At 58.8% G+C, this 227,508-nt stretch carries 225 protein-coding genes, 1 tRNA gene and 4 pseudogenes (1 of these 230 only partly in view); 141 read left to right on the forward strand and 89 right to left on the reverse strand.

Translation table 11 applies throughout. The features are described from left to right. A partial coding sequence (locus KVH01_RS07940) for a retention module-containing protein (protein ID WP_217880999.1) occupies positions 1–1,059 on the reverse strand: 1,059 nt, incomplete at its 3' end. 338 nt (positions 1,060–1,397) lie between these two features. On the opposite strand from KVH01_RS07940, the gene KVH01_RS07945 reads away from it, so the two are divergent. The 8 genes from KVH01_RS07945 to KVH01_RS07980 all read left to right on the forward strand — a co-directional run bounded on the left by KVH01_RS07945 (position 1,398) and on the right by KVH01_RS07980 (position 12,390). Further along, entirely contained in the window at positions 1,398–2,753 is a 1,356-nt protein-coding gene (locus KVH01_RS07945; RefSeq protein ID WP_124375773.1) for a TolC family outer membrane protein, read from the forward strand. 40 nt (positions 2,754–2,793) lie between these two features. Beyond that, a complete protein-coding gene (locus tag KVH01_RS07950) occupies positions 2,794–4,950 on the forward strand; it encodes a type I secretion system permease/ATPase (RefSeq protein WP_124398885.1) in 2,157 nt (718 codons plus the stop codon). Continuing rightward, a complete protein-coding gene (locus KVH01_RS07955) occupies positions 4,940–6,304 on the forward strand; it encodes an HlyD family type I secretion periplasmic adaptor subunit (RefSeq protein WP_043049191.1) in 1,365 nt (454 codons plus the stop codon). Before KVH01_RS07950 ends, KVH01_RS07955 begins: the two co-directional genes overlap by 11 nt. A 209-nt stretch (positions 6,305–6,513) precedes the next feature. After that, positions 6,514–7,434, forward strand: coding sequence for a LysR family transcriptional regulator (locus tag KVH01_RS07960; protein ID WP_217881000.1), 921 nt, complete (start codon positions 6,514–6,516; stop codon positions 7,432–7,434). Positions 7,435–7,652: 218 nt separating this feature from the next. After that, on the forward strand, positions 7,653–9,188 hold the full coding sequence (locus KVH01_RS07965; protein WP_217881001.1) for an MFS transporter: 1,536 nt from the start codon (positions 7,653–7,655) through the stop codon (positions 9,186–9,188). 15 nt (positions 9,189–9,203) lie between these two features. Next, positions 9,204–10,262, forward strand: coding sequence for an HlyD family secretion protein (locus KVH01_RS07970; RefSeq protein WP_217881002.1), 1,059 nt, complete (start codon positions 9,204–9,206; stop codon positions 10,260–10,262). Continuing rightward, positions 10,259–11,701 (forward strand): efflux transporter outer membrane subunit, encoded by a 1,443-nt coding sequence (locus tag KVH01_RS07975; RefSeq protein WP_217881003.1) that lies wholly within the window; start codon positions 10,259–10,261, stop codon positions 11,699–11,701. The genes KVH01_RS07970 and KVH01_RS07975 overlap by 4 nt, the downstream gene beginning before the upstream one ends. Positions 11,702–11,805: 104 nt before the next feature. Beyond that, positions 11,806–12,390 (forward strand): hypothetical protein, encoded by a 585-nt coding sequence (locus KVH01_RS07980; RefSeq protein WP_217881005.1) that lies wholly within the window; start codon positions 11,806–11,808, stop codon positions 12,388–12,390. A 191-nt stretch (positions 12,391–12,581) separates the two neighbouring features. On the opposite strand, the gene KVH01_RS07985 is transcribed toward KVH01_RS07980, so the two are convergent. Beyond that, positions 12,582–13,286 carry a DUF3142 domain-containing protein gene (locus KVH01_RS07985; RefSeq protein ID WP_217881006.1) on the reverse strand — a complete coding sequence of 235 codons (705 nt, stop codon included), beginning with the start codon at positions 13,284–13,286 and terminating at the stop codon, positions 12,582–12,584. Continuing rightward, positions 13,283–15,445, reverse strand: a complete 2,163-nt coding sequence (locus tag KVH01_RS07990; RefSeq protein ID WP_217881008.1) for an outer membrane assembly lipoprotein YfiO — start codon at positions 15,443–15,445, stop codon at positions 13,283–13,285. Before KVH01_RS07990 ends, KVH01_RS07985 begins: the two co-directional genes overlap by 4 nt. A 169-nt stretch (positions 15,446–15,614) precedes the next feature. Here KVH01_RS07990 and KVH01_RS07995 point away from each other — a divergent pair, with 169 nt between their 5' ends. The 3 genes from KVH01_RS07995 (at position 15,615) to KVH01_RS08005 (ending at position 19,071) form a co-directional block, all read left to right on the forward strand. Then, positions 15,615–17,195: a glycosyltransferase family 39 protein gene (locus KVH01_RS07995; RefSeq protein WP_217881010.1), complete on the forward strand. Its 1,581-nt coding sequence runs from the start codon at positions 15,615–15,617 to the stop codon at positions 17,193–17,195. A gap of 32 nt (positions 17,196–17,227) precedes the next feature. Further along, the gene (locus KVH01_RS08000; protein WP_217881012.1) at positions 17,228–17,473 is read left to right on the forward strand and encodes a DUF2789 domain-containing protein; all 246 of its coding nucleotides are present in this window, start codon (positions 17,228–17,230) and stop codon (positions 17,471–17,473) included. Positions 17,474–17,574: 101 nt separating this feature from the next. After that, complete coding sequence (locus tag KVH01_RS08005) at positions 17,575–19,071, forward strand: Fic family protein (RefSeq protein ID WP_217881014.1); 1,497 nt, start codon at positions 17,575–17,577, stop codon at positions 19,069–19,071. Between the two features lie 4 nt (positions 19,072–19,075). Here the strand turns inward: KVH01_RS08005 and KVH01_RS08010 are convergent, their stop codons facing one another. Together KVH01_RS08010 and KVH01_RS08015 are read right to left on the reverse strand one after the other, a co-directional pair. Further along, positions 19,076–19,369: a type II toxin-antitoxin system RelE/ParE family toxin gene (locus KVH01_RS08010; protein WP_217881015.1), complete on the reverse strand. Its 294-nt coding sequence runs from the start codon at positions 19,367–19,369 to the stop codon at positions 19,076–19,078. Continuing rightward, positions 19,366–19,644: an antitoxin gene (locus KVH01_RS08015; RefSeq protein WP_032878500.1), complete on the reverse strand. Its 279-nt coding sequence runs from the start codon at positions 19,642–19,644 to the stop codon at positions 19,366–19,368. Before KVH01_RS08015 ends, KVH01_RS08010 begins: the two co-directional genes overlap by 4 nt. 379 nt (positions 19,645–20,023) lie before the next feature. Here KVH01_RS08015 and KVH01_RS08020 point away from each other — a divergent pair, with 379 nt between their 5' ends. The 20 genes from KVH01_RS08020 to KVH01_RS08115 all read left to right on the forward strand — a co-directional run bounded on the left by KVH01_RS08020 (position 20,024) and on the right by KVH01_RS08115 (position 49,286). Beyond that, positions 20,024–20,284: a hypothetical protein gene (locus KVH01_RS08020; protein WP_078819975.1), complete on the forward strand. Its 261-nt coding sequence runs from the start codon at positions 20,024–20,026 to the stop codon at positions 20,282–20,284. Between the two features lie 256 nt (positions 20,285–20,540). Next, positions 20,541–20,960 carry a MarR family winged helix-turn-helix transcriptional regulator gene (locus KVH01_RS08025; RefSeq protein ID WP_217881413.1) on the forward strand — a complete coding sequence of 140 codons (420 nt, stop codon included), beginning with the start codon at positions 20,541–20,543 and terminating at the stop codon, positions 20,958–20,960. Then, positions 20,957–23,035, forward strand: a complete 2,079-nt coding sequence (locus KVH01_RS08030; RefSeq protein ID WP_043049173.1) for an FUSC family protein — start codon at positions 20,957–20,959, stop codon at positions 23,033–23,035. Before KVH01_RS08025 ends, KVH01_RS08030 begins: the two co-directional genes overlap by 4 nt. Further along, positions 23,032–23,241 carry a DUF1656 domain-containing protein gene (locus KVH01_RS08035; protein WP_003187469.1) on the forward strand — a complete coding sequence of 70 codons (210 nt, stop codon included), beginning with the start codon at positions 23,032–23,034 and terminating at the stop codon, positions 23,239–23,241. The genes KVH01_RS08030 and KVH01_RS08035 overlap by 4 nt, the downstream gene beginning before the upstream one ends. Further along, the gene (locus KVH01_RS08040) at positions 23,238–24,128 is read left to right on the forward strand and encodes an efflux RND transporter periplasmic adaptor subunit (RefSeq protein ID WP_032878498.1); all 891 of its coding nucleotides are present in this window, start codon (positions 23,238–23,240) and stop codon (positions 24,126–24,128) included. Before KVH01_RS08035 ends, KVH01_RS08040 begins: the two co-directional genes overlap by 4 nt. Then, entirely contained in the window at positions 24,125–25,567 is a 1,443-nt protein-coding gene (locus KVH01_RS08045) for an efflux transporter outer membrane subunit (RefSeq protein WP_217881017.1), read from the forward strand. The genes KVH01_RS08040 and KVH01_RS08045 overlap by 4 nt, the downstream gene beginning before the upstream one ends. Before the next feature lie 81 nt (positions 25,568–25,648). Beyond that, positions 25,649–26,281 carry a hypothetical protein gene (locus KVH01_RS08050; RefSeq protein ID WP_043049169.1) on the forward strand — a complete coding sequence of 211 codons (633 nt, stop codon included), beginning with the start codon at positions 25,649–25,651 and terminating at the stop codon, positions 26,279–26,281. 252 nt (positions 26,282–26,533) lie between these two features. Further along, positions 26,534–28,030, forward strand: a complete 1,497-nt coding sequence (locus KVH01_RS08055) for a YdgA family protein (protein WP_217881019.1) — start codon at positions 26,534–26,536, stop codon at positions 28,028–28,030. Between the two features lie 301 nt (positions 28,031–28,331). Continuing rightward, a complete protein-coding gene (gene pgaA / locus KVH01_RS08060; RefSeq protein WP_217881021.1) occupies positions 28,332–30,812 on the forward strand; it encodes a poly-beta-1,6 N-acetyl-D-glucosamine export porin PgaA in 2,481 nt (826 codons plus the stop codon). A 12-nt stretch (positions 30,813–30,824) separates the two neighbouring features. Next, the gene (gene pgaB, locus KVH01_RS08065) at positions 30,825–32,828 is read left to right on the forward strand and encodes a poly-beta-1,6-N-acetyl-D-glucosamine N-deacetylase PgaB (protein ID WP_217881022.1); all 2,004 of its coding nucleotides are present in this window, start codon (positions 30,825–30,827) and stop codon (positions 32,826–32,828) included. A gap of 3 nt (positions 32,829–32,831) precedes the next feature. Further along, complete coding sequence (pgaC, locus tag KVH01_RS08070) at positions 32,832–34,172, forward strand: poly-beta-1,6-N-acetyl-D-glucosamine synthase (RefSeq protein WP_043049162.1); 1,341 nt, start codon at positions 32,832–32,834, stop codon at positions 34,170–34,172. A gap of 2 nt (positions 34,173–34,174) precedes the next feature. Next, positions 34,175–34,657, forward strand: a complete 483-nt coding sequence (gene pgaD, locus KVH01_RS08075; RefSeq protein ID WP_217881023.1) for a poly-beta-1,6-N-acetyl-D-glucosamine biosynthesis protein PgaD — start codon at positions 34,175–34,177, stop codon at positions 34,655–34,657. A 628-nt stretch (positions 34,658–35,285) separates the two neighbouring features. Next, entirely contained in the window at positions 35,286–37,004 is a 1,719-nt protein-coding gene (locus KVH01_RS08080) for a ShlB/FhaC/HecB family hemolysin secretion/activation protein (protein WP_217881025.1), read from the forward strand. A gap of 31 nt (positions 37,005–37,035) precedes the next feature. Beyond that, positions 37,036–45,018, forward strand: a complete 7,983-nt coding sequence (locus KVH01_RS08085) for a two-partner secretion domain-containing protein (protein ID WP_225924107.1) — start codon at positions 37,036–37,038, stop codon at positions 45,016–45,018. Continuing rightward, positions 45,018–45,251, forward strand: a complete 234-nt coding sequence (locus tag KVH01_RS08090) for a hypothetical protein (protein WP_046070338.1) — start codon at positions 45,018–45,020, stop codon at positions 45,249–45,251. Before KVH01_RS08085 ends, KVH01_RS08090 begins: the two co-directional genes overlap by 1 nt. 453 nt (positions 45,252–45,704) lie before the next feature. Continuing rightward, complete coding sequence (locus KVH01_RS08095) at positions 45,705–46,394, forward strand: transposase (RefSeq protein WP_217881031.1); 690 nt, start codon at positions 45,705–45,707, stop codon at positions 46,392–46,394. Positions 46,395–46,501: 107 nt separating this feature from the next. Further along, positions 46,502–47,227 (forward strand): EndoU domain-containing protein, encoded by a 726-nt coding sequence (locus KVH01_RS08100; protein WP_217881034.1) that lies wholly within the window; start codon positions 46,502–46,504, stop codon positions 47,225–47,227. Positions 47,228–47,230: 3 nt separating this feature from the next. Further along, positions 47,231–47,767, forward strand: coding sequence for a hypothetical protein (locus KVH01_RS08105; RefSeq protein WP_217881040.1), 537 nt, complete (start codon positions 47,231–47,233; stop codon positions 47,765–47,767). 80 nt (positions 47,768–47,847) lie between these two features. Continuing rightward, positions 47,848–48,543, forward strand: coding sequence for a hypothetical protein (locus tag KVH01_RS08110; protein ID WP_217881041.1), 696 nt, complete (start codon positions 47,848–47,850; stop codon positions 48,541–48,543). A gap of 134 nt (positions 48,544–48,677) precedes the next feature. Continuing rightward, complete coding sequence (locus KVH01_RS08115) at positions 48,678–49,286, forward strand: hypothetical protein (protein WP_217881042.1); 609 nt, start codon at positions 48,678–48,680, stop codon at positions 49,284–49,286. Between the two features lie 110 nt (positions 49,287–49,396). Here KVH01_RS08115 and KVH01_RS29760 read toward each other — a convergent pair whose 3' ends face one another. Beyond that, positions 49,397–49,660 (reverse strand): hypothetical protein, encoded by a 264-nt coding sequence (locus KVH01_RS29760; RefSeq protein ID WP_225924108.1) that lies wholly within the window; start codon positions 49,658–49,660, stop codon positions 49,397–49,399. 34 nt (positions 49,661–49,694) lie between these two features. Here KVH01_RS29760 and KVH01_RS30810 point away from each other — a divergent pair, with 34 nt between their 5' ends. The 6 genes from KVH01_RS30810 to KVH01_RS08145 all read left to right on the forward strand — a co-directional run bounded on the left by KVH01_RS30810 (position 49,695) and on the right by KVH01_RS08145 (position 52,444). Next, positions 49,695–49,859 (forward strand): NucA/NucB deoxyribonuclease domain-containing protein, encoded by a 165-nt coding sequence (locus tag KVH01_RS30810; RefSeq protein ID WP_318836570.1) that lies wholly within the window; start codon positions 49,695–49,697, stop codon positions 49,857–49,859. Next, positions 49,859–50,332: a competence protein ComJ gene (gene comJ, locus KVH01_RS08125; RefSeq protein WP_217881045.1), complete on the forward strand. Its 474-nt coding sequence runs from the start codon at positions 49,859–49,861 to the stop codon at positions 50,330–50,332. The genes KVH01_RS30810 and comJ overlap by 1 nt, the downstream gene beginning before the upstream one ends. Before the next feature lie 190 nt (positions 50,333–50,522). After that, positions 50,523–50,666, forward strand: coding sequence for a hypothetical protein (locus tag KVH01_RS30540; protein WP_216090546.1), 144 nt, complete (start codon positions 50,523–50,525; stop codon positions 50,664–50,666). After that, on the forward strand, positions 50,663–51,019 hold the full coding sequence (locus KVH01_RS08135) for a hypothetical protein (RefSeq protein ID WP_046070340.1): 357 nt from the start codon (positions 50,663–50,665) through the stop codon (positions 51,017–51,019). The genes KVH01_RS30540 and KVH01_RS08135 overlap by 4 nt, the downstream gene beginning before the upstream one ends. 246 nt (positions 51,020–51,265) lie before the next feature. Further along, the gene (locus tag KVH01_RS08140) at positions 51,266–51,847 is read left to right on the forward strand and encodes an imm11 family protein (RefSeq protein WP_225924109.1); all 582 of its coding nucleotides are present in this window, start codon (positions 51,266–51,268) and stop codon (positions 51,845–51,847) included. Between the two features lie 147 nt (positions 51,848–51,994). Then, a complete protein-coding gene (locus tag KVH01_RS08145) occupies positions 51,995–52,444 on the forward strand; it encodes an SMI1/KNR4 family protein (protein ID WP_046070342.1) in 450 nt (149 codons plus the stop codon). Between the two features lie 101 nt (positions 52,445–52,545). Here the strand turns inward: KVH01_RS08145 and KVH01_RS08150 are convergent, their stop codons facing one another. Further along, positions 52,546–52,803 carry a hypothetical protein gene (locus KVH01_RS08150; protein WP_005783616.1) on the reverse strand — a complete coding sequence of 86 codons (258 nt, stop codon included), beginning with the start codon at positions 52,801–52,803 and terminating at the stop codon, positions 52,546–52,548. A 457-nt stretch (positions 52,804–53,260) separates the two neighbouring features. On the opposite strand from KVH01_RS08150, the gene KVH01_RS08155 reads away from it, so the two are divergent. The 7 genes from KVH01_RS08155 (at position 53,261) to KVH01_RS08175 (ending at position 60,128) form a co-directional block, all read left to right on the forward strand. Further along, the gene (locus tag KVH01_RS08155) at positions 53,261–55,849 is read left to right on the forward strand and encodes an autotransporter family protein (protein ID WP_217881048.1); all 2,589 of its coding nucleotides are present in this window, start codon (positions 53,261–53,263) and stop codon (positions 55,847–55,849) included. Between the two features lie 523 nt (positions 55,850–56,372). Then, a complete protein-coding gene (locus tag KVH01_RS29765) occupies positions 56,373–56,624 on the forward strand; it encodes a transposase (RefSeq protein WP_225924110.1) in 252 nt (83 codons plus the stop codon). 541 nt (positions 56,625–57,165) lie between these two features. Further along, positions 57,166–57,342 carry a DDE-type integrase/transposase/recombinase gene (locus KVH01_RS29770; protein ID WP_264083582.1) on the forward strand — a complete coding sequence of 59 codons (177 nt, stop codon included), beginning with the start codon at positions 57,166–57,168 and terminating at the stop codon, positions 57,340–57,342. Further along, positions 57,300–57,491 (forward strand): integrase core domain-containing protein, encoded by a 192-nt coding sequence (locus tag KVH01_RS29775; RefSeq protein WP_318836568.1) that lies wholly within the window; start codon positions 57,300–57,302, stop codon positions 57,489–57,491. The genes KVH01_RS29770 and KVH01_RS29775 overlap by 43 nt, the downstream gene beginning before the upstream one ends. Before the next feature lie 917 nt (positions 57,492–58,408). After that, positions 58,409–59,089, forward strand: a complete 681-nt coding sequence (locus KVH01_RS08165; RefSeq protein WP_057025555.1) for a CsgG/HfaB family protein — start codon at positions 58,409–58,411, stop codon at positions 59,087–59,089. A gap of 29 nt (positions 59,090–59,118) precedes the next feature. Continuing rightward, positions 59,119–59,481 (forward strand): DUF4810 domain-containing protein, encoded by a 363-nt coding sequence (locus tag KVH01_RS08170; RefSeq protein WP_046070345.1) that lies wholly within the window; start codon positions 59,119–59,121, stop codon positions 59,479–59,481. Continuing rightward, complete coding sequence (locus KVH01_RS08175) at positions 59,478–60,128, forward strand: DUF799 domain-containing protein (RefSeq protein WP_217881058.1); 651 nt, start codon at positions 59,478–59,480, stop codon at positions 60,126–60,128. The genes KVH01_RS08170 and KVH01_RS08175 overlap by 4 nt, the downstream gene beginning before the upstream one ends. A 23-nt stretch (positions 60,129–60,151) precedes the next feature. Here KVH01_RS08175 and KVH01_RS08180 read toward each other — a convergent pair whose 3' ends face one another. Further along, positions 60,152–62,368: a M10 family metallopeptidase C-terminal domain-containing protein gene (locus KVH01_RS08180; protein ID WP_217881059.1), complete on the reverse strand. Its 2,217-nt coding sequence runs from the start codon at positions 62,366–62,368 to the stop codon at positions 60,152–60,154. Between the two features lie 223 nt (positions 62,369–62,591). Here KVH01_RS08180 and KVH01_RS08185 point away from each other — a divergent pair, with 223 nt between their 5' ends. From KVH01_RS08185 to KVH01_RS08195, 3 genes are all read left to right on the forward strand, one after another. Beyond that, positions 62,592–64,220 carry a vWA domain-containing protein gene (locus KVH01_RS08185; protein ID WP_217881070.1) on the forward strand — a complete coding sequence of 543 codons (1,629 nt, stop codon included), beginning with the start codon at positions 62,592–62,594 and terminating at the stop codon, positions 64,218–64,220. A 375-nt stretch (positions 64,221–64,595) separates the two neighbouring features. Next, positions 64,596–65,168: an RNA polymerase sigma factor gene (locus KVH01_RS08190; RefSeq protein WP_046070348.1), complete on the forward strand. Its 573-nt coding sequence runs from the start codon at positions 64,596–64,598 to the stop codon at positions 65,166–65,168. Further along, entirely contained in the window at positions 65,165–65,773 is a 609-nt protein-coding gene (locus KVH01_RS08195) for a hypothetical protein (RefSeq protein ID WP_217881072.1), read from the forward strand. The genes KVH01_RS08190 and KVH01_RS08195 overlap by 4 nt, the downstream gene beginning before the upstream one ends. Before the next feature lie 165 nt (positions 65,774–65,938). Here the strand turns inward: KVH01_RS08195 and KVH01_RS08200 are convergent, their stop codons facing one another. Then, entirely contained in the window at positions 65,939–66,730 is a 792-nt protein-coding gene (locus tag KVH01_RS08200) for a hypothetical protein (protein WP_217881074.1), read from the reverse strand. A gap of 775 nt (positions 66,731–67,505) precedes the next feature. On the opposite strand from KVH01_RS08200, the gene KVH01_RS08205 reads away from it, so the two are divergent. The 4 genes from KVH01_RS08205 (at position 67,506) to KVH01_RS08220 (ending at position 74,013) form a co-directional block, all read left to right on the forward strand. Then, complete coding sequence (locus tag KVH01_RS08205) at positions 67,506–69,290, forward strand: ATP-dependent nuclease (protein ID WP_217881075.1); 1,785 nt, start codon at positions 67,506–67,508, stop codon at positions 69,288–69,290. Beyond that, the gene (locus KVH01_RS08210) at positions 69,277–71,073 is read left to right on the forward strand and encodes an ATP-dependent helicase (RefSeq protein ID WP_217881077.1); all 1,797 of its coding nucleotides are present in this window, start codon (positions 69,277–69,279) and stop codon (positions 71,071–71,073) included. Before KVH01_RS08205 ends, KVH01_RS08210 begins: the two co-directional genes overlap by 14 nt. Before the next feature lie 193 nt (positions 71,074–71,266). Beyond that, complete coding sequence (locus KVH01_RS08215) at positions 71,267–72,343, forward strand: nucleoid-associated protein (RefSeq protein WP_217881078.1); 1,077 nt, start codon at positions 71,267–71,269, stop codon at positions 72,341–72,343. 23 nt (positions 72,344–72,366) lie between these two features. After that, positions 72,367–74,013 carry a hypothetical protein gene (locus tag KVH01_RS08220; protein WP_217881079.1) on the forward strand — a complete coding sequence of 549 codons (1,647 nt, stop codon included), beginning with the start codon at positions 72,367–72,369 and terminating at the stop codon, positions 74,011–74,013. Positions 74,014–74,864: 851 nt separating this feature from the next. On the opposite strand, the gene KVH01_RS08225 is transcribed toward KVH01_RS08220, so the two are convergent. Further along, a tRNA-Arg gene (locus tag KVH01_RS08225) sits at positions 74,865–74,941 on the reverse strand. 193 nt (positions 74,942–75,134) lie between these two features. On the opposite strand from KVH01_RS08225, the gene KVH01_RS08230 reads away from it, so the two are divergent. The 11 genes from KVH01_RS08230 (at position 75,135) to KVH01_RS08280 (ending at position 83,852) form a co-directional block, all read left to right on the forward strand. Next, a complete protein-coding gene (locus KVH01_RS08230; RefSeq protein WP_217881081.1) occupies positions 75,135–75,851 on the forward strand; it encodes a Crp/Fnr family transcriptional regulator in 717 nt (238 codons plus the stop codon). An 87-nt stretch (positions 75,852–75,938) separates the two neighbouring features. Continuing rightward, a complete protein-coding gene (locus tag KVH01_RS08235; protein WP_043049132.1) occupies positions 75,939–76,481 on the forward strand; it encodes an RNA polymerase sigma factor in 543 nt (180 codons plus the stop codon). A gap of 103 nt (positions 76,482–76,584) precedes the next feature. Further along, a complete protein-coding gene (locus tag KVH01_RS08240) occupies positions 76,585–76,812 on the forward strand; it encodes a RebB family R body protein (RefSeq protein ID WP_003187543.1) in 228 nt (75 codons plus the stop codon). A gap of 18 nt (positions 76,813–76,830) precedes the next feature. Then, entirely contained in the window at positions 76,831–77,403 is a 573-nt protein-coding gene (locus KVH01_RS08245) for a hypothetical protein (protein ID WP_043049131.1), read from the forward strand. A gap of 82 nt (positions 77,404–77,485) precedes the next feature. Beyond that, positions 77,486–78,112 (forward strand): hypothetical protein, encoded by a 627-nt coding sequence (locus tag KVH01_RS08250; RefSeq protein ID WP_014716414.1) that lies wholly within the window; start codon positions 77,486–77,488, stop codon positions 78,110–78,112. Positions 78,113–78,152: 40 nt separating this feature from the next. After that, positions 78,153–78,473, forward strand: a complete 321-nt coding sequence (locus KVH01_RS08255) for a hypothetical protein (RefSeq protein ID WP_217881083.1) — start codon at positions 78,153–78,155, stop codon at positions 78,471–78,473. Between the two features lie 82 nt (positions 78,474–78,555). Further along, the gene (locus tag KVH01_RS08260) at positions 78,556–78,870 is read left to right on the forward strand and encodes a RebB family R body protein (RefSeq protein WP_003187550.1); all 315 of its coding nucleotides are present in this window, start codon (positions 78,556–78,558) and stop codon (positions 78,868–78,870) included. A gap of 50 nt (positions 78,871–78,920) precedes the next feature. After that, positions 78,921–79,235: a RebB family R body protein gene (locus KVH01_RS08265; RefSeq protein WP_043049126.1), complete on the forward strand. Its 315-nt coding sequence runs from the start codon at positions 78,921–78,923 to the stop codon at positions 79,233–79,235. A 294-nt stretch (positions 79,236–79,529) separates the two neighbouring features. Beyond that, the gene (gene gabD, locus KVH01_RS08270; RefSeq protein ID WP_043049124.1) at positions 79,530–80,972 is read left to right on the forward strand and encodes an NADP-dependent succinate-semialdehyde dehydrogenase; all 1,443 of its coding nucleotides are present in this window, start codon (positions 79,530–79,532) and stop codon (positions 80,970–80,972) included. Positions 80,973–81,152: 180 nt separating this feature from the next. After that, positions 81,153–82,430, forward strand: a complete 1,278-nt coding sequence (gene gabT / locus KVH01_RS08275) for a 4-aminobutyrate--2-oxoglutarate transaminase (RefSeq protein WP_057010496.1) — start codon at positions 81,153–81,155, stop codon at positions 82,428–82,430. A gap of 213 nt (positions 82,431–82,643) precedes the next feature. Beyond that, complete coding sequence (locus tag KVH01_RS08280; protein ID WP_217881085.1) at positions 82,644–83,852, forward strand: HDOD domain-containing protein; 1,209 nt, start codon at positions 82,644–82,646, stop codon at positions 83,850–83,852. Positions 83,853–84,041: 189 nt separating this feature from the next. On the opposite strand, the pseudogene KVH01_RS08285 reads toward KVH01_RS08280, so the two are convergent. Together KVH01_RS08285 and desA are read right to left on the reverse strand one after the other, a co-directional pair. Further along, positions 84,042–85,041: pseudogene (locus KVH01_RS08285) on the reverse strand (sensor domain-containing diguanylate cyclase). Positions 85,042–85,229: 188 nt separating this feature from the next. After that, positions 85,230–86,414, reverse strand: coding sequence for a delta-9 fatty acid desaturase DesA (gene desA / locus KVH01_RS08290; protein ID WP_217881087.1), 1,185 nt, complete (start codon positions 86,412–86,414; stop codon positions 85,230–85,232). Positions 86,415–86,580: 166 nt separating this feature from the next. Here desA and dibA point away from each other — a divergent pair, with 166 nt between their 5' ends. From dibA to KVH01_RS08320, 6 genes are all read left to right on the forward strand, one after another. Next, positions 86,581–88,494: a phosphodiesterase DibA gene (gene dibA, locus KVH01_RS08295; protein WP_217881089.1), complete on the forward strand. Its 1,914-nt coding sequence runs from the start codon at positions 86,581–86,583 to the stop codon at positions 88,492–88,494. A gap of 269 nt (positions 88,495–88,763) precedes the next feature. Further along, entirely contained in the window at positions 88,764–88,946 is a 183-nt protein-coding gene (oscA, locus tag KVH01_RS08300) for a sulfur starvation response protein OscA (protein ID WP_056847244.1), read from the forward strand. A gap of 144 nt (positions 88,947–89,090) precedes the next feature. Then, complete coding sequence (locus KVH01_RS08305) at positions 89,091–90,101, forward strand: sulfate ABC transporter substrate-binding protein (RefSeq protein ID WP_217881090.1); 1,011 nt, start codon at positions 89,091–89,093, stop codon at positions 90,099–90,101. Between the two features lie 196 nt (positions 90,102–90,297). Further along, positions 90,298–91,116 (forward strand): sulfate ABC transporter permease subunit CysT, encoded by an 819-nt coding sequence (cysT, locus tag KVH01_RS08310; protein ID WP_217881095.1) that lies wholly within the window; start codon positions 90,298–90,300, stop codon positions 91,114–91,116. A 13-nt stretch (positions 91,117–91,129) separates the two neighbouring features. Continuing rightward, positions 91,130–92,002, forward strand: a complete 873-nt coding sequence (gene cysW, locus KVH01_RS08315; RefSeq protein ID WP_217881096.1) for a sulfate ABC transporter permease subunit CysW — start codon at positions 91,130–91,132, stop codon at positions 92,000–92,002. A 3-nt stretch (positions 92,003–92,005) separates the two neighbouring features. Then, positions 92,006–92,986: a sulfate/molybdate ABC transporter ATP-binding protein gene (locus KVH01_RS08320; RefSeq protein WP_217881098.1), complete on the forward strand. Its 981-nt coding sequence runs from the start codon at positions 92,006–92,008 to the stop codon at positions 92,984–92,986. A gap of 123 nt (positions 92,987–93,109) precedes the next feature. Here the strand turns inward: KVH01_RS08320 and KVH01_RS08325 are convergent, their stop codons facing one another. Further along, entirely contained in the window at positions 93,110–93,637 is a 528-nt protein-coding gene (locus KVH01_RS08325; protein ID WP_043050824.1) for an Mpo1 family 2-hydroxy fatty acid dioxygenase, read from the reverse strand. A gap of 83 nt (positions 93,638–93,720) precedes the next feature. On the opposite strand from KVH01_RS08325, the gene KVH01_RS08330 reads away from it, so the two are divergent. Next, entirely contained in the window at positions 93,721–94,407 is a 687-nt protein-coding gene (locus KVH01_RS08330) for a Crp/Fnr family transcriptional regulator (protein ID WP_217881107.1), read from the forward strand. Here the strand turns inward: KVH01_RS08330 and uraH are convergent. After that, positions 94,402–94,812, reverse strand: coding sequence for a hydroxyisourate hydrolase (uraH, locus tag KVH01_RS08335; protein ID WP_124411333.1), 411 nt, complete (start codon positions 94,810–94,812; stop codon positions 94,402–94,404). The two genes, KVH01_RS08330 and uraH, sit on opposite strands and share 6 nt — an antisense overlap. 27 nt (positions 94,813–94,839) lie before the next feature. Beyond that, on the reverse strand, positions 94,840–95,313 hold the full coding sequence (locus tag KVH01_RS08340) for a GlcG/HbpS family heme-binding protein (protein WP_217881109.1): 474 nt from the start codon (positions 95,311–95,313) through the stop codon (positions 94,840–94,842). A gap of 100 nt (positions 95,314–95,413) precedes the next feature. Here KVH01_RS08340 and KVH01_RS08345 point away from each other — a divergent pair, with 100 nt between their 5' ends. Then, positions 95,414–95,779, forward strand: a complete 366-nt coding sequence (locus tag KVH01_RS08345) for a response regulator transcription factor (protein ID WP_043050828.1) — start codon at positions 95,414–95,416, stop codon at positions 95,777–95,779. A gap of 115 nt (positions 95,780–95,894) precedes the next feature. On the opposite strand, the gene KVH01_RS08350 is transcribed toward KVH01_RS08345, so the two are convergent. After that, complete coding sequence (locus KVH01_RS08350; protein WP_217881111.1) at positions 95,895–96,899, reverse strand: AraC family transcriptional regulator; 1,005 nt, start codon at positions 96,897–96,899, stop codon at positions 95,895–95,897. A 101-nt stretch (positions 96,900–97,000) separates the two neighbouring features. Between KVH01_RS08350 and KVH01_RS08355 the strand changes: the two genes are divergently transcribed. Continuing rightward, the gene (locus KVH01_RS08355) at positions 97,001–98,071 is read left to right on the forward strand and encodes a fatty acid desaturase (RefSeq protein WP_217881113.1); all 1,071 of its coding nucleotides are present in this window, start codon (positions 97,001–97,003) and stop codon (positions 98,069–98,071) included. Between the two features lie 25 nt (positions 98,072–98,096). Here the strand turns inward: KVH01_RS08355 and KVH01_RS08360 are convergent, their stop codons facing one another. Next, positions 98,097–99,284 carry a CynX/NimT family MFS transporter gene (locus KVH01_RS08360; RefSeq protein ID WP_217881115.1) on the reverse strand — a complete coding sequence of 396 codons (1,188 nt, stop codon included), beginning with the start codon at positions 99,282–99,284 and terminating at the stop codon, positions 98,097–98,099. Further along, on the reverse strand, positions 99,271–99,732 hold the full coding sequence (locus KVH01_RS08365) for a nucleoside deaminase (protein ID WP_043050832.1): 462 nt from the start codon (positions 99,730–99,732) through the stop codon (positions 99,271–99,273). Before KVH01_RS08365 ends, KVH01_RS08360 begins: the two co-directional genes overlap by 14 nt. 104 nt (positions 99,733–99,836) lie before the next feature. Between KVH01_RS08365 and KVH01_RS08370 the strand changes: the two genes are divergently transcribed. The 5 genes and pseudogenes from KVH01_RS08370 to KVH01_RS08390 all read left to right on the forward strand — a co-directional run. Next, on the forward strand, positions 99,837–100,688 hold the full coding sequence (locus tag KVH01_RS08370; protein ID WP_217881120.1) for a LysR family transcriptional regulator: 852 nt from the start codon (positions 99,837–99,839) through the stop codon (positions 100,686–100,688). A gap of 192 nt (positions 100,689–100,880) precedes the next feature. Further along, entirely contained in the window at positions 100,881–101,462 is a 582-nt protein-coding gene (locus tag KVH01_RS08375) for an alpha/beta hydrolase (protein WP_217881121.1), read from the forward strand. 48 nt (positions 101,463–101,510) lie between these two features. Next, complete coding sequence (locus KVH01_RS08380; RefSeq protein WP_217881123.1) at positions 101,511–102,434, forward strand: sigma 54-interacting transcriptional regulator; 924 nt, start codon at positions 101,511–101,513, stop codon at positions 102,432–102,434. 108 nt (positions 102,435–102,542) lie between these two features. Then, on the forward strand, positions 102,543–103,325 hold the full coding sequence (locus KVH01_RS08385) for a MetQ/NlpA family ABC transporter substrate-binding protein (RefSeq protein WP_043050835.1): 783 nt from the start codon (positions 102,543–102,545) through the stop codon (positions 103,323–103,325). A gap of 369 nt (positions 103,326–103,694) precedes the next feature. After that, a pseudogene (locus KVH01_RS08390) lies at positions 103,695–103,793 on the forward strand (glutamine ABC transporter substrate-binding protein); the annotation flags it as partial. A gap of 56 nt (positions 103,794–103,849) precedes the next feature. Here the strand turns inward: KVH01_RS08390 and KVH01_RS08395 are convergent. Next, a complete protein-coding gene (locus KVH01_RS08395; RefSeq protein ID WP_217881125.1) occupies positions 103,850–105,013 on the reverse strand; it encodes an AAA family ATPase in 1,164 nt (387 codons plus the stop codon). A 120-nt stretch (positions 105,014–105,133) separates the two neighbouring features. Here KVH01_RS08395 and KVH01_RS08400 point away from each other — a divergent pair, with 120 nt between their 5' ends. The 4 genes from KVH01_RS08400 (at position 105,134) to KVH01_RS08415 (ending at position 112,679) form a co-directional block, all read left to right on the forward strand. After that, complete coding sequence (locus KVH01_RS08400) at positions 105,134–106,216, forward strand: efflux RND transporter periplasmic adaptor subunit (RefSeq protein WP_217881127.1); 1,083 nt, start codon at positions 105,134–105,136, stop codon at positions 106,214–106,216. Continuing rightward, entirely contained in the window at positions 106,213–107,283 is a 1,071-nt protein-coding gene (locus KVH01_RS08405; RefSeq protein ID WP_217881129.1) for an efflux RND transporter periplasmic adaptor subunit, read from the forward strand. Before KVH01_RS08400 ends, KVH01_RS08405 begins: the two co-directional genes overlap by 4 nt. Next, positions 107,280–110,336 (forward strand): efflux RND transporter permease subunit, encoded by a 3,057-nt coding sequence (locus KVH01_RS08410; protein ID WP_217881131.1) that lies wholly within the window; start codon positions 107,280–107,282, stop codon positions 110,334–110,336. Before KVH01_RS08405 ends, KVH01_RS08410 begins: the two co-directional genes overlap by 4 nt. Positions 110,337–110,486: 150 nt before the next feature. Beyond that, entirely contained in the window at positions 110,487–112,679 is a 2,193-nt protein-coding gene (locus KVH01_RS08415; RefSeq protein WP_217881132.1) for a glycoside hydrolase, read from the forward strand. Between the two features lie 102 nt (positions 112,680–112,781). Here the strand turns inward: KVH01_RS08415 and KVH01_RS08420 are convergent, their stop codons facing one another. The 3 genes from KVH01_RS08420 to KVH01_RS08430 form a co-directional block, all read right to left on the reverse strand. Beyond that, complete coding sequence (locus KVH01_RS08420) at positions 112,782–113,408, reverse strand: class I SAM-dependent methyltransferase (protein ID WP_217881133.1); 627 nt, start codon at positions 113,406–113,408, stop codon at positions 112,782–112,784. A gap of 69 nt (positions 113,409–113,477) precedes the next feature. Continuing rightward, complete coding sequence (locus KVH01_RS08425) at positions 113,478–113,741, reverse strand: hypothetical protein (RefSeq protein WP_217881134.1); 264 nt, start codon at positions 113,739–113,741, stop codon at positions 113,478–113,480. 66 nt (positions 113,742–113,807) lie between these two features. After that, the gene (locus KVH01_RS08430; protein ID WP_217881135.1) at positions 113,808–115,079 is read right to left on the reverse strand and encodes a hypothetical protein; all 1,272 of its coding nucleotides are present in this window, start codon (positions 115,077–115,079) and stop codon (positions 113,808–113,810) included. 421 nt (positions 115,080–115,500) lie between these two features. Here KVH01_RS08430 and KVH01_RS29780 point away from each other — a divergent pair, with 421 nt between their 5' ends. Beyond that, the gene (locus tag KVH01_RS29780) at positions 115,501–115,689 is read left to right on the forward strand and encodes a hypothetical protein (RefSeq protein ID WP_225924112.1); all 189 of its coding nucleotides are present in this window, start codon (positions 115,501–115,503) and stop codon (positions 115,687–115,689) included. A gap of 2 nt (positions 115,690–115,691) precedes the next feature. Here the strand turns inward: KVH01_RS29780 and KVH01_RS08440 are convergent, their stop codons facing one another. The 11 genes from KVH01_RS08440 to KVH01_RS08490 all read right to left on the reverse strand — a co-directional run bounded on the left by KVH01_RS08440 (position 115,692) and on the right by KVH01_RS08490 (position 127,060). Continuing rightward, positions 115,692–116,336, reverse strand: coding sequence for a methionine ABC transporter permease (locus KVH01_RS08440; RefSeq protein WP_034117212.1), 645 nt, complete (start codon positions 116,334–116,336; stop codon positions 115,692–115,694). Continuing rightward, positions 116,326–117,441, reverse strand: a complete 1,116-nt coding sequence (locus KVH01_RS08445) for a methionine ABC transporter ATP-binding protein (protein ID WP_217881136.1) — start codon at positions 117,439–117,441, stop codon at positions 116,326–116,328. Before KVH01_RS08445 ends, KVH01_RS08440 begins: the two co-directional genes overlap by 11 nt. Then, positions 117,438–118,253: a MetQ/NlpA family ABC transporter substrate-binding protein gene (locus tag KVH01_RS08450; protein ID WP_043047406.1), complete on the reverse strand. Its 816-nt coding sequence runs from the start codon at positions 118,251–118,253 to the stop codon at positions 117,438–117,440. The genes KVH01_RS08445 and KVH01_RS08450 overlap by 4 nt, the downstream gene beginning before the upstream one ends. Before the next feature lie 143 nt (positions 118,254–118,396). Then, a complete protein-coding gene (locus KVH01_RS08455) occupies positions 118,397–119,749 on the reverse strand; it encodes an LLM class flavin-dependent oxidoreductase (protein WP_217881137.1) in 1,353 nt (450 codons plus the stop codon). Then, the gene (locus KVH01_RS08460; protein WP_217881138.1) at positions 119,749–120,942 is read right to left on the reverse strand and encodes an SfnB family sulfur acquisition oxidoreductase; all 1,194 of its coding nucleotides are present in this window, start codon (positions 120,940–120,942) and stop codon (positions 119,749–119,751) included. The genes KVH01_RS08455 and KVH01_RS08460 overlap by 1 nt, the downstream gene beginning before the upstream one ends. A 39-nt stretch (positions 120,943–120,981) precedes the next feature. Next, positions 120,982–122,223: an SfnB family sulfur acquisition oxidoreductase gene (locus KVH01_RS08465; protein ID WP_217881139.1), complete on the reverse strand. Its 1,242-nt coding sequence runs from the start codon at positions 122,221–122,223 to the stop codon at positions 120,982–120,984. Between the two features lie 187 nt (positions 122,224–122,410). Next, positions 122,411–123,208, reverse strand: coding sequence for a hypothetical protein (locus tag KVH01_RS08470; protein WP_217881140.1), 798 nt, complete (start codon positions 123,206–123,208; stop codon positions 122,411–122,413). Between the two features lie 370 nt (positions 123,209–123,578). Then, positions 123,579–124,325 (reverse strand): L-cystine ABC transporter ATP-binding protein TcyN, encoded by a 747-nt coding sequence (gene tcyN, locus KVH01_RS08475; RefSeq protein WP_043047401.1) that lies wholly within the window; start codon positions 124,323–124,325, stop codon positions 123,579–123,581. Positions 124,326–124,328: 3 nt separating this feature from the next. Continuing rightward, a complete protein-coding gene (tcyL, locus tag KVH01_RS08480; RefSeq protein ID WP_003187646.1) occupies positions 124,329–124,994 on the reverse strand; it encodes a cystine ABC transporter permease in 666 nt (221 codons plus the stop codon). After that, on the reverse strand, positions 124,994–125,788 hold the full coding sequence (tcyJ, locus tag KVH01_RS08485; protein ID WP_043047400.1) for a cystine ABC transporter substrate-binding protein: 795 nt from the start codon (positions 125,786–125,788) through the stop codon (positions 124,994–124,996). The genes tcyL and tcyJ overlap by 1 nt, the downstream gene beginning before the upstream one ends. A gap of 276 nt (positions 125,789–126,064) precedes the next feature. Next, positions 126,065–127,060, reverse strand: coding sequence for a D-cysteine desulfhydrase (locus KVH01_RS08490; RefSeq protein WP_217881142.1), 996 nt, complete (start codon positions 127,058–127,060; stop codon positions 126,065–126,067). Positions 127,061–127,227: 167 nt separating this feature from the next. Between KVH01_RS08490 and epsC the strand changes: the two genes are divergently transcribed. The 3 genes from epsC to mgrA all read left to right on the forward strand — a co-directional run bounded on the left by epsC (position 127,228) and on the right by mgrA (position 131,696). Next, positions 127,228–128,154: a serine O-acetyltransferase EpsC gene (gene epsC / locus KVH01_RS08495; protein WP_057010541.1), complete on the forward strand. Its 927-nt coding sequence runs from the start codon at positions 127,228–127,230 to the stop codon at positions 128,152–128,154. Between the two features lie 402 nt (positions 128,155–128,556). Beyond that, positions 128,557–130,518: a choline transporter BetT gene (gene betT / locus KVH01_RS08500; RefSeq protein WP_164486656.1), complete on the forward strand. Its 1,962-nt coding sequence runs from the start codon at positions 128,557–128,559 to the stop codon at positions 130,516–130,518. A 140-nt stretch (positions 130,519–130,658) separates the two neighbouring features. After that, a complete protein-coding gene (mgrA, locus tag KVH01_RS08505) occupies positions 130,659–131,696 on the forward strand; it encodes an L-glyceraldehyde 3-phosphate reductase (RefSeq protein WP_043047396.1) in 1,038 nt (345 codons plus the stop codon). A gap of 128 nt (positions 131,697–131,824) precedes the next feature. Here the strand turns inward: mgrA and tauD are convergent, their stop codons facing one another. The 7 genes from tauD to KVH01_RS08540 form a co-directional block, all read right to left on the reverse strand. Further along, positions 131,825–132,673 (reverse strand): taurine dioxygenase, encoded by an 849-nt coding sequence (tauD, locus tag KVH01_RS08510; RefSeq protein WP_217881143.1) that lies wholly within the window; start codon positions 132,671–132,673, stop codon positions 131,825–131,827. A 3-nt stretch (positions 132,674–132,676) separates the two neighbouring features. After that, a complete protein-coding gene (gene tauC, locus KVH01_RS08515) occupies positions 132,677–133,513 on the reverse strand; it encodes a taurine ABC transporter permease TauC (RefSeq protein WP_217881144.1) in 837 nt (278 codons plus the stop codon). After that, positions 133,510–134,289 carry a taurine ABC transporter ATP-binding subunit gene (tauB, locus tag KVH01_RS08520; protein ID WP_217881145.1) on the reverse strand — a complete coding sequence of 260 codons (780 nt, stop codon included), beginning with the start codon at positions 134,287–134,289 and terminating at the stop codon, positions 133,510–133,512. The genes tauC and tauB overlap by 4 nt, the downstream gene beginning before the upstream one ends. A 17-nt stretch (positions 134,290–134,306) precedes the next feature. Then, positions 134,307–135,284, reverse strand: coding sequence for a taurine ABC transporter substrate-binding protein (gene tauA / locus KVH01_RS08525; protein ID WP_043047392.1), 978 nt, complete (start codon positions 135,282–135,284; stop codon positions 134,307–134,309). A 222-nt stretch (positions 135,285–135,506) separates the two neighbouring features. Further along, positions 135,507–137,090, reverse strand: coding sequence for a glutamate--cysteine ligase (gshA, locus tag KVH01_RS08530; RefSeq protein WP_217881146.1), 1,584 nt, complete (start codon positions 137,088–137,090; stop codon positions 135,507–135,509). A gap of 214 nt (positions 137,091–137,304) precedes the next feature. Beyond that, positions 137,305–137,688 carry a PaaI family thioesterase gene (locus KVH01_RS08535; protein WP_043047390.1) on the reverse strand — a complete coding sequence of 128 codons (384 nt, stop codon included), beginning with the start codon at positions 137,686–137,688 and terminating at the stop codon, positions 137,305–137,307. Further along, the gene (locus KVH01_RS08540) at positions 137,688–140,012 is read right to left on the reverse strand and encodes a Tex family protein (RefSeq protein WP_043047389.1); all 2,325 of its coding nucleotides are present in this window, start codon (positions 140,010–140,012) and stop codon (positions 137,688–137,690) included. Before KVH01_RS08540 ends, KVH01_RS08535 begins: the two co-directional genes overlap by 1 nt. Positions 140,013–140,368: 356 nt before the next feature. On the opposite strand from KVH01_RS08540, the gene ompR reads away from it, so the two are divergent. Continuing rightward, entirely contained in the window at positions 140,369–141,109 is a 741-nt protein-coding gene (ompR, locus tag KVH01_RS08545; RefSeq protein WP_043047388.1) for an osmolarity response regulator transcription factor OmpR, read from the forward strand. A gap of 117 nt (positions 141,110–141,226) precedes the next feature. Next, positions 141,227–142,540, forward strand: coding sequence for an ATP-binding protein (locus KVH01_RS08550; protein ID WP_043047387.1), 1,314 nt, complete (start codon positions 141,227–141,229; stop codon positions 142,538–142,540). 75 nt (positions 142,541–142,615) lie between these two features. Here KVH01_RS08550 and rimK read toward each other — a convergent pair whose 3' ends face one another. Genes rimK through rimA form a run of 3 tightly spaced genes read right to left on the reverse strand, consistent with a single transcriptional unit; the run spans position 142,616 to position 144,793 of the window. Next, the gene (rimK, locus tag KVH01_RS08555) at positions 142,616–143,521 is read right to left on the reverse strand and encodes a 30S ribosomal protein S6--L-glutamate ligase (RefSeq protein ID WP_003187674.1); all 906 of its coding nucleotides are present in this window, start codon (positions 143,519–143,521) and stop codon (positions 142,616–142,618) included. Further along, positions 143,518–144,000 (reverse strand): retropepsin-like aspartic endopeptidase RimB, encoded by a 483-nt coding sequence (gene rimB / locus KVH01_RS08560; RefSeq protein ID WP_217881148.1) that lies wholly within the window; start codon positions 143,998–144,000, stop codon positions 143,518–143,520. The genes rimK and rimB overlap by 4 nt, the downstream gene beginning before the upstream one ends. A gap of 13 nt (positions 144,001–144,013) precedes the next feature. Next, entirely contained in the window at positions 144,014–144,793 is a 780-nt protein-coding gene (gene rimA, locus KVH01_RS08565) for a S6 modification regulatory phosphodiesterase RimA (RefSeq protein WP_124375867.1), read from the reverse strand. Between the two features lie 116 nt (positions 144,794–144,909). Between rimA and KVH01_RS08570 the strand changes: the two genes are divergently transcribed. Further along, positions 144,910–145,317, forward strand: a complete 408-nt coding sequence (locus KVH01_RS08570; protein ID WP_043047384.1) for an RNA-binding S4 domain-containing protein — start codon at positions 144,910–144,912, stop codon at positions 145,315–145,317. Positions 145,318–145,452: 135 nt separating this feature from the next. Here KVH01_RS08570 and KVH01_RS08575 read toward each other — a convergent pair whose 3' ends face one another. Beyond that, entirely contained in the window at positions 145,453–146,256 is an 804-nt protein-coding gene (locus KVH01_RS08575) for a phosphatase PAP2 family protein (protein WP_217881150.1), read from the reverse strand. A 124-nt stretch (positions 146,257–146,380) separates the two neighbouring features. Here KVH01_RS08575 and hslO point away from each other — a divergent pair, with 124 nt between their 5' ends. Both hslO and KVH01_RS08585 read left to right on the forward strand, forming a co-directional pair. Beyond that, positions 146,381–147,283 carry an Hsp33 family molecular chaperone HslO gene (gene hslO / locus KVH01_RS08580; protein WP_217881151.1) on the forward strand — a complete coding sequence of 301 codons (903 nt, stop codon included), beginning with the start codon at positions 146,381–146,383 and terminating at the stop codon, positions 147,281–147,283. Positions 147,284–147,462: 179 nt separating this feature from the next. Further along, positions 147,463–149,004: a phosphoenolpyruvate carboxykinase gene (locus KVH01_RS08585; protein WP_217881152.1), complete on the forward strand. Its 1,542-nt coding sequence runs from the start codon at positions 147,463–147,465 to the stop codon at positions 149,002–149,004. A 57-nt stretch (positions 149,005–149,061) separates the two neighbouring features. On the opposite strand, the gene KVH01_RS08590 is transcribed toward KVH01_RS08585, so the two are convergent. The 6 genes and pseudogenes from KVH01_RS08590 to KVH01_RS08615 all read right to left on the reverse strand — a co-directional run bounded on the left by KVH01_RS08590 (position 149,062) and on the right by KVH01_RS08615 (position 152,772). Continuing rightward, a complete protein-coding gene (locus KVH01_RS08590; protein WP_225924114.1) occupies positions 149,062–149,925 on the reverse strand; it encodes a DMT family transporter in 864 nt (287 codons plus the stop codon). A 160-nt stretch (positions 149,926–150,085) separates the two neighbouring features. Then, positions 150,086–150,442 (reverse strand): DUF1493 family protein, encoded by a 357-nt coding sequence (locus KVH01_RS08595; protein ID WP_217881153.1) that lies wholly within the window; start codon positions 150,440–150,442, stop codon positions 150,086–150,088. A 281-nt stretch (positions 150,443–150,723) separates the two neighbouring features. Continuing rightward, positions 150,724–151,200 (reverse strand): hypothetical protein, encoded by a 477-nt coding sequence (locus KVH01_RS08600; RefSeq protein ID WP_217881154.1) that lies wholly within the window; start codon positions 151,198–151,200, stop codon positions 150,724–150,726. A gap of 289 nt (positions 151,201–151,489) precedes the next feature. Beyond that, positions 151,490–151,690, reverse strand: a pseudogene (locus KVH01_RS08605) (hypothetical protein); the annotation flags it as partial. A gap of 312 nt (positions 151,691–152,002) precedes the next feature. Then, positions 152,003–152,602, reverse strand: a complete 600-nt coding sequence (locus KVH01_RS08610; RefSeq protein ID WP_217881155.1) for a putative adenosine monophosphate-protein transferase Fic — start codon at positions 152,600–152,602, stop codon at positions 152,003–152,005. After that, positions 152,602–152,772: a YhfG family protein gene (locus tag KVH01_RS08615; RefSeq protein ID WP_124421665.1), complete on the reverse strand. Its 171-nt coding sequence runs from the start codon at positions 152,770–152,772 to the stop codon at positions 152,602–152,604. The genes KVH01_RS08610 and KVH01_RS08615 overlap by 1 nt, the downstream gene beginning before the upstream one ends. A gap of 288 nt (positions 152,773–153,060) precedes the next feature. Here KVH01_RS08615 and KVH01_RS08620 point away from each other — a divergent pair, with 288 nt between their 5' ends. Continuing rightward, positions 153,061–154,998, forward strand: a complete 1,938-nt coding sequence (locus KVH01_RS08620) for a RecQ family ATP-dependent DNA helicase (RefSeq protein WP_217881156.1) — start codon at positions 153,061–153,063, stop codon at positions 154,996–154,998. Positions 154,999–155,010: 12 nt separating this feature from the next. Continuing rightward, on the forward strand, positions 155,011–155,442 hold the full coding sequence (locus KVH01_RS08625) for an acyl-CoA thioesterase (protein WP_217881157.1): 432 nt from the start codon (positions 155,011–155,013) through the stop codon (positions 155,440–155,442). A 67-nt stretch (positions 155,443–155,509) separates the two neighbouring features. Here KVH01_RS08625 and KVH01_RS08630 read toward each other — a convergent pair whose 3' ends face one another. The 3 genes from KVH01_RS08630 to fdhD all read right to left on the reverse strand — a co-directional run bounded on the left by KVH01_RS08630 (position 155,510) and on the right by fdhD (position 159,411). Continuing rightward, entirely contained in the window at positions 155,510–155,995 is a 486-nt protein-coding gene (locus tag KVH01_RS08630; RefSeq protein WP_005783837.1) for a glycine zipper domain-containing protein, read from the reverse strand. Positions 155,996–156,226: 231 nt separating this feature from the next. Further along, positions 156,227–158,575: an FdhF/YdeP family oxidoreductase gene (locus KVH01_RS08635; RefSeq protein ID WP_217881158.1), complete on the reverse strand. Its 2,349-nt coding sequence runs from the start codon at positions 158,573–158,575 to the stop codon at positions 156,227–156,229. After that, positions 158,572–159,411 (reverse strand): formate dehydrogenase accessory sulfurtransferase FdhD, encoded by an 840-nt coding sequence (gene fdhD, locus KVH01_RS08640; RefSeq protein WP_217881159.1) that lies wholly within the window; start codon positions 159,409–159,411, stop codon positions 158,572–158,574. The genes KVH01_RS08635 and fdhD overlap by 4 nt, the downstream gene beginning before the upstream one ends. Before the next feature lie 244 nt (positions 159,412–159,655). On the opposite strand from fdhD, the gene lysM reads away from it, so the two are divergent. Beyond that, positions 159,656–160,096: a peptidoglycan-binding protein LysM gene (lysM, locus tag KVH01_RS08645; RefSeq protein ID WP_217881160.1), complete on the forward strand. Its 441-nt coding sequence runs from the start codon at positions 159,656–159,658 to the stop codon at positions 160,094–160,096. A gap of 47 nt (positions 160,097–160,143) precedes the next feature. Here the strand turns inward: lysM and yrfG are convergent, their stop codons facing one another. Further along, complete coding sequence (gene yrfG, locus KVH01_RS08650) at positions 160,144–160,806, reverse strand: GMP/IMP nucleotidase (RefSeq protein ID WP_217881161.1); 663 nt, start codon at positions 160,804–160,806, stop codon at positions 160,144–160,146. Between the two features lie 87 nt (positions 160,807–160,893). Here yrfG and nudE point away from each other — a divergent pair, with 87 nt between their 5' ends. Further along, positions 160,894–161,460 (forward strand): ADP compounds hydrolase NudE, encoded by a 567-nt coding sequence (gene nudE / locus KVH01_RS08655; protein ID WP_043047369.1) that lies wholly within the window; start codon positions 160,894–160,896, stop codon positions 161,458–161,460. Next, positions 161,457–162,293 carry a 3'(2'),5'-bisphosphate nucleotidase CysQ gene (cysQ, locus tag KVH01_RS08660; protein ID WP_043047368.1) on the forward strand — a complete coding sequence of 279 codons (837 nt, stop codon included), beginning with the start codon at positions 161,457–161,459 and terminating at the stop codon, positions 162,291–162,293. The genes nudE and cysQ overlap by 4 nt, the downstream gene beginning before the upstream one ends. Positions 162,294–162,399: 106 nt before the next feature. Here cysQ and KVH01_RS08665 read toward each other — a convergent pair whose 3' ends face one another. From KVH01_RS08665 to rfbB, 7 genes are read right to left on the reverse strand one after another with little or no spacing between them, the layout of a single operon-like run. Further along, the gene (locus tag KVH01_RS08665; RefSeq protein WP_217881162.1) at positions 162,400–162,855 is read right to left on the reverse strand and encodes a thioesterase domain-containing protein; all 456 of its coding nucleotides are present in this window, start codon (positions 162,853–162,855) and stop codon (positions 162,400–162,402) included. Positions 162,856–162,881: 26 nt separating this feature from the next. Then, a complete protein-coding gene (locus KVH01_RS08670; RefSeq protein WP_043047366.1) occupies positions 162,882–164,267 on the reverse strand; it encodes a sigma-54-dependent transcriptional regulator in 1,386 nt (461 codons plus the stop codon). After that, a complete protein-coding gene (locus tag KVH01_RS08675) occupies positions 164,264–166,072 on the reverse strand; it encodes a sensor histidine kinase (RefSeq protein ID WP_217881163.1) in 1,809 nt (602 codons plus the stop codon). Before KVH01_RS08675 ends, KVH01_RS08670 begins: the two co-directional genes overlap by 4 nt. A gap of 34 nt (positions 166,073–166,106) precedes the next feature. Next, positions 166,107–166,988, reverse strand: a complete 882-nt coding sequence (rfbD, locus tag KVH01_RS08680; protein ID WP_318836569.1) for a dTDP-4-dehydrorhamnose reductase — start codon at positions 166,986–166,988, stop codon at positions 166,107–166,109. Beyond that, complete coding sequence (gene rfbC / locus KVH01_RS08685) at positions 166,985–167,530, reverse strand: dTDP-4-dehydrorhamnose 3,5-epimerase (RefSeq protein ID WP_046070442.1); 546 nt, start codon at positions 167,528–167,530, stop codon at positions 166,985–166,987. The genes rfbD and rfbC overlap by 4 nt, the downstream gene beginning before the upstream one ends. Next, entirely contained in the window at positions 167,527–168,402 is an 876-nt protein-coding gene (gene rfbA, locus KVH01_RS08690) for a glucose-1-phosphate thymidylyltransferase RfbA (protein ID WP_217881164.1), read from the reverse strand. Before rfbA ends, rfbC begins: the two co-directional genes overlap by 4 nt. Next, positions 168,399–169,481: a dTDP-glucose 4,6-dehydratase gene (gene rfbB, locus KVH01_RS08695; RefSeq protein ID WP_056847202.1), complete on the reverse strand. Its 1,083-nt coding sequence runs from the start codon at positions 169,479–169,481 to the stop codon at positions 168,399–168,401. The genes rfbA and rfbB overlap by 4 nt, the downstream gene beginning before the upstream one ends. Positions 169,482–169,926: 445 nt before the next feature. Here rfbB and aguA point away from each other — a divergent pair, with 445 nt between their 5' ends. Both aguA and KVH01_RS08705 read left to right on the forward strand, forming a co-directional pair. Next, a complete protein-coding gene (gene aguA / locus KVH01_RS08700) occupies positions 169,927–171,033 on the forward strand; it encodes an agmatine deiminase (RefSeq protein WP_217881165.1) in 1,107 nt (368 codons plus the stop codon). A gap of 234 nt (positions 171,034–171,267) precedes the next feature. Further along, the gene (locus KVH01_RS08705; protein WP_217881166.1) at positions 171,268–171,495 is read left to right on the forward strand and encodes a hypothetical protein; all 228 of its coding nucleotides are present in this window, start codon (positions 171,268–171,270) and stop codon (positions 171,493–171,495) included. A gap of 52 nt (positions 171,496–171,547) precedes the next feature. Here KVH01_RS08705 and KVH01_RS08710 read toward each other — a convergent pair whose 3' ends face one another. After that, a complete protein-coding gene (locus KVH01_RS08710; protein ID WP_217881167.1) occupies positions 171,548–173,635 on the reverse strand; it encodes a TonB-dependent receptor in 2,088 nt (695 codons plus the stop codon). Between the two features lie 413 nt (positions 173,636–174,048). Between KVH01_RS08710 and KVH01_RS08715 the strand changes: the two genes are divergently transcribed. Then, positions 174,049–175,365, forward strand: a complete 1,317-nt coding sequence (locus KVH01_RS08715; protein ID WP_217881168.1) for an OprD family porin — start codon at positions 174,049–174,051, stop codon at positions 175,363–175,365. A 107-nt stretch (positions 175,366–175,472) separates the two neighbouring features. Here KVH01_RS08715 and KVH01_RS08720 read toward each other — a convergent pair whose 3' ends face one another. The 6 genes from KVH01_RS08720 to KVH01_RS08745 form a co-directional block, all read right to left on the reverse strand. Continuing rightward, complete coding sequence (locus KVH01_RS08720; protein WP_043047356.1) at positions 175,473–177,050, reverse strand: M48 family metallopeptidase; 1,578 nt, start codon at positions 177,048–177,050, stop codon at positions 175,473–175,475. Positions 177,051–177,063: 13 nt separating this feature from the next. After that, on the reverse strand, positions 177,064–177,429 hold the full coding sequence (locus KVH01_RS08725) for a hypothetical protein (protein ID WP_043047355.1): 366 nt from the start codon (positions 177,427–177,429) through the stop codon (positions 177,064–177,066). Between the two features lie 37 nt (positions 177,430–177,466). After that, positions 177,467–178,810, reverse strand: coding sequence for a CHASE2 domain-containing protein (locus KVH01_RS08730; RefSeq protein ID WP_217881169.1), 1,344 nt, complete (start codon positions 178,808–178,810; stop codon positions 177,467–177,469). Positions 178,811–179,017: 207 nt separating this feature from the next. Further along, positions 179,018–179,302, reverse strand: coding sequence for a DUF3077 domain-containing protein (locus KVH01_RS08735; RefSeq protein WP_217881170.1), 285 nt, complete (start codon positions 179,300–179,302; stop codon positions 179,018–179,020). 755 nt (positions 179,303–180,057) lie between these two features. Next, the gene (locus KVH01_RS08740) at positions 180,058–181,140 is read right to left on the reverse strand and encodes a HesA/MoeB/ThiF family protein (RefSeq protein ID WP_217881171.1); all 1,083 of its coding nucleotides are present in this window, start codon (positions 181,138–181,140) and stop codon (positions 180,058–180,060) included. Next, complete coding sequence (locus KVH01_RS08745) at positions 181,124–182,236, reverse strand: ThiF family adenylyltransferase (protein ID WP_217881172.1); 1,113 nt, start codon at positions 182,234–182,236, stop codon at positions 181,124–181,126. The genes KVH01_RS08740 and KVH01_RS08745 overlap by 17 nt, the downstream gene beginning before the upstream one ends. A gap of 350 nt (positions 182,237–182,586) precedes the next feature. Between KVH01_RS08745 and KVH01_RS08750 the strand changes: the two genes are divergently transcribed. After that, on the forward strand, positions 182,587–184,791 hold the full coding sequence (locus tag KVH01_RS08750) for an ATP-binding cassette domain-containing protein (protein ID WP_217881173.1): 2,205 nt from the start codon (positions 182,587–182,589) through the stop codon (positions 184,789–184,791). Positions 184,792–184,814: 23 nt separating this feature from the next. On the opposite strand, the gene KVH01_RS08755 is transcribed toward KVH01_RS08750, so the two are convergent. From KVH01_RS08755 to KVH01_RS08835, 17 genes and pseudogenes are all read right to left on the reverse strand, one after another. After that, a complete protein-coding gene (locus KVH01_RS08755; protein ID WP_217881174.1) occupies positions 184,815–185,129 on the reverse strand; it encodes a hypothetical protein in 315 nt (104 codons plus the stop codon). Then, a pseudogene (locus tag KVH01_RS08760) lies at positions 185,126–185,773 on the reverse strand (integrase domain-containing protein); the annotation flags it as partial. The pseudogene KVH01_RS08760 and the gene KVH01_RS08755, both read right to left, overlap by 4 nt. A 421-nt stretch (positions 185,774–186,194) precedes the next feature. Continuing rightward, positions 186,195–187,103, reverse strand: a complete 909-nt coding sequence (locus KVH01_RS08765; protein ID WP_217881176.1) for an ImmA/IrrE family metallo-endopeptidase — start codon at positions 187,101–187,103, stop codon at positions 186,195–186,197. A gap of 17 nt (positions 187,104–187,120) precedes the next feature. Continuing rightward, the gene (locus tag KVH01_RS08770) at positions 187,121–187,432 is read right to left on the reverse strand and encodes a hypothetical protein (RefSeq protein ID WP_217881177.1); all 312 of its coding nucleotides are present in this window, start codon (positions 187,430–187,432) and stop codon (positions 187,121–187,123) included. 9 nt (positions 187,433–187,441) lie between these two features. Then, positions 187,442–187,759 carry a colicin E3/pyocin S6 family cytotoxin gene (locus tag KVH01_RS08775; protein ID WP_318836571.1) on the reverse strand — a complete coding sequence of 106 codons (318 nt, stop codon included), beginning with the start codon at positions 187,757–187,759 and terminating at the stop codon, positions 187,442–187,444. Between the two features lie 377 nt (positions 187,760–188,136). Continuing rightward, positions 188,137–189,285, reverse strand: coding sequence for a site-specific integrase (locus KVH01_RS08780; RefSeq protein WP_217881178.1), 1,149 nt, complete (start codon positions 189,283–189,285; stop codon positions 188,137–188,139). Then, positions 189,282–189,488, reverse strand: a complete 207-nt coding sequence (locus tag KVH01_RS08785; RefSeq protein WP_025858917.1) for a hypothetical protein — start codon at positions 189,486–189,488, stop codon at positions 189,282–189,284. The genes KVH01_RS08780 and KVH01_RS08785 overlap by 4 nt, the downstream gene beginning before the upstream one ends. After that, on the reverse strand, positions 189,485–189,751 hold the full coding sequence (locus KVH01_RS08790) for a helix-turn-helix domain-containing protein (protein ID WP_217881179.1): 267 nt from the start codon (positions 189,749–189,751) through the stop codon (positions 189,485–189,487). The genes KVH01_RS08785 and KVH01_RS08790 overlap by 4 nt, the downstream gene beginning before the upstream one ends. Continuing rightward, positions 189,741–190,154 carry a hypothetical protein gene (locus KVH01_RS08795; RefSeq protein WP_217881180.1) on the reverse strand — a complete coding sequence of 138 codons (414 nt, stop codon included), beginning with the start codon at positions 190,152–190,154 and terminating at the stop codon, positions 189,741–189,743. The genes KVH01_RS08790 and KVH01_RS08795 overlap by 11 nt, the downstream gene beginning before the upstream one ends. Continuing rightward, the gene (locus KVH01_RS08800; protein ID WP_217881181.1) at positions 190,147–190,314 is read right to left on the reverse strand and encodes a hypothetical protein; all 168 of its coding nucleotides are present in this window, start codon (positions 190,312–190,314) and stop codon (positions 190,147–190,149) included. Before KVH01_RS08800 ends, KVH01_RS08795 begins: the two co-directional genes overlap by 8 nt. Next, entirely contained in the window at positions 190,311–190,583 is a 273-nt protein-coding gene (locus KVH01_RS08805; protein ID WP_217881182.1) for a hypothetical protein, read from the reverse strand. The genes KVH01_RS08800 and KVH01_RS08805 overlap by 4 nt, the downstream gene beginning before the upstream one ends. Further along, positions 190,571–191,260, reverse strand: a complete 690-nt coding sequence (locus KVH01_RS08810) for a hypothetical protein (protein WP_217881183.1) — start codon at positions 191,258–191,260, stop codon at positions 190,571–190,573. Before KVH01_RS08810 ends, KVH01_RS08805 begins: the two co-directional genes overlap by 13 nt. A gap of 48 nt (positions 191,261–191,308) precedes the next feature. Then, positions 191,309–191,914, reverse strand: a complete 606-nt coding sequence (locus KVH01_RS08815) for a DUF1566 domain-containing protein (protein ID WP_217881184.1) — start codon at positions 191,912–191,914, stop codon at positions 191,309–191,311. 54 nt (positions 191,915–191,968) lie between these two features. Beyond that, positions 191,969–192,136, reverse strand: coding sequence for a hypothetical protein (locus KVH01_RS08820; protein ID WP_217881185.1), 168 nt, complete (start codon positions 192,134–192,136; stop codon positions 191,969–191,971). A gap of 2 nt (positions 192,137–192,138) precedes the next feature. Beyond that, positions 192,139–192,573: a tellurite resistance TerB family protein gene (locus KVH01_RS08825; protein WP_054898049.1), complete on the reverse strand. Its 435-nt coding sequence runs from the start codon at positions 192,571–192,573 to the stop codon at positions 192,139–192,141. A gap of 2 nt (positions 192,574–192,575) precedes the next feature. Further along, positions 192,576–192,791 (reverse strand): hypothetical protein, encoded by a 216-nt coding sequence (locus KVH01_RS08830; protein WP_217881186.1) that lies wholly within the window; start codon positions 192,789–192,791, stop codon positions 192,576–192,578. Between the two features lie 64 nt (positions 192,792–192,855). Beyond that, entirely contained in the window at positions 192,856–193,239 is a 384-nt protein-coding gene (locus KVH01_RS08835; RefSeq protein WP_217881187.1) for a response regulator transcription factor, read from the reverse strand. A gap of 159 nt (positions 193,240–193,398) precedes the next feature. Here KVH01_RS08835 and KVH01_RS08840 point away from each other — a divergent pair, with 159 nt between their 5' ends. Then, a complete protein-coding gene (locus tag KVH01_RS08840; protein ID WP_217881188.1) occupies positions 193,399–193,707 on the forward strand; it encodes a DUF1654 domain-containing protein in 309 nt (102 codons plus the stop codon). 182 nt (positions 193,708–193,889) lie between these two features. Here KVH01_RS08840 and KVH01_RS08845 read toward each other — a convergent pair whose 3' ends face one another. Next, positions 193,890–194,600, reverse strand: a complete 711-nt coding sequence (locus tag KVH01_RS08845; protein WP_217881189.1) for a DUF3800 domain-containing protein — start codon at positions 194,598–194,600, stop codon at positions 193,890–193,892. Between the two features lie 12 nt (positions 194,601–194,612). Further along, a complete protein-coding gene (locus KVH01_RS08850) occupies positions 194,613–195,437 on the reverse strand; it encodes an XRE family transcriptional regulator (RefSeq protein ID WP_217881416.1) in 825 nt (274 codons plus the stop codon). A 90-nt stretch (positions 195,438–195,527) separates the two neighbouring features. Between KVH01_RS08850 and KVH01_RS08855 the strand changes: the two genes are divergently transcribed. The 15 genes from KVH01_RS08855 (at position 195,528) to KVH01_RS08925 (ending at position 204,441) form a co-directional block, all read left to right on the forward strand. After that, a complete protein-coding gene (locus KVH01_RS08855; RefSeq protein WP_217881190.1) occupies positions 195,528–195,824 on the forward strand; it encodes a transcriptional regulator in 297 nt (98 codons plus the stop codon). A 208-nt stretch (positions 195,825–196,032) separates the two neighbouring features. Beyond that, positions 196,033–196,380, forward strand: a complete 348-nt coding sequence (locus KVH01_RS08860) for a hypothetical protein (protein ID WP_217881191.1) — start codon at positions 196,033–196,035, stop codon at positions 196,378–196,380. Further along, positions 196,377–196,673 (forward strand): hypothetical protein, encoded by a 297-nt coding sequence (locus tag KVH01_RS08865; protein WP_217881192.1) that lies wholly within the window; start codon positions 196,377–196,379, stop codon positions 196,671–196,673. Before KVH01_RS08860 ends, KVH01_RS08865 begins: the two co-directional genes overlap by 4 nt. Next, a complete protein-coding gene (locus KVH01_RS08870; RefSeq protein ID WP_217881193.1) occupies positions 196,670–196,978 on the forward strand; it encodes a hypothetical protein in 309 nt (102 codons plus the stop codon). Before KVH01_RS08865 ends, KVH01_RS08870 begins: the two co-directional genes overlap by 4 nt. Then, entirely contained in the window at positions 196,975–197,694 is a 720-nt protein-coding gene (locus KVH01_RS08875) for a hypothetical protein (RefSeq protein ID WP_217881194.1), read from the forward strand. Before KVH01_RS08870 ends, KVH01_RS08875 begins: the two co-directional genes overlap by 4 nt. Continuing rightward, positions 197,694–198,428: a Rha family transcriptional regulator gene (locus KVH01_RS08880; protein WP_225924115.1), complete on the forward strand. Its 735-nt coding sequence runs from the start codon at positions 197,694–197,696 to the stop codon at positions 198,426–198,428. Before KVH01_RS08875 ends, KVH01_RS08880 begins: the two co-directional genes overlap by 1 nt. Next, positions 198,425–198,712 (forward strand): hypothetical protein, encoded by a 288-nt coding sequence (locus KVH01_RS08885; protein WP_217881195.1) that lies wholly within the window; start codon positions 198,425–198,427, stop codon positions 198,710–198,712. The genes KVH01_RS08880 and KVH01_RS08885 overlap by 4 nt, the downstream gene beginning before the upstream one ends. After that, on the forward strand, positions 198,709–199,305 hold the full coding sequence (locus KVH01_RS08890; protein WP_217881196.1) for a hypothetical protein: 597 nt from the start codon (positions 198,709–198,711) through the stop codon (positions 199,303–199,305). The genes KVH01_RS08885 and KVH01_RS08890 overlap by 4 nt, the downstream gene beginning before the upstream one ends. Before the next feature lie 8 nt (positions 199,306–199,313). Next, complete coding sequence (locus KVH01_RS08895; RefSeq protein WP_225924116.1) at positions 199,314–199,538, forward strand: hypothetical protein; 225 nt, start codon at positions 199,314–199,316, stop codon at positions 199,536–199,538. Next, entirely contained in the window at positions 199,535–200,272 is a 738-nt protein-coding gene (locus tag KVH01_RS08900) for a helix-turn-helix domain-containing protein (RefSeq protein ID WP_217881198.1), read from the forward strand. The genes KVH01_RS08895 and KVH01_RS08900 overlap by 4 nt, the downstream gene beginning before the upstream one ends. Further along, entirely contained in the window at positions 200,256–201,053 is a 798-nt protein-coding gene (locus tag KVH01_RS08905) for an ATP-binding protein (protein WP_217881199.1), read from the forward strand. Before KVH01_RS08900 ends, KVH01_RS08905 begins: the two co-directional genes overlap by 17 nt. After that, positions 201,050–202,423 carry a replicative DNA helicase gene (locus tag KVH01_RS08910; protein ID WP_217881200.1) on the forward strand — a complete coding sequence of 458 codons (1,374 nt, stop codon included), beginning with the start codon at positions 201,050–201,052 and terminating at the stop codon, positions 202,421–202,423. Before KVH01_RS08905 ends, KVH01_RS08910 begins: the two co-directional genes overlap by 4 nt. Beyond that, positions 202,420–203,784, forward strand: coding sequence for a tyrosine-type recombinase/integrase (locus KVH01_RS08915; RefSeq protein ID WP_217881201.1), 1,365 nt, complete (start codon positions 202,420–202,422; stop codon positions 203,782–203,784). The genes KVH01_RS08910 and KVH01_RS08915 overlap by 4 nt, the downstream gene beginning before the upstream one ends. Next, complete coding sequence (locus KVH01_RS08920; protein ID WP_217881202.1) at positions 203,777–204,061, forward strand: hypothetical protein; 285 nt, start codon at positions 203,777–203,779, stop codon at positions 204,059–204,061. Before KVH01_RS08915 ends, KVH01_RS08920 begins: the two co-directional genes overlap by 8 nt. Beyond that, complete coding sequence (locus KVH01_RS08925; protein WP_217881203.1) at positions 204,058–204,441, forward strand: antiterminator Q family protein; 384 nt, start codon at positions 204,058–204,060, stop codon at positions 204,439–204,441. Before KVH01_RS08920 ends, KVH01_RS08925 begins: the two co-directional genes overlap by 4 nt. A 235-nt stretch (positions 204,442–204,676) precedes the next feature. Here the strand turns inward: KVH01_RS08925 and KVH01_RS08930 are convergent, their stop codons facing one another. Then, positions 204,677–204,865, reverse strand: coding sequence for an ECs_2282 family putative zinc-binding protein (locus tag KVH01_RS08930; protein ID WP_057711980.1), 189 nt, complete (start codon positions 204,863–204,865; stop codon positions 204,677–204,679). A gap of 288 nt (positions 204,866–205,153) precedes the next feature. On the opposite strand from KVH01_RS08930, the gene KVH01_RS08935 reads away from it, so the two are divergent. After that, positions 205,154–205,666, forward strand: coding sequence for a hypothetical protein (locus KVH01_RS08935; protein ID WP_217881204.1), 513 nt, complete (start codon positions 205,154–205,156; stop codon positions 205,664–205,666). 26 nt (positions 205,667–205,692) lie between these two features. Here KVH01_RS08935 and KVH01_RS08940 read toward each other — a convergent pair whose 3' ends face one another. Next, a complete protein-coding gene (locus tag KVH01_RS08940) occupies positions 205,693–206,241 on the reverse strand; it encodes a hypothetical protein (RefSeq protein WP_217881205.1) in 549 nt (182 codons plus the stop codon). Positions 206,242–206,350: 109 nt separating this feature from the next. On the opposite strand from KVH01_RS08940, the gene KVH01_RS08945 reads away from it, so the two are divergent. The 26 genes from KVH01_RS08945 to KVH01_RS09070 form a co-directional block, all read left to right on the forward strand. Next, a complete protein-coding gene (locus KVH01_RS08945) occupies positions 206,351–206,677 on the forward strand; it encodes a phage holin, lambda family (protein ID WP_217881206.1) in 327 nt (108 codons plus the stop codon). Next, positions 206,674–207,060, forward strand: a complete 387-nt coding sequence (locus KVH01_RS08950) for a hypothetical protein (RefSeq protein WP_217881207.1) — start codon at positions 206,674–206,676, stop codon at positions 207,058–207,060. Before KVH01_RS08945 ends, KVH01_RS08950 begins: the two co-directional genes overlap by 4 nt. Before the next feature lies 1 nt (position 207,061). Beyond that, positions 207,062–207,208 (forward strand): hypothetical protein, encoded by a 147-nt coding sequence (locus KVH01_RS08955; RefSeq protein ID WP_217881208.1) that lies wholly within the window; start codon positions 207,062–207,064, stop codon positions 207,206–207,208. A 54-nt stretch (positions 207,209–207,262) separates the two neighbouring features. Next, entirely contained in the window at positions 207,263–207,439 is a 177-nt protein-coding gene (locus KVH01_RS08960; RefSeq protein WP_217881209.1) for a hypothetical protein, read from the forward strand. Then, on the forward strand, positions 207,439–207,771 hold the full coding sequence (locus KVH01_RS08965; protein ID WP_005785347.1) for an HNH endonuclease: 333 nt from the start codon (positions 207,439–207,441) through the stop codon (positions 207,769–207,771). Before KVH01_RS08960 ends, KVH01_RS08965 begins: the two co-directional genes overlap by 1 nt. Before the next feature lie 153 nt (positions 207,772–207,924). Continuing rightward, on the forward strand, positions 207,925–208,332 hold the full coding sequence (locus KVH01_RS08970; RefSeq protein WP_197678341.1) for a hypothetical protein: 408 nt from the start codon (positions 207,925–207,927) through the stop codon (positions 208,330–208,332). Between the two features lie 2 nt (positions 208,333–208,334). Then, on the forward strand, positions 208,335–210,026 hold the full coding sequence (locus KVH01_RS08975; RefSeq protein WP_217881210.1) for a terminase large subunit: 1,692 nt from the start codon (positions 208,335–208,337) through the stop codon (positions 210,024–210,026). Positions 210,027–210,033: 7 nt separating this feature from the next. Beyond that, positions 210,034–211,248: a phage portal protein gene (locus KVH01_RS08980; RefSeq protein WP_217881211.1), complete on the forward strand. Its 1,215-nt coding sequence runs from the start codon at positions 210,034–210,036 to the stop codon at positions 211,246–211,248. After that, on the forward strand, positions 211,232–211,876 hold the full coding sequence (locus tag KVH01_RS08985; protein ID WP_217881212.1) for an HK97 family phage prohead protease: 645 nt from the start codon (positions 211,232–211,234) through the stop codon (positions 211,874–211,876). Before KVH01_RS08980 ends, KVH01_RS08985 begins: the two co-directional genes overlap by 17 nt. Next, on the forward strand, positions 211,873–213,081 hold the full coding sequence (locus KVH01_RS08990) for a phage major capsid protein (protein WP_217881213.1): 1,209 nt from the start codon (positions 211,873–211,875) through the stop codon (positions 213,079–213,081). Before KVH01_RS08985 ends, KVH01_RS08990 begins: the two co-directional genes overlap by 4 nt. A 52-nt stretch (positions 213,082–213,133) precedes the next feature. Continuing rightward, positions 213,134–213,334, forward strand: coding sequence for a hypothetical protein (locus KVH01_RS08995; protein ID WP_217881214.1), 201 nt, complete (start codon positions 213,134–213,136; stop codon positions 213,332–213,334). After that, positions 213,335–213,634, forward strand: coding sequence for a head-tail connector protein (locus KVH01_RS09000; protein WP_217881215.1), 300 nt, complete (start codon positions 213,335–213,337; stop codon positions 213,632–213,634). Continuing rightward, on the forward strand, positions 213,634–213,954 hold the full coding sequence (locus KVH01_RS09005; protein WP_057711968.1) for a phage head closure protein: 321 nt from the start codon (positions 213,634–213,636) through the stop codon (positions 213,952–213,954). The genes KVH01_RS09000 and KVH01_RS09005 overlap by 1 nt, the downstream gene beginning before the upstream one ends. Next, positions 213,951–214,421, forward strand: a complete 471-nt coding sequence (locus KVH01_RS09010; protein WP_068966478.1) for an HK97-gp10 family putative phage morphogenesis protein — start codon at positions 213,951–213,953, stop codon at positions 214,419–214,421. Before KVH01_RS09005 ends, KVH01_RS09010 begins: the two co-directional genes overlap by 4 nt. A gap of 5 nt (positions 214,422–214,426) precedes the next feature. Further along, a complete protein-coding gene (gene gp17 / locus KVH01_RS09015; protein ID WP_217881216.1) occupies positions 214,427–214,774 on the forward strand; it encodes a tail completion protein gp17 in 348 nt (115 codons plus the stop codon). 8 nt (positions 214,775–214,782) lie between these two features. After that, on the forward strand, positions 214,783–215,250 hold the full coding sequence (locus KVH01_RS09020; RefSeq protein ID WP_057711965.1) for a phage tail tube protein: 468 nt from the start codon (positions 214,783–214,785) through the stop codon (positions 215,248–215,250). Positions 215,251–215,273: 23 nt separating this feature from the next. Further along, positions 215,274–215,723 carry a phage tail assembly chaperone gene (locus KVH01_RS09025; RefSeq protein ID WP_217881217.1) on the forward strand — a complete coding sequence of 150 codons (450 nt, stop codon included), beginning with the start codon at positions 215,274–215,276 and terminating at the stop codon, positions 215,721–215,723. Between the two features lie 23 nt (positions 215,724–215,746). Next, positions 215,747–216,049, forward strand: coding sequence for a phage tail assembly protein T (locus KVH01_RS09030; protein ID WP_153871618.1), 303 nt, complete (start codon positions 215,747–215,749; stop codon positions 216,047–216,049). A gap of 67 nt (positions 216,050–216,116) precedes the next feature. Continuing rightward, positions 216,117–216,473, forward strand: coding sequence for a hypothetical protein (locus tag KVH01_RS09035; RefSeq protein WP_217881218.1), 357 nt, complete (start codon positions 216,117–216,119; stop codon positions 216,471–216,473). Positions 216,474–216,738: 265 nt separating this feature from the next. Further along, positions 216,739–219,888, forward strand: coding sequence for a tape measure protein (locus KVH01_RS09040; protein ID WP_217881219.1), 3,150 nt, complete (start codon positions 216,739–216,741; stop codon positions 219,886–219,888). Continuing rightward, positions 219,888–220,226 (forward strand): phage tail protein, encoded by a 339-nt coding sequence (locus tag KVH01_RS09045; protein ID WP_005785361.1) that lies wholly within the window; start codon positions 219,888–219,890, stop codon positions 220,224–220,226. Before KVH01_RS09040 ends, KVH01_RS09045 begins: the two co-directional genes overlap by 1 nt. Further along, positions 220,223–220,909, forward strand: a complete 687-nt coding sequence (locus tag KVH01_RS09050; RefSeq protein WP_078467605.1) for a phage minor tail protein L — start codon at positions 220,223–220,225, stop codon at positions 220,907–220,909. The genes KVH01_RS09045 and KVH01_RS09050 overlap by 4 nt, the downstream gene beginning before the upstream one ends. Before the next feature lie 5 nt (positions 220,910–220,914). Further along, entirely contained in the window at positions 220,915–221,667 is a 753-nt protein-coding gene (locus KVH01_RS09055; RefSeq protein ID WP_217881220.1) for a C40 family peptidase, read from the forward strand. Further along, the gene (locus KVH01_RS09060; protein ID WP_225924117.1) at positions 221,667–222,263 is read left to right on the forward strand and encodes a tail assembly protein; all 597 of its coding nucleotides are present in this window, start codon (positions 221,667–221,669) and stop codon (positions 222,261–222,263) included. Before KVH01_RS09055 ends, KVH01_RS09060 begins: the two co-directional genes overlap by 1 nt. A 9-nt stretch (positions 222,264–222,272) precedes the next feature. Continuing rightward, complete coding sequence (gene gpJ / locus KVH01_RS09065) at positions 222,273–226,040, forward strand: TipJ family phage tail tip protein (protein ID WP_217881221.1); 3,768 nt, start codon at positions 222,273–222,275, stop codon at positions 226,038–226,040. Between the two features lie 1,067 nt (positions 226,041–227,107). Then, positions 227,108–227,508 carry the 5' end (the start) of a phage tail fiber protein gene (locus tag KVH01_RS09070; RefSeq protein WP_225924118.1) on the forward strand. The gene runs 508 nt beyond the window's last position, so 401 of the gene's 909 nt are visible here — the first part of the coding sequence; it begins with the start codon at positions 227,108–227,110; its stop codon lies off the right edge, out of view.

Below are 227,508 nucleotides of genomic sequence, written 5' to 3' on the forward strand. Positions count from 1 at the left end.
GAAATTACCGCCGCTTGCACCGGTAATGGTGGTGCTGACAGTCGAACCGTTGTTGTAGACGTCGTTCGCCGGGGTGTCGACCACCACGGTGCCCGTTGACTCGCCCGCCTTGATGGTAATCACCGAGCCATTGCTCAAGGTCACGGTCACAGGCGTCTGCGCCGGGTTGGTCAAGGTGGCGGTGTAGGTGATCTGCCCACCTTCGGTCACCGTATCGCCTGCGGTCAGCGTCACGGTGGTGGTGTCGATGGTGTCGGTGATCTGCGTCACAGCTGGGTTAGGGTCGAGGGTCAACACCAGGTTGCCGCCGCCGGTGGTACCGGTAACGCTGACGCTGATCTGGCTTGGATCGATGTAGGGGCTGTCGTTAGGGGCCAGGGGCACATTGACGGTGCCGGTCAGTTGGCCGGACGGGATGGTAATCACCGCGCCATTGGACAAAGTCACGGTCAGGTCGCTGGTGGAGGGCCGCGTAACGGTAGCGGTATAGGTCAGCACACCACCGGCCTCGGTGATGGTGGGGGTTGCGCCCAGGGACAGGGTCGCGGGCTGCAGCGCCAAGCCGGAATCAGCAGTGCCGGGTGCGCCGGCCAACGCGTTGAGCGTCGAGGTGCCCTGGCCGAGAGGGCCGGTTGGGAAACCGATGGTCGGGTCGACACGGCCGGCGGTGGCGTCCAGTACCACGAAGCTGTGGCCACCCCCTGCGGCGCCATTACCGGCAGCCGCTGCACCTGCGGCCGTGGCTTCCAGCTCGGTGGTCGGGTCGGCACCGGCGGCGATGGCTTGTTGCAGCTCGGCAACCGATGGCGCGGCCTGCTCAGCGGCAGCAGCCAGATCGGCGGTGGAGTCCGGCATATCGGCGCTCCACTGCGTGTCCCGGCCCAGGTCCAGGATGCGCCCGTCGGCCAGTTCCAGGCTCACTGCGCCCGACATACCGGTGTCGACCTGGTCGCCCGCGAACAGGCGATCACCCTCAATAAGGACGCGACGTGTTCCTTCCGGAGAAATAACGAAAACTTGACCAACAATGCTTTTGACGATGGCAACAACACTGCTCATTAAAATTTTCTCCGGCGATCCGTTTCGACAAATTCCATTTCGCAGCGCGCTATTAGCACTGCCAATTGGGAGGGCGTAGTCTATATATGTATTGACGTCAAATATTTGGCTAGATTTTTTAGCGATCTAGTTTGTGCCAAAGTATTGACCTTATGGCCGCCATCCTAAACAATCGCTTCCGTAATGTCACATTGATATTTAAGCGGCGAACCGTCCTACATGTGTGAAGCAGTTCCGCTTTTTGAACTTTCCGACGTACGGTCATTACGGTAGCCATTATCCGACGCAGCGGTACTCATCGCTGTGATTTGAGACAAGAAGTCCTGGGGAATTTTTTAATGCGTCTGCACCTGTTCAAGGCAATACCGTTCGTTCTCGCCGCCAGTTTCGTACAAGCCCAGACACTGCCCCAAGCCATGCAACAGGCCTTGGATGTACACCCGGAAATCCAGGCGGGTGTAAACAGCCGTATCGCCGCCGATTACCAATTGCGCGCCGCACAAGGCGGCTACCTGCCGCGTGTCGATTTGAACGCCGGTTATGGCCGCCAAGGGACCGACAACGCCACTACCCGGGCCAACAATCCTGGCGGCAATCACTGGGATACGCTCAACCGCGGTGAATCCAGCCTGCGCCTGCAGCAAATGATTTTTGACGGTTTCGCCACCTCCAGCGAAGTCGGGCGTCAACAAGCCAACGTTAATTCCCGTGCCTATTCCTTGCTGGGTACTTCCGAGCGCACAGCGCTGACCGTCGCCCAGGTCTACCTCGAAGTGTTGACCCGCCGTGAGTTCGTGCGCCTGGCCGAAGACAACCTGCGCAATCACGAGCGCATCTACGACCAGATCAAGCTGCGTACCGACCGCGGCGTCGGCAACGGTGCCGACCAGGACCAGGCCGAAGCGCGCCTGGCCCAGGCGCGCAACAACCTGATCACCGAGCAGACCAACCTGGCAGACGCGCAAACCAACTACCTCAGCGCCGTCGGCCAGATGCCCGACCAGCTCGAGCGCCCGGCGCCCTTCTTGGCCATGCTGCCGGCGGACCTGAATGAAGCTCGTCGCCAGATGCTCGACAACAGCCCGGTCCTGCGTTCGGCCGAGTCAGATATCTCCGCCGCCGAGAAACAGTACGAAGCCGCCAAATCCAGCTTCTACCCGCGCTTTGACGCTGAGCTTGGCACCAACGCCGACAACAACGTCTCCGGTGATCCGAACCACAGCAACGGCTGGGAAGCCATGGTGCGCATGCGCTTCAACCTGTTTGCCGGTGGCAGCAACAAGGCCGACCTGCAATCGAAGTCCTATCAGGCCAACCAGGCCCTGGATATCCGCAACAACGCCTTGCGCCAACTCAATGAAGAGCTAGGCTTGGCTTGGAACGCCCTGAACAACGCCAATGCGCAATTGCCGGTCGCCCAGCAGTACGTGGATCACAGTACCCGCGTACGTACGTCCTACCAGCAGCAGTTCAGCCTCGGTCAGCGCACCCTGCTGGATTTGCTCGACAGCGAAAATGAATTGTTCACCGCTTCCCGCCGCCTGGAAGAAATCAAGAACATTCAGTTATTTACTCAGTATCGAATCAAGGCGACCATGGGTGAATTGCTCAAGAGCCAGGGAGTGGTCGCGCCAATGGCTTCCGTCGTACAGAACGACGTGAAACCTAAAGTCCAACTGCCTGGGATGAATTGAGCCACCCCAATAGCCCCATCTGTTAGTCGAGAGTGCCCGCGTGGAACCTGAAAGCAGTCGAGTTCATCTCAGTCATGATCCACGCGCCCTGCATGACGACCCGTTGCTCGACGGGCTGTTGGCGCTCTGCGCCCTGCATCAGAAGCCGGCCAGCGCGGCCATGCTCACTACCGGCCTGCCGCTGCCCTCGCAACGCTTGAGCGCCGAGTTGTTGCCGCGTGCCGCTGCACGGGCCGGGCTGCAAGGCCGGCTGCTGCAACGCAAGCTGGAGCAGATCCCCACGATTGCATTGCCGGCGCTGCTGTTGCTCAAGGACGGTCGCAGTACCGTGCTGGTCGGCTGGGAAGGCGAGGATGAAGCACGGATCCTGCTCAGCGAAAGCGACGGCGGCGAAGTGCTGATCAAACGCGAAGCATTGGCCGACGATTACATCGGCAAGGTCTTCTTCGCCCAGCCGCAACACAAATTCGACGTCAACCACGGCAGCCTGATTCCACGGGCGCGGTCGTGGTTCCGTGACACCCTCATGCGTTCGCGCTGGCTCTACACCGATGCCATCGCCGCCAGTTTCCTGATCAACATTATCGCCATGGCCGCGCCGTTGTTCGTGATGAACGTATACGACCGCGTCGTGCCAAACCAGGCCACTGCCACCCTGTGGGTGCTGGCCGTGGGCATCTGCGGCGCGTACCTGTTCGACCTGGTCCTCAAGAGCCTGCGCAGCCTGTGCCTGGACCTGGCCGGCAAGAAAACCGACCTGATCATCTCGGCCACGCTGTTTGAACGCATCGTCGGCATGTCCATGAAGTACCGCCCGGCACGGGTCGGCAGCTTCGCCCAGAACATCCATGAGTTTCAAAGCCTGCGCGACTTCCTCGCGTCGCTGACCCTCACCAGCCTGATCGACCTGCCGTTCACCTTGCTGATCTTCCTGGTGATCGCCATCCTCGGCGGGCACCTGGTGTGGGTGCCGGTGCTGGCGTTCCCGCTTGCCCTGGGCATCGGCTATGCCCTGCAAAAGCCCTTGGTTGCCACCATGGAACGCACCATGGCCCTGGCCGCCGAGCGCCAGTCGAGCCTGATCGAAACCCTCGCCGGGCTCGACGCGGTCAAGGTCAACAACGCTGAGAGCGAGCGCCAATACGGCTGGGAACAGACCATCGGCACCCTGAGCCGGCTTGAGCTGCGGGTGAAGTTGCTGTCGGGCCTGTCGATGAACATGACTCTGCTGATCCAGCAGTTGGCCGGCGTGATCATGATCGTGTTCGGCGTGTACCAGATCATCGACGGCAACCTCAGCATGGGCGGCCTGATTGCCTGCTACATGCTCAGTGGCCGCGCATTGAGCCCGTTGGCCTCACTGTCTGGCCTGCTGACGCGCTACCAGCAAGCCAAGGTCACCATGACCTCGGTAGACCAGATGATGGAGCTGCCCCAGGAGCGCAATTTCGACGAGCGCCCCATGAGCCGCCGCACCCTGCAAGGCGCCATCGAGTGCCGGGGCCTGAATTTCACCTACCCGAACCAACAGAACCCTGCGCTGAAAAACATCAACCTGGTGATCAAACCCGGGGAGAAAATCGGCATCATTGGTCGCAGCGGCTCGGGCAAAAGCTCCCTGGCCAAATTGATCGTCGGCTTGTACCAGCCCGATTCCGGCGCGTTGCTGGTGGATGGCGTGGACGTACGCCAGATCGACGTCAGCGAGCTGCGCCACAATATTGGCTACGTCGCACAGGACATCCAATTGCTCGCCGGCACCTTGCGCGACAACCTGGTATCCGGGGCGCGCTACGTCGAGGACGAAATGGTCCTGCAAGCCGCCGAACTGGCCGGCGTGCACGAATTTGCCCGCCTGCACCCCCAAGGCTACGAGCTGCAAGTCGGCGAGCGTGGGCAGAACCTGTCCGGCGGCCAGCGCCAGAACGTCGCCCTGGCCCGTGCGCTGCTGCTCAACCCGCCCATGCTGCTGCTGGATGAACCCACCAGCGCCATGGACAACACCGGTGAAGAACGCTTGAAGCAACGCCTGCAAGCCGTGGTGCAAAACAAGACCGTGGTTCTGGTCACGCACCGCGCCTCACTGCTCTCCCTCGTGGACCGCCTGCTGGTAGTCGACCGTGGACAGATTCTCGCGGACGGCCCGAAAGCCGTGGTCATGGAAGCGTTGAAGAAGGGGCAGATCAGTGTTGCTTAACTCCATCAAGAGTGCGGTCGGGCGCTATTTCAAAGGTTCCGACTCGCTGCAGGGCCAGCCCTTGCCCGAGGTCAACAAAGCCCTGATCGAAGATGCGCCGCGGGTCATCCGCCTGACCATCTGGGCAATCATCGGGTTCTTCGTGTTCTTGGTGGTGTGGGCAGGGTTTTCCCAGATCGACGAGGTGACCCGTGGCGACGGCAAGGCGATTCCGTCGTCCAAGTTGCAGAAAATCCAGAACCTGGAAGGCGGTATCGTCGCCGAGCTGTACGTCAAGGAAGGCCAGATCGTCGAAGCCGGTGCGCCATTGATCCGCCTCGACGACACACGGTTTGTCTCCAATGCCGGGGAAACCGAAGCCCTGCGCCTGGCCATGCAACTGCGCGTGGAGCGCCTCAGTGCACAGGTGGACGATCGCCCGCTGAACATCCCCGACGACGTGCTCAAGGCCGCGCCGAGCCAGGCCGCCAACGAGCGCTCCCTGTATGAAAGCCGGCGCCAGCAATTGAAAGACGAAGTCGGCGGCTTGCAGGAGCAACTGGTACAGCGCCAGCAAGAGCTGCGCGAGTTCACCTCCAAGCAGGGCCAGTACCGCAGCCAGTTGTCCCTGCAACGCCAGGAAATCAACATGTCCGAGCCGCTGGTGGCCCAGGGCGCGGTGTCGCCGGTGGAAGTGCTGCGCCTCAAGCGCGCCGAAATGGAAACCCGCGGCCAGTTGGACGCCACCACCCTGGCGATCCCTCGCGCCGAGTCGGCGATCAAGGAAGTGCAGCGCAAGATCGACGAAACCCGTGGCAAATTCCGCAGTGAAGCCCTGACCCAGCTCAACGAAGCCCGTACCGAGCTCAACAAGGCCGAATCCACCGGCCGCGCCCTCGAAGACCGCGTCAGTCGCACCCTGGTTACCTCGCCGGTACGTGGGATCGTCAAGCAGTTGCTGGTCAACACCGTCGGTGGCGTCATCCAGCCAGGCAGCGACATGGTCGAAATCGTGCCGTTGAACGACACCTTGCTGGTGGAAGCCAAGATCCGTCCGCAAGACATCGCCTTCCTGCACCCGGGGCAGGAAGCGGTGGTCAAGTTCACTGCCTATGACTACACCATTTACGGTGGCCTCAAGGCCAAGCTCGAACGCATCGGTGCCGACACCATCACCGATGAAGACAAGAAAACCACCTATTACATGATCACCCTGCGCACCGACCGCAGCCACCTGGGCACCGATGAGAAGCCGCTGCTGATCATCCCCGGCATGGTCGCCTCGGTGGACATCATCACCGGCAAGAAAAGCATCCTCAGCTACCTGCTCAAGCCAATCATCAAGGCGCGGGCCGAGGCGTTGCACGAGCGGTAAATCTCCAGCGCCTGTGCCGACCTCATCGGGGGCAAGCCCCCTCCCACATTTGACCGCGTTCACAATTCAAGTGTGGGAGGGGGCTTGCCCCGAGCCACCTGCGCCGCAAGTTGTACCGCACCACTATCCAGGGGGATGCGCCTTTCTGAACCGGTAAAGCCTGCTAGGATTGCGCCCAGTTCACTCCCAATCGATCACGAGTGCTTGGCATGCAACTACCGGATATGAACCTGCTGGTCGCCCTCGACGCTTTGCTCGACGAGGGCAGCGTGGTTGGCGCTGCGCGGCGGATGAACCTGAGCCCCGCGGCCATGAGCCGAACCCTTACGCGTATCCGCGAGGCGGTGGGTGACCCGATCCTGGTGCGTGCCGGTCGTGGCCTGGTGCCGACCCCCAAGGCCCTGGAGCTGCAAGGCCAGGTGCGCAATGTGGTGGAGCAGGCGGCGTTGCTGTTTCGCTCGGCGGACCAAGTGGACTTGAGCACCTTGCGCCGTCGTTTCAGTGTGCGCGCCAATGACTTCTTCATCGGCGTGTATGGCGGCCGGCTGTTCGACACCATGGAGCGCATGGCGCCTCTGTGCGAGCTGCGTTTCGTGCCCGAAGGCGACACCGATGACGAAGCCCTGCGCGAAGGGCGCCTGGACCTGCGGGTGAGCAACACCATGCCGGCCAGCCCGGAAGTAAAGGTGCAAAACCTGTTCTCCACCACCTTTGTCGGCCTGGCGCGGCAAGACCACCCGCTGTTCGACGAAGAAATCACCGCAGCACGCTTTGCCAGCTATTCCCACATCAGCATTTCAAGGCGTGGCATTGCCCGTGGGCCGATCGACACCGCGCTGAATGAGCAGGGCCTGGAGCGGCGCGTGGCGATGATCGCGCCGGGCTTCCACGGGGCAATGTTCATGTTGCCGGAATCCGACCTGATCATGCCGGTGCCCAAGGAAGCGCTGCTGAGCGCCAAACGCCTGAACCTGCCACTGCGCGCATTCCCGTTGCCGATCTCCTTGCCGACACTCGTATTGGCCCAGTCCTGGCACCCACGCTTCGACAAAGACCCGGCGCACAAGTGGCTGCGCGAGACCATGCGCGAGAGTTGCCACGCCACCTGGCTCGAAGCCCAACCCACCTAAAAACCTCAACCCATGCACAATCAAATGTGGGAGGGGGCTTGCTCCCGATAGCGGTGTATCAGCTTCACATCAGGTGGCTGTCATACGCTATCGGGAGCAAGCCCCCTCCCACCCATTGATTGCGCCTGGCGCACTTATAAGCTTCCGATAAGTAACTTTTTTGCAGGGTATAGCCTGATTAAACTGCTCAGGTATTTATCATTCCGAGTTACCTGTTCATGACATCCCTCGCTGCCCCCGCTTTCCAGGCCGCAGCCCAACCTGTCGCTCCAAGCCCGCCCATGTTCGGCCCACGCATCATCATCGGCCTGGTCGGCGTGCTGCTGGCGGTGCTGGTGTCCGGTCTCAACGAGATGGTCACCAAGGTCGCCCTCGCCGATATCCGCGGTGCGCTGTATATCGGTTTTGACGAAGGCACCTGGCTGGTCGCGGCCTACACGGCGACGTCCGTGGCGGCCATGGCCTTTGCACCTTGGTGTTCGGTGACGTTTTCCCTGCGCCGTTTCACGCTGTGCGCCATTGGATTGTTCACCGTGCTTGGGATCCTGTGCCCGTTCGCGCCGAACTACGAAAGCCTGCTGCTGCTACGCACCGTGCAAGGTTTGGCCGGTGGTGCGCTGCCGCCGATGCTGATGACCGTGGCGCTGCGTTTCCTGCCGGCCAACGTCAAGCTCTATGGCCTGGCCGGCTATGCCCTGACCGCCACCTTCGGCCCGAGCCTGGGTACGCCCCTGGCGGCGTTGTGGACCGAATACGTCGGCTGGCAATGGGCGTTCTGGCAGATCGTTGCGCCGTGCCTGCTGTCGATGGCGGCTGTCGCTTATGGCTTGCCGCAAGACCCGCTGCGCCTGGAGCGCTTCAAACAATTCAACTGGCGCGGCCTGCTGCTGGGGTTCCCAGCGATCTGCATGCTGGTGATCGGTTTGTTGCAAGGCAATCGCCTGGATTGGTTCGAGTCGGGCCTGATCACCTTTCTGCTGAGTGGCGGCACCGTGTTGCTGGTGTTGTTCCTGCTCAACGAATGGTCGCAGCCAATACCCTTCTTCAAGTTGCAGATGCTCGGCCTGCGCAACCTGGCCTTTGCCCTGATCGTGCTGGCCGGCGTGTTGATGGTGCTGACTTCGGTGATCATCATTCCGTCGAGTTTTCTCGCCCAGGTCCAGGGCTACCGGCCGTTGCAAACCGCGCCGGTGATGCTGCTGATGGCGCTGCCGCAGTTGATCGCGTTGCCGCTGGTGGCGGCGCTGTGCAACCTGCGCTGGGTCGATTGCCGCTGGGTGCTGGGGATCGGCCTGGGCATGTTGGTGCTGTGCTGCATCGGCAGTTCACACCTGACCTCGGCGTGGATCCGCGATGATTTTTATGGCTGGTATCTGCTGCAGATTTTCGGCCAGCCGATGGCCGTGTTGCCGCTGCTGATGCTGTCCACCGGCAGCATCCAGCCCATCGAAGGGCCGTTCGCCTCGGCCTGGTTCAATACCGTCAAGGGCCTGGCCGCTGTGATCGCCACCGCGGTGCTGGATACATTGACCACCCAGCGCGGGCATTTCCATTCAACCATGTTGGTGGACCGCCTCGGCAACTCGCCCCTGGCCGACACGGAAGCGCAGGGCCTCGCTCACCGCTTGCACGAGCAGACCGTGGTGCTGACCTCGTCGGATCTTTACGTCGTCATGGCCGGTGTCGCGGTGGCGTTGATCCTGCTGATTTTCTGGATGCCCACGCGGATCTATCCGCCTCGCGCTCCGACCTGACCACAAGGACTTTCCATGAAACGCAAAGACAAAATTGCCGTCGCCGTTATTGCTGTATTTGCCGTCGGCGTACTGGTTTACCTGGTCGCGCCGGGTGTGCTGGGCAGCAAGCGCCAGACTACCAACGACGCGTTCGTCGCCGCTGATTTCACCCTGGTTGCGCCGCGGGTGGCCGGCTTTATCAAAGAGGTACTGGTGGAAGACAATCAGCGCGTCAAGGCCGGCCAGCTGCTGGCGCTGATCGATGACCGCGACTTTCGCGCCGCCGCCCAGGCTGCCGACGCCGATACCCTGGTGGCCCAGGCCCAACTGAAAAACGCCACCGCGACCCTGGAGCGTCAAAGCTCGGTGATCGCCCAGGCTCAGGCTACCGTGGCCGCTGATCGCGCCGAAGTGGCCTTCGCCGAACATGAACTGAATCGCTACAACCACCTCGCCGGCGTCGGCGCGGGCACGGTGCAGAACGCCCAGCAAGCCAAGACCCGCATCGACCAGGCCACCGCCCGGCTGGCCAAATCCACCGCGGTACTGGCGGCCGAGCGCAAGCAGATAGAAATCCTTACCGCCCAGCGTGATGCGGCCGAAGGTGGCCTCAAGCGCGCCCAGGCGGCGTTGGAAATGGCCAGTTATCAGCTGTCTTACACGCGCATTGTCGCGCCGGTGGATGGCATGGTCGGCGAGCGCGCGGTGCGAGTCGGCGCCTATGTGACGCCGGGCAGCAAAATCCTCGCGGTCGTGCCCCTGGCCCAAGCCTATGTGGTGGCCAATTTCCAGGAGACCCAACTGTCCCATATGCACGCCGGCCAAGCCGTGCAGGTCAGCGTCGACAGCCTCGACGGCGAGCTGCTCAAAGGCCATCTGGAAAGCCTGGCGCCGGCCACGGGGGTGACCTTTGCCTCGGTCAAGCCGGACAACGCCACCGGCAACTTCACCAAGGTGGTACAGCGTATTCCGGTGAAGATTGTGCTTGAGCCGAACCAGCCACTGACCGAGCGTTTGCGCGTAGGCATGTCGGTGGAAGCCAGCGTCGATACCCGGCCGGCCGCGCAACAGCGTGAGGTGGCCCAGCAATGAAACACGTCGCCTGGCTCACCTTGAGCCTCATCAGCCTGAGCGCCTGCACCGTCGGCCCGGATTTCCAACGGCCTCAAGGTCCACAGGTCAGCCAGTGGAGCGAGCCCCAGGGTCGCCAAGCCGCAAGCCGCGCCGTCAGCGACCCCTTGCAGGAGCGCTGGTGGGACGTATTCCACGACGAGCAGCTCTCTGCCCTCACGCGCCGCGCCCTCAGCGATAACCTCGACCTGAAACTGGCCAGCAGCCGCCTGCAACAAAGTCGAGCCGTGCGCCAGGTGACCACAGCCGAACGCTATCCCAACGTCGATGCCGGTGGCGGTTACCAGCGCAAGCGCAACAGCGGCAAAGGCTTGAACGACCCCTCCGGCGAGAACGGCCGTGCGGCCTTCAACCAATGGGACATGGGCTTCTCGGCCGCCTGGGAGCTGGACTTCTGGGGCCGCGTAAAGCGCGAAACGGAGGCTGCCGACGCCACCCTTGAGGTCGCCGAAAACGACCGCCGCGCCGTGTTGTTGTCGGTCCTGGCCGAGACCGTCCAGGATTACATCCAACTGCGCGGCGTGCAGAACACCCGTGCCGTTACCGAGCAAAACCTCGACGTGGCCCGTCACAGCCTCAAGCTCTCGCAATTGCGCCTGGCTGATGGCGTAGCGACCGACCTGGACGTGGCCGAAGCCGCCGCCCAGGTCGCGGCGATTGAAGCGCGCCTGCCGGACTTGCAACAGCGCCAGGACCAACTGATCAACGCCCTGAGCCTGCTGATGGGCGAGCCGCCCCAGGCCCTGCACGCACAGCTGTCCAAGGACGCCCCTGTGCCGCAAACCCAACGCCAGGTCGCCATTGGCCTGCCCTCGGAGCTGGCCGAACGCCGTCCCGACATCCGCCAGGCAGAAGCGCGCTTGCACGCCGCCACTGCCAGCATCGGCGTGGCCAAGGGCGACTTCTACCCGCGCATCACCCTGTCCGGCAGCCTCGGCTCCCAAGCCATGCAACTGTCGGATTTCGGCTCCTGGGGCTCCCGCGCCTTTGCCTTTGGCCCGCAATTGAGCCTGCCGCTGTTCAACGGCGGGCGCCTGCAAGGCATGGTGGATTTGCGCGAAGCCCAGCAACAGGAAGCGGCCCTTGCCTACCAGCAAACCGTGCTGCGCGCCTGGCATGAAATCGACGACCAACTGACCCGCTACAACGCCAGCCAACTACGCCGCGACAGCCTCGCCGAAGCCGTGCGCCAGAACCAGATCGCCCTCACCACCGCGCAGCACCAGTATGTTGAAGGCGTGGTGGATTTCGTCAACGTACTCACCGTGCAAAGCGCATTGTTGGCGACGCAGGAGCAGTGGGTGGAGAGCTCCACCGGCGTGTCACTGGCCATGGTCGGGCTGTACAAAGCGCTGGGAGGAGGGTGGGAGTCGGTGTACCCGTTGCAAGTCGCTCAGTAACGATTGTGTGAAGTCGAGCGTAGGAACGTTCCTGTTTTCGAGATGGGTGCAATAGCCAGGAACATGAGCATTAATCTGCGGGACTGCCCTCAAGAGTCGTTCTTATGTTCATATCTGAAAACCCCTATGCAGCACCCCAAGCTGATCTCAAAACGCCGTCAACTGGCGCAACGACCTTTTTTATCGTCGCACCGCGCAAGTTGGTATTGATGGTGCTGCTGTCCCAAGGCTTCTATACGTTTTACTGGTTATACAAACATTGGAGTGCTTATCGCGCCGCAACGGGGGCCCGTGTACTGCCGATTGTTCGAGCCTTTTTTTCGATCTTTTTTCTTTATGCGCTGGTGATGAAAATCAAGCAGGCGCTTGATCTGAAAGACCCGGCTTATCGGTGGTGGCCTCGCTGCTTTGTGCTTGGCTGGATAATCTGCGCTTTCCTGCCTTTTACCTATGTGTGGTTCGTCTCGTCGCTTACCGCATTGAAGGTGGGCCTGTGCTTTGCAATCGCGCAGGTCGCGATGAGCGTGCAGATTCAGCACGCGGTGAACCACTTGGAAAATGATTTGACAGGCCAAGCCAACCACCGCCTAACGTGGGCCAACGGTATTTGGATCTGCATCGGCGTGTCTTTCTGGGTGATTGCGATCAGCTCCGCGCTCGGCCTGGGGGCGGTCGTTGTGGAGCAGTGATAAAAGCGACCTTGAGCAACGACCTGAGCGCCTCGCCGGCGTGAAACTGGCGATGAACTTGCGAGCCTCACCCACTGTAGGAGCGAGCTTGCTCGCGAAGAACGTATCGGCGGCGCGGGCTATCTGATAGCGCTGCATTATCGTTCACGTCTTTCGAGAGCAAGCTCGCTCCTACAGTTGATATTCAGCCTTCACGGGTTTTGCAAGAACACCACATACCCTCGAAACCACTTACTTCCCTGTAAATACCCCGGCGCTTGCCACTCGCCTCCCTGAATCAAGCCGACCTTGAACGGCATCCCCAGCCGATTCATCCGCGGCAAATACGCGGCATAGTCGGGGATGCTGTGCCGCCCCTGATACGTCTGCACCACCACTTCATCCACCACACCCTTGAGCTGGGCGATGGCGGCCGGGTCGGCGTTGCTGCTCCAGTCCATCAGGCCGGTGATGCTCAAGCGCAGGTCGGCAGGCAAGCGTCGGCGCAGGTCGCGCAGGAAGTCGGCGTATTCGTGCAGGTATTGGGTGCGGGCGTCGAAGTCGATCTGGATGCCAACCACAGGGTTACCCGCGTCACGCCAGCGTTGCACCTGGCCGAGCAGTTGGGTGTAGACCTGTTCCGGCCAGTGCAGGGTGTGGGCGCGGTAGACCACCCAGATTTCGCCTTGGGTAATGCGCGGTACGCTGATGCCCTGGGCGATCAGTTGCACGCCGCGTTGGGGCGCGCGGCGAGTGGAGTTGATCTGGCCCTGGAGGATGTACAGTGTCCGGGCCTGCTTGATCACCGGCTGGGGTGTGACGCCGCTCCACAGCCAGAAGGCGTCGTAGTCGCGGGCGTCGACCGCACCGAAAGCCGGGCCTGCCAGCAACAGCAAACCCAGCCACAGCGACTTCACCAGTAGTACTGCAGCGATTTGCCCCACTGGGTATCGGCAAAACCGGTCTTGAGCTGGCGGAACCAGGCTTTGCGTACCGCGGGCGCGACGTCTTCGCCACCGCAGCTGTTGTAGCCTGCCGGCGCATAGCAATTGATGGCGCGGAACAGCGCATAGGCCTTGTCGGTTTTCGGCGCCTTGGCATTGGCGATCACCTGTTTGTAGCCGTCCAGGCGCGAGAAGGTCTCACCCTTGAACTGTGAGGCGGTGCTGCCCAGGCTGCCGGCGGCGCGAGGTTGTTCCAGGGGCATGCCGTCCAGGCCGTTGCGCAGGATGAACTCACCGAAGCAGTTCAAGGCGTGCGGGTTTTTGGCCTCATCCTGCAAGGTCGCGGCGGTTTGCGCGATGCTTGGGCAGGCGTAGCCTGATTCGGCTTTGTCACCGTTCCACTGGAACAGCTTCAAGCTCTGACCGCTGGTGTAGGTGTAGCCCAGGCTGGTGCCGAGCTTGTCGTCAGCGAGCGAGGCTTGCTTGAGGTCATCGGCAAAGGTGGCGTACTGGCCGTGCAGCAGGTCTTTGTAGAGCAGCACGAATTGCGCACTCTGACGCTCGGTCGGGTCGCTGGCCTTGGCGATCTGCTGGCGCAGCAGCTCGGGGCCGGCGACGTTGCGCAGCAGGATGTAGCGCACTTGCTTGGCGCTGATCGGCGAGTCGGCGGCGAACACCTTGGCCAGTTGGCCGCTGCGCTCATAGTTCATCGCCAGGGCCAGCTCCAGTTGGTCGCGTTGCAACGGCTGCTTGGCCAGGGGCAGCAATTGCAGCCACAGGGCTTCGGCGCCTTGCCAGTCTTGCTTGGCTTCCAGGGCCAGGGCGCGCAGGGTCTGCTGGCTGAAGGCGAAATAGTCGAGGCTCGACGGCACGCTGTCGGGCAGGTGCTTCAAGGCGTTGTCGGGCTGATGCTCGACGTACAGGGCATACGCCGCTTGCAGATAGTCGAACAAGGCCGGCTCGTTGGCGAAGGTGCTCTTTTGGTTGTCGAGGTCTTCTCGGCTCAGGAGCGGCGGCGTATGAGCACGCATCGCCATCAGGTCGCTGACCACCTGCAGCATCGGGCTATTTGCCGACTTGTTGCCGACCATCAGCAACTTGAGGTCAGCTTCTTCGACCAACTCGTCGATGCTCACATTGCGCTGGGCGTTGGTTGCCTCGGTAAATTGCCAGGTAAAGTCTTCTGCAAGCTTGGCGTCGTCGTTCGCCAGCCAATGCACGCGGCGCAGCAGGCCACGGGCGGACGCAACGTAATCACCCTGCGGAAAATATTTCAGGTAACTGAGAAAACCTTCTTCGGCGTCGCTCAAGGCGGCTTTATCCACATGCTCGCGTTGCGGCATGCCGTATTCATCGAAGGCTTCGGCCTGGGCCCTGTTCAACGAGGTCCGTGCGGTCATGTAGAGCGCGGTCTCTTTCAGCCAATGCACCTCGCTGGTCGCGGCGGCGGCGAAACCGCGCTCGGCGTAAACGAAGCGACCGCCGTAGAAATCGGCGGCGGCCTGCAGGTAGGTGCGAAACAGCTGGGCGTTGGTCGAGGGCGTCAACTGCGCGTCCACCACTTGGCCGGTGAAGTCACAGGTGGTCAACAACTGTAAGCGCGCTTTCACCAGCAAGTCGCGTTCGGCGGGCGGCATATCGGCCTTGATCACCTGGCTGATAAACGCGGTGGCGCTGTTATCGCTGTTGCTGCGGCAGCGGCTGCCTTCGCCGTTGAGGAAGGCTTCGCCGGCGGTTTTGTATTCCTCACGCTTGATGCCCAGCGGTTGCAGCAGGGCGTCGAGTTCGGCCGTGCGTGAATCATCTGGCTGGTTGTCAGGCTCATCACCGGTGGCTGGTGGGGGTACAAGGCGATACACCGGGAAGGGCACCGGGCCGAAACCCTGGGCCAGGTCATCTTCACCCAAGGCATTGGGGGTCAGCGGCGCGGCTTTTTTGTCGGCCAGCAGCAGGCGCAGGTTGACCCGGCTGTCGTTGCCCGGGCTGAGAAAGGGCTGGTTGCTGCAAGGTTCGAGGCTGTCACGCGAGACACGCCAGTCGGGGTAGCACGAGTCGTCGGAACTGGCCTGGGCCTGGAGAGAAATACCGGCCAGCAGGGCCAGTGCCAGAGGTGACATAAAACCGATGCGCATGACGTGTCCTTGATCCTTGGTCCTTGGAGGAAGCCAATAATAGCCTGATCCTGACGCGCGCTTCGGTGAAGGCCTACACAAAATGCTGATTTGTCCGATTCCAGCAGCGAAGCCGGGGCTTTTGTCCTAGAGTGGCGGTGTTTGCGCTTAGGCAAGCAGGGGAATTCAAGTGCGTCGGTCTGTGGTAGAGCAAAGCGAAAAAGCCGGGGTGCTGCCTGCCTCCCATCGCCTGACCTGGGAGGGTGCCGCTTGGCTTAGCCGTCTGTGGTGGGTACCGATCCTGGCGTTGGCCATGGCGCTGCGGTTTTACCATCTAACGTCGGCGGCGATCTGGGGCGACGAAGGGTCAAGCCTGTTGCTTAGCGAATACGCCGTAGCCGACCTGTGGTTTCATGCGGCCCATGATGTGCATCCGCCGCTGTATTTCTTCCTGCTGCGCGGCTGGATCGAGCTGTTTGGCGACAGCATCGGCTCGATTCGTAGCATGAGTGCGTTGCCAGGTGTGGCCGTGGTTGGCTTGGGCATTTGGCTGACGCGGCAACTGTCCACCCGACGCGCGGCAGTATTGGCGGGGATCCTGCTGGCACTGCTGCCCACGGCGGTGCGCTACAGCCAGGAAGTACGCATGTATTCGCTGCTGGGCATGTGGCTGCTAGGCGCGACGCTGGCGCTGGTGTACTGGATGCGCCAACCCGAACGCACGCGCTATCTAGCGGCGTATGTGCTGTTGATGAGCGCGGGTTTCTATACCCATTATTTCACCGCGTTGTGCGTACTGGTGCATTGGGCCTACCTGGGGTTGCCGGCGCCGGGCCAACGCTTGATCACGCGCCCTGCATGGTGGCTGGCCAACACCATGATTGTGCTGTTGTACCTGCCTTGGCTACCGAACCTGTTGGACCTGGTGCAGCATGTCGACCAGCTCAAGGTGGGCGGCGACATCGGCTGGGAAGAGCCGGTCAACCTGCTGTCTGTGCCCTCGATGATCTGGCAGTTCGTGTTGCAGGATGAAGGCGATGATTTGTGGACGCCGCTGTTCTGGATATTTCCGCTGCTGCTGATTGCGGTGGTGTGGATGACGGCCTGGCGCCACCCGGGAGCTCGTTTGCCGGCGTTGTTTTTCTTGTTGCCGTTGCTGTTGGTGTATGGCGTGTCGTTTATCTCGCCGGTCTTTATCGAGCGCTACCTCACGGTGTATGCCCTGGGTTTGCCGATCGTCCTGGCGCTTGCCATCGACCGCTTGCCGTCACGCTTGTCATGGCTGGGCGCAGCGCTGTGGGTGCTGTTTGTGGGCATGGAACTGCTGGGCCTGAAAAACACCTTCGAGGTGGATGAACACGACCAATTCAACGTGCCGGTGGAGTTCGTCAATCGCAATTACCAGGAAGACGACCGCATCGTCCTCAGCGACATGATGTGGTACCTCAGCTACGTGTACTACGACCAGACCGACGCACAGCTGCAGCTCTACACCCCGCCCAAACCCGACGGCACGCCGACCCGGCCGAATGCCTATGGCTTCGGCACCCTGGTGGACCAGGATGGTGGGCGCATCTATCTCGACCACTTGTCAGCACTGCCCGCCAGCACACGTCGGGTATGGTTGATCAGCAGCAACGAAACACCGGACGACTTTGCCCCGCTGCCCGCAGGCTGGCGCGAACTCAGTCGCCAGGACGGTGGCGGAGCGCGGGCGCGCTTGTTCGTGCTATGCAACGCACTGGCGCCGCAACCTGAAGGCTGCCGCTAGACTCTTCTGAACAGGCTTATGAGGAACACTCCATGGAATCGCCAGTACACAGCTTGCCGGCTTTGTTCAAACAGCTTGGCCTGCCAGACGACCCGGTCAGCATTGAGCAATTTGTCGCCTCTCATTCGCCCCTCAAGCCGGATTTGAAACTCGCCGATGCGTTTTTTTGGAGCAACGCCCAGAAGGCATTTTTGCGTGAGGAGATTCTGGACGATGCGGATTGGGCGGTGGTGGTGGATGAGTTGAATCTGATGTTGCGGAGTGGGCGAGAGGTGTAAAAAAATATCCAAATAAAAGCGAGTATGTAAAAAAAAATGGTGAGCGGTAAAAAAAACTGGGCTTTAATCGCTTAAGTGAATTTTTTCTGGAAAAGCTCGCCATGCCAACAGTCGGATACGCTCATCTGTGTGAGGCGCTGGATCTAAAGGTTATCGCACCGTTGCGCGCTGCGATGATCAAGCCGGTGACCAGGATTACCCTGATCGGTGACTGCCTGGCGGTGCCCCATTCTGTGGCGCCTGCCCAACATGCGCTGTTTGAACATGTGCTGTTTGCGCTTAAGCATGAAGGCGTGAACCTGGCGATACTTGCCCAGGTGTTTGAACAGCTTGGCCCAGAACCGTTTTTGGAGGCGCTGGCCGACTCGCCCAACGGTGCGTTTATCCGAAAAGCCTGTTTTCTTTGGGAAGGCTTTACCGGGAAAATGCTGGATCACACCCTTCCTGTTCGTGGTCGCGTTGTTCCCTTGTTCGATCCCCAGCGCTATGTAACCGGTCCGAGTATTCGCAACAGTCGTTGGCGAGTGGATTTCAACGGTTTGGGCTCTTTGCATTACTGCGCCACCGTAGAGCGAACGCCTGAGCTAGAAGCGTTGTTGGCGCTTGATGTATTGGCCCGCGCCAAATCCTTCATGGCCAGCCTCCCACCCGAAATGATGGACCGCGCCATCCAGTGGGCGTACCTGCACGAAACCCGCGATTCATTTGCCATCGAAAAAGAACAACCCAGCGAAGAAAAATCCCGCCGTTTCGTCCAACTACTGCGCCAGTCCCATGAAGGCCGTTTGCTCACCGAAGACTACTTGGTCGAACTGCAAAACAGCACCGTCTCCAACCCCTTCGACAAAGCCGTTGCGTTTCGCCACGAACAAAATCATCTGCACAACGGCCTGCGCGGCGCCGCCGGTGTGAGCTACGTGCCGCCAGCACCAGAGCTTTGCCAGGAACTGATGGAAGAGCTGATGGCCTTCGCCAACCAGCCCGTGCGCGACGTCGATCCTTTGGTCGCGGCGGCCGTCACCGCCTTCGGCTTCGTGTTCCTGCACCCGTTCATGGACGGTAATGGCCGCCTGTCTCGCTTCCTGATCCACCAGACGCTTTGTCACTATGGCGCACTGGGAAATGGCTTGTTGCTACCGGTCTCCGTTGCCATGAAGCACGAAGAGCAAGCCTACCTGGAGGCACTCAAGACCTTCTCCCAGCCGACGCGGGAATTCTGGAACGTCACCTGGCTGGACGCCGACCACATGGCGTTCGACTTCATCGGCCACCCCTCGATCTACCGCTACTGGGACGCCACCCGCTGCGTCGAATTCACTCTGCAAATGGCCCGCCGCGCACTGGAAGTAGAGCTGCGCGAAGAAACCGAATTCCTCGACCGCTACGACCGCGTGATCAAGGCCGTGAATCAACGCTACGACGTGCGTGGCAGTGATTTGTCGAAGCTGGTGATGATGTGCCTGGATAACGGTGGGAAGCTTTCCAAGCATCGGCGTAAGCAGTTTCAATACAGCGTGGCGGAGGAGGTGTTTGGGTTTATTGAGGAGGAGGCGGGGCGGGTGATTGAGGAGTTTGGCAATCAGCCCTCGCCCGTCTGAGGCATCAATGCGGGATGCAACTTTCTGGTGGCCATTGGCGAGCTGTATGTACTAGAGCCACAATCCTCACTACATCAGTCTCAACTTGATAAACAAGGCGGTAGCTCGGGTGCGGAATGACCTCGCGTGTTCCCGCAATGCGGCCTACTGGGCCAATTTCGGGGTTATGTGCTAATCCAAGTGCTGCCATGCTGAAGCGCCGGTCCATATCGGCTGCGGCTTGTGGATTTTTCTCAAACAGAAAATCCCAGATATCTCTACGATCCTGCCCTGCCTCAGGTGTCCACGCGACCCTCATCCCTGACTATCTACTTGAGCGCGCCTGGCTGCGAATTCAGCTTCCAAATCTTCATTGGAAACCTCTCGGCCTGCGCGAATGGATGCACGAGAAGCATCAACTTTGCGTTGCAAGAACTCATCGTACTCTCGAGAGTGCTGCTGGGCCTGAACGAATTCACGCATCATTTCGCGTACGATTTGCGATGCAGGACGATGGGAGGCTTCGCATTCAGCCATGAACTGGTCGCGGAGCTCTGGTTCAAGCTTCATTGTAAAAACGGCTAATTTGGACATCAGCGATTCCTTCGGAATGGTATGTACAAAGTATATACATCGTCATTACCAAATGGCGTTTGGAAAAAGCTGAGACGACTGACGGTAGAGATCAATATGTTGGTTGCACAGCCTCAACCATCCCCCCTATAGTTCGCCCCGTCGCCGCACATCGGCGATCGGATTTGGCGATCCGCGTTCTACGAAGCGTTACAGCGTTCAAATTCCGTGCTTTCCCCGTGGGTGAAGGCACGCAGTTTTATGGCGGCTGTGCGCGGGAGATCTTCGGATCTGCCGGGTTTCGTAGATTACCGGTTCGCCAACCTGCGTACAGCTGCCACCCTTTCTCGTTTGGCGACGAGTAATGGTGATTTTGAACTCAATCTTCGAGATTTAACTCATGGAACAGTTTTCTGCTTTCAAGTCCAACCCCACCAGCGTTCCCGTCCTCGCCTTCAACACCTTTGCCCCCTCGCATTTGCTCCACGAAACAGCGCGCAGTCGCGTGCGTATCGGCACTGAGCTGTTGGAGACCCTCGCCTCATCAAGCGACAACCCAAACCTCCATCACTTGGTCACTGCCGCATTGGTTTCACTGCGCGATGGCCTGGACATGCTGGGCGAGATCCAGCGTCGCCTGGATGGTCAGGCTGAAAAATAGCCCGGGCATCCGACGCTGATCCAAATGTGGGAGGGGGCTTGCCCCGATGAGGGCGTGTCAGTAAATGCATCTGTAACTGACCCATCCCCATCGGGAGCAAGCCCCACATTCGCCCTGCGGTGTTGCCGCTGAATCGCTCCATCCATCGAGAAATTGTTTCAAAACTTGACGACAACTCGTCTCTCCACCATATTAATAGTTAGCAAACTAACTGTATGCGAACTATCTAGTGTCCCAATCCCTCGAACAACTCCAGATGAACCTGAGCAGCAGCATGGTGGTGGGCGCCCGTAACTGGCGCAAGATCTGCCAGACCACGCTGGTCAGCTATGGCATCTCCGAAGCCTGCGCCGTGCCGTTGTTGATGATCGGTCGCCTGGGCGACGGGGTACACCAGGTCAAAGTAGCCCAGGCTTCCGGTATGGAAAGCCCATCACTGGTGCGCCTGCTCGACCGGCTGTGCAGCGACGGTTATGTCTGCCGCACCGAAGACATCCACGACCGCCGTGCCAAGGCTTTGAGCCTTACCGAGCGTGGCCGTGAACTGGTGCAGGCGGTGGAGGCGCAACTGGTGCGCCTGCGTAATGAAGTCCTGGCGGATATCGCCACCGCGGATCTGGAAGCCGCATTGCGGGTGCTGCGGGCCTTCGAGGCGGCCGAGGCTGTGTCGTCTTGAACGGATTTTTTACCGGCTTTCCGCCTGCCCGTGACTGGTTCTATGGGGTGCGTACCTTCGCTGCGTCGATGATCGCGCTGTACATCGCCATGCTGATGCAAATGCCGCGTCCTTACTGGGCGATGGCCACGGTGTATATCGTCTCCAGCCCGTTTGTCGGTCCCACCAGTTCCAAAGCGCTGTACCGCGCCATTGGCACCTTTATGGGCGCAGCGGCGGCGGTGCTGTTTGTGCCGATGTTCGTGCAGTCGCCTTACTTGTTGGTGGTGGTGATCGCGTTATGGACGGGCACTTTGCTGTTCCTCTCCATGCACCTGCGCACCGCGAATAACTACGCCTTGATGCTGGCCGGCTACACCTTGCCGTTGATTGCCTTGCCGGTGGTGGATAACCCGCTGGCGGTATGGGATGTGGCCGAAGCGCGTACCGAGGAAATCTTCCTTGGTATCGCGGTCGCGGCGGTGGTGGGCGCGATGTTCTGGCCGCGGCGCCTGATGCCGGTGTTCGATGGCTCGGTGGCCAAGTGGTTCAGCGATGCCCAGGTCTACAGCCAGCGCTTTCTCACCCGCCAGGTCGACCCTGAAGCTGTCAGCAACCTGCGCGGTGGCATGGTTGCTACCTTCAATACCCTCGAGTTGATGATCGGCCAGTTGCCCCACGAAGGCGCACGCCCGCAGACGGTACGCAACACCAAGGAACTGCGCGGGCGCATGATTCACCTGTTGCCGGTGGTCGATGCGCTGGATGACGCGGTGTACGCCATCGAGCATCGAGCCCCGGAGTTTCTTGACCGGCTCACACCCTTGCTGGAAGCCGCCAACGCCTGGCTGCAAAGCACCACCGAAACGGCGCCCCTGGAACGCTGGCGCGAGCTGCGCGACCAGGTCGACGCCGCGCAACCCCAGGGCGAAGCGCTGGATGACCGCCACACCCTGCTGTTCTCCAACGCCCTGTACCGCCTGGGCGAATGGATCGACCTGTGGCAGGACTGCCGCAGCCTGCAAGCCGCCATCCAGTGCGAAAGCCAGGACACCTGGCGCGCCGTCTACCGCCACTGGCGCCTGGGCCGGCTCACGCCGTTTCTCGACCGTGGCCTGATGTTCTACTCGGCGTTTTCCACCGTCACCGCGATCATCGTCGCCTCGGTGCTGTGGATCCTGCTGGGCTGGACCGATGGCGGCAGCGCCGTGATCCTGGCCGCCGTCGCTTGCAGCTTCTTCGCCTCGATGGACGACCCGGCGCCGCAGATCTATCGGTTCTTTTTCTGGACCGCGATGTCGGTGCTGTTCGCCAGCCTGTACCTGTTCCTGGTGCTGCCCAACCTGCACGATTTCCCCATGCTGGTGCTGGCTTTTGCCGTGCCGTTTATCTGCATCGGCACGCTTACCGTGCAGCCAAGGTTCTACCTGGGCATGCTGCTGACGCTGGTGAACACCTCGTCGTTCATCAGCATCCAGGGCGCCTATGACGCGGATTTTCTCAACTTCGCCAACGTCAATCTGGCCGGGCCCGTGGGCCTGCTGTTCGCGTTTGTATGGACCTTGATCGCCCGGCCCTTCGGCGCCGAACTGGCGGCCAAGCGCCTGACCCGTTTCAGCTGGCGCGACATCGTTGGCCTGACCGAGCCCGCAACCCTGAACGAACACCGGCACATGGCCGCGCAAATGCTCGACCGCCTGATGCAACACTTGCCGCGCCTGGCTCTCACCGGCCAGGACACCGGCAGCGCCCTGCGCGACTTGCGCGTAGCGCTGAACCTGCTCGACCTGCTGGCCTACTCGCCGCGCATCCTCGGCGTGCCAAGGGTGTTGCTCAACCAGGTGGTGGAAGGCGTGGGCGGTTACTTCAAGGCATGCCTCAAGGCCGGTGAACGCTTACCCGCGCCCAGCGGTCTGCTGATGACCCTGGACCGCACGCGCCGCGCCCTCAACGGCCAGGGCCTGCAAGACGAAGACGACACCCGCCTGCACCTGCTGCATGCCTTGGCCGGCCTGCGCCTGGCGCTGTTGCCCGGCGTGGAATTCATTGGCGGCACGGAAATGGAAGCGCCGCTACCCGATGGAGCGCCTTTATGATCGGTGATCTGGATATCAGCGGGGTGTTCCTGCCCACACTGCTGGTGCTGATGGGCATTACCTACGTGTTGTTTCTGGTGGTGCACGGGCTGTTGACGCGCATGCACTTCTATCGCCTGGTCTGGCACCGGGCATTGTTCAATGTGGGGCTGTACGCGCTGTTGCTGGGCGCGGTGGACTCACTCAGTCGATATTTGATGACATGAAAAAACCTTTTTTGACTATCGGCCGTGTCGTCCTGACGTTGTTGATCGTGAGTTTCGCGGTCGTCGTTGTGTGGCGCATGGTCATGTACTACATGTTTGCGCCCTGGACCCGTGACGGCCACATCCGCGCCGACATCGTGCAGATCGCCCCGGACGTGTCCGGGCTGATCCAGCGCGTCGACGTGCGCGACAACCAGTTGGTGACCAAGGGCCAGGTGCTCTTCGCCGTCGACCAGGACCGCTTCAAGCTGGCCCTGCGCCAAGCCCAGGCCGCCGTGGCTGACCGCCAGGAAACCCTGGCCCAGGCCCAGCGCGAGTACAAGCGTAACCGTGGCCTCGGCAACCTGGTGCCCAGCGAGCAGTTGGAAGAAAGCCAGTCCCGCGTCGCCCGCGCCCAATCGGCCCTGGCCGAAGCCCAGGTGACGGTGGACTCTGCCCAACTCAACCTCGACCGCTCGGTGATCCGCAGCCCCGTGGACGGCTACGTCAACGACCGCGCGCCGCGCACCCAGGAATTCGTCACCGCCGGGCGCCCGGTGCTGTCGGTGGTGGACAGCAATTCCTTCCACATCGACGGCTACTTCGAAGAAACCAAGCTCGACGGTATCCATGTCGGTATGGGCGTGGACATCCGCGTGATCGGCGACAACGCCCGCCTGCACGGGCATGTGCAGAGCATCGTCGCCGGTATCGAAGACCGCGACCGCAGCAGCGGCTCCAACCTGTTGCCCAACGTCAACCCGGCGTTCAGCTGGGTGCGCCTGGCCCAGCGGATCCCGGTGCGCATCGCCTTTGACGATGTGCCGGCGGACTTTCGCATGATCGCCGGGCGCACGGCGACGGTGTCGATCATCGACGACAAAGTTAAAGACGGGGACAAACCATGAAGCGGCTGTTGCCAACCGCTGCCCTGGGGTTGTTGCTGTCGGCCTGCCAAGTGGTAGGCCCGGATTACAAACTGCCGGAACAGGCCGCAGTCAACCGTGGCGACCTGCAAGGGCCGATCATGGGCGAGGGCAGCAACGTGGTCTCGGCGCCGGTGCCGGCTGACTGGTGGAAGCTGTACAACGACCCACGCCTGGACCAACTGGTGCAGCAGGCCATGGCCTCCAATACCGACCTGCGCGTGGCCGCCGCCAACCTGCAGCGTTCGCGTTACCAGGTGCAGCAAGCCGAATCCGCCGGCGGCTGGAGTGCCGGCGCCAAGGCCGAGGCCCAGCGTTTGCAGGAGTCTGGCGAAGCGTTCTTGCTGCCGGATAAGGTCCCGGTCGGCAATATCGGCAGCGTCGGTATCACCACCTCCTATCAATTCGACCTGTTCGGCACCTTGCAGCGCGGCATCGAAAGCGCCAAGGCCAGTGCCGACGCAACCCAGGCCGCTGCCGATATCGCCCGCATCACCCTGGTCGCTGATGTGGTGCGCTCCTACACCCAGGTGTGCGCGGCCAACGAAGAGCTGGCAATTGCCAACCAGTCCCTCGATCTGCAAGCCCAGAGCACTAAGCTGACCCAGCGCCTGCGGGATGCCGGGCGCGGCGATGAAACCCAGGTGACCCGTTCGCAAACCCAATACAAATCCCTGCGTGCCGAGATGCCGCGCTACGAAGCCTCGCGCCAGGCCGGGCTGTTCCGATTGTCGATGCTGCTGGCCAAACCGGTGGACCAGTTGCCCGTCGGCACTGGCACCTGCGCCGAGCTACCGCACATTGCCCAACTGCTGCCGGTAGGCGACGGCGCCACATTACTCAAGCGCCGCCCCGACGTGCGCCAGGCCGAACGCCAACTGGCCGCCGCCACCGCGCGCATCGGCGTGGCGACCGGCGCGCTGTACCCGGATATCAGCATCGGCGCCACGGTAGGCACCGTGGGCCTGCTGGAAAACCTCGGCACCCCGGCCACCAACCGGTGGGGCTTTGGCCCGATGATCAGTTGGACCGTGCCGACCAACGGTGCCCGCGCACGTATCCATGAAGCCGAAGCCGCCACCCAGGGCGCCCTGGCCCACTTCGACGGCGTGGTACTCAACGCCATCCGTGAAACCCAGACCGGCCTGGCGCAATACACCGCCGTGTTGCAGCGCCGCGACGCCCTGGCCGAAGCCGAACAATCGGCGCGGCAGGCAGCGGACCAGACCCACCGCTTCTTCCAGGCCGGCCGCGAATCGTTCCTGGCCGACCTGCAAGCCACGCGCACCTATACCGAGATGCGCGCGCAATTGGCGGCGGCCAACACCCAGGTTGCCATGAGCCAGATCGATCTGTTCCTGGCCTTGGGCGGCGGTTGGGAAAGCGGACGAACGCAAGGTACAAAACCCGGCAAACCGTGAGGTGATTGCTATGCTTTGTCAGGGGAGGCGCCGTGACGCTTCACCCGACAAAGTTTGCGTTTGCTCATGGGGATTCCAATAATGAAAAACCCTTATGCTCCCGCTTTCTGGTGCGTGCTCTTCGCACTGGTCCTGTTATCGGCCGCGTATTTCTATGGCGTCATGCTCGCCCATCAACTCGACAAGGCCATGGTGTTTCTCGACAGCGCCTGCCTGGTGATCGGCACCCTGTCCATCGGTGTCGTTGCCTGGGCCTCCTACCAAAATCAACGGGTGAAGAAAAAGCTCCTCGAACAAGGCAAGACCCGCGTCGCGATCTGGGATACCAAAGTCGCCCTGCGCCGGGTCGAAACCGTGTTCGACCGCTATTTCTGGGGCAGCTACTGGCAACCCGGGCGCACCTTCCAGGAAGTCATGGGCGACCTCACCGGCACCCCGCTGGAAAAAAGCCTCGAAGTCCTGAAAAAACAATGCGTGCTGCTGGATCGACAGGTAGCCGACGGTAGGCACTGGCTGAATAACGCGCGGGAATTGTCCGACGTGGCCACGCAAATGGCCCGTGAGCGCTATCAGCTGGATTTCTGCGACCCCAAGGCCGACACCCCCGGCAATGCCGTGATACATCGCGAATTCGAGGTGCTGGTGTACACCTGGACCGCACGTTTGAAGAGTTTTGATCACCAGTTGGATGAAATCGAGCTGGAGTACTCCTGAACTACGGCTGAACTGATGCCTCTGAAAGGTTGGGCCGTTTGCGCCCGCCAGTGCTAATCTTCCCCAGCCTTCGGCCCTACGGGCCACTACTGTAGGAGCGAGCTTGCTCGCGAAAGACGTCAACGATAACGCGTGCATCCTGGATAAACGCGTTGCCCATGCGTTCTTCGCGAGCAAGCTCGCTCCTACAGGAACCCCTTCGGGGTTCAAGGAAGACAGCCCACTTCTCACAGGATTTGATCAGGTCACTTCATGAATAAGCCAGCCGTTGTTTTCTTGGGTTTCGTTGTCGCCATCGGCGCCGTCAGTGCGGGCGGTGCCTGGTACACCGGCAAGCAACTGGAGCCGGTCCTGCAGACCGCGATCCAGAACGCCAACAAAGAGCTGCAGACCTCCATGGCCGGCGTCGACGGCACCCTGGCCCTGGAGCTGGTGTCCCTGGACCGTGGCGTGTTCAGCAGCACCGCGCACTACCGCCTCAAAGGCCAGGGCAGCGTGTTCGGTGAAGACAACCCGAACCCCGAGTTGCTGTTCGTCGACCACATCGAGCACGGCCCGCTGCCATTCTCGCGCCTGGTGACCCTCAAATGGCTGCCGGTCATGGCCACCAGTCACTACGAACTGGAAAAGAACCCCACCACGGAAAAATGGTTCGCCGCCAGCAAAGACGTGTCGCCGCTCAAAGGCGTGGCGAATATCGGCTATAGCCGCTCGGTCAGCGGCAACATCGAATTGCTGCCCCTGGAGTTCAAGGACGACAGCTCCTCGGTGAGCTTCTCCGGTGCCAACCTGGACTTCGACAGCAGCGCCGAAGGCCAGAAGGTCAAGGCCGACGGTTTCATGAACAGCCTCAAGGTCGCCGCGGTGGATGCCAACGGCGCGCCGTTCGAAGCCGAGCTGGCTGGCCTGACCGTGGCCAGCAACCTGGAGAAATCCACCTTTGGCTTCTACACCGGCCAGAACACCGTGGAGCTGACTGACACCAAGGTCACCTTCGGCCCGCAGAAAGCCGTGCTGACCCTCAAGGGCTTCGAGCAGAAAGACTCCACCCAAGCCAAGGACAACAACCTGGCCGGCCGCGTCGACTACAAGATCGACGAGATCGGTTACCAGGGTAAGCCTGTCGGTTCGGCCGCCATGGCCGTGAGCATGAAGAACGTCGATATCCCGGCGATGCTGGTGCTGACCAAGCTCTACCAGGACAAGATGCAACCGGTGCAAGCCGCGGCCGCCGCTGGCCAACCGGTGCCTGAACTGCAATTGACCGAAGCCGAGCAGACCCTGGCCGAAGCCAACGTCAACCAGGTGCTGGCCGCCAAGCCGCAATTGGCCGTGGAAAACCTGTCGTTGAAAACCACCCACGGCGAAAGCAAGTTCAACCTGGTGGTCGACCTGGCCAAGCCAACGTCCATGGAACTGCCGCCGGTTGAACTGGGCAAGCAAATGGTTGCGCTGCTGGATGCCAACCTGACCCTGTCCAAGCCGATGATCAGCGACGTGGCGGCCCTGCAAGCCCAGGTCGGTGGCGTGACTGACTCAAAGGCCATCGAGCAGCAATCGCAGATGGCGGCCGAGATGGTCAGCAGCATGGCGGTCGGTACCCAAATGGCGACCCTGGTGGGCACCGATGTGGTTTCCAAGCTGCACTATGCCAACGACGAAGTGACCTTCAACGGCCAGAAGATGACTGTTGAGCAGTTCATCAGCTTTGTGATGTCCAAAGTCGGTGCAGTAAGCGGCGCGCAATAAGCCTGGAATGCGCTAAAAAATGTGGGAGGGGGCTTGCTCCCGATGGCGGAGTGTCAGTCAGTATATTTATAACTGACCCACCGCTATCGGGAGCAAGCCCCCTCCCACATTTGTCTTCGTGCCTGGCAAGAAATTTTTGTCAGCCAATTCTGAACAATTGTTCTGAATTGCCCTTCCCCTGACATCGCTAAGGGATAGTTCGCCCAGGAAAGCTAGGTCGGGTCCCGAGACGCCGACACCCTGATGCACATCGCTCAGGATCACCCATCGTTGCAGCTTTCCTTGTAAGGAAGCCGACGACATGTTGCGAATTCATCCACTCAGTGCATCAGGCCAGTTGCGACTGCTCATTGGAGCAGCCTTGTGCGGCCCATTGCTGATGCCGGCCTTTGCCGTGGCTGACCCTGCCTACGACGCCCTGATCATCCAGGCCCGCAACGGTCACTTCACACCCGCCTTGACCCAGTTGCGCCAACTGTCCGCCGAACGCCAGAGCCCAGGCCAGGTCAGCGACCACCTGGTGATCGCCGGCTGGGCCGGGCAAGACGCCGAAGTGCTGAAGGTGTACGAGGCACAAGGCAAACATCGCAACCTCACTACCCAGGCACTCGCCACGGTGGCGCGCACCTATCGTAATCAAAAGCAATGGGCCCAGGCCGAGGCGGTCTATCGCCAGGCGCTGCTGCGTGAGCCGAATAACGTCGACCTGCAACTGGGCCAGGCCCTGACCCAGGCCGATGGCGGCAAAGCCAACGAGGCGGTGCAACGCCTGCGCACGATGGTGGCGGCCCAACCCAATGACCCGAACCGCCGCATGGCCTTGGGTTATGCGCTGACACGCGCCGGTTTGAACTACGACGCGCTGTTCGAGTTCGACCAAGCCTTTATCCGCGCCGGCAACAAGCCGGAAGTGGCCCGCGAATACATCGTCGCCTTGCAAAAAGCCCGCATGCCGGAGCCTGCCCTACGCCTGTCGGCCAAACGCCCCGGCCTGGTGGATGCGGTTACCCAGCGCCGCCTGGAAGGCGACCTCGCCGCCGAGCGCGTACGCATGGCCGAGTTCGCCACACGTACTGAGAAGGAGCGCTATGTCATCGCTGATCGCGCCCTGCAGGATTACGACAAATTGATCAGCCGCTGGGGCCCGGACGCCACTGCCCACGACGACGTGGTGGGCTGGCGTATTGACCGCCTGGGCGCGCTCAAGGCGCGGGCACGCACGGCTGAGGTGATCCGCGAGTACGAAACACTCACGGCCGAGGGCGTGCAGTTGCCGACCTATGCCGTGCGCTGGGTGGCTGCGTCCTACCTCGACCAGCGTCTGCCGGAAAAAGCCGCGCCGCTGTACCGCCAGGCGCTGACCGCAGCAGACGCCGACGTTGGTGATCACGTCAAAGACAGCACGGCCCTGTTCTACGCCCTGTTGGAAAACGACCAGGTCGATGAGGCGCGTGCGGTCGCCACGCAGCTGGCCAGCACCGAGAAGCCTCGGGTCGAACTCAAGGGCCTGCCCATTGGCAACCCCAACGACGAGTGGATGGACGCCCAGCAACTGGCAGCCCAGGCCGGCACCTATGGGGCTGACCTGGATGCCAGCGAACAAACCCTGGAAGACCTGGGCAGCAAAGCCCCCGGCAGCATCGGTGTGCGCCTGGCCCAAGCGGAAATGTACCGGGCCCGTGAATGGCCAAGGCGCGCTGAAGACTCCCTCAAGGAGACTGAAAACCAGAGCCCCCGCGACATCGGTGTGGAAATGTCCCAAGGCTTCACCGCGCTGGACTTGCAGGAGTGGCGACAACTGGATCTGCTCACCGATGACGTCGTCGCCCGTGCCCCGGACAACCGCCAGGTACAGCGCCTCAAGCGCCTGCGCGATGTCCACGACATGGCCGAAGTGCGGGTGGAAGCCTACACCGGTAAAAGCTTCGGTGGCGGCAATAACCAAGAAGCCGGCGCGGTGTCGGGCAGCCGCGACTGGGGCATCGAAAGTGTGATCTACACCCCGCCCATCGACGAAGACTGGCGCGTGTTCGCCGGTGTCGGCTATGGCACTGCCGATTTTGCCGAAGGCACCGGCCATCATCGCTGGCAGCGTGTGGGCGTGGAGCGGCGCACCCGCGACATGACCATCGAAGCAGAGGTGTCCAACCATTCCTATGGCGATGGCTCAAAGCAAGGCGCGAGCGTGTCGATCGCCCGCGACATCAACGACCACTGGCAGTACGGCGGCAGCCTTGGCTACCTGCTCAACACCACGCCGCTGCGGGCGTTGAATGATGGGGTTACGGCCAACGGCGGCAGCGGTTTTATCCGCTGGCGTGCGAATGAAAGCCGCGAGTGGAAACTGACTGTCAGCCCGTCCCATTTCAGCGATGGCAACGACCGCGTCGAAGCCTTGCTCACGGGCCGCGAAGGCATCTATAGCTCGCCGAAAGTACAAGTGGAGCTGGGCCTGGACGTCGGTGCCAGCCGCAACAGCAAGGAAGACACGATCTACTTCAACCCCAAGTCCGACTTCAGCGTTTTGCCCACCGTCAACGTCAACCATGTGCTTTATCACCGCTACGAAACCCAGTGGAGTCAGCAGTTCCAGGTCGGCGCAGGCACCTATAGCCAGAAGGATTACTCCACCGGTGGCGTTGGCTTGATCGGCTACGGCCAACGCTTTCGCTGGAATGACGTGCTGGAAGCCGGCGCCAACCTGAGCCTGGTCAGCCGACCTTACGACGGCGAGCGCGAACGTGATCTGCGCCTGCTCCTCGACCTCACTTACCGTTTCTAGAAGAGCCTGACCATGACCCTCCTCAGCCGTTGCTTACTGGTCCTGGGTGTAATGCTGGCCGCCGCCTGCGCCCAGCAACCCGCGCCATTCGTTCCACCTGCCGAGCGGCCGATACTGGCCAGCGAAGCGCCGTGGCCGAAGAACCATTTCCTGGGCATTGCCTACCACGACGTCTCGGACAACGACCCCGACCAGGCCGTGGTGGCGGTGCGTACCGAACGTTTGATCGAGCAACTGGCCTGGCTGCGAGAGAACGGCTACCAGGCGGTCAGCGTCGACCAAGTGCTCGCTGCGCGCCGGGGCGGGCCGACGCTGCCGCCCAAGGCCGTGATGCTCAGCTTCGATGACGGCTATTCCAGCTTCTACACCCGCGTGATGCCGATCCTACGGGCCTACAACTGGCCTGCCGTGCTGGCGCCGGTGGGCAGTTGGATCGATACGCCGCTGAACCAGCCGGTGGACTTCGCCGGCACACCACGGGCGCGGGGTGACTTCCTGACCTGGCAGCAGATCCGCGAAGTGTCCCAGTCGGGCCTGGTGGAAATCGCCGCCCATACCGACGCCAATCACAAAGGCATTCTCGCCAACCCCCAGGGCAACCTGGAGCCGGCCGCCACCACGCGTCGCTATGACCCGGCGACCCGTCGCTACGAAACCGAAGCACAGTTCCAGGCACGGATGCGCACGGACGTCGCGGCCATCTCCAACAAGATCCGTACCGTCACCGGCAAGTCGCCGCGGGTGTGGGTGTGGCCTTACGGCGCGGCCGACGGCACCACCCTGGCCGTGGTGGGTGAACACGGCTATGAGATGGCGCTGACCCTCGACGACGGCCTGGATGATTCGAACAAGCTGATGAACAGCCCGCGCTTCCTGGTGGCCTCCGACCCCGATGGCGAACACTTCGCCAGCAGCATGGTCGCGGTGCAGGCCAAGGCGCCGCTGCGCGTGCTGCACGTGGACCTGGATCATGTCTATGACCCCGACCCGGTCCAGCAGGCGCACAATCTCGACGTACTGGTGCAGCGCGTGGTGGATATGGGCGCTGTCACCGTGTTCCTGCAAGCCTACGCCGACCCCAAGGGCGATGGCCTGGTGCATTCGCTGTACTTCCCGAACCGCCACCTGCCGATGCGTGCCGACCTGTTCAACCGTGTCTCCTGGCAGCTGCATACCCGTGCCCACGCCAGCGTGTTTGCATGGATGCCGGTGCTCAGTTTCGCCCTCGACTCCAAGCTGCCACGCGTCACCCGTTGGGACCCGCAGACCGGTAAGGTCGGCACCGATCCGGATCAATACCAGCGGCTGTCACCCTTCGACCCAAAAGTGCGACAGATGATTGGCGAGATCTATGAAGACCTGGCGCGCACCAGCAACAGTGCCATCGACGGCGTGCTCTACCACGACGATGCGCTGCTCAGCGACTTTGAAGACGCCAGCCCCGCCGCACTCAAGGCCTACGCCGCGCAGGGCCTGCCGGACAACATCGCCGCACTGCGTGCCGATCCTGCGCTGATGCAACGTTGGACGCGTTTCAAGAGCCGCTACCTGATCGACTTCACCAACGAGTTGACCGTCAAGTTCCGCACTATTCGCGGCCCGCAGATACTCACCGCACGCAATATCTTTGCCGAGCCGATGCTCAACCCTGGCAGCGAAGCCTGGTTCGCGCAGAACCTTGATGACTTCCTCCAGACCTATGACTGGACGGCGCCCATGGCCATGCCGCTGATGGAGGGCCAGTCGCTCAAAGACTCCAATGCCTGGCTGGAAAAACTGGTAGCCACGGTCAAGGCGCGCCCCGGCGCCCTGGATAAAACCATCTTCGAGCTGCAAGCCAAAGACTGGCGCACCAAGGCCGCGCCGGATATCAGCGCTACGCAATTGGCGCAATGGATGGGTGTACTCAAACGCCAGGGCGTCACCAGTTTCGGCTACTACCCGGACAACTTCCTGGAGAACTCCCCGGACTTGAAGACGATACGTCCGGCCCTTTCCAACCAGTGGAATCCTTAGATCATGATCGACAGAATCCTGGCTATATTCGTGTTGGCACTGGTGTTGGGCTTGCCCCTGGGCCTGATCTTCCTGGTGACCGGGCAGTTCCTGATGGACTTCGTGTTCTTCTACCCACTGTTCATGTCGGCGCTGTGGATCGCCGGCGGTCTGTATTTTTGGCTGCACTGGGAGCGCCATTGGCCGTGGGAAGCAGACACGCCTGCGCCGACCCTGGCCGGCGAGCCGCTGATCTCGATCATCATTCCTTGCTACAACGAGGGTGATAACGTCGCCGACACCATGGCGGCCGCATTGGCCCAGGTGTACCCGAATATCGAAGTGATCGCCGTCAACGACGGCTCCAGCGACAACACTGCCGCGGTGCTCGATGCCCTGGCGCTGCAACACCCACGCCTGCGCGTGCTGCACCTGGCGCAGAACCAGGGCAAGGCCGTGGCCCTGCGCATGGGCGCCGTGGCTGCGCGCAGCGAATACCTGGTGTGCATCGATGGCGATGCCTTGCTCGACAAAAACGCGGCGGCCTACATGGTCGCGCCGATGCTCGACAACCCGCGCCTGGGCGCCGTCACCGGCAACCCACGCATCCGTACGCGCTCGACCTTGATCGGCCGGGTGCAGGTGGGCGAGTTCTCCTCGATCATCGGCTTGATCAAGCGTACCCAGCGGGTGTTCGGGCGAATTTTCACGGTCTCGGGAGTGGTGGTGGCGTTTCGCAAGAAGGCGCTGGACCGCATCGACTACTGGAGCACCGACATGATCACCGAAGACATCGATGTCAGTTGGAAGCTGCAACTGGATCACTGGTCGATCTTCTACGAGCCGCGTGCACTGTGTTGGATCCTCATGCCCGAGACCGTCGGCGGCCTGTGGAAGCAGCGGTTGCGCTGGGCCCAGGGCGGCGCCGAAGTATTGTTCAAGAACATCCGTGGCATCTGGCAATGGCGCCATCGCTACCTGTGGCCGCTGCTGTTCGAATACTGCCTGTCCACCGGTTGGGCGTTCACCTTCCTGCTCTCGGTGGTCTTCTGGGCCATGGGTAAATTCGTCACCCTGCCGGCGGCCATTACCGTCGACTCCCTGGTGCCGCCCGCGTTTACCGGCCTGGTGCTGGCGATGGTGTGCCTGCTGCAGTTTGCGGTGAGTATCCTGATCGACCGGCGCTACGAAAAAGACCTGTGGAAAACCCTGTTCTGGACCGTGTGGTACCCGATGGTGTTCTGGCTGGTGAGCCTGTTCACCACGCTGGTGAGCTTTCCCAAGGTGTTGTTCAACCAGCATCAGAAGCGCGCACGCTGGGTAAGCCCGGATCGCGGTATCAAACCTGCCCGAGAGGAGGCGTGAGCATGAAACTGGTCAGAACTCGCCAAAGCCCTGTGATGTGGATCATCGATGTGTTGCTGACCTTGCTGGCCTGGGGCGGGCTGGTCTGGCTGCTGGCGCGTGGCATCGGCGCCATGCTCGAGACCCATGGCGGCCCGCGCATCGAAGCGCCGATCTTTGCCGCGCTCAACACCCTGCAGATCTACCTGTGGATCGCGTTGTTCAATGCCTTGATCCTGATCGGCTGGGCGCGCTATCAACAGCGCCGCGGCCGCCAGTTTGCCCAGCGTCGCGCCGAGGCCAAGGCCCTGAGCGACAAGCACTTGAGTGAAAGCTTCAACCTGGGCGATGGTCACCTGGAGCAGTTTCGCAAACCCGGCGTGCTGGTGATCCACAATAACGAGGAGGGCGGGGTGGAAGACGTGAAGTCCCACGTCTCCCGCGACGTCGAACGCCCCGGCCTGGCCCTGGTGCCAGGCACTGACAAAGACAAGGGCATTGGCTGACCTACGAGTACCCAATGTGGGAGGGGGCTTGCTCCCGATAGCAGAGTCTCAGCCACCAGATATATGACTGACACACCGCCATCGGGGGGCAAGCCCTAATGCCAGTCAGTTAAGGCTTTTTTGTAGGAGCGAGCTTGCTCGCGAAAAACTTACAGGCGCCGCGCTCATTCAGCAAAGACGCGTTATCGTTGACGTTTTTCGCGAGCAAGCTCGCTCCTACAGAAGGCGATGACCGCTTAACTGACTGGCATTAGGGCAAGCCCCCTCCCACATTGGTTATGTCCCACCTTATAGATGGCAGCCCCAGCGTCGAATTCCGATAAATGGGATCCAATTCACAAATCCCCCGCGAACTTTTCTCCCTTCCTCGGTACTAACCTATCTCGACGAAACTTGATGGCTAAATAATGGCAATCAAAAATTCATTCGTCGAATCGCCATCAAAATAGTCGCCACTTGTCGGAATAATCACTCCATGTGCCCGGCCAAGACTCTTTTGATGAAAATTTATTATTAATAATCAATAGGTTAAAAGACTAACCAATCGAACGGCCCAACTTCGCCCGTTTCTAGGCTAGCTGGAAGTTCGATGTTAGTTTCGCGGCCCTTGATTTTCGATGGATCGAACATGTCCTCACTATTGCCACGGACTCGGTTTCTTGTATGCGCCTTGCTCACTTGCCTGAGCCTGAACAGCGCATTCGCCGCCCCCACGCCTGGTGACCAGGACCTGATCCGTGACCGGCAAAACCGCCTGCTCGAAGAGCAACAGCGGCGGCTCCAGGAACTCCAGGACCTGCCCGGTAAAGCGGACAAGCCCCAAGCCCCGGCAACGCCTGCCGACACTCGCTGCTTCCCGATCAAAGACATCGAGCTCAAAGGCGCCGACAGCCTGCCGGCCTCCGATCGCGAGCGCCTGCTCAAGCCTTATATCGGCCAGTGCCTGGGCGTGTCCCAGCTCAACGAACTGCTCAAGGCCATCACCGACTACTACCTCGGCAAAGGCCGCGTCACCAGCCGCGCCTACCTGCCGCAACAAGACCTCTCCAGCGGCCACCTGCAAGTGCTGGTGGTCGAAGGCAAGCTCGAAGCCCTGCGCAGCGCCGAAGGCAGCACGGTGACCGAGCGTGAACTGGCCATGGCCTTTCCAGGCAAGGTCGGTGAAGCATTGAACCTGCGCGAGATCGAGCAACTGGTGGACCAGCTCAACCGCCTGCCGTCCAAACAGGCGCAGATGGAACTGACCCCCGGCAAGCAAGTCGGCGGCAGCGACGTGGTGGTCAAGAACACCGCGCAGAAACCCTGGCGCGCCAGCCTGTCGCGCAATAACGACGGCCAGAAAAGCACCGGCGAACAGCAATGGGGCGCGGGCCTTGAGTGGGATAGCCCGCTGGGCCTGGGTGACCAACTGATGTTGCGCGGCGGCCACGATGCCATCAGCGACCACCAGAAAACCTCGAAGAACACCATGCTCTACTACAACGTGCCATGGGGCTGGTGGAACTTCAGCTACACCTACAGCGAAAGCGACTACCGCACCTACGGCAGGACCGACGACTTCAAATACAAGCAGGATGGCGACAACCAGAACCACCAACTGCGCGCCGAGCGGGTGATCCACCGAGATGACGTCAGCAAGACCTCGGTCAACGTCGGCCTGGCGCACCTGCGCACCAACAACTACATCCTCGACGTGCGCACCGCGCCCAGCAGCAACCGCCTCAGCGAACTGCAACTGGGCATCAACCACGGGCGGCGTATCGGCAGTGCCTTCGTCAACCTCGACCTCGGCATGCAGAACGGTATCGGCTTGTTCGACGCCCAGTCTCAGGAAGAGCGTGACTCCATCGGCCGGCGCCAACCCAATTCGCGCTACCGCAAATACACCGCCACCGTCAGCTACCTGCAGCCGTTCAGCCTGTGGGGCGAGTCGTTCAGCTTCAGCAGCCTGGCCACCGGGCAACGCAGCGAAGACCCGCTGTTTTCGCCCCAACGCATGAGCCTCGGCGGCTCCGCCTCGGTGCGCGGCTTCAAGGACCAACTGCTGACCGGCGACAGCGGCGGCTACTGGCGCAACGAAGTGCGCTGGGCGCGCCCGGTGACCCTCGACTGGATGCGCCCGGCCTTCTTCGAATACGGCGCCAGCGTCGGTTATGACCAGGGCGTGATCCGCAACGACCGTTACAACGACAACGTGCATGGCCGGGTGTCCAGCAACTCCCTGGAGCTGTTCGCCCGCGGCAAAAACGTCAGCACCAGCGTGACCTTTGCCCACTCGCTGGAAAGACCCGGTGTAGTCACCGAGCGCGAAGCGCCGATCTACTTCCGCATGGATTTCTTCCTGTAATTCAACGCCGTGCTGCAACGAGAAACTGACAATGGATGTTCGCCAATTTGCCTTCCTGGCCCGCCAACCTTCTGCTGCCCTGAAGCCGCGCAACTCGTTCTTCGGCCTGCCCAAGCGCGGGCTGGTGCTGATCCTGGCCAATGCGCTGTTCTGGCAGCCGCTGCTGGCCCAGGCCGAAGGCATCGTGGTCAGTGCGCCGGGCACCACCGTGGGTGCGGCGGGCAATGGCGTGCCCGTGGTGAACATCGCCACGCCCAACGGCGCGGGCTTGTCCCATAACCAGTTCAAGGACTACAACGTCGGCCCCAATGGCGTGATCCTCAACAACGCCAACGGCGCGATGGTCAACACCCAGCTGGGCGGCTACATCGTCGGCAACCCCAACCTCAAGGGCGGCGCGGCCAGCGTCATCCTCAACGAAGTCAACGGCGGTAGCCCCAGCCAGTTGCGCGGTTATACCGAAGTGGCGGGGCAGTCGGCCAAGGTCATCGTCGCCAACCCGTATGGCGTGACGTGCAGCGGTTGCGGCTTTATCAACACCCCGAATGTCACCCTGACCACCGGCAAACCGGTGATCGACCAGAACGGCCAACTGCAGCGCTACCAGGTCGATGGCGGCGCCGTGACCATTGACGGTGAGGGCCTGAACGCCAGCAACGTCGAACGCTTCGACATCATCACCCGCTCGGCCAAGATCAACGCACAGATCAACGCCCGCGAACTCAACGTGATAGCCGGCCGTAACGACGTCGATGCGCAAACCCTGAAGGCCACGCCCCGCGCCGACGACGGCAGCGCCAAGCCGGAGCTGGCGATTGACTCCTCGGCCCTGGGCGGCATGTATGCCGGCGCGATCAAACTGGTGGGCACCGAAGCCGGTGTGGGCGTGAAGCTCGACGGCACCCTGGCGGCCAGTGGCGGCGACATCCAGCTCGATGCCAATGGACGCTTGAGCATGGCGCAGACGGTAGCCACCGGTAACGTCAAGGTCACCGCACAGAACGTCGACCTCACCGACAAGGTCTACGCCAACGGCAACGTGCAGGTCACCAGCGCCCAAGCCTTGGTCAACCAGAAAAGCGTGGCCGCCGGCCAACGCATCGAACTCAACGCGGCCACGCTGACTAACGCTGGCATCATCGAAGCCGGTGTTGCCCCCGACAACAGCCGCAACACCACCGGCGATCTGGTGGTGAATGCGCAGACCGTCAACACCAGCGGCAACCTGCTGGCCAGCCGCGCACTGGCGATCACCGCCGCGCAGGCGCTGACCAACCAGGGCGCGATCATCCAGGCCAAGACTGTGGAGGTCAGCAGCGCCAAACTGACCAACCAGGGCGCCAGCGCACGTCTGTTTGGCGAACAAACCCTGGCGATCAGCTCACCGGCCATCGTCAACCTCGGCGGCCTGATCCGCTTCGGTGAAGGCCAGGCCGCTACGCTCAACAGCGCCTCCCTGGACAACCGCCAGGGCCGTATCGAAATGGCCGGTGGCAGCCTGGTGCTAAGTAGTGCCGACCTGAATAACAGCGGCGGCCAAGTCATCGCCAACGACCTGACGGTCAACGCCGGCCAGCTCAATAACCAGAACGGCGTGCTGGTGGCCAAGACCGCCACCGTCAATGCCAGCGACCTCGACAACAGCCTCAAGGGCCTGATCCAGGCCGACGGCGGCGCGCTCAACCTCACCGTCACCAACGCCTTCAACAACACCCAGGGCTTCGCCCAGGCCAGCACCGACCTCAACGTCACTGCCGGCACCCTCAGCAGCAACGCAGACGGCGTACTGAGCGCCGACACCGGCAAGCTCACCCTCACCGCCGCGCAACAGCTCAACAACGCCCAGGGCCGCTTACAGGCCGGGCAGGGCGATATTGAACTGCACGCCGCGAACCTGGATAACCAGAGCGGCGTGATCGTCGGCAAGCAAGTGCTGCTCGACGTGGCTGGCGGCGATATCGACAACCGCGCCGGGCGCGTGTTGGGCGACCAACTCGACGTGCGCGCTTCCGGCCTCGACAACCGCAACGCCGGCCTGCTGGCCGGTGGCGCCCAGGGCGTAAGCCTGCTGCTCAAAGGCCCGGGCCAGTTGCTCAATGCCCAGGGCCGCATTCAGAGCGAAGGCCTGCTGCAACTGCGCGGCGAACGTTTCGACAACAGCGCTGGCATCCTGCTCGGCCAAACCGTCGATGTGACGGCGAAAAGCTTCAACAACAGCAACAAAGGCGCGCTGGTCAGCGATGGCGGCGACGTGGTGCTCAAGGTCAGCGACCTGCTCACCAACGTCGGCGGCCAGATCGACGCGGGCGAACGCAGCGTGTTGGTCAAGCAACTCACCACCCTCAACAACGACGGCGGCACCCTGCGCGGCAAGCGCCTGGACATCGCCGCCCAGCACCTGAACAACAACAACGGCCAACTGCTGGCCGGCGCCGAAGGCCTGAGCTACAGCGGCCAGGATGTGAGCAACCGCAAGGGCCTGATCCTTGGCGGCGGCGCGCTCACCGAACTGAACACCACCCGCCTGGATAACCAGGGCGGCACCGTGCAGGGCGACAGCCTGAGCGTCACCGCTAACAGCGTCGACAACGCCAGCGGCGGCCTGATGGCAAGCCTGGTCGGCAACCTGCAACTGACCGTCGAAGCCCTGGCCAACCGAGGCGGCAAACTGTTCGGCAAAGAACAAGTGACCGTCAGCGGCGCCAGCCTCGATAACAGTGCGGGTGGCCAGATCAGCGGCAACCAGCTCAACCTGACCTCACGCGCCACCCTCACCAACCAGGGCGGCCTGATCGAAGCCAACCAGGGCCTGAGCCTCAACGGCGGCAGCCTGGATAACAGCGCAAGCGGTCAACTGCGCGCCCTCGGTGGCGCCACCAGCAGCCTCAACCTCAGCGGCGCGCTGAACAACCAGAACGGCACCCTCGAATTCGGCAGCCAGGCCTTCAGCCTCGACGCCGCCAGCCTCAACAACCAGGCCGGCCAGATCCAGCACGCCGGCACCGGCCTGTTCCGCCTCAACACCGCCAGCCTCTCCGGCAGCCAGGGCGACATCCAGGGCATGGGCACCGCCGACTGGGCGTTCGGCAAGGTCGACGGCCTGGGCCGCGTGCAACTCAACGAAGTCCTCACCTACAAGAGCGGCCAAGGGCTGACCCTCAAGGCCGGCGACCGCATGGCCAGCGGCAAGGGCTTGGTCCTCAACGTGGCCAGCCTGGACAACGGCGGCGAACTGCTCAGCGACGGTGACATCAGCATCACCACCGGCGACCTGACCAACAGCGGCCGCGTCTCGGCCCTGCAAACCCTCACTGTCGGCGCCAACAACCTCCGCCAGAACGGCGGCCGCCTGGCGGCCACCAATGCCCGCCTGACCCTGGGCGGCACCCTGGACAACCTCGGCTTCCTCACTGCCCGCCAGCAACTGGACATCGCCGCCGCGCAAATCAACAACCGTGGCACCCTCGGTGCCCAGGGCGCCGTGAACCTCACGGCGGTCAACGGCATTACCAATGCCGCCGATACGCTGCTGTTCAGCGGCGGCGACATGACCTTGCGCAGCAATGGCTTCAGCAACAGCTATGGCGACGTCTACAGCAAAGGCAACTTGAGCTTCGCCGCACGGGATGGCGGGCGCGCCGTGCTGTTCAGCAACCGTTCCGGCACCGTGGAAAGCGAAGGCTCCATCGGCATCAATGCAGGCTTCATCGAAAACGCCAAAGACGAATTCGAACTCGGCCAGACGCTGACCACCGGCAGCCTGTATTGGGTCTGTGGGCAGCACTGCGACGAGAGCGACAACTGGGAACGTGGCGAGATCACCATCTACGAGACGTACCTTGAGGCGGCGACCAAGGATTCGGTCGCGGCGCGCCTGGTGGCTGGCAAAAACATGCTGCTGCAAGGCGACAACGTGCAGAACCGCTACAGCCTGATGGCTGCCAATGGCGACCTGAGCATCACCGCCGGTGACCTGCTCAACCAGGGCGCGGCCACGCGCACGGGCCAGCGCAAGCTTGTCATCAGCACGCCAGGGCACGTTCCCGACGATCTGTTCGAACGCATGCGATATGTCGACGTGCCCGCGTTCAATGCGGCCACGGCGGCTGGCAATTTCGACAAGGCGCGCTTCGAAGAACTGAAAAGCCGCTCACCCAATAGCCGGCCTTTCGCCTACGCAAGTGACGTCACCACCTGGACCAACAACGGCGGCCCCGGCTACGACGCCACCCTGCAAGCGGGCGGCACGGTCAACCTCAACGTCGCCCGCACCCTGCAAAACGGCACGCTGCACAACAACACCCTGGCCCAGTTGACCGGCACCCTCGGCGACGACCAGACCGGCATCCCCGTCGGCGGCATCAACATCAACCTGAGCAAACACGCCAACGACCCGAGCGCCCAGGCGCCAGGCAGCGTGTTGCCCGTCGTGGGCGTGGCCCCCGGCGGCGGCTTCGTACCCGTGGACTACACCGGCACCGCCTTCGCCCCGGTCGATCCCACCACCTCGCCTACCTTCCAATTGCCCAAGGGCGAGTACGGCCTGTTCGTCAAGAGCGCCGACCCCACCAGCCACTACCTGATCGAGACCAACCCCGAGTTCGCCTCCGTATCCGGCTTCCTCAGCTCCGACTACATGCTCGGCAAGCTCGGCTACACCTCCGACGACGCCTGGCGCCGCCTCGGTGACGGCCAGTACGAAACCCGCCTGATCCGCGATGCCGTACTCGCGCAAACCGGCCAACGCTTCCTCGCCGGCGGCCTGTACAGCGACGCCGACCAATTCCGCTACCTGATGGACAACGGCCTTGCCAGCAAAGACGCCCTGCGCCTGAGCCTCGGCGTGTCCCTCACCGACCAGCAAGTCGGCGCCCTGACCCACGACATCGTGTGGATGGAAAACCGCGTCATCGACGGCCAGACCGTCCTTGTGCCGGTGCTGTACCTGGCCCAGGCCGACTCGCGCAACGTGCGCGGCAACAGCCTCATCCAGGGCCGCGACCTCAATCTGGTCACCGGCGGCGACCTGATCAACGTCGGCACCCTGCGCGCCAGCAACAACCTCTCCGCCATCAGCAGCGGCAGTATCTACACTGGCGGCTTGGTCGAAGCTGGCAACAACCTCAACCTGCTGGCCCAAGACAGCATCCGCAACGCCATGGCCGGCGAAATCCGCGGCAAGCAAGTCAGCCTCACGGCGCTCAAAGGCGATATCACCAACGACACCACCGCCATCCAGGTGCGTGACGGCGTCGGTATGCGCACCCTCACCGACACCAGCGCCGGCACCATCGTCGCCCGCGAAAACCTCGCCATCGACGCCGGCCGCGACCTCACCAATCGAGGCGCCCTGACCGCTGGCAACGACGCCAACTTAACCGCCGGCCGCGACCTCAACCTCATCGCCGCCAGCGACACCAGCGTCAAACACGAGACCCGCGACGGCGGCGAGAAATCCAGCATCACCACCGACGTCAAAAACCTCGCCGCCAGCGTCACGGCGGGCGGCAACCTCAACATGCAGGCCGGGCAAGACGTCAACATCATCGGCAGCACCGCCACCGCCGGCAAAGACCTCAACATCGCCGCCGGCCGCGACCTCAACGTCGCCTCGGTCAGCGACATGCACAACGTTGAGGGCAAGGAAAAGGACGGCAAAAAACGCATCAAGACCTCGGACGACCAGACCACTCAAGTGGCGAGCGTACTGACGGCAGGTGGGGATTTTGTCAGCCAGGCTGGGCGTGACACCACGATCGTGGCGAGTAGGATCAGTGCGGGGAATGAGGCTTATCTGTATAGCGGGGATAAGTTGAACCTGCTGGCGGCGCAGAACAGCACCTACAGCCTTTACGACATGAAGGAGAAGGGTGGCTGGGGCGCGAAGAAGACCAAGCGCGATGAGGTGACCCACGTTACAAATGTGGGGACTGAGATCAAGACTGGTGGCGATTTGTCGCTGGTTAGTGGCGGTGATCAGCTATATCAGCGGGCCAAGCTTGAGAGTGGTAAGGACCTGGCCATCACCAGTGGCGGCGCAGTGACCTTCGAGGCGGTCAAAGACCTGCACCAGGAGAGCCACGAGAAGAGCAAGAGTGACCTGGCGTGGACCAGCGCGAAGGGCAAGGGGAATACCGACGAGACGTTGCGCCAAAGTGAGTTGAAGGCACAGGGTGAGTTGGCGATCAAGGCGGTTAACGGGCTGAAGATCGACATTAAACAGATTGATCAGAACACGGTTAGCCAGACGATTGATGTGATGGTCAAAGCAGACCCACAGTTGGCTTGGTTGAAAGAAGCCGAGAAGCGTGGGGATGTAGATTGGCGGCAAGTGCAGGAACTGCATGATTCGTTCAAGTACAGCCATTCCAGCTTAGGCCAAGGAGCCATGCTGGCGATCATCATCGTAGTGACAGTTTTGACGGCTGGGGCCGCAAGTAGCGTCGCGGGCGCTGCTGCGGGTGCCAGTGCCGGGTCTGGTACGGCAATGGCTGCGGCAGGCAGTTCGGCTATGGTCTCAGCTGGTACGGCGGTTGGGACCGCAGCAGCCGGTTGGGGCAACGTTATGGCAACTGCTGCGTTAACTTCAGTTGCCAGTGGAAGCACCGTCAGCTTCATCAATAACGGCGGAAACATCGGTGCAACTTTTCAAGACATTACGTCAAGCAAAGCCTTGAAGGGGTATGCAACTGGGGCGTTAGCTGCAGGTTTTACCGCTGGCGTGCTTGATCCTGCGTTTGGTGTAACTGGCGACAACGTCAATCACATTACAAAAGGGTTTGACCTCAGTTCCGCGTCTGACATCGGTAGGTTTGCCGTCTATTCGGGGGCGCAAGGAGTTGCCCAAGCAAGTTTAAGCACTGCTATTCAAGGCGGTAGTTTTGGAGACAATCTCGGTAGTTCCCTACGGTCGCAGTTGCAGAGCACATTGCAAGCGGTCGCCTTTAACGCTGTAGGCGATTACTCGAAAGGCCAAAAATGGTCAGAATCAGGGCCTCAAAAAATCGCTCTGCATGCTTTGGTTGGCGGGCTTTTGAGTGAAGCTGGCGGCGGCAGTTTTGCTACGGGCGCTCTCGCTGCTGGAGCTAACGAAGCACTGGTAACCTCACTGGCGAAAGTGGTAGATGGCGATCCAGCGTTGTTGCTAGCCGCTTCGCAATTGGTCGGAATTGCGGCCGCTGGTGCGACTGACGGTGACGTGCAGAAAGGTGCTGAAATCGCGAAAAATGCCACGGCCTATAACTACCTAAATCACCATGAGGTTGATGATTTGGTTAAGGATTTGAAAGGGTGCCGTGGGGCAGCCAGCCCTTCATCCTGCCGTAGCGATGTAGCTACTAAGTACGCAGGAATCAGTGATAAGAAAACTGGCATTACGCTGCTGAAGTGTGATGATCCTACGAGTTGTAATGCGCAGCGCCTGGACGTGGAGGCGGGTAATGCAGCGCTGGATAAATATGACCAGAGCGGCGGGCTCAACAAAGCAGAACAGTCTATCGTTCGGGGCTTCCAAGATAAGAATCAGGACGACACGCGCCTCGCGGTCCAGCAAACCATGAAGGGTGATCATTCCGAAATGGTTGGCATGATGTTTGGCGGTGGGTTGGGAGGTGCGGGTAAGGTTGCTGGGAAAGTTATTGGCGCTGAGGTTGGAGTAGCCAAGGAAACGACGGCAATCTCAAGCGAGGCCGCTAGCGTTAACGCCCAAGCTGCTTTGAGAGGCAAGCTTTCAGGGCTGCAGAAAGCTCAGGAAAATGCGGCTATCACGAAGACTTTGCCGGATGGCCGAATTCGGTACTACACGCAGGAAGTACCCGCTCGAACAGAGGGTGCTACACGAGGTGCTTCTTTCGCAACTGAGTATAACCCTGCAACTGGCGCCACTAGGCAGTGGATGGAAAGCTATGATCATGCAGGGAACGTAATTCGGGTGCATCCTAAGAGCATTAATGGGCAACCTGTGAGTGCACAGCATTATCCGCCTACAGGTGCAGAATTGAAGAGTTGGAAATAATGTACACACAAAATGATCTTGCTAATGATCTTGAAAAAAAATTATCCGCAGGGTTCGACGTGTTTAAGATTTCTAAATTTGCGTTTGAAATTTATCAACGTCATGGATTAGAGATCACTCCTCCGATGGATCGAATACTTCTCTCATTGATGGCAATGGAAGAAGGGGAAGAGTTTGAGCTGACAGAAACTGAATTTTTAGATTTGATCTCAGAGCTTAGGATTATGGATTGACAGAGCTCAAAATGGAGAAAAGCGGAGAAGGACGAAAAGGGGACAGATTTATTTAAATTTGTACTGGGATAAGCGTATTAAATAAATCTGTCCCCTTTTGTTCGAAATATTTCTGTAAGGGTGGCACGGTAATGACTAAATATAAGCTTGAGTTTCGGCATAGACCTAGTGTTTCAGAGTCTATCGAAGAGAGGCATAAAGATTTTTTGAGAGCTATAGGCGATTTGGGCGTTCCGTGGAGTTTGAACGATGCCTTTGAAGTTCCCCCTATTGGAAGCGAGTTGGTGACCTCGGTGTCATTGGGGGGAATAGGGGTCAGACCACGGTTTTGCGTTTTTTAGAGTTCAGCAGAGTCGCTCTTTAAAAATATGATTTATTTTTTGTAATTATTCTATTTAGTTGGTCTGTTGATGGGCGGCTAAGCTGTAAACTCTTATCCAGTTAGGGGTTTATATGGCTCGCCGTCCTAGGGTTTTACTACCGGGTAACCCATTGCATATTATACAGCGAGGAAACAATCGGTCTGCGTGTTTTTATTCAGATGAAGACTACATTTTTTACATGGATACATTAGCCGTGCTTGCTCAATTGTATGGCTGTAAAATTCACGCTTTGTGCTTGATGACAAATCACGTTCATTTGTTGTTGACTCCCACCTGCTGCGCAGGGGCTGGCCTACTTATGCAGGGGCTGGGGCAGCGCTATGTTCAATATGTCAATCGAACATATCAACGAACGGGCACATTGTGGGAAGGCCGTTTCCGCTCCTGTTTGGTTCAACAAGAAAACTATGTTTTAGCTTGCTATCGATATATCGAAATGAATCCGGTCAGAGCGGGTATGGTTACTCATCCGGGCGACTATCGCTGGACCAGCTATAGGGCAAACGCACAGGGCGAGCTATCAGGCTTTATAAGTCCGCATGCGGTTTATAGCGAGTTAGGTAGCGGCACCGCCCAGCGAGCCGAAGCTTACCGATCTATATTCAAGGATCGGCTTTCATCTGGACTGATAGAACAAATTCGATCTTCTACAAACGGCAATTACGTTTTGGGCGATCAGAAGTTTGCGTCCGAGATCGCGGAGATATTAGGTAAAAGAGTTTCACCGGGTGCGTCAGGACGCCCGAAAAGTGTGAGTTAAAAGAATAGAAGAATAGTGGTCTGACCCCTATTTTTTGTGGTCTGACCCCTATTTTTTTACAAGAGAAATGGCTTACCCCTGCTGAGGAAACGCACCTAAACGAGTGGATGAAAAAAACTACCTGGCTTGAAAGAGCAGCAGGTAAAGCGCTGGATGCATCGGAAAGGGCTGCGATGCTCGTCAACTTGGGTAATGCGTTGGTTACCGAAGGCTGGCTCAACAAAGTTCCGGTTGGTAAAGCTACGGCTGGTCTTATTGATAAAGGACCTGGTATCTCGGCAGATGCGGATGGATTCGGCCTCTACCCAAAAACTTCTCCAGTTACAAAGGACGATGGGCGCACACCAGGCCTATATTTGGATGGTTTCAAACCGTCGCCTACGCCGCTCGAACTGGTTCAGCAGCAAGCGGGAAAACCCGCCAACGCTACTAGCATTCGGCTTGATCATATCCTTGATGGCGGCGTAAATATTCGACAAGACGGCTCAAAATCAGGTACGGGCGGACATTATTTGAGATCTCCGACTGTTCAGGTGGATAGAGTCAGCGGTGAAGCCGATGCGTTTGGTGTGACAAAGGGGTATGTGTCCATCCGTGATCCGTCAAACGGTGCTTGGGTGCCTAAGCAAGGTGAAACAACGTTTTATCCTGCTATGTGGAGTAAGAGGCAGACTCAGTTGGAGATCGAAGGTGCGTTCCAAAACTCCTCACCAATGCCTGGCACATCTAAGTGGAAGGGAACATCTCCAAGTGGATTGAAGATAGAAGGTTATTACGGTAAACCAGACGGTACGGGCGCGACAGCTTGGCCAGTCTATCAAGGGAAAAATTGATAAATGGCTATGGGTAAAATTCATTTTGTGAAAACTTCTAAACTTAACCGTTTAGACGTTTGGGCCACAGACCCAAACGCGGATCCACGGCTCTCTTCACCAGAAAGTGTTGGCGTTAGAGAAATAGCCGCTTGGCTGTCCGATGACGTGAACAGCCGTTTGTCAGCAGTTGGATGGATTGAGCGCTTGGAAGCTTTAGAAAGCGCAGGAGCAAAAGCGTATTTGGGAACAGGTAATGCTCATCACGTGGGGGTCATTAACGAGTACATATTTTTAGAGTGTGAGTTTGTAGACGATTTCAAAGTTTTGATGCATACGAAAAATGTTATTTCAGTATTAAGGTTTTATGTCGGTGCTCATGAAGGGTATGCAGCAAATGTTTGTTTTGATGTGGAGTACGAAATGGAAGGCGAGCAAGCTCTGAATCGCTATCTCGAATTGGGTGGGCGGTTAGGTCTTACCGATACGGAAATAGCCGAAAATACGCGGAAAGTTAAATTGTCACGTAAAAAGAAAGCAGATAAGCATCAACAGCGGTAGGTGGGATGTATATTTTTTCTTCGTCGTCTTAAATATTTTCCGTGAGTGAGTTATTTAACGATTAATAATCAAGGATGGCTATGAAGAATTTGACTGCGATTCTGTGCGCCGTATTTGCATTATGCGGTTGTGTCACAAAAGACCTGAATGTTGAAAACCGACAAAAAATTAAGACGCTCACAATCTTACCTGCCTCGTTCTCGAAGCAGCAGTTCAAATACACAAGCATGGATCAAGCATGGGGTGCCGGCTTGGGCGCGGGTGCCGGGGCAGCTGTAGGAATGGGATCGGATGCATCAAAAGTAGCAACTAGCGCTATGGCAGGAGCTGGATTGGTAGTAGGTGCGAAAATAGCTGATGGCGGAGCTTTGAGTCCTCGACAGGCAGTTTTGCTGAACTTGAAGCGCAATCAAATAGATCCGGGGCAGTTGTTTAAGCAGCAGTTGGAAGCGCGGATCACTACTGAAAAACTATTCAAGGTTATTCCGGAGGGCCTTACGGCCGATGCGCATATGGAGTTTGTGGTGTCGGAATGGGGCTTTGCATTGAAGAACTATAGTTCAGAGCTTTATCCCACTCTGGGAGTTGTGGCGACCATGAAGCGTGGGAATGAGACGGTCTGGAGAAATTTCGAAACTATCACAGCTTTTAGTGAGGGGAACTCTCTGGCATATACCCCCCAGCAATACGCAACAAACCCTGAAATTTTACGCGGTGCTATGCAACATGCTTTCGAGTTATTGATACAGAAGCTAATCATTGATTTGAAGAAATAAGGTTCGTGCTGAGAGACGTTTACGTAGATAGTGAGGGGGAAAGAGGACGGATTTGTTTAACTTGCGTTGGAAAAAAACGTGTTAAATAAACCTGTCCAATTTTAATTTGCCCTTTTATTTGAAGGCGAAATTAAATGAGTGATTTAATTAATATAAACGGCCTGCCTTCGATCGAAAAGGTCAGAAAAACTGCTCAAGGGCTGGCATTACTAGACGCGGTAATTATGCCGCAATGGGAGTACAGGTACTTTTCATTCAATTGTAATTGGGATGGGAAGGGTGAAGAGATGATGGCATCCATGAAGAACGGTGAAGGGGCCGAGTACTTTATACACTTTACTTGCGAAGGCGCTGTAGGTAAGGTTCTAGATGAAAATCCATTGTCGAATCCGCACGAGCATTTGGATGACGTACCCGAAAAATTTCGAGCTTTTAAAGATGAACCTGCATTTTCCAACAATAATGCAGGCTTGTTTTTCTGGCGGGAAGCTAATCAAAGCTCATGGCAGGCATCACCGGATAAATTGAAGCGGTTTCCGCTTCTGGGTTTCCTGCAAGAAAGTGCTGTTACCTATAAAGAGTTTGCTGAAAACTATTATGAAAGAAAATTTGATATAAATTTTATTGAGGAAATTCTCGAGTCGTTGACAGTGACGACAGAACAGTTGGCTGTGCTTAATTCTGAAGTTGGTTTCGCCGATTTAGATGATGATTTTCAAGAGATTTTAGGTGGCGCACTTTGATTGAAGATGTCTAGGTTGTTAATTTTATATATGCGCTCTTTAAAAACTTACCTATTTTTGTTGAGTTTAAATTTTCTCAAGTAGGGCGGTTGAAAACCGCCCACTTTTTATTATGAAATTTGCGAATTCAACTTCCGTCCAACCACATCCAGTAGATCACACCCATCTCTCAGAGGGATAGCCAGCAACAGCGCAAAGTCGTGCAGCACAATCGCATCACTGCTGATTTCCTCCCGAAACGCCAAGTTCTCCAAAAACTGCGTCACCGCGCGAATACGATACGCGGCGGCGTCATAGAGAACATCGAGAGGCGCTTGCGTGTCGATCACCAGCGCGGGAATGGTTGAGTCGGAAGAATAGGGGTCAGACCACATTTTTGGAAGGGAAAGGAATAGTGGTCTGACCCCTATTTTTCTAGATGAGTATCCACCGGCAATGTTTAAAGAGGGTGGGACTGGAGCGAGTGTTAGACCCATAAGCCCGAAAGATAATATGGGGGCTGGCGCATGTATAGGTAATGCATGTCGCGGACTGCCCGATGGCGAGAAAGTCAGAATTAAGGTGGTGGACTAATGGCTAGGTTTAGAGAAAGTATATATTTGTCTTATTCGCAATTTTGCGTATTTTTGAGTTCGCTTGAACAGCCGTATAATGATTGGAGTGATCGTAGTTATGCGCAAGGATTTGCGTGGAGGTTAGGGAGTGTCTCTTTTAGAGCTTTGATTGACGAAGGGGACCATATCATTAGCCTTTCCATTAACGAACAAGTGCCCGCTATAAGCGCAGATGTGGTTCGGGCCTTTAAAGTTCCCTTCGCGGTGAGAGATAGAAATATTGAGGTTGGTAGTATTTCGAGTACGGTTCCTCTAGAACTGCCTGAAGGGGATTATTCTCTTCAGGTCGAATTTATAAGACCCTCCTCAAGTGGAGTGTATGCAATAAATGTCCATTTGAACTTAGGGGGCTGCGATTTTGAGGTGTTGAGAGCAGACGCCGAAATTGACGAGCAAGGTGAGTTTGATATCGATGCGGTTCCTGCGGGATAAACATTCGACGAAATAAACAGGGGAATAGGGGGCAGACCCCGTTTTTGCGTTTTTTAGAGTTCAGCAGAGTTGCTCTTTAAAAATATGATTTATTTTTTGTAATTATTCTATTTGGTTGGCCAAGAATAGTGGTCTGACCCCTATTTTTCTTGTGGATAAAGCAGCGGGTACCGGATTTTCCCATTTTGTTGTGGTCGACGGCATTACGACCAGAAATGGCATTTCTGTCGTAGCAATTCGTGATCCTCATGGTAAGCAGTATTTTAGCCCCGCGACTACTTTTGAAAAGAATTTTTCAGGTTATGTTGTTGTTCCAAAGGATGCTCTGAAATGAAATTAAGCATTAAGTTTCCCGAGAATTTGTTAACCCACAGCCTGCTCGAGCAAAGGCTGATTCCTTGCATTTGCAAAATTGCAACGGAGTTTGAAATTGAATTTTTGGACCCTTTGCCAGAAACTGCAGGAACCGTTCTGGAGTGGGATCGTGCAGAACTTGAAAAAAGAGCGATAGGTGGGGTAGGTGGGCAATACTCTCACTATGCACACGGTCGGGTGTCGTTAAAAAAAGTTGATATTGATATCTACCAAATATTGGATCTTGAAATGTTTTATAGGCTTTTTGGATGGTGCAGCATCTTGGAAGATGGCAACTATGCGCCGCCGGGGCAGTTTTGGGATGATGAATAAGTTGAAGAAAAGGGGACTGAAGAAAAGGGACAAGAAAAGGGACAAGAAAAGAGGGCAGATTTATCTAGGTTAGAGTTTAAAGGCTGTCTAGTCCTGAAACAGGTGTAAACCTATTTCAGGACTAGACAGTCCCCTTTTTTCGTTGATTCGTGACAAAAACATTGGAAGGGATTAAGTCAGAAGCAGTAATCGTAGGTAGTGAAGTTAATAAATGGCTTGCGAAGGACTGAAATGAGATATTACTTAATGCGACAAGATGTAACTGTTTGCGATAGGTGGGTGCTTGGAGATGTACATCATGTAGATAACTGGTATTTCAGTGATCCTCCAGTTAATTTTATGGAGCCAGGCATATATACTCTCGATGTAAGATTCGACGGTAAAGAAGTTGATTATTCCCTTGCTGGATACGCCAGTGTTCCTGTTTTAAGCGAGAGCGCAAAAAACTCGCTCGCCGGTTTGCCAGAGATAGACGAACCTTATCAACGTGTCGTTTTTGAGCCGGTTAAGATAAATAATAAAGTGGTTTGCCAGAGCTATTTTTTGATGATTATAGAAACGCAAGTCGATTGCGTGGATGAAAAGCGCTCTCGCTATAAAAAGTTTGAGGTAGATGATCCTGTTAGGCCAGATATGGCCGGCAACTATCGTGCTTTCTACAATTTGGTGGTTGACCCGGGCAGGGTCGGATCAAGTCATATATTTAGACTTAAAAAATATTTGGGTGCGGTCATAGTAAGTGAAGAGGTGAAACGGCGACTTATGGCGGCTGGTGTTGTCGGCGTACTGTTTGATTCTGTTAATGGTGATCAAGAAACCGTTACCTAGTTGGTCAGGTAGTTGGGGGAAGGCGGCGAATTTGTTTAATTCGTGGTGGTAGTGCAAAGACCATTGATTAAATCTGTCCCCTTTTGTTTTCTTGCAGAATGCTTTCGAGCTAATGACTGATTTGAAAAACCAAGGGCAGAAAAGAAAATGGAATACACACTTGAAATTCGTGAACTCATCAACCATATCACTTCTGCTGAACTGTACGAGGGTGATTACGGAAGCCGCCTGGTTGACCATGAATCTATACTGAGTGGGGTTGATGCAGCGGACCGCGACAGTGTTCCTGTAGACTATCTGGCTTTTCTAGGCACCTTTGGGTTTGGCGATTTAGACAGCGCGCTTTATATCGAAGACGGTCCGGCTAAATACGCTGCTATCGCCGGATGTGAGGTGGATGCTTATAGCCGGATGTATGTGTTTGCGGCTACTTCCAGTGGTGTGCTTTATGCTTTTGATGTAGGTAATAATTGGTCGATAGTAGAGATTGATTCGGAAATCGATGAGGTGGCGGTGTTGGCCGATAACTTTTCAAGCTTCATCCGTAATCAGCTGATTGTGGTGAAAGGTTATGTCGATTGGCGCGCGGAGCAATAAGACGCTGTCAGGTGGGGAGATGTGATTAAAAAGGGACGGATTTATTTAGTTTGCGCTGATCACGCACAAAGCGGGCGACACAAAGGCCGCCCGATTTTCACTCAGGACGGATCGGCATTAAGCCTGCGACTGATGACATCCAGCAAATCACACCCATCGCGCAGCGGAATGGCCAGCAAGTGGGCGAAGTCTGAAAGCACTACGGCATCGCTGCTGAGTTGTTCGCGGAAGGCCAGGTTTTCCAGCAGTTGGGTGACGGCCCGAATGCGGTGCACGGCGGCGTCGTGAAGGACGTCGAGAGGTGCCTGGGTGTCGATGATCAGGGCTGGGACGGTGCAGTCGTGGCCGGTGAGGGGGATGTATCGATTCATCATTAAGCTCTCTATTGATTATTGAGGGCTCGTTCTTCGGGTCGCCAAACCCGGCCGCCTTTTGAGCGACCGCCGGACTATAAGCCCCTCACCCAAAACCGCGCAAGGCATCACCGCAATGGCACCACCCGTCACGCAATGGCATCCATCGTGAAGCGTCTCCCCCTTGGGCTTTGAACATTTCGTATATCCCAGTGTCTTTACCCCGCCCACCCGCAATCGGTCGGGCTGCATGGACTGCAGCGTTTTCAATAACATTAAGGATTAATGTGAACCTCTCCCCTTTACGGCCCCCTTTCTGCCACCGCTCGCGGTGCATTGGCTCGCGCCCGGAATTTGCAGGGGCGCCCGGGGGGCCTCCTTCGGATCGATTGATCCTTTCGCACAGCACACCTACTACCGCCGGGCGTATTGGCGGCTTTGACTGTAGTTCATGGAGTTTGAAATGAAGCGTAAGCAGTTCCAGAAAAGCCTGTTGGCAATCATGGTCGGCGCCATCAGCACGCAGGTGCTGGCGGTCGAATTCGACCTGGGGCAGGGTAAGAATATTTGGGCCAGTGAGTCGTTCAATGAGCCGGTGACCATCACCGGTCAGTTTTCCCGCGTGGTCGACACCAATACCGCCGACCCCGCAGGCCTGGGATTTGCCAATACCCAAATTCAAGGTTCGCTGATCAATCGCGCAGACATCACGCTGGACTCGCAAGGCCGCACCATCCGTGCGATCGCCATCGACCCGATGTTCTGGACCGGCCCGAGCGGTTTGGCCCCGAGCACTGTCACCGGGGATGTGGTTCAGGCCGGCAACGTGCTGATGCGCAACGGCGCCTATGAAGGGCTTGAGATTGGCCCCACCACCATTGGTGGCAGCCTTATCAACTCAGGCACCATTCGCTCCACGCCTCCGGTGGGTACCGTGACGACGCCCGGCTACCTGGGCGGCGGTGAAGGCATTTACCTGCACGGCACCACCATTGCGGGTGACGTATCCAACACCGGTGTGATCGACATGGCCGGCCCGGGCGCGATTGGGTTGATCCTTGACGTCAACGGCGACACGCCGACCACCATCGGCGGCAAAATCCTCAACTCGGGCTCGATTACCGCCACAGGCGAAGGCGCTTGGGGTGTGGAAGTGGAAACCGACACCAGCCCCCTGCGTATTGAAAACAGTGGCCTGATTTCCGCCAATGGCGATGAGGCCAAAGGGCTGTTTCTCTACGGCGGCACCTTTGATTACATCCTCAACACCGGCACCATTGAAGCCAAGGGCGCGTCTGCCAATGCCTTCGATCTTTCCGGCGCCAGCTTTGCGCAGAACAGCGCCACGGGCGCACGCGGCATCGTCAACCGCGGCCTCATCGCGGCGGACGGCACTGCGATCCATGTGGATACGGCCGAGCAGGTTGCGAGCTTTGAAATCAACCAGCAAGCCGGCGAAATCCGCAGCAACAGCGGCATCGCCGTCGACGCCAACAACCTTGCCAGCCTGAACTGGACCGGCGGCAAAATCACCGGCGACCTGCTCAACCTCAGCGCCGTCAACATCGGCGGTCAGGCAGGTTTCAGCGGTAGCCGTATCATCGCCCCGGTGTCGGTCAACTCGGGTTCGCTGAACCTCTCCGCGCCTGGCACCGCCATCACCGGCGATCTCAATGTGGCCAGCGGCGCTGGCATTGATATGCACCTGGCCGACAGTGTGGTGCCGACCACGCCGTACCTCACCGTTAATGGCACGGCCAACCTGGCTCAGGCTTCCAAGCTGACGGTCAGCGCCAACCCGGGCGACTTCGCGGCGCCTAAAGCCGGCACGCAATACACCTTGCTGCAAGCCACCAGCGTGCAGAACAACGGTGTGGCCGTCGCCAGCGCGTCGTCGTTGCTGAACGTGCTCAGCTACTCGGCCGATGCGCAGACGGTCAAGGCCGTGGTGGCGGTGAAAAGCGATCAGCAGGTGCAACAGGAGTTGGCGGGTGTGAGTGCGGGTGCGTCGGCTGCAACCGCGGTCAACGTGTTGAAAAACGATGTGCTCGGTCAACTCAACCAGAACGACCCGGTGTTCCAGAGCCTGGCCAACGCCGGGACTGCACAACAACTGGCGCAGCTCGCCGACCAGCTCACGCCCGACGTCAACCGTGGCGCCCTCGACGTGGCCCTGTCTGGGCAAACCGTGGTCAACGGTGCGATCTTCAACCGCCTCACCGACCAGCGGGAAAGCCATCAGGTCGGCGGTGTGTGGGTGCAGGGCCTGAGCAGCAACATGGACCAGGACGGCCGTGGCGGCAACAACGGTTACTCGGCCAACAGCAGCGGCATGGCGGTGGGTGTGGACGGTCGCTTGAACGACACCACCACCCTGGGCGTGGCCTACAGCTACCTGAATTCGAATATCCATTCGGACCTGGGCAACAAGACCGACGTCGAAGGCCACGCGTTGTCGCTGTACGGCAACTGGGCGCTGCAGAACTGGTTCGTCGATGGCAGCCTCAGCTACGGCCATAACGAGAACGACAGCAAGCGCCACGTCGCGGGCACCACGGCCAAGGGCAGCTACGACAGCAATGTGTTGTCGGCCAGCGTGATCGGCGGCTACAGCTTCAAACCGACCCAGGCGGTGGTGATCGAGCCGCGGGTGGCTGCACGTTATGCCAACGTGCGCATGGATGGGTTTACCGAGAAAGGTTCGTCGGCGGCCTTGAGCACGGCTTCGCAGCGTTATGAAGTGGGTGAGTTGGGTGCCGGTGTGCGTTTGGCAGCCAACCTGCCGCTGAGCGCCGGTACGCTGCAACCGGAAGCGACCTTGATGGCCTATCACGACCTGATGGGTGACCGCGTGGCGCAAACCTCCAACTTCGTGGCTGGTGGTTCGGCGTTTACCGTCACCGGTGCGTCGGTGGCGCGTGACAGCTACGAAGCCAGTGTGGGTGTGAATTACAAGGTGTCGGACTTCACCGTCGGCGCCAGCTACACCCGCCAGGCGCGTAGCGGTTTCGATGCGGACGGCGTGATGCTCAAGGCGCGCTACGCCTTCTAAGCAACACCGCAAAACAAAGTGTGGGAGGGGGCTTGCTCCCGATAGCGGTAGACCAGTCAGTGATGGGTTGACTGACTCACCGCCATCGGGGGCAAGCCCCCTCCCACATTGGGTTTGCGTGAATCCGAAGCAGCGGGGCCGGGGCAGCTTGCACTGTCTCAACCTGCTTACGTAGAGCGTGATGCTTCTGATACCAGTGTGGCAGGGGGCTTGCCCCCGATAGCGGTAGTCCAGTCAGTGATGGATGACTGACTCACCGCCATCGGGGGCAAGCCCCCTCCCACATTGGGTTTGTGTGAATCCGCAGCGTTCGGGTCGGGGCAACTTGCGCTGGCTCAGCCCGCTTACGTAGGGCGCGACGCTCTGATACCAGTGTGGGAGGGGGCTTGCTCCCGATAGCGGTGGACCAGCCAATGGATATGTTGACTGACTCACCGCCATCGGGAGCAAGCTGAACTGGCCTAATGATTTTGGACACTTCAATCGGGCGCTATGATAGCGCCCAAATATGAGGTGTTTGGATATGCGTAAATCTTATTCGAGTGAGTTCAAGCTCAAGGCTGCCAGCATGGTGCTGGATGAAGGCCAGCCGGTTACTGAGGTCTGTGCCAGCCTGGATATCGGCCCCACAGCCCTACGCCGCTGGATCGATCAAGTGCAAAAAGAACGCTTGGGCTCGACTCCGGTAGGGGCCAAGGCGATTACCGCTGATCAACGAGAAATCCAGAGGCTCAAAGCTCTGCTAGAGAGAGTTATTCCGATATCGAAATCCTAAAAGCGCCAGTGCTCTTCCTGCTTTGGACGCCAAAGATCATTCACGCTGATCGATGAGCTTAATGAGCAGTACGGCGTTAAAAGGTGTTGTCGGGTGTTTGGGATCAACCCGGCAGTAGCTTACGCCTGGCGCCAGCGCAAGGCAGAGCAAATCCCGAACGGGACAAGCTCAAAGCCGCGCTGGTCAGGCACCACAAGGCGTCCAGGAGTCGGCCGGCGCACGTACTTTGTCTCAGCGAGCCGTCAAAGGGCATCGTGGCCGGACGTGTTACATGGCTCGTAGTTTGATGCGTGAAGCTGGCATCGCTAGTCGTCAGCGCAGGCGCCATAAGTACAAGTCGCCGGCGGAGGTTTTGCAGCGCCGCACATGCTCAAGGAAATTTGACGACGGCGGTTAATCAGGTGTGGTGTGGCGACGTGACTTACATCAAGGTCGGCAAGCGGTGGATGTACTTCGCAGCCATTTGATCTACGCTCGCAGGATCGTAGCTGGTCGTTCTCGATGATTTCCGATGCCAATCCTGACCTGCGAAGCACTAGGCATGGCAGTGGAGCTACGTGGCCATCCTCAGGATGTGTTGTTTCATTCTGACCAAGGTTGTCAGTACACCAGTCATAAATTCAGAAATTTGCTGCTGAAACATGGATTTAGGCAAAGCATGAGTCGTAAAGGCGAGTGCTGGGACAACGCTCCACGGAGCGTTTCTTTGGCAGTTTGAAGTCGGAGTGGGTGCCTGAAGCGGGTTACAAACTCGAACATGAGGCCCGAGCAGACGTGCAGCGCTATGTCTCGCGCTACAACATCAGCAGACCTCATAGCTACAACGACTACCGGTCGCCGGTCTCGAAGGAAAGGTTGGCGGCGTGAACCTTAATCAGTGTCCAAGATTACTTGACCAGTTCAAGCCCCCTCCCACATTGGGTTTGTGTGAATCCGCAGCGTTCGGGTCGGGGCAACTTGCGCCGGCTTAGCCCGCTTACGTAGGGCGTGACGTTCTGATACCAGTGTGGGAGGGGCTTGCTCCCGATAGCGGTGGTCCAGCCAATGGATATGTTGACTGACTCACCGCCATCGTGGAGCAAGCCCTCCCAGTGAATCCGCGTTTCGGGTCGGGGCACCTTGCGCTGGCTCACGCATACGTTGAGCGACGTGTTCTGATACTCGTGAGGGCTGCCCCGATAGCGGTAGTCCAGTCATTGATGGGTTGACTGACTCACCGCCATCGGGGGCAAGCCCCCTCCCACATTAGATTTGTGTGAATCCGCAGCGTTCGGAACGGGGCAACTTGCGCTGGCTCAGCCCGCCTACGTAGGGCGTGACGCTCTGATACCAGTGTGGGAGGGGGCTTGCTCCCGATAGCGGTGGACCAGCCAATGGATATGTTGACTGACTCGCCACCATCGGGGGCAAGCCCCCTCCCACATTGGGTTTGTGTGAATCCGCAGCGTTCGGGTCGGGGCAACTTGCGCTGGCTCGGCCCGCTTACGTAGGGCGCGACGCTCTGATACCAGTGTGGGAGGGGGCTTGCTCCCGATAGCGGTAGTCCAGCCAATGGATATGTTGACTGACTCACCGCCATCGGGAGCAAGCCCCCTCCCACATTGGGTTTGTGTTGGATTTCACTACTCGGGCCGAAACATCTTGAGAACCGCTCTCAACCCCGTAAAATGCCGCAGCCGTTGCATCACAGTCTTTCAGGGAAGAATTCAGGCCAGCGTATTGTCAGGCTGCCTAACTCCTTGGAAAACCCAGCAACGCTGTTTTCCTCACCCAAGGAGCACCCTGTGAAGACACTGTCCAAAATCCTGCTGTCGGGCCTCACCGCCGCGGCGCTGTTGACCGTGGCCGGTTGCGCCACCGAGAGCAACCGCGCGATGCCGGTGGAGCAAGTCGCCAGCGCCCACGTGGCCTATTCCGGCGTACGTGTGCCGATTGCCGTGGGCAAGTTCGACAACCGCTCCAGCTACATGCGCGGCATCTTCTCCGATGGTGTCGACCGTCTCGGCGGCCAGGCCAAGACCATCCTCATCACCCATTTGCAGCAGACCAACCGCTTCAGCGTGCTGGACCGCGACAACATGGGCGAGATCTCCCAGGAAGCCAAGATCAAAGGCACCGCGCAGAAGCTCAAGGGCGCTGACTACGTGGTAACCGGCGATGTGACCGAGTTCGGCCGCAAAGAAACCGGCGACCGCCAGCTGTTCGGCATCCTCGGCCGTGGCAAGACCCAAGTGGCCTACGCCAAAGTCGCGTTGAATATCGTCAACATCAACACCTCCGAAGTGGTGTATTCCACCCAGGGCGCGGGTGAGTACGCACTGTCCAACCGTGAAGTGGTCGGCTTCGGCGGCACCGCCAGCTACGACTCCACCCTCAATGGCAAGGTCCTCGACCTGGCCATGCGCGAAGCGATCAACCGCCTGGTCGACGGCATCAACGCCGGCGCCTGGAACCCGCGTAACTGATCAGCAACACCTCAAGGAGCAGTACACGGATGAGCAAGGCAGTTAAGTTGGCGCTGATGCTGACAGCAATCGCGACGGTAGCCGGGTGCCAGACGGCGCCCCAGCCCCTGTATCAATGGGAAAGCTACCAGCCGCAGGTTTACGAGTACTTCAAGGGCGAGCCCAAGGAAGCGCAGGTGGAAGCACTGGAGCGCGACCTGCAGAAGATCAACGCCAGTGGCCGCAAGGCCCCACCGGGTTACCACGCGCACCTGGGCATGCTGTACATGAACATGGGCAAGGATGACCAGATGGTGCAGGAGTTTCGCACCGAAAAGGCCCTGTTCCCTGAGTCCGCTGCGTACATGGACTTTCTGCTGAAAAACGCCAAAGCCGGAGTGGCCACCAAATGAGCCTGTTAAAACTTACCGGCGCCTTGCTGGCCCTGGCGTTGCTCGGCGGTTGTGCGGCGCCCAAGACGGTCGACTACTCGGCGTACAAACAGGCGCGGCCCAAGTCGATCCTGGTACTGCCGCCGATCAACGAGTCGCCGGAAGTGCAGGCGTCCTACAGCCTGGTGTCGCAAGTCACCTACCCGTTGGCCGAAGCCGGCTACTACGTGCTGCCGATTGCCCTAGTGGACGAAACCTTCCGCCAGAACGGCCTGACCACCGCCAATGATATCCAGGCGGTACTGCCCGCCAAGCTGCATGACATCTTCGGTGCCGACGCGGCGCTGTACATCACCGTCAGTGAGTACGGTACCAAGTACATGCTGATCTCCAGCGACACCTCGGTGACGGCCTCGGCCAAACTGGTGGACCTGCGCACCGGCACCACCTTGTGGACCGGTTCGGCGCGGGCGTCGAGCGAAGAGGGCAACAACAACGGTGGCGGCCTGGTGGGCATGCTGATCACGGCAGCGGTCAAGCAGGTGATCAACAGCTCTACCGATGCGGCGCATCCGATTGCCGGTATCACCAGTGCGCGCCTGCTGTCGGCGGGGCAACGCACCGGGCTGCTGTACGGCCCGCGTAACCCGAAGTACGGCACGGACTGATCAGCGGCAACCAGTAAACCGCGTCACCTCTGACGACGGTGCTGTTGGATCAAGTCGATGCGGGTGGCCGTGCCCATAGAGTCGCGCTGCCCGTTCACACTGGTGCCGATGGAGCCATTGTGCAAGGCAACGATCTCGCCCGTATCAACGCTGATCAGCGGTGAGCCGGAGGTGCCGGGCTTCTTGAAGGCATCATGGTAGACCGTGCCCTGATTACGGCTGTCCTGGTCGTATCCCTTGAGTGTGGTGGGTTGGCCCTTGGCATTTAGAAATGAAATGCCGAGGGCCTCTTGCCCATGGTTGGGCATAAAGACTTTCTGCCCAGGCGATGCTTGGGGGCCGGAGGCCAACTTGAGCGGCCGGAACTGCTCGGCCAAGGTTTTTTTCTCGCCGGCAGGCAAGTCGACACGCAGCTCGGCGTAGTCCAACCGCGCGTCGCCACTGAGCGGGTTGGGGTCCAGCGGCACTTTGCGCTCTACCTTCATCCGGCCGGTGCTGTCTTGTTCATACCCCAGCCACAGTTCGAGCTTGCTGCCCTTGGCCAGCGCGTCGCGCACATGTTGGTTGGTCAGCACGCTGTTGCCATCGTTGATCAGCGAGCCGGTACCCAACGAGCGGGTATGCACGCGTTCGTAGCCCCATGAGTCCCGTGTGACTGTTACCTCGCGAATATTGCCCACAGCCTTGGCCGCTGCATGCATCGGCGTGCCCTTAAGGGATGCGTTGGCGTAGTTCTGCAAGGAGAACGGCGCCTGTTGCGGCGCGGCTGTTGGCGTGGGGTGGCGCTTGTACGGTGTGACATCCGCTGGCGACGGCGGTCGTGGGGTTGGCGGTTGAGGCGTAACCCGGGCGGGTGGGGTTGGCATAGGGTTCGGCTGGGATGCTTGGCTGATCACGTCGTCTGGCTTGATTGGCCCTTGGCTCTTGATATACAGGCCGGCTTGGCCCGAGCCGTTCAGGTCAATGGCCAGGCTGTGCTGGCGCGTGTTCGGGTCATAACCGAGCAACGCCTCGCCCGGCCGGCCGCTGAAACGGCGCACAAACTGCAGGCCATTGATACCCGCGGCCTGCAGCGCGGCAGACACATCGATCTTGTCCTGCCCGCTGGTGAAATCGGTGATCAGGTCGGGGCGCTGTTGGGTCGACTCGCTGGCGTTGTTATACACAAAGGTATCCTTGCCCAACCCACCGGTAAGGGTGTCCTGGCCCAGGCCACCGGTCAGGCGGTTATCGGCCTGGTTTCCGATAAGTCGATCAGCGCCCGTGCCGCCGATGGCATTTTCCAGGGTCACGCCTTTGGCAATGGAGACGTTGCCTTTCATGCCGCCGACATCGGAGAAGTGTTCGGCCTTCAAGTTGATGGTCTGATCCTGATGAAACCGCGAGAAATCCAGGGTGTCGTTGCCGCCCCCATCCCACACGCTGAACACGGGCGCGTCGTCCGCTGAGTTGAGGCTGAGGAAGTCACGCCCGGTATTGGAGTTGAAGCCGTACACCGTGTCCGTGTCGCGGGTTTTGTAATTGGCACCGTAGAGCTTTTGGATGGCCGTGATGTCGTCCATCAGCGGCGCGCTGGCATAGTGGGTTTGGCCGTTCTTGTTGTGGTCATGGCCCAGGTGACCAGCCCACCAGTAACTCATCAGGCTGTAGGCGCGATTGTCCTCGGCATAGCCGGCGTTTTCAGCGTAGCTGCCGCCATTGTTGTATTTGCCGGGATGCATGAGCCCGAGGGTATGGCCGATCTCATGGGCCAGCAGATAGCGGCTGAAACTACCCTGGGAGAAGGGGCGATTCATGCCATCGGACGCGAACCAGGCCTGTGTGCCATCGCTGTAGATGCCTGGATAAGACGCACGGCCCGAATGGCCGGTCTGGTTCGGGTCATTGCCCAGTAACAGTTGCCCTTTGGCCTCGGGTGCATTCTCAGTGAAGGTGATATTGGCGACATCCGCCCAAGACTGCATGGCGCGCCTGGCCTGCTCTTTTTGCGACGGGGAGAACTCGTTAGCGCCGGCGGGTGTGTTGTAGGTGGCTTGCGAGGGTGTGAAAAAACGATAGCCGATAGGTGTGGTGCCGTCTTTGTTGCGCTCTTTCCAGCGATAGCCCGTTCGGGTGATCTGCTTTGCCGCTTGCTCGGTGGTGTAGGACGGCTTACCTGAAACCGCCCCGGCATAGCTGGGCCGTTCGGCGAATGAGGGTGGCTGATAGCGGTGTGCGAGGGTGTTGTTTACGGAGTTCATCGCGGTTTCTCTGATTTAAAAGCCTCCAAAGCACTCAAGAAACAGACGGTTCTGATAGGGAGGCGGACCCTCGATATGTGGTGGGTGGTAATGGCAGGTTCAGTTGGTTATGTCTCGAAAAGTGACGCAGCGAGCTGACGGCGCAATATCCGCGTTTAACCCGGAGGGGGGCTGCGCTACGTCTGATCGGTTGAACGGATCATTCATTCACGAGGTTCAGCCCATGTCCCGCTCTCTGCTTTTGCTGCGTCCCGCTGCCCAAGGCTTCGCCGTTACCCTGCTGGTGACGCTGGCCGGGTGTGGGCTGTCGTCGTCTCCGGATGTTGCCAAGCCTGTTGAACCGGCGCCCGTCGCCGAGCTGCAAAGCGCGCCGGCCCAGGGCACTAGGGTCAAACGCATGGCGATGCCGGCACCGATGAGGGTGCGGGAAATGGCGACGATGGACTACCGCAGCGAACCTCGCGAGCAATACGCCAACCTGCCGGACAACCCGGTGCATCGCGTCGCCGAAACCCCGGTCTCCACCTTCAGCGCCGACGTCGACACTGGCAGCTACGCCAACGTCAGGCGTTTCCTCAATCAAGGTCGCCTGCCGCCCGAAGGCGCTGTGAGATTGGAGGAAATGGTCAATTACTTCCCTTACACCTACGCGCTGCCCACCGATGGTTCACCCTTTGGCGTCACCACTGAGCTCGCCGCCACGCCCTGGAACCCGCGCACAAAATTGTTGCGCATCGGCATCAAGGCCTCCGACCGCGCCGTGGCGGACCTGGCGCCGGCCAACCTGGTGTTCCTGGTGGACGTGTCCGGCTCCATGGACCGTCGCGAAGGTTTGCCGTTGGTGAAAAGCACGTTGAAATTGCTGGTGGACCAACTGCGCGATCAGGACCGTGTGTCATTGGTGGTCTATGCCGGTGAATCCCGCGTGGTGCTCAAGCCCACCTCCGGGCGTAACAAAAACACGATCCGCAACGCCATCGACCAACTTACCGCCGGTGGCTCCACCGCAGGCGCCTCCGGCATCGAGCTGGCCTATCAGATGGCCCGCGAGGGTTTTATCGACAAGGGTATCAACCGCATCCTGCTGGCCACCGACGGCGACTTCAACGTGGGCATCAGCGACTTCGACAGCCTCAAGCAAATGGCGGTCGAGCAGCGTAAAAACGGTGTGTCCCTGACCACCCTGGGCTTTGGTGTGGGTAACTACAACGAACACCTGATGGAACAACTCGCCGATGCGGGCGATGGCAATTACGCCTATATCGACAACCTGCGTGAAGCGCGCAAGGTGCTGGTGGAGCAACTCAGCTCGACCCTGGCCGTGGTCGCCCGGGATGTGAAATTGCAGGTGGAATTCAACCCCGCGCAGGTCAGTGAGTACCGACTGCTGGGCTATGAAAATCGCGCCTTGAAGCGTGAAGATTTCAACAACGACAAGGTCGATGCCGGCGAAATCGGCGCGGGGCATACAGTGACCGCGTTGTACGAAATCGTGCCCAAGGGCGAGAAGGGTTGGTTGGAGCCGTTGCGCTATGCCGCCGCGCCTGCTGTTGAAGGTAAATCCGACGAGCTGGCGATGCTACGGGTGCGCTACAAACCTGCTGCGGGCGGTAGCAGCCAATTGATCGAACGCCCCATCGCCAACCAACCCATCCCAGCCAGCGAAGACCTGCGCTTCTCGGCCGCCGTTGCCGCGTTCGCCCAACAGCTCAAGGGCGATGGCCGCTACACTGGCAACATGAGTTTGCAAGACACCGCCACACTGGCACGCTCGGCCCGCGGCGATGACCCGTTCGGCCTGCGCAACGAATTTGTACAACTGGTCGAATTAGCCCGAAGCCTCAAACCCTGATCGGGCTCATCACAATGCCCAAATGGGGGAGGGTGCAAGCCCTAATGCCGAACGAAATGCTCAAAGCAGCGAAGATCAAATGTGGGAGGGGGCTTGCCCCGATGGCGGTGTGTCAGCCAGCCTATTTGATACTGACCCACCGCTATCGAGGGCAAGCCCTAATGCCAGTCAGTTAAGGCTTTTTTGTAGGAGCGAGCTTGCTCGCGAAAAACTTACAGGCGCCGCGCTCATTCAGCAAAGACGCGTTATCGTTGACGTTTTTCGCGAGCAAGCTCGCTCCTACAGAAGGCGATGACCGCTTAACTGACTGGCATTAGGGCAAGCCCCCTCCCACAGTTAGATCAGCTTCGACTGAAAGAAGGAGTTCACTATTAGATGGCCGTTCCAGACGATTCACCCAGCGACGAATCGCTGCTGGCCCGCTACCGAACCGGTGACGCTGGCGCATTCGAAGCCCTGTATACGCGCCACCGCCAGGGCCTGTACCGCTTTCTCATGTCCCTGTGCAACAAGGCCGAACTGGCCGAAGAGATCTACCAGGACACCTGGCTCAGCCTGATCCGCAGCAACACCCAGCCACAGGGCCGGGCGAGTTTTCGTACGTGGTTGTTCCAGATCGCCCGCAACCGCCTGATCGACCACTGGCGCAAGCACGGCATCCACAACCCCCTGCACGACAGCTACGATGAGCAACTGCACGCCCAACCCGACAGCAGCGCCGGCCCCGAGCAACAACTGAGCCTGAGCCGCGACCAGGCGCGCCTCGACGCCGCCCTGCAAGACCTGCCCGAAGACCAGCGCGAAGTCTTCCTGCTGCGCCTGCACGGCGAGCTCGAGGTACCGCAGATCGCCACCCTCACCGGCGCCCCGCTGGAAACCGTAAAAAGCCGCCTGCGCTACGCCCAGCAGAAACTGCGCCGCCTGTTGGCCGAGGAGATACCCGCATGAACGACTCCCGACACGACCCAGACACCGACGACGGGCTGATCCAGCACTTTCGTCAACACAGCAGCGGCGAGCCGCCGGCGTCACTGGACGCCTTCATCCTCAACGCCGCCCGCCGCGAAGCCCCGCAGCCGCAGCCGAGCCTGTGGCGGCGCTGGCTGCAAGCCTGCCAACGCCCGCGCTGGCAGATGGCATTCGCCACCGTCGCCGGCTTGGCGCTGATGATCGGCGTGGTCATGCGCTCCCCCGTGCCGCAGCCCGAGATCTCCACCGCGACATTCTCCGCGCTGCACCACGAAGAAGCCGCCCACCCAGTGCCGCAAGCGTTTTCCGCCCCCGCGCCAATGGCCCGCATGGCGATGGCGCCACGGGTTGAAAGTGCGCCTGCACAGGCTGAAATCGCTGACGTAATGGCGGCCCCGCCAGCGGAAAGACTCAGCAAGGCGGCGCCGAATGCATTGCCATCTTTGGAGCAGGAGTTGCAGGCCATCGTGAAGCTGCGTGAGGCAGGGGAGAGCAAGGCGGCTGATGAAAAGCTGTTGGCGCTGCATAAGCGCTTTCCGAAGGAGGATCTGCCGGCGCGGTTGGAGGTGTTGCAGAAGCGCTGAATCAGCACGCACAAAAAAGCCCCAGATCTCACGATCTGGGGCTTTTTCATTTCATATCTGGTGCCCCGGCGTCGTTTGAACTGAGCAGTAAAAGCACCGTATCTACTGGGTCTTGTTGGTTATGATTCGGTTAGGCATACACGTAGGCATACAGGATGCCGTTTCCTAGGCAGGTTTAGGGGCGCTCGGACCAGCATCCCCATTGGCCTTTTTAGAAGGTGTTTCAAGTTCAGGCTTGAGCAACGTTTTTCTCACCACGCGGTTTGAGGCATTGTCGATTTTGTAGACAGCATCTTTAATTTGGAGGTAGGTCGACTTTGTATCGGCCACGATCAGCCTACCGGTTAGCGTTTCTTTCTGCTCTGTGACAATGGTGTGCTCTCTTGATAGTCCGTAGCTTGCTTGCACCCCTGTTTCAGCTTCGTAACTTTTTCCTGCTCGTTCGATGCCGTTCCGAACGGCTGCCGTCGGAGCGATAAATATCAGCATAAGCACGAGCCCTACCAGCACGCTTCTCTGGACCATCCCCCCAAATGATCTGGCGTCGTGCATCGCAAAGAAGAGAAATGTGACAGCCGCACCCATGCAAATAAATACAGCCCCTGGGATGTACGCACCGAGCACCGGCACCTTATCTACAGTGCCCATTAGCTCGGAGAACGTGTAGCTGTAGCCGTACACCAGCAGCGTAGGAGTGCCAAGCTCAAGCTCGCTAGTACCTATACCAAATTGCTCGTAGTAAGCCGCAAGCTCTAGGTAACCCCAGACGATCAGAATTGCCTGCGACACCACGATTAGGAATGTCCCGAATTTAAACACCAGATCGGCATCGATCCTCTTCGCCTGATTAGGCATGGTGCTGACCTTGTCGAGAGGAGGTGGTCCCGCTAGCGGCTGCACTATGTTGATCGGGGTGGTGAGTTCTACCCGAACCGTTCTATCGCGTTTCCAGAACATGCCTATCATCCTTGAACCAATCGAGGGCCGAGACGATAACTAAAGCGGTGCTGGGATGCTAGAAGTCGCCGGGGACCCTGAGGCTTTAGCTCAGGTACGGGGCATGAAACCCGCGGGATCGTGGTAGCGGCAACCGCACCAGCTTACTGAAATTTCAACGTTGAAATTGAAAGGATCTTGAAGAAAAAAGGGCATCGTTACCGTATTGGTAACGGTACCCTCAGACAGCTGAAAAGGTAGGACACATGCACAGGTGAACTGGAGTTCTCCAGGTTCACCTGTTCACTAAGCTGGGCGCCATTTCGCTAACACGATCCCGCGTGTTTCCTACCCCGTTTCACAAACCATACTCCAGGGGCCCCCCACAGAGGATTTGTTAACCACCTTTTCCTGAGACGGTTCCTTTAGCGCAGGTTTCTGATCCGAGAAGGTGGAGCTAGCGAAATCTGCCAGGCCCTACAGAGGGAGAGGAGAGATAGTCGCTTTTGCGCTGGAGGTAAGGTATATCCGGGGCATTGGGGAATTACTGGAGTTCTTATCCAGAACCGGTGTAACGGGGGTAACGGGTGTAACGCATAAAATTAAGTTATTGAATTTTAAAGGGTTTATTGGCGTTACACACTTTAGTAGCGACCGTTACACTGTATCTAAAATGGAAAACACGTGTAACACATCCGGGATTTTAGGCTTTAGTGTGGAGTAGTGCCTACGCTCAAAGCTGCGTCGGCAGTTACAGAATTCCGGGGACGCTGATTTTCTTACGCAAGGAGCAGTGATGCGAATTTGTAGAATAAGAATCAAAAATTTCGCAACTTTTAAGCTTCTTGATATCCGTACGGACAAGAGCATTGTTGTGGTTGGCGAGAATAAGGTAGGTAAGAGCAACCTGATTCGAGCTTTACAATTGGTTCTAGACCCCAGCCTGTCCGACCGGGATAGGCAATTGGGGCTTGAGCATTTCTGGGATGGGTTAGGTGACGAAAAACTTGGCGCAACGGTCGAGATCTCGGTCTGGTTGACTGACTTCGACCAAAATCCGAATTTAGTGGCTACATTAGCTGACTGCATTGTTGCCCCTGGGCCTCCATTGAGAGCCCGCCTCACTTATCGGTTCCAACCAAAAACTAGCTTGGAAGAATTACCTCCTAGGTCTCTGGCTGATTATGAGTTCGTCATCTTCGGCGGAACTGATGAGGACAATACGTTTACCTCGACACAGCGTCGTCAAATTCCCTTAGACGTTCAGGGCGCTCTTCGAGACGCTGAGAAGGACCTATCCACTTGGCGCCGATCGCCCTTACGACCAATGATCGAGGAGCTCACGTCAGAACTGGACGATGATGCAAGAGAGGAAATTCAGGGGTTGATAGCCGAGGCTCAGATTGAGCTAGCTGATCGAGATGAGGTAGTCAGGGTTGCTGAACGTATCGGGGGTAGGCTTACTCAGATTGTAGGATCAAGCCATACGGTGCCTATCAAACTTGGTTTGGCCCCGACAGGTGTCGATACTTTACTTCGTGGACTGCGTATTCTCATCGACCAAGGTGTGAGAGGTATTGGAGATGCGAGCCTTGGAACCGCAAATCTGATTTTCCTCGCGCTAAAAAGCTTGGAGTTAGATCGCCTGGTAGCTGAAGGTGAGCGTAGCCATACCTTCTTTGCTATTGAAGAGCCTGAGGCTCATCTCCATCCACATGTGCAGCGGTTGGTTTACCGCTACTTTCTTGCGAATGAAATAGTGGTAGATCAAAATCCAACTGATCTCACGACGATTCTGACTACGCACTCACCTCACATCGCTAGCGTTGCACCTATAAAGTCGATCGTCCTGCTGAGGTATGATCAAAATCAACAAGCCACTGTCGGAACGTCGACGGCGAGAGTCTCACTGAGCAGGACTGATAAAGACGACTTACAAAGATACATCGACGTTACACGAGGCGAGCTTTTCTTCGCCCAAGGAATCATTTTTGTAGAAGGTGATGCAGAGCGTTTTCTCCTGCCAGCTTTTGCGTCGGCTTTAGGCATTGAGCTTGATATGCTTGGTGTTTCAGTTTGCTCTGTATCCGGTACCAATTTCACTCCATATATAAAATTGGTAGCAGAAAATAGCCTATCGATACCGTACGTTATCATCACGGATCTAGATCCTGTACCCGGAAAACGGCCGCTAGCTCGTAAAAGGATTGAGTCGATTCTTTCTGTCACAGAGAACTTAGACTTTTCAACTATGTCACACGCTGACGTATTTGAGGAGGCCGAAACATGTGGATGTTTTGTTAATGATGACACCCTAGAGGTGGAGCTCTTTCTTGCTGGCCTAGGCCCAGCTATGAAAGAGATACTTTTATCTGAGAGGAACCTTCAGCGAGCCACCATTGCTCGCATTGATGGTTGGATTGCTAATCCAGGCTCCCTAGACGTTAATTATCTTTTGGAACTGATTGAGCGGATTGGCAAAGGTCGCTTCGCCCAAGCTCTTGCTTCATACGTGACGGCCGCAGTTTGCCCAACATACATTCGACGTGCTATTGAGCGAATCCGTGATGAGCTCGCATAATTCTAGTTCGCGTTACTTAGCCATGTCTCGAGAGTTGCACGACAACTTAGGGCAGTGGCAAGCCTATGAGTCCACGGGGCACTGTATCGTTCTAGCAGGCCCAGGCAGTGGGAAAACAAAAACATTAGCTTTAAAGCTTGCACGTATATTAGCTGAAGATGTCAGCGCTCCAAGAGGAGTGGCTTGCATCACGTTCAGTCAGGAATGCTCGAGGGAATTAGTTAGACGTCTTGATGCGATTGGCATCAAAGAGTCATCAAGATTATTTATTGGAACTGTACATGGTTTCTGTCTCAGGCACCTATTGGTGCCCTATTCACGGCTAGCGAATTTGGGACTGCCACACCCAATAGAAGTGTCAACTATCCAGCAAAATCGTGCTGTATTCGAAGCCGTTTCTGTTCAGTTATATGGTGCTCGTAACTCATATCGACAGCATGACGTTGATAATCACCGACGGGCATGCTTCGACCGCCAAAGTCCAAAATGGCAATCCGAGCCAGAACTTTCCGAACTTGCAGAGGCGTATGAAAGAGAGTTGCACAGAAGGGGGCTAATCGATTATGAAGATTTGGTTTTATACGGTCAGCGTCTCGTAACTCAACACAGTTGGGTGCTGCCAATTATACGAGCGAAGTTTCCTGTGCTTGCAATCGACGAGTATCAGGACTTGGGAGTCGGTCTGCATCAAATTGTCCAGAGATTAGCTTTTAATGGTGGTGTCCGTTTATTTGCGGTTGGAGATGCGGATCAATCGGTGTATGGGTTCAACGGGGCAGATAGCAGTCTTTTACTAGAGTTGGCTGCCCGACCAGACGTGCAATGCGTTCGATTGAGCATAAACTATAGGTGCGCGAACGAGATCATTGATGCTGCGGAAATAGCGTTAGGGGAGGCGCGTGGATACCGGTCATCTAATGTCGCGCGAGTTGCGCAGGTAGAAATTATTCATAGGCCTCTTGGGATTGCGGATCAAGCTCGGTATGCAGTTGAAGATCTCATTCCTCATGTTTTATCAAATACACCTGGTCGTCAGTTGGGTGATATCGCGGTCCTTTATCGCAATGCAGAGATAGGTGATCTCGTGGCGGGCTCAGCACAATCTGTAGGTTTAAATTTCATACGTATAGATAATGCGGCGCCATATCGAAAATGCGCAGTTGTCAGCTGGATAGAAGACTGTGCAGCTTGGTGCTCAGGAGGTTGGACGGCGGCACAGCCAAAGTTAGGAGGGCTCATTGGCCGATGGTGCAGATTTCATAGCGCGCGCCTTTCTGACACTGAGCGTCATCATGAAGCGCGAATGTTGGCCAGATTCTTGTGGGATCGGCGAGGAAATGGTGATGCTTCTGAGTTTCTTGCTGCTCTGCGTTCTGAATTGCTCGACGTACTGTTAAGCTCCAACCGCACCCTTAACGACCAAAGAATTCAAGTGGATGCGATGTCCCGAGCGCTAAGTCCAGGCGGTGTGCTCGTGGGGCTCGACCTAGTAAGGCTTGGAGGTCGAGATGGCGCGCCAAATCAGCTTAATCTGCTCACATTTCATTCAGCTAAAGGATGTGAGTACAAAGTAGTAATTATTTTGGGCCTTGATGAAGGTGTGTTCCCTTGGAGCAATGAAACCGACGACGAGCTTCAGGAGAGTCGGCGGCTCTTTTATGTAGCTCTCACTCGTGCATGTGACGAAGTGCACCTCATTTACTCCGGATGGTCAGCTAATAGGTTTGGACGTCGCTTTGATAACGGAATGTCCCGCTTTCTGAAAGATCTTATTAGCTTGTGATAGGCATAGTCGTTGCTATGCTTGTTCGCGCCGCTTGATCCGGCTGGCGACAAATGTAAGGTGGTGCTGATTTTGGATGCAAAGCGTAGATTGCTGGTGGTGTGATGGCAAAATAATGTCGTCAGGAGTGTGTAACAAGCGTACGATCCTGCAGACAAAGCCCCGTATGCTCGATAGAGGAACAAGGAAGTGAATGAACATTATCGTACCTAACGCTTCTGCCAGGATTTTAAGCACAGCGCTGCATCATCTTGATATGGATACCGAGACCTGTGCCGCAATTCCCATGCCCGTTGAACGCGAAGACTTAGAGCTCTATTTGAACGAGTTGCTAACCGAGATTAACGGACGCCCACAAAATCGTGCTTACGCACTCGCCAGCGCTACCACAGAATTTGCTACCTCCCTTCAATCTTTTTATGGTAGCCAGGACCTAGCTGTGAACCCACAGACGAAAGTGTTGGCAGAGCGCTTGTTGCGAGTCGAGTTAACTACCGAGGAGCGGTACGGTCACTTGAACACTGCTGGTACTGGTCATATTAAAAAAGGTAGCTTTCTTCAGTTTCTATATCGTGATGGTGCAATTGTCACTTATCTCGGAGTGAAAGTGGAGCACCAGAGATTTTTAGACGAAACTGATCTTCGAGCAAAAGTCGGATTGGGTGAGTCTAATAAAATATATAAAGCTTGCAAGGTTTCTTTTGATAATGTCGGAAATGCACAAAATGCACTCGTGTTTGACACAAATTCGAAGCCTTCAACCTACTGGTGGAAGGATGTTTTAGAACTTAAGCAGCTTCGTACAGATGCTTTTAATACTGAACAGGCTGTTAAAGCAGTTATGCGGGTTGTTGCGAAAGTTAAAGCAGTCTCGCCAGCGGATTATACGATATTGAGAAATGCTACTGTGCATGCTTTTAAGCAAGTAGGAGTGCTTAATTTTGATGATTTTGTTACGGCGACATTTGCGCAGTATACGCCAATTGAACCAGCTCTCAGTTTGGGGCTTCCTGGTATAGTTGAAAAGCTAAAAGAACTTCCCGCGAAGCGAAATTTCGATGGACAATTTACATTGGTTCCTGCTTCGGTCCCCTATCGTCGCCATACGGTAGCTGTTTCAGAAGAGGTTAGTGTGTCTTATAATGAAGATATAGCGAATATTAGTGATAAGATTTGGTCGTCAAAAACGCCTGATGGACAGTCCGTGATAATTATAGATGCTCCGAATTCTGCGAGCAAATTTACACCGAAACCGTGGAATGCTGTGTGATGTTACGGCAGTCGATCTCTGAAATGACCGTTACTCAAGAGGAGGAGCGGCTTGATCAATATCGTTTAAGAACGACCGTCCGCTGCGCGGCAAACGAATGTAAACAAAAAATTGAAAGTGTGCTTGAATCGTGGTCAACAAATATTTCTCATCGTGATCGATTTTCTCTGGCGATAAGTTTTGAGGGGGAAACCAAAAGTATAAGTGATTTTGATCTTGCCACTCGAAATTTAGTGTGTGAATTTCTGGATTCGGATGATGAAGATGAATGCGATCTTTCACTTGAAATGGTTGTTAGTAAAAATTTAAGTCAAGGTACATTGTCGATTTACAATCCAGTCGCATTTGGTAATTATCTCGCTCAAGAACCGATATTGCATGTGCTAAGTGCCTTGGCGTCTCGCATGACTGATTCTCTTATTTTTGAGGTTTCTGGAGTAATTAGTGCCTGCGCAACTCCTAGTATTGTTTTTAGATCAGCTGCGCCAGAGGCGGCAGATGATATTAAGGTTCAACTGTCACCAGAGGAAAGGCAGTCAACTCTAGATCTTTTTAAGGATAATTCTTTCAATAAAACAATACCTGGAAATTTTATCCCTAAAGACTTTAGGCTTGATAAGTCAACTGGAGTGCCGGCGATTGATTTATTTTTCGCTAAGGCTTGTTCGCTTTTGGCGGCAGTATTTATATCAAATAGTGCGGAATTGACTTCTGGTGGCGAGTTTAGCTATAAAATTTGCGGTTATAAAAACATAGCTGGTGTGGTTTTTTTAAATGAAATTCTCCCAGTCAAAGATTCGTTGTACAAGATTGCAGATTGGGCTTATGGAGTTGGAGGCAGCTCAGATAAGATTGGTTTAGTTAGGAACGTCCTATCCTTATATGTAGGTAGGTTGGAAGATGTTGCACTTCACCCGGAGATATTTAGTGCGATCCATTCGAACTATCAAATTTATTTAAAGGGCAATATTGAAAGCTATCTTGAAGTCAAAAGTAAAGTCGCTGATGTGTTGGTGGATACTACAACTAAGACTCAAGCGTTGGTTGAGTCGTTGGTTGACTCTTTAAAGAATGGTGTGTTTGTTCTTCTGACGTTTATTTTAACTGTTGTCGTAGTTAATGGATTGAAGGATACAAATGTTAGCGCTATTTTTTCTACGGTTTATATATGGGTGGTTGTTCTACTGAGCATCTTGATGACAGTTTGGGTGGTGTTTTCATGCTTTAGCTCTCTCGGGCAATACGATAAAGGTGTTGATACAATAGAACAGGTTCTTAAACTCAATTACCATATGGTGCTGCAATCTGTTGAAATTGATCATGCTTTTAGCCCGATTCGTATCCGTAATCGTGAATACCTTAAGGGACAGGCTTGGCGTTATTCAATTGTATGGATAATAATTGCGGTGATACTAACGACTGGTTTTGTTTGCGGTCATTTGGTTTTCAGAGATTCCCCCCAGCCTTCGACAGCATCAGCATCAGCATCAGCATCAGCATCAGCATCAGCATCAGCTGTATCCCCAATGTTGCTTCCAGGGGTGATGATAGCTCCTTTATTGGTACGTAGTTATTATGGGCGGATTTTCGAATCAGCTTTTTCGCCTAATTATAAGCCCAAGGCGACCAATGCATTGAGTTCGGATAGACCGTCATCGTCAAAAAAATAGTAATACTTCGCTAATTAGTGATTTTGTCATGTTCTCTAATTGCTTTTTAAATGTTCTGTAAATCAAGTTCCATGTAATAGATAGCCCGCTACCGCGGGCTATTTCAGAGTCATACAGCTAGTAGATCCTCCAAGGAAATTAGGCGTGCGCTGGAAGCAATATCAGAGCGGTCTAGTTTCGAATGGAAAGGGCCAAACCTCGGAACATCAAGTCCGGACAAGGCGTCCCCCATTCCGCCTTTTTGGTAGCTGACGGCAAGTATCCGGGCGCCTACAGCGAGCAGTTGCTCAGTAGCTGCGTTCCACTCTTCACTCAACGCAAATCCTAAGGCATTCAATGCTGTGGTCTTGGCTTCATCGCAACGTTGGCGGGCATTCGTAATTTGAGTCTCAAGCGTATCGAGCTCGACTTGCAGAGCACCGAGGATCAGGTCTTGCCTTCTGACCTGCTCGTCCGTTGTTGCCAGTTGCTTAGCGGCCTTTTGGATTTCGCCGCTTGCCGATTTTTCCCCTTCGGTATCTCCGCTGGCGAGGCTTTTGGCGTAGGACGTTGCAGCGTCGCGCTCGGCTTGTTGCGCCTTTTCCAGTGCTACATCGGCTTCAGATTAAATCGCCTTAAACCGCTCACTCAAGTGCGCTCTTTTTCGAATAAGGGGACCGAATAAGGGGACAGATTTATTTTCACGACAAAAAAAGAAGACGGAAATCCCGCACATCTCAAACCAAAGCCCTGTCGAGTAACTCCCAACCCCAACCCCAACCCCAACCCCAACGTAACTCAACTCCCTCCCTCCCCCCAAAAAAACAAAAAAGCCCCAGATCTCCCGACCTGAGGCTTTTTCATTTCATATCTGGTGCACCCGGCGGGATTCGAACCCACGACCCCTGCCTTCGGAGGGCAGTACTCTATCCAGCTGAGCTACGGATGCTTGTGCGGGCGACATCATACCCATGTCGACCTGATGCGTCCATTCCAGCGTTTCCCCCGCTCCCTGTCGTCCATTTCCGAAAAAATGGCTAATCGCCACCCTCATTCACAACTCCCCGCGCCGCGCGTCCCTTTGTTTGCTTTGCTCTTGTGGCTTTAACCCGCTTCCACGCCGCAATTCCCCAGGTGAACGCATGCATTCCAAAGGAACCGTGATGCTCGATCTCCCGCTCAGACAAACCCTGCTGGCTCGCTCCGATTTGTTTCGAGGTATGCCGGAGCACCTCTTGCGCTACGTTGCCACCCATATGGTGGAGCGCACGCTGGATGATCGTGAGCTGTTGTATTTCAAGGACGACACCCTCGAATTCATTGCGCTGGTGGTGGAGGGCCGGATTTATTCGGTGGTGCATGGGCCGGATGGTCGAGAGCAGATCATCGGCAGCACTGGGGCCGGGCAAGTGGTGGGGGAGACGGCGTTGATCAAGGATCATGGGCGCGAGTCTTCTACCTTTGCCAGCGGGCCCACGCGTTTGTTGCAGTTGGGGAGCCGGCATTTTGCTGTGTTGTTTGAGGAGCCGGTGTTTCTGCGGCGTTTGTTGATGCTGATGATGCTGCGTTTGCTACACGCCATCGAGTTGTTGGAGTTGGTGTGCCTGCATCGGCTGGAGTCGCGGTTGGCGCGGTTTCTGTTGGCCAACCTGGGCGAGATCGACCTGGCGCTGGCCATGCCCTGTGTGTCTTTGCCCGCCAGCCAGGGGGTGTTGGCGTCGATGCTGAACACCAGCCGTCCCAAGCTTAATGTGCAGCTGCAAGTGTGGCGCCGCAGTGGGGTGATCAGCGGCGATCTGGAGCGCATGGTGATCAACGATGTCGAGCAGTTGCGGCGCAAGGCTTTTGCGCTGAATTAGTTGCCGTAGTGTTCCCCAGGTAACAGCGTACCCCCGTCGAGCCCTCGCAGACTGGCCCTTCATCAAGGATGCACAGGAGTGCGGGCGATGGGGATGACTGTTCAGTTCAAGGATCAATGGGCCGCCGATGACCGTTTGTTCGAAGCGAGTTGGCGCGCCGTGCAGGGTGAACTCAAGCGGCGTGCGCTGCGACGGGCCAAGGGCAATCTGGATCAGGGCCAGGAGTGGTTGTCGGCCACGGCGATCAAGGCCCTGCTGTTTTTTCGGCGTTCGCCCGAGCGTATTCGCGACCCTGAGGGGTTTCTGTTTCTGGTACTCGACCATGTGTTTCTCGACAGCTTGCGGCGCAGCAAGCGCGAGGGGCGGCTGTTTGATGATTCGGTGGACCTTGAGCACGATCACCTGGCCGCGCTCGCCGCGCCCTGCGCGTCGGTGCTGGAGCGGGTGGAGTGCTACGAGCGCCTGGAGCGGGTCAAGGCGCAGGTGGCGCGGTTGCCGATGATGCAGCAGCGCTTGTTTGAGATGCGTTTTGTCGATGACTTGCCATATCCGCAAATCGCCGCCGAGTTGCAGGTCAAGTTGCCGCTGGTGCGCAAGCGCGTGCAACTGCTGCGCAGTGCCTTGCGCTGAGCTGGATTCACAGAACCCGGCGCGGGGCGTTCTAGTTGTATGAGCGCGTCCTGCCGCCACTATCCACGCCCAACCCTGGGCGAATGCCATCAAGGAGAGATGTATGACAGAGGTCAACAGCCAGATCACCGACGCGGTCACCCAAACCAACGTCAAGGTGGTGGCAGAGGCGCCGGCCCAGGCCATCGCGTCGCTGTATCAGGTCGCCAGCAGTGCGGCGGGCCTGTCGTTGCAGAACGCGGTCAACAGCCAGCAGGCGATGAACCAGATTTCCAATGCGGTGATCTCCAAGGCCGTGGCGCTGATCATGCAGATTGGCGAGAAGGGCTGAGGCCTGGGGAGATCGATCATGTCGTGGTTCAGCAGAAAGAAACCCGCCGCCTCCCAAGCAACGCCCGCCGCCGACCCACCTGCGCCGGCGCCCGCCGCACCGGCTTCGCGCTCGATCATGGCGCGCATGAACGAGCACCTGCTCAACCAGGTGAGCGCGCCGTCAACCGATAGCACGGCGGCGCTCAACAGCCAGATCGTGCAGGCGGTGCAGTTCACTAACGCGCAGAACTTCGCCTATGCGCCGGCCCAGATCGCGGTGCCGGCCGACATGATGATCAGCCAGGCGGCCGGCCTGGTGGCGCAGGCGGCGGCGGGGTATTTCGACGGGGTCAGCAAGATCGCCCTGGCGGCCCAGGCCGTGCTGCTCCAGCAAATGACCGAGAACATCGTCAACAACAACCTGCCGGGCGCCGCCGAGGATGCACTGGGCGCGTTAGCCACCGACCTGCTGGTGGGCGCCGCTGCCGCTGTGGCCGCCGCCGCCGGGGCGATGGAAGCCGAAGCCGCGAGCGTGGCCATCGACAAGATCGACCAGAGCATCGCCAAGTACGCGAGCACCCTGGCCAACCGGGCCGCGCCAGCGGCCTGAACCGAGCACAGCGCTCCAGCGTTCGGCTGGGGCGGTGCGACAGCAACTTGAAAGCAACTTTTCTTGAATGAGGAGCGACATCATGCAGCCTGGAGATATTATTTTTTCTGTCAAACAAGATGACGACAGCGCTACGCGGGCGTTTATCAAAGCCGGTCAACTGGTCAAGGCCAAGGTGTTCTCGCAGGACACGACGTACCTGAACGTGGTGCATCCGGCGATTGCGGTGAGCGACACCCTGGTGATCGAAAGCGTGGGCAGTGGCCTGGCCCTGACCGACCTGAGCCTGGAAAAACCGCCGCGCTCGGCGATGGTGTTTTCCTGCGTGGATACCGAACTGGGCGAGGCGGCGACGGTAGCTGCCAAGCAGTTCTACTTCGACAAGATCGGCGGTGATATCCGGGGCCGCTACAGCGTGTGGAACGCGATGATTTCAGCTTTCCGGCGCTGGACTTCCGATACCAGCCTGGTGACGCGGATCAACGAGTCCATCGACATCGGCAGCGGGTCCTTTTGTTCGCAGTTCGCGGCCAACTGCTATGAAGTCGGCAACCTTTACAACGAAGCTAATCTGCTGCCGCCTCCGCCTGCCATTTTCCCCAACCAGCCTAGCGCCATAACGCCTGCGGAGTTGGCGACCTTCTGTGATTCCTCGCCGCACTTTTACTTTGCAGGATTCTGGCAGGACAACGTTGAGGTGCGGCTTTAGCGGCGCTGTTGCCGTCAAGCCAGCGCCGCAGGAGGTTCACATGCAGCCACCAGTTCTATCCAGCGTTGATCGCCAGCGTCTTGAGGCGATGCTGCGCAGCCCGCAGATGTTCGACGGTGCGCCGCGCGCTATCGTTGACGAAAGCCTCAAGCGCGCGGTGCAGGTACTTGAACAATCGAAGACCAACGAGCAGGCAATTCGCCAGGCCGCCCAGCAGAGTGAGGCGGCGGTACGCCAAGCGCTGAGTGGCGCGCCCGATCAAAGCGTCGAGCAGTTGGATCTCAAGCGTGAAGTGAACAAGGAGATCCAGCAGTTGATCGCACGGATCGAGGCCGCCCTGGCCGGACCTGCGAAATCCTGAAGCCACAGGTTTCACAGCCCTTGTTTCGCAACGTTCATTGATGAACACGGAATACACCGTGCACTAAATAAGGAAATTGATCATGCCATTAGTCAACGAGCAAATTACCGACGCGGTCACCCAGACCAACGTCAAAGTGGTGGCCGAATCGCCAGCGATGGCGATGAGCACCATCTATCAATCCATGGCCCAGGCCACGGCGATTCTGTTCCAGAACGCCGTATCGGCCCAACAGCAGCAAAACACCCTGGCCCAGGCGGCCACCAACCAGGGCGTGATGCAGATCTACAGCGTCGATACCACCGCCGGTGCGGCGGCCACCGAGAAAGTCGCCCAGGGCGGCGTGTCGGATAACCTCACTAGCCTGTTGACTGTGCTCAAGTCTTTCCAGCCTTAAGCACTGAGCAATAACGGAAGTTGTTCTTTCTCAACCCAGGAGTATCAACCATGAGTACTGTCAGCCCGCAAATCACCGATGCCGTCACCCAGACCAACGTCAAGGTCGTTGCCGAATCGCCCGCGATGGCCATGAGCACGATCTACCAATCCATGGGCCAGGCCACGGCGATCCTGTTCCAGAACTCGGTCTCGGCCCAACAGCAACAAAACACCCTGGCCCAGGCGGCCACCAACCAGGGCGTGATGCAGATCTACAGTGTCGACACCACCGCCGGCGCGTCGGCCACCGAAAAAGTCGCCCAGGGCGGCGTGGCCGACAACTTGACCAGCCTGTTGGCCGTGCTCAAGTCTTTCCAACCTTAAGCTGCAAGGCCACAACAGCCCCGGTGCCCACAAGGCTCCGGGGCTGTTGTCGTGTGTGCGTTTGATCTGAAAGATGAACCAGATGCGCCATAATCGTTCTTTTTTTCGAACATCCTATTGCCCTGTACCCCCATTGATCCTAGGATTCGTTTGAGATTTCAAACGCTCTGTCTCCCGTGCGCTGTATTTTTCTCCCGCGCGCTGGGGCTGATTTCCCTGACGGCAGCCCACAAGGCGCCTTTCAACAACTCTAATTCGCTCCGCGTGCGCGCGGTGCTGTTAAGGAAAGCCGACATGCAGCTCAAAGATACCCAGTTGTTCCGCCAGCAAGCCTTTATCGATGGCGCTTGGGTCGATGCGGACAACGGTCAGACCATCAAGGTCAACAACCCGGCCACGGGTGAAATTCTCGGCAGCGTGCCGAAGATGGGCGCCGCGGAAACCCGCCGCGCCATCGAAGCCGCCGACAAGGCCCTGCCGGCCTGGCGTGCCCTCACCGCCAAGGAGCGCGCCAACAAGCTGCGCCGCTGGTTTGAACTGTTGATCGAAAACCAGGACGACCTCGGCCGCCTGATGACCCTCGAGCAAGGCAAGCCGCTGGCCGAAGCCAAGGGCGAAATCGTCTACGCCGCGTCCTTTATCGAGTGGTTTGCCGAAGAGGCCAAGCGCATCTACGGCGACGTGATCCCCGGCCACCAACCCGACAAGCGCCTGATCGTGATCAAGCAGCCGATTGGCGTTACCGCGGCGATCACTCCGTGGAACTTCCCGGCCGCCATGATCACCCGTAAAGCCGGCCCGGCCCTGGCTGCCGGCTGCACCATGGTGATCAAGCCAGCCTCGCAAACGCCGTTCTCTGCCCTGGCCTTGGTTGAGCTGGCGCACCGCGCCGGTATCCCGAAAGGCGTGCTCAGCGTGGTCACCGGCAGCGCCGGCGACATTGGCGGTGAGCTGACCAGCAACCCGATCGTGCGCAAATTGTCCTTCACCGGCTCGACCGAAATCGGTCGCCAGCTGATGGCCGAATGTGCCAAGGACATCAAGAAAGTCTCTCTGGAGCTGGGCGGAAACGCACCGTTCATTGTGTTCGACGACGCCGACCTGGATAAGGCCGTCGAAGGCGCGATCATCTCCAAGTACCGCAACAACGGCCAGACCTGCGTCTGCGCCAACCGCCTGTACATCCAGGATTCGGTGTACGACGCCTTCGCTGAAAAGCTCAAGGTGGCCGTGGCCAAATTGAAGATCGGCAACGGTCTGGAAGAAGGCACCACCACGGGCCCGCTGATCGACGAAAAAGCCGTGGCCAAGGTTCAGGAACATATCGCTGATGCCCTGGGCAAAGGCGCCAAGCTGCTGGCCGGTGGCAAGGCGATGGAAGGCAATTTCTTCGAGCCGACCATTCTGGTCGATGTGCCGAAAGACGCCGCTGTCGCCAAGGAAGAAACCTTTGGCCCGCTGGCGCCGCTGTTCCGCTTCAAAGACGAAGCCGATGTGATCGCCATGGCCAACGACACCGAGTTCGGCCTGGCCTCGTACTTCTATGCCCGCGACCTGGGCCGGGTGTTCCGTGTGGCCGAGGCCCTGGAATATGGCATGGTCGGCGTCAACACCGGGTTGATCTCCAACGAAGTGGCGCCGTTCGGCGGCATCAAGGCCTCGGGCCTGGGCCGTGAAGGCTCCAAGTACGGGATCGAGGATTACCTGGAAATCAAATACCTCTGCCTGGGCATCTGACCGGCAAGAGCTTGCAGCAAACGCAGAGGGCACGAGAGCGCTGCCCCTTTGCGTGTTCCACATCGTTATTCGTAGTGGCCGGGAAAGCTGTGGCAGTCGATCATCGCATGCTGCCGTAGTTGCCTCCCCGCCACCTATGCCTTGGACCACGCCACCCGATGAGTGGCGAATGAGGACTTTATGAGCAAGACCAACGCTTCCCTGATGAAACGCCGCGAAGCCGCTGTACCCCGCGGTGTTGGCCAGATTCACCCGATTTTCGCCGAATCCGCGAAGAACGCCACGGTGACCGACGTAGAAGGTCGCGAGTTCATCGACTTCGCCGGTGGTATCGCCGTGTTGAACACCGGTCACGTGCACCCGAAAATCATCGCCGCCGTGACCGAGCAGCTCAACAAGCTGACGCACACCTGCTTCCAGGTGCTGGCCTACGAGCCCTACGTAGAGGTGTGTGAGAAAGTCGCCGCCAAGGTGCCAGGCGATTTCGCCAAGAAAACTTTGCTGGTCACCACCGGTTCCGAAGCCGTCGAAAACGCCGTGAAGATCGCCCGCGCCGCTACTGGCCGCGCAGGCGTGATTGCCTTCACCGGTGCCTACCACGGTCGCACCATGATGACCCTGGGCCTGACCGGTAAAGTCGTGCCTTACTCGGCTGGCATGGGCCTGATGCCAGGTGGCGTGTTCCGCGCGCTGTACCCGAACGAACTGCACGGTGTGAGCGTCGACGACTCCATCGCCAGCATCGAACGCATCTTCAAGAACGATGCCGAGCCGCGTGATATCGCCGCTATCATCATCGAGCCGGTGCAGGGCGAAGGCGGTTTCTACGTCGCGCCGAAAGCCTTCATGAAGCGCCTGCGTGACCTGTGCGACCAGCACGGCATCCTGCTGATCGCCGATGAAGTGCAAACCGGTGCCGGCCGTACCGGTACCTTCTTCGCCATGGAACAGATGGGCGTGGCCGCCGACCTGACCACCTTCGCCAAATCCATCGCTGGCGGCTTCCCGCTGGCCGGCGTATGCGGCAAGGCCGAATACATGGATGCCATCGCCCCGGGCGGCCTGGGCGGCACCTACGCCGGCAGCCCGATTGCCTGCGCGGCGGCCCTGGCCGTGATGGAAGTGTTCGAAGAAGAGCACCTGCTGGACCGCTGCAAGGCGGTCGGCGAGCGCCTGGTGACGGGCCTCAAGGCCATCCAGGCCAAGTACCCGGTGATCGGTGATGTGCGTGCCCTGGGCGCGATGATCGCAGTCGAGCTGTTTGAAGAGGGCGACAGCCACAAGCCTAACGCGGCGGCCGTTGCCGCGGTGGTGGCCAAGGCGCGTGACAAGGGCCTGATCCTGCTGTCCTGCGGCACCTACGGCAACGTGTTGCGCGTCCTCGTGCCGCTGACCTCGCCGGACGAGCAGCTGGACAAGGGCCTGGCGATTATCGAAGAGTGTTTCTCCGAACTCTGACACGCCCCGCCCCTGTAGGAGCGAGCTTGCTCGCGAAAAACGCCCAGGCACCGCGTTTCAAGGGCTGCCCGCGTTTTCGTTGACGACCTTCGCGAGCAAGCTCGCTCCTACGAAAAGCAAAAGAACCGCTTCGGCGGTTTTTTTGTGCCTGCTTCATTTTACGCACGCGGCGGCATTGTCTAAGGTGCAAGCATTGCCGATGGAGCGTGCTGGATGACTGCTGTTGATTTACCCGCTGTACCCCGCGTGCTGATTGCCGAAGCGGACCCTTGGTCGCGGGACCTGCTCAAGCAAGTGTTGTTGAATGTGCGTTGTGACGCGCGGCTGGATGTGTGCGCCGATGGGCAGCAGGCCGCCACGCTGTTGCGGGAAAAAACCTATGACCTGATTCTTGCGGACTGGGAGCTACCGGGCGTCGATGGCCTGAGCCTGCTGCGCAGTGTGCGCCAGCAGCGCCGCTCTCCCGCACTGCCGTTCATCCTGCTGAGCAGCCGCAATGACAGCGCCAGCGTACGCGAAGCCTTGCCCCTGGCGCCGACTGCGTACCTGACCCACCCGCTGAACATGGAGGGCCTGACACAGCGCCTGCAAGACCTGCTGCTTAACGAAGGGGAAAACGTGTATTGCGAGATTCCACCGTTGGCACCGGGAATGACCTTGCCGGCATTCCTGGAGCGGCGCCGAGAGGTCTGCGATGGCGCGCCGTTGCGTGTGGATGTTAAAGCCGCGGTGCAACGCAGCCTGGGGCCCGAGGGCCTGGACCTGCAGCAGCTCGAAGACCAGGTGCGTATCGACCCGCAAATCACCGCCGTGCTGATCGCCGCCGCCAACAGTGCCGGGTATCACGGCACGCCGGTGCAGACCCTGCACGCGGCCCTCAACAAGCTGGTCCCCGGGCAAAGCATGAACCTCATCCTGGGCCTGGCGCTCAAGCACAACGTGGTGCTGGGTGACCCTGGGCTGGTGGCCTACGCCGAGCGGCACTGGCAGTTGTCCGAGGACAGCGCCGAGTACGCCCGACGCCTGGCGCGCATGTTGGAACTGGATCACCAGCGCTGCTATAGCGCCTGCATCCTGCATCGGTTGGGCGACCTGGCCTTGTTGCGCTGCCTGGAAGACTGGCGCCAGGCTGGCGGCGCCCTGGATGACGAAGCGATCGGCGAATCCCTCGACACTTTTGGCGCCGCCTACGGCTCGGCGTTGCGCACGCGCTGGCGCTTGCCGTTGGAGTTGCGCCAATTGATCGCGGCCACCTATTCACTGGAAGGCGGTGTGTATTCACGCGAAGCCTTGGTGGTGAACCTGGCGACACAGATGGCGCGCTTGACCGAGCATGAAGGGCTGCAAGAGCTTGCCGGCAGCAAGACCGCACGGCTGCTCAAAGTGGGCTTGACCGAACTGACAAGAGTACGCAAACCCTGACAGCCAATGAGACCAAATGTGGGAGGGGGCTTGCCCTTAAGGCTTTTGTAGGAGCGAGCTTGCTCGCGAAAGACGTCAACGATAAGGCGTGTTTCCTGATTAAACGCGGCGCCTGTGCGTTTTTCGCGAGCTCGCTCCTACAGAGGGCAATGGCGTTAGGGCAAGCCCCCTCCCACATTTTGACCGAGCCTAGCCTGCGATAACGCGGTTCTTGCCTTGGCGTTTTGCTTCGTACATCGCCGCATCCGCCCGGGCAAACAGGCTGTCGAGGGTGGAGTCATCTTCACACAAGCTGGCCAGGCCCTGGCTGACGGTCACGTTGAACTCGCGGCCCTCATAGCTGAACAGCAACGCCTGGATTTCCTTGCCCAGCCGTTCGGCCACTTGCAGGGCCATCTCCGGTGCGCAACCGGGCAGTACGGCGGCGAATTCTTCGCCGCCAATGCGCCCGAACAAATCGCCACGGCGCAGTACCCCGCGACCACTCTCGGCAATGCGCCGCAGCACCTGATCGCCCTCCAGGTGGCCGTAGGTGTCGTTGATGTCCTTGAAGTCATCGATGTCCAGCAACAGGAACGCCAGCGCCGTGCCCTGCACGCAGGCATTGTCGAACGCCTGGTTGGCGCATTCGAAGAAGTGCCGGCGGTTGCTGCTTTGGGTCAGCACGTCGGTGGTGGCGAGGCGGTGCAGTTCCAGCTCCAGCAGCTTTTTTTCGGTGATGTCTTCGGCCATGCCGACCACGATCAGCGGCTCGCCAGGCACCACCTGCTGGTTGATGTAGCACTTGTCGCACAGCCAGCGGATTTGCCCGTCGGCGGTGATGATGCGGTACTCGCGGTCTTCCACGGCGCCTTGTTCCAGCACGCGGGCCAGGCTGTGTTCGGCGTAGTCGAGGTCTTCGGGGTGAACACTGTTGCGCCATTCCCGGTGATCGGCCAGCAGCAAGCCGGCTGAACGGCCAAAGATGCGCTCGTAGGCCGGGCTCACATACAGCACGCGGCGTGTTTCCCAGTCGATGGCCCACAGCACCGCATTCACGCTGACCAGCAGTGAGCTGAGCAGTTGCTCACGCTCACTCAGTCGCTCGACTTCGCCCTGGGCATGCATCAACGCCAACAGGGTCGCTGCCGGCCGGGCGGGGCGGCTCGGCAGTGGGCACATCGGGCAGGCAGGGCTTTTCGTGAACCATCGGTACAACTCTCTCTGGGCGCGCCGCAGGATGGAACAGCGGTCACTACAAGGGGTCACCATGATGGCGAAGTGTTCTTTGAGAGAGGGGAATTGCGGTGAAGTTCCATGATCGTGACCGATTGGCGGTGCCCGTAAAATGGCGCCAAAAAGCCAGTGTGTGGGAGGGCAAGCCCTCCCACGTCACAATCAGACCGCCGCAGGCCGCAGCGAATAGGTCTTCAGTTGGTGGGCAAAATCGCGCAAGGATTGGATACCGCTGGCCTCGGCCTCATGCACCCATTCCTTGATCGCGGCCAGCATATCGTGGCCGTTGGAACTGGTCTTGAGCCAGATCTGCTGGAGCGCCAGGCGCTTTTCGTAGATCACCGTCAGCGCATGGCTGTGCTCCAGCATGCTCTGGATGCGCAGGTGGTGGCGGTCATCGAGCAAGCTGGTTTCCCGCGACAACAGGCGCTTGGCCCGGTGGAACTGGTGGCGTACCGAATGATCGACTTTCTCCAGCTCCTGCTTGACCAGCGGGCCAATCACCAATTTGCGGTATTGGGCCATGATCTGGAAGCGGTTGTTGAGGATCGCCATGGCGGTGTCCATGTCCAGGCTGCCCTTGCCTTCGACGCGGTGGGCAATGGGCGCCACGCGCTGCACCTTGGCCAGGCGCAGGAAGCTGAACACCTTGATCCAGGCCCATCCCAGGTCGAACTCCCACTTCTTCACCGACAGCTTGGCCGAGTTGGGGTAGGTGTGGTGGTTGTTATGCAGCTCTTCGCCGCCGACGATGATGCCCCACGGCACCAGGTTGGTGGCGGCGTCACGGCATTCGAAGTTGCGATAGCCCACGGCATGGCCCAGGCCGTTGATCACGCCGGCGGCCCAGAACGGAATCCACATCATCTGGATCGCCCAGATGGTGATGCCGATGGTGCCGAACAGCAGCACGTCGATTACGCCCATGATCGCCACGCCCAGCAGCGGGTAGGGCGTGTAGAGCTTGCGCTCGAGCCAGTCGTCCGGGCAGTTCTTGCCGTAGATGCGCAGGGTCTCGGGGTTTTCCGCCTCGGCGCGGTACAGCTCGGCACCTTTGCGCAGCACGGTGGAAAGGCCCTTGATCACCGGGCTGTGCGGGTCATCGACGGTTTCGCATTTGGCGTGGTGCTTGCGGTGAATGGCGGTCCACTCGCGGGTGTTCTGCGCCGTGGTCAGCCACAGCCAGAAGCGGAAGAAGTGTTTAAGGCCCGCATTGAGCTCCAGGGAGCGATGGGCGGAATAGCGGTGTAGATAGACGGTGACCGCAATGATGGTCACGTGGGTCATCAACAGAGTGACTGCCACCAGTTGCCAGGCTGACAGATCAAGAAAACCGTTGTACCACATAGGCTGTATGGCCCTCAGATAAAGAAAAAAACAGCATCCGCATTATCACTCCCTTTTCGGATAAAACCAGTCGCCGTTTCAGATAAGACTTACAAGGTGTTTCCTCATCTATAATCCTGATCCTTTGTAGGGCGATTCTGGTTATTTAGTAAGGATTACTAAAGATATGCTGTTTTCATACCGAGGTGCCCTACGTGCGGGGCTGGTATACCTGCTGGTTTCCATTGTTTGGCTCCAGCTCAGCAACTACGTATTGATCAACTTTATCGATGAGCCATGGGCGCTGGGGCGCTGGCTGCAGGTGCGCGGTTATGTGGGGGTCAGCCTCAGCGCGTTGGTCATCTACTGGATCGGCCGGCGTTTTGCCCGTGCCCATGCGTTGCAGCAGCCCCTGAAAGAAAACCGCGAGCGCCTGCGCCAGGCCGCTGCGGTGTTCGATTGCACCCGCGAAGGGGTGCTGGTCACCGATACCCAAGGGCTGATCGTGCATGTCAACCGGGCGTTCATGGAAATCACCGGTTATCGCCGCGAAGACGTCATGAGCCAGCGACCAAGCCTGTTCAAATCCGGCCGCCATTCGTCGACGTTCTACCAGCAAATGTTCCAGACCCTGGAACGCACGGGCGAATGGAGCGGCGAAATCTGGAACCGACGCAAAAGCGGCGAAATTTACCCGCAGTGGCAAACCATTCGCGTCATCCACGATGAGCAGGGCACGATCAGCCACTACGTCGCGGTGTTCTCGGATATCAGTGCCATCAAGGACTCCGAACACGAACTGGCGCACCTGGCCCATCACGACCCGCTCACCGACCTGCCCAACCGCCTGCTGTTCACCGACCGTGCCGAGCAGGCCCTGGCCTCGGCGCAGGTGCACAAGCGTGGTTGTGCCTTGCTGCTGATGGACCTGGACCACTTCAAGATCATCAACGACAGCCTTGGCCATAACGTCGGCGACCAGTTGCTCAAGCTGGTCGCCGAACGCTTGCGCGGCTTGTTCGGGCCCGGTGTGACCCTGGCGCGCCTGGGTGGCGACGAGTTCGCCGTGCTCGCGGAAAGTTGTCCACAGGTGCTGCAGGCCGCGGCCTTGGCACAGCGCATGCTCAATGCCATGAAGGACCCCTTCATTTTTGACGGCAACCAGCTGTTTATCAGCGCCAGCATTGGCATCAGCCTGTTTCCCAGCGACGCCCTGAGCGCCGAGCAATTGCTGCGCAACGCCGACTCCGCCTTGTTCAAGGCCAAGAACGCCGGCCGCGAAGGCTACGCCCTGTACACCGAAGAACTCACCGCCCATGCACAGAATCGCGTGGAGATCGCCAGCGAGCTGCGTCGCGCCCTCGACCAGCAAGAGCTGCGCGTTTATTACCAGCCGGTGCACGACCTGCATGACAGCCGCCTGGTGGGCGTCGAAGCGCTGGTGCGCTGGGAACACCCGGAGCGCGGTCTGATCCCGCCGGGCGAGTTCATCCCCATCGCCGAACGCACCGGCCTGATTGCCGACATTGATGGGTGGGTGCTGGACCAGGCCTGTCGCCAGATGTGCCAGTGGCTAACCCACGGCGCGCCGCTGAGTTTCATTGCGGTGAATGTCTCCAGCCGCTTGTTCGCCCGGCGCGAGCTGTACGAGCAAGTTGCCCAGGTGCTGCACGCCACCGGCCTGGATCCGGCCTTCCTTGAGCTGGAAGTCACCGAAAGTGCAGTGATGGACGACCCGGAAGTCGCCCTGGAGCAACTGCACCGCCTGCGCGAACTGGGCCTGCGCCTGGCGATCGACGACTTTGGCACCGGCTACTCCTCGTTGCTGCGGCTCAAACGCCTGCCGGTGCAGAAACTCAAGATTGACCAAGGTTTTGTCGCGGGTTTGCCCTGGGATGAAGACGATGCTGCGATTGTGCGCGTGGTGATCGCCCTGGCGAAAAGCATGGGCATGCAGGTGCATGCCGAGGGTATCGAACAGGTGGAGCAGGCGCGCTTCCTGCTGGACCAGCAGTGCGATATGGGCCAGGGCTACTGGTTTGGGCGACCGATGCCTGCCGACGCTATCGACTGGACCCGAGCCCCCCCAATCCAGCCTTGAAATGCAGTCAAAATGTGGCAGGGGGCTTGCTCCCGATGGCGGTGTATCAGGTTAGAAAAACTTGGCTGACCCACCGCTATCGGGGGCAAGCCCCCTCCCACATTTGGATCGCAACCACACGCAACTCCTCGTCCTGTCAGAAAATTATTTCTGGTTATATAAACATTCTTAAATAGTATTTTTAAGAATATCCACGCTTATCTACTATCGCCCTCACGCCGCAAGCAGTGCCGCCACTGCCAGGCACTATTCATTTCAGGAGCGAGACCATGAGCGCATCTCTACGTAGCGTCGACGGCCAGGACGAAGCAACCATTTTGCGTGAGATCCAGAGCGCCCTGCGCGATTTGCGGTTCGGCGCAGTGGAAATCACCGTGCACAACGCTCAAGTGGTACAGATCGAACGCAAGGAAAAATTCCGCCTGCAGAACCCGGGTAACAAACCCGCCTAAGAATAAGCCATCAGTAGGAGCGAGCTTGCTCGCGAAAAACGCCGACGATAACGCAGCGCATCAGGTTTAACGCGGTGCTGCTGGGTTTTTCGCGAGCAAGCTCGCTCCTACAGGATGCCGCCAACAAGAATTTCAGGAGCTTCTATGTCGTCGATTCGCCGTTACGCCCTGGCCGCGTTGGCCAGTGCCGTGTTTGCCGGTTCCGCCGTTGCCAAAGACTATGAGTTGCTCAACGTCTCGTACGACCCTACCCGTGAGCTGTACCAGGACTACAACGCCGAGTTCACCAGCTTCTGGAAGCAGTCCCACCCCGGCGACAACGTCAAGATCCAGCAATCCCACGGCGGCTCCGGCAAGCAAGGCCGGGCGGTGATCGACGGCTTGCGCGCCGACGTGGTGACCCTGGCCCTGGCCGGCGACATCGATGAAATTGCCAAACTGGGCAAGACCCTGCCGGAAAACTGGCAAAGCCGTCTGCCGGACGCCAGCACCCCGTACACGTCGACCATCGTGTTCCTGGTGCGCAAGGGCAACCCCAAGGCCATCAAGGACTGGGGCGACCTGATCAAGAAAGACGTGTCGGTGATCACGCCAAACCCGAAAACCTCCGGCGGTGCACGCTGGAACTTCCTTGCCGCCTGGGCCTACGGCCTCAAGACCGGTGGCAGTGAAGCCAAGGCCCAGGAATACGTGAAAGAGCTGTTCAAGCACGTCCCGGTACTGGACACCGGCGCCCGCGGATCTACCATTACCTTCGTCAACAACGGTCAGGGCGACGTATTGCTGGCCTGGGAAAACGAGGCGTTCCTGGCGCTGAAGGAAGACGGTGGCGCCGACAAGTTCGACATCGTCGTGCCGTCCCTGTCGATTCTCGCGGAGCCACCCGTGGCCGTAGTCGACAAGAACGCCGAGAAAAAGGGCAACACCGAGATCGCCACCGCGTACCTCAATCACCTGTACAGCCCGGCTGGCCAGGAGATTGCGGCGAAGAACTTCTACCGACCACGGGATGAGAAAGTCGCCGCCAAGTATGCCCAGCAGTTCCCGAAACTGGACCTGGTGACGATCGACAAGGACTTCGGCGGCTGGAAAACGGCCCAACCGAAATTCTTCAATGATGGTGGCGTGTTCGACCAGATCTACACGGCGCAGTAACTGATACCGACTATTGCGCACGGGGCTTGTCGTGGCGAGGGAGCTTGCTCCCGCTGGGCTGCGAAGCAGCCCCAAAATCAGGTAACCACGATGTACCGTGGGTACCGGTTTTGGGAGCGCTTCGCACTCCAGCGGGAGCAAGCTCCCTCGCCACGGCGGGCCATACGCATATCCGTTCCGCTAACCAAGGACTCTTATGTCGCGTCGTATTTCCCCCGTCATACCCGGCTTCGGGCTGACGCTGGGCTACACCGTCGTGTACCTCAGCCTGATCGTACTCATCCCGCTGGCGGCGATGTTTGTACACGCCGCTCAACTCACCTGGGATCAGTTCTGGAACATCATTTCCGCACCGCGCGTGCTGGCGGCGTTGAAGCTGAGCTTCAGCACCGCGCTGTACGCCGCGCTGATCAACGGCGTGATCGGTACGTTGCTGGCCTGGGTACTGGTGCGTTACACCTTCCCCGGTCGCAAGATCATCGATGCGATGATCGACCTGCCGTTCGCCCTGCCCACGGCCGTGGCTGGTATCGCGCTGACCGCGCTGTACACGCCTAACGGTTTGGTCGGCCAGTTTGCCGCCGACCTGGGTTTCAAGATCGCCTACACCCCCCTGGGTATCACCCTGGCGCTGACCTTTGTCACCTTGCCATTCGTGGTGCGCACGGTGCAGCCGGTGCTGGCCGATATCCCCCAGGAGATCGAAGAGGCCGCGGCCTGCCTCGGCGCCAAGCCGCTGCAAGTGTTCCGCTACATCCTTGTGCCTGCGTTGCTGCCCGCGTGGCTGACCGGCTTCGCCCTGGCGTTTGCCCGGGGTGTGGGTGAGTACGGCTCGGTGATCTTCATCGCCGGCAACATGCCGATGAAGACCGAGATCCTGCCGCTGCTGATCATGGTCAAGCTCGATCAGTACGACTACCGCGGCGCCACCTCCATTGGTGTGCTGATGCTGGTGGTTTCCTTCATTCTGCTGCTGCTGATCAACTTGTTGCAGCGGCGCATCGAACGTCCATAAGGAGGCGCGGAACATGTCCCAATCGTCTATTTCCGCCGCGTCCTCGGCCAATGCCGCCCGGCGTGGCAGTGCAGCGTCGCGACGCATCCTGATCGGCCTAGGCTGGCTGGTGTTCGTACTGTTCCTGCTGTTGCCGTTGCTGATTGTGGTAACCCAGGGCTTGAAGAATGGCCTGGGTGCATTCTTCACTGCGATCCTCGAGCCCGACGCGCTGTCGGCGTTGAAGCTCACGGTGATTGCCGTGGCGATTTCAGTGCCGCTCAACCTGGTGTTCGGTGTCAGCGCCGCCTGGTGTGTGAGCAAGTATTCGTTCCGTGGCAAGAGCATCCTGGTGACGCTGATCGACCTGCCGTTCTCGGTCTCGCCGGTGATCGCGGGTTTGGTCTACGTGCTGATGTTCGGCGCCCAGGGCTTCTTTGGCCCATGGTTGCAGGACCATGACATCCAGATCGTGTTCGCCTTGCCCGGCATCGTGCTGGCGACCATCTTCGTCACCGTGCCGTTCGTGGCCCGGGAGCTGATCCCGCTGATGCAGGAGCAGGGCACCCAGGAGGAGGAGGCGGCGCGCCTGCTCGGTGCCAATGGCTGGCAGATGTTCTGGCATGTCACCGTGCCCAACATCAAATGGGGCTTGATCTATGGCGTGGTGCTGTGTACCGCACGGGCCATGGGCGAGTTCGGCGCGGTGTCGGTGGTGTCCGGCCACATTCGTGGGGTGACCAATACCCTGCCGCTGCATGTCGAGATTCTCTACAACGAATATAACCACGTTGCCGCGTTTGCGGTGGCCAGCCTGTTGCTGATCCTGGCGCTCTTCATCCTGCTGCTCAAGCAGTGGAGCGAGAACCGAATCAACCGCCTGCGCAACAGCGCCGGTGAGGAATAAGTCATGTCGATCGAAGTCCGTAATGTCAGCAAGAACTTCAACGCTTTCAAGGCCCTGGACAGCATCAACCTGGATATCCAGAGTGGCGAGCTGGTGGCGTTGCTGGGCCCGTCCGGCTGCGGCAAGACCACCTTGCTGCGCATCATCGCCGGCCTGGAAACCCCGGACACCGGCAACATCGTGTTCCATGGCGAAGACGTCTCCGGCCACGATGTGCGTGATCGCAACGTCGGTTTTGTGTTCCAGCACTACGCTTTGTTCCGCCATATGACCGTGTTCGACAACGTCGCCTTCGGCCTACGCATGAAACCGAAAAACCAGCGCCCGAGCGAAAGCCAGATCGCGGCCAAGGTTCACGAATTGCTGAACATGGTGCAGCTCGATTGGTTGTCTGACCGCTACCCGGAACAACTCTCCGGTGGCCAGCGCCAACGTATCGCCCTGGCCCGCGCCCTGGCGGTGGAGCCCAAAGTGCTGCTGCTGGACGAACCTTTCGGCGCCCTCGACGCCAAGGTACGCAAAGAACTGCGCCGCTGGCTGGCGCGGCTGCACGAAGACATCAACCTGACCTCGGTGTTCGTGACCCACGACCAGGAAGAGGCCATGGAAGTCGCCGACCGCATCGTGGTGATGAACAAGGGCGTGATTGAGCAGATCGGTTCGCCGGGGGATGTCTACGAAAAACCGGCCAGCGATTTTGTCTATCACTTCCTGGGTGATTCGAACCGCCTGCACCTGGGCGAGGATAAGCACCTGTTGTTCCGCCCCCATGAGGTGTCGCTGTCGCGGCATGAGCTGGAGGATCACCATGCGGCGCAAGTGCGGGATATCCGGCCGTTGGGCGCCACGACGCGGGTGACGCTCAAGGTCGAAGGCCAAAGCGAGTTGATCGAGGCCGAAGTGGTCAAAGACCATGACAGCCTCACCGGTTTAACCCGTGGCGAAACCCTGTTCTTCAAACCCAAGGTCTGGCAAAAAGCCTAAGCTCAATACAGAACCCAATGTGGGAGGGGGCTTGCTCCCGATAGCGGTGTGTCAGCCAAAAATTTCTAAGCTGATATACCGCTATCGGGAGCAAGTCGAATCGTCGCACCGCCCCTCCCACATTTAGACTTCACTTGGCTTGAGATCGCGGCGTCCCACCGGGCCTGAACGTTGTGCAATCTGCTTTTGCAGGTCCTGCCGCAACCCCAGCAGAAACGCCAACTCCGCGACCACAAACAACGGCCCCACGATCAACCCCGACACATCATCCACAAACGCCGGCTTTCTGCCTTCGTAGTAATGCCCGATAAACTGAATCACCCAACCCACCACAAACATACCCACGCCACTGCTCAGCCATACCATCGTGCTCTGCGCCGCCAATACATGCCCGGCCCACACCGACAGGCCCATCAGCAGCGTCATCAGCACGCCCAGGGCCAGTTCCAGGCGCAGGTAGAACCACGCCGAGAACAACGCCAGGATCACCGCTGGCGAGACCCACAGGCCACCCACCGCCCATTCGGGGCGTGACAACAGCACGGCCACGGCAACCACGATCAATGGGATGCCGATAAAGTGGCTGACAATATTGCGCGGGTCGCGGTGGTACGCGGCGTATTGACTAAGGTGGTCGACGAGGCTTTTCATTGTTGTTCCTCCTGTAGGATGTCTGATCATGCCCTGTCAGTCGGTGCCTAACTGTCAATTGGGCGACAATCTTCGGAGTTCCCATGGACACAGGCAAATGGCACGCGCACTTGGCCCGCGGCCATTGGTTCAAACACTTGCCGTCAGACTTGCAGCGTAGCCTGCTGGGCGCGGCACGCCTGCGCTCATTGACGGCGGGGCAGTTTCTGTTCAAGCGCGGCGACCCGCCCTGTGGGCTGTATGCGGTGCTGGAAGGGGCGGTGCGTATCAGCGCGGTCAGCGCCCAGGGCAAGGAAGCGGTGTTGAGCCTGGTGGAAACACCGCATTGGTTCGGCGAAATCTGCCTGTTCGACAACCTGCCACGTACCCACGACGCCCTGGCCACAGGCGCGTGCACGCTATTGCAGGTGCCGCAGGCGGCGATGCTCGACATTCTCGAACAGCATCCAATGTTCTGGCGCGATATGGCCCTGCTGATGAGCCATAAACTGCGCTTGTCATTGATCAATATCGAACAGATCAGCCTGATGCCCGCATCGGTGCGCCTGGCCCATCGGCTACTGATGATTGCCCAGGGCTACGGTGAAACAGAGCCGCCGCGTCGCGTGTTGCAGCTGCCCCAGGAAGATCTGGCGGCGATGCTGGGCCTGTCACGCCAGACCATCAACAGTCTGCTCAAGGCGCTGGAGCAACAGGGCATCATTGGCTTGAGTTACGGCGCCATCGAGATACTCGACCTCAACCGGCTGCGCCTGGCCGCGGGCCTATGAACCGCGATAGGTGGAGAAACCGTAAGGGCTGAGCAACAGCGGGATGTGGTAATGCTGGTCGGCCTGTTTGACTTGGAAAATCACCGGCACCTCGGGGAAGAACGTCTCGCGGTTGGCCTTCTTGTAGTAGTCACCCGTCTTGAATACCACGCGATATTCGCCCGGCGTCATGCTGCGGTCGGCAGGAAACAGTTCGGCGATGCGCCCCTGCTGGTTGGTGACGCCTTTGGACAGCGCCTGCCAGTGATCGCCCACCTGCTGTTCCAGGGTGACGCTGACACCGGCCGAAGGCAGGCCATTTTCCAGGTTGAGCACGTGTACGCTCAGCGGGTTGCCGGCGGCCAGGGCCAGGTTGCACAGGCCACTCAGGCTGAGGGCGGCGAGGGTCATGCTGAAGGTTTTCATCGAAAAGTCCTTTTGATAGGGATCAAGTCAGGGGGTGATTTTCAAGCCCAGTTGCTCGGCAGCCTGGACGGCGCAGGCTTCGTCCTGCGCGGCGCCACCGGCCCCGGCGATGCCCAGCGCGCCGACCAGTTCGGCGTCAGCGAACAGCGGTATGCCGCCGCCGAGCAACAGCAACTCGGGCAAGCTGTTAAGGTTGGCGGCCTCGGGATTGTTGCGTGCACGCTCGGCGAATAGCCGGGTCGGGGTTTTAGTCGACAACGCGGTGTACGCCTTGCGTTGGCTGGCGAGGCTGTTGTGCGGGCCGACACCGTCAGCCCGCAGGCCCAGCAACAGGTTGCCGCCGCGATCGATTACCGTCAGTGCAGCCGTGCAATGGGCCAGGCTGGCGTCGGCCAGTTGGCGTGCGGTGCGCAGATCCAGCTCGGCGTGGCGTGGCAGTTGGGGCATGGCCTGGGCCGCGGTGGTCACGGCGAGGCTGAGGAACAAAGCGGTGCGATACATGCGAAGGGCTCCAGAAGGCAGGCCATCACGGTAGCCAGTGGACGCCGACAAAAGCCGCACAATTGGATGACAGGTTTGTAATCAAACCCAGGGGTAAGACATGCAGGTGTTGTTAGTGGAAGACCAGCCGCAACTGGCCCAGCGCATGGCGCAGGGCCTGAGCGAGGCCGGCTTTTCGGTGGAAGTCGCGGCCAACGGCATGGCGGCGCAGCGGTTCGTGGAAGGCACCGAATACGACCTGGTGATCCTGGACGTGATGCTACCGGGCTTGAACGCCTGGACATTGCAGCAGGCGATCCGGCAAAAGGGCGACACGCCGGTGCTGTACCTGACCACACCGGGCGGCATTGAAGACCGGTTGCGGGGGTTGGAACTGCATGAGGATGACTACCTGCTCAAGCCGTTTGACGCCAAGGTGTTGGTGGCGCGGGTGAGGAAAGTATTGCGCCGGGATCGTGGGCGCTGATTGCCTTAGCGACCGCTATCGGGAGCAAGCCCTCTCCCACATTTGACCGCGTTCATAGTTCAGTGTGGGAGGGGGCTTGCCCCCGATGAGGCCATCCCAGCCACTGAAAATCTTCCTACCGCAACCCATCCCGAAACTGCCCCGGCGTCACCCCCGTCCAGCGCTTGAACGCCCGGTTGAAACTGCTGGTATCGGCAAACCCCAGCAAATGGCTGATCTCGGCCAACGAACATTGCGGATCCCTGAGGTGCAACAACGCCAGGTTCTCCCGGCACTCGTTGAGCAGCGCATCAAACCGACAGCCTTCATCCGCCAGGTGGCGCTGCAAGCTGCGCAAACTCAGGTGCAAGGCCTGGGCAACGCGTTCGGCACTCGGCTCGCCATCGGGCAATTGCGCCTCGATGACGGCGCGCACCTTGCGCTCCCAGGTCAACGGTTGCAGTTGGGCGAGGGTGCGCTTGAGCACGGTTTCGTTGTGTTCGGCCAACTCCGGGTTGGCATCGTCAAGATGACTGTCGAAGTCGTGGGCGGCGAACTCCAGGCGGTCTTCGTCGGCGGCAAAAAACACTGGCGAGCGAAACACCTTATGCCATGGCTCGGGGTCGACAGGCTGCGGGCGTCGTAGATAAACGGCCAGCGGCGCATAGTCACGCCCAAGGCGGTTGCGGCAAGTGCGCACATAGATCGCCGCGAAGGCGTCGATGGCCTCCAGCGCCGGCGCGGGGCTGCCTTGGGGTTGGAGCAGGCGAAAGTGGTAGACGTCGCCGTGGCGGCTCAGCTCCAGGCTCAGGGCATCACTGACCACCTGGTGATAGCGCACGATACGCTCGAACACCTCGCGCAAGCTGCCGCTGGCCACCAGGGCATAACCCAGCGCATGAAATGTCGTGGGGCTGACAAAGCGCGACACCCGCAAGCCAATCGCCGGATCGCTGCTGGCCTGCACCGCCAGTTGCCACAGGCGCGTGGTCGCCGACAACGGATAGCGTGCGTTGGGGTCGTCCATCTGCTGCGGGTCGAGGCCGGCCTCGGCGCACAGCGCGGCGCTGTCCAGGCCCAGGGCGTCGAGCTGCTTGCGCAGGGCGCGGGTCCAACTGGCGAGGGAAGTGGGTTCGGTCATGGCGATTGGCGCTTGCGGTCAACAGGTTGGCGTCCGGGGCTAGCGTCCTGCCCGATCGCTTAGGGCAGGATAGACACATCAATGTACAAGAGGATGGAAGCATGGACGGTACTTCTGCAAGTCCCCAGCAGATGAACGCACAACAGCGTTGCGCGCATATTCGTGAGGTGGTGCTGACCGAGGGCGCCCGATTGCGCCAGCGGCACCCCTGGCTGCTGCACCAGGATGCCCTGGGCGCCGGCATCCTGGCGTTTGCCTTGCTCGGCATGCTCGGCTCGGCGGCGCTCTATATCAGTGGTCATCTGGCCTGGTGGGCATGCCTGCTGCTCAACGCGTTCTTCGCTTCACTGACCCACGAGCTGGAACACGACCTGATCCACAGCATGTACTTTCGCAAGCAGCGCCTGCCCCACAACCTGATGATGGGCCTGGTGTGGCTGGCACGCCCCAGCACGATCAACCCGTGGATACGCCGGCATCTGCACCTTAATCACCACAAGGTCTCGGGCACTGAGGCGGATATGGAAGAACGCGCCATTACCAACGGCGAGCCCTGGGGATTTGCGCGCTTGCTCATGGTGGGCGACAACATGATGTCGGCCTTGATCCGCATGCTGCGGGCCAAGACCTGGGCGCATAAACTCAGCATCCTCAAGCGTGTGGTGCTGGTGTACGCCCCGCTGGCGCTGCTGCATTGGGGCGCTTGGTACGTCTTCCTGGGCTTTCATGCCGCCAACGGCATTGCCAGCCTGTTGGGCGCGCCGATCACCTGGTCGGCCGGCACCTTGCAGATGATGCAAGTGATCGACATCGCTGCGGTGGTGATCATCGGCCCGAATGTGTTGCGCACGTTCTGCCTGCATTTTGTCAGCTCCAACATGCACTACTACGGCGATGTGGAACCGGGCAACGTGATCCAGCAGACCCAGGTCTTGAACCCCTGGTGGCTGTGGCCGTTGCAGGCGTTCTGCTTCAACTTCGGCAGCACCCATGGCATCCATCACTTTGTGGTGAAGGAGCCGTTCTACATCCGCCAGATGACCGTCAAGGTGGCGCATAAGGTCATGGCCGAGATGGGCGTGCGCTTCAATGATTTGGGCACCTTCGCCCGGGCCAATCGGTTTGAGCGCCAGGAACAGCCAGGCGCCAGACTCGCTTTCAGCAAGCAATGAACGCCAGGGGCAGGTCTTGCGCACCTTAGGCGTGACTGGGCGCTACGACTTCGAGGTCGGTGCGATAGGTGGCCGGGCTGAACACCCGGGTCACCAGCAGCATCGCCAGCACCGTCACGGTCAACACCACCCAGGCGCTGATAAACGTGCCGGTGAGTTCGCGCAGCCAACCGGTCAGCCACGGCGAAATCGCATTGATCAAAAAGCCCACGCCCTGCACGAACGCCGCCAGTTGTCCGGCTTGGCGAGGGTCGCGATGGTGGTCGAGGGTCAGCAGCAGGCTCAGGGCGAAACACGCACCCAGGCCAAAGCCGATCAGCGCCACCCACAAATGCGGGAATTGCTGCGGCGCCATCAGCAGGCCGAGGTAGCCGACAGTTTGCGCCAGCAGGCTGATGCCCAGCAGTGGGCGCCGGTCGATGCTGCGTTGGGCCAGCACCGGCATCAGTAGCGCGGCGATTACCTGGAAGATGGTCATGAAGGCCAGCAACGAACCGCTTGGCAGCACACCCCAGCCCAGTTGCTGATAGTAGGCGGGCAGCCACGCAACCATGCTCATGTAGCCGCAGTTCACCAGGCCGAAATACAACGCCAGCAGCCAGGCGCGACGGTTGCGCAAGCTCTCGAACGCGGGAGCCTGCTGCAGATTTCTGGCGGCGCCCAGCGGCAGCCAGGCCCACAACAGCAACGCCCCCAGCGCCGGTAGGAGCCACACGCCAAGGCCTGCCTGCCATTGCTGGAAATGCGTGGCCACCACCGGGCTGAGCAGCGCCGCCAGCCCACCGCCGGCCATCAGCGAGGCCGAATACACGCCCATCGCCACCGGCACGCGGTGATGGAATTCGCGCTTGATCATGGCCGGCACCAACGCCTGGATCAGTGCCACCCCCGCGCCGCCGAGCAAGGCGGTGACCAGCAGCGCCGACGCCTGGCCCATCAGCCAGCGCGCCAGGCACGCCAGCAGAATCATCATCAAGCCCAGGGCGATGCCGCGACGTTCGCCTAAGCGGGCTTCCACGCGCACGCCCACCAATGCCACCAGGCCCATGCATATCACCGGCAGGCTGGTGAGCAAGGCGCTGCTCTGGAAGCTCAAGCCGGTGGCCTGGCGAATCTCGCCGAGCAAGGGGCTGATGGAACTGAGGATGGGGCGCAGGTTCAAGCCGAGTACCACCAGCAGGCCCCAGCCGGCGAGGGATTTATTCAGGGTCATGCAGGGTTTTCCACTGGTGATACAGCGCGCTCATGCTGGCGTCGGGCAGGTGCTGAATGGGCAGGTGCTGCGCCTCAATGGGCAGGCCGACCTGTTGGCTGATGGCCGCAGTGGACAGGCCGAACGGTTCGGCCATGGCGTTGCTGGCGGCAAACACCACGCGCTCCACGCCGCACAGGTACATGGCGCTCAGGCACATCGGGCAAGGCTGACCGCTGGCGTAGATCACGCAGCCGTCCAGGCGTGCGCCGAGTTGCCGGCTGGCGGTGCGGATCGCCAGCAGTTCGGCGTGGGCGGTGGGGTCTTGGGTCAGGTGGATCTCATTCACGGCTTCTACCAGCACCTTACCGTGGCGCGTGAGCACCGCGCCGAAGGGCCGGCCGCCTTGGGCAACGTTGGCGCGGGCCAAGGCAATTGCGCGTTGCAGGTGTGATTGATCGTTGGTCATGCAATCCCCCGAATTTGATGAAAAGTGAAGTATGGTCAGCCGACGGGGTATGCTGAAATTAAATATAAACATGCCAATCAGTGGCAAGCGTAATGGTGACGCCCTTGTTCGATCCCGTGTTGTTGCGCAGCTTTGTCGCCGTGGTGGACTGCGGCAATTTCACCCGCGCCGCCGAGCGCCTGCATTTGACCCAGTCCACCGTCAGCCAGCAGATCCGTCGCCTCGAAGACGCGGTGGCGTGCCAGTTGCTGGACCGCGACCAGCGCCATGTGGTGGCCACCGCCGAGGGCGAGCGCCTGCTCGCGTATGCGCGCCGTATCCTGGCACTGCACGAAGAAGCTGCCGACGTGTTGATCAACCAGCAGAGCGACGGTGTGCTGCGCCTGGGTGTGCCGGAGGATTTCGCCGCCGAGCGCCTGATGCCGCTGCTCTCGGCGTTTGTCGTGGCCTATCCACGGGTGCGATTGGAGGTCACCAGTGGCCTCGGCCCGGAATTGCAGCGCCAGTACCGGGGTGGGGAGTTCGATGTGTTGTTGGTCAAGCAGATGGGCGACAGCGACGACTGTGTGGCGTCGTGGCCGGAACCCCTTTATTGGGTCGACAGCCTGAACACCCCTGCGCTGGGTCGCGATCCACTGCCGTTGGTGGCCTTTCCCGTGGGCGGCCTGTACCGCAATGACATGCTCCACCATCTCGAGCGCTGCGGTTGGCGCTGGCGTATCGGCTACTCCAGCGCCAGTCTGGCCAGCGTGTGTTCGGCGGTGGCAGCAGGCCTGGGCATCAACCTGTTGCCGGAGCGGGTGCTGCAACCCGGCCATCGCATACTCGGCGCCGAGAGTGGCTTGCCCGCCGTTCACGGTGTGCGGTTGGCGCTGTACGGTCGCAGTGGCCTGGGTGCAGCGGGGCAAACGTTGTTGGCTGAATTGCTGGCTTTATGTGCTGGAAACCCGCACTGAGCCATACCTTTGCTGAGTATTTTTGCATGCCTTGAAAGCACTGGAACACAACGGCTTGGCGCCAGGCACCGATGACGACTGAATTACAGGGTTGAGTTTTTGGTTATTAATAAATAGCTTCTTATTCCTTAACGAATATATGCCCCGTCCCTATACTGATCAGCAACGTTAAACGCTGCAGGAGGGCACACCATGCACAGCGAATCGATTCGTTACCTGATCGTGCCGGGCTGGCAAGGATCGCCAGAAGATCATTGGCAAACCCATTGGCAGCACAGCCTGCCCAACAGCGCCCGTGTGGAACAGGCCGATTGGCTGACACCGCGGCGCGAGGACTGGGTGGCTGCGCTCGCCGAGGCGATTGCCGCCGACAGCACACCGGTGATCCTGATCGCCCACAGCCTGGGTTGCATCACCGTGGCTCACTGGGTCGCTACTGCACCGGTACATTGCTTGCGTCAGGTACGCGGCGCGTTGCTGGTGGCCCCGGCGGATGTCGAGCGCCCTGCGTGTGCGCCCGCCCTGCGTAACTTTGCGCCGATCCCCAACAACCTGCTGCCGTTCCCCAGCCAAGTGGTCAGCTCCGACAATGACAGTGCTGTCAGCGCCCCCCGGGCCTTGGAGCTGGCGCGTCAGTGGGGCGCCGAGGCCGGCATTTTGTCCGGCGCCGGGCATATCAATGTGAAGTCCGGCCACCGTCGTTGGGAGCAGGGTTTCGCTTATCTCTATCGCCTGCAAAACCGCCTCGAGCATCATGCTCGGCGCAGTGCCTGACATTTTTCAACGCCCCGTCCCTGAGTGGATTGGGGGCGGGAGCCTGCCATGAGTCAAGAAGCCTTCGGCCAGCCGCTGCTGACCTTTCCCGACGCCGAAAAAAGCCCGCTGAGCATCCGCGCCAAGGCGCTGGTGTTTGTCGACCCACGCTCACGCCAACTGCGTGAAGAGTTGGAAAGCCTCGCTCCGAGTGCTTTGCCCGTGTTGATTCGCGGTGAAACCGGTAGCGGTAAGGAGCTGCTGGCGCGACACATCCACCGTGGCAGTGATCGCACCGGCTTGTTTGTCTCGGTCAATTGCGGCGCGATCAGCCCGACTTACGCCGACGCCGAATTGTTCGGCTACACCGCCGGTAGCTACAGTGGCGCCGCCAGCAGCCGCGCTGGCTGGTTCGGCTCGGCCAATGGCGGCACCTTGTATCTGGATGAGATTGGCGACTTGCCGCTGCCGATCCAGGTGAAACTGCTCTCGGCCCTGGAAAACCACGAAGTCACCCGCGTCGGCGCCCATCAGCCAAGCCCTGTGGATGTGCGCCTGGTGGCCGCCACCAGCATCGACCTGGCCCAGGCGGTGGCGGTGGGTAAATTTCATGAGCGCCTGTTTCATTACTTGAGCGAAGGCCAGCTGGAGCTGCCGGCGCTGCGTGACCGGGTGGGCGATATCTTGTCCCTCGCCGAGTATTTCCTCGGTATCTACAGCCAGCGCCTGGACCTGCCGGTGCCGCTGATCAGCGACGCTGCCCAACATGTGCTGGAACACCACGCGTGGCCGGGCAACACCCGTGAGCTGGAAAACGTCATTCATTTTGCCTTGCTGGTGAGCAGCGGTGATGAAATCCTGCCCGAGCATTTGAACTTGCCGGTGACGGGTTCACCGCTGGAGCAGGTGCGGCGGATCTATGCCAGTGCCAGCCCGGCCGAGCAAGCATTACTGCGTAAATTCCTACATGAACAAAATGGAATATCAACGTGAATAAAAGATATTGTTCGGGAATAAAAAATCTAGGTATTGTCCCTCCCACGCCGCGATAGCACTTCGCTGGCACCTCACATAAAAACGGTCGTTATAAAAGGACACTGCATGAAAAAGGTTCTGTTGTTTACTGCACTGGCGGCTGCCCTGACTGCCGGCTTCGCCCAGGCCAACGAGAAACTGGTGGTGGCCGCCACGCCGATCCCCCATGCGGAGATCCTCGAGCTGATCAAGCCGACCCTGGCCAAAGAAGGCGTGGACCTGGAAATCAAAGTCTTTACCGACTACGTACAACCCAATACGCAGGTAGCCGAAAAGCGCCTGGATGCCAACTACTTCCAGACCCTGCCGTACCTGGAAAACTTCAACAAGGGCAAAGGCACAAACCTGGTCACCGTAGTCGGTGTGCACGTTGAACCCATCGGTGGTTACTCGAAAAAGATCAAGAAAATTGAAGATCTGAAAGACGGCGCCACCGTTGCCATCCCGAACGAAGGCTCCAACAGTGGCCGTGCCCTGCTGCTGCTGCAAAAGAACGGTCTGATTACGCTCAAAGACCCGACCAACGCCTTGTCCACACCAAAAGACATCAAGGAAAACCCCAAGCACCTGAAGTTCAAGGAGCTGGAATCGGCCTTGCTGCCACGGGTGCTCGACCAGGTTGACCTGGATGTGATCAACACCAACTACGCCTTGGAAGCGGGTCTGAACCCGGCCAAGGATGCGTTGATCATCGAAGACGCCAAGTCGCCGTACGTGAACTTCCTGGTGGCGCGCCCGGACAACAAGGACAGCGATGCGATCCAGAAACTGTCCAAGGCCTTGACCAGCCCGGAAGTCAAAGCCTTCATCGAGAAGAAGTACAACGGCGCAGTGGTGCCGGCGTTCTGATGTAGCTCAAAACCCCCTTCAAGGTTTGAACGCCGACGGCTACTACAGCGTCGGCGTTTTTTTATGCCTGACCCTTGGAATGCGGTTAAAGGTGGGGCTTGCTCCCGATAGCAGTGGTTCGGTCAGTGCATCTGTGACTGACATACCGCTATCGGGAGCAAGCCCCCTCCCACATTTGATCTCCATCTCATATTTGATCTTCAGTGTGTCAGAGCGTGCGGCTCTCAATCGCCCGGCGCAACGCCACCAACCACTTCACCAGCTCCTGCGGATCAATCGGTTTTGCTTCGTTCATCGTTCATTCCCTCGAAACACAGACCTCTCCAACCATAGCCCGCACCCGCTCAAGCCGCGAACCCCGGGGTTTTCTTTTTGGATGATCTGTATGACCAATATGTGCGTAAAGAGCTGAGCGATGACACCAAGCCTGAGAGTGTGATTGTGCAAGGCGGTAAGTGGCAGGGCTGATTCCTGGACTTTGCGTTGGCTGTCCGGACCTCATCGGGGGCAAGGACAGCCACCGCCTACTGCGGCCAATGCCAAGCCGGCCCATCCAGAATCCCCTGCCCAACAATCCGCGTCTCCCCCATCACTTTCTCCAGCACAATCGAATTACACCCCTCATCCTGCTGCAACGCCGCAATCAAGCGGCTGGCATGGGACACCACCCACACCTGGCAATGAGCCGACGCCTGGACAATCAAGCGTGCCAACGCCGGCAGCAAATCCGGATGCAGGCTGGTCTCGGGTTCGTTCAGCACCATCATGGTCGGCGGGCGTGGCGTCAGCAGCGCGGCGATCAGCAGCAGATAGCGCAAGGTGCCGTCCGACAGCTCCGCCGCCGACAAGGAACGCAGCAGGCCCTCCTGGTAAAACTCGATTGCAAACCGCCCGCCCTGCAAGGGTTGGATATTCAGGCGTGCGCCCGGGAAGGCATCGCTGACGGCGTGCTGCAATGCCTCGGCGTCGCCCACCTCGCGAATGGTCTGCAACGCCGCTGCCAGATCCCGACCGTCGTGATGCAACACCGGCGTGCGGGTGCCCAATTGCGGTTGGCGCACCGGCGCATCCATATCACTGCGAAAGTGATCATAAAAACGCCAGCCACGGATACTCTCGCGTAGCAGCAACACTTCCGGCGAGCCACGCAGGTTGCCTACCTGATCGAACAGGCTGTGATAGTTGGGTGTGTGCTGGGCCAGTACATCCCAGGCGCGGCCGTCACGCGCCCGCACCATTGGCCCGGAACGCTGGACCAGCAGGCTGGCCGGGCGGTAGAGGGGGCCGGCCCAGATACATTCCTTTTTGATTTCCGGGTCCAATTTGAATTCGCTGCCGGGAACCGGGATGGGCAGGCCCAGGGAGATGGCGTAGCTGAAATCCTCCCCGGCAAACCCCAGGCGCAGGCGTTTGGCCCCTTGGGCTGCGGTGGCCTCCACCGGCACTTCGCCGCTGTGCATACGCCGAGTGATGGTTTCCGGCCCGGCCCAGAAGGTCGAGTCCAGTCCACCCTCACGGGCCAGAGCGTTGATGACCCCGCCTTGGGCGGTTTCGGCCAGCAGGCGCAGGGCCCGATACAGGTTGGACTTGCCGCTGCCATTGGGCCCGGTCACCAGGTTCAGCCGGTCCAGCGGCACTACCAATTTGTTGATCGAGCGGTAATTGGCCACCGCGAGGGTTTTCAGCATGTGTATTTAGCCGGCATGGGAACCATTGGAGTATGGGATCCTCCATGCAGATAAGGAACCCTGATCTAAGCTCACAGTCGCATACACACTTGTACCTTGCGTCGCGCAAAAGGAGCCTGCATGGGCGGTCGTACTTCGACATTTATTTTCAGCCTTGGCCTCCTGGCGCTGCTGAGTGGCTGTGGCCAAGACAAAGCCGAGCCCAAGCAGCATTCCCGGGTGTTTGTGCAAACCGTACAGTCGGCGGATTTCGCCGCAGCGGTGACACTCACTGGGGATATCCAGGCGCGGGTACAGACCGACCTGTCCTTTCGGGTGGGCGGCAAAATCATCCAGCGCATGGTGGATGTGGGCGACCGGGTGAGCGCCAAGCAAGTGCTGGCCAAGCTCGACCCCAAGGACCTGCAGACCAACGTCGACTCCGCCCAGGCCCAGGTCGTGGCCGAACAGGCGCGGGTCAAGCAGACCGCCGCCGCCTTTGTGCGCCAGGAAAAACTCTTGCCCAAGGGCTACACCAGTCGCAGCGAATACGACGCCGCCCAGGCTGCATTACGCAGCAGCCAAAGCGCCCTGGCCGCTGCCCAGGCGCAATTGGCCAATGCCCGCGAACAGTTGGGCTACACCGCATTGGTTGCCGATGCGCCGGGAATCATCACCGCGCGCCAGGCCGAAGTTGGCCAGGTGGTACAAGCCACTGTGCCGATCTTCAGCCTGGCCCGGGATGGTGAGCGTGATGCAGTGTTCAACGTCTATGAGTCGCTGCTGGTGGAGCCACCATCGGATGCGCCGATCACCGTCAGCCTGCTGGATAACCCAAGCATCAAGGCCGTGGGCAAGGTCCGTGAAGTGACCCCGGCCGTGGCCGCCAATACCGGTACCCTCCAAGTTAAGATTGCCCTGCAAAGCCTGCCCAAAGGTATGGAGCTGGGGTCGGTGGTGAGTGCCACGGCCAATGGCCCGGCCAAGGCCAGCATTGAGCTGCCTTGGGCCGCGCTGACCAAAGACCTCAGCGAACCCGCCGTGTGGCTGATCGACGGCGACGGCAAGGCGCAACTGCACAAGGTCACGGTGGCGCGCTACCTCACCGGCAAAGTGATCATTGGCGACGGTCTCAAGGGCGGGGAAAAAGTCGTGGTGGCCGGTGGTCAATTGCTGCACCCCGGTATGCAGGTCGAGATCGCCCAACCGGGAGCCCAGCCATGAAGCGCCTGACGGTTGTGCTCACTGCCAGCCTGGTGCTGATGGCCTGTTCCAAGGAAGAAGCCCCGCCTGAACCCGTGCGCCCGGTGCTGTCCATGGAAGTGAAGGCTGAAGATCAGGAACATCTCGGCCGCTTCGCTGGCACCATCCAGGCCCGCTACGAAAGCAACCTGGGGTTCCGTGTGTCAGGCCGCATCGCGCGCCGCGCCGTGGATGTGGGCGCCGAAGTGGAGAAGGGCGCCTTGCTTGCCGTCCTTGACCCCACCGACCAGCAAAACCAGCTGCGCGCCGCCCAGGGCGACCTGGCCCGCGTGCAGGCGCAGTTCATCAATGCCCAGGCCAACGCACGTCGGCAACAGGAGCTGTTCAATCGCGGCGTGGGTGCCCAGGCCCAGTTGGACGTGGCCCAGACCGACCTGAAAACCACCCAGGCGACCCTCGACCAGGCCCGTGCCTCGGTCAATCAGGCCAGGGACCAGCTCAACTACGCCGAGCTGCGCACCGACCACGCCGGTATCGTCACCGCCTGGAATGCCGAGGCCGGCCAGGTGGTCAGTGCCGGCCAGCAGGTGGTGACCCTGGCGCGCCCGGACATCAAGGAGGCGGTGATCGATCTGCCCGCCGGCCTGGCCGAGCGCCTGCCGGCGGATGTGGTGTTCCTGGTTGCCGGGCAACTGGACCCCAGCGTGCATACCACCGCCGTCGTGCGCGAGATCGAACCCCAGGCCCAAAGCGCCACGCGCACCCGTCGCGCACGCCTGAGCCTGGCCGAAACCCCGCCCGCGTTCCGCCTCGGCACCGCGATCAGCGTGACCTTGAGCACCGCCATTGCCCCGCGCATCGAACTACCCCTGAGCGCCCTGCAGGAAGGCGACGGCAAGACCCGCATCTGGATGCTCGATACCCAGAGCCAGACTGTGCAGCCCCGCGAGGTCAACGTCCTTAGCCGTAACGGCAACAGTGTCTTGCTCAACGGCAGCGTCAAACCCGGCGAGCGCATTGTCACCGCTGGCGTGAACAGCCTGAAACCCGGGCAGAAAGTCAAAATCGACGAGGACAGCCCGCGATGAAAGGGAGCTTCAACTTATCCGACTGGGCCCTCAAGCATCAGTCCTTCGTGTGGTACTTGATGTTCGTTGCGCTGCTGATGGGCGTGTTTTCGTACATGAACCTGGGCCGTGAGGAAGACCCCTCGTTCACCATCAAGACCATGGTCATCCAGACCCGCTGGCCGGGTGCGACCCAGGAAGAAACTCTCAAGCAAGTCACTGACCGCATCGAGAAAAAACTCGAAGAACTGGACTCCCTCGACTACGTGAAAAGCTACACCCGGCCCGGCGAGTCCACGGTGTTCGTGTTCCTCAAGGACACCACCAGTGCCAAGGCCATCCCGGAAATCTGGTACCAGGTGCGCAAGAAGATCGATGACATTCGCGGGACCTTCCCCCAGGGCTTGCAGGGACCATCGTTCAACGATGAGTTCGGTGATGTATTTGGCTCGGTGTATGCCTTTACCGGTGACGGTTTGTCGATGCGCCAGTTGCGCGACTACGTGGAGCAGGTGCGCGCCGAGATCCGCTCTGTGCCAGGGCTGGGCAAGGTCGAGATGATCGGCCAGCAGGACGAAGTGATCTACTTGAATTTCTCCACGCGCAAACTTGCCGCATTGGGCATCGACCAGCGCCAGGTCGTGCAAAGCCTGCAATCGCAGAACGCCGTGACCCCGGCCGGGGTGATTGAGGCCGGGCCGGAACGCATATCGGTGCGCACCTCGGGGCAGTTCGCCTCGGAGAAGGATCTGGCCAACGTCAACCTGCGCCTCAATGACCGTTTCTATCGGTTGGCGGATATCGCCGACATCAGCCGTGGCTACGTCGACCCGGCGCGGCCAATGTTCCGCTTCAACGGCAAGCCGGCGATTGGCTTGGCCATCGCCATGCAGAAGGGCGGCAATATCCAGTCGTTCGGCAAGGCCCTGCACGGGCGCATGGACGAGCTGACCGCCGACCTGCCGGTTGGCGTTGGTGTGCACAAGGTGTCCGACCAGGCCGAGGTGGTGGAAGAGGCCGTCGGCGGCTTCACCAGCGCGCTGTTCGAGGCGGTGATCATCGTGCTGGTGGTGAGTTTTATCAGCCTGGGCATGCGTGCCGGCCTGGTGGTGGCGTGCTCGATTCCGCTGGTGCTGGCACTGGTATTCGTGTTCATGGAATACAGCGGCATCACCATGCAGCGTGTGTCGCTCGGTGCGTTGATCATCGCCCTCGGCCTGTTGGTGGACGACGCGATGATCACCGTGGAGATGATGATCACGCGCCTGGAAAAAGGCGAAACCAAGGAGCAGGCGGCGACCTACGCCTACACCTCCACCGCGTTCCCGATGCTCACCGGCACGCTGGTGACCGTGGCCGGCTTCGTGCCGATTGGCCTCAACGCCAGTTCGGCGGGCGAGTACACCTTTACCCTGTTCGCGGTGATCGCCGTGGCGATGCTGGTGTCGTGGGTGGTGGCGGTGTTGTTTGCGCCGGTGATCGGTGTGCACATCCTCAGCGCCAATGTGAAACCACACAATGCCGAGCCGGGCCGCATCGGCCGCGCCTTCAATGGCGGCATGCTGTGGGCGATGCGCAACCGTTGGTGGGCCATTGGCATCACCGTGGGCCTGTTTGCGGCTTCGGTGTTTTCCATGCAGTTTGTGCAAAACCAGTTCTTCCCATCATCTGATCGCCCGGAAATCCTGGTTGACTTGAACCTGCCACAAAACGCCTCGATCAATGAGACGCGCAAGGTTGTCGACCGCCTTGAAGCGATCATCAAGGACGATCCGGACATTGCCCGCTGGAGCACCTATATCGGCCAGGGCGCGATCCGTTTCTACCTGCCGCTGGACCAGCAATTGGAGAACCCCTACTACGCGCAGTTGGTGATCGTCAGCAAGGGCCTGGAAGAGCGTGGTGCGTTGATTGCCCGCTTGCAACAGCGCCTGCGCGATGACTTTGTCGGCATCGGCAGCTATGTGCAGCCGCTGGAAATGGGCCCGCCAGTGGGGCGGCCGATCCAGTACCGCGTGTCCGGCAAAGACATCGACCAGGTGCGCAAGCACGCCATCGAACTGGCGACCTTGCTCGACCAGAACACCCACCTGGGCGAGATCATCTACGACTGGAACGAGCCGGGCAAAGTCCTGCGGGTGGATATCGCCCAGGACAAGGCGCGGCAATTGGGGCTGTCGTCGGAAGACGTTGCGCAGTTGATGAACAGTGTGGTCAGCGGTGCGTCGGTGACCCAGGTGCACGACGATATCTACCTGATCAACGTGGTCGGCCGCGCCGAAGACGCCGAGCGTGGCACGCCGGAAACCTTGCAGAACCTGCAGATCGTCACGCCCAACGGCACTTCGATTCCACTGCTGGCGTTCGCCACCGTACGTTACGAGCTGGAGCAACCGCTGGTATGGCGCCGCGACCGCAAGCCGACCATTACCATCAAGGCTGCGGTGCGCGATGAGATGCAGCCTACCGACTTGGTCAAGCAACTGGCGCCGACCATCGAGAAATTCGGCGCTGATCTGCCGGTAGGCTACAAAGTCGCCACCGGCGGCACCGTGGAAGAAAGCGGCAAGGCCCAGGGGCCTATCGCCAAGGTGGTGCCGTTGATGCTGTTCCTGATGGCCACGTTCTTGATGATCCAATTGCACAGCGTGCAGAAGATGTTCCTGGTGGCCAGCGTTGCACCGCTGGGGCTGATCGGCGTGGTGCTGGCGTTGATCCCCACGGGCACGCCCATGGGCTTCGTGGCGATCCTGGGCATCCTGGCGCTGATCGGCATCATCATCCGCAACTCGGTGATCCTGGTGACGCAGATCCACGAATATGAAGAGGCCGGCTACACGCCGTGGGATGCCGTGGTCGAAGCCACCGAACACCGGCGCCGGCCGATCCTGCTCACGGCTGCTGCGGCGAGCCTGGGCATGATCCCTATCGCTCGCGAAGTGTTCTGGGGGCCGATGGCCTACGCGATGATTGGCGGGATTATCATTGCTACCTTGCTGACGCTGCTGTTTTTGCCGGCGCTGTATGTGGCCTGGTACAAAATCCGCGAACCGAAACAGGAACAACGCAGCTAAAAATGTGGGAGGGGGCAAGCCCCCTCCCACATTTTGATCTTCATAGCGCTTGAAAAACTGTGGGATGCTTCCGAAAAGTCTACTTGTTGCCCCGTTCAAAGACTGTATGTCTTACCCTCTCGACCTTGCCCTTCACCGAGGTCGACCCTTATGCCCCGCCTGCGCTCCACTTTGCTGCTCTCCTTGCTTTTGCTGTCGCCGCCGACCTTCGCCGCCGCCGTGCTCGAAAACACCCTTTGGCGCATCGAGCTTGACCCGGCCACCCTGGCGCTGCGCGTGACGCCATCGGGCCAGCCCCCGGTGCAGGTCTCCAGCGGCGTTGCGGCACATGTCGTCAGCCAATTGCAGAGCGAACCCGACCAGGCCAGCTGGCAATGGGACAGCGGCGCCTATCGCCTGACCGCACGTCTTGAGCAGCGCGACCTGGCCTTGACCATCAACGCCCGCCAACCGGGCGAGTTGCCGCTGTTGCGCCAGCCCGCCGAGGCCAGCGGTCAAGGCGTGCTATGGCCCTTGGCCGAAGGGCATTACGTACCCGCCGGCAATGCCATATGGCGGGCTTTCCTGCTGGAGCAGGGCGCGCTCAATACCACACAAGACTTGAGCCTGCCTTTATGGGGCATGGATCATGGCGCCTTTACGCTTAACTGGCTGTTGACCAACCCCTACAACAACCGCCTCGAATGGCAGGCGGACGGCAATGGCCTGGCGCTGTCCCTGGCCCATGAGTTCACCACGCTGGACCCCAATACACCGATGACGCTACGCCTGCACCTGGGCGACGCCAACCCGTTGGCCGGAGCCAAGCGCTACCGCCAGTGGCTGGTAGAGCAGGGCAAATATGAGCCGTTGGCGGACAAGCTGCGCCAGACCCCCGAGGCCGAAAAACTGCTGGGTGCCAGCCATGCCTACCTGTGGGGCAATGACCTGCTGGCCCTGGAAGATGTGCGTGATTGGCCGAAGTTGGTCAAGCGGCTGCGCGATCATGCACTCGCCGCTTTGTTGGATAAAGAGGCCGCCAAGGTGCTGGCGCAGACCACGGCGTTGAATCGTTATGAGCAGACGGTGCTGCTGCGTGGCCTTAACGCCGCGATCAACAAGCAGGCGCGCCAGGCGTGGCAAGTCGAGGAACCAGACATGACGCGACTCGCCGCCCGCTATGGCGAGCTACGCCAGGAGCTGGCGGTAGCATTCACCGGGGCCTTGAGCGGCAGCCCTGAAACCTGGGGCAGCAAGACTATCCAAGGCCTGCGCGATGCCGGCCTGCCTCGCCTGCTGCTGACTCTGGGCGAAGGCTGGGAAGGCGGCCTCTGGCATCCCGAAGCGATTCGCGCCGGTGTCGACGCGGGCTTCCTGATCGCGCCCTACGATTCCTACGAAACCGCTTTGTCCGCGACCGAGAACCCGGACTGGACTACGGCCCACCAGGGCGACCAGGCTTACCGCAACTGCGCAATCATGCTCAAGGACGGCAAGCTGAAAGCCGGCTTCCAGCAGTCCGGCCACTACACCGACCCCCGCTGCGTGCGGCCGTTACTGGAGGCGCGGGTGCGGGCCGTGCAGGCCAAGGCCGGCTTCAACGCCTGGTTCCTCGACGCCTATGCCACCGGCATGCTGTTCGACAGCTACCGGGACGGCGCGTCCATGACCCAGGCGCAAAACGCCGCGGGCAATATCGATGCGTCCCGCTGGCTCGGCGACTCGCTCAAGTTGCCGGCCGGCTCCGAAGACGGCAACGCCACCACTGCCCAGGGCATCCTGTTTGCTCACGGTATGCAAACGCCGGTCATAGGCTGGGGAGATCGGCAGATGACCCAGGACAAGCAGTCGCCCCACTACCTGGGCAACTGGTTCCCGCCGGAACAACCGACAACGTTCTTCAAGCCGGTGCCGTTGAAAGAGCCGTTTCGCACGCTGTATTTCGAGCCGAGTATGCGCCTGCCGCTGTACCAGGCAGTGTTTCACGGTTCGGTGATCACCACCCATCACTGGATGTTCGATAACCTCAAGCTGAGCAATGTGCGGGTTCAGAACGAGTTGACCCAACTGCTCTATAACGTGCCGCCGTTGTATCACCTGAGTGCTGCAACGCTTAAGGAGCGCTTGCCGGTGATTCAACGCCAGGACCGGTTTTTCCGACCGCTGCATCAGCGCTTGGCGACCCAGGAAATGACTGGCTTCCGTTGGCTGACGGTGGACAAGCAGTTGCAGCAAACCACCTTCGCAGATCGGACGCGGCTGGTGGCGAATTTCTCGGCGGTGGAAAAAGAGGGATATGCCGGGCGCAGTGTCACGGTGCTGATGGAGGGCCAGGAGCCGGTGGTGTATCAGGTGAATCAGTAGCGTCTGTGAGGCCTTCGCGAGCAAGCCCGCTCCCACAGGGGAATGCGTTCCAAATGTGGGAGCGGGCTTGCTCGCGAAGGCGCCAGACCGAACAACAAAACATTAAAGTTTACGCCACACACTCGCCAACCAAGGCTGCTGTTCCCGAGGCAACCCGGCCGGCCGGTAGTAATGCTCCAGCTCTTCAAAACCCGCCTCAGTCAGCAATGCCCGCCACGCCTCCAGGTCGTGATAAGACCCATATCGCGGCCCATTCCAGCCTTCCTGGTTTTCGCCCCTTGGGTTGGAGCTGAACAGCACGCCGCCGGGCTTCAATGTGTCATGCAACTGCTTGAGAACCCGTGGCAGTTCCTGCTTGGGGATATGAAACAACACCGCATTGGCAAACACGCCATCGAAGCGTTGGGCGGGCAGGTCCAGCTTGAGAAAGTCCTGCTGCAGCACCTCGCAGCCGCTGTCCTCCCGCGCCATCTGCGCGAAACGCTCAGAGCCATCCAGCCCCACGGCGATATGCCCCATGCGCGTAAAAGTCTGCAAATCCCGCCCCGGCCCGCAGCCGAAATCCAGCACGGTAAACGGCGGCGTGCCCTGGATGTGCCGCAGCAGCGCGTCGATGTTCTGGCTCACATCGTGATCGCGGGTGCCTTCGCGGAAGTCTTCGGCCACCTTGTTGTAATGGCCGAGGGTGGTGGCGGTGATCTGGTTGAGGTCGTCGGGTTCGAGTTTCATAGGGCTGTTTCAAGTGAGAACACAGCAACTATATCCGATGCTTGGGCCGCTACCACAATCTAGGCTTAACTAATCTTCGTAAATATTGTGCCAATTAGGACCGTCCTTATCACAAGGAAATAGGTAGCAAAATTGCCCTACCACCTTCCGCGTTTCAGGTGGTGGCAAAGGCCAAGGTTCAATTTGAAAAGAGAAGGCGGTGGCGTCGTCTAGAACAAGTTTAGAAATTACCTCCCCTGTCAGCGACGGGGTGCCTGCCGCAGTACCGCTTATAGCGACCATAAATAACAATGCAACGGATGCAAGGCTGTTCGACGTCATGAGTTTTGACATGGTTTTTCCCTGAAGTTAGATGTCGTTGGCATGAAGTGGCGTTTGCTGCCTTATGTGTTGATGCACTCAGGGCAATCCCGCTGCTACTGCATCCATGTCCTGAGTGCTGTTGATGTTCACGCCACCTGCGTAGCCTCCGCTTTGAGAGAAGGTGTCTAGCCAATTTTTTTTGCCTCCACCTATCGAAGCGAGACAGTTGGTGGTCGCAGGGCTTCCACCGGTTGCGGGGTACCAGATACAGCCGGTGATGTACTGATCAACATCGCTGTTGAGCGCGACGGTGTTGTTATCGGCGATACCGAACGCTTGGGTCGACACCGCTCCCGTCGGAGGCTGAATCAGCTGAATGCCCGCCAACCCCGCTGGGGGAATCCACGTTAAGTCGCTCACTCTACCGGTGTCTTCCTGTCGTGATGCCAGCACAACTCCCGCGTTGTTGATTGCGCGTCCGGCATTTTTGGACTTGATAGAAAGGGTCAAGGTCAGAGGCGCTGTCGTCGGGGTCATCCAGGCTGCGGTTCGGACCGGGTTGGTGGCGGTATCGGGGTACTCGCAGTAACCCACCGATTGCAGTGCGTTATTGAGTCCTTTGACATAGCAACGATTGGCTCCAGTCGCTATGGGTAAAGAGCTTATGGTATAGGTCGTGACGTTAGCCTTAGCTACTTGGGGAATTGTGATGCCGTTGGTGCTGGGACAGTTCATGGCAATGCTGGGGTAGCCATTCGACAGGCTGTCACTGACCCCCACTGGAACGCATTTATCGTTGTAACCAAGCAGTCCAAGCAGCGAAGAAAATACCCGCTTAGGCGTGTCATTCCCTGCGAGCCATATGACGGTAGATAGCTCCTGATTACTGCTGATACTCCATCCAACCATATCCCCGCGTTGATTGGACGCCATGATGATTGTCTTTACGTCCGCGGCACGCAGCGGCAGCACTACCCCAGGAAGCGGCTTGAGAGCTGTCGGAATACTGTTTGGAGTGGTGGCGTTCCAGATCACGGCGGTGTTGACATTATTTTCATTCTTGCAAGCACCGCCGATCCACCCGGCGTTCGAGATATTGAGGGCGCGACAAGGCTGTCCAACAACCAATGGCTTGAGCGCTACTTGTGAGTTCTCTGTGTTCGTATCTGCTAACCAAGGGACGTTGTTGGCGCTGGCACTGGCCGGTGTGCAATTGCCAACAGCGATACCATTGTCGTTGATGCCGGAGGTTTTGCATTGGGCTCCCGCTTCATGCCCTAGGTTGGTGTAGGCGGCAGCGTTGACGGTCAAGCTGACCGTGCTCAGTAAAATACAACCCGCAAACCCTAAAGAGTGCATTTTCATCATCAGCCCATCCTTGGTGAGAGATTCCGTCTGATTAGATACGCACAGAAAACAACCAACAACTGTCAGAGTTAACAGGTATAGGCGAGTGGATTCAGCGTTTGCTCCGGGCCTTTGCTGACCATCAGCTGGATCGTGGCGATTATGGTGGCAGTGCTGGCCTATGTCGGCATCATCATTCGTGCCCGGCCCGCCCATGTTGCCCTGGGTGAGCTGTCCGGCGAATTCTGGCTGGCCTGTGCTGGCGCCGGGGCTGCGGCGCCTGCCTGGTGGTGTGCATGCGCGATCACAAGAACCCGGTGGCGTTCGCATCACTGGCGGCCTTTGCGCTCATTGTTTCCTTGGACTGATCCCCGCGAGCGGGTCGAAATTGGGCGGCTTGCCGCTGCAAGGTTTCGCTTCGGGAGGGCGTGTATGTACGCTGATGAGTTGGTCGGACGGGGCCAAGGTCCCCGGCGTGCTGATAGACGCCGCCCACCCGCAGCGCAGCGTGAAACTGCGGGTGATGGCCGACTCGGACGGCAGTTATGTCGTGCGCCCCTGGCAGGCCAAGGAAAAAACCGTCAGCTTCGTGCCCCATGCCAGCGTGGCCCAATTGGATGAGTGCCCCTGACCTCAGCGCTTGTTCAACACCCGCGCCAATCGATCACCACCCAACTGGATCACCGCCACCAGGACCACCAGCAGCACAATCACCGTGAGCATGATCTGCGTGTCAAAGCGCTGGTAGCCATAACGATAGGCAATGTCGCCCAAGCCACCGGCGCCAATTGCCCCGGCCATGGCCGATGAGTTGATCATGGTCACCAGGGTGATGGTGAAGCCGCCGACGATTCCCGGCAGCGCTTCGGGCAACAGCACGTGCCAGATGATGTGCCAGCGTCGGCAGCCCATGGCCTGCGCGGCTTCGATCAGGCCGTGGTCGACTTCGCGCAGGCTGACTTCGGCGATGCGTGCAAAGAACGGCGTGGCGGCGATGGTCAGCGGCACCACGGCCGCCCATACGCCATAGGTGGTGCCAACGATCAGACGGGTAAAGGGGATCAGCGCCACCATCAGGATCAGGAACGGAATGGAGCGGAACAAGTTCACGAACGCCCCCAGCACGCGGTTCAGGGCCGGCGCCTGGTAGATGCCGCCCTTGTCGCTGGTGACCAGGAACACTGCCAGGGGAATCCCTACCAGCAAGGCGATCAGCGATGACACGCCGACCATTAACAGAGTGTCGATGGCGCCCTGCACTAAACGATCAAACCACATAACCCAGCACCTCCACCTGTTGCGCCCAATTGCCGGCGCGGTTGCGCAGTTCTTCGGCGTTGTGCGGTGAGCCATTCACCGCCAGCAGCAATTGCCCCAGGGCGTGCCCCTGGATGCGTTCCACACCACCCTGCAACAAGCGCACGCGCCCGCCGAGGGCGCTGAACAAGGCGGCGAGGTCCGGCTCATCGCTATCGCTGCCGGTGAATTGCAAGCGCAGCACCAGCGCCGCGCCCGCCAAGGATTGTGTGGGTTGCAGGCGGCTTTGCAATTCAGGCGGCAAGCCGTGTTGCAGCGGTGCGAGCAGGGTCTTGCTGACCTCATGCAGGGGGTTGCCGAACACTTGCCACACCGGGCCTTGCTCGACGATATGCCCATGTTCCAGCACCACCACGCGGTCGCAGATTTCACGGATCACGGCCATCTCATGGGTGATCAGCACGATGGTCAGGCCCAGGCGTTGGTTGATTTCGCGCAGCAGGCCGAGGATCGACTGAGTGGTTTCCGGGTCAAGGGCCGAGGTGGCTTCGTCGCACAGCAGAATCTCGGGGTCATGCACCAGCGCGCGGGCAATGCCAACACGCTGTTTCTGCCCGCCAGAGAGCTGCGCCGGATAGGCGGTGTGCTTGTCCTGCAAACCCACCAGTTCCAACAGCGCACGCACCTTTTGCTCACGTTGGGGCTTGGGTACGCCGGCAACCTTGAGCGGCAACTCGACGTTCTGCCACACGGTCTTGGCCGACATCAGGTTGAAGTGCTGGAAGATCATGCCGATGCGCCGCCGCAGCGCCACCAGGTGGTCTTCGTCGAAGCCGCCGATGTCGACTTGATCAATCAGCACCCGCCCACTGCTGGGTTGCTCCAGGCGGTTGATGGTGCGGATCAGCGATGACTTGCCGGCGCCGCTGCGGCCGATGATGCCGAACACTTCGCCACGCTGGATCGCCAGGTCGATGCCTTGCAGGGCGTGTACCGTGCCGTCGTAGGTCTTGCCCAGGTTGATAAAACGCACGTGGGCGCGGTTGAGGTCCGGGTGTAGTTCAGTCTGCTCGGCGTCGCTGGGCCCATGGCCCAGGTCGCGCAGTTGGGCGTTGGCGGCGGTCATTTCTTATCTTCCCAGCCGACTTGGTAGAGCTTGCCGAGGGATTTATCCAGCGCCGCACGCACCACTGGCGAGTGCTGGTAGATGTCGACGAACTTGATCACCCGAGGGTCGGTTTTGCTCTTGGGTTGGATGACGAACTGGATCACGTATTCCGGATGGTCCAGACCGTCGAACAGCAGCGCCGACTCCGCATCGAAGGTCTTGGACAGGCGGATATAAGCCGGGTAGCCCTGCACCAGGTCGGCATCGTCATAGGCGCGCACCAGTTGCACGGCTTCCACTTGCAGGATCTTGATCTTTTTCGGGTTGCTGACGATATCTTCTTCGGTGGCCTTGTAGCCCACCCCCGGCTTGAGGGTGATCAATCCGGCCTTGGCCAGCAGTTGCAGGCCGCGCCCGCTGTTGATCGGGTCGTTGGCAATCGCCACGCTGGCACCTTCGGGCAGGTCGTTGAAGCTTTTGTACTTTTTCGAATACAGCCCGACGTTGTTGATGATGCCCGGGGCATAGGGCACCAGGTCAAAGCCGGCGGCGGCCTTGGCGTTTTCCAGGAAGGGGATGTGCTGGAAGTAGTTCACGTCGATATCGCCTGCCGCCAGGCTGACGTTGGGAGCGATCCAGTCGGTGAACTCCACCAGCTCGACTTTCAGGCCTAGTTTGCCGGCCTCTTCTACGGCCGCTTCCAGGGGAATGGCGAAGGCGGCGGTGGTGCCGACTTTCAGTGGTGTGTCGGCGGCGAATACCGCTGTGCTGAATAAGCTGAAGGCCAGGGCCAGTACTTTGACTGGGTGGGTGAGCAATATTTTTTTCATCATCAATTTCCAGTCATAAGGTATTGGTAAGAGTCACGGGGTCAACTGTGGGAGGGGGCTTGCCCCCGATGGGGGAGTGTCAGTGCATACAGCTGTGTCTGACCCACTGCTATCGGGAGCAAGCCCCCTCCCACATTTTTTGATCAGTGACGGTAGGTGGAGCCGGTGTGTTGTTCGGGTAGTCGAGCGGCGCCGTGGAAAACCTTTTCCCGCAACGTGCCCTGCGCATACTCGGTCTTGTACGAGCCACGCCGCTGCAACTCCGGTATCACCATGTCGATGAAATCCACATAGCTCTCCGGCGTGACAATGCGCGTCAGGTTGAAACCATCCAGCCCGGTTGCGCTGATCCAGGATTCCAGTTCATCCGCCACCTGTTCAGGCGAGCCCACCAAGGTGATATAGCGCCCACCCAGGGCATGCTGGTCGAGCAATTTGCGCCGGGTCCAGTCGTTGTTTTGCAGGTTTTTGGTGGCCGATTGGATTGCGTTGCTCTTTACGTACTGGATGGGCTCGTCCAGTTCGTATTGGGAGAAATCAATCGCCGTCGAGGCGGAGAAATGCGCCACGCCGGCTTCCGCGCTGGCATAGCTGAGATACTCGGCGTGCTTGCGCCAGGCCAACGCTTCGGTGGCGCCCACGATCACATTGAGGCCCATGAACACCTTGATGTCGTCCGGGTTGCGCCCCGCCTCCACCGCGCTGGCGCGCACCTTATCCACCTGGATTTTGGTTGAGGCCTTGTTCTGCCCGCTGATAAACACGCACTCGGCATGCCGCCCGGCGAACAACAAGCCACGCTCGGAACTGCCGGCCTGAAACAGCACCGGCGTACGCTGCGGCGACGGCTCGCAGAGGTGATAACCCTCTACCTGATAGAACTCGCCGTGGTGTTCGACTTTGTGCACCTTGCCCGGTTGCGCATACACCCGCGCCTGTGGATCGTTGAGCACTGCGTCGTCTTCCCAGCTGCCTTCCCAAAGCTTGTACAGCACTTCCAGATACTCATCGGCCTGGTCGTAGCGCCGGTCATGCTCGACCTGTTCGGAGAGGCCCATGGCCTTGGCCGCGCTGTCGAGGTAGCCGGTGACGATGTTCCAGCCGACTCGGCCGCGGCTCAGGTGGTCCAGCGTGGACATGCGTCGGGCGAACAGATAAGGCGGCTCGTAGGTGAGGTTGGCGGTCAGGCCAAAACCCAGGTTGCGGGTGACGGCGGCCATGGCCGAGACCAGCAGCAACGGGTCGTTGACCGGCAGTTGGATCGACTCCTTGAGCGGCACGTCAATCGAGTTCTGATACACGTCGTAGACACCGACGATGTCGGCGATAAACAAACCATCGAACAACCCGCGTTCGAGGATCTGCGCCAGTTCGGTCCAGTATTCGAGGGTCTTGTACTGGGTCGAGTTGTCCCGTGGGTGAGTCCACAGGCCGTGGTTGATATGCCCGATGCAGTTCATGTTGAAGGCATTGAGCAGGATCTTCTTTTTGCTCATCAGATGGTCCCCCGCAGCGGCGGGTTTTCATCGTTGAGGTAGTAGTTGCCCACGGCGTGGTACTTCCAGCGCACCGGGTCGTGCAGGGTGTGCACCCGGGCGTTGCGCCAGTGGCGGTCCAGGCCATGCTCGGCGAGCGTCGCCTGGCTGCCGGCCAGTTCGAACAAGGTACTGCCGGCAGCCAGGGAAATCTCGGTGCTCAAGGCGCGCACTTCGGCCACGGCGATGGATGCGGCGGCGACGGTCTGGGCATTGCTGTCAGCCTGGGCGCGGTCGAGGAATTCCCCGGAGCGCTCCAGCAAGGCCTCGGCAGCGTGCAGGCGAATGCTCAGGTGGCCGAAGCTTTTGAGGGTCAGCGGATCTTCGGTGGCTTTGTCGTTACCGGAATCGATCCACGGGCGGGTCTTGGTTCGCACAAAGTGCAAGGCATCTTCAAAGGCGGCGCGGGCGATGCCGGTGTCGATAGCCGCGTGAAGGATCTGCGCCAGCGGGCCGACGGTGGTCGGGCGTTCAAAGGCGCTCTGGAACGGGATCACGTCCTGTGCCGCAACCCACACGTTGTCGAACACCACCGAACCGCTGCCGGTGGTGCGCTGGCCGAAGCCGCTCCAGTCGTCGATCACCGTCAGGCCCGCGCTGTCGCGTGGCACGAAGGCCAGCTGCTGGATGCCATTTTCATCCACCACCGAGGTGGGGATGCGTTGCGCATAGATAGCGCCAGTGGCGTAGAACTTGCGCCCATTGATGCGAAAACCATCGCCGTCGCGGGTGAGGCTGGTCACGCGGTCATGGGCGGTCTTGGTACCCAGCTCCGCCAAGGCGTTGCCAAAGCGCTGGCCGGCCAGCACCTCGGCGTACAAGCGCTGCTGTTGTTCGGGGCTGCCGTTCACGCGCAACACTTCGAGGGCGTAGAAGTGGTTCTGCGGGATCTGGCCCAAGGAGCCATCGGCCTGGGCAATCAGAGCGATGACCTTGGCCAGGGTCACGTTGGACACGCCCGCGCCGCCGTGGGCCTTGGGCACGCTGATGCCCCATAGCCCGGAGCGGGAAAACACGTCCAGTTCGGGCAACGGCAGACGCCGTTCACGGTCGCGTTGGGCGCTGTCACGGCGCAAGTCTTCAGCGAGATCACTGGCGACAATAAGGGCATGTTCATCGCTGGTGATAACCGCGACGTGGTGAGAAAGGGTCATGAGTTTCTCCAGAAGCTCGTGGAAAAGTGTTCTGGTCGGTTAAATCCAGGAGTGGCGCGCCGGTAACATGCCGTTCAAGCGATAGGCGCCGATAGCGTGGTACTTCCAGCGCACCGGGTCGTGCAGGGTGTGCACCCGGGCGTTGCGCCAGTGGCGGTCGAGGTTGAATTCGGCGAGGGTGGCGCGGCTGCCGGCCAGTTCGAAGAGCTTCTCGGTGACCAGCAACGACACTTCGGTGGTCAGCACTTTCGCTTCGGCCACCGCGATTGACGCGCGTGCGGCAGATTGCGCGGTGATCGGCGCGGCGCTGACGTCGTCGAGCACCTGGCCAGCCTTGCGCAGCAACGCTTCGGCGGCGTGCAGTTCGATTTTCAACTTGCCGATATCGGCAATCACATACAGGTCGTCGCTGGCCCGTTCGACCTTGGCGTCGATCCAGGGGCGCGAACGCTCACGCACGAAGGCGATGGTGTCGTCCAGGGCTCCACGGGCGATGCCGGCGTCGATGGCGGCCTGGATCAACTGCGACACGGCACCCTGGATGTTCGGGCTTTCGCCCAGGCGCCAGTTGTCGATAACCAGCTCCGGGTCGACCCGCACCCGGTCGAGCAAGACGGTGCCGCTGGCGGTGGTGCGTTGGCCAAAGCCCGACCAGTCATCGACGATGCGCAGCCCTTCGCTGCCGCGCCGAACGAAGGCCATGACTTGCTTGCCGTCATCGTTCAGCGCCTTGATCGCGACCCAGTGGGCAAACAGCGCGCCGGTGGAATAGAACTTCTGGCCGCTGACCACCAACCCGTCGCCTTCTGCCGTGAGGCGCGCCTTGAGTTCCAGGGTGTTTTTGGTGCCACGTTCCGGGCCACCGTTGCCGATGCGCCAGCCGTCGAGCACGCTCTGGAACAGCTGCTTTTTCTGGCGCTCGGTGGCGATGTTCTGCAACACATGCAGGATGCCGAAGTGGTTCTGCGGAATCTGCCCGAGGGCCGGGTCGGCCGCGCTGATGATCGCGAACACTTCGGCCAGGGTCACGAACGACACCTGCGGGCCACCGTATTCGCGGGGAATTGAAATACTGCCCAAGCCGCTGCGGGTGAATTGTTCGAGCTGTGCCCACGGCAGCTTGCGTTGCTGGTCGCGCTTGGCGGCCTGCAAGCGTGCAGCCTGGGCCAGCTCGTGGGCGGCGCTCAACGCCTGGGCGTCGTCGCGCAAAACCGTGGCCGGCAACAGTAGGGGGGCTACGTCCAGATCACTCTGGGTGGGTGTTAGAGCCAAGTTAGACATCAGCGCCGCTCCTTGGCTGCACGCAATGCCCTGGCGTTATGCACCGGGGTAATTCTGACCATACCGACCTCGCATTCAATGAAATAAAAACTGAAAAATCAGGAATGTCCGGTGGTCCGGTGCATATACCCTAAGCGTGTTAATTCTTTAAATAAACTAACTTTTAGGAATATGCATAGAAGGGCTGTCACCCCGGTTCACAAGGTGAGCCGAAGCGACGTGGTTGATAGCCTGGCGCGGGCGAGGCAGGGCGGGTTGTTGCTGCTGACGCGCAGGCGGCGATGCGCAAAGTGCGGGAGGGCGCCCAACGGGAATTATTGCCGACGCGATCAAGAATGCAGTAGGTGACGTCCAACCGGCAGTCGTCGCCCGCTTCGATAATCACCTGGGAGGGCACCCACACCTGTACCGCCAGGCCTACGTTCCCGGCCTGGATTTTCGGCAGGTCCAGGCGTACGTCACCCCAGCGCAGAGTGATGGCGTCTCCGGTGCTCATGTTCAAGTAAGGCTCGATCGTCAGCGGGATGCCGCGGCGTACCTGGCAGCTGTTGACGCCATAGCGGCGGATGGTTTCAGGCAGGCCGACGGGGGCGAGGTTCTGGTTTTCATCACCCCTTTCGTGGTTCAGAAGAGACGAGGGCAGGCCGCCGGGGTAGTTGGTTTTGACCCGCACCAGGGTCGCAGCAGAGCGTATAGGCCCATGACCGATCTGCAGGACCTGGTAGTGGACGCGCGCGGGGCCGTCCTGCACAAAGCTTTCCGGTACCCACAGGTGGGTGAACGTGCCGATCTTGCCAGCGGTCACCTTGCGCGAAGCGGCGAAGCAGTTATTCCAGAACAGTTCGATCAGGTCGCCTTCTTCCATGCCTGGGTAGGGTGAAATGTCTACTTGCAAGTGCGTGGAGGCCAGGGCGCTGATGCCGCTTCCAATCGCCTGGGGCAATTTGGGGGCAGTGAGCGTGGCCGGGATTTGGGTGTGTGTCATCAGTAATCTCCTTGATGCAGCCAGCAGCAATCGTTCCGAGCTCCCTGCACACAGGCGCAAGGCGGTTCGAAAGGAACGATTCAGTCAGTAGCCGGGATAGGATCCAATCCTCAAGGCGCTAGATAAGAGGGTTGGCCGCGGAGCGTCAATGGAGGCAAAAGGCTAAACGGCGGGTTTGAAGATATTCAGAAGAGTCTGACGGGGAGGGGGACTTTAAGGTCGTTACGGCGGGGTATTTTAAGCGCTGGAACGGTAACCCGTTGTAGGAGCGAGCTTGCTTGCGAAGAACGTCAACGATAACGCGGTGAATCAGATTGACCGAGTTGCCTGAGCGTTTTTCGCGAGCAAGCTCGCTCCTACAGAGGGTGGGTCAGTGGGCGAGGAATTTGCTCAGAAACTGCCTGGTTCGCTCTTCCCTGGGATTGGCGAACAACGCCTTGGCTTCGCCCTGTTCGACGATCACGCCCTTGTCGAAAAAAATCACCCGGTTGGCCACATCCCGGGCAAAGCTCATCTCGTGGGTAACGATGACCATGGTGCGGTTTTCTTCGGCCAGGCTGCGGATGGTCGCCAGCACTTCGCCCACCAGTTCCGGGTCAAGGGCCGAGGTGGGTTCGTCGAACAGGATCACCTCCGGCTCCATGGCCAGCGCCCGGGCAATCGCCACACGCTGTTGCTGGCCGCCGGACAACCGCCGTGGGTAGGACGCTTCCTTGCCCGCCAGGCCGACCCTGGCCAATAGCTTGCGCCCCAGTTCGGTCGCCGCTTCCCGCGGCATCTTCTTGACCACGATCGGCCCTTCGATGACGTTTTCCAGCGCGGTGCGGTGCGGGAATAGGTTGAAGTTCTGGAACACAAAGCCCACATGCTGGCGCAGGCGCCGCACCAGGCCCTGTTGCTGGTTGAGCGGCCTGCTGCTGTCGATCTCTATGTCACCGACCTTGATGCGGCCGCTGGTGGGCTCTTCGAGGAAATTCAGGCAGCGCAGGAAGGTGGTCTTGCCGGAGCCGCTGGGTCCGATGATGGCGACCACTTCGCCCGCCTTGACCTCCAGGTCGATGCCGTTGAGCACCACCTGGCCGTTGAATTGCTTGGTCAGTTTCTCAACCACGATCATGCTTCAAGACTCCAGGTCATGCCGGTTGACGCGGTCTTCCAGACGGTTTTGCAGATGCGCCAGAATGCTCGCCAGGATCCAGTAGATCAGGGCCGCGGACAGATACATGGTGAAAATTTCGAAGGTACGCGCCGACACCAGTTGGGCCTGGCGGAACAGCTCTGGCACCTGGATGGTGGCGGCCAGCGCAGTGTCCTTGACCAGCGAGATAAAGCTGTTGCCCAGGGGCGGCAGGGCTGTACGCATGGCCTGCGGCAAAATGGCCCGGCGCAGGGTCTGCGCACGGGTCATGCCGATACTGGCGGCCGCTTCCCACTGGCCACGCTCGATGGAGGCGATGGCGGCCCGCAGGATTTCACAGGCGTAGGCTGCCATGTTCAGCGAAAAGCCGATCATGGCAGCCGGGATCGGGTCCAGCTCGATGCCCACTTGCGGCAAGCCGTAGTAGATCAGGAACAGTTGCACCAGCAACGGCGTGCCGCGAAAGAACGACACGTAGACCCTGGCCGTCCAACTGAGCAACTTGAAGCGCGACAGGCGCATCAACGCCAGGCCGAAGCCCAGCAGCAAGCCGAAAAACATCCCGCCAAGGCTGAGGATTACCGTGTAGTACGCGCCCTTGAGCAGAAAGGGCGCGGAGTCCAGCGCGAGTTGGAAACCTGCTTCCATTATTGAGTGACGTCAGCGTTGAAGTACTTCTCGGACAGCTTCTTCAAGGTGCCGTCGGCGCGCAGCTTGTCGAGGGCCGTGTTCACCGCGTCGAGCAGTTCAGGCTCGCCTTTGCGCAGGGCAATCCCGGATTCCTGGCGTGAGAAGGCGTTGCCGGCTGCGGCGGTGTCCTTGGCTTTCTTGGCGTACTCCAGGGCGGCCAGGCGGTCGATCAGGATCGCGTCGATACGGCCGATGCGCAGGTCCTGGAACTTGGTCGGGTCATCGTTATAGGTCTTGATAATGGCTTTAGGCTGGTTATCCTTGAGCCATTGTTCGTAGTTGGTGCCCAGGCCTACGCCGACTTTCTTGCCGGCCAGGTCGTCGGCAGTCTTGATGGTGTCGACGTTCTTCGCCAGGGTCAGCGCCTGGATACCGGAAACGGTGTAGGGCTTGGAGAAGTCGTACTTTTTCTTGCGCTCTTCGGAGATGGTCACTTGGTTGACCACGGCGTCCAGGCGCTTGGATTCCAGGGCGGCGAGGATGCCGTCCCACGGGGTGGCCTGTAGCTTGACCTTGACGCCCAACTCCTTGGCCAGAGCTTCGGACAACTCCACCTCGAACCCGCTGAGCTTGCCGCTTTCATCGACGAAGCTGAAGGGTGGGTAGGTGCCTTCCAGGCCGATCTTGATCTCGCCGGCTTTCTTGATGTTGCCCAGCTGTTCGCCGGCAACCGCCTGGCCCAGCCAGCCAGCGCCAAGCGCCAGGCCCAATGTGCCAACCAGTAGCGTGCGACGCAATACAGAAATAGTCATGGAGAGCCCCTGTGTTTTTATGGTGAGCGAAGCAGGTGACGCGGTTGTCGTATCCTGCCTTAAAGCGCGGTGTGCGTCTTCTTCTGCGGCGCGATGATAAAGCGGGTTTTTAAGACTTGAAAATAATAAAAATGACAATTTATATTCTTTTTTTGAATATGAATTAGGTCTAAGTGGGAGGGGGCTTGCTCCCGATAGCGGTGGGTCAGTGATATATGCATAAACTGATACTCCCCTATCGGGAGCAAGCCCCTCCCACATTTTAATCCTGCTTAGTCAGTTAAATACGCAGTCGTAGGCAAACAACGCCGGCGCCCCACCGGTATGCAGGAAAATAATCGGCCCGTCCTCAAATCGCTGACGCCCGATGCCGTCCAGCAAACCGGCCATGGCCTTGCCGGTATACACCGGGTCCAGCAGCAGACCTTCCTGGCTGGCCAAAAGTTTGATCGCAGATAGAGTGCCGGCATTTGGCTCGCCATACCGAGGGCCGAAATACTCGTCCCACAAGGTCACCTTGAAGGCTTCGGGCATATCCATACCGAGCAACTCGGCGGTGCGTTCGGCTAGGCCCTGTACTTTGGGAAACTGCGCTTCTTCGGTGCGCGACACCGTGATGCCGATCACCGGCAACTGCGGCAGCACTTCGCTCAAGGCCAAGGCCAGGCCGCTATGGGTCCCGGCGCTGCCCGAGGCGAGCACCACGGCGGCGAATTCAATGCCGCTGTCTTCAATCTGTGCGGCCAACTCCAGCCCGGCACGCACATAGCCCAAGGCGCCGAGGGCATTGGAGCCGCCGATCGGCACCAGGTACGGTTTCTTGCCATTGCTGCGCAGGCGGTCGGCGAGGGCATTGAGTTGGTCGTCGGCGTTGTCGAGGTTTTCCACCAATTCCACTTTGGCGTCGAACAGGTCCAGCAGCAGGCGGTTGCCATTGCCCAGGTAATTGATGTTATCGGTGCCGGTGGGGTTTTCCAGCAGGGCCACGCAACCCAGGCCCAGCTTGGCCGCCAGCGCGGCGGTCTGGCGTACGTGATTGGATTGGATGGCGCCGGCGGTGACCAGGGTGTCTGCGCCCTGGGCGATGGCGTCGGCTGCCAGGTATTCGAGTTTGCGCAGCTTGTTGCCGCCCATGGCCAACGGTGTGGTGTCATCGCGTTTGACGTAAATGTCCCTGCCCAGCCAGGCCGACAGCCGCTCGAGCTTTTCCAAAGCGGTAGCACCGCCCAGCAGTTCCAGACGGTTAAAACGGTCAAGCTGTTGTTTGATCATGGCTACGCACGGTGACTGAGTGATGTGGGGGACTATAGGCAGGCACTTTTCATCGGGCAACCGGCAATCGCTTATGCCGGATAGTTCTTATGTTCATACCATTGGTTCTTAAGAGCTGCCACGGTGCATACCGTAAAGTGATGGCCATTTCGTCAGGAGTGAATACCGTGAGTGAGCGTTCCAGTCATTGGCAATTGCAGACCATCGTCAGCCAGCTGCGCGGCGCCCGCGACCAGTGGCGAACGCGCAACGGGCGCTTGAGTGGCGAGCATGGTGGCCGCGAATTGCCGTCCCGCGAGGCAGTGGCGCAGATCCTTGAAGCCTTGTGTGGTGCGCTGTTCCCCATGCGCCTGGGCCCGGTGGACCTGCGCGAAGAAAGCGAAGATTTCTATGTAGGGCACACCCTCGATGTGGCGCTCAATGCCTTGCTTGCCCAGGCGCGCCTGGAGCTACGCTACGCCGCACGCCAGGGCGGTGAGGATGCTGGTGAAGTCGATGCCCTGGCCATTCGCCTGATCCAGGATTTCGCCCTGGCGCTGCCGTCCCTGCGCAGCCTGTTGGACACCGACGTACTCGCCGCCTACCACGGCGACCCGGCTGCCCGCAGCGTTGATGAAGTGCTGCTGTGCTACCCGGGCATCCTGGCGGTTATCCACCATCGCCTGGCTCATCATTTATACCGGGCCGGTTTGCCGCTGCTGGCGCGGATCAGCGCGGAGATCGCCCACTCGGCCACCGGCATCGATATCCACCCCGGTGCGCAGATCGGCCCGAGCTTCTTTATCGACCACGGCACGGGTGTGGTGATTGGCGAGACCGCGATCATCGGCGAGCGGGTGCGTATCTACCAGGCCGTGACACTGGGCGCCAAGCGCTTCCCGGCGGACGAGGATGGGCAGTTGCAAAAAGGCCATCCGCGGCATCCGATCGTTGAGGATGACGTGGTGATTTATGCCGGGGCGACGATCCTGGGGCGGATTACCATCGGCAAGGGCTCGACCATTGGCGGTAATGTGTGGCTGACCCGCAGCGTACCGGCGGGGGCGAATATCACCCAGGCGAACTTGCAGCATGATGATGGGGCGCAGAAGTAACCGCGCACTCAGGCACTACACAAAACCAATGTGGGAGGGGGCTTGCTCCCGATAGCGGTGGGTCAGCTTATCTGTAGCTGACCCACCGTAATCGGGAGCAAGCCCCCTCCCACATTTTTAGTGCATTCCACCTTGGAGTCGCTGAACGATTTCCAGTCTCCACGCGTCATACCAATCCTTGAGCTAGTGTAGGAATCATCTACCACTCAGCCCTGCGATTAGTCCCGGACCGCCTATTCATGTTTAACTTGAACGTTCGTTCAAGTTAAACCCGGTGGTTCGCTGCCCGCTCACAACAGGAGGCTTACCTTTGCTGAGTCCGTTATTTACAGCCACATCCCACACCCCAGGGGTGCATCGTTCATGAGTGCATCGTCCACCCCATCCAGCGGCCTGGTGCGCATGAATGCGCCCGTTTTCTACTTTGCCGCGACTTTTATCCTGCTGTTTGGCATTACCGTCATCGCTATCCCGCAACAGGCTGGTGCCTGGTTGCTGGCGGCGCAAAACTGGGCGGCCAATACGGTCGGCTGGTACTACATGCTGGCGATGACCCTGTATCTGGTCTTCGTGGTGGTCACCGCGCTATCGGGCTACGGCAAGATAAAACTCGGTGCCGACCACGACGAGCCCGAATTCAGTTACCTGTCCTGGGCCGGCATGCTGTTCGCCGCCGGTATCAGCATCACGCTGTTTTTCTTCTGCGTCTCGGAGCCGTTGACGCACTTGGTGCAACCGCCCCAAGGCGAGGCAATGAACGCCGATGCGGCGCGCCAGGCCATGCAGGTGCTGTTCCTGCACTGGGGCCTGCATGGCTGGGGCGTGTTCGCCTTTGTCGGCATGGCCCTGGCGTATTTCGCCTACCGGCATAACCTGCCGCTGGCATTGCGTTCGGCGCTGTACCCGCTGATCGGTAAGCGTATCAATGGTCCTATCGGCTATGCGGTGGATGGCTTCGGCATCATCGCCACGGTGTTCGGCCTGGGCGCCGACATGGGCTTTGGTGTGCTGCACCTCAACTCCGGCCTGGACTACCTGTTTGGCATTGCCCACACCCAGTGGATCCAGGTGGGGCTGATCACCCTGATGATGGGCGCGGCGATCATCGTTGCCGTGGCCGGTGTCGACAAGGGTGTGCGGGTGATGTCCGACATCAACATGCTGCTGGCCTGTGCGCTGCTGCTGTTCGTATTGTTTGCCGGGCCGACCCAGCACCTGCTCAATACCCTGATCCAGAACATCGGTGACTACCTGGGCGCATTGCCCACCAAGAGTTTCGATGTGTATGCCTACGACAAGCCGAGTGACTGGCTGGGTGGCTGGACGGTGTTCTATTGGGCCTGGTGGATCGCATGGTCGCCATTCGTGGGCCTGTTCATCGCCCGTATTTCCCGTGGCCGTACCATCCGCGAATTCGTGTTCGGCGTGCTGCTGATCCCGCTGGGCTTTACCCTGGCGTGGATGTCGATCTTCGGTAACAGCGCCATCGATCAGGTGCTCAACCATGGCATGGTCGCATTGGGTCAGTCGGCTATCGATGATCCGTCGATGAGCCTCTACCTGCTGCTGGAAACCTACCCGTGGAGCAAGACCGTCATCGCGGTCACGGTGTTTATCAGCTTCGTGTTCTTCGTGACCTCGGCGGACTCCGGCACGGTGGTGCTGTCCACCCTGTCGTCCAAAGGCGGCAACGCCGATGAAGACGGGCCGAAGTGGCTGCGGGTGTTCTGGGGCGCGATGACCGCGCTGGTCACCAGTGCCTTGCTGTTTGCCGGCAGCATCGATTCGCTCAAGTCAGCGGTGGTACTGACCTCGCTGCCGTTCTCGCTGATTCTGCTGCTGATGATGTGGGGGCTGCACAAGGCGTTCTACCTCGAGTCGCAGAAGCAGATCGCCCAGTTGCATTCCCTGGCGCCGATTTCGGCTTCGCGCAAAGGCCGTGGTGGTTGGCGCCAGCGCCTGAGCCAGGCCGTGCACTTCCCGTCTCGCGATGAGGTGTATCGCTTCCTCGAATCGACGGTGCGCCCGGCCATCGAGGAAGTGACGGCGGTGTTTGTCGAGAAGGGCCTGAATGTGGTCACTCAGCCAGACCCCTCCAACGACAGCGTCAGCCTGGAAATCGGGCATGGCGAGGAGCATCCGTTTATCTACCAGGTGCAGATGCGTGGCTACTTCACGCCGTCGTTTGCCCGCGGTGGCATGGGCTCCAAAGAGATCAACAACCGCCGCTATTACCGGGCGGAAGTGCACTTGAGCGAGGGCAGCCAGGACTACGACCTGGTGGGCTACACCAAGGAACAGATCATCAACGACATCCTCGACCAGTACGAGCGGCACCTGCAGTTCCTGCATCTGGTGCGCTGAGTAATATGCGCTAAACCGTTCCTCTCAAGTAGGCCTTTGCTGTAAAAGGAAGAGGCAGACTTAAGCGATTCAGCTGCTTAAAAGGCCTGGGAATATTGATATTCCCAGGCCTTATTTGCCCAAGCTCAAGAGAGGATTCGATGACGTACATTGCTGCCGAAAACCGCTATGAATCTATTCCTTATCGCCGCGTAGGTCGCAGTGGATTGGTGCTGCCAGCACTGTCCCTGGGGCTGTGGCACAACTTTGGCGACAGCACCCCGATCGACACTCAGCGCGCCTTGCTGCGCACGGCGTTCGACCTGGGCATCAACCATTTCGACCTGGCCAACAACTATGGCCCGCCCTATGGCAGCGCCGAGATCAACTTTGGCCGCTTGCTGCGCGAAGACTTCAAGCACTATCGCGACGAACTGATCATCTCCAGCAAGGCCGGTTGGGACATGTGGCCCGGCCCGTACGGCCAGGGCGGTGGTTCGCGCAAATACATCCTGGCGAGCCTGGACCAGAGCCTGCAACGCCTGGGCCTCGACTACGTGGATATCTTCTACTCCCACCGTTTCGACCCCGACACACCCCTGGAAGAAACCGCCAGCGCCCTTGCCACCGCCGTGCAGCAGGGCAAGGCGTTGTATATCGGCATCTCCTCCTACTCCGGTGTGAAGACCCGCGAAATCGCAGCCTTGCTCAACGAGTGGAAAGTGCCGCTGCTGATCCATCAGCCTGCCTACAACCTGCTCAACCGCTGGGTGGAAAAAGACCTGCTCGACACCACCGAAGAACTCGGTGCCGGGGTGATCGCCTTCACGCCGCTGGCCCAGGGCTTGCTCACTGATAAATATCTCAACGGTGTACCGGCCGATGCACGGGTCAACCGCCCGGGTGGCGGCTCCCTGCAAGCCCAGCACCTGTCCGAAGCCAACATCGCCCACGTGCGCGCACTGAATGAAATCGCCAAGCGCCGTGGTCAGAGCCTGGCTCAATTGGCCCTGGCGTGGACCTTACGGGATCCACGGGTGACCAGTGCGCTGATCGGTGCCAGCCGGCCGGAGCAGATCATCGAGAATGTCGGGGCGTTGCAGAACCTGAGCTTCAGTGCTGAGGAACTGGCGGAGATTGATCGGTTTGCGCAGGAAGGCGGGATCAACCTGTGGGAAAAGCCATCGACCGCTGAATAACTGACACAACTGGGTCAAAAATGTGGGAGGGGGCTTGCTCCCGATAGCGGTGAATCAGCCAGCACAGAGGTGACTGACAGGTTGCTATCGGGAGCAAGCCCCCTCCCACATTTGTACTTCGCCAGGCTCTAGAACGGCACGTCACCCAAGATCGTCGCCCGATGCATCACCCGCCGCTGCGGCCGGTAGTCATCCACAGCGTAATGCTGAGTGACGCGGTTATCCCAGAACGCCACGTCGTTCTCTTGCCAGCGCCAGCGGAGGGTGAATTCCGGCCGTGTCGCGTGGGCGAAAAGCAGCTTCAGGATAGCTTCGCTCTCCGCCGGCTCCAGCTCATTGATCCTGGTGGTGAAGCCTTCACTGACAAACAGCGACTTGCGGCCACTCACCGGATGCGTGCGCACCACGGGGTGCGACAGCGGTGGGTTTTTCCTGCGGGTTTGTTCCCAGCGCATCAGGTCTTCGGCGCTGTTGCCGAAGCGCTCCAGCGGGAAGGACTTGGTGAAATCGTGAGTGGCAGTCAACCCTGTGAGCAGCGCCTTCATGGGAGCGGACAGTGCCTCATAGGCCGCAATACCACTGGCCCACAAGGTATCGCCCCCGAACGCCGGCAATAGCTTGGCGCTGAGCACCGCGCCCAGGGCCGGCGTCGGCAGGAAGGTCACGTCGGTGTGCCACACCGCGTTGTCGCGCACGTCGGTGACGGCGGTGTCGAGGATCAGCACTTCGGGCTGTTCCGGCACGTTGGGGTAGATCGGGTGGATATGCAGGTCGCCGAAGTGCGCTGCGAACCGCGCTTGCTGCTGCGGGGTGATCGCCTGGTCCCGGAAGAACAGCACCGAGTGGCTGAGCAGCGCCTGCTCGATGGCATCGCGATGTGCCTCGCTCAGCGGCTGGGTGATATCGACGCCACTGATCTGGGCGCCCAGGGCGGTGCTTAATGGGGTAACGGTCAGGCTGCTCAATTGAGTTCTCATCACTTAGTGTGCCTGGCCGTGCCATGGCACTAATTTACGCTGCAGGGCGCGCAGGCCCATTTCCATGGCAAAGGCGATCAGTGCGATGACCAGGATCCCCAGCACCACCACATCGGTGACCAAAAACTGCGCCGCCGACTGCACCATGAAACCCAGGCCGCTGGTGGCTGCAATCAGCTCGGCGGCGACCAGGGTCGACCACCCCACACCCAGGCCGATACGCACCCCGGTGAGGATGTCGGGCAAGGCGCTGGGCAGGATCACATGGCGAATCAGTTGTGCACGGGTGGCACCCAATGACTGCGCGGCACGCAGTTTGGCCGGGTCGACGGTGCGCACGCCGGTTGCAGTGGCGATGGCAATCGGGGCGAAGATCGCCAGGTAGATCAGCAGCACCTTGGACAGCTCGCCGATGCCGCACCAGATCACAATCAGCGGCAGATAGGCCAGGGGCGGAATCGGCCGGTAGAACTCGATCAGCGGATCGAGAATGCCACGGGCGATACGGTTGGCACCGATGGCAATCCCCACCGGTACGGCGGTCAGCACCGCAAAGCCCAGGCCCAGGCCGATACGGCTGAGGCTCGCGCCCAGGTGCTGCCACAAGGTGGAATCCATGTAGCCGGTGGTCGCCAGCAGCCAGCCTTTTTGCAACACGGCGGATGGTGGCGGCAGGAACAGAGGTTCGATCAAGCCCGTGGCGGTCACCGCCCACCAGAGGGCGAGCAGGGCGACCAGGGTCAGGACGCTGATCCAACGCGTGCTCAGGCTGCGGCGTACCGGGATAGTGGCGTGCGCCACCCGCTTGCTGGCCGTGGCGGGAAGTTCGTAGCTGCTCATGCGTACACCTGCCGTTGGGAGAACACCTTGCCCAATACGTGCTCGCGGGTTTCGATAAAGCGCGGGTCGGACTTGATCGCCCGCGCCGACTCCCCGGCGGCATAGCGTTGGCCGAAATCCAGCTGCAGGCGTTCGACGATCTGGCCGGGGTTGGGTGCCAGCAGGATCAAGTCCGTGGCGAGGAACACCGCTTCTTCAATGTCATGGGTAATCAGCAATACCGGCTTGGCGGTGCGCCGCCAGACTTGCAGCAGCAGCTCTTGCATCTGTTCGCGGGTGAAGGCATCCAGGGCGCCGAAGGGCTCGTCCATCAGCAATACCCGCGGGTCTGCCGCCAAGGCACGGGCCAGGCCGACGCGTTGCTTCTGGCCGCCGGAGAGTTGCCAGATGCGGCGGCTGTCGAAACCGGCCAGGTCCACCAGGGCGAGCATTTCGCGGGCGCGAACTTCGCGCTGCGCCTTGGGCACGCCGGCCAGTTCGAGGCCGAAAGCCACATTGGCGAGCACGTCTTGCCAGGGCAGCAAGGCATCGTCCTGAAACACCACGCCGCGTTCGGCGCTGGGGCCTTTGACCGGCAAACCGTCAAGGGTGATGCGCCCGGCAGACGGTTCGACGAAACCGGCGATCAGGTTCAGCAGTGAAGTCTTGCCACTGCCGGACGGGCCGAGGGCGACCAGCAGTTGCTGGGGCCCGAGGTCCAGGGATATGTCAGACAGTACCGGTTCCGGGGCGCCTGGGTACTGTGCGCTGATGCGCTCCAGTTGTAGCAAGGCCATCGCGATCAACTCCTGAATCAGTGGGTGATGAACTGGGCGCTGACGTAAGGGGCGTAGTCCGGCAGCACGGCGTCGACCTTGCCTTGTTCCTTGAGGAACGCAGCGGTGTCGGTGACGGCTTGGGTGGTCGGTGCGCCCAGCAGGGTGACCTGGTCAGCGGCCAGCGGGTAGACGTTGCCTTGCAGCAGCAAGGGGATATCGCTGGGCTTGGCGCCGGAGAGTTTCACCAGTTTGTCGACATTGCCTGTGTCGGCGAGCCAGGCTTGGGGGTCTTTGCGGTAGGCGGCGTAGGCATCCAGGGTGACCTTGGCGAAGGCGGTGACGATTTCCGGGTGCTTCTCGGCGAAGTCCTTGCGCACAATCCAGGCATCGAAAGTCGGCGCGCCGAACTTGGCCAGCTCGCCGGAGGTGATCAGCACCTGGCCGTTTTCCTTGGCTACGCCCAGGGCGGGGTCCCACACGTAGGTGGCGTCGATATCACCGCGCTTCCAGGCGGCGATGATGGCCGGAGGGGCGAGGTTGAGGATGGTGACTTTGGCCGGGTCGATGTTCCAGTGTTTCAGCGCAGCCAGCAGGCTGTAGTGGCCGGTGGAAACGAAGGGCACGGCGATCTTTTTGCCGATCAGGTCCTGGGGGCTGTTGATCCCCGAACCGTTACGCGCCACCAGTGCTTCGGCGCCGCCGATCTGGGTGGCGACCAGGAAGGTTTGCACCGGCACCTTACGGGTTATCGCGGCGGTCAGCGGGCTGGAACCGAGATAGCCGATCTGCACGTCGCCGGAGGCGATGGCGGCAATGATGTCGGCGCCATTGTCGAATTTGCGCCAGTCGATCTTGGCGTGGGTGGCTTTTTCATAGGCACCGTCAGCTTGGGCGACTTTGGCCGGGTCGACGGTGGTCTGGTACGCAATGGTCACGTCTGCCGCCTGGGCAAACAGGCTGGCACCGGCCAGGGACAACGCGGCCAACAGGCGCAGAGGGGTCAGCAGTTTCAAGGGGAAGCTCCTCAATCAGGCGGCCGAGGGTCGGCGTGTGAGGAGACTAAATGATCTAAGAATTCTAAAATAAATAACTTTTTCGAATTAGCTTATGAAGCAAATTCTGCGCATGCGAGGGACCAATGTGGGAGGGGGCTTGCTCCCGATAGCGGAATGACAGTCACTGGATGATTGACTGAAAGACCGCCATCGGGGTGCAAGCCCCTCCCACACAAGCCATCAGTTGCTGATGGCGAGGATACTGGCCTGGTACGACCCGACAAACACATCGAAATCGCCCACTTCGTTCTGCTCCAGCTCCGCCTGCTGTGCCAGCGACGTGCGGGCCTGTTCTTCGAAGCGCGCCTGCTCTTGGGCAGCCAACGGCTCGCTGCGGAAGTACTCGGCATGCACCTCGCTCTGATGCAGGGAGAATTGCGCAAAACTCTCCTTGCGCTCGGCCATCGCCGCCAGCACCTGGGCCGACGGCGTCAGGGACGAATCCTTGACCTTGGCCAACTGGGCGTCCAGCGCCTCGCTGTGTTCGGTGATGCCGTGGCTCTCATCAAGCAAGGCCGCCAACGGAGCAATCTTCTCCAGCAATTCGGCAGCCCACTCCTTCATGTCCACTGCCTGGCCTTCACGTTGCAATTGCAGGCCCGGACGGCGACCTTCCTTGACCACGCTGAGGAAGTTGGACGTGGCATTGCCACATTCGTTATTGGCAAACAGCGGGCTGTCGTTCAACGCGCAGTACAGCAGGAACGCGTCGAGGAAACGCGACGCTGGCAGGTCGATACCCATCGGCAGGAACGGGTTGATATCCAGGCAGCGTACTTCGATGTACTGGATACCGCGGGCCATCAGCGCCTGGATCGGCCGCTCGCCGGTGTAGGTCACGCGCTTGGGGCGGATGTTGGAGTAGTACTCGTTTTCGATCTGCAGGATGTTGGTGTTGAGTTGCACCCACTCACCATCCTTGTGCGTGCCGACTTCGACGTATGGCGCGTAGGGTGTTGCCACCGCTTCGCGCAGGCTGTCGGTGTAGCTGGCCAAATCGTTGTAGCACGGCGTCAGGCCGGCCTGGGCGTTGCTCTGGTAACCCAGGTCGCTCATGCGCAGGCTGGTGGCGTAGGGCAGGTACAGGGTCTCGGCGTCGAGCACTTCCAGCTGGTGCGAACGCCCGCGCAGGAAGCCGGCGTCCAGGGCCGGCGAGGCACCGAACAGGTACATCAGCAGCCAGCTGTAGCGGCGGAAATTGCGGATCAGCGCGATGTAGGCCGTGGACTGGTAGTCGCGGTCGGTGCCGACAAATCCTTCGGCTTCCTTGAGCAGCGGCCACAGCTGTTCCGGCAGGGAAAAGTTGTAGTGGATGCCGGCAATGCACTGCATGGTCTTGCCGTATCGCAGGGCCAGGCCCTTGCGGTACACGTACTTGAGCTGGCCGATATTGGAGGTGCCGTAGTAGGCAATCGGAATATCTTCCTCGGCCGGCAACGGGCACGGCATCGAGGGGCTCCACAGGTACTCGTTGCCCAGCTTGCTATAGGCAAAGCGATGGATCTTGTCCAGGCTGCCCAGGGTATCGGCCGGGTCGGGCAGGGCTGGGGTGATGAACTCCAGCAGCGATTCCGAGTAATCGGTGGTGATCTGTTCGTTGGTCAACGCAGCGCCCAGGGCTTCAGGGTGCGGCGTTTGCGCCAGGCGACCCTCGCTGGTGACACGCAGGCATTCACGCTCGATGCCGTGCAAGCACTGCTCTAGCAGGGAGAGGTGTTCGCGCTTGCCGAGCAGGGCCAGGCGGCGGTTGAGAAGTTCGCTCAAGTTGGATTCCTTCACGCGTCAGTCGCCCCAATATGGGGGTGGGCAGGACGGTCTACAAGGGTGAAGTTGAAACTGGCGTGATCGCCTGGTTCTGAGTCGATTTAACCCGCTCTGAATATGCCTACTTCACTCAATGAATTGGGCTACAGCGCAGCGAGAAAATTCCGACGCTGTTATCGCAGCGCCGAAATTAACTCAAATCGGGGGTGGGGAGCTATAGGACAGCGAAGGTGCCCTGCGCTTTTGCGACAAGTCTTTCGCCTTGGTACACGTCGGCTTCGACCACCAGGGTGCGCCGCCCGGCGTGGATCACCCGGCTGGTGCACAGCACCTCACCGTCTTCCACGGCACGAATATAGTTGATCTTGCATTCGATGGTGGCGCTCTGCTGGTCGAACCCATGGGCGCTGGAACAGGCCAGGCCCATCGTAATGTCCACCAGGCTGAAAATCGCCCCGCCATGGAGCTTGCCTGCGCGGTTGCGCAGGTGTGGCTCCAGGGCCAGGGCCACCTCGGCAACGCCCTCATCCAGGCGTTGCAGGCGGCAGCCGATCAGTTCGCTGAACGCGCTCTGGGTCAAACCGGCCGGGATTTGCATCAGCGTTTCTTCAACTGTTTGGCGTTGGCGAACAGCGATGCCATGGCATTGTTGCTCGGCGCGGCCGTTGCGGTTTCCTTGCGCGGCGCGTTGTTCTGCGACTGGCGCGGTGCCGAGCCCGGACGCGCTCCGCGGGCACCGTCGATTTTCTCGCCAGGGGTATCGCTCATGCGCATCGACAGGCCGACGCGCTTGCGCGGGATGTCGACTTCCATGACCTTGACCTTGACCACATCGCCGGCTTTCACCGCTTCGCGTGGGTCCTTGATGAATTTCTCCGAAAGCGCGGAGATGTGCACCAAGCCGTCCTGATGCACACCGATATCCACAAACGCGCCGAAGTTGGTCACGTTGGTCACCACGCCTTCGAGGATCATGCCCGGTTGCAGGTCCTTGAGGTCTTCGACGCCGTCCTGGAACTCAGCGGTCTTGAACTCGGGGCGCGGGTCGCGGCCAGGTTTTTCCAGCTCTTGCAGGATGTCGGTGATGGTCGGCACGCCAAAGGTTTCGTCGGTGTACTTCTTCGGGTCCAAGCGCTTGAGGAACGCGGCATCACCGATCAATGACCGGATATCGCGATCGGTCTCGGCGGCAATACGCTGCACCAGCGGGTAGGCTTCCGGGTGAACTGCGGAGGCATCCAGCGGGTTGTCGCCATTCATCACGCGCAGGAAGCCGGCAGCCTGTTCGAAGGTTTTTTCACCCAGGCGTGCGACCTTTTTCAGCGCGGCGCGGGTTTTGAACGCGCCGTTCTCGTCACGGTGGCTGACGATGTTCTGCGCCAGGGTTGCGTTGAGGCCGGAAATGCGCGCCAGCAGCGCCACGGACGCGGTGTTCACATCCACGCCCACGGCGTTTACGCAGTCTTCCACCACCGCATCCAGGCCGCGTGCCAGTTTCAGCTGTGATACGTCGTGCTGGTACTGGCCGACACCGATGGATTTAGGATCGATCTTCACCAGTTCGGCCAGCGGGTCTTGCAGGCGGCGGGCGATGGACACCGCGCCACGGATCGACACGTCGAGGTCCGGGAATTCCTTGGAGGCCAGCTCCGACGCTGAGTACACCGAAGCGCCTGCCTCGGAAACCATGACCTTGGTCATCTTCATGGCTGGGTATTTCTTGATCAGTTCGGCGGCCAGCTTGTCGGTTTCACGGCTGGCGGTGCCGTTACCGATGGCGATCAGGTCCACCGCGTGCTTGGCGCACAGGGCGGCAAGGATCGCCAGGGTCTGGTCCCATTTGTTGTGTGGCACGTGGGGGTACACGGTGGCGTGGTCAAGCAACTTGCCGGTGGCGTCGACCACGGCGACCTTGCAACCGGTACGCAGGCCCGGGTCAAGGCCCAGGGTGGCACGCGGGCCGGCCGGTGCGGCCAGCAGCAGGTCGTGCAGGTTGTGGGCGAACACGTTGATCGCCTCGGTTTCGGCGCCGTCGCGCAATTCGCCGAGCAGGTCGGTTTCCAGGTGAGTGTAGAGCTTGACCTTCCAGGTCCAGCGCACGACTTCACCGAGCCACTTGTCCGCAGGACGGTTCTGATTCTGGATGCCGAATTGTTGAGCGATCATGCCTTCGCACGGGTGCATGGCGCCCGGTAGCTCGTCGCCGACTTTCAGTGAGGAGCTGAGAATACCTTCGTTGCGACCGCGGAAAATCGCCAGGGCGCGGTGGGACGGCATGCTTTTGAGCGGCTCGTCGTGCTCGAAGTAGTCGCGGAATTTGGCGCCTTCTTCCTCTTTGCCGGCGATGACGCGGGCGCTGAGGATGGCTTCCTGCTTCAGGTAGGTACGCAGTTTTTCCAAGAGGCTGGCGTTTTCGGCGAAGCGCTCCATCAGGATGTACTTGGCGCCTTCAAGGGCGGCCTTGATGTCGGGGACGCCTTTTTCAGCGTCGGTGAAGCGGGCGGCTTCGCTTTCCGGCGTCAGCGACGGATCGTTGAACAGGCCATCAGCCAGATCGCCCAGGCCGGCTTCGAGGGCTATCTGACCCTTTGTACGACGTTTCTGTTTATACGGCAGGTAAAGGTCTTCTAGGCGGGTCTTGGTGTCCGCCAGCTTGATGTCGCGTTCCAGTTGAGGGGTCAACTTGCCCTGTTCCTCGATGCTGGCGAGGATGCTGATACGCCGTTCGTCGAGTTCTCGCAGGTAGCGCAGGCGCTCTTCCAGGTGCCGCAGTTGGGTATCGTCGAGGCTGCCGGTCACTTCTTTTCGGTAACGGGCGATGAAAGGCACCGTGGAGCCCTCATCCAGTAGAGCGACGGCCGCCTCGACCTGTTGTGGGCGTACACCGAGTTCCTCGGCAATGCGGCTGTTGATGCTGTCCATAAAACCACCTGAAATTCTTAAAATCAGCTCGCCGGCCCGTAAAACAAGGCCCGGCAAGACTGGTTGAGCGGCCCGACTGGCGCCGCTGCCTGGGTCAAGAGGCTGTCTGTTGACCCTCGAAATCGAAAAAATCACGACAAGCGGGAAAAAAAAGCCCGGCAGCAAACGGTAACGATCTGACGTTGCCCTGCACGGAGGCGCCGCATTATAACCAGCGTTCTGCCCTTGGGGGGTACTGCGCCGGAGGTTGTAGGGCGTGGGTTCGCTGGCAGTAGATGAAAAATCTGCTAACAATGCACACGGTGCGTATAACGGCAGCTACGCCATAATGCGCGCCGAGATAAGAGGAGCATCCAATGAGCAGCACCGCACAAACTGCTGAAGGCGAAAAAATTCTCATCGTTGATGACGATCCGGGGCTGAGCAGCCTGCTGGAGCGGTTCTTCAACTCCAAGGGCTACCGTGCCCGCGCGGTGCCGAACACCGAGCAGATGGATCGCCTGCTGGGGCGTGAAGTGTTCAACCTGGTCGTACTCGACCTGATGTTGCCCGGCGAAGACGGCCTCACAGCCTGCAAGCGCCTGCGCGGTGCCAACAACCTGATTCCGATCATCATGCTCACCGCCAAGGGCGATGAGCTAAGTCGTATCAAGGGCCTTGAACTGGGCGCTGACGACTACCTGGCCAAGCCGTTCAACCCTGACGAGCTGATGGCGCGGGTCAAGGCTGTATTGCGTCGCCAGGCAGCACCTGTGCCGGGTGCGCCGGGTAGCGAAGACGAAAGTGTCACCTTTGGCGACTACGAGCTGTCCCTGGCCACCCGTGAGCTCAAGCGCGGCGAAGAAGTGCACATGCTCACCACCGGCGAATTCGCGGTGCTCAAGGCCTTGGTGATGAACGCTCGCCAGCCCCTGACTCGTGACAAGCTGATGAACCTGGCTCGTGGCCGGGAGTGGGACGCTCTGGAGCGCTCCATCGATGTGCAGATTTCCCGGCTGCGCCGGATGATCGAGCCGGACCCGTCCAAGCCGCGGTACATCCAGACGGTGTGGGGTGTGGGTTATGTGTTCGTGCCGGATGGCACCGCTACCAAGTGACCGATGATTTGCAGGGGCGGGTATCCTGACGTTTGACTCCATGAGGGTCGACGGGATGCCCGGCGTCTGCAATTCTGCGAGCGCCGTTCGTTCCTGCAAGGTGTGCAGCTTTCATCTATGAAAACCCCGCTGTGGTTCCCGCAAAGTTTCTTTTCCCGCACCCTTTGGCTGGTGCTGATCGTCGTTCTGTTTTCCAAGGCGCTTACGCTGGTTTATCTGTTGATGAACGAAGACGTGCTGGTGGATCGGCAGTACAGCCATGGCGTCGCCCTGACGTTGCGTGGTTATTGGGCTGTAGACCCTGAGAACCGGGAAAAAGTGGCCAAGGCGTCGACCTTGACCCGGGTTGATGGGGCCGGCGTGCCGGAAGGCGAGCAACATTGGCCTTACAGCGAGATCTACCAGCGCCAGATGCAGGCCGAACTGGGAGCCGACACCGAGGTGCGCCTGCGTATGCATGTTTCGCCTGCACTGTGGGTACGAGCGCCGAGCCTGGGGGATGCCTGGATCAAGGTTCCGCTGTACCCGCATCCGCTGCGTGGGCAGAAAATCTGGAACGTGCTGGGGTGGTTCCTGGCCATTGGCTTGCTTTCGACGGCGTCCGCGTGGATTTTCGTCCGTCAGCTCAACCAACCCCTCAAGCGTCTGGTATTTGCCGCCCGCCAGTTAGGCCAGGGGCGCAGCGTGCGCCTGCCGGTCAGCGACACGCCCAGTGAAATGACCGAGGTGTACGGCGCCTTCAACCAGATGGCGGAAGATGTCGAACAGGCTGGGCGTGAACGCGAGCTGATGCTGGCGGGGGTGTCCCATGATTTGCGTACGCCGTTGACGCGACTGCGCTTGTCCCTGGAGTTGATGGGCGACCATACCGACCTGACCGATGACATGGTCCGTGACATCGAGGACATGGACGCCATCCTCGACCAGTTCCTGGCGTTTATTCGCGATGGGCGTGATGAGGTGGTGGAAGAAGTCGACCTGACGGACCTGGTGCGCGAGGTGGTTGCGCCCTATAACCAGAACGGCGAGCAGGTGCGTATGCGCCTGGAGCCGATCCAGCCATTCGCATTGCGCCGGGTGTCGATGAAGCGCCTGCTGAACAACCTGATCGGCAATGCCTTGCATCATGCCGGTTCCGATGTGGAAGTGGCGGCATATGTCTCTGGTGACAGTACTGCCCCTTACGTAGTGCTGAGTGTGATGGACCGGGGCGCGGGGATCGACCCTGCCGAGCTTGAGGGCATCTTCAACCCCTTCACTCGCGGCGACCGAGCCCGGGGCGGCAAGGGCACGGGCTTGGGCCTGGCGATTGTGCGGCGAATTGCCTCGATGCATGGCGGCAATGTTGAGTTGCGCAACCGGGAAGAGGGCGGGTTGGAGGCGCGGGTGCGCTTGCCGCTTGGGCTGATGTTGCCTAGAGATGCGGTCTGACTGGTGACATAAATCAAATGTGGGAGGGGCAAGCCCCCTCCCACATTGGTTTTATGTCGGGCCTAAAATAGGTTTTCAACCTTTGCCCTTGGTCCGAGTCATATTCGGCCCGCCGTTCTTCTCCAGATGCTGAATGATGATCCCTGCCACATCCTTGCCGGTGGTGGTCTCAATCCCTTCCAGGCCCGGCGATGAGTTCACCTCCATCACCAGAGGACCATGGTTGGAACGCAGGATATCCACTCCCGCTACACTCAAACCCATCACCTTGGCTGCCCGGAGCGCAGTCATGCGTTCTTCCGGAGTGATCTTGATCAGGCTGGCGCTGCCGCCACGGTGCAGGTTGGAGCGGAATTCACCGGGCTTGGCCTGGCGCTTCATTGCCGCAATCACCTTGTCGCCCACCACGAAGCAGCGGATATCCGCACCACCGGCTTCCTTGATGTATTCCTGCACCATGATGTTCTGCTTGAGGCCCATGAATGCCTCGATCACCGACTCCGCTGCCGTTGCGGTTTCACACAGCACCACGCCAATGCCCTGGGTGCCCTCCAGCACCTTGATCACCAACGGCGCGCCATTGACCATCTCGATGAGGTCGGGGATGTCATCCGGCGAGTGGGCAAACCCGGTCACCGGCAGGCCGATGCCCCGGCGCGACAGCAGTTGCAGCGAACGCAGTTTGTCTCGCGAACGTGCAATAGCCACGGATTCATTCAGGGGAAATACCCCCATCATTTCAAACTGGCGCAATACCGCGCAGCCATAAAACGTCACCGAGGCGCCGATACGCGGGATCACCGCATCGAAGCCTTCCAGGGGTTTGCCCCGGTAGTGAATCTGCGGTTTGTGGCTGGCAATGTTCATGTAGGCACGCAACGTGTCGATCACCACCATTTCATGGCCACGTTCGGTGCCGGCCTCGACCAGGCGGCGGGTGGAATACAGACGCGGGTTTCGCGACAGCACAGCAATCTTCATGCAGCACCTGGGGCAGAAATAGTGGAGACCGGGAACACCGGCTTGTCTTGAACGTACTTGACGCCGGGGCTGACCACCAATTGGCCGTCAATCAAGGCTTTGGAACCGAGCAGCAGGCGATAGCGCATGGCCTTGCGGCAGGCGAGGGTGAACTCCACCCGCCACACCCGGTCGCCCAGCGCCAGGGTGGTACTGATCACGTAGCGCACCTGCGCATGACCGTTGGAGCTCTTGATGGTTTTCATCGTCATCAGGGGCGCTTCGCAGCGGCGGTGACGCAACTGCACCACGCTGCCAAGGTGTGCGGTAAAGCGCACCCACTGTTCACCGTCGCGCTCAAAGGGCTCGATATCGGTGGCGTGCAGGCTTGAGGTGCTGGCACCGGTGTCGATCTTTGCGCGCAGGCCCGCCACTCCCAGGTCGGGTAGTGCCACCCACTCACGCAGACCCACAACGGTCAAATGGTCAAATGTCTTCAATATGGGTAACCGGTTAATTCGCCCAGGCCTGAGGAGAGACCTCGGCCAAGGCTTTGAATGCGGGCCTGGCGAACCAATAGCCCTGCATCAGAAATATTCCGCAGTCGAACAGGAAGTCGCGCTCGCCGGCACTTTCGATACCTTCGGCGATGACAGTAACCCCCAACTGCTCACAGATTGTGACAATCCCCTGGACGATCACCTGGCGGACACGGTCCTGGTCGACATCGCGGATCAGTGCCATGTCGAGCTTGATCAGGTCAGGTTGGAAGTCGGCCAGCAGATTCAGCCCCGAATAGCCCGCGCCGAAATCGTCGATGGCGGTCATGAAGCCGAATTCGCGGTATTCACGCAGAATATTGGTCAAATGGCGATAGTTATCTACATGCTCGTGTTCCAGGGTCTCGAAAATCAACCGGTCCAAAGGAAAGTTATGCGCCCGCGCCGCCTCCAATGTGCTGCGAATGCACAGCTCAGGCCGGTACACGGCATTGGGCATGAAATTGATGGACAGGCGGGTTTGCATTCCCAGGGCAGAAGCCCCGGCAATAGCCTGGGTGCGGCAGCGCTGGTCGAAGCGATACCGGTTGCTTTCATTGACCCGCTCCAGCACTGACAGCGCGCCTTCGCCGTGTGTGCCCCGCACCAGGGCTTCGTGGGCGAAAATAGAGTGATCCCGAAGGTCTACGATAGGCTGGTAGGCGAAAGCGAAATCAAAGCCCAGGGGCTCGCTTTGCTGGCAACCCACGCACCGCTGGTCAGGCGAGGTGAGTGAAGCGGGAAAGTCGGTCACAGCGGATCCTCGCGAAATCAGGGTACTACCTGGCGTATCTTAGGTGAGCCTTGGGGTTTATGCGTCGAAGGGTTTCAACGGTAAAGTTGCGACATTTTTCAGAGCGAGGAATTCAAGTGGCTCAAAAGCAGGAAGAGGAAGAAAAGGTCCGGCTGGACAAGTGGTTGTGGGCGGCGCGGTTCTATAAAACTCGTGCCCTGGCCAAGGCCGCTATCGAAAGTGGCAAGGTGCACCATCGAGGTGAGCGCTGCAAGCCGGGCAAAGAGCCGCGTATCGGTGATGAGTTTCAGGTTCGTACAGGTTTTGATGAAAAGACTGTCGTGGTGCAGGCGCTTTCTGCCGTGCGCCGTGGGGCACCCGAAGCGCAGGCGCTGTACACCGAGACCGAAGCGAGTATTGCCAAGCGCGAAAACGCAGCTGCCATGCGCAAGGCTGGAGCGACTGGTATGACCACCGATGGCAAGCCAAGCAAGAAGCAGCGCCGCGATCTATTCAAGTTCCGCGGCAGTGGCAACGACGATTGATTACGAATCTCCTGCCGGCAGCAGATCAAAATGTGGGAGGGGGCTTGCTCCCGATAGCAGAGTGTCAGCCAATACACTTGTGGCTGAGCCACTGCAAATCGGGAGCAAGCCCCCTCCCACATTTAACCCGCGCATTTAAGAAGCGGTGCGTATGACGCTCAATCGCCCGACCACCGGCAGTTTGCCCAGCAACCCGAATACCGGCGCAGTTACCCGCAACAGGAACCCCGACACCTTCGCGGCGAACGGCGTGTAATACCCCCATCCAAGCGCCAACAGCGCCAGCAGCACCCCACCAATATAATCGTCCTGGCCCCAATGCGCGCCGGCAACCAGTCGCGGCGTCATAAACAACAGCGCGAGGCCCCAGATCACCAGCACCTGGCTGACGCGCTTGGCAAACACCGTCATGAACATCCCCCAGATCAACAGCACCGAAGCGTGATCGCCGGGGAAGCTTTGGCTTGAGCGGTCCTTCAACTCCCAGGTTTTTTCCAGCCCAGGGAAAAAATCACTCATTTGAATCGCGCCGCTGATCACCATCGACGGGCTACTGTGCTGCCAGCCCATCTGGGCTGCGAGCTTGGAGAACAGCATGCGAATAAACAGCAACAGCAGCAGAATGCCTAGAAAACCAAAAAACGCCTGGCGCACCTGCACAGCCTTGAACACCCAATCGCCGCGAATCAGTAACGCCAGCAAAATCACGCCGACCACCGCATCAAATGGCCGCAGGCTGGCCACGGCCCACACATGCAACCAGGTCGAGCTGGTTGCCAGCGGATCATTGAGCAGATGAAACAGCCACTCGTCGAAAATTACACAGAGCATCTGGCCCGTGGGCCACAGCCAAAAACACAGCAGCCCGATAGCGAGTAGATTGCAAAGAGCCCATCGCCGGAGGTTCCAGTTGGCTTGGAACAAACCCGGATTGTTCATAAACTGTCCCTCATCGCTCTATTAAGCTCCTTGTTTTCAGGAGAAGTCGCACCAACATGGTGCTAAAGCGTTTAATTTTATAAACCTTGTAATCATTTTGTCATCACTTCAGATACCCAGACCTATGACCGATCTACCGGATACCGACTTCACCCAACGCTTTATCTTCGATGAGAGCGACGCCCGCGGCGAGATGGTCTCGTTGGAGCGCAGCTATGCCGAAGTCCTCGCTAAACATGCCTATCCGGAGCCGGTCGCGCAGTTGCTCGGCGAGCTGATGGCCGCTGCGGCGCTGCTGGTTGGCACGATGAAGTTCGACGGCTTGCTGATCTTGCAGGCTCGCTCCGAAGGGCCGATCCCCATGCTGATGATCGAGTGCTCCAGCGAGCGCGAAATCCGCGGCCTGGCTCGTTATGAAGCGGACCAGATCGCTGCGCACGCCACCCTGGCCGACCTGATGCCCAACGGCGTACTGGCCCTTACCGTCGACCCGACCGAAGGCCAACGCTACCAGGGCATCGTCGACCTCGATGGCGAAACCCTGTCGGAATGCTTCACCAACTACTTCGTGATGTCCCAGCAAGTGGGCACCAAGTTCTGGCTTAACGCAGACGGCAAGCGCGCCCGTGGCTTGCTGGTGCAACAACTGCCGGCTGACCGCATCAAGGATGACGATGATCGCGCTGAAAGCTGGCGGCATATCATCGCCCTGGCCGACACGTTGAAGGCCGAAGAGCTGCTGGGCCTGGACAACGAAACCATCCTGCACCGCCTGTATCACGAAGAGGCCGTGCGCCTGTTCGATGAACAGGGGCTGCGCTTCAATTGCAGTTGCTCGCGCGAGCGTTCGGCCAATGCCTTGGTCAGCCTGGGGCTGGAAGATGCGCAAAATCTGGTGGTGGAACACGGCGGCCATATCGAGATCGACTGCCAGTTCTGCAACGAGCGTTATTTGTTCGATGCCGCGGATGTAGCCCAATTATTCGCCGGAGCAGGTATCGACACCCCTTCCGACACCCGCCACTAAAACGTTTAAGCACAGGTAAATTACCTGTCGAATGCCGGATTAGAGGCGTTCTGACGGGAGGGCCCTACTCTTTTTGGGCTTTTCTGGCATAATCCGGCCCACTTTTTTCGCGGTAGTAGTGCGCAACTTTCTACTACAAAACGTTTGGAGCACTCGGCCATAGGCCGACGGGGAACCTCATGACGCAAGCCAATAACGCCGTATACACCGATCTGAGTGTTGACGATCTGGTCAAAGAAGCCCTGCAGCGCGGTGAAGGCGTGCTTGCCGATACTGGCGCGCTGGTCGTAGAAACCGGTCATCGTACCGGGCGTTCGCCGGTTGACCGTTTCATCGTTGAAGAGCCTTCCACCCAGGACGCCATTGCCTGGGGCCCGATCAACCGCAAGTTCCCGGCCGACAAGTTCGATGCCCTGTGGGCTCGCGTCGAGGCGTTCAACAACGCGCAAGAGCATTTTGTCTCCCACGTGCATGTAGGTGCTTCCGAAGAACACTACCTGGCCGTGAAAATGACCACCCAGACTGCCTGGCAGAACCTGTTCGGTCGTTGCCTGTTCATCAACCCGGCCCAATACAACCCGGCCGGTCGTGAAGAGTGGCAAGTGCTCAACGTGGCCAACTTCGAGTGCGTGCCAGAGCGTGACGGCACCAACTCCGACGGTTGCGTGATCCTCAACTTCGCCCAGAAAAAAGTGCTGATCGCCGGCATGCGTTACGCCGGTGAAATGAAAAAAGCCATGTTTTCGGTGCAGAACTTCCTGCTGCCGGCCTCCGACGTATTGCCGATGCACTGCGCCGCCAACATTGGCGAAGCAGGCGACGTGACCCTGTTCTTCGGCCTGTCCGGCACCGGCAAGACCACCCTGTCTGCCGACGAAAGCCGTTACCTGATCGGTGACGACGAACACGGCTGGGGTGAAGGCGTGGTGTTCAACATCGAAGGCGGTTGCTATGCCAAGTGCATCGACCTGTCCGAGAAGAACGAGCCGGTTATCTGGAAAGCCATCAAGCACGGTGCCGTGCTGGAAAACGTGGTGATCGACGAGGCCAAGCACGCCGACTACGCTGACGTCAGCCTGACCCAGAACAGCCGTGCCGCCTACCCGCTGGAGCACGTTGCCAAGCGTTCCGAAAAGAACCTGGGCGGCGAGCCAAACGCGGTGATCTTCCTGACCTGCGACCTTACCGGCGTGCTGCCGCCAGTGTCGATCCTCAGCGAAGAACAAGCGGCCTACCACTTCCTGTCCGGCTACACCGCATTGGTGGGCTCGACTGAAATGGGTTCCGGCAGCGGCATCAAGTCGACCTTCTCCACCTGCTTCGGCGCGCCGTTCTTCCCACGCCCGGCTGGCGAATACGCAGAGCTTTTGATCAAGCGCATCCGTGGTTTCGGCTCCAAGGTCTACCTGGTCAACACCGGTTGGACCGGCGGCGGCTACGGCGTCGGCAAACGCTTCAACATCCCGACTACTCGCGGCGTGATCGCCGCGATCCAGAGCGGCGCGTTGATCGGTGCGCAAACCGAACACCTCGACACCATCAACCTCGACGTGCCATTGGCCGTACCGGGCGTTGAAACCGGCCTGCTGAACCCACGTAACACCTGGGCTGACAAAGCCGCCTACGACGAAGCGGCGAAAGCGCTGGCTGGCCTGTTCATCGAGAACTTCAAAAAGTTTGAAGTGAGCGATGCGATCAAGGCTGCGGGTCCTAAGTTGTAAGACTTAGCTGTTGTGAAAAAGCCGCCTCCTGCAGGCGGCTTTTTTGTACGCGCAGGGTTAATGGGCGATGTGCAGCACCACCGCGCCGACCAGCACCAGCAAAACCCCGAGCACCTGTACCGCCGACAAGCGCTCCTTGAAAAATACAAACCCCAGGATCGCCGCAATCCCGCCCGATAGCGTACTGATCACCGTCACCACCGATACCGACCCCGCCATCGCACCCCACGAAAACGCCGAGAACCCGCCGAGGTTCATCAGGCTCGCACCGGTCAACGTCGCGCAATTTTTCAGCGGCGGGATCTTCAGGCCGTCCTTGATCCTCAGCACCATCACCACCAGCACGCACAGGCCCACTAGGTACCCCAGCCATAGCATGGTGATCGGCCCCAGCGCCGGCAGTGTGTAGCGGCCTTGCAGCCAGAAACTGGTGCCATACAGTGTTGCTGCGAGCATGGCGTAGGCGATGGACAGGCGCGGGTTGTTGTGGGGCGTGCCGTTGTCCTTGTGGATGCTGGACAGGACCACGCCAAGCACGCACAGGGCGATGCAGCCCAGTTGTATCAAGCTGATGTGCTCACCGCTGGCCCAGGACAGCAGGGTGGTCACTACACCATAGGAAGTGACCAATGGCGCGACGATGGCAGCCTTGCCCAAGGCAAACGCCTTGGACAGTGCGAGGGCGCCGGAAACGGTCAGCAGGGCGGCTGCGATGCCCAGGAGCCAGACGCTTAACGGCGCATCGAGGGATTTGAAAAGGTAGGTCGGGAATATGACCAGCAGCAACGTCATAATCAGAAAGCCGAGGGCTTGGCCGAAATACACCGCGCGCTTAACGCCAACGGCGCGGGCATTGAGGCCCACGAGAAAGTCCGTGCCACCCCAGAGCAGGGCGGCCAGCAGGCCCATTAGTACGTCCATGTAAGGTCCTTGTTATGTATACCGCTCGCCAGATTAGCGCAGAGCCAATGTGGGAGAGGGCTTGCCCCCGATGGTGGTGAATCAGTCAGCTTATCTATAGCTGACCCACTGCAATCGAGGGCAAGCCCCCTCCCACATATGGATCTGAATGCTCTTGGGATCAGCTCAGGTTTTCCAAGGACTGCGTGTCCCACCTGTGGGTCTTGATCGCCAGGTAGAGCATGCCGATGGTCAGCGGTATTTTGTCGCCACGGCCTTTGGCGCGTCGCTTCAAGAATACGTCGAACATCGGCGGCTGAAAGTAACGATAAGCGTCGTAGTCGCTTAGGTCGACCCCGAAATCCTGTTCCAGCGCATCCATGAATTGCTTGGCCTCAACGCCATCGCAGGCAAGGTCGAAGTTGAGCGAGGTTTGCAGGCTAATGGTCTTGTGTTTCGGCAGACCGATTTCTTCATGCAGCAATTGCAGGAGCTGCTGCATGACCGGGTCTTCGGGGAAGTTGGGGGTCAGGTTCATGGTGGGGGTGCGTAGGAGTGGGTGAGGGGGCCTTTTACGTTGCCGGCGGTGTTTGTTTCGCGTGATGAAGAGAGCCAAGCCTATCAAGAACAAGGCCAGGGGAAGAAGTTGAATGTTCAGGACAATGGCGATGTAGGGTAGCCAGAACAACAGGAGCAGTCCCGTTACGATGAAGGTAACGGCGAGACGCGTTCTTAACGTGCAGTCAGTGATTTTGTAATACAGCAACAGATGGAGAGCGAACAATAGCGCTGTTTGTAGGTAAAGCCATTGACTAAAGTTCATCTGGAGTACACATGCATTGAGACGCTTGAGCGCTGCGGGCCTATGCCACCGCTGACCTGAGCATCCAGGCCAATGACGATGTCTGCGCTGTGAAAGTTGTGGATCCTGTGAGAAATCAAATCGCTGATAGCGTTCTCGACTATCGATTCTGCTTTGCTGGATATGATCCCGACAGGGGCTGCAACTGCGCCAGAAATGATCTTTTTTATGAGGTTGTTTCGATTGTTCAAGCAATCTGCCTGCTCCCTGGTCAGTGGCTTTGAGACGGCGACTGTCATTACGCAGGGTAGATCTCGGGCAAGCATCTTTTCGTACAACTTCCGCAGCCGCAAGCGGACCTCTATCGCTGAAGCTTTTGCTTGCAGCAAGCAAAGTGTGGCTAGCTCTTGTCGATTGTTTGGCATCACGGTGAGTCGAATTACCGTGAAAGTGATGCCATAGTGGCCGATATATTGAGTCCTTTCGATGTTCACGGTTTTTTCCGAGACAGGTGATAGGAGGTTATGTTCAGTCGGCTACGCGTAACTGGTATAGAGGGTTGAGCGGGCATTTGAAGCAGTTTGGGAAACGGATGGCGTGACGTTTGGCTGTGTCTTACAAAAGCCTCCGGCATTTATGGCTTGCAACGATGTAATGGGCAAAGCTGATCAGTTGTAGGAGCGAGCGTGCTCGCGAAAAACTCAAAAGCGCCGCGTTTTTTCTGATTTACCGCGTCATCGTTGGCGATTTTCGCGAGCAAGCTCGCTCCTACACAGGTGTTGCTTAGACTTGCGCTTGTTCAGGTTGCAGCTGAACGTGTTGCGCGGCTTCCAGCAAATCACAGCCGTCCTGAACGAGCAGGTACAGCGCATTGATGATGTGGGAAATGTCTTTGAGGTCGGCGTGGTCGAAGGTCAGGCAGGAGAAGGTTTCCAATAAGTCGCTGGCGGCGCGGATACGCTGGTGGGCGGCTGATTGGATATCTTCAGCCTTGTCTTGAACTTACTCGGTTTGCTGTTAGGTAACCGACATCACCGTGGCCAAACGGTGGGTGGCGGACTGTGCGCGGGTTGGCCAGCCGGAAACAGCAATCCGACACGTCCGAAGACGTCCCACACACAGCCGCCATAGCAGTGCGTTACGAGACGATAGACGTTCGCAAGGCAAGTAATGGCACTTATGTGTGCTGTTTTCGAGTGACCAAACCCGGTCGCTGAATTGGCAGCGGCGAGCTGAACCTTAGAAGTGAGGTTGTTCTCGAGCAATAAACAGGTGGTTTAGTCATTCGCGGTTCGATCAGGCATTGAGAGGCTTACTGATACACCGCCCAAAAATCGCCTCCAATCCCCGATAATCACACGCCACCGCATCAATATTCGCCGGTATCCATGCCGCGTGTTTCACCAGCCACCAATTCACCGAAAACCCCGCGTTTACGATGATCTGTTCAAACAGGATCCGCTGTGCCCGTCCATTGCCTTCACGGAAGGGGTGGATAACATTCAGGTCGCCATAAGCTTCAGCGATTTGATGGACGAGATCGGCCTGGGACACGCCGACATACCAATTGGCGTCGTGCATATGCCGGATGATTTTCGCCGCTTCCGGCAGGATACGCTCCGGAGTGCAGAACAGCGTGTCACCTTTCTGGATGTTGACGCTGCGCAGTTCGCCGGCCCAATCGTAGACGTCACCGAACAGGATGCGGTGGATGTGTTGCAGACGATCAAGGTCGTAGGGCGGCGGAAATAGCGGAAGGTTGGCTACGGCAATTTCGGATAACTCCCGCTCGGCTTGGTGCAGGCGGTGTTCATCGAGCAAATCGAGGCGGTTGCGCAGGACGCTGCTATCCGGGTAGCAGTACGGGTCCTGGCCCACCCCGTATTTGTCGAGCATCAGCGTGAGGTATTGCGGTATTTGGCCAGGACGGCTTCGCGGGTCGGCAGGGGCTTGTCGACATCGGCCGGTTGGGTATCGAACCCTTCCAGGCGCAAGCTGGCCAGGTAATTGGAACGGCGGATTTTGTGATAGTGATCCTGTTTTTGCTCAAACGTCGGTTCGCTCATTGCAGCGTACTCCTGGTTAGCAAGGCTTTGATTGTAGCGCAATGCATCATCGTACAGGCAGGTTAAAAAACCACCAACCACCCGAACATGGGACGCGGGCAACGCTGCGCCCTACATTTGATTCTGCCGCTTCCTGCTATTTCCTAGGAAAAGTCCCACTTCGGCCCTGGGCCATCCCTCGCCCTGTGTATCATCCTGTCTCTTTTTTCCTTGCGACCTTTCTCGATTCGCTGAGATTCCCAGGCTATGTTTTTGAGCCAGCCCAGCGGTCAATGGAGTGACAGCCTCATGCACGACACCCTCCAGCAAGTCTTCGGTTATCCACAGTTTCGTCTCGGCCAGGAAGAGACGGTCAGCGCCGTCCTGGCCGGGCGCTCCGCGGCGGCCATTTTCCCTACGGGGTCGGGCAAGTCCCTGTGCTATCAGCTTTCGGCGGTGCTGCTGCCGCACCTGACGCTGGTGGTGTCGCCCTTGCTGGCACTGATGCAGGACCAGTTGGGTTTCCTGCAGCGTCACGGTATTTCGGCGGGCAGCATTGATTCGGCCCAGAGCCGCGATGACGCCAATGATGTCATGGCTCGTGCGCGTTCAGGCGAGCTGAAAATCCTGATGATTTCCGTGGAGCGCTTGAAGAACGAGCGCTTCCGTAACTTTTTGCAAAGCGTGCAGATCTCGCTGCTGGTGGTGGACGAGGCGCACTGCATCTCCGAGTGGGGCCACAACTTCCGCCCGGACTATTTGAAGCTGCCGGACTACCAGCGCCAGTTCAATATCCCACAGGCTTTGCTGCTGACCGCGACGGCCACCCCCAAGGTAATCGCCGACATGCAGGCCAAGTTCGCGATTGCCCCCGGAGATGTGGTGACTACCGGCTTCTATCGGCCCAACCTCAACCTGCTGGTGGAACCGGTCAGCGGCCAGCACAAGCGCCGCAGGTTGGTTGAATGGATGAAGGAACGAGCCAACCAACCGAGCATCGTCTATGTCACTTTGCAGAAAACCGCCGAGCAGATTGCCGAGCATCTGAACCGCCACGGCATTCAGGCCGAGGCTTATCACGCGGGCTTGCCCCACGATAAACGCGAGGGTATCCAGCAGCGTTTCATGGGTGGGCGTTCCAATTGCATTGTTGCAACCATCGCGTTTGGCATGGGCATCGATAAAAGTGATATCCGCAATGTGGTGCACTTCGACCTGCCCAAGTCCATCGAGAACTACAGCCAGGAAATCGGCCGTGCAGGGCGTGACGGGCAGCCGTCTGATTGCCTGGTGTTGGCCAATCGCGACAGCCTCAATGTGCTGGAAAATTTTGTGTATGGCGACACGCCGGAGCAAGAGGGCATTGGCCGTGTCCTCGAGGAGTTGCAGGCCGCACGCAGCGAAGGGCAGTGGGAGTTCCTGCTCAGGTCGCTGTCCGACCACAGCAACATCCGCGAGCTGCCACTCAAGACGCTGCTGGTGCAATTGGAGCTCAAGGGCGTGATCGCACCGCGCTATGCGTTTTATGCTGAATACCGCTTCAAGTACCTGGTCGAACCTGACGCCTTGCTCGCACGGTTTTCCGGTGAGCGGCAGCAGTTTGTCGCGGCGATCATCCAGGTGTGCAAGCGTGCGAAAACCTGGGCAACGGTGGATTTCGACGCGCTTTATCAACAGCACAATGCCGAGCGCAGCCGGGTGGTAAAGGCGCTGGATTACTTCCAGGAGCAGGGCCTGATCGAGCTGGAAAGCAAACAGATGACGGAGGTCTACAGTTTGCTCGACACCGATTTCGATCCACGGGTGTTGAGCGCTGAGTTATACACAGGCTTCAAGCAGCACGAAGTGACAGAGGTAGCGCGGATTCATGCCATGCTCGACCTGTTCGCCACCGAATACTGCCTGGGGCAACGTCTGGCGCAGTACTTCGGTGATGAAAACGCTCCCCAGCGTTGTGGACATTGTTCGGTGTGCCACGGCCATGTCGCGCATCTGCCGCCACCGCCAAGCCTGCCGCCACTTGTGGATAAAAGCTTCATGGGGCTGTGCGGCGATTTTATCCACAGGCATCATGAGCACACTGGCGAGCTACCCGGTGCCGAGCGGCTGACGCGGTTTCTCGGCGGTATCAGCGTGCCGTTGTTTAACAAGTTGAAGGCGCGGGGCATTCCCGGGTTTGCCGCGCTGGAAGACTACCCCTACGCCGAAGTGCGCGACTGGGCCCACGCCCAATTAGACCTACTCTGACGAGACTTGCCGATGCCTGACTCAACGCCCCTGCGTGCCGATTACCGCTACTTCCAGCCGATCACCACGCGCTGGCACGACAACGATGCCTACGGCCATGTGAACAACGTCACCTACTACAGCTTTTTCGATACGGCAGTGAATACCTACCTGATCGAACAGGGCGGGCTGGATATTCACGACGGTGAGGTGGTGGGATTCGTGGTGAGTTCGGCGTGCGATTACTTCGCTTCGATTGCCTTTCCCGAGCGCATTGAAATCGGCCTGCGGGTAGGCAAGCTGGGCAATAGTTCGGTGCAGTATGAGCTGGCGGTGTTCAAGGCCGGCGAAGAAGAGGCCTGCGCTGCGGGGCGCTTTGTGCATGTGTTTGTGGATCGGGCGTCGAACCAGCCCGTGCCGATACCGGGGATCTTGCGCGAGGCGTTGCAGCGACTGGTGGTTTGACCTTGCGGCACCCCATGTGGGAGGGGGCCTGCTCCCCCCACATTAGTACTGCGGTGCTCTTCAGAGCTTACCGATGACGGTAGTGATGCTTGTTCTTGCGATGCCCGTAGGCATGGCCGCGGCCTGGGTGGCCGTCGCGGTAGTAGCGACGATCGTCACGGTCACGGTCGCGATAACGGCGGTCGTCGCGATCACTTTCGTTGCCCATGTAGTTGCCCAGCGCACCGCCCGCGCCACCGCCGGCCGCCGAGCCGATCAGTGCGCCGGTACTGCCGCCGACACTGCGGCCCACGACGTTGCCGCCGGCTGCGCCCAATGCGCCGCCAATGGCGGCTTCGCCTCGGCTGCGCTTGTCGGCACCGACCGCACTACCGCCCGCGCCGCCCAGGGCTGCGCCGATGGTCGAGCCGGTGTTGCCGCCCAACTGTTGGCCGACAACAGAACCTAGAACCCCGCCCAATGCGCCGCCTACACCGGCTTCGGTGGTGCCACCGGCCATGGCTGCGCCACTGACCAGGCCAAGGGACAACAAGAGAATCGAGGAGAACTTCATTCAGGGAAACCTCAAGGGGATGACGGCGCGATCCTGAGGTTGTATCGAGACGCTGACAATCGAAATCCGACCGGCGGCAGAGGTTGTATACAATTTGCTAAGTTACTGTTTTTTATCGGGAACTTAAGTTGTTTTTGCAGGTCTTTAGTTACTTCGGAACGGCCGCTTTTATGCAAAAGCGGCCTTTTTTGTGCCCGTGAAAGCGGTAGTTCAAACAACAGAGATCCCGGGTCAGGCCGAGCGCGCCATGATCAACCCAGTATCACTTGCCGCCTCAAGGCGAATCGCGACGAACTTCGACGTCGGCGTGTGGCTACCCTCGCCAGTGCTTTCCAGCGGCACCAACGGATTCACCTCCGGGTAGTACGCCGCTGCCTGCCCCGCCGGAATATCAAACGCCAGCAAGGTAAAGCCCTTCACACGGCGCTCACGGCCATCCTCCCACAACGACACGATGTCAGCCTTCTGCCCTGGCTTGAAGCCCAGGCGGATGATGTCGGCTTCGTTGACGAACAATACGTCACGCTGGCCCTTGACCCCGCGATAACGGTCATCCAGGCCATAGATGGTGGTGTTGTACTGATCGTGGGAGCGCATTGACTGCATGATCAGGTCCGGCACCCGGCCTGTGGCATGGGTACGTTCGTGGATCAGGTCCTTGGGCAGGATGTTGGGGCGGAAGTTGGCGCGGCCCGATGGTGTGTTCCAGCGGCGTGCACCGGCCGAGTTGCCAAGGTAGAAACCGCCTGGGTGCTTGATGCGCTGGTTGAAGTCCTTGAAGCCCGGGATGGTGTCGGCAATCAGGTCGCGAATGCGCCCGTAATCGGCCACCAGCCAATTCCAATCCACCGGTTTGCTGCCCAAGGTGGCGGCGGCAATCCCGGCCAGGATCGCCGGTTCGGACTTCATCTGCGCCGACAGCGGTTGCAGTTGGCCGTTGGAGCCATGGACCATGCTGAAGGAATCTTCCACTGTTACCGCTTGCGGGCCGTCGGCCTGGATGTCGATATCGGTACGTCCCAGGCATGGCAGGATCAGCGCGTCTTTACCGTGCATCAGGTGGCTACGGTTGAGCTTGGTGCTGATTTGCACGGTCAGGTCGCAATTGCGCAGCGCTTCGAAGGTGCGCAGGCTGTCCGGTGTGGCTTGGGCGAAGTTGCCACCCAGGCCGATAAACACTTTGGAGCGACCCTCAAGCATGGCGTGAATTGCTTCCACCACGTTGTGGCCATTGTCACGTGGCACTTGGAACTGGAAGCGACGCTCCAATGCGTCAAGGAAGGCTGCCGGTGGGCGCTCGTTGATGCCCATGGTGCGGTCGCCCTGCACGTTGCTGTGGCCGCGCACCGGGCACAGGCCGGCGCCTGGGCGGCCGATATTGCCGCGCAACAGCATCAGGTTGGCGATTTCCTGGATGGTCGGTACCGAGTGGCGGTGCTGGGTGATACCCATCGCCCAGCACATGATCACGTTCTTGCCTTTGGCGTACATGCGCGCCGCCTGTTCGATCTCAACCAAGGTCAGGCCGGATTGCTCGACGATTTCTTCCCATGAGGTGTCGTCAATCTGGCCCAGGTACTCCAGTACGTTGGTGGTGTGCTCGTTGAGGAAGTCATGGTCGAACACCGCTTCCTTACCTTCGGCCAGGGCCTGGCGTTCCCACAGCAGCAGGAACTTGGCCATGCCACGCAGGATGGCCATGTCGCCGCCGAGCGCGGGGCGGAAGTAGGCGGTATTGGTCGGTTTGTCGCCGTTGGTGAGCATTTCCAGCGGATGTTGCGGGTGCTGGAAGCGTTCCAGGCCGCGTTCCTTCAGCGGGTTTATACACACCACTTGGGCGCCGCGCTTAACCGCTTCACGTAGCGGTTCGAGCATGCGCGGGTGATTGGTGCCGGGGTTCTGGCCCCAGACGAAAATAGCGTCGGCATGTTCGAAATCGTCAAAGGTCACGGTGCCTTTACCCACGCCCACACTCTGGGCCAGGGCTACGCCGCTGGCCTCGTGGCACATGTTCGAGCAGTCCGGGAAATTGTTGGTGCCGTAGGCGCGTACAAACAACTGGTACAGGTAGGCGGCTTCGTTGCTGGCGCGGCCCGAGGTGTAGAACTCGGCCATGTTCGGGCTGGGCAGTGCGTTGAGGTGCTTGCCGATCAGGTCAAAGGCCGCTTCCCAACTGATGGGCATGTAGCGGTCGGTCGCAGCGTCATAGCGCATCGGCTCGGTCAGGCGGCCCTGGTATTCCAGCCAGTAGTCGCTTTGCTCCAGCAAAGCGGTGACGCTGTGCTTGGCGAAAAACGCCGCATCGACGCGGCGCTTGGTGGCTTCCCAGTTGACCGCCTTGGCGCCGTTTTCGCAGAACTTGACCATGCCGCTTTCCGGTGAGTCGCCCCAGGCGCAGCCCGGGCAATCGAAACCACCGTTCTGGTTGGTCTTGAGCATCATGCGGATGTTTTTCAGCGCATTGTCGCTGGTCAACCAGGCTTGCGCCACGCTGATCAGTGCGCCCCAGCCGCCGGCTGGGCCTTTATAGGGCTTGTAGCGTGGGGTTGGGGTCTGGTCGGCTTGGTGGTGAAGGCTCATGGCTGGTACTCCATCGCTGGGCTGTAGACCCGTGGCGCGCTTTTCTGCGGCAGGTGGATGAGATTGAGGTTGTGCCGACGCGCCCATTGCAGGGCCAGGCCGGTGGGCGACGACAGGCTGACCAGAGTCTGGATGCCGGCGCGCAGGACTTTCTGGATCAATTCGAGGCTGCAGCGACTGGTGACAATGGCCAGACCGCCGTCGGTCGGAATGTTTTCGCGGACCAACGCGCCGATCAATTTATCCAGGGCGTTGTGCCGACCGATGTCTTCGCGGCCCATCAATAATTCACCCTGGTTGTTCATAAACACCGCCGCATGCACTGCGCCGCTGTACTGGCCCAGGGGTTGGAACGCGCTGATGCGCTGGCGCAGGCCGTCGAGCCATTCGGCTGGCGGCAAAGACGCACCAGGCAGCACTTGCAGGTCGGGCAGGGCCTGTTCAACCGCTTCTACTCCGCACAGGCCGCAGCCGCTGGTGCCGGCCAATTGGCGGCGCTGCTGCTTGAGGTTCCAGAATGCACGGCTGGAGATCTGCACCTGGGCGTATTGGGCAGAGCCGGAGCCGCTGATTTTCAGGTCATAAATGTCGCTGACGTCGGTGATAATGCCGCTGCCAAGGCTGAAACCGACGATGAAGTCTTCCAGGTCAGTGGGCGTTACCAGCATCACCGCCTGGCTGATATCGTTATAGGCAATTGCCAACGCCACCTCTTCAGCCAGCGCAGTACTGGCGACTTCAGTGTGTTCAAGATTGCAATATTGATAGCTCTGGCTGGCGACGGGCGCGGTCGTTTCGAGTGCGGGCGCCGCGCAGGTTGGGCGCTTGGCGTTCATGGGGCAGTACCACCGGCGGATTGATCAGTGTTTAGACTAGGCGCGACAAAGGGTCGCGTCTAATTGCCAGTATTGATCTATTGATAGATGGCGTCGATCACGGTTGGTTGGTCGCTTCACTGCGGGCTTATTCCAAGGGCGGGTGATTTCAATACTTTTGAGTCTTTGGCCGATCTGGAACCCAAGTCTGTAGGACTGGTCTAGTCTTGGGCATCTGGAAATTAAATCCCAAGGAGAGCGCACCATGAGTATTTTTAGCTTTATCAAAGAAGCCGGCGAAAAGATTGTCGACCTGTTGACGCCGGGTAATGCGAATGCGAGCGAGCAGTTGAAGGAGCATGTGAGCAAGGTGGGCCTGGGTAATCCAAACGTGCAGACCACGGTGGAGGGCGACAAGGTTACGGTGACCGGTGAAGTGGCCACGCAGGAAGAGAAGGAGAAAATCCTGTTGGCGTTGGGCAACATTGCTGGCGTGGCAAGTGTGGATGATCAGATCACTGTATCGGGCCCTGTAGTTGCCGCTGCTCGCTTCGTCGTGGTGAAAAAGGGTGACACCCTCAGCGCGATTTCCCTGGCGGTGTACGGTAACGCCAACCAGTACAACAAGATCTTCGAGGCCAACAAACCACTGTTGTCGCACCCGGACAAGATCTACCCAGGCCAGACACTGCGCATCCCTGAGTAATACGCAGAGCAAAATGTGGGAGGGAGCAAGCCCCCTCCCACATGGGTTTAGAGCCCGGCAATGAGATCGCGGTAACCTTCTACTGCTGCAAATTCTGCCGTGTCCTTTGGCCCTTTCTTGCTATCGGGCTCTTTTACCGCCAGCAAATGCCCCACACCGAAATCCCGGGCGCTGCGCAGGATCGGCAAGGTGTCATCGATAAACAGGCTACGGGCCGGATCGAAGCGGATGTCGGCTTGCAAGGCTTCCCAGAATTGCGGGTTTTCCTTGGGAAAGCCGTAGTCATGGGAGCTGATCAATCGCTCGAAATACGGCGCCAGTTCAACGCGTTCCAACTTCAACGACAGCGAATCACGATGAGCATTGGTGATCAGGATCACGCGCTTGCCGGCCTGTTTGATCGCCGCCAGGAACGTATCGGCATCCGGTCGCAGGGCGATCAGGTGCGCGGTTTCCAGCTTGAGTTCGCGTACCGGGATCGCCAGCTCAGTGCTCCAGAAATCCAGGCAATACCATTGCAACTGTCCGGCGTTACGCTCGAACAGCGGCTGCAACTCCATCTCGGCCATGGCGCGGCTCACGCCGTGCAGTTCAGCGTAACGCTGGGGCAGGTGCTCCATCCAGAAGTGGTTATCGTAATGCAGATCGAGCAAGGTGCCGTCCATGTCCAGCAGGACAGTGTCGATGGCGTGCCAGGGCAAAGGGGGCATGGTGCGTTCTCATGTAAGTAAAGATATCCGACACAGACAATCGGAAAAGCCACGGTATAGTAACCCGATCACGCCAAGGAGCCGCTTATGCGCCAGAAACCCACTGTCCTCGCCCGCGAAATAGTCGCCAGTAGCCGTTTGTTCCGCGTGGAGGAAGTGCAATTGCGCTTTTCCAATGGCGTTGAACGGACCTACGAGCGTCTGGTGGGCCGGGGCACGGGCTACGGAGCGGTGATGATCGTGGCGATGATCGACGAAGATCATGCGTTGCTGGTGGAAGAGTACTGCGGTGGCACCGACGAGTATGAACTGTCCTTGCCCAAAGGTTTGATCGAGCCGGGCGAGGATGTGTTGGCGGCGGCGGATCGCGAGCTCAAGGAAGAAGCCGGCTACGGCGCACGGCAGCTGGAGCACATCACCGAACTGTCGTTGTCGCCTGGTTATATGAGCCAGAAAATCCAGGTGGTGCTGGCCACTGACTTGTACGAAGAACGCCTTGAAGGCGATGAGCCTGAACCGATGCGCGTGGAGCGGGTCAACCTGCGTGAATTGTCGGCGCTTGCGCAAAACGAGCAATTCAGCGAAGGCCGCGCCCTGGCCGCGCTGTACTTGGTAAGAGACCTGTTGACCCAGCGTGGAGCGTTCAACGCATGAGCGAACTGTTTTTAGGCCACCCATTTATCGCCCCTGTCATTGAACTGGCGCGCCAAGCGGGTGAAGCCATCCTGCCGTACTGGCGCGCCGACGTCGCCGTGACTTCAAAAGCGGATGATTCGCCGGTAACGGCTGCCGATCTGGCGGCGCACCATTTGATTCTCGCTGGCCTTACTGCTCTGGATCCGAGCATTCCGGTACTGTCCGAAGAGGATGCCGATATCGATCAAAGCGTGCGAGCCGGATGGCAGCGTTGGTGGTTGGTGGATCCGTTGGATGGCACCAAGGAATTCATTTCCGGCAGCGAAGAATTCACCGTCAATATTGCCCTGATCGAACAGGGCCGCGTGGTATTCGGCGTGGTATCAATGCCTACCACTGGCCGTTGCTATTTCGGCGGCGCGGGCCTTGGGGCTTGGCGTTCGGATGTAAATGCCGCGCCCAAGCAGATTCAAGTACGCCAGACCCCGGCTGCGGGCGAAGCGTTTACCGTGGTGGCCAGCCGTCGCCATACCAGCGCGGAGCAAGAGCGCCTGCTGGATGGTTTGAGCGAAGGGTTGGGCGAGCTGAAACTGGCGAATATCGGCAGCTCGTTGAAGTTCTGCCTGTTGGCCGAAGGCAGCGCCGATTGCTATCCACGCCTGGCGCCGACGTCACAGTGGGATACTGCGGCGGCCCAGGGTGTGTTGGAAGGCGCGGGGGGCGAGGTGTTGGAGTTGAATGGCCAGCCGTTCAGCTACCCGGCACGGGAATCATTGTTGAACCCATTCTTTTTGGCGCTGCCCGCGAAGGCTGCATGGCGCGAACGCCTATTGACCCTGGCCAGATCTTAAGATCACAACAGGGCAAAGTGTGGGAGGGGCTTGCTCCCGATGGCGATAATTCAGTCACCAGATACTTGATACACCGCTATCGATAGCAAGCCCCCTCCCGCACTTTTTAGCGGTGCAGGACGTACTGGCCGGTAAAGGTTACTGCCCGCTCTGCGCTGCCTGCATTCACAATCCATGTCTCCAGCGCCAACCGCGCCCGCCCATGACGCTTGTACGTCGCCAAAAAACGTTTCCACACCTTCTCATCCGGCGCTGCACAAATGGCCGTCGCATCCTGCGTCACTGGCAATGGATAACTGATCTGGCCTTCCTGAATCACGATATGCCCGTCTTCAATGCCTTCTTCGCGCAATTTCAGATGCAGCCAACCCCAACCTGCGAGCACGGCGCCGCAATAGAGGCTGCCGCCAAACATGGTGCTCTTGTGGTTGATGTTGGCTTGCAAAGGTAAATGCAGATGCAGTTGGTCGTGCTGCCAGTCGAGCACCTTCAGACCCATCTCCCGGGTTAGGGGGATGTCGTGGTGCAGGATGGTTTCCAGATAACGGCTGTCGCGGCTCATGGTGGCCTCTTGGCGGGTGGACAGTGTCATTCGTCGTCGGCGCTGTGGCTGGCGCTGTCGGCGAAGTTCAGGCCGTGCTTGCGCAGTTTGTCGTGCAACGTCTTGCGCGGCACTCCCAGGGCTTCGGCGAGGCTGCGCAGGGAACTGTGGGGGCGGGTCAGTTCGGCGGCGATCAGGCTCTTCTCGAACTGCTCGACCTGCTCGCTCAGGCCGCCAGGGGTGGAGGTCAGCACGCCGGCTGCCGGGTTGTCCTGGGTGTTGTCCAGCGCCAACTCCAGGCCCAGGGCGAAACGCTCCGCAGCGTTTTGCAGTTCGCGCACATTGCCCGGCCAGCTGTGGCGCAGCAATAGCGCGCGCTGGCCCGGTTGCAGCTCATGCAGGGGCAGGCCATGGCGGCTGCTGGCCTCGTCGGCGAAATGCTGGAACAGCATCAATGCATCTTCGCCCCGCTCGCGCAGGGGTGGAATGCGCAGCGGCGCGACATTCAGGCGGTAATACAAGTCAGCCCGGAAACGGCCCTGGTCGGCGGCCTGGCGCAGGTCTTCCTTGGTGGCGGCGATGATGCGGATATCCAGCGGGATCAGCTGATTGCCACCCAGGCGCTCCACTACACGTTCCTGCAACAGGCGCAGCAACTTGACCTGTACATCCAGGCTCATGCTTTCGATTTCATCGAGGAACAACGTGCCGCCATTGGCGAACTCGAACTTGCCGATGCGGCGTTTCTGCGCGCCGGTAAACGCGCCTGGTTCGTGGCCAAACAGCTCGCTTTCCACCACCGATTCGGCCAGCGCCCCGGCATTGATTGCCACAAACGGGCCGCTGCGGCGGCTCGACAGGTCATGCAATGCACGGGCGACAACCTCCTTGCCCGCCCCGGTTTCGCCCAGGATCAGCACATCGGCTTTGGTCGCGGCCAGCGCCCCAATTTGCTCGCGCAGGCGTAACATCTGCGGCGAATGCCCTACCAGGCGCGTGCTCAGTTGCTGGCGATCACTGAGGGCCAGGCGCAGGCTGCGGTTATCCAGCACCAGGCGACGCAGGGCCAGGGCGCGGCGCACGCTGTCGAGCAGGGCGTCACTGGCGAAGGGTTTTTCGAGGAAGTCATAGGCGCCGGCCCGCATGGCCTGCACCGCCAGCGGCACGTCGCCATGGCCGGTGATCAGCAGCACCGGCAGATCCGGGTCCTGGCCGTGCAGTTCGGCCAACAGTTCCAGGCCGTCCATACCGGGCATGCGGATATCGCTGACCACCACTCCCGGCCAGTCCCGCGACAGGCGGGCGGTGAGGCCGCTGGCTTCGCCCAGGGGCAAGACTTTCAGCCCGGCCAGGTCCAGGGTCTGGCAGAGGGCCTGACGCAGGTGGGGATCGTCGTCGATCAACACCACCTGAATCTGGTTATCGATACTCATACACTGCGGTCCTCGGACGGTTGCAGACTGACGCCCGGCGAGCCGGCACGCAATTTCAAGGTTAACAGCGCGCCGCCTTCCTTGTGGTTGGCGAACAGCAGTTCGCCGCCAAAGGCACGCATCAGGGTGTCGCAGATCGCCAGGCCCAAGCCAAGGCCCTGGGTGCGTGTCTTAGTGGTGTAGAACGGCTCGCTGGCGCGGCCCAGGGCTTCCATGCAAAAGCCCGGGCCATTGTCGCGAATGTACAGGTTGACGCCCTGCGCAGTGGTTTCGGCATTCAGCCAGAGTTTGCGCGGCGGGCCTTTTTCGGTGAGGGCGTCGAGGGCATTGGCCAACAGGTTGCCCAGCACTTGGCGCAAGCGGGTTTCACCAGCCTGCACCCATAGGGTTGCCTCCGGCAGGTCGCGGATCAGCTCCACTTCCATCGAGCGCCGCCGCTTGGCCAGCAACGCCAGGGCGTCGTCCAGCGCTGGCTGCAGGGCCACGCTTTCCGGGGCGTGGCGGTCGCGGCGGGCGAAAGCGCGCAGGTGGGCGATGATCGAGGCCATGCGCCCGGTCAACTCGCTGATCAACTTGAGGTTGCCGCGGGCATCGCTGGTGCGCTCGTGGTCGAGCAGGATTTCAGCGTTTTCGGCATAGCTGCGGATCGCTGCCAGCGGTTGGTTCAGTTCATGGCTGATGCTCGCCGACATGGTGCCCAGTGCCGAGAGTTTACCGGCCTGTACCAGGTCATCCTGGGCGCGCACCAATTCCTGCTGGGCGTGTTCACGTTCCAGCACTTCCTGTTTCAGGCGTCGGTTCAGGCCCTCCAGGTCGCTGGTACGCTCGGCCACGCGCATTTCCAGTTCGCGTCGGGCCTTGGCTTCGAAGGCGATACGTTCCAGGTAATGCCGGCGGCGCTGCATGATCAAGCCCAGCAACAGCATCAGCACCAACAGCGTGGCGCCACCGACGGCCATCACTGTGCGCACCGGGCGGTTGATCAGCGAGCGCGGTGCAAGGATTTCCACGTTCCAGCCGGTCTCGGCGATGGCCGTGGATTGGCGCAGCCAGGCGCTGCTGCTCAGGCTCAGCGGCTGCGGGTCGCGGGTTGGGTAGGGTTGGATGGCAATGATGGCCTGGCGTTCTTCGGCAGTCAGTGGCCGCGTGGCGCGGAACCGCCATTGCGGGCGTGAGGTGAGGATCACCACCCCGTTGTGGTCGGTGACCAGCAGTTGTTCCGGGGTATTGCCCCATAGGCTTTCGGTGTGGTCCAAGTCGACCTTCACCACCAGCACACCGATGATAGTGTCGCCATCACGCACTGCGGCGGCAAAAAAGTAGCCGCGCTTGGCCGAGGTCGTGCCCAGGCCGAAAAAGCGCCCCAGGCGCCCAGCCATGGCCTCGCTGAAATAGGGGCGAAAGGAAAAATTGCGCCCGACAAAACTGTCTTGTTTGTCCCAGTTGGACGCGGCCAGAGTCTTGCCGGTGGTGTCCATCAGGTACATCACTTCCACGCCGGCCTGGGCGGCGACGTCCTTGAGCAGCAGGTTGGCGTTGGCCAGGTGGGTGCTGACCTGGGGCGCGTCCAGCGCGGTGCGCAGGGCCGGCAGGTCACCGAGGATCTGCGGCAGCACTTCGTAGCGGTGCAGGGTGCCCAGCAGGTTGGCGACGTAGAGGTCGAGGGTCTGACGATTCTGTCCGGCCAGTTCGCTGCGGTAATAGCGCTCGGCCAGGTGCTCCAGTGGCCACAATAGCGGTGCCAGGCATAATGCCAGCAGGGCAAGGCTGCGCCAGCGGGGTCGTCGCGCAAGGGGTGGAGTCATGGGGATCGCGCCTGTGGGTACAGGCGCATTATGCCTACTGCTGCTGTGCAAGACACTCTTGCAATGCGTCCTGCCACTGCGGCTGGCTGACCTGCCATTGCTGCTGCAGCCGCGTGCAGTCCAGGCGCGAGTTGAGCGGGCGCTTGGCGGGCGTCGGGTAGGCGCTGGAAGGGATCGGCTCCAGTTCGGCACAGGCTCTGCCTTCGGCCCGCAGTTGCGCGCCAATGGCCTCGGCGAAGCCGAACCACGAGGTTTCGCCTTGGGCGGTCAGGTGATAGACACCCCATTCCCCGGCCTTGCCGGCTTGCCACTGCTCGATCAGCACACGGGTGCTGTTGGCGATGGTCCCGGCCCAGGTCGGCGCGCCGATCTGGTCGGCCACGATGCGCATCTGCGGTTTTTCCTGCAGCAGGCGTTGCATGGTCAGCAGGAAATTCTTGCCGTGGCTGGAATACACCCAGCTGGTGCGCAGAATCAGGTATTGGCCACCCACTGCAGCAATCGCCTGCTCGCCTGCCAGCTTGCTCTGACCGTAGACACCCAATGGGTTTGGCGTGTCGTTTTCGGTGTACGGGGCAGGTTTGCTGCCGTCGAACACGTAGTCGGTCGAGTAGTGGATCAACGGGATGCCCAATGCCTTGGCCTCCTCGGCGAGGATGCCGGGGGCGATAGCGTTGATGGCAAAGGCTGCGTCCGGTTCGCTCTCGGCCAGATCGACGGCGGTGTGCGCGGCCGCGTTGATGATCAGGCCGGGGCGATGGGCGCGTACCTGTTGGCGGATGCGGTCGGCGTTGGCCAGGTCAAGCTGGTCGCGGCCCAGGACGATAAGCTCGCCCAGGCCCTGGAGCCGCTGTTGCAGCTCTTGGGAGACTTGGCCGTGTTGGCCGGTGATGAGGATTTTCAGGGCAGCTGTCACAGGAATAAGTCCGCGTCTTTCAGGTTTGCACCGTTTTGATCCTTGGCGGACAGCGTCGGTGTGCCGTTGAGCTGCCAATCGATGTTGAGATCCGCGTCGTTCCAACGAATGCAACGCTCCGCAGAGGGCGTGTAGTAATCCGTGGTCTTGTAGAGGAATTCGGCGTAATCGCTCAGCACCACGAAACCGTGGGCAAAACCCGGTGGGATCCACAACTGGCGATTATTTTCGGCAGACAGTCGCACGCTGGTCCATTTGCCGAAGTGCGGGGAGCTGCGGCGGATATCCACCGCCACGTCCAGGACTTCGCCAGCCGTCACACGCACCAGTTTTCCCTGGGCGTGTTCTACCTGATAGTGCAAGCCCCTGAGCACGCCCTTTTGCGAGCGTGAGTGGTTGTCCTGCACAAATTGCAGTTGCAGCCCGCTGGCTTTTTCAAACTCACGAGCATTGAAACTCTCATAGAAAAAGCCGCGCTCATCGCCAAAAACCTTGGGTTGGATGATCAATACACCGGGCAACTCAGTGGCGGTTACATTCATTTAGTATTCCCGGCGAGCATGTACAAGTACTGGCCATAGCCGGTTTTGCCGAAGTATTTGGCGCGCTCCAGCAGATAGTCTCGGTCGATCCAGCCGTTCTCGTAGGCGATCTCTTCCAGGCAGGCTACTTTCAAGCCTTGGCGGTGTTCGATGGTCTGTACGTAGGTAGAGGCTTCCAACAGACTGTCGTGGGTGCCGGTATCCAGCCAGGCGAACCCGCGGCCGAATCGCTCTACGTGCAGATCACCGCGCTGGAGGTAGGCATTGTTGATGTCAGTGATTTCCAGCTCGCCGCGTGGCGATGGCTTGACCGCCTTGGCGATCTTGATCACGTCGTTGTCGTAGAAATACAGGCCAGTCACGGCGTAGTGGGACTTTGGCTTCAACGGTTTTTCTTCGATAGACAGGGCTCGGCCCTCTTTATCGAAGTCGATCACGCCAAAACGCTCAGGGTCTTTGACCCAGTAGCCGAATACGGTAGCGCCTGAAGGGCGTTCGGCTGCGCCGCGCAATTGATCGCTGAAATGCTGGCCGTGGAAGATGTTATCCCCCAGGATCAAGCACACAGGATCATCGCCAATGAACTCTTCACCAATGATGAACGCCTGCGCCAGGCCATCCGGCGAAGGCTGCTCGGCATAGCTGAAGCGCACACCGAACTGGCTGCCGTCGCCCAGCAGGTTACGGTACTGCGGCAGATCCACCGGGGTAGAGATCACCAGGATGTCCTTGATCCCCGCCAGCATCAGCACCGAGATCGGGTAGTAGATCATTGGCTTGTCATACACCGGCAACAGCTGCTTGGACACGCCCAGGGTAATGGGGTGCAAACGGGTGCCGGAACCGCCGGCCAATACAATGCCTTTCATCATGCGATCAAATCCTTTGCGTCAGTGTTGCCCAAGCGTTCACCTTGATAACTGCCATCCTGGACCCTGCGGCACCATTCCAGATTATCGAGGTACCACTGCACGGTCTTGCGCAGTCCGGTCTCAAAGGTTTCTTCCGGGACCCAGCCCAGTTCGCGCTCGATCTTGCTGGCATCGATGGCGTAGCGTTGGTCGTGGCCCGGGCGATCCTTAACGAAGGTGATCAGGTCGGTGAATTTTTCCACGCCGGCTGGGCGTTGTGGCGCCAGCTCTTCCAACAGGGCGCAGATGCCACGGACCACGTCGATGTTCTTCTGCTCGTTATGGCCGCCGATGTTGTAGGTCTCGCCCACAACTCCAGTGGTTACTACTTTAAGCAGCGCGCGGGCATGGTCCTCGACGAACAGCCAGTCACGCACCTGCAAGCCATCGCCGTACACCGGCAGCGGCTTGCCCGCGAGGGCGTTGAGGATGACCAGTGGGATCAACTTTTCGGGGAAGTGGAACGGCCCGTAGTTGTTCGAGCAGTTGGTCAGCAGCACCGGCAGGCCATAGGTGCGCTGCCAGGCGCGTACCAGGTGGTCTGAGGCCGCCTTGCTTGCCGAATACGGCGAGCTGGGGGCGTAAGGCGTGGTCTCGGTGAAGAGATCGTCCACGCCGTGCAGGTCGCCGTAGACCTCGTCAGTGGAGATGTGGTGGAAACGAAACGCGCTCTTCGCCGGTTCTGCCAGCTTCTGCCAGTAGGCCCGGGTGGCCTCCAACAGGCTATAGGTGCCAACGATATTGGTCTGGATAAAATCCGACGGGCCGTCAATGGAACGGTCGACGTGGGATTCAGCCGCCAAATGCATGATGGCGTCAGGCTGGAAGCGCGCAAGTATGGCGCTCACGGTGGCCTGGTCGATGATATCGGCCTGGACGAACTCATAGCGGCTGTTGGACGCGATACTGGCCAGCGACTCGAGGTTGCCGGCGTAGGTCAGCTTGTCCAGGTTGAGCACTTCATGCTCGGTGTGTTGAATCAAGTGCCGGATCAGGGCCGAGCCAATAAATCCGGCGCCGCCGGTGATGAGAATGCGCATGTCGAGGGCCTTTTCCTTAGACGGACATTAAGCGAAAGAAGCATAGCTTGAGTTGTGAATCGGGCCGGCGCAAGCGCCGCGAGCATAAGGGGTTGATTAAAGCCCCTGAACAATGGCGATATAGACGTCTGAAAAAACAAACGCCGTCACAATGTTGTTGCCCCTGTTGACCCATCGTGCCTGTTCAAGCGGCACTATGGACAGCACGCATGGCGGCTTTGTTCTGTAAATCTGCCGTGATGACCACGCCACGATAGGGGTTCTGAGTCAGCATGCAGCTCTCCATCGTCAGGGACGTAAAGATATCGGATGGATCAGTTGACGCTTGTCGATAGTTATCGGCTACATCATGTGTTTATCGATGTTAATCCAGATTAACCGCTTTTAAAGCCGATTTTTATCCGTTATAAAGTCGACCTTCACCCCATTCGGAGCCCTGATCGCCATGACCACCCTGCACAGCACCCCTCGCGCCGATGGCTTCCACATGCCTGCCGAATGGGCGCCACAGACCCAAACCTGGATGATCTGGCCCGAGCGCCCGGACAACTGGCGCCTGGGCGGCAAGCCCGCGCAGGCAGCCCATGTGGCCGTGGCCAAGGCCATTGCCCGCTTTGAACCGGTGACCGTCGCAGTTTCCGCCGGCCAGTACGAGAACGCCCGTGCGCGCCTGGATGTGCCCAATATTCGCTTGGTGGAGATGTCCAGCGACGATGCCTGGGTGCGGGATACCGGCCCGACGTTCGTGATCAACGACAGCGGCGAAGTGCGTGGGGTGAACTGGGATTTCAATGCCTGGGGTGGCTTCGACGGCGGTCTGTATTCGCCGTGGAACCGTGATTCCCAAGTGGGTGGCAAGATCCTCGAGATCGAACGTGCGCCGCGCTACCGTACTGAAGGCTTTGTGCTCGAAGGCGGTTCGATCCATGTGGACGGCGAGGGCACCCTGATCACCACCGAAGAATGCCTGTTGAACCGCAATCGCAACCCGCACCTTGATCGAGCAGCGATCGAAGCAGTGCTTAGCGATCACCTGGCGGTGGATAAGATCATCTGGCTGCCGGACGGCCTGTTCAACGATGAAACCGACGGCCATGTGGATAACTTCTGCTGCTACGTGCGCCCGGGTGAAGTGTTGCTGGCCTGGACCGATGACCCACAAGATCCGAACTACTCACGCTGCCATGCGGCCATGGATGTGCTGCAAAACAGCACCGATGCCCAAGGCCGCTCGTTCATCGTGCATAAAATGCCGATCCCGGGGCCGCTGTACGCCACTGAGGAGGAGTGCGCCGGTGTCGACCCAGTGGACGGCAGCCAGGAACGTAATCCGACCGTGCGGTTGGCCGGTTCCTACGTCAACTTCCTGATCGTCAACGGCGGCATCATCGCGCCGAGTTTCGACGACCCGCTGGACAGCCAGGCCAAGCAGATCCTGCAGAACCTGTTCCCCCAGCACGAGGTGGTGATGGTGCCGGGGCGTGAACTGTTACTGGGCGGTGGCAATATCCATTGCCTGACTCAACAACAGCCAGCCCCGCAGAGAAATTGAGTGCAGTTGTAACAACGCCTTGATGGCAAGCGGGCACTGCGCGATTGCAGTGTTCCCGGCAAGCCCGCGGCCCAGCCAGGTCGCGGGCTTTTTTATACCTGAATACCAATGAACACTGGGAATTGGCATAGCTCTTGTATCGCTGTCGCACAGTGGCCCAGGGTGATGACTGCACAGATCTGTCACAAACCTTGAGTAAGTTAGCCGCTCACGCAGCAGGAGAGAGCGCTGAAAATGAATGTTGATATCAACCCTATCTACACGCGCCCGTTCCACCCGACGCGGGTCAACGGCGACGCGATCCATGCGCTGGCGCTCTGGTTGAAGGCAAACGGCTCGAGACAGATCAGGCAAGCGCCTGACTGGCGCAGCGTGATGCGTGAACGCTATCCGGTGGGGTTGTTCACGGAGGATGAAGTGCGCGAGCTGTGTGACCTGATGTGTAACTCTAAGGCGCGCTGAGACCTTATGTGGGAGGGAGCAAGCCCCTCCCACAGGTTGCATTTATTCGGCCTTAGAAACTGTAGGTACCTGTGACGACCAGGCTACGCGGCTCTCCTGGTTGAATCTGCGCCGCGCTGGTCGCCGAGGCGTAGTAGTTCTTGTCGGCGATATTGTTCAGTGCCGCCCTGACGTCCCATTCCTTCTGACGGAAACCGGCCAGTGCGTCCCAGCGCCCATAGCCCGGCAGCACCACGGTATTGAGGTTGTCGGCGTAACGATCACCCACCAGGGTCAAGCCGGTTTCCGCGTACCAACCCATTTCGGGCTTCCAGGTGATGAACAGGCTGGCATTACGCTTGGCTACGTCGCTGATCCGTTTGCCTTCAAAGCCATTGTTGTCCTTCTCCACCTTGGCGTCCTGCAGCCCCACGCCGCCGCGTACGTACCAGTTGTCGACGATCTTGCCGGTGGCGGTCAGCTCCACGCCGCGTGAGCGTTGCAAGCCTGTGAGCAGGGTGATGGTGCGGTCCAGCGGGTCGCTGGTGCGGCGGTTGTAGAGTTCCAGTTCGTACACGGCCAGGGTGGTGCTCAGGCGGTCGTCGAGCCAGTCGCTTTTCACGCCGATTTCTTTTTGCTTGGTCAGCTCGGGGCTCAGGTCATTGGCGCCGCCTGCCGCATTCGGCGTGATACCGATCAGACCGCCGCCTGCGGGTGTGAAGGTCTTGCTCCACGAGGCATAGAACGAATGGTGCTCCAGCGGCGTCCACACCAGGCCGACGCGTGGGCTGGTGCTGTGGCTCTTCACGTTTTGCTGGGTGTTGAGCAACTTGCTGGTGGTGTCCACTTCAAAGCGGTCGTAACGCAGCCCGCCCAGGAGCTGCCACTGGTCATTCAGGCGCAGTTGGTCCTGAACGTACAGGGCGCGACTTTCGACTTCGGTGTGGTTGTTGCTCGAAACGCTCATGCGCCCGGTGTGGCTCAGGTGGCGATTGGGTTGGTTGAGGTCCAGGCCCGGCACGGCCTGGCCGCCTCGATTGACGGCGGTAGCGGAGTACAGCTTCGGATCGCGGCGCTGGCTGCCCAGCTCAATACCGGTGAGCAGGCGGTGCTCCAGGCCGAAGGTGTCGAAACCACCTTCCAGCTCAAGGTTGTTGAACACATTGCGGGTGGTCAGGTCCTGCTGCCAGTGCTGGCGGGTGACGGTGTTGGTTTTCGGGTCGTAGCCGGTCTGGTAGGTATTGTCGAAATCGCTGTCGAGCTTGAACACGCCGAGGGTGTGGCGCAGTTGCCAGTTGGCATTTACCTCATAGGCGAGCTTGGAACGCAGGGACTGGGATGTATCGTCGATGTAATCGCCGCTATCGAAATAAGTGGTGCTGCGGCTTACATCGGCCGGGCGCCCGTTGACCCCGGGAATGCCACGGTCCGGCGTGCGGTTGTAGCGGCTGTATTCGTATTGCACCAGCCAGTTCAGCTCGGGGGTGAGCTGCCAGCTCATCGACGGTGCGAACAACTGGCGGTTGCCACTGACCCCATCGCGAAAGCTGTTGTTGTCCTGGTTGCCCATGTTCAGGCGCAGGCTGATGGTGTCAGTCGGGTCGGTGCTCAGGTCGGCATACAGGCTGCGCAAATCATTGCTGCCGCCTTGGGCTTCGATGCTGGATTTTTGCCCCTGCGTGGGCAGTTTGCTGACGCGGTTGACGATCCCACCCTGGCCGCCGCGCCCGTACAGCACCGCAGCCGGGCCCTTGAGCACTTCGATGCGCTCGATGTTATGCAGGTCGCGTACGTACTGGCTGTCGTCGCGGATGCCGTCCAGATAGAAATCGTTGCTCGCATCGAAACCGCGTATGCGCAAGCTGTCGAAGCGCGTGTCGGCGCCGCTGCTGACGTTAGGGATGCCGCTCAACGCCTGGCCCAGGTCGTTGGTGCCGTAGGCGCGCAGGCTTTCGGTCTTCACGGAGTCGATGGCCTGGGGCACGTAGCGCACGGATGTGGTGGTGCGAGTGGCGGTGCTAGTCTCCTTGACGCGTGGGTCGTCTTCGTCAGCCTCGGCATTGATCGAGGTTTCAGGCAATACCGTGGTCGCATTGGCAAAACCGACAGACAGCAAAAAAGAGAGGCCTAAGGAAATAGGCGTCAGGCGCGGGACAAGCATGAGGGTGAGTATCCAAATGGTCTGGAAGGGAAGTAGTGCGCGAATGGTAATGCTTTGCATTTGCGCGTGTTATCTATTCCCTATGGCGTTGCCCGTAAGATTTGTTACTCGATGTGTTTTTGTCGGTGATCAGGGACATTTGGCGAGTTTAATCGCAGCGCTTTAGCTCGCTGCTTAGACGAATATCGCCTAAATACAGACGATTCACGAAATTGACACTTAGTTCAATGCCCGCATAGGATTGCGCCCAACGCCTGTGGCTAACCACCATGACTAAATCCAAAAAAAAAGGCCCGCGGCAGTTCAGTCGTCCGCGGGCCTTCTTTTTGCGGGAAACAGTCGACACCAGAAAAAAGCAACACGGAGCCTGGTGTCACAGCGCGTACTCAACCCGTAATAAGGAATATAAGAATATGTTGAAGCAACGGATGAGTCTGATCGCTCTGGGGATTTTGAGCGCATCGACAGCAATGGCAAACGACCAGGAGCAATCCAAGGGGTTTGTTGAAGACAGCCACCTGAACATCGCTGCACGTAACGCCTACATCAGCCGTGACTACAAAAACGGCAAGCAGGACAAAGCTGAATGGGGCCAAGGCTTCATCGGCAAGTTCGAGTCCGGCTTCACCCAAGGCACTGTGGGCGTGGGTGTGGACGTGATTGGCCAATACGCTATTCGCCTGGACGGTGGTAAAGGTCGCGCTGGCGCCGGCGGTATCGACTTCTTCAAGCAGGGCAATGGCACTATCGATGACAACGGCAAGCCCAACCCGGGCTCGGCGCCACACGATCTGGCCAAAGGCGGCGCTGCGGTGAAGTTCCGCGTTTCCAACACCGTGCTCAAGTACGGTGATCAGTTCCCGGCTGTACCTGTGCTGCAGTACGACAACTCCCGTCTGTTGTCGGAAACCTACACCGGTACGTCGATCGTTTCCAAAGAGATCGCCGGTCTGCAACTGGACGCTGGTCACTTCACCAAAGAAGCACGCAAGAGCATGGAAGGCACCGACAGCGGCCGCCTGAAAAGCATCGACTACATTGGTGGTAGCTACAAATTCACCGAAAGCCTGTCGGCTGCCCTGTACGCTTCCGACATGCAGGACGTGCTGAAGAAGCAATACGTCAACGTCAACTACGTGCTGGCCCTGCCAGACCAACAGTCGCTGACGTTTGATTTCAACGGCTACAAAACCAAGTTGGACAAGAGCTTTGCCCTGGAAAACCAAAAGGACGAAGACGCTCGCGACAACAAGATCTGGAGCCTGGGCGCCACATGGGCCGTTGGCCCGCACAGCTTCACCATCGCCCACCAGCGCAGCACCGGCGACACCGGCTACCTGTACGGCGGCTACCGTAACGCTGGCGGCATCGGCGACGGCGGCAACACCATCTTGCTGGCCAACTCCTACTGGTCTGATTTCAACGGCAAAGATGAGCGCTCCTGGCAAGCGGGCTACGGCCTGGACTTCACGCCCTTCGGCGTGCCTGGCTTGACCTATAACATTGCTTACGTGCGTGGCACCAACATCGACGACGGTACCAACCGTGGCCGTGGCACTGAGCGTGAAATCTTCAACCAGTTCAAATACGTCGTTCAGAGCGGCCCAGCCAAAGACCTGAGCCTGCGTGCTCGCGCTTCGTGGTTGCGCGTGTCCAACAACGCCAGCGAGTACAACGTTGGCGGTAACGAAATCCGTCTGTTCGCCGACTACCCGATCAACGTTTTCTAATTGATCGAGCGTCGCGCCTGATTCCAGGCAATAAAAAACCCCGACTGGTTCGGGGTTTTTTATTGCCTGGCGGCGAGTGTTTTCGCCTGGGTGGAGTGTTCTGAATGTCAGGCTTTAACCGGCGCGAGCTTCTTGCAGTTTTCCTTGCGTGCGGGGTATTGCTCGCACTTGCGCAGCACGGTTTGTACCTGCTGCGTATTCTGCAGTTGCTGGTTGGCCAACAGCTTTTCAGTGATGAACAGCTCTTCCGAGCCCAGATTGCGTTCGGCCTTGTCGATCATCGCCAGCGCCGCTTGCCCATCACCCCGCTTGAGGTGGTAGCTGATCATCAAGTCATAGGTCGAAGGGCCGGCCAGGGACCAGTCCTTGATCGCCTGCAACTCTTTCAACGCTTCGCTGTTTTTACCCTGGGCCAGGCGCACGGTATAGGCGGTGCGCCGAATACTCGGCTGGTCCTTGACCGGCGAAGCCAGTGCCTTGCGGATAAACCTTTCGGCATCCGGCACTTTGTTTTTCTCCAGGGCATCGATAGCAAAATACGCGTCCTTATAACCCTGCAAGGCCTTCGCCACTTGGGGCGTGTTCTTCATCTTCGACCAGCTCTGCGGATTGACCCGGGCGCGGCGTTCCTGGCGATATTCGCGTTGCAAGTACTGGCGCAGCTCGGTGTCGCGGTCCATGGCCGACATATGCGAGCGGTTGAAGTACTGGGTGGTCGCGGTGATGCCGGTGGTCAGGCCGTCCTTGACCAGCACGTCCAGCTCTTTGGTGAACTGGTTGAGATTGAACTGCTGCAGCGAATCCTGCATGGCATTCTTGCGCGCCGTGAGGAAGCCCGTGAGCAATGGCTTCTGCTTGCCCTGGAAATCATTGAGGCGCTCCAGGCTATGGGTGGCGGCGCGCGGGGCGTAACCGGCGCGGATCATCAAGTCGGTGCCGAGCAGGTCAGCCTGGTCTTCCTGGCTACGACCCCAGGCGGTGCTCCATACCTGATCGGAAAAGGTATTGGCCAGTGCGGTGTACAGCACCGTGTTACCGATGGTCTTTTGTGTGCCGGCCGGGTCTTTGCTGAACAGTTTCATCGTCCCGGAGCTGCGGTCGACGCCCGTATCGGCAGCCATGGTGGCCAAGGCGACCGTGGAGGCGACGGTGGTGAACATGTCTTTCTGCTGCTGGAAGGCGGCCATGCGGTCATGGTGATGCAGCAGCACATGGCTCATTTCATGGCCAAGCATTGCCGCGATTTCGTCTTCGCTGGCAACGTTGTCCAGCATGCCCAGCGGTACGAACAGGTTGCCGTAAGGGTCTGCCGATGGCCCGAAACCATAACTGTCGGTGATCTTCACCTGCAGCGGCGGCAACTCCCCCGGCCAGCCCTTGGACAAGCGCGTGACAATGCCCTGCAAGTAGCCTTGCAACATCGGGATATCCACCAGGTTCTGCTGACGCGCTTCGGCAGCCGGCACCGCCCGCCCGTCGTAGCTCAGGCGCTGCTGGCTCTGGCGCTGTGGATCGAGCTTGTAGTATTGGCGTACGTCGGTGTTGTCCACGTAGTGGCCCTGGACCCGGGATTGGGTCGAAGGCCCCACCAGGTTCAAAAACGCCTGGTCTGCGCCCTTCAAGGTCGCGCAACCACTGAGCACGGAACAAGCCAACAGGCTGGCTGCCACTCGATATCCCTTCACCGCAACGCTCCTTTTATTGATTGCAACCGGCACCAAAACCGATGGTGGAATTATTGCGGCTGTCCTTGGCCTGGCTTTTGGTCAGGCCCTGGCAAGGCAGGTCGACGACGTTCAGCGGTGGTTCGATGCGCAGGTCCATGGTGTCCAGCCAGACCTTCTGGCCGGCCAGTTCTACCTGCACCAGATCCAGCGCCTGGTTGTACTGCAACACCGGCACGGGCTGGGTGGGCGCATCCTTTTTCGCCAGCTCACGCTGTTGCTTGCCCTGTTCGTCGAGCACCGTCACCGGGTCGGCCAGGAACGCCTGGATACTGTGGGTTTCCGCCCAGGCGCCTGGGGTGAAGAGGGCGGCGAGCAAGACAATCAGACTTCTGTTCATCCTTGGGTTCCTTGAGTCAAAGGGCAAAGCGGCACACTCAGCGATCGCGGTCGAAGAAAGCTTCGATCCGCTCGCTGAACAACACCAACGACAGCAATACAATGCCCAGCACGTTGACCGGGGTGATGTCATTGAGGCTCAGCAGCACACTGACCGCCGCCAACATCGACATCACCAACAGCCACGACGGGCACGGCGAGGTAAAAAACCAGATTTCCTGGCGCCGCCAACGGCTCCAGGTGCGATGGCCCGCCAGGCGCCGTGCGTGCAGCGCCTTGAGCACGGCAATCAACGCCAGCAGCCCGAGTTCCAGCAGGTCCAGCCAATTGAAGGGCAGGGCGGGGAAATTGGCCGGTTCATGGTCGTAGGCCATGCCTGAATTGATCAGGTTATCCAGGGCCATGGCATGCAGGTAAACGCCGGGGAGCTGGCCGTGTACCGGTGACTCCACCAGATCCCCCGTGGACGCGATATTGGCACCCACCAGCACCAGGCGGTCGCGCAGCAACTCTGCGATCAATGCCTGATCGTCGGGGTCGCTGACCTCCAGGTCACTGGCCGACAAGGTCAGCGTATAAGGGCACCGCGCCTGGGCCGAGTCATCAAGCTTCCAGAACACGGCCTGAAAGAACTGCGCCACCCCGTCCAGCAAAAAATGCCGCGCGGGCGCGCAGTGGCTGATATCCGCAATACGCGCCTGTTCCGGCGCCAGCTTCAGCCCCCATTGCACCGCGATGGGCTGGCGCTGCACAGCGGTTTGCGCATCCACCGGCGGCGGCTTGCACTCGTGCGCGGCACAGAACACCCGGTACAGCGCCAAGGCGGGGGTTTCCATCAGCCCGGCCTGGGTGTGCTTGGCCAGTGGATACTTGTCATCCACCCCTTCCCACACCACCAGGGCTGGGCGGCTGACCTGCATAAAAGGCGCCAGCGTATTGGCCTGGCCCGCCTCTGCGCGCGTCAACCCGGTATTGGCCAACCACAGCGGGATGCCCTGGCGTTGATAACGCTCAAACACATTCGCCAGCAACTGACTGCCCCGCGCCGGGTCGCCCAACGAGTGGTCATGGCTGTACAGCAAATCCACAAACACCGCTTGAGGCTTGTAAGCCAGCAGGCGCTTGAACAACTTGCTCTGCTCGCCATAAGGCATGGGCCACGAACTGTTGTTGCGCATCAGGTAGGCATCATCGATCAACACCACCGCCACCCGCTGCTGCCCAAGGCTCGGGTAGTGACTGGCGAACATGCGATTGAGCCACTGCGCCGACGCCTTGTCGCTGGAACTGGCCAGGCCGAAAGGATCAAGAATCGCCAGCAACACGATGATGACCGCCAGCCAATAGCGGCGGTATTTGAACAGCGGAGGGTTCGACAACATCCATGTCTCGATTAAAGGCACAAGCAAGGCGGGGTTTTTAACCGGAGTGGGAGGGAGTGTCAAATGGAAAAGTGGCTAATTGCCATATAGCGCCCGACGTACGGATCGCCACTCGTAAAAAAGCCCCGACCTATTCAGGTCAGGGCTTTCCTTTGTGGGAGCTGGGCTTGCCCGCGATGACGTCAGCCCGCGCACCACACGACTTCTTTATTGCTCAACATTCCCTGGCGACTCCAACACCTTCACCACATCATCAATCACCGCCTTGCTCATCTCCTGCAAATAATGCGACGCCCAGGCATAACGGTCCGTGTCCTGCGCCATCGCCGCATCTTCCGCGAGCAGCTTGGCGAGATGGAGCAGGTCGGAAACGTGATGCAAGGCTTCATGCAGGGAGACACCGCTGTTGACGCGGAACAGAGGTTGGTCGGAGTGAAAGGAAAAGGGGGTGACGCCGAGGGTGGTTAACGCAGACGCATTTGTAACGGTCATCGGTAAAACTCCCGTATCAAGTGAGAGCTACCACATTCGTTATCAGGCGAATTGGGTGGCAGCTGTGCGCAGGCTGATAAACCGGAGATACAGGAACCCGGCAGACCCGAAGGTCTCCCACGCACAGCCGCCATTGCACGAATTTTGAGGCGAAAAAAAAACGCCTGCAAATCGGGTTTTGGGGGCGCTTGGTGTGCGCCTGCATCTTGCCGGGTTATCAGGCCCGGTCGCTGAATTGGCAGCGACAGGAGGGAGGGTAGCGTGGTGGGGCGTGGGGAGCAATCGGGAAAATGGATTGGTTAGACGCCTGCTGGGTTAAGAGCAGGAATTGACTGGATAATTATTGGTTTTATGGGAGCGGCATAATTATTGGCTAGCCATAATTTTCTATAAAAGCTTGATTGCTAGCGAAAGGCGCTGGCTGAGGTGAGAAGGCGCGAGAGCATGCCACGCTGATCGTCGGTGGATTGGATGGCACACGAGGCTTCCGGATTGCAATGTGTGGAAAAAGAGGGCTTGCGGAAACTACAAGGCTCTCACGTTTCTGCGAGGGCTTCGTTTTGTATGGTGCGGCACCAGGAGTCAAATCGTATTCCAATATATTGATTTCATTCAATAAATGCTCGTAAGAAAAATGACGCTATCTCTAAAAGTACCCTGGTTTCAGTCAAAAGACATTTATCTGGTGAGTCTGTCAGTCGGACTTATGCGGCTAACTGTAGATGGAGCTTGTAGCGTGAAGTGGTTGCAATGGACTAAGAGCAATATTCGCAATCTACATTTCTCTGGACAGAAAATGCACCAAAATCAAAATCTTTAAGGTTAAATTCTAGACGCTTATTTATCACGCCCATAAATTCTAACGGGACTCCAAAAATTAATTTTATTGCTTCTGTAGCTGTAATCGATGCAGAAATGCTGCACAGAGGCCCCAGACTTCCTATTTTCCTGTACTTCCTGTTAAGCTTTTTGACACCAAATAGCTCTGCGGCATTGATTGGAGTGAGAACCTTATCAAAGCAATGAAAGCAAGCTGTAACTCCGGGGATTACGACTTGGCCGACTAGCGTTAGATGCAGATTATAACCTCCTCCAATGATATGCGATATTCTATTCTTCAGGCAGAAGTCGGAAACAATCTTGGACGTGTGGTCAACGCTTGGATAATCTGCGCAATTTATAATCATGTCAGGTATACATGGAAGTTGCTCAAAGTCTTCAACGGACTGCATTTTTTTGATATATGTATATAGTCCGGTTCCATATGAGGTTTTTATATTGTTATAAGCTGCGGACACCTTTGGAGTCCCAATATCTGCCTCAAAAAAAAGATCCTGTCTATGGAGGTTGGATTCCTCAACAATATCATCATCCATAACAGTAATGTTCTTTACGCCTGCCTTGACCAAGCTATGTAAAACCCATGTGCCTACTGCACCAAGCCCCACAATTAGCACATTTCCACTCCATCCTTTCCGGAGTGAATTGTTGATGGCTGAAGTAGAGTGGAAATAACTCTCAAGTGTATTTATTAGTCTAGGAAATGAGTGCAGGCTCGACTGTTCATATTCTTCATCAATCTCAATCAGTACATACTTTGAATGAAGAAATTCAACTAGATCACTAAGCTCGTTAAGCAGTACTTCGGGGTATAGAGCACCGATTGACGCCACTGTCATCAAGCCATCAAATTGCTGAAGTAATTCAACGATGTTTGAGTACTTGAGATCGAGTGAAAATCCAACTCTTAGATTACTATCGAAAAACTCAATAAGCGCACCGCGACGCACTAATGCAATGCAGCTTCTAAGCCTATAAACTTTATTTTCCACAGACATCGCAAACATCCCTAGCTGGAATTTCAATCCATTCAATTTCACCTTTTCCAGTCATAAACTCTCCTCGCTTAGAAAGTCTCGACTTATAGGCATTGCCGCCAGCAATGTAATTCAGTAGTTGCACGCAGCCGTACGACGCTGAAAAGAGTGACATGCTGTAAAGCCCACCACTACCTCCGATAACATGAGTTTTCGTGATGCTAGATTCATGTATCTTATAGGACGGCTTCCAATCCGCTAACGCTACGGTAAAGAAATTAGTAGAGCAATCAACACAATTGGACTCGCCGGGAATATAAAAGTCTCCCGTGCTCATTAGGTGCGCGTCAAAGCCTCCCGCTACATAGAGAGGAATGTTTTTTCTCCATAAATATCGCCCGAGCTTGGCTGATGTATGGCCGATATACGGTTCGTCTGCCGTATTAACAACTAACGAGGCGTCATCTACAAGGCCAGAAAGATCAGTGAGCGGCAATAGTTTGTCCTGTATGCCAATTACATCAATTTCTGAATTTATTCTGAGAAGGTAGCGTTTTAGGGCATGAACTTTCGGCTGCCCTAATTCCGACTTTGAAAAATACGGATGTCTTTCGGAAGAGTGCTGTTCAAGTTTTTTATTGTCTACAAGCGTGAGCTTTGAAACGCCTGCTCTGGCTAAGCTGATGGCAATTGAAGAGCCAATTGCACCAATCCCAAAAATAACGCAGTGGGTATCCAAAATTCGCTTATGAGCAACTTCTGCAGGCACTCCAAAAATCCAATCCGACAGAAAATTAATCTGCCTTGAGTATCGAGAGTTCTGGTCTATATGAGATGGATGCTCTAGCACGCCATTGTCGATCAAGTATTGCAACGTCGATTTTAATTCGTCGGCATCCAACTCAAAATCAAGGCGTTCTAAATGGGTGGAAAGCGAATGAATTCCATCAAAGACTGACAATAATTCGCTGAAAGCAGGATCAATCTGGATAGATAGCTTTTGCCTAGTGTTAATATGATAAAACTGAATGGTACAAACATCAGTTTCAGTCATAGACACGTAAACATCCACGCTGTCTTTTATCTTTAAGACAGGATTCAGTGTGAAAGCGTCCATTCTTCATCCTACCGAGAGGGAATGGGTGCCAAAATGTTGGCACCACTCCATAATCAATATTGCAGTACGCCAGCATTCGCCTCGAGGTACTCATCCCACGAATCCAAGCTGCCATCGTCGGACCCGATATCTGGGCGAGTGCATACCCTAGTGCAGCAATCGCTTCTGCTGCCGGAACAAGTAGTAGTGTACTTTGTCCCAGCTTCAGGATGTTGATTTACCTCAGAAAACTTTAAACTTACCTTCTTTTTGACCATTGCTAACTCCGTTTACGTTATGGACACAGAGCAAAAACAATACCATAATGGCACAGTCATGTCACTCGCGGATTTTTAATACTGGAGTCACTCATGCACGGAAGTTCAAAAGAGAGGCTATTTGTCGTTAATGGTGCAAAGACCAATAATCTGAAAAGTCTAAATGTGACGATCAGATTGAACTCCATAACAGCTATAACTGGTATTAGCGGAGGGGGGAAATCATCATTAGCGTACGGTACATTGTATTCGATTTGTAAGCAACAGTTTAGCCAGCTTGAGTCCGGGACGTACGATCATGCGGTATACAATGTCGATGAGTTTCATGGTGCGCTTCCAGCAATAGCGCTAACGCAAAACAATTTTAACTCCAACCCCAGATCCACAATTTATTCGTATTTAGATATACCAAGCTATCTTTATTCAATCACTCCTAGTAATGACACGAATATTGACCAGTCAATTCTTCGCTTGAACAAGCCCGGAAATGAGTGCCCTCATTGTGGAGGAAGCCGAGAGACGCTTTCACTGAGTGAGAACCTCTTAATTGACGACTCAAAATCTTTGAAGGATACGCCATTTAAATGCTGGACAGGCGCCAATCTCTCCAAATATGGGGCTCTCCTTAGTGCTTTTTGTGAGGATGAGGGAATCGACATAAGGAAGACCGTGCGAGAGCTACCAGCGGCTCACAAAAAAAAGATATTGGAGGGGGAATCCGCTAAAAAATATAAAATAAGTTTTACCTTTTCCGGCAAGAGAAGAAGTAGAGAGGAACGGTATGTCGGACCAATGAGAACTTTGCAAGAATTCTCTCAAAGCAAAAACATATCTCAATACGATGCTTATAGAAAGTTTTCCACTCCTTCCCCCTGCATGATGTGTGATTCTACGGGAGTTGATCGTGAAAAGTTCAAACGAAGCAAAATTGGCGGAATGTCACTTTTTGATATTTTAAGACTTCCAATTTCAGAATGCCTTGAAACTTTGAAGGTGTCTTGTCAAAATTTTTCTCCCGCTCTCGACTCCCTGATTCATCAACTGGACACGTTGATGCAGCTTGAACTTGGATATCTGACGTTAGCTCGCCAGATCCCAAGCCTGTCCGGTGGAGAATTACAGAAACTCCGGTTCGCCCAAATATGCAACACTCAAATTTCAGGCGTATTATTTGTCCTTGATGAAATATCTTCACAGGTCTCCAAAAACCATCACGAACTTCTCATCCAAAAAATGAAGGAGATTTGTGATCGGGGGAACACGATTGTACTGATTGAGCACAACGATTACTTCATCGCGTCTGCAGATCAGGTAATCTGTGTAGGACCAGGTCCAGGAGAGGAGGGCGGATATATAGTACCGTACCTACCTCCTCAACGCATAGAACCTCGAAATCATAAAGTATTAGAAAAAAGAGATTTTTTTCAACTCCCTAAAGTATCTAATAACAATGTCGTAGGTGTGTCTGCTTCAGTACCGAGGGGCTCTATCACAGGCGTATGTGGTGTTTCAGGTTCAGGTAAGTCTTCATTCGCGTCCGCTATATCCCAATCCTTGCCACAAGTTAATTACGTATCGCAAAAACAAATGCGCGGAAATATTAGATCAACAATTTCAACCGCGTTAGATTTGAGTAGCACGATTGCAAATATTTACTCAAAGAATACGGGTGCGTCCAAAGAGTTATTCCTCCTGCAGCCAGGTAAACCCGGTTGCTGCGATGAATGTGGAGGCACAGGCGTTATTGAGTTCACGAGAACCTTCGAAAAAACCTTAAAAATTTCATGCCCGACTTGTGAAGGTGCGTTGTTCTCAAATGAAGTTGATGATATCTGTATATCAGGATTGAATATTAAGGATTTCTATTTTAGTGCTCTTCATTCTTTGCCAAAGGAGCTTGTAGGGCAAAGTAAGAAAATTGCAAGCATTGTAGGAATATCCGAAGCGTTAGGAATATCTCATCTAAGCGTAAGCAGAAAAATTGGAAGCTTGTCCGGTGGCGAATCTCGCCGAGTTAAACTATTACAGGCGTTAGTCTCACCAAATAAAGAGAAAACTCTAATTATAGATGAGCCTGGAGCAGGCCTTGACAGGCTATCTGCAATAAATGCTATACGCCATATACATCAGTATGCCGAACGCTTTAAGGCGATTTTGGTCATTGACCATAAGCCTGAAATCCTGAATGAATGTGATTATCTACTGGAATTTGGGCCGGGAGCGGGGCCTGATGGCGGAAAAATAGTATATTTTGGGCCTCCGGTGTACAACAGATTAATAGGCGGCCAACAAGACTGAATAAATAGATCTACGGGGCCTAATCAGCCCCGCAGAGCTCGACTTTCAGTTTCCTGCGCTTTACAGTTTTTGAAAACCCATGAAGCTTTTAGACGCCTTGCGAGCAGCCGAATGGTAAGTAGATAGTAATAACGCGTCGATTCACTACGCCCGTATAGGCGATTGTTGAGAAACCATACCATATGCTTTTTCTGCCAAGCCCAAGGCGTATCTCGCTGCCAGCGTTCTGCGATTTCAGATTGAATCAGTTTCGCCTGACGCAAATGGCGTTTGCGCGTTGCGTGCGATCCGGTCAGGACGCCGGTCAGAAACAATTCCATATCGAAGGGCTTACTCATGTCAGTCCTCCGATGTAGGCAGCGACCACATCAATCCTACCGTGCCCCAGCTCATAGCCGATTTGGCTTCGTGCTTCATAATCAAGACGCGGATCCATCTGGCGGCATTGACCACCGTTGATAGGGGCGCCGTGTTGGGTGATTTGCTCGTAGTGCTCACATGCGTAAGCCGCTCGTAATTCATGGAAGCCTTTGAGGTTGTATGCGTGGAGAATGTCCCGCGCAGGGCGGACTATTTCCTGTAGAACGTTGAAGTAACTTTCGTGTGGCGCAATCAGGTTGCGGCTACCCGTAGGCGACACCTGCTTCGCAAATCCAAGCGATACTCGAACTTGCTCGTCCATCGTAATCCAGCGGGGTGCCGATGCACCGACACGGCCGCCTTTGGTGCCGTCTTGGATGTTGATCTTGCCGAATTCTCTAGCCTCCCGACTTAGCCGTGGTAGATCCGCCAAGATGACCTCACGCAAGCGCATGCCGGTGGCTCGCGCCAATAGAACGATAGCGGCGGCCCTTAGCTGATGATGGCTGCAAAGCGCATCGACGATCTGTTGAACCTGTCCGTGGTCCTGGCCCTGTGGCACCGAGTGTCGAACCCCGGTGCGCTGCATACCCAACGCCTTGCTCGGACTTGGCAATTTCACGAGGGAAATAGGGGTCAGACCACCATTATTGAAAACATGCTCTGCCCCCTATTTTCTGACCCCTATTTTCCGCGGTGTTTGTCACGAGGGGGAATGCCGTAAAGCCTTGTACGAGTTGGGCTGCAGCAGTGGTAGGAGCGCCCGTCTCTTTCCGGGAGAAAGAGACGGGCGCAGGTTGGCGCAATGAAATGGCCAAGCGAATAGGTTGCTGCAGGGCAGCTATGAAAGGGAATAAGTTGCCGCAGTGGGCACACTGATAAAAGTTGGCATCCATCACATCGCTGTGACCGTGCGAGCCGCCGGATGCTAATCGCGCTTTGGGTGAACCACCATGGTGTGGCGTAGCCTTAAAGGTTCTGGCTACCTGGGTTGCTCTCAACGACAGCGCTTTGCCCTATCTTTTCTACGGCGGTCTGATCACTCAACCCCGCAGTTTCAGCTCCCTCACCCGTTTGATCACAAACTGTTCAAACAGAGGGTGCTCAGTCACCACATCGTACATCTCATATTTTGTGAATGCTCGAATGACGGCTCCGCAGATTTCTGCCTCGTCGAGCGCTTTGTTTTTGCCGTAAGCAGCAGCAAGAATGCCGTTCATGTTCTGCAAATATCCCTGCGTGCCAGTGTCATGCAGGATTTGGTTGAAGACTTCCCGCCACGGCCTCTTGTCCACTTCCCGTATGTCGCGGCCGATGAAGGTCCAGCTCATGTAAAACTGGCCGTCTATTTCAAAGCTTTCGAAACGACAGTCGGTCTGAAAGGTCTCGCTGCTGACTTCGGCGTTTGGTTCTGGAGGGTACGGTGCCGTTTGGGATCTTCGCGTGCTGAGAACTCTGGATGCGCTGTCCACTTGTACGCAAATCACAGGCTGCGGGAGCGGGCGTAATATTTTATTGAATGTTGCTTCTTTGGATGCCCCGGCCTGGGCAAGGACCGAGCGGAAATAGTGCTCCACACTGGATGCGGCTTTGAATGCTTCACGCAACCAATCAGATGGCATCAGCAGCTCCGCGGCGAAGCGATTGGCTTCGGTCTCCATTTGGCTGTAGGCAGCATCCACTTCCCGGTTCTCCAGGTGGGAGACGATTGTGCCTGTGTGCCATGGGATAACTACGTGCCCGATTTCATGGGCCAGCGTAAATTTTCGACGGGTAGCAGGTGCGCTTGAGTTGATCAGGATGCGGGGCTTGGTTGCAGCACCAATACCAATGGTGATTCCGTCCACGCCGAACGGCAGTTCAAGGTATTCAAGCTCCCCATAGGCAGAGGCTAGCTGTTCTAGATCGTAAGGCGGTGTCAGCTTGCGGATAGCCAGGACGCGACTGGCCATTTTTTCTTCTGGGGCCACTAGATCTTGCCCACGCTGCGTAGCCAGGCTTCGACTTTGGTCGCTTCAGCGACCGATCGTGTGCGCGCAGCAATCGCAAATTTGTCTTGATCGAGTTGGTCCTTAAGAGAGGTGCCGTACTTGTGGGCAGTCAATACAAAAGGTAAGACAGACGGGGTGGTTGACCACAGTTGGTACTCTTCCCACTTCATGCCCAGATATTCATGCAATTGCATGTCGGCGCCTTGACGACCCTCGTGCCAGTCCTCGACGAACTGGTCGATCTCTTCTTCCAGCACATCGCCTTTAAGGCAAAGCTCTACAAAATTCATATGAACCTCTCAGTTCGGTTTGATCCTTCGACCGCGGACGGCAGGTTTCAAGGCAAGCCCGGTTTCAGGGCAGACCGAACCCAGGTGAAAGCCACGTCGGTCGAAGACTTCAAACTCGCCGTGAAGCGAATCCCATGAGTAGTATCGTTGCTCTACGGCATCAAAGTAATACTTACGGCCACCCTCTACATACGCGACTCTGAAACCGCTGACAATAGAAGGATCAGGTCTAGGTTTGCCGCCCATCCAAGGTTCCCTTAATCCTGAAAACTGGTCTTGGCATCTTCGCCAAGGAGGGGCGGGACTATACCGTAGCTGGATTGGCATGGGCCGCAGGCTGGAGCGCGGATTCGTTTCAAGAAATCGCAAAATGCATGTGATGGAACCAAGGATCTCCAAAACGAAAAAACCCGCCAAAAGGCGGGTTTTTCGGGGGTTCCAGAGATTTTTAAAGCCTTCTCTGGAACCTTGTATGGTGCCGGCACCAGGAGTCGAACCCGGGACCTACTGATTACAAGTCAGCCACCCAACACAATAACCACAACGCGTTCAGCCGTAATATTGTACGCGTAGGACGTGCCTTTGGGTCATGTTTTACGGCTTCCTTCGGCTTTTTGTACGCGTAAAAGACTGGAGGAATGTCCAGCAGTCTCTACCGTCACGCTGTGGATAAAGCTGTGGGCGGCTTTGGCTTAATCAGTTGCTCAGTCTGCCGATGGGTTCACGGTTGGCACGCTCAAGTCGTAAACATCCATCATGGATTCGTCCTTATGGCCGGACGCCTGTTGCTTGTCTGCCCGGGTGCCCACCGTGTCGGTGATGCCCTTGCGCTTGAAGTCGTGCATCCCGAAGCGCTGCTCCTCGGTGAGGACGCCTTTATCGATCGCCTGCACTATCAGCCGCTGGAATGCTGTATCAAGCCCCGACTTCGACAACTGTCTGCCGGTGGCGGCGATGATCAGGAAGCGCTGGTCTGCCCGGATCGGTACAGGCACACGCTTCCGCTCCCAGGTCTCTGACCTGACGGCTTTGGCTGCATCCCAGGCGGCGCGCAGCCGAGGTGTCCACCGAACGATATTGTCCCGACTTCCCTTGCGGCGGTTGGTCAGCACGCCTTCGGTGAGCTCGTTCTCGTCGGTGAGGGTGATCGTCTCGATACCGCGCAGGCGGCAGAGGTAGCCGATTTCCATCACGTACCAAAGGTAAGGCGAGCAGGCCCCAGGCTGGCCGCTCTTGAGCTGGCCCTGCTGCTTCGCGAACCTGATCAGGTTGACCATGACCGTGTCGTCGGGCAGTCGTCGCTGTTTGCGCTCTTTGGGCGACTCGATGCCCTTTGCCGGGTTGTCCTTCACGAACCCACGGTTGCGGCCCCACTGCATCACACGGCGCAGGTAGCGCAGGGCGTGTGCGGCCTTCGATGGCTTTCCTTCCTGGGCGATCTTGTCGATGATCCGCTGAATCAGCGCCGGCGTGAACTTGAGCACCGCCAGTTCGCCAAGCGGCTTACCGAGCTTTGTCGGGAACGCCAGCAGCACGTCGCGTGAATAGACGTAGTCGTCGTGGGTTTTAGAGCTGAGGACCTTGTACTGATCGCTCTTGTGGAACTCGTCACACAGGTACTGCAGGCTGTCACGGTCTACGCCATTGCGTTCCTCGATCAGCCGGTGGAGCTCTGAAAGCGTCACGTTGCCCGCGCATAGGTTCTGCCGCTGGCGCCGGCCGGCCTCATTGAAATACAGGATGTACCAGCACCCCGCCCCCCGGTGGTCGAAATACACCGAGCGTGGCAGGGCCGCCTGGTCAATATGCCCAGGGATGTTTGGGTTGTGCTGGCGCTTCCTTCCCCGCTTCATACAATGTCCGCGTCATACTTTTCTTGATCGATTGGCTTGAGGCCGCCCGCCTGATTGACCAGGTCCACGGTGGTCCAAGGCCCCTTCCTACCGAGGAATATCCGTATTCCTTCCCCGCGCAATGCCTTCTCCACGTCAGCACGCCGCGTATAGCCGGTGATCCGCTGCAACTCCTCGAACTCTATAACTCTAGCCGCGCTCATGTCTGCCCGCCTTCGTGTCGCGACACGTCTTCGGTATTTGTGGATGGTGTCGCGACCTTCACGTATAGCCCGCCGCGCTCAATGCAAAACGCTTCCTCCAGGCGCACCACCACCTTCAGCCTGGGCTGGCAGGTGCCCGCTTCGTAGCGGCAGATCATGCCTGCCGTGGTGCCAACACCTTCAGCGAGGTCGCGTTGGGTGGTGCCCGCCCTTGCCCGAAGCAGGGCCAGCTTCTCGCCGTCAAAGACTGGTTTATTGCTCATGGCTATCCTCCAGCACCAGGTTTGTCTTCCGGTAGCACTCAGCCGGAAAGCCATACTCGCGGCAGGCGCAGCGCTCACCACATTCATCCTCACGCTGCTCGATCCGTAACAGTCCGTGCTTCACACCGATGTCTTGGATGTCGCCACCGTCAAAACTGCCACCCTCGAAGCTGGCGTTGATCATCTCAACGGCGAAGGCTTTGAGCTGGTCGCGCTCGGTTTCGAGTTTTTCGATTCGCTTCTTCAGGCGGATCGCACACGAATGCTTCATGCCATTTCGCGCCTCGTCGAGATCAGCGAGTAGTGTCTGGGCTCTGGCGTAGAACTGTCGGCGGGATATCTCGCTGCCCATTGCCAATTCAAAGGGCATTGCTATGACGGCCCTGGCCATATCTTCACTCATTGCTTGCGCCCCGCTGAAAATGGTCAGCCAGCACCCGGCGTGCGTCGATACCGCAAGAAGCCGACATTGCGTAAATCTGGCCGAAGGTTGTCTCCCGGGGCTGCAGGGCGTTGAACAGTTCGATCAGGCGCTGGCCCGTTATTCCGTTGAGGCGGCTCATAGCTTGAGCCCCTTTTCCTGTGGGAGCGGGGTGGCCTGCAACGGGCTAATTGCCACCGGCAAACCAGCCTGAAAGCCCCGGCCCTCCTCGCTCGTTTGGGTGGCCTGCTGTAGGAACGAACTGTCCGGCAAGCAGCTGATCCCGGTGTTGTTCAAAATCCAGCAGGTGACGCCGCGGGCGCTGTCGTGCTGAACGTCGATCAGTTGCTCGCTGGCGGAGGCGGCTTGGCCAGCCACCAGAAGCAAGGCAATTGCGATCAGTCCGCGCATGGCTCGTCCTCCCGGGCACCTGGGTAAACGCGCATAGCACCGTCGACCTCGGAGTCGAGCTCTTGCTCGATCAGCATGTTGCCGGACTTGGCGCGCGGCACCAGGTCTTGGCGCGGGGTGTCGAAGGCGACATCTCGCAACCACTCATAGCGTTTGGCGTTCGCCGCCATCCGCACGCGCTCGTCTATATGCATCGATTCGGTAACTACCGGGATTCCGGTAGTTGAACTCGGCGACCCGAAGACCTCGGCAGACTTCACCTTGTCGAGCAGATCCCATATCGCATCCATCGCTTGGTGCGACTCATCCCACATCTGTTCGCTTGGCTCGCCACCGTGACCCAGGACGGCATTCAACCCGCCGACCTTGACGTTGATGCGGTGGAGCAGGTCGAACATCTCTTGGGCGTTGGCGGCAAGGTGTGCGGGTGCGCCGAGGGCGGCTTCGTACAGTTCAATCTGTGCAAGGTGAAGCTCACGAGCCTCACCCAGGCGCTGGATAGCATCACCTTGGCAGTAATGCTCAAGAACGCCCAGGCCCCGCCCGATGGCGACGATCAGGCCGGTACCGACAAACTGGTGAACCTGATTTAGGGTGCTACCTTCCTGTGGGCGCAGAACAACTGTGATGCGGTCGAGCTCTGGCGGGATCGAGGTTGGGGTTTCGTTGGTGCTCATGCGGATCTCCAGTGCGGCCGAAGCCGCAGAAGCAATTGAAGGAATGAATTACTGGATAGGAAGGCTGCGGACAGGGCGCGCGAGCCGCTCGCTGTACTTGCCGAAGTAGTAGAGCCAGCCACCTTCAAAGGCCATGAAGTAGGCGTTGTAGGCGGACCGCTGCGAGCTGCTCCAGTACGCCTCTTTGGCGAAGCTGTCCGGGATGAACGTCCACGCATGGTTCAGCTCGGCAATGCTCGGAAGTACGAAGTCGTGATGCCCGTCGGCGGTGTAGTTGCCAGCAGCCTCAGCAGCCGGAAAGGATCCGTCGGTATCGCGCAGAATGCAGGTGTTCAGCACTCCGCTGGATTTGCTGGTGGCGGTGGTCTCAGTGCCATGCTCGCACCAGGCGAAGCGGCCTACATCCTCTGCGGCAAATATCTTGTGATACAGCTGACCATCCTCATCCTGCTGGATGCCGGCATAGATCCCACCTTGGCCAACCCAGTATTCGCCGATGGCTGGTGGATCGAGCACGTCACCGGCAGGTGTTGCAGTCGCGGCAGGCACACCAGTACCTGGTTCCAGGAAGCTGACGCCGGGTGCTAACTGCTCAGGAAGAAAAGTGCTGACGCTGATGTGCAGGTTTCGGATATTGATCAGTGGTGCTTTCATGATGATCTCCTGGCCGATGGCGCAGATGTGCGCCAACGGCGGCTGTGGATGGACTCAGTTGGGCTTTGACTTACCAGCCATCAGCACCACCAACAGCAGGACAACCAGTACCAGGTCGCCCACCATTGAGAAGATGCGACTGGCCGAGTCGACGAAGACAACGCCACCGGCGAGCCCGTAGGCCGCCAGCGAACGTGCCTTGGTACCGAACCTGGCCAGCATGGTTACAGGTGGTCTTTCAGGTTGAGGCCCAGCAGCTTGGCGCTACGCTCCAGGGCGGTCATTTCCTGCGGCTCGATCTCACCGTCAGCCTCGGCCACCGTCAGCATCACGTTGAGAACCGTCAGCGCCTCGGCCGGCGAGTGCGCCAGGTCACCAAGCTCTTTCTCCGCGTTCTGGCGAAGGATGCGGGCACCCGACTTGAAGTCGGTCTTGGCGCGGTCGATTGTGTTGGAGAGCTCCGCGCCGAATCCTTGCAGCGCCGGGTTGTTGCTGAGGATGGTCTCGATCTTGGAGAGCTCGCTTTCTTCCAGCTCGCCATCAGCCGCGGCGACATAAATGGAGCCGTAGACCACGGCCTCCATCAGGTCACGGTTGGCCAGCTTGGCTACCGCAGCGCGGGCCTGACCAGATTTCTTGCCGAACAATTTACCGAGCATGATTACTTCCTTTCAGTGGGTGCGCTTTTGCGCGGGGTTTGAATTGCGTAAACAGCGAGGGCGGTCGTAGTGATCACCCAAAGGCAAATGCCGAACAGGCCGCCGATCAGCTCGAAGTCGCTGGGGTTATCGAAAATCACCGGCACGGCCTCGGAGAACCAGATCAGTGTCACGAACAGGTAGAGCACGAACGACAGCAAGAGCTTGAACAGCTTCATTTCACTTTCTCCTGGCCGAACGAATCCCGGCCGCGTTGTTGGCTTTCGCAAAAATCAGGTTGGGTTAAACGGTTTGAGCGGCCTCGATGCGGCGGAAAGCAACGCGAGTCTCAATGCGGCGCTCGCCTGGGCGGCGGATGCGGCTGAACTGTTCGGTGTTGGCTTGTTGGGCGGTGATCACCATGCACAGCAGCACGACCAATGGGCTGATGACTCCCTTGCGCATTGCCTCCGCTACCAACTGGGCGCGGCGGGTTACGCCGAGCTTTGTCGATGCAGCGAGAACGCGCTTCTTGATGCTCTCAGGCTGAACGCCCAGGTCCCGCGCCAGCTCTTTGCTGGTCTGGCCCATGGCAATCCCCAACACGCACTGCAGCTCACGCAAGGCCAGGCCCATGCCAAGGTGTCCGGTCCAGTTACCGCTGGTGATTGAGGTTGCTGCGTTCATGTGGGAACTCCATGCTGGGGTGCGATGGGGTGAATATAGGTTAGCCTTTATTTGCCTGTCAACAGGTATGCCTTTATTTTTGACAGTATCTCCCTGAGGCCGAAATTTTAGGTACGCTCATCCATACTGTATGGATGTACATATATTGGGGGGGTATTTATGGCCAAGGTAAAAGAAAGGGCGCACCAAGAAATGCACGGCGTGGAGCGGCTCGGACTACGGGTCTCGTCAATGATCAATCACCCGACCGCTCAGCATCAGCGCTGGGTGACGATTCATCGCCTGGACACGGACGGTGATCGAGAGTGGGGAGAGGTGATGGGGCGATTGTCGGAGACGGATGATATAGAGCTGACGTTTAACGACGAAGATGAGTCGGTGACGTTGAGATGGGAGGCGCCATCGGAAGACGACAGACCTGTTGAGGCTGCGGATTTTGAGGTGGTAGAGGAACCGGCGCCTTTCTGATTGGGTTGGAGGTGCTAAATTTTTCTGTACGCGTGACTTTAGCAGTGCTTTAATCGTCTCCTTAGCAAAGGGAAGGTCCGAGTATTTAGACCTGTCCTTGACTTCAATCTAAATGGGTTGCGACTACGCGGCCGGCGCTAGGCCCCTGAGACTTTGACTCAGGGGCCTTTCGCTTTTCTGGGTCAGGGGAAAACCTTCTTTCCGTATCGACCTATCTTCTTCTTCAATATTTCATAAGCCCGGTTTGGCTGGTTTGGACGCAGGACCGACAGACCTATTGGTCGTGCCGTTAGGTCCGCGAGTTGAAGTCCCACAGAATTCGTCTTCTTGTCCGCGATGCAAATTTCGAACGGATATTTCTTGGCTCCCCAGTTGGCACCGTCACATACGCGCCTGAAAGCGAGCTCAAGGTCGGCATCTTCCTTGCCACCGCGAGCCTCAAATACAAAATGGGTCTCCTTTAGGTGGTCGCCAAGACCAAGTAGGTGCTTATAGATGCGCTCCAACCCGAACTGCATGGCCAGGTGGTAGGGGTGCTTCGGATCGTTGTAGCGGTCTTTGTGGAGCTTCTTGTCGATAACCACAGCAAAAATATCAAACTCGCTTTCATCCATGATTTGGGATAGTCGATCAAGAAGATCTTCTCGATCTTCCTTTCCCATCTTCGAGAATCGCCCCTTTTTTCTTACGATTTCCGACTCATGGAAAACGACATGATCATGACCAAAAAGGTCGAACTTCAGTCGATTCACTTTTGGCGATAGCGTGTCTATGTATTCATCTTTATGGATCAAACAGAAGGTCAGGGCGAAAATCGGATAGTTCTCATCAATCGACTCGAGGCTGTGGTCACCGCTTTCGTCAACAAATACCACCCAGTCACTTCGAGCCATCTATGCTGCTCCTCACGCCTTCCTGGCATTCCAGATAAGTAGCACCTTGGCATGGATCGTCACGTCTTCCAGGCGTGCCTCCTGGTCCTTGTGTTTACTGTTGTCCGAGATCAACCATAGGTGCTCAGCATCCAAAACTTGCAGACGTTTAATGTAGAGAAGACCGTGCCAAGTGATGACATAAATGCCATCGCCTATGAATTCGCTGACCCCGCGATCAACGATCACAGGGTCTTTATCATTGATCGTGCCTTCCATGCTCTGGCCCCAGCCAGTTATCACAGCCAGCGCTGACAGAGACGTGTAAGTCACCCCCTTCTCGCGCAGCACCTCTTCACGCACCACGAGGTTCCGAATTGCCTCGTTGTAGTCCGCAGGCACTTGACCGTGCCCCATGGCGGCACGAATGTCGTACTGAGGGATAAGGATCTCGTCGGACCGGGCTTTTAGATTGGAGAAGTCACCGTGGATGACCCCTTTAGCCTCAGAAGGGACATCCTCAACTGCAGCCAGAATTTTGTTACGCGTCTCATCCGGAAGACCTTTACCTATTCTCGCCAGCATTGAGCGCACCTGATCCGCAGAACTCATTTTGGAGTCGCTATCGGGCTGTCGATGGTCATAGCCATCAATTTCGGGTGAGCCGATGCCCTCAGAAAGCCATAGAGGGTCTACGCCACAAGCGTTAGCGATTCTTACAAGATATCCGCTCGTTCGAGATAGTCCACGCTCAATCTCAGACACTGACGCCTGCTTGATTCCCGCTCTTTCGGCGACCTCAGACTGGGTCATTGAGGCTAATTTTCGAGCGTATTTGAGACGATCTTTAAGTTCCATAGCGACCAAATTTAATGGTTTACCTTTTAGCTTGCAAAAAGGAGTGCCTTTAAAATACAGTAAAGGCATACCTCTATTGAGCTATGTGAGATGACAAATGTATTTGGAGAGCTAGCCACCTTCTACGGCGGGCAAGTAGCCATGGCAAAAGCGCTGGGCGTTACCCAGGGAACTGTTAGCGGCTGGGTCAGGGGCATTCATGGCTGCTCGGCGGAAATCGCTTTCCTGATTGAACGCATGACCGAGGGGAAGTTTTTGGCCTCCCAACTCCGCCCATCGCTGGCAAACGCCTCGCCGACCTTGAACGCAAATGTACGCCCAAACCCAGCCGACCATCAGTCCCCTGTCGGTGCTGGTGTTTTGTCCAGTGGTTTTGGGAGCGCTTAAGATGACTGTACAAAAAAACAGCTGTTTTAACCCCCTTACCCATACCCGAACTTTTGCCGATCCTTAGCGCATCAGCGCCGGCTTCGAAGTCAGCTTCAACGCGCTGACTTTTCTCCAGGCAACAAAAAAGCCCGCTTCGCAGGCGGGCTTCCTAAACCAGACCCTTCGCAGGGGTCTTCGTACCTCTTCGTCTGTAGGAGACGATCTAATGCACCCAAAAAATAGCACCGCGCTATCAGATACGCAATACCCGGTTCATGTCGACCCCGCTTCGGCGCCGACACTTTCCGGCATCGTACCCGAGGAAAAGCGGCATGACGTGGCTGCGATGCTTATCACTGAACGCGCTCATGCCAGCACATGGTGGACGATCCTCAACGAAATGCGCCAGCGCCGGGAGCTACCAGAGTGGGCCTTAAAGATGGGGGCGGGGAGTCATCCCACCTGGGATCGGTGGGACGCGGATTGCCGTGTTTCAAACCTGGCCCTGCTGGCTTATGACGGACACCTCATGTTTGCGGAAGGTGCGAATTGCGCTCAAGGCGGTGCCCTGTGACCAACGCCGTCAAAGATATCCGCGAGGTCGCATGTATTGCCATTAACGAGTTGTTTTGCTGCAAGGAAACGCTTTTCCAGATCGAGGCTTTGTTCTTCGCAATGCAGAACGAAGATCTAACCCGCGACACCCTGGATCAGTTGATTGCTTTGGGTGCGGGCATCGCTGGCGACCTGGCTAACGATGAGGAACGGAACCTTGGAACGCTTCGCGCTGACTTGGCTGCCGCTAAATCCGCGCCACGTTCTGAGCAATTCGAAAACGTGGCGCGTGATTCGGAGGTGCAGCCATGAACACCGCCGTTTCAGTTTTCAGCCCGCTTGAAGGCGAGGTCCTGCGTGATGCCGTGCTTGACGCTGACGACATGTGCTCAATGAATTTCGCTCGCGAGGAGTGCTACAAGCTGTCCGCAATCTTGCTGGGCAAGATCATTCCGGCAATGGGCGGGTACAGCAACGAGCTTGCATGCGATATCGCCCGACACCTGGAACAAATCCAAACCTTCAGCGGCAACTTTTGCTGGCGTCATCGTCACCTGGGCGCGTCCCATGGCGTGGTTGGCAAGCGACCTGGTATTGATATCGAGGTGCGGCCATGAAAACCGACACCACACTTCGCCTCACTCGCACCCAATATCGAGCCTTCGCTGAGCAGACCAAGCAGGTAGGTTGCTCACTTAGTCTCTCGACGTTCCGCGCACTGGGTAATTGCTGGGGGATTTTCGACCCTTGGGCCAAACTTGTCTGCTTGGATGTATCGGCGGATCAATTGGAATTCACCGAAGGATGCGGAATTCAACTGTCGACCAGCGTAGATGCTGGTCGACTGCGCAGAAACCAGCGCCCGGAGATCGACTGGTCGGCTCTTGAAGACCACGAAATCTATCCGTTCATAGTTGCCCATGAGATCGGGCACCGTGTGGATAACTTCTGCTACTGGGAGGCCGGTCGTATCGAGGACGATTTTGTCCGAACTCGCTGCGAGCGTACGATCCGCAGCATCAACGAGGTTCTGGCTGATCGTTATGCCTGGAGTCAAATTCGCCCAGGCGAACCTGTACCGCTATGTGAGCTCGGCAAGAGCCTTCAGGAAGAAGTAGCCGCTGACATTGCTCTGATGGACAAGCATATGCCCAGAGTTCGGCGCGAGCCTCGTAAGCTCCCGTCCGGACGCCACCTGCATATCCCTGAAGCAATGCTTATGACCGACTCGCTTGTTTCGTTCATCGGGTCTGGCGTTTCAGCTGCCGCCGTTGCCTCGGTGCGCACTCGCCCAAGAACCTACCGTCGCGACTCTCGTTCGAGGGCTTACTAATGACCATCGCCAAATTCCAAGGCGGCGATGCCGTCACCATGTCCTCCCGCGAGATTGCTGAGCTGACAGGAAAACGCCATTTTCATGTGACGACCGACATCGAGAAGATGCTTGCCGAACTCAAAGAAGATGCCACGGGTTTTCGTGCCATCTATTTGGACAGCATGAACCGCGAGCAAACCGAGTACCTGCTCGACCGCGAACACACCGACTGCTTGTTGACTGGCTACAGCGCTGCAATGCGGATGGTGGTGATCAGGCGTTGGCGCGAACTGGAAGAGCAGGCCGCCCGCCCAATGACCCAGGCCGAGATCACCGCCGCCAATGCGAACCACCTGGTGGCCGTTGAGCGCCAGCAGCGGGAGCAGCAGGTGGCGCTGGATAGAATCGAGCGCCGCGTAGAAGACTTGAGCCAGACGACGGTTTGGGATCACTGCCCGCAGAACTGCCAATCACTGACCCGTATCAAGGAAACCATGCTGGCGCGCCACGGCCTGTCCGGCGCCGTCGTCGACTACGTGCTGAAGGCCTGGCCAAACCAACCCAATCCTGCCGGCATGGTCCGCAACGGGCACGAGGAAGCGTTGGGCTCTCAGTACCTGGTCTGGTCCAAGAGCCACGTCACGGCCGCATTCCACCGGTTTGTTTCCGAATCCACGATGGTCACCACCACCCAGGCGACCCACCCATATTTTGAGGGCCGGTTCCGCCTGGTCCAGAAGGCCCAGTCATGAAGAAGCAAGAGACTAAACAACGGATTATCAAGGCAGCTATCGACGTGGTCGCGGCTGAACATGAGTTCCGCGAAGCCCGTGCCGAGGTCAAGAACCAGTTTGATGTTTACTTTCGCGCCTACGGGCGCCCGGAAGGGCAGTTCTTTCCCTACAACGATGAGTGGGCCGGATCAGTGCGGTTCACTGCGGCAGCCAACGCCCGTCGCGCTAAGGCGCGCAAGGTTCTGACTAACGCCAAGGCCCGGCTGGAACGTGCCGTGCACGCCCTGGAGCGCGCCCAATGACCAACGTTATTGATTTTCCTCAAGGGCAGATCGTGGAGGTTATCAACGAGGACCACTTCGAAAAGTTCGAAGACGCGGCACTCATGCTCATGTCCTTCGAAAAGCTGGCAGACGCAGTCGAGGTTGTTTCTGAGGGTGGTGAGATCCACGAACGTGACGACACCCACGTTGGCCTGATGGAGGCGTGCATGGCGCTCGCTGTGATGTTCCGGCGCAGAACCGGGCATGAAGTTCAGCAAGTCTCGGCTGACCATCTCGACCACCAGAGGAAGTGCTTGATGGAAGGGCTGGAGTCCAAATCCCTGCCTATTCCCATTCGGCCTGCAGCGCTCAGCCCGTTACCAACCGCAGCATTCAAAGCCCTTTCGACTGCAGATCTGGCCCAGGTCGGATTCAACTACGTCAATCGATCGCATGAGCATATCAAGGGTAACTGCCCGAAACTCATTGAGCTGGATCTCGCCCGCGCACACTCGCTTGACGCCATGGGGGCGCTTGTTGTCCTTATCGAGAGGCTGTCGGGCGGCGTGGCTTCGATTGCCTGCGGCGAGACGCCAATTGCCAATGCTCCAGGCTCGGAGACTCTGCAATGACCACTCCCATGGAATCAACTACCGGAATCCCGGTAGTTCCGCCCACCACGGCCGAAGTGGTCGCCGGCCCCTGGCCTTGCTATTCCAACTGCCGCCATCTGCCCGAGCGTGACCGCTGGGAGGTCTACGCCATGGCGAAGGCAGCCCGCGGCGCCCTGGAGGACCGTGGCGTCGTCATGACCGAGACCTATGACGCGTTCATTGCCCGGATTACGCGGGAGCTGGACATATGAGTATGGATCTGATGGTTAAGGCCATGAAAACCAAGGTCGGAAACCCGCTGCGCAAGCTGGTTCTGGTCAAGCTGGCCGACAACGCCAGCGATCAGGGCGAGTGCTGGCCGTCGTATCAGCATATCGCCGACCAGTGCGAGATTGGTCGATCTACCGTGAAGCTGCATATCCGTGAGCTGGAAAAGGCTGGCTTTCTTCGTCGGGAATACCGCCGAAAGGGCGAGCTGAATCAGTCGAACGTTTTCCATTTGTCGCTTGATGGTGGGGCAGCATCTGCCCCAGTGGGTGGGGCACCAGATAACCCACCTGGGGCAGGAGATAACCCAGGGGGTGGGGCAGGAGCTGCCCCCAGAACCAGTCACTCTTCTGAACCAGTCAAGGAACCTAAAACCTTGTGTGCATCGGAAGTGGAATTGGCTGAAGCCTTCGAGTTGTTCTGGAAGCTGTACCCCAACAAAAAATCGAAGAAGGACGCTCGCAAGGCGTGGGAGAAGCTGAAGCCATCCATCGAGCTTCGACTGACCCTGCTGACCGCCTTGGGTAATCACCGCCTTTCCCGCGACTGGACCAAGGATGACGGGCAATACGTGCCGATGGCGTCTACCTGGCTGAACGGTGAGCGCTGGACTGATGAGCTGGTACCGGCATCGGCTGCAAAGGCGAACGCTTTCAACAACCTGCCCACCCACACCGCGGATATGTACCAAGGAGGCGAAGATGGCCCAGCGTTCTAATTTCCGCCGCCAGCCTGAGCAGCGCACCTTCGCCGGCGAGTGCCCGGTCCACGGCGCGGTTGATCGCTCCGAAGTTGAGCAGTTCGACGGCTCTATGGCTGTCCGCCCATGCAAGCAATGCCAGTTCCACGGCCTACGCGTAGCGTCACGGGGAAGCGACGAACATTCGCAGGCGCTGGCCAACCTGCAAGCCGAAAGCGTCAACAGCGCGCTTGTAGGCTCCGGCATCACGCCGCGGTTTGCCGATAGCACTCTCGCGACCTACCGCGCCACCACGCCAGCCATGACCCAGGCGCTGGAGACTTGCCAGGGCTATGCCGACAACTTCGGTGAGCACTTCCAGGCGGGTCGCAACCTGTTGCTGTGTGGGAACGTCGGTAACGGCAAGACGCACCTGGCCAGCGGCATCGTCCAGCACGTCATTCGTCAGCACCGGGCCGTGGCAGTGATCACCACCGCCGCCGAGATCATCCGCGTGTTCAAGCGCTCGATGGATCGCACCGCCGGCTACACCGAGGGCGACGTGATCAATGAGTTGGCGAGCTTCGACTTGTTGGTGATCGACGAGATCGGCGCCCAGGCCGGCACTCACTACGAGCTGTCGGTTTTGCATGAGGTTCTAGACCGCCGTTACAACCTGGTTCGCCCGACAGTGGTGGTGTCCAACCTCAACGCCCAAGGTCTGAGCCAGTACATTGGCGAGCGAGCCCTTGACCGTCTGCGCGAGAACAAAGCGCTGCTGGTCGGTTTCACATGGGGATCGGCAAGGGGGCGCGCATGAACGACTATCGCGAGTTGTATAGCGACGAAGCCGAACACGCCCTGCTCGGCGCGCTGATGCTGGATGGCGAACTGTTCGACTCGATCACTGCCAGCGTTACCGCGGCGGACTTCCACGATCCGGAGAACGCGGCGCTGTTCCAAGTGATGACTGAGCTGCACGCCACTGGCGAGCCGGTAGACCCCGTCACCCTCCATAACTTCAAGCCGGTACTGCCGAGTGGCGGCACAACCATCGCTTACGCTGCGGAACTGGCGAAGAACACACCCAGTACAGCCAACTGGAAGGCATATGCCCGGACAGTGACCGAGCGGGCAGTACTTCGGCGGCTGGTTGACGCCGCTGATGCTGTGCGCGACTCCGCCAACGAGAACAGGCCGGTGGCGGAGATCATTGCCAGTGCCCAGCAAGCCATGGCCGACCTGCGCGACCTCGACACCGGCGAGCCTGAATACAAGCGCATGGATGAGGTGGTAGCCAGAAATATCGACATCATCGACTCGAAATACAACGGAAACCTCGCGACCGGACTGTCCACTGGACTGACAAAGCTGGACGAGATGATCCGAGGCCTGCGCAAGAAGACGGTAACCATCGTCGCCGGTCTTCCAGGCAGCGGTAAAACCACGCTCGGTTTGCAAATTGCCCAGCACATCGCATGTGGGGGGCTTGGCGTCGGGATGGTGTTCTCGCTGGAAATGCCCGAGGAAGAACTGGCCAACAGGGCTTTGGCTTCACTGGGGGCCGTCGACCTTCGGGTACTGGACAGTGGGAAGCTTGAGGACGACGACTGGCCGCGCCTGACCTCAGCCGTCAGCAAGATCAACGGCAAGCCGCTGTATGTCAGTGATAAGTCTGGGCTCACCGTGGCGCGCATCCGAAGCATCTGCCGACAGGTTCAGCGAAAGCACGGCCTCGACGTGGTAGTCATTGATTACATAGGCCTGATTGGCTCCGACGGCAAGGCGTTCAACCGCACGTCCGAACTTGGGAAGATATCTACCGGCATTGTGAACATCGCGAAGGAGTTGGACGTCCCGGTGATTCTGCTGGCCCAACTCAACCGCGACTCAACAAAACGGCCTGGCAAGAAGCCAATCGCCTCCGATCTGCGAGACTCCGGACAGATCGAGGCTGACGCCCACTGCATCATCCTGGTTCACCGCGATATGGACGACGAGCAGGGCCAGAACGGCGCTACCGAACTGATCATGCCCAAGTGCAGGCACGCGCCCGTCGGTTCATGCGTAGTTCAACAGCAGGGCAGATTCGCCCGGTTCGTCGACTTTGCGGGCCGTGAGCCCACCCAGGAAGAAGTGGAGATCGGCAGACCCTTCTCCGAGCAGTACAAGGGGAGGAAGAAAGGATGAACGACCTGGTGAAAACTCTTACCGTCGTCATGACTGATGCCGAGATCAGGCGGCAGGCTGAGCGGCCACATGTTCGTGCGCTTCGTGACGCTCGTTACCCGTCGCTGCATTTTCGGTATTCCACTGTAGATCGCGCCAAAGGTTCGTGGCACGTCGTGGTGGGTAAGGTCTGGGGCAAGGCAGGTAATTATCCAGACATCAACGCGAAGGCGATGCTGGCGACGTTGCCGGCCATCTTGGTACGTCGGGCCGCAGATCCTTCAGCGAAGTCCACGGCCACCAACTGGTCAACAGTGGGCGAGCTGCTGTCCTGGTACCTGGAACGCATGACGCGCGACCGGGCTCTGTCCGAGAAGCGCAAGGCCAGCGCCAAGTCAGCCTTGAAGCGGCATCTGCAGCCACGCCTCGGTCAACTGCCGCTGACTGGGTTGAACAGACCGGCCATTGACCGGCTGCTGCTGATGCCGATGCAGGAGCGTTACGCGCTGTCGTTCGTGCGCTCGGTCTGGGGCGTCCTGGGTGTGGCTGTGCGGCAGGCCTATCGCCTGGACCTGCTGGCCGTTAATCCCCTGGCTGGCCTGGAGTTCACCGACTTCGTGCGGACCAAAATCAAGGCGAAGGCGGCGCGGCTTCACTCCGATGACGTGCCTGGCCTGCTGGACCTGCTGGTCGAGCAGTTCGACGGTTCGCCGGCGGCGTGTGTGTTGGCTGGGCTGATGCTCTGTCACGGCACGCGCTTGGGTGAAACCCGCCTGGCCCGCTGGAAGAACATCAACACCGACACGGGTAAGTGGTTCATCCCGGCGGCGGACACCAAAACCAAAGCAGCGCATACCCTGCCACTGACCGCCCAGGCCAAGGCGCTGATCGATCGGTACCGGCTTGTGCAGCAGAAGAAGGGTTACACCGGACAGTTCCTGTTCCCAGGGAGCTCCGGTCAAGCCCTCAGCGCGACGAAGGCCAGCACCCTGTTCACGCACCTGTCTCACGGCGAATGGTCGAGCCACGACCTGCGCAAGGTGGCCCGTACCGCATGGACTGATCTGGGAGTTGACTACATGGTTGGCGAGCTGCTGCTGAACCACGCCATGAAGGATCTCGACCAGGCCTATATCCACACGTCCGCCGAGCAGCTCAAGCGGCAGGCTCTAGAGACCTGGCACGCCTACCTCGATCAACGAGGTTTCGAGGCGCTGCACGGTGGGACATTTGCGAGACAGGAAGGCGAGGCATTACCCGCCGAGACCATGAATAACGAGGCTTTCAGCGTGAATCAGTATCCACTTCCGAGGAGGAGGTTTTTAGATCAAGGCGACACCGAGGCAACACCAAACCATCAGCCAGGAGACGGCAATGAGTAACGTAACAGCGGCATTGCCGCGCAAGAGCCTGACCTCTGACGAGCGGGATTTTCTGAAGCAGGGTAACCGGCTGCTGCTCGATAAACCCAACGGCCGTATCGGCGCCGCCGCGCTGATGGACCTAGTCGCCGACTGGGGAAACCACCGTGGCAGCCTTGCCTTCCAAGACTACGCCCGCCGGTGGATCACCGAAGGGCACGCCAAGAACAAAATCGCCGACAAGATGCTCCGTGAGCTGTTTGGCCTGAACGAACCGACACCGAGGAAAGCGGCATGAATACAAGAAAACCTTCGCGTCTGCCGTTGGGCGATACCGAGTACATTCTTGAGCAATGGGGCTTCTGGCGCATGGATGGCATGGGCGTCCCGAGCTATGTTTCACCGTCCTGGGCGATCATGCGGGACATGATCCCGTCGACGAGCAAGTCCTACGTCATCACGGACGAACTGGCCAGCGTCGTTGATGGCGCTGTCGCCAGGCTGTGCAAGCGGGCACCGGAGATGGGTGACTTCGTTTGGCTGTACTACGCGGCCAAGTGGCCAGCCAAGCGGATCGGCAACAAGTACGATATGAGTGAGGCCAAAGCGAGGGAGATCATCAAGACTGGCGTCGGCTGGATTGACTGCTCGTTGGAGAAATTCATCGAAGCCGCGTAAAAAACTTGCACTCGCGGAATAGCCCTGTTTTCATGGCACCGTGTTCAGCTTTTCAAGCGCGACACCACATCGAAAGCCCGGCCAGTGCGTCGGGCTTTTTTGTGACCAAGATTTAGCAAGCCCAGCCACTGTGTTGGGCTTTTTCGTTTCTGGAGGCCGCATGGCAAAGCTTGAGATGGAAGTGAGCGTAGAGGGCCTTCAAGACCTAATGCGCCCACTGGGCGAGGCTATGCAGTCACTTGAACATTTTCCCGAGTTGCCGCTTCAGGTCTTCCGTGACCTTGTCGCCAACAGCCTTCATGACGTTGCCGTAAGTTTCGACGGCGCCGCACTTGCCGCAGGTGATCTTCGAGGAGTTTGTCGGCCTGGCCGGAATCTCGAACTTGTCACTGCCGCACTTCTTGCACTTAACGCTTACCTTCATCGCTGATGCTCCATGGATTGTTCGGTGTGGAAATTGAACGATAGCACGGGGCCATATAGGCGTTGACGAAACACAAGTTTGTTGCGTGAGCCATAGCCAGGGTGGGCCTTCGGGCAGGGCCTGGACGCGGTATCGCCGGTCGTCACGCGTTACGAAAGAACACCGGCAGCATGAGCAGCCCAAACCTGTGTGCTAGTGGGGCTGGCTCAAGCGGACTGATGGAAAGACATCGCACCCATTCCAAGGCTCGCCATATCGGCGGGCCTTTTCTGTTTCTGGAGCACGGTAATGACCGATCAAGCGAAGAATGATGATCAACCAGTGATTGATGCTGTCGTCGTTGGTGACGCCCAGCGTCTGCTCCGCGCACTTCGTGGACTTGCCAAGGCGATGCCCGAGGTGTTTATCCGTGTTACTGGTCACTTGTTGAGTACCCAGCAGCATGAAAGCGTAAGCGCAGCCTGCTTCAGCTTCGGCGCCATCAGCGACTTCTATCACGCTGATGGCAAGGTCTTTGGTGCGGTGTACACCGACACCTTCCTGCTGATTCGCCAGGCTGGCCCAGTGGGTGTTGGCATGGCTTACGATGAGGTCAGGAAGCTGGTACTTGAGGTGCGCGCCGAGCACGACGAAACAGTGCTCAAGAAGGCGATGCAGCTCAAAGAGTCGCTGGAAGATCTTGATCGGCTGCTGAACGGCCACTCTTTCGCTGATAGCAAGCTGACCAGTATGGCTCACGCCGACCTGTTTAAAGGTCACGCCCTGCTGGTGGCGGCCCTGAACCCGATCAAGCGTGAATGATCCTGATCGGGTAGTGGAGAATGAATTTATGGATGGACCAAGATTTTTTGCAGGAAAGCGGTTTGGCGGGCTAGCTCCTCACGCATTTGTGCTTCATCTGGGGCCTGAATGTAAAACTGAATGTCCGCCGTATACGCATACACCCGCTCTTCCTTCAGCCAGTGATTACGCAGCCGCAACTCAAAAGGAATGGCACCGTCTGGGAACAGATCACTGTGAGCCGCCGACATTACGATATTGCGGGACACGATTAGATATGGGTCAGGCACCTCCGCCCACTGACGATTCCTGAAGATAATTGCGACGTACATGGATCGGGTGGTGCCTTTTTCATCTTCCTTTGTTGAGTGCGCACAGCGAAACGTTTCGAAGTCTTGGCCGGGACCGTTTATAGCTTGAATGAAATCCTTCAGTTCTGGCTCGCCTTCAAGCTCTGGGATCTCGTTGATTCGCTCAGGCTCTTTCGATAGCCAGATCATTGGATGGTGACCGGTATCAAGATCGGTGGCATACGGAAGATTTCTATGGCCTGTAGTGAATGTGACCTGAATAGTTGCTGATTTTTCGTTTTCCATGAGCTGCTTGCGTCCGTTCTGTGTGGAAGCCGAACGATAGCACGGAGCCATATGCCCGCCACTGAGCGGGCTTTTTTATTCCCAACTCCCCTCAAGGGAGGAATTTGAGATGACCCCGATGCCTGAGAAAAACCCCGACTTCTGGGCCCAGGTGTGGCTGGTCCTCTCGAACCCACTGTGGCAGGGCGCAATTATGGCCTTCACGATCACGCTATTGCGCGTGCTGTACGACGCCAAAGAGCCGAACTACTGGCGCACCTTGTTCGAGGCGCTGCTCTGTGGGGCCTTGAGCCTGTCAGCCAGCAGCATCATCGAGTGGATGGAGTGGCCGCCGAGCTTGTCAGTGGCCGCCGGCGGTGCCATTGGCTTCATCGGCGTGACAGCGATCCGTGACCTGATCATCAGGTTCCTGGGCAGAAAGGCGGATTCAGCATGAAGGCGATAGCAGTGGCAATCATCGTCGCCCTGGTTGGCCTGTTGCTCGTCGGCATCCAGCAGATGCGTGTTGAGGATCTGCGCGCAGAGAAGCGCATTGAATCCCAGGCCAAGGATGAAGCGGTCAAGGCCAACAACGAAAGCCAGGCCACCATCACCACGCTGCGCGCCGAAGCACTTCGTAACGCGGCGTATACCGCAGACCTGGCCCAGCGCATCAAGACCAGCGAGAAGAAAGCCGAGAAGGCGAGGAAAGACTTTGAAGAACTCAAGCGCAACAGCAAGCCTGTTCGTGACTGGGCTGCTCAGCCTCTTCCTGACGGCCTGCGCGGCAAAGCCGGCGGTAGTAACAAAGACCCAGGCCGTAAGGATCGAAGCCCCTGAGTTGATCCCGTGCGAACGGGTCGACCAGGAAGACTCCTATCTTCGCTTCAATGGCGATGTGTGGGAATTGAAGGACAAGGCCATCAAGTTGCTGGATACGTGCGCTGACCAGGTGGACGCTCAGATCGTCCGCAGCCAGAGCAAGTAATCCGCGCCACGTTTTCGAATGCGCCAAATCGTGGCGCGCATCAAGGACCACATCATGAGCACAGTAAGCGCCGAGTATTACCAGATCAAAGGCATGGTCAGTGATATGCCAGCCGATGAGCGTGCCGAGGTTGCACGCGTAGAGGCGTTGGTTGTTGAACTGGCCATGTCATCGAAGCCGGCCGCGCTTGGCGTGATACTGGCTTCGATCAAGTTATCACTGGAAGGGTGATGGCTCGAATCAAGACCTTGGGCAATAGGGTCAGTACTCAAGGCAACAGGTTGGCAACTGCTGCCCCAGGCTCATGGCGTACCGGAAAGACCACGTCCAGTCAGCGTGGCTACAACTACGAGTGGCAGAAGGCTCGGCTGGTCCACCTCAATGACAACCCGCTCTGTGTGTACTGCGATCGCGAGGGAAGGGTGACAGCGGCCAACACGGTTGACCACGTCATCCCTCATCGAGGCGACATGACGCTGTTCTGGGACCGGACCAACTGGATGAGCCTGTGCGGCACCTGCCACTCCTCGAAGAAGCAGCGCGAGGAAGCGCAGGGCGCCTGAGTCGATCTGTAGCACGTCACTCGCACGATGCGGCACGCCAACTCCCCGCGACGAGACTAGGGGGTGGTCAAAATATGGGGATCGAGTTTTCTCCAGACCACTCCCCCTCTCACGCGCAGATTTTCTCCCCCTTTTGAAAAAGGAATTCAGCAAATGGCAGGCGTCAAAGGCAAGAGCGGGGGCGCTCGCCCCAACTCTGGCGGCGCTCGGCCGGGTGCTGGCCGGAAAAAGAAGGTTGATCCTGAATCAGCAAACTCCTCGGCGGTGTCCGTGGAGTTCGAGCCGCAGCCACACGGCGGTGCGCTGAAGCGCGAGAAGGCGGTGCCAGTCCCGGCTCCTGAGATGGACATGCTGTCCCTGCTGACCAAGATTGCACTGGGCCAGCTGGATGCCAGCCCAATACAGGTTCGGGCAGCTATTGCCGCCGTTCAATACACCCATGTCAAAAAGGCAGATGGCGGCAAGAAGGACGAGCAGCAGAAGGCAGCCGAGCAGGCCGCTGGGAAATTCTCCCGGCAGGCACCACCCAAATTAGTAGCAACGAACGGTAAGCAGGTTTAGCTATGGAGTGGTCGACAGCGTGCCCAGACTGGGAGCGGCGGTTGGTCGCCCGCGAATCGATTATCCCGCCGCCGATCTTCGTGGAGGAGGCCGAGCGCGCCCTGCAGATCTTCAAGGAACTACGCGTCCCTGATCTGCCAGGTAAGCCACGGATGGCGGATTGCTGTGATGAGTGGGTGTTCAATTTCGTTCGCTGCATCTTCGGGGCCTACGATGCTGAGACTGGCAAGCAGCTGATCCGAGAGTTCGGCCTACTGATCAGCAAGAAAAACACGAAGAGCACCATCGCAGCCGGCATCATGCTCACCGCACTGATCCTGTGCTGGCGAGAGGAAGAAGAGCATCTGATCCTGGCTCCAACCCGCGAGGTCGCTGACAACGCATTCAAGCCGGCGGCGGCCATGGTCAGGGCTGACGCAGAGCTGTCAGCAATGTTCCATATCCAGGATCACATCAGGACCATCACGGACCGCACCACGCGGAACTCGTTAAAGGTCGTTGCCGCTGATACCGATACCGTGTCAGGCAAGAAGTCGGGCAAAGTTTTGGTCGATGAGCTTTGGGTCTTCGGCAAGCGCTCCAATGCTGAATCCATGTTTATGGAAGCGCTCGGTGGTCAGATCTCTCGCGAAGAGGGGTGGGTCATCTTTCTGACAACCCAGAGCGATGACCCTCCCGCCGGCGTGTTCAAGGAGAAGCTGAGCTACTGGCGGAATGTGCGGGACGGCAAAATCCTCGATCGCAAAACACTGGGCATCTTGTACGAATTCCCCTTGCAGATGATTGAGGACAAGGCGTACCTGAGGTCAGAAAACTTCTACATCACCAACCCCAACATAGGCCGCTCGGTTAGCGCTGAGTGGCTGGGTGACGAACTCAAGAAGAAACAGGGCGCCTCTGATGGCACCCTCCAACAGTTTCTGGCAAAGCACCTCAACATCGAGATAGGTCTGAACCTGCGCTCGGATCGTTGGGCTGGCGCAGAGTTCTGGGAGGTCCAGGCAGTACCGGAGGGGCTGACTTTCGAGCAGCTGATTGACCGTTCTGAGGTTGTTGATGTTGGGATTGACGGCGGCGGCCTCGATGACTTGCTTGGTTTCGCTGTTGCTGGCCGCGACAAGCTCACCCGTCAGTGGCTGCTGTGGACGCATGCCTGGGCCCACCCTTCAGTGCTGGAACGCCGGAAAAGCGAGGCACCGCGCTTTCGCGACTTCTCCGTAGAAGGTGATTTGACTCTGGTTGAGACCATCGGCGAGGACGTGCAGGAGGTCGCCGAGTTGGTTGCCAGGGTCGAAGCTGCCGGCTTACTCGACAAGGTCGGGGTCGACCCGTCAGGCATCGGTGCCATTCTCGACGCGCTGGCCGAGGCTGGCATTCCGGAAGACAAGATCATCGGCATCAGCCAGGGCTGGAAGCTAAACGGCGCAATCAAGACCACTGAGCGAAAGCTAGCCGAGGGCGGCCTGGTCCATGGCGGCCAACCAATGATGGCGTGGTGTTGCGGTAACGCCCGGGTGGTGCCGGCGGGCAACGCGATCCTGATCACTAAGCAGGCGTCGGGCCTGGCGAAGATCGACCCCTTGATGGCGGCCTTCAACGCTATCTCGCTGCTCTCGCTTAACCCCCAGGCCCAGAGCGGCCTCGACAATTACCTGGCTGATGGGTTCTTCGGACTTATCGGCTCGAACTCATAGGCTGAATATGGCATCTCGTTGGTACAACCCGCTGTCATGGCGCATGTTCGGCTACACCGATCCGGCGACTGGCGACTATGTTGAGGTCGACATGGTCGCCGGTGGGAAGCGGACGAAGTCTGGCGTGAAGATCACTGCGAAGGCGGCGATCACGATTCCTATTGTGTGGGCTTGCGTGAAGATCCTGAGCGAGTCCGCCGCCGGCCTGCCGCTGAAGATATTTGAAGACACGCCGTCTGGCAGGGTGTTGGCCGACACCAAATCACGCCAGGCCAGGGTTTTGAGAAAGCCCAACCCTTACATGACCAAGCTCAACTTTCTCAAGTGTGCCGTGGTGAACATGGCGCTACGAGGGAATGCTTACAGCATCATTGAGCGTGCCGATAACGGTGATTGGATCGGTTTCATCCCCGTGAGCGCTGACAACGTCGAGGTCGACACATCTGATGACTTGATCTACTGGGTCACGATCGGAGGCAAGCGCTTCCCGGTATCCCCAGAAAACATGTTGCACTTCAAGCTGTTCAGCATGGATGGCATCAACGGGCTGTCACCGGTTGAATACCAGGCGGAGTCTATGGGCCTCGCCAAGACCGCGCAGAACTGGTCGGCGATGTTCATGCGTAAGGGCGGCTTTACTGGCGGCTACGTGATCTATGACCAGTTCCTGACCAAGGTCCAGCAAGCGCAGATCATGGAAAAGTTTCCCGATGTGCGCAAAGGCGACATCAATGACATCGGCTCGATGGGGATATTGCAGGGCGGCCCAAAGATCGTGCCCGCCGGCTTGAGTCAGAAGGACAGCCAGTTCATTGAGTCTCAGCAGTTCCAGGAAGAGGCCATTGCCGGTTGCTACGGCGTTCCACTGTACCTGGCCAACCGCGCAGGCAAGACCTCAATCATGGGTTCTAACCTGGAGCAGCAAACCAGTGGTTACGTGACATTCGGCCTCAAGCCCTACCTCGACGCGATCGAGGATGAAATCAACGACAAGCTCTTCCGCGATAAACCCCAGTTTGTGGAGTTCATTGTGGAGGGACTGCTGCGCGCCGATAGCGCCGGCCGTGCTGCGTATTACCAGGCCGCTCTTGGCGGCTCTGGCGGATCAGGGTGGCTGACGATTAACGAGGTCCGCGAGAAGGAAAACGAATCCCGGATGACTGGCGCCGAATACGACCGGGTCACCCGGTGGGAGATGCAGACCAATGCTAAGCAAGATTGAAGTCCCCTTTGAAGTTAAGGCCAGCGATGACCTCGGAAACTTCGAAGGCTATGCCGCGGTGTTCAACAACGTCGATCTGGGTGATGACGTGATTCTCCCCGGAGCATTCACCAAGGTGAAGACCACGCGCGCCGGCCGTCTGAAGTTGGCGCTGTTCCATGACCTTACCCGCCTTGTAGGTTCGGCAGACTTCACCCAGGACAGTCATGGCCTTTACATCAAGGGGAAGGTGAACCTGGCGGTTAGCTATGCCCGTGATGCCTACGAGCTGATGAAAGAGGGCACGCTCGACAGTATGTCGATCGGCTTCAACACCATCCTCGCCGCATACGAGGAGCGTGAGGGCCGCAGCATCCGAATCATCAAACAGGCGGAACTCTGGGAGGCGTCACTGGTGCCCTTCGGCATGAACCCAGAGGCACAAGTCACCGACGTGAAGTCGGACATAAGAATTTTTGAGAAGGCTCTGCGCGATCGCATGGGCCTTTCCCAAAAGGAGGCGGCAGCAGTCGCCTCGCTCGGCTACTCCGCAGTGCACCGCGATGGTGACACTGAGGCCACGGCGACCGTGGAAGAGCTGAAAAAACTCTCACACACATTTGACCAATTTTTTAAGGTGTCGCCATGACCGATCCAATCCAGGAAGTAAAAAGTTCGCTCGAAAACCAGTTGAAAGAAGGTTTCGGCGGCTTGCAGAAGAAGTACGACGCTGTCGCCGATGAGCTGCAGAAAGGCAACACTGTTACCGTCGAGATGAAATCTCAGATCGAAAACCAAAAAGGTGAGATCGAGCGCATCATCGAGCAGGTTCAAAAGCTTGAAGAAAAGGGCATCAAGCTTCGCAATCAGAATCCGGAGAAGAAAAGCTTCATCGACTTCGTTAAGGGTAACGACAACTACCAGGCTCTGACCAAGAAGACCCAGAGCTCGGCCGAAATCGAGATCACCAAGTCCGACATGGCCAGCATGGCCGAGGTCAAGGTGACCAGCGCCGGCCTGGTTGCGCCGCAGTACGATCCTGTGATCCAGGGAGCGCCGCGCCAGAACCTGCTGATTCGTGACTTGATCCCGACCACGCCGGTAACTGGTCAGGCTTTCACCTACTACCGCGAACTGCTGCATACGCTGGGCGCCGGCATGGTGCCGGAAGGTGGCGCCAAGCCAACCAGCAACGTGACCTTCGAACAGGTTACCGACACCATCAAGAAGATCGCTGTATGGATGCCGGTGACCGACGAAGCGCTCGACGACGTTCCGCAGCTCTACAGCTACATTCAGGAATTGCTGCGCTTCGACCTACAGCTGAAGCGTGAGGGCCAACTGCTGAAGGGGGACGGCACCGGTAATAACCTGAACGGCATCATGACCCAGGCGACCGTTTTCGACCCAGCGCTGAGCAAGGCCACTGACACCGCCATCGACACCGTGCGCCGTGCGATCTACCAGGCGCGAAAGCAGTCGAAGCTGCCGGCCGATGCCGTGGTCATGTCCGATCTGGACTGGATGAACATCGAGCTGCAGAAGGACGGCGAGAACCGCTACCTGTTCGCCAACCTGCAAGGCCTTGTTACCCCGGTTCTGTGGGGCCGCCCAATCGTTGCCTCGGACAGCATGGATGAGGGTGACGGCGAAACGACCGGCGGCGAGTTCCTGACTGGCTCGTTCCAGCAGGGCGCGCGGATCTACGATCGCATGGGCTTCACCATCAAGGTCGGCATGATCAACGACGACTTCATCAAGAACCAGCGCGCCATCCTGGTAGAGGAGCGTCTCGGTCTCGCCGTGCGCAAGAAGTACGCCTTTGTCAAAGGTCGCTTCAAGCACGTCGCGTAACTCACCCGCAATCCAGGGGCCGGAAGGCCCCAACCAATAATCAGGTGAAACCATGAAAATCAAAGTTCTGTGGGGTTTCGAAGGCGACCCCGAAAAGGTGAAGGTCCAAAACGGCCGCGTTTCCGCCGGCCAGGTTCTTGAGTTGGAGGACGAAGAGTACGGGCACCAACTGATCGGAAAGGGCTTGGCCGCCCTCGAAGACGGTACTGCTCCCAAATCCAACAGGCAGGCCAAGCCAAACGAGAACAAGTAAATGATCGACCTGGAGCGCGTGAAGCTGCACCTCAGGGTGGACGACGATGAGGAAGACTCTCTCATCGGTGGATACATTGAGGCCGCCAAGTCCCATGTGGCTATGCATTGCGATCGGGAATTGGTCGAAGCAGCGCCAGTCGGGCCTGATCAGATGGGAATTACCCCAGACGTAGAACAGGCCATTCTGCTGCTGGTTGGCCATTGGTTCGCAAACCGCGAAGGCGTGGCGATGGGCACCATATCAACCACTGTACCGCTGGCTGTTGAGCGGTTGCTCATGTACAGGAAGCGTTACTGATGAGAGCCGGCCCAATGCGTCACCGCTGCATGCGCCGTGGCTACATCGACGGCAAGGATGCCCTCGGCCAGCCCTCGAAGGTTTGGGGTGACCTGGGCAAGCTCTGGGCGGAGATCAACATTCCCTCCGGTCGCATGTACGAGGCTGCGTCACAGATGCAGGTCACGGTCACCGCCGAGATCAACATCCGCTACCGCAAGGACGTGGTGGCGGGCCAGCACCTGGTGCACGACGGCACCACTTACGAAATCATCGCGCCGCTGGCCACCAACCAGCGCGACATGCTGAAACTCATGTGCAAAACGGTGAAGCCAAAATGAGCAACGGATCGCTGACAGTTCTGGGGCTTGGTGAGCTGCAGGCCGATTTCGAACGCCTGGCCAAGTCCGTGGGCAACAAGATTGCCAGGGATGCAGTTATGGCTGGTGCCAGGGTGGCCAGGGACAAGGCCCGAAGTACTGCACCAGTTCGCACGGGAAAATTGAAGAAAAACATTATTGCGGTCAGCGTGAAACAGGCTGACACGCCTGGCGGCGCTACTGCTGGTATTCGCGTAAAAAATCCAACGGGCAAACAATCCAAGGCGCTCAAGCGTCCCGGCAAAAAAGGGCGCACCTCGAAAACGGATTACGAATCACCGTTCTACTGGAAGTTCCTGGAACTGGGCACATCGAAGATGCAGGCCCATCCATTCATTCGACCATCTTGGGACGGCAGCCTGCCTCAGATCGAAAAGGCCGTTGCCGACAAGCTGGCCGAAGGCATCGACAACGCCATCACCCGGTAACCCCAATGATTGAGAAATCCCTCATCGACAGGCTTTCGCCTCTGGTCGACGGGCGAGTGTACTTCGGCGTTGCGCCGGTGGACGCCGCCCAGCCACGCCTGGTGGTTCAAACGGTAGGCACCACCACCGGTTTCACGCTCGCCGGCTGGGATGGCTCCAGCGACCTCACTATTCAGCTCGACGCATGGGGGGAGAGCTTCCTCGAGGCGCTCACGCTTGCTGGCCTGGCCTTTACCGCGATGACCACGGATGGCGCCGACTTCACCACCGGCAGCGCAGACCGCCTGGCGGATGTGTTCGAGAACGACACCAAACTTTTCAGCGTGAGCTGGGAATACACCCTGCAACCATAGGAGGCCACATGGCCGTTCAAACTCCAACGAAAGCGAAGTTCGTCAAGACGCAGGGCACGGCTCTCAGCGTTTCCAAAGCCACCACGCTCGACCCCAAGGCGGTCGGCATTGAATGGGCCGATCTGTCCGTAACGATCAAACAACCGCAGTTCCAGGGTGGGCAGTCGGATGAGATCGAAGTAACGGTGCTTGCCAGTGAGGCGAAAGAGTTCACCGTAGGCCTGGCCGACAACGGCACCTTCAGTATGTCCGGCAACTGGAAGGCCGACGACGAAGCCCAGACCGTGCTGCGTACTGCTCGTGATGATGGTGAGCCGCGCGCCTTCAAGTCGCTGTTCAAGGACGGCTCGTCTTCGAGCTTCCTCGGTCTAGTGACCCAGTTCACCTGGGACGCCGCGCCAAACGGCACCGTCAACGGCACGTTCAACGTGCGTATCACTGGCGCCGTTTCCTTCGACCTGCCGGTGGTGCCGTAATGGCCCGGGCAAAAAACGGGGCCGTGGCTGATCTGCGCTCCATGGCACTGGACCCGATGCGCAACTTCAAGCATGAGCGCCTCACCATCGATGAGTGGGAGGGCGCCCAGGTGGTGGTCAGGGCGTTGAGCGCTGGTGACTGGGTTGAGTATCGTCGCCGCGCCGCTTTGGCGGTTGCTGAAGCTCGTCAGGATGCTGGGCTTCCGGCCCAGTCTCCATCAACTGAAGGTGCCGATGAGGCTCCGCTGGAGCCGCGGGTTGAGATTCATTCCTCGCCGCTCTATGCATTCGTCCTGGTGCGAGCCTTGCTCGATGAGAACAATGCTCGAGTGTTTCAGGACGAGGACGTGCCTTCTGTAGCTGATGCCTTTAGCCCAGTGCATGACCGGCTCGTCGGCAAGGTTTTCGAGCTGAGTGGCGTAGCGGCCGGCGCTGGCGCGCAAGATCCGGTGGATGCTGCGGGAAACGACTGACGGAGGAGCCGGAGTTGGCATTTATGCTGACTCTTGCCCTCCGGCTTGGCATGACGCTCCAGGACCTGCGCTCACGGATGAGCGCGGAGGAGCTGTTCCTCTGGATGGCCTATAACCAGGAGTCTCCGCTGAGCGATACCCGCGGCGATATTCAGGCCTCGATCATTGCCGCTTCGGTGTTCCAGGCCCAGGGTGCGAAAGTTTCTGCTGTGGACCTGATGCCTAAGTGGAAGGATGAGGCGGCTGCGGTGGTTGATAAGGCGGCGGAGGCTGAGGAGGGAGAGCAGCTCTTCAAGGCGTTCTTGATGGTCAAGTCATCCGAGTGACGTAGGTTACCCGCCGTCCGAGGTCCCATCCTCATGCTAGATTCTCTCTTTTGCAAGGAAGATGGTCATGAGGAAGTGCGCGGTTTTAGTTGCTGTCGTTATCGCAGGCTGTGGAAATTCGGAAAGGCCGGACTCAGAAGTTGTGATCGATGAGTCCGCTCTTTCAGTTTACTCCAAAGAGCATTACCCGAAGACTTATCAGCAGTGGGGCGATGATGGCGTTGAGCGAATAAAAGTCGCTGAGCGAGCGGCGCTGATAAAGTCAGCCAAACAGATGAAATGCGACAAAGTTGAATACGTGGGGCTCTCTGAGCAGATGAGTAGCCCGCCTAATAAAATAGTTGTTTTTGCCGACTGCCTGAATCGATGGCGTTTCTACATCGATCAGAATTCTGAAATTCTCAGTAGTGAGAGAAACAAATAACCCGCCAAGGCGGGTTTTTTAATGTCTGGAGAAAAGCATGGCAGGGCAAACCCTTCGCTCCCTGATCGTCAGCGTCTCAGCCGAAACGAGCGCATATCAGCGTGAGATGGCAAGGGCTGGCCGCATGGGGCAGAGCTATCTGCGAACCATCACTTCTGGGAACCGTGATGCGACTAGTTCGTGGAGATCCCAGGAGGCAGCAGTTCGAGCCCAGGGCTCTGCGATGCAGGCGCTTACATCTTCAGTGGGAGGATACGCAAAGGCCATGGCCGGCGCTCTTGCTGTGGGGAATGTCATTCACCAGGCTGACAGCTGGAATCAGGTAAATGCTCGACTGAAGCAGGCCTCCACGAGCACTGAGGATTTTTCTGTAAACCAAAAGGCGCTATTTGAGATCAGTCAGCGCACCGGTACTGCCTTTGCCGACAACGCGGGTCTGTTCAGTCGTTCGTCCGCATCGATGCGTGAGTTTGGCTACTCATCGAGCGAGGCTTTGGGTGTCACCGAAGCGTTGGCCCTTGGGCTTCAGCTTTCCGGCGCTGGTGCAGCAGAAGCCTCCTCTGTTATCACGCAGTTCTCCCAAGCTTTGGGTCAGGGTGTATTGCGCGGCGAGGAGTTCAACTCAGTTAACGAAAACGGTGATCGCGTAATCCGGGCGCTTGCCACCGGCATGGGCGTTGCCCGTAAAGACCTCAAGGCAATGGCAGACCAAGGCCTACTTACCATTGACAAAGTGGTGCCGGCACTGATTAGCCAGCTTGGTACTCTTCAGGGGGAATTCAAGGATCTACCTGGCTCGGTTAGTCGAGCCACTACAACCGTCAGCAACTCATTCCAGGCTTGGGTGGGCGGGATGGACGGCGCGACCGGAAGTACCAAAATTCTTGCCCGTGCCGTTACCTTTGTTGCCGAAAACATGGACGTACTTGCGGCGTCGGCGCTTACTGTTGGTGCTGCGTATGGCAGCCTGAAAGCGGGGGATTTGATCAAGAGTCTGTGGGCCCAGGTTACTGCTATTCGGGAAGCAAACTCAGCTGAAATAGGGCGCTCTAGGGCTCAGCTTGATGCCGCCAATATGGCGGTCAGACGGGCAGCAGCCGAGACGGTGGCTGCAAATGCGCAGGTTGCGGCGACAAGGTTTACTGATGGGCATGCAGCCGCTCTCAGCCGCTTGCGGATCGCCAGGCTTGCAGATGCGCAGGCCGCCGCTGCACAAACTGCAGCTCAGTCCGCCCAATCAGCAGCGACGTCGCTGGCTGGGCGTGCTGGGGCGGCTCTTCTTGGCGTTATGGGTGGGCCTGCCGGACTTGCACTGACCGTCGGTGCCGTGGCTGCCAGCTACCTTCTGTTCAGTGATAACAGCGATAAAGCCCGCCAGGCTACCGTCGATCTCAAACGGCCCGTAGAGGAGTTGCGCAAGGAGTTTGCGGCACTCGGTAGAGAGCAGGCTCGATACAAGCTCGGCGGCGTTATCCAGCAGCAGGCCGATGCGCAAGTGGCGGCACAGAAGGCGTTGCGCGAGATCCGCGCCGCCGCCCAAGGCAATGACAAGTGGGGCGATACCTACTCGGCCAACCCATTCCAGCGCGACAGGGCGGTGACGGACTTCAATCGCCGCATTGCCGGTGGCCTGGATATCGACTCGGCTAGCCAGCAGTTGGTCGCGGCAATCGGCCCAAACGAGGAGATGACCAAGGCTATCAATGCTTCTGCATCAGCGTACGGCGAAGCGATCAAAGCCTCTGGCGATTACGGCGACGTCGCCAATATGCTCACCGCCCGCCTGAACGATGTGGCCACCGCTGCCGGCCAGGCTGGCGCCGGGCTGAAAAAGATTGCGGGGCCCGACAAGAAGACCATTGAAGGCTGGAACTCCTACACAAAAACCCTCGTTGAGCGCTTGAACTCCGTCAGAGATGGGGGCGATCTGGTTGGCGAGGTGAACCGGAGGATTGAACGGGAGGGCGTTGACCCTGGTACTGCCGAGGGCTGGCGCATCCTAGCCGGCGCGATCAAGGGTTCTGAAACGGCGGCCAAGGCTTCTGAGGAGGCCCAACAAAAAGCCAAGAAAGCCTCGGAGGACATCCAGCGGCAAGCTGAGCAGCTCAACAATGCATACAAGCAAACCCTGGACAACCTTACCCAGCAGGTCGCGCTTTACGGTGAGACTACCGAGATAGGGCGCCTTCGCTACGAGCTCACCACCGGCGAGCTTTCGAAGCTGTCTGAAAAGAACAAGGTCATGCTTCAGGGCAAGGCCATCGAGCTCGATGCGCTCAACGCCAGAAAGGCCTATGACGGCCTGATGTCTAGCCTTCAAACCAAAGAGCAAGCCCTACTCGCAACGACGAAAGAGCGGATGCAGGTGCTTGAAACGGCCAACCGTGCCGGCAAGCTATCGTCGGACGACTACCGCGCTGGCGCTGATGCCATCTCGAAAGCCACGGTTACCGAGGCGCCGGAGTTCGGCGGCATCGATTCCTCGGTAGGTGGACCCTCCGGGGAGCTTGTAAAGATCGCCGAGGCTGAAGCAGCGCTCAAAAAGTGGCACGACAAGCAGCTGTCCATGCAGGCAGATCTGCGCGATCAGATCCTGGCCGACCAGCAAAGCACCAACGAGCAGAAGCTCGCCGCCGAGCAGCAGTACCTGGACCGAGTCGTCGAGATCAATCAGACGAACCAGGCGCGGCTTTCTGACATTCAGGGTGCCTACAAAGTAGCTGTGATCGGCACCTTCAGCGAACTGTCGGGCCAGGCCGCCGACATGGTCGGCAAGATCGCTGGTGAGCAGTCCGGCGCGTACAAGGCATTGTTTGTAGCGCAAAAAGCGTTCGCTGTAGCGTCGATCATCATGAACGCGCAGATCGCTGCAGCGAAGGCACCGGCGGAACTGACCATCCTGGGCGGTATACCGGTGGGCGCGGCGCTGCTTGCTGCGGGCTATGCCAATGCGGGCATGGTCGCCGGCATGGCGCTGGCCGGCTTCTCTGAGGGTGGCTATACCGGCCCCGGTGGCAAGTTTGAGCCGAAGGGCGTGGTTCACGGCGGCGAGGTCGTCATCCGTAAGGAAGTGGTCGATCAGCCTGGGATGAAGGATTACCTCATCGGCCTGAACCGTAGCGGTAAGCCGGGCTACGCAACCGGCGGATTTGTCGGAAGCCCGGGCATCTCGCCGGCCTTCACTGCTCCATCTGTCGCAGCAACCGCCGGCTCAGGATCGGCGCCGGAGATCCACTTGCACATCAATGGCGACGGCTCGGGCGGAGCTGTCAATGCTCCCGAAGGATACGAGCAGATGGGCATGGCGTTGTTGGCCACTGCCCGTTCCGAAATGCCGAAGATCGCCCGGCAGGTGATTCAGCAGGAAAAAGGCCAGAACGGCCTGCTTGATCCAAACAATCGGAGGAACAGCTGATGGCAGAGGTATTCAACTGGTCGCCCCGGGTTGGCTCTTCCGGTGACGACCAGCCTGACGTGCTTGAGTCGAAGTTCGGCAACGGCTACAGCCAGCGATTATCGGTCGGAATAAACAATGTCGCCGGTGCGTACACAGTTTCCTTTACGGGCGGGGAGGCTTACATCAAGCCGATCCGGGAGTTCTTCAAGCGGCACAAGGGGGCAAATCACTTTCTGTGGACTCCGCCGCTCGAGGTGCAAGGGGCGTTCATCACCACCGGCGGCTGGCAACTGCAAACCCACGGCAACAAGAAATACACCCTTAGCACCACTTTCCAGCAGGTATTCAACCCATGATTACGTTGGACGACCAGAAGCTAGAGCCCGGCGCGATCATCCAGTTGATCGAGCTGGATGGTGAGGCGAGGGGCATGGGCATCTTGCGGTACCACGCGCACCAGCAGTCCACGCCGATCATCTGGAAGGGCGACGTGTATCTGCCCCGGCCTTATGAAACGGGTGGGTTCGGGCGAAGTGTTGAGGGCAACAACTCCACACCCATGTTGAAGATCAGCAACATCGACGGAACGATCACAGCGCTGTGCCGGCGCTTCCAGGGGATGAGTGGGGTAAAGCTGACGGTTCGACAGACGTACGCGAAATACCTGGATGCAGCGAACTTTCCAGAGGGCAACCCTACGGCCAGCACCATGGAGAGGCTCGACATCTCCTATATCAACCAGGTCACCAGCTTGTTGCGCGAGGAGGTGGTGTTCTCGCTGGCGCCGCCGACGGCAGTTAAAGGTCAGAGGTTGCCGGGCGGCCTGATTATGAACCGGTGCGAGTGGTGTCTGTGGGGCGAGTACCGCGGCCCGGACTGCAATTACACCGGGATCAAGATGTTCGACCTCGACGGCAACCCAGTGGACGACCCTGCGCTCGATCGCTGTGGCGGCCGACCAAGTGACTGCGAAATCCGCTTTGGCAAAGGTAACCCATTGTCGTTCGGTGGCGCTCCTGGCGCTGCGCTTATTGGATAGACCCCATGAACAAGACGATGCTGAAACAAATCCAGGCGCACGCCGAGGCGGAGTTCCCGAAGGAAAGCTGCGGCGTGGTGATCCGTGAGGCCGGGCGACTTAAGTACATTCCATGCCGCAACGATGCCAAGACCCCCAGCGAGCACTTCATCATCAATCCAGAGGACAAGTGTGACGCTGAGGACCGCGGCGAGGTGACGATGATCATTCATAGCCACCCCGACGTGCCGCCGGTGCCGAGCATGACCGATCGTGTCAGCTGCGAATTGCACGAAAAGCCGTGGGGCATCGTGAGCTGGCCGTCTGGCGAGTACTTCGAGTTCAAGCCTGATGGTTACCAGGCCCCGCTGGTTGGCCGCGAGTTCGGCCATGGTCTGCTGGACTGCTATGCCCTGTGCCGCGATTACTACGAGCGCGAGCATGGAATTGAATTGCCGAACTACCCGCGCCGGGATGGCTGGTGGAACGATGGTGAGAGCCTCTACGAGAAGTACTACGAGGAGGCCGGTTTCTACCCGGTTTCGATGCCGCGCAAGGGCGACATGATCGTCATGCAGATAAATGCTGCCGCACCAAACCATGCCGGCATTTACCTGGGCGACGGTCTGTTGTCCACAGCCCCTGACCTACACCCAGCACCGGCAACGTTCCTGCATCACCGCTACAACAAGAAATCCACCCGCGACGTATACGGCGGCATGTGGGCTGATTACACCGTGCTGATTCTTCGGCACCAACGAATGCCGGAGGTTGACTGATGGCAATGAAAGTAACGGTTAACCCGCAGCCCTTGGTGGTGCTGGTGATGCTTTATGGCGTGCTTGGCGCCCGGTTCGGTCGCGTTCACCACCTGGCCGTAACGTCATGCGCTGAGGCGATTCATGCGTTGTGCGTGAAGATCCCCGGCTTCAGACGGTTCTTGCGCTTTTCGGAGGAGCGCGGCCTGACCTACGCAGTGTTCCGCGGGAAGAAAAACCTGATCGATACCGAGATTGAGATGCGCCAGGACACCGTTGAGCCGATCCGCATCGCGCCAATTGTGATCGGCAGCAAGGGAGGCGGTCTGTTCGCCACCATTGCCGGTCTTGCCCTGGTGGTGATTGGCGCGATCACCCAGCAATACTACCTGGTGGCGGCTGGTGCTGGCCTGATGATCGGTGGCATCGCAATGAGCATGTCTCCGTCACCGGTTGGCGTGTTGGACAAGGAGGGCGACGGCAACAGGCCTTCCTATGCGTTCGGCGGCGCGGTCACCACCACGGCCCAGGGCCGCTGCAAACCACTTCTGTATGGCGAACGCGATATCGGCGGCGCTCTCATCTCGGCTGGCGTCTTCTCGGAAGATCAGCAGTAAGGAAAACCCATGTCCAAAACCGCAACAGCGCCCGCTGCAAAGCGCCGGCGCCGGCCTAGTGCTGCCCCAGTTTTGGGTTCCAAGGGCGGCGAGCAGAAGCCATACACGCCTTATAAGGCACCCGATACTGCGCTGTCGGTTGCTACGGTAAAGCTGCTCTATGCGCTGAGTGAAGGTCCGATTGTGGGGCCGGTAGATGGTCTGCGGTCGATCAAGCTGAACGGTACGCCACTGATCTCCCCTGACGGCAGTGAAAACTTCCCGGGCACCATCTGGGACTTCCGCCCAGGCACAGTGGATCAGGAGCATATCGCGGGCTTTCCGGCCATCGAGAATGAGGCCTCTCAGGGGCTGCCGGTTGAGTTGAAGTCGGACAACGCCTGGACACGCGCGATCACCGATCAGCAGTTGTCGGCGGTACGCATCCGCTTGTCGTGGCCGCAAATTTGGCAGGTGAAGACGAATGGCGACCAGATCGGCTACCGCATCGACTACGCCATTGATCTTTCCGTAGATGGCGGAAGCTATCAAACAGTCCTTTCTGCAACTTTGGACGACAAAGGGACAACCGAATACGAGCGCACCCATCGAATCGACCTCCCTGAGGGCTTCACCAGTGCGCTGGTGCGCGTGCGCCGACTCACCCCAAACCGAAACGACTCCAATTTTGCGGACCTGATGCGCATCAAGGGGCTGACGGAGGTAATCGACAAGAAGCTGCGCTATCCGAACCTGGCGCTGGGCGGCCTGCAGTTCGATGCAAAGCAGTTCCAAGACACGCCGAAGGCCAGCTTCCTGATGCGCGGCCGCATTGTGCAGGTGCCGACCAACTACAACCCGGAGACTCGAACCTATACAGGTGACTGGAACGGCACTTTTAAGCTTGCCTACACCAACAATCCTGTCTGGGTATGGCGCGACCTGTTGTTGCATCGTCGCTACGGCCTGGGCCGTCGCATTACCGCCGACATGGTGGACCATTGGACGCTGTACGAGATCGGCCGCTATTGCGATGTGATGGTTCCAGACGGGAAGGGCGGCATGCAGCCGCGTATGACCACCAACGTTTACATTCAGGATTCGGTTGAGGGCTACGCACTCCTTTCGGATCTGGCCAGTGTGTTCCGTGGGAGCAGTTGCTGGAACGGTTCCCAGGTCACCATGGTGGCGGATATTCCAGGCAACGAGGACGGCTACGTCTTCACCCGCTCGAACATCATCGGTGAATTTGAGTACGTCTCCGCAGCGCTTCCTGATCGCCATACACGGGCGAAGGTGGCCTGGGACAATCCTGAAAACGAGTTCAAGACACAGCCGGCCCCCGTTACCAACGAAGAGTTGATCGGTGAGCTCGGGCACCGGATGCTGGATATCTCGCGTTTCGGCTGTACCGTGGAGGGAGAAGCAATCCGCCACGGTATCTGGGCGCTCAAGTCTGAGCAGTATGAGGAGTGGTCGGTAAGCTTCACCACCGGCATGGAGGGCCGCAACGTCGAGCCTGGCCAGATTATCTGCGTGGCTGATGAGTTGTTCTCGGGGCGTGCAAATGGTGGGCGTATCAGCGCCGCGACCAGGCGTGTGATCACGCTCGATATCGATGCCGAGGTGCACGAAGAGGATCGGCTAATCCTCAACCTACCCAGCGGCAAGACCGAAGGCCGCATCGTGAAGTCCGTCTCTGGCCGCTTGGTCACCGTCATGGCGGACTATTCGGAACTCCCAGAGCCGGAGTGCAGCTGGTCCGTGGAAAGCGCTGATCTGGCCGTGATGCGCTTTCGTGTGCAGACCATCGAGCCGCAAGGGCTGCATCAGTTCAAGATAGCTGCCACTCAACATGAGCCACTGAAGTACCAGGCGATCGACACTGGCGCCCGGATTGATCCGCAGCCAACGAGCATCATCCCGCCCGGGGTAATGTCTCCGCCGGATAACATCGGCATCGAGGCGCGCAGCGTCGTGTCGCAGGGCATTGCTGTCACCAGTATGCGTATTACGTGGGATTCGGTGCCGGGGGCTATTGCGTACAACGTGGAGTGGCGCAAGGACAGCGGTAACTGGATCCGCTTGCCGCGCACTGGGAATCTCGGCGCGGACGTTGAGGGCATTTACAGCGGCCGCTACGTTGCACGTGTCAGCTCGGTTAACGCCATGGATGTGGCTTCTATCTGGGGCGCCAGCCCTGAGGTAGTACTGACCGGCAAAACCGGCTTGCCGCCGGCGGTGTCGTTCCTGACCACCACCAGCGAGCTGTTCGGCATCGGCATCAAGTGGGGATTCCCTGCTGGCGCCGAGGACACCCAGCGGACCGAGCTTTGGTATGGCCCGGCGAATGACTTGCAGGCCGCGACGAAGCTGGCAGACCTGGCATATCCGCAGGCCGACTACCGCATGCAGTCGCTGCTGGCGGGCGCAACGCTGTTCTTCTGGGCGCGCCTGGTGGACCGTACCGGCAACATCGGTCCGTTCTATCCGGTGGTGAATGGGGTGATGGGCCAGGCTAGTTCGGACGCTGGGCCAATTCTTGAGCAGATCAAGGGGCAGATCGACGAGACCGCCCTGGGTCAGCATTTGAAGGACAGGATCGACCTCATTGACGGTAATGGCCCTGGTTCGGTCAACGGCCGTATCGACGAAGCCAAGCAGGAGCTGGAAGACCTTATAGACCAGGTTGTTGACGCACTTGAGTACGACCCAGCGAAGGCATACGCGCTCAACGAAATAGTCCGCATGGGTCAGCACCTGTATCAGGCGAAAGGCCCGGTACCGGCGAATAATCCTCCACCGAACGCGACCTACTGGACCGATATCGGCACTGTAGCCCAGACGGTGGATGCGTTGGCCACCCAGGTACAGCAAAACAGCGCGACCATTACGCAGCACGGCCAGGACATCACCGCCCAGGCGCAACAGCTCAATGCGGTGAAGGTCACGGTCAACGATCCAGTCACCGGCGTGAATGCCACGGCCAGCGGGTTAAGCACCCTTAAGGCCACGGTAACCACGCTCGACGGCAAGGTCACCACCACTGCGCAGAAGGTCGACGGCATCTACTTGCAGGTCAATCCACCACTTCAGGGTGATGACACTGCGCTGATCGGCTCGGACGAGAGCTACGTTGGTGTCTGGTCCGTTCAGTCCGCCCTGATTGAGGGAGACCTGGTGCAGGGGCAGCGTACCGACACGGTGGAAGTGAAGGTGGCCAACAACGCCGCCGCGGTCGTCGCCGAGCAAACCGCCCGGATCAATGCCGACGGTGCGTTGTCGTCCAGCATCGAGACCGTCAAGAACTCGGTCAACGGTAACACCCTGGCTATTCAGACCAACACCACGGCCATTCAAACGGTCGACGGCAAGGTCACGGCGAACTGGTCGGTGCGGATGCAGTACGAAACTGCCTCAGGCCTCTACAAGTACGCCGGTATTGGGCTTGGGTTGGAGAACGGTCCAGGTGGATTGCAGTCGCAGTTCATCATCGACGCGGACAGGTTCGCCATCGGACAGGCCGGATCGGTGCCCTTCGCGGTCCAGGGTGGGCAGACCTTTATCAAAGCCGCGTTCATCGAAAACGGCAGCATAACCATGCTCAAGATCGGGCAGGCGCTGCAATCAGACAATTATGTCGCCGGTGTGCAGGGATGGCTTTTGGATAAGGCGGGTAATCTTGAGTTCAATGGGCCGGCGCCTGGTGGTGGTCGTCTATCTATGACGAATAGAGCGATCAAGGTATATGACGCAACTGGGCGTAAACGGGTACAGCTTGGAGATCTAGACGCATGAGTCATGGCGTAAGAACGTGGAGCGCATCAGGCGCTCTAGAAATGGATACTGATAGTTTCACCTATCAGATTCTTCACAATGGGCTCTATCAAGCTAGAGCCGCCGGCCCGATCACTATTTATATCCCAGGTTTTAGTCCGAGCAACTGCTCTGCGGTAATACTGCCAACCGAGCCACCTGCAAATGATTATATCTACAGCGCATTACCATACGTATCACTAGGAGAGGGGGTTGTGAACGTATATGGAAAACATCCAGCTGAGGCGGACAGATCCTTGGGTACGACAATTAAATTTAGGTTGTTGGTAATGAGGTATAAAAATTGACATACGGGTTATCGGTAGCCAATGACTATGACTATATTCAAATTGATGCTCAGATGCCTCGGCTTTGCGCTGTTTATAGTGGCTCATATACTGCTACCACAAGCTCTAATGCCTATGTTAGCTTCCCAGCCCCAATAACTACTCAGGAACCCCCCTGCATATTCATTCAAAATACACCCGACAGACCTGATGATCTATACACCGGGATGGTCATATCTGGAGGGGCTGGAAACTGGACAGGTTTTGTTCTATCGACGATTAACATAAACTTTCGACCTTACGGCAAGTGGTTTGCGGCAGTCTTTGCATCGCTTTCTAAGGCTCAATACGGATTAAGAATGTGGGGAGATGACGGAAGCGTAATTTATGACTCTGGCGCCATCCCAGTATTGTTCACCCGCGCTAGTCACTCATGGTCGTACCAGGGGCGAGTGACAATTAGCCCTATATCAAACGGGTACTATTGGAAAAGTAATCTCAGTGGGCAAATTTTGAGTGATGAGTACTTTATGATTAACCCATTTTCTAGAGGGATAATTACCCCGTCACACATTAACTGGACACCAATTGGTGTCAGGTTCAATTATGGTGAATCATGTTTGCAGGTTTTCGGTGTAACGGCTCTCGGAGCTTGGATGGATATCGGTAGCGTGGCGGCCGTTTTTGCGAGGCTGCCTGGAACTTGAGAATATGAGACTTATAAATTTCTGATGGTTAGCTTTTATAAATGGGAGCGTATTAATGCCTAGGCAGGAAATCAACATCGGCACAGCCCCTACTGGTGCTGGTGGCGATACCACTCGCAGTGGCGCGGTAAAAATTAACGCGATGACGCAGGAGCTCTATGCGCGAAACGCCCAGCTTGGCACGGCATCTAATGCCAACATAGGAACCAGCCCTGGAAATGTTATGGCTGTTGGCTCATATGGACTTGGTCCTAGAGTAGTATCGGACTCCAGAATTTACGATTCCATGAACGTTTGGGAAACGGGATTCGGCGTGATTACTGAGACAACTCAGTTCAAGCCTTCGAATTTCGCTTACGGCACTTTGCTAAATATCGCGTTCCCCGGAACAGGCTATCTTGGAACTCAACTTTGGATGAGCACTCTGGGCAGCGGTGTCATTGGGTTCAGATCCGG

It is taken from the genome of Pseudomonas khavaziana (assembly GCF_019145205.1).
GTDB lineage: Bacteria > Pseudomonadota > Gammaproteobacteria > Pseudomonadales > Pseudomonadaceae > Aquipseudomonas > Aquipseudomonas khavaziana.

Bases quoted from the DNA above. Each gene is read 5' to 3' on its own strand.
- KVH01_RS08795 (WP_217881180.1), bottom strand. From the start codon at position 190,154: ATGAGTGAAGATATGGCCAGGGCCGTCATAGCAATGCCCTTTGAATTG.
- rimK (WP_003187674.1), bottom strand. From the start codon at position 143,521: ATGAAGATTGCTGTGCTGTCGCGAAACCCGCGTCTGTATTCCACCCGC.
- KVH01_RS08890 (WP_217881196.1), top strand. From the start codon at position 198,709: ATGACCAACGTTATTGATTTTCCTCAAGGGCAGATCGTGGAGGTTATC.
- KVH01_RS09000 (WP_217881215.1), top strand. From the start codon at position 213,335: ATGATCGACCTGGAGCGCGTGAAGCTGCACCTCAGGGTGGACGACGAT.
- tauC (WP_217881144.1), bottom strand. From the start codon at position 133,513: ATGAGCAGCTACGAACTTCCCGCCACGGCCAGCAAGCGGGTGGCGCAC.
- KVH01_RS08175 (WP_217881058.1), top strand. From the start codon at position 59,478: ATGAGCCTGTTAAAACTTACCGGCGCCTTGCTGGCCCTGGCGTTGCTC.
- tauB (WP_217881145.1), bottom strand. From the start codon at position 134,289: ATGGCCTTGCTACAACTGGAGCGCATCAGCGCACAGTACCCAGGCGCC.
- KVH01_RS07980 (WP_217881005.1), top strand. From the start codon at position 11,806: ATGTTCATATCTGAAAACCCCTATGCAGCACCCCAAGCTGATCTCAAA.
- KVH01_RS08830 (WP_217881186.1), bottom strand. From the start codon at position 192,791: ATGAAGCTGTTCAAGCTCTTGCTGTCGTTCGTGCTCTACCTGTTCGTG.
- KVH01_RS08085 (WP_225924107.1), top strand. From the start codon at position 37,036: ATGGATGTTCGCCAATTTGCCTTCCTGGCCCGCCAACCTTCTGCTGCC.
- KVH01_RS08575 (WP_217881150.1), bottom strand. From the start codon at position 146,256: ATGAACAATCCGGGTTTGTTCCAAGCCAACTGGAACCTCCGGCGATGG.
- KVH01_RS08930 (WP_057711980.1), bottom strand. From the start codon at position 204,865: ATGAAGGTAAGCGTTAAGTGCAAGAAGTGCGGCAGTGACAAGTTCGAG.
- tcyN (WP_043047401.1), bottom strand. From the start codon at position 124,325: ATGATCGTGGTTGAGAAACTGACCAAGCAATTCAACGGCCAGGTGGTG.
- KVH01_RS07990 (WP_217881008.1), bottom strand. From the start codon at position 15,445: ATGCGCATCGGTTTTATGTCACCTCTGGCACTGGCCCTGCTGGCCGGT.
- KVH01_RS07945 (WP_124375773.1), top strand. From the start codon at position 1,398: ATGCGTCTGCACCTGTTCAAGGCAATACCGTTCGTTCTCGCCGCCAGT.
- KVH01_RS08940 (WP_217881205.1), bottom strand. From the start codon at position 206,241: ATGGAAAACGAAAAATCAGCAACTATTCAGGTCACATTCACTACAGGC.
- KVH01_RS08850 (WP_217881416.1), bottom strand. From the start codon at position 195,437: ATGGAACTTAAAGATCGTCTCAAATACGCTCGAAAATTAGCCTCAATG.
- KVH01_RS08415 (WP_217881132.1), top strand. From the start codon at position 110,487: ATGCCCCGCCTGCGCTCCACTTTGCTGCTCTCCTTGCTTTTGCTGTCG.
- KVH01_RS08220 (WP_217881079.1), top strand. From the start codon at position 72,367: ATGACCGTTACTCAAGAGGAGGAGCGGCTTGATCAATATCGTTTAAGA.
- KVH01_RS29760 (WP_225924108.1), bottom strand. From the start codon at position 49,660: ATGTGGTCTGACCCCTATTCTTCCGACTCAACCATTCCCGCGCTGGTG.
- KVH01_RS08325 (WP_043050824.1), bottom strand. From the start codon at position 93,637: ATGAAAAGCCTCGTCGACCACCTTAGTCAATACGCCGCGTACCACCGC.
- KVH01_RS08200 (WP_217881074.1), bottom strand. From the start codon at position 66,730: ATGTTCTGGAAACGCGATAGAACGGTTCGGGTAGAACTCACCACCCCG.
- KVH01_RS08255 (WP_217881083.1), top strand. From the start codon at position 78,153: ATGCAGCCACCAGTTCTATCCAGCGTTGATCGCCAGCGTCTTGAGGCG.
- KVH01_RS08250 (WP_014716414.1), top strand. From the start codon at position 77,486: ATGCAGCCTGGAGATATTATTTTTTCTGTCAAACAAGATGACGACAGC.
- KVH01_RS08740 (WP_217881171.1), bottom strand. From the start codon at position 181,140: ATGTCTGTGGAAAATAAAGTTTATAGGCTTAGAAGCTGCATTGCATTA.
- KVH01_RS08750 (WP_217881173.1), top strand. From the start codon at position 182,587: ATGCACGGAAGTTCAAAAGAGAGGCTATTTGTCGTTAATGGTGCAAAG.
- lysM (WP_217881160.1), top strand. From the start codon at position 159,656: ATGAGTATTTTTAGCTTTATCAAAGAAGCCGGCGAAAAGATTGTCGAC.
- KVH01_RS08090 (WP_046070338.1), top strand. From the start codon at position 45,018: ATGTACACACAAAATGATCTTGCTAATGATCTTGAAAAAAAATTATCC.
- KVH01_RS08885 (WP_217881195.1), top strand. From the start codon at position 198,425: ATGAAGAAGCAAGAGACTAAACAACGGATTATCAAGGCAGCTATCGAC.
- KVH01_RS09045 (WP_005785361.1), top strand. From the start codon at position 219,888: ATGGCAGAGGTATTCAACTGGTCGCCCCGGGTTGGCTCTTCCGGTGAC.
- KVH01_RS08815 (WP_217881184.1), bottom strand. From the start codon at position 191,914: ATGAAAGCACCACTGATCAATATCCGAAACCTGCACATCAGCGTCAGC.
- KVH01_RS08445 (WP_217881136.1), bottom strand. From the start codon at position 117,441: ATGACCGCCGCCAACGCCCAACTGCGCGACCTGGGCCATGGGCCCAGC.
- dibA (WP_217881089.1), top strand. From the start codon at position 86,581: ATGCTGTTTTCATACCGAGGTGCCCTACGTGCGGGGCTGGTATACCTG.
- KVH01_RS08365 (WP_043050832.1), bottom strand. From the start codon at position 99,732: ATGACCAACGATCAATCACACCTGCAACGCGCAATTGCCTTGGCCCGC.
- KVH01_RS08860 (WP_217881191.1), top strand. From the start codon at position 196,033: ATGCACCCAAAAAATAGCACCGCGCTATCAGATACGCAATACCCGGTT.
- KVH01_RS08965 (WP_005785347.1), top strand. From the start codon at position 207,439: ATGGCTCGAATCAAGACCTTGGGCAATAGGGTCAGTACTCAAGGCAAC.
- gabD (WP_043049124.1), top strand. From the start codon at position 79,530: ATGCAGCTCAAAGATACCCAGTTGTTCCGCCAGCAAGCCTTTATCGAT.
- KVH01_RS08980 (WP_217881211.1), top strand. From the start codon at position 210,034: ATGGCATCTCGTTGGTACAACCCGCTGTCATGGCGCATGTTCGGCTAC.
- uraH (WP_124411333.1), bottom strand. From the start codon at position 94,812: ATGAAAACCTTCAGCATGACCCTCGCCGCCCTCAGCCTGAGTGGCCTG.
- KVH01_RS08585 (WP_217881152.1), top strand. From the start codon at position 147,463: ATGACGCAAGCCAATAACGCCGTATACACCGATCTGAGTGTTGACGAT.
- betT (WP_164486656.1), top strand. From the start codon at position 128,557: ATGAATGCGCCCGTTTTCTACTTTGCCGCGACTTTTATCCTGCTGTTT.
- KVH01_RS08540 (WP_043047389.1), bottom strand. From the start codon at position 140,012: ATGGACAGCATCAACAGCCGCATTGCCGAGGAACTCGGTGTACGCCCA.
- KVH01_RS08210 (WP_217881077.1), top strand. From the start codon at position 69,277: ATGAGCTCGCATAATTCTAGTTCGCGTTACTTAGCCATGTCTCGAGAG.
- KVH01_RS08140 (WP_225924109.1), top strand. From the start codon at position 51,266: ATGCGACAAGATGTAACTGTTTGCGATAGGTGGGTGCTTGGAGATGTA.
- KVH01_RS09010 (WP_068966478.1), top strand. From the start codon at position 213,951: ATGAGCAACGGATCGCTGACAGTTCTGGGGCTTGGTGAGCTGCAGGCC.
- KVH01_RS08920 (WP_217881202.1), top strand. From the start codon at position 203,777: ATGAGTAACGTAACAGCGGCATTGCCGCGCAAGAGCCTGACCTCTGAC.
- pgaB (WP_217881022.1), top strand. From the start codon at position 30,825: ATGACCCTCCTCAGCCGTTGCTTACTGGTCCTGGGTGTAATGCTGGCC.
- tcyL (WP_003187646.1), bottom strand. From the start codon at position 124,994: ATGGAAGCAGGTTTCCAACTCGCGCTGGACTCCGCGCCCTTTCTGCTC.
- KVH01_RS08260 (WP_003187550.1), top strand. From the start codon at position 78,556: ATGCCATTAGTCAACGAGCAAATTACCGACGCGGTCACCCAGACCAAC.
- KVH01_RS08450 (WP_043047406.1), bottom strand. From the start codon at position 118,253: ATGAAAAAAATATTGCTCACCCACCCAGTCAAAGTACTGGCCCTGGCC.
- KVH01_RS08790 (WP_217881179.1), bottom strand. From the start codon at position 189,751: ATGAGCAATAAACCAGTCTTTGACGGCGAGAAGCTGGCCCTGCTTCGG.
- rfbB (WP_056847202.1), bottom strand. From the start codon at position 169,481: ATGCGCATTCTCATCACCGGCGGCGCCGGATTTATTGGCTCGGCCCTG.
- KVH01_RS08410 (WP_217881131.1), top strand. From the start codon at position 107,280: ATGAAAGGGAGCTTCAACTTATCCGACTGGGCCCTCAAGCATCAGTCC.
- KVH01_RS08905 (WP_217881199.1), top strand. From the start codon at position 200,256: ATGGCCCAGCGTTCTAATTTCCGCCGCCAGCCTGAGCAGCGCACCTTC.
- rfbA (WP_217881164.1), bottom strand. From the start codon at position 168,402: ATGATGAAAGGCATTGTATTGGCCGGCGGTTCCGGCACCCGTTTGCAC.
- KVH01_RS08280 (WP_217881085.1), top strand. From the start codon at position 82,644: ATGACTGCTGTTGATTTACCCGCTGTACCCCGCGTGCTGATTGCCGAA.
- KVH01_RS08425 (WP_217881134.1), bottom strand. From the start codon at position 113,741: ATGTCAAAACTCATGACGTCGAACAGCCTTGCATCCGTTGCATTGTTA.
- KVH01_RS08765 (WP_217881176.1), bottom strand. From the start codon at position 187,103: ATGGCCAGTCGCGTCCTGGCTATCCGCAAGCTGACACCGCCTTACGAT.
- KVH01_RS08825 (WP_054898049.1), bottom strand. From the start codon at position 192,573: ATGCTCGGTAAATTGTTCGGCAAGAAATCTGGTCAGGCCCGCGCTGCG.
- KVH01_RS08675 (WP_217881163.1), bottom strand. From the start codon at position 166,072: ATGACTCCACCCCTTGCGCGACGACCCCGCTGGCGCAGCCTTGCCCTG.
- KVH01_RS08155 (WP_217881048.1), top strand. From the start codon at position 53,261: ATGAAGCGTAAGCAGTTCCAGAAAAGCCTGTTGGCAATCATGGTCGGC.
- KVH01_RS08870 (WP_217881193.1), top strand. From the start codon at position 196,670: ATGAACACCGCCGTTTCAGTTTTCAGCCCGCTTGAAGGCGAGGTCCTG.
- KVH01_RS08180 (WP_217881059.1), bottom strand. From the start codon at position 62,368: ATGAACTCCGTAAACAACACCCTCGCACACCGCTATCAGCCACCCTCA.
- KVH01_RS08050 (WP_043049169.1), top strand. From the start codon at position 25,649: ATGAAAAACCCTTATGCTCCCGCTTTCTGGTGCGTGCTCTTCGCACTG.
- KVH01_RS08105 (WP_217881040.1), top strand. From the start codon at position 47,231: ATGGCTATGGGTAAAATTCATTTTGTGAAAACTTCTAAACTTAACCGT.
- KVH01_RS08375 (WP_217881121.1), top strand. From the start codon at position 100,881: ATGCACAGCGAATCGATTCGTTACCTGATCGTGCCGGGCTGGCAAGGA.
- KVH01_RS07975 (WP_217881003.1), top strand. From the start codon at position 10,259: ATGAAACACGTCGCCTGGCTCACCTTGAGCCTCATCAGCCTGAGCGCC.
- KVH01_RS08960 (WP_217881209.1), top strand. From the start codon at position 207,263: ATGAGCACAGTAAGCGCCGAGTATTACCAGATCAAAGGCATGGTCAGT.
- cysW (WP_217881096.1), top strand. From the start codon at position 91,130: ATGTCCCAATCGTCTATTTCCGCCGCGTCCTCGGCCAATGCCGCCCGG.
- KVH01_RS07970 (WP_217881002.1), top strand. From the start codon at position 9,204: ATGAAACGCAAAGACAAAATTGCCGTCGCCGTTATTGCTGTATTTGCC.
- KVH01_RS08240 (WP_003187543.1), top strand. From the start codon at position 76,585: ATGACAGAGGTCAACAGCCAGATCACCGACGCGGTCACCCAAACCAAC.
- gabT (WP_057010496.1), top strand. From the start codon at position 81,153: ATGAGCAAGACCAACGCTTCCCTGATGAAACGCCGCGAAGCCGCTGTA.
- KVH01_RS08440 (WP_034117212.1), bottom strand. From the start codon at position 116,336: ATGTGGTTTGATCGTTTAGTGCAGGGCGCCATCGACACTCTGTTAATG.
- KVH01_RS08670 (WP_043047366.1), bottom strand. From the start codon at position 164,267: ATGAGTATCGATAACCAGATTCAGGTGGTGTTGATCGACGACGATCCC.
- KVH01_RS09060 (WP_225924117.1), top strand. From the start codon at position 221,667: ATGGCAATGAAAGTAACGGTTAACCCGCAGCCCTTGGTGGTGCTGGTG.
- KVH01_RS08340 (WP_217881109.1), bottom strand. From the start codon at position 95,313: ATGTATCGCACCGCTTTGTTCCTCAGCCTCGCCGTGACCACCGCGGCC.
- KVH01_RS08630 (WP_005783837.1), bottom strand. From the start codon at position 155,995: ATGAAGTTCTCCTCGATTCTCTTGTTGTCCCTTGGCCTGGTCAGTGGC.
- KVH01_RS08190 (WP_046070348.1), top strand. From the start codon at position 64,596: ATGGCCGTTCCAGACGATTCACCCAGCGACGAATCGCTGCTGGCCCGC.
- KVH01_RS08845 (WP_217881189.1), bottom strand. From the start codon at position 194,600: ATGGCTCGAAGTGACTGGGTGGTATTTGTTGACGAAAGCGGTGACCAC.
- KVH01_RS08835 (WP_217881187.1), bottom strand. From the start codon at position 193,239: ATGAACGCAGCAACCTCAATCACCAGCGGTAACTGGACCGGACACCTT.
- KVH01_RS08400 (WP_217881127.1), top strand. From the start codon at position 105,134: ATGGGCGGTCGTACTTCGACATTTATTTTCAGCCTTGGCCTCCTGGCG.
- KVH01_RS08780 (WP_217881178.1), bottom strand. From the start codon at position 189,285: ATGAAGCGGGGAAGGAAGCGCCAGCACAACCCAAACATCCCTGGGCAT.
- KVH01_RS08010 (WP_217881015.1), bottom strand. From the start codon at position 19,369: ATGAGGGTCGCGTGGACACCTGAGGCAGGGCAGGATCGTAGAGATATC.
- KVH01_RS08265 (WP_043049126.1), top strand. From the start codon at position 78,921: ATGAGTACTGTCAGCCCGCAAATCACCGATGCCGTCACCCAGACCAAC.
- KVH01_RS08145 (WP_046070342.1), top strand. From the start codon at position 51,995: ATGGAATACACACTTGAAATTCGTGAACTCATCAACCATATCACTTCT.
- KVH01_RS08000 (WP_217881012.1), top strand. From the start codon at position 17,228: ATGGAATCGCCAGTACACAGCTTGCCGGCTTTGTTCAAACAGCTTGGC.
- KVH01_RS09030 (WP_153871618.1), top strand. From the start codon at position 215,747: ATGCTGACTCTTGCCCTCCGGCTTGGCATGACGCTCCAGGACCTGCGC.
- KVH01_RS08990 (WP_217881213.1), top strand. From the start codon at position 211,873: ATGACCGATCCAATCCAGGAAGTAAAAAGTTCGCTCGAAAACCAGTTG.
- KVH01_RS08995 (WP_217881214.1), top strand. From the start codon at position 213,134: ATGAAAATCAAAGTTCTGTGGGGTTTCGAAGGCGACCCCGAAAAGGTG.
- KVH01_RS08245 (WP_043049131.1), top strand. From the start codon at position 76,831: ATGTCGTGGTTCAGCAGAAAGAAACCCGCCGCCTCCCAAGCAACGCCC.
- KVH01_RS08935 (WP_217881204.1), top strand. From the start codon at position 205,154: ATGACCGATCAAGCGAAGAATGATGATCAACCAGTGATTGATGCTGTC.
- KVH01_RS09005 (WP_057711968.1), top strand. From the start codon at position 213,634: ATGAGAGCCGGCCCAATGCGTCACCGCTGCATGCGCCGTGGCTACATC.
- KVH01_RS29765 (WP_225924110.1), top strand. From the start codon at position 56,373: ATGCGTAAATCTTATTCGAGTGAGTTCAAGCTCAAGGCTGCCAGCATG.
- KVH01_RS08715 (WP_217881168.1), top strand. From the start codon at position 174,049: ATGTTGAAGCAACGGATGAGTCTGATCGCTCTGGGGATTTTGAGCGCA.
- tauD (WP_217881143.1), bottom strand. From the start codon at position 132,673: ATGAGAACTCAATTGAGCAGCCTGACCGTTACCCCATTAAGCACCGCC.
- KVH01_RS09020 (WP_057711965.1), top strand. From the start codon at position 214,783: ATGGCCGTTCAAACTCCAACGAAAGCGAAGTTCGTCAAGACGCAGGGC.
- KVH01_RS08770 (WP_217881177.1), bottom strand. From the start codon at position 187,432: ATGAATTTTGTAGAGCTTTGCCTTAAAGGCGATGTGCTGGAAGAAGAG.
- KVH01_RS08380 (WP_217881123.1), top strand. From the start codon at position 101,511: ATGAGTCAAGAAGCCTTCGGCCAGCCGCTGCTGACCTTTCCCGACGCC.
- KVH01_RS08095 (WP_217881031.1), top strand. From the start codon at position 45,705: ATGGCTCGCCGTCCTAGGGTTTTACTACCGGGTAACCCATTGCATATT.
- KVH01_RS08350 (WP_217881111.1), bottom strand. From the start codon at position 96,899: ATGACCGAACCCACTTCCCTCGCCAGTTGGACCCGCGCCCTGCGCAAG.
- pgaC (WP_043049162.1), top strand. From the start codon at position 32,832: ATGATCGACAGAATCCTGGCTATATTCGTGTTGGCACTGGTGTTGGGC.
- KVH01_RS07960 (WP_217881000.1), top strand. From the start codon at position 6,514: ATGCAACTACCGGATATGAACCTGCTGGTCGCCCTCGACGCTTTGCTC.
- KVH01_RS08590 (WP_225924114.1), bottom strand. From the start codon at position 149,925: ATGGACGTACTAATGGGCCTGCTGGCCGCCCTGCTCTGGGGTGGCACG.
- KVH01_RS08360 (WP_217881115.1), bottom strand. From the start codon at position 99,284: ATGACCCTGAATAAATCCCTCGCCGGCTGGGGCCTGCTGGTGGTACTC.
- KVH01_RS08800 (WP_217881181.1), bottom strand. From the start codon at position 190,314: ATGAGCCGCCTCAACGGAATAACGGGCCAGCGCCTGATCGAACTGTTC.
- KVH01_RS08805 (WP_217881182.1), bottom strand. From the start codon at position 190,583: ATGCGCGGACTGATCGCAATTGCCTTGCTTCTGGTGGCTGGCCAAGCC.
- KVH01_RS08355 (WP_217881113.1), top strand. From the start codon at position 97,001: ATGGACGGTACTTCTGCAAGTCCCCAGCAGATGAACGCACAACAGCGT.
- KVH01_RS08665 (WP_217881162.1), bottom strand. From the start codon at position 162,855: ATGAGCCGCGACAGCCGTTATCTGGAAACCATCCTGCACCACGACATC.
- KVH01_RS08705 (WP_217881166.1), top strand. From the start codon at position 171,268: ATGAATGTTGATATCAACCCTATCTACACGCGCCCGTTCCACCCGACG.
- KVH01_RS08950 (WP_217881207.1), top strand. From the start codon at position 206,674: ATGAAGGCGATAGCAGTGGCAATCATCGTCGCCCTGGTTGGCCTGTTG.
- KVH01_RS08100 (WP_217881034.1), top strand. From the start codon at position 46,502: ATGAAAAAAACTACCTGGCTTGAAAGAGCAGCAGGTAAAGCGCTGGAT.
- KVH01_RS08945 (WP_217881206.1), top strand. From the start codon at position 206,351: ATGACCCCGATGCCTGAGAAAAACCCCGACTTCTGGGCCCAGGTGTGG.
- KVH01_RS08185 (WP_217881070.1), top strand. From the start codon at position 62,592: ATGTCCCGCTCTCTGCTTTTGCTGCGTCCCGCTGCCCAAGGCTTCGCC.
- KVH01_RS08040 (WP_032878498.1), top strand. From the start codon at position 23,238: ATGAAAAAACCTTTTTTGACTATCGGCCGTGTCGTCCTGACGTTGTTG.
- KVH01_RS29780 (WP_225924112.1), top strand. From the start codon at position 115,501: ATGAGTTGGTCGGACGGGGCCAAGGTCCCCGGCGTGCTGATAGACGCC.
- comJ (WP_217881045.1), top strand. From the start codon at position 49,859: ATGGCTAGGTTTAGAGAAAGTATATATTTGTCTTATTCGCAATTTTGC.
- KVH01_RS08755 (WP_217881174.1), bottom strand. From the start codon at position 185,129: ATGAGTAAGCCCTTCGATATGGAATTGTTTCTGACCGGCGTCCTGACC.
- KVH01_RS08215 (WP_217881078.1), top strand. From the start codon at position 71,267: ATGAACATTATCGTACCTAACGCTTCTGCCAGGATTTTAAGCACAGCG.
- cysQ (WP_043047368.1), top strand. From the start codon at position 161,457: ATGAGCGAACTGTTTTTAGGCCACCCATTTATCGCCCCTGTCATTGAA.
- KVH01_RS08975 (WP_217881210.1), top strand. From the start codon at position 208,335: ATGGAGTGGTCGACAGCGTGCCCAGACTGGGAGCGGCGGTTGGTCGCC.
- ompR (WP_043047388.1), top strand. From the start codon at position 140,369: ATGAGCAGCACCGCACAAACTGCTGAAGGCGAAAAAATTCTCATCGTT.
- gpJ (WP_217881221.1), top strand. From the start codon at position 222,273: ATGTCCAAAACCGCAACAGCGCCCGCTGCAAAGCGCCGGCGCCGGCCT.
- KVH01_RS08625 (WP_217881157.1), top strand. From the start codon at position 155,011: ATGCCTGACTCAACGCCCCTGCGTGCCGATTACCGCTACTTCCAGCCG.
- KVH01_RS08430 (WP_217881135.1), bottom strand. From the start codon at position 115,079: ATGATGAAAATGCACTCTTTAGGGTTTGCGGGTTGTATTTTACTGAGC.
- KVH01_RS08005 (WP_217881014.1), top strand. From the start codon at position 17,575: ATGCCAACAGTCGGATACGCTCATCTGTGTGAGGCGCTGGATCTAAAG.
- KVH01_RS08420 (WP_217881133.1), bottom strand. From the start codon at position 113,408: ATGAAACTCGAACCCGACGACCTCAACCAGATCACCGCCACCACCCTC.
- pgaD (WP_217881023.1), top strand. From the start codon at position 34,175: ATGAAACTGGTCAGAACTCGCCAAAGCCCTGTGATGTGGATCATCGAT.
- KVH01_RS08385 (WP_043050835.1), top strand. From the start codon at position 102,543: ATGAAAAAGGTTCTGTTGTTTACTGCACTGGCGGCTGCCCTGACTGCC.
- KVH01_RS08110 (WP_217881041.1), top strand. From the start codon at position 47,848: ATGAAGAATTTGACTGCGATTCTGTGCGCCGTATTTGCATTATGCGGT.
- KVH01_RS08170 (WP_046070345.1), top strand. From the start codon at position 59,119: ATGAGCAAGGCAGTTAAGTTGGCGCTGATGCTGACAGCAATCGCGACG.
- KVH01_RS08900 (WP_217881198.1), top strand. From the start codon at position 199,535: ATGAGTATGGATCTGATGGTTAAGGCCATGAAAACCAAGGTCGGAAAC.
- KVH01_RS29770 (WP_264083582.1), top strand. From the start codon at position 57,166: ATGGCAGTGGAGCTACGTGGCCATCCTCAGGATGTGTTGTTTCATTCT.
- KVH01_RS08535 (WP_043047390.1), bottom strand. From the start codon at position 137,688: ATGCAAATCCCGGCCGGTTTGACCCAGAGCGCGTTCAGCGAACTGATC.
- KVH01_RS08230 (WP_217881081.1), top strand. From the start codon at position 75,135: ATGCATTCCAAAGGAACCGTGATGCTCGATCTCCCGCTCAGACAAACC.
- KVH01_RS09040 (WP_217881219.1), top strand. From the start codon at position 216,739: ATGGCCGGCGCTCTTGCTGTGGGGAATGTCATTCACCAGGCTGACAGC.
- pgaA (WP_217881021.1), top strand. From the start codon at position 28,332: ATGTTGCGAATTCATCCACTCAGTGCATCAGGCCAGTTGCGACTGCTC.
- KVH01_RS08970 (WP_197678341.1), top strand. From the start codon at position 207,925: ATGGCAGGCGTCAAAGGCAAGAGCGGGGGCGCTCGCCCCAACTCTGGC.
- nudE (WP_043047369.1), top strand. From the start codon at position 160,894: ATGCGCCAGAAACCCACTGTCCTCGCCCGCGAAATAGTCGCCAGTAGC.
- oscA (WP_056847244.1), top strand. From the start codon at position 88,764: ATGAGCGCATCTCTACGTAGCGTCGACGGCCAGGACGAAGCAACCATT.
- gp17 (WP_217881216.1), top strand. From the start codon at position 214,427: ATGATTGAGAAATCCCTCATCGACAGGCTTTCGCCTCTGGTCGACGGG.
- yrfG (WP_217881161.1), bottom strand. From the start codon at position 160,806: ATGCCCCCTTTGCCCTGGCACGCCATCGACACTGTCCTGCTGGACATG.
- cysT (WP_217881095.1), top strand. From the start codon at position 90,298: ATGTCGCGTCGTATTTCCCCCGTCATACCCGGCTTCGGGCTGACGCTG.
- KVH01_RS08615 (WP_124421665.1), bottom strand. From the start codon at position 152,772: ATGAGCGAACCGACGTTTGAGCAAAAACAGGATCACTATCACAAAATC.
- hslO (WP_217881151.1), top strand. From the start codon at position 146,381: ATGACCGATCTACCGGATACCGACTTCACCCAACGCTTTATCTTCGAT.
- tcyJ (WP_043047400.1), bottom strand. From the start codon at position 125,788: ATGACTATTTCTGTATTGCGTCGCACGCTACTGGTTGGCACATTGGGC.
- KVH01_RS08880 (WP_225924115.1), top strand. From the start codon at position 197,694: ATGACCATCGCCAAATTCCAAGGCGGCGATGCCGTCACCATGTCCTCC.
- aguA (WP_217881165.1), top strand. From the start codon at position 169,927: ATGACCACCCTGCACAGCACCCCTCGCGCCGATGGCTTCCACATGCCT.
- KVH01_RS08195 (WP_217881072.1), top strand. From the start codon at position 65,165: ATGAACGACTCCCGACACGACCCAGACACCGACGACGGGCTGATCCAG.
- KVH01_RS08320 (WP_217881098.1), top strand. From the start codon at position 92,006: ATGTCGATCGAAGTCCGTAATGTCAGCAAGAACTTCAACGCTTTCAAG.
- KVH01_RS08395 (WP_217881125.1), bottom strand. From the start codon at position 105,013: ATGCTGAAAACCCTCGCGGTGGCCAATTACCGCTCGATCAACAAATTG.
- KVH01_RS08895 (WP_225924116.1), top strand. From the start codon at position 199,314: ATGGAATCAACTACCGGAATCCCGGTAGTTCCGCCCACCACGGCCGAA.
- KVH01_RS08015 (WP_032878500.1), bottom strand. From the start codon at position 19,644: ATGTCCAAATTAGCCGTTTTTACAATGAAGCTTGAACCAGAGCTCCGC.
- KVH01_RS08550 (WP_043047387.1), top strand. From the start codon at position 141,227: ATGAAAACCCCGCTGTGGTTCCCGCAAAGTTTCTTTTCCCGCACCCTT.
- KVH01_RS08205 (WP_217881075.1), top strand. From the start codon at position 67,506: ATGCGAATTTGTAGAATAAGAATCAAAAATTTCGCAACTTTTAAGCTT.
- KVH01_RS09050 (WP_078467605.1), top strand. From the start codon at position 220,223: ATGATTACGTTGGACGACCAGAAGCTAGAGCCCGGCGCGATCATCCAG.
- KVH01_RS08775 (WP_318836571.1), bottom strand. From the start codon at position 187,759: ATGCCAATCCAGCTACGGTATAGTCCCGCCCCTCCTTGGCGAAGATGC.
- KVH01_RS08910 (WP_217881200.1), top strand. From the start codon at position 201,050: ATGAACGACTATCGCGAGTTGTATAGCGACGAAGCCGAACACGCCCTG.
- KVH01_RS08080 (WP_217881025.1), top strand. From the start codon at position 35,286: ATGTCCTCACTATTGCCACGGACTCGGTTTCTTGTATGCGCCTTGCTC.
- KVH01_RS07965 (WP_217881001.1), top strand. From the start codon at position 7,653: ATGACATCCCTCGCTGCCCCCGCTTTCCAGGCCGCAGCCCAACCTGTC.
- KVH01_RS08820 (WP_217881185.1), bottom strand. From the start codon at position 192,136: ATGCTGGCCAGGTTCGGTACCAAGGCACGTTCGCTGGCGGCCTACGGG.
- KVH01_RS08035 (WP_003187469.1), top strand. From the start codon at position 23,032: ATGATCGGTGATCTGGATATCAGCGGGGTGTTCCTGCCCACACTGCTG.
- KVH01_RS08620 (WP_217881156.1), top strand. From the start codon at position 153,061: ATGCACGACACCCTCCAGCAAGTCTTCGGTTATCCACAGTTTCGTCTC.
- KVH01_RS08115 (WP_217881042.1), top strand. From the start codon at position 48,678: ATGAGTGATTTAATTAATATAAACGGCCTGCCTTCGATCGAAAAGGTC.
- KVH01_RS08745 (WP_217881172.1), bottom strand. From the start codon at position 182,236: ATGGACGCTTTCACACTGAATCCTGTCTTAAAGATAAAAGACAGCGTG.
- fdhD (WP_217881159.1), bottom strand. From the start codon at position 159,411: ATGAACGCCAAGCGCCCAACCTGCGCGGCGCCCGCACTCGAAACGACC.
- KVH01_RS08465 (WP_217881139.1), bottom strand. From the start codon at position 122,223: ATGTCTAACTTGGCTCTAACACCCACCCAGAGTGATCTGGACGTAGCC.
- KVH01_RS08305 (WP_217881090.1), top strand. From the start codon at position 89,091: ATGTCGTCGATTCGCCGTTACGCCCTGGCCGCGTTGGCCAGTGCCGTG.
- KVH01_RS08785 (WP_025858917.1), bottom strand. From the start codon at position 189,488: ATGAGCGCGGCTAGAGTTATAGAGTTCGAGGAGTTGCAGCGGATCACC.
- KVH01_RS08025 (WP_217881413.1), top strand. From the start codon at position 20,541: ATGAACCTGAGCAGCAGCATGGTGGTGGGCGCCCGTAACTGGCGCAAG.
- KVH01_RS08345 (WP_043050828.1), top strand. From the start codon at position 95,414: ATGCAGGTGTTGTTAGTGGAAGACCAGCCGCAACTGGCCCAGCGCATG.
- mgrA (WP_043047396.1), top strand. From the start codon at position 130,659: ATGACGTACATTGCTGCCGAAAACCGCTATGAATCTATTCCTTATCGC.
- KVH01_RS08455 (WP_217881137.1), bottom strand. From the start codon at position 119,749: ATGAGCAAAAAGAAGATCCTGCTCAATGCCTTCAACATGAACTGCATC.
- KVH01_RS08020 (WP_078819975.1), top strand. From the start codon at position 20,024: ATGGAACAGTTTTCTGCTTTCAAGTCCAACCCCACCAGCGTTCCCGTC.
- KVH01_RS08730 (WP_217881169.1), bottom strand. From the start codon at position 178,810: ATGTTGTCGAACCCTCCGCTGTTCAAATACCGCCGCTATTGGCTGGCG.
- KVH01_RS08405 (WP_217881129.1), top strand. From the start codon at position 106,213: ATGAAGCGCCTGACGGTTGTGCTCACTGCCAGCCTGGTGCTGATGGCC.
- KVH01_RS08635 (WP_217881158.1), bottom strand. From the start codon at position 158,575: ATGAGCCTTCACCACCAAGCCGACCAGACCCCAACCCCACGCTACAAG.
- rfbC (WP_046070442.1), bottom strand. From the start codon at position 167,530: ATGAATGTAACCGCCACTGAGTTGCCCGGTGTATTGATCATCCAACCC.
- desA (WP_217881087.1), bottom strand. From the start codon at position 86,414: ATGTGGTACAACGGTTTTCTTGATCTGTCAGCCTGGCAACTGGTGGCA.
- KVH01_RS08875 (WP_217881194.1), top strand. From the start codon at position 196,975: ATGAAAACCGACACCACACTTCGCCTCACTCGCACCCAATATCGAGCC.
- KVH01_RS08460 (WP_217881138.1), bottom strand. From the start codon at position 120,942: ATGACCCTTTCTCACCACGTCGCGGTTATCACCAGCGATGAACATGCC.
- KVH01_RS08135 (WP_046070340.1), top strand. From the start codon at position 50,663: ATGAAATTAAGCATTAAGTTTCCCGAGAATTTGTTAACCCACAGCCTG.
- KVH01_RS08045 (WP_217881017.1), top strand. From the start codon at position 24,125: ATGAAGCGGCTGTTGCCAACCGCTGCCCTGGGGTTGTTGCTGTCGGCC.
- KVH01_RS09055 (WP_217881220.1), top strand. From the start codon at position 220,915: ATGAACAAGACGATGCTGAAACAAATCCAGGCGCACGCCGAGGCGGAG.
- KVH01_RS08915 (WP_217881201.1), top strand. From the start codon at position 202,420: ATGAACGACCTGGTGAAAACTCTTACCGTCGTCATGACTGATGCCGAG.
- KVH01_RS08470 (WP_217881140.1), bottom strand. From the start codon at position 123,208: ATGACACACACCCAAATCCCGGCCACGCTCACTGCCCCCAAATTGCCC.
- KVH01_RS08235 (WP_043049132.1), top strand. From the start codon at position 75,939: ATGGGGATGACTGTTCAGTTCAAGGATCAATGGGCCGCCGATGACCGT.
- KVH01_RS08055 (WP_217881019.1), top strand. From the start codon at position 26,534: ATGAATAAGCCAGCCGTTGTTTTCTTGGGTTTCGTTGTCGCCATCGGC.
- KVH01_RS08710 (WP_217881167.1), bottom strand. From the start codon at position 173,635: ATGCTTGTCCCGCGCCTGACGCCTATTTCCTTAGGCCTCTCTTTTTTG.
- KVH01_RS08855 (WP_217881190.1), top strand. From the start codon at position 195,528: ATGACAAATGTATTTGGAGAGCTAGCCACCTTCTACGGCGGGCAAGTA.
- KVH01_RS09035 (WP_217881218.1), top strand. From the start codon at position 216,117: ATGAGGAAGTGCGCGGTTTTAGTTGCTGTCGTTATCGCAGGCTGTGGA.
- KVH01_RS08595 (WP_217881153.1), bottom strand. From the start codon at position 150,442: ATGAACCTGACCCCCAACTTCCCCGAAGACCCGGTCATGCAGCAGCTC.
- KVH01_RS08840 (WP_217881188.1), top strand. From the start codon at position 193,399: ATGGCCAAGGTAAAAGAAAGGGCGCACCAAGAAATGCACGGCGTGGAG.
- KVH01_RS08985 (WP_217881212.1), top strand. From the start codon at position 211,232: ATGCTAAGCAAGATTGAAGTCCCCTTTGAAGTTAAGGCCAGCGATGAC.
- KVH01_RS08490 (WP_217881142.1), bottom strand. From the start codon at position 127,060: ATGATCAAACAACAGCTTGACCGTTTTAACCGTCTGGAACTGCTGGGC.
- KVH01_RS08810 (WP_217881183.1), bottom strand. From the start codon at position 191,260: ATGAGCACCAACGAAACCCCAACCTCGATCCCGCCAGAGCTCGACCGC.
- KVH01_RS08725 (WP_043047355.1), bottom strand. From the start codon at position 177,429: ATGAACAGAAGTCTGATTGTCTTGCTCGCCGCCCTCTTCACCCCAGGC.
- KVH01_RS08735 (WP_217881170.1), bottom strand. From the start codon at position 179,302: ATGACCGTTACAAATGCGTCTGCGTTAACCACCCTCGGCGTCACCCCC.
- KVH01_RS08610 (WP_217881155.1), bottom strand. From the start codon at position 152,602: ATGCTCGACAAATACGGGGTGGGCCAGGACCCGTACTGCTACCCGGAT.
- KVH01_RS08330 (WP_217881107.1), top strand. From the start codon at position 93,721: ATGGACACAGGCAAATGGCACGCGCACTTGGCCCGCGGCCATTGGTTC.
- KVH01_RS08925 (WP_217881203.1), top strand. From the start codon at position 204,058: ATGAATACAAGAAAACCTTCGCGTCTGCCGTTGGGCGATACCGAGTAC.